The sequence below is a fragment of the Polaromonas aquatica genome (assembly GCF_042659145.1).
Classification (GTDB): Bacteria; Pseudomonadota; Gammaproteobacteria; order Burkholderiales; family Burkholderiaceae_C; genus Polaromonas; species Polaromonas aquatica.
In genome coordinates, this window is the sequence record NZ_JBHSRS010000013.1 from 167,561 (window position 1) to 393,742 (window position 226,182).

General features: G+C 60.7%; 213 protein-coding genes, 1 tRNA gene, 1 other RNA gene and 1 pseudogene (2 of these 216 only partly in view). 127 read left to right on the forward strand and 89 right to left on the reverse strand.

Annotated elements, in window-relative coordinates; translation table 11 throughout:
* Positions 1-641, forward strand: partial view of a phosphate regulon transcriptional regulator PhoB gene (phoB, locus tag ACFQND_RS04935; protein ID WP_371437785.1) — the 3' portion only. 103 nt of this gene lie to the left of the window's left edge; only the last 641 of its 744 coding nucleotides appear in the window; its start codon lies off the left edge, out of view; its stop codon occupies positions 639-641.
* A complete protein-coding gene (gene phoR, locus ACFQND_RS04940; protein WP_371437784.1) occupies positions 638-1,981 on the forward strand; it encodes a phosphate regulon sensor histidine kinase PhoR in 1,344 nt (447 codons plus the stop codon). The genes phoB and phoR overlap by 4 nt, the downstream gene beginning before the upstream one ends.
* Here the strand turns inward: phoR and ACFQND_RS04945 are convergent.
* From ACFQND_RS04945 to trxA, 5 genes are all read right to left on the reverse strand, one after another.
* A complete protein-coding gene (locus ACFQND_RS04945; protein WP_371437783.1) occupies positions 1,969-3,336 on the reverse strand; it encodes an MATE family efflux transporter in 1,368 nt (455 codons plus the stop codon). The two genes, phoR and ACFQND_RS04945, sit on opposite strands and share 13 nt — an antisense overlap.
* Positions 3,333-5,144, reverse strand: a complete 1,812-nt coding sequence (locus tag ACFQND_RS04950; protein WP_371437782.1) for a hypothetical protein — start codon at positions 5,142-5,144, stop codon at positions 3,333-3,335. Before ACFQND_RS04950 ends, ACFQND_RS04945 begins: the two co-directional genes overlap by 4 nt.
* 161 nt (positions 5,145-5,305) lie before the next feature.
* Entirely contained in the window at positions 5,306-5,587 is a 282-nt protein-coding gene (locus ACFQND_RS04955) for a type B 50S ribosomal protein L31 (protein WP_371437781.1), read from the reverse strand.
* Between the two features lie 209 nt (positions 5,588-5,796).
* On the reverse strand, positions 5,797-7,059 hold the full coding sequence (gene rho, locus ACFQND_RS04960) for a transcription termination factor Rho (RefSeq protein ID WP_371437780.1): 1,263 nt from the start codon (positions 7,057-7,059) through the stop codon (positions 5,797-5,799).
* Positions 7,060-7,348: 289 nt separating this feature from the next.
* Positions 7,349-7,681, reverse strand: coding sequence for a thioredoxin TrxA (trxA, locus tag ACFQND_RS04965; protein ID WP_371437779.1), 333 nt, complete (start codon positions 7,679-7,681; stop codon positions 7,349-7,351).
* A gap of 102 nt (positions 7,682-7,783) precedes the next feature.
* On the opposite strand from trxA, the gene ACFQND_RS04970 reads away from it, so the two are divergent.
* The 7 genes from ACFQND_RS04970 (at position 7,784) to ACFQND_RS05000 (ending at position 21,396) form a co-directional block, all read left to right on the forward strand.
* Positions 7,784-10,438 (forward strand): PD-(D/E)XK nuclease family protein, encoded by a 2,655-nt coding sequence (locus ACFQND_RS04970; RefSeq protein WP_371437778.1) that lies wholly within the window; start codon positions 7,784-7,786, stop codon positions 10,436-10,438.
* Between the two features lie 84 nt (positions 10,439-10,522).
* Entirely contained in the window at positions 10,523-13,804 is a 3,282-nt protein-coding gene (locus tag ACFQND_RS04975; RefSeq protein ID WP_371437777.1) for a UvrD-helicase domain-containing protein, read from the forward strand.
* A 178-nt stretch (positions 13,805-13,982) separates the two neighbouring features.
* Positions 13,983-15,341 (forward strand): TIGR03862 family flavoprotein, encoded by a 1,359-nt coding sequence (locus tag ACFQND_RS04980; protein WP_371437776.1) that lies wholly within the window; start codon positions 13,983-13,985, stop codon positions 15,339-15,341.
* Between the two features lie 217 nt (positions 15,342-15,558).
* Positions 15,559-15,903: a preprotein translocase subunit YajC gene (gene yajC, locus ACFQND_RS04985; protein ID WP_371437775.1), complete on the forward strand. Its 345-nt coding sequence runs from the start codon at positions 15,559-15,561 to the stop codon at positions 15,901-15,903.
* Positions 15,904-16,038: 135 nt separating this feature from the next.
* On the forward strand, positions 16,039-17,937 hold the full coding sequence (gene secD, locus ACFQND_RS04990; RefSeq protein ID WP_371437774.1) for a protein translocase subunit SecD: 1,899 nt from the start codon (positions 16,039-16,041) through the stop codon (positions 17,935-17,937).
* A 28-nt stretch (positions 17,938-17,965) separates the two neighbouring features.
* Entirely contained in the window at positions 17,966-18,919 is a 954-nt protein-coding gene (gene secF, locus ACFQND_RS04995; protein WP_371437773.1) for a protein translocase subunit SecF, read from the forward strand.
* Positions 18,920-18,945: 26 nt separating this feature from the next.
* Positions 18,946-21,396 (forward strand): DUF1631 family protein, encoded by a 2,451-nt coding sequence (locus ACFQND_RS05000; protein WP_371437772.1) that lies wholly within the window; start codon positions 18,946-18,948, stop codon positions 21,394-21,396.
* A gap of 58 nt (positions 21,397-21,454) precedes the next feature.
* Here the strand turns inward: ACFQND_RS05000 and ACFQND_RS05005 are convergent, their stop codons facing one another.
* Complete coding sequence (locus tag ACFQND_RS05005) at positions 21,455-21,970, reverse strand: DUF494 domain-containing protein (RefSeq protein WP_371437771.1); 516 nt, start codon at positions 21,968-21,970, stop codon at positions 21,455-21,457.
* A gap of 101 nt (positions 21,971-22,071) precedes the next feature.
* On the opposite strand from ACFQND_RS05005, the gene ACFQND_RS05010 reads away from it, so the two are divergent.
* The 5 genes from ACFQND_RS05010 (at position 22,072) to ACFQND_RS05030 (ending at position 25,874) form a co-directional block, all read left to right on the forward strand.
* Positions 22,072-22,437 carry a GtrA family protein gene (locus ACFQND_RS05010; RefSeq protein ID WP_371437770.1) on the forward strand — a complete coding sequence of 122 codons (366 nt, stop codon included), beginning with the start codon at positions 22,072-22,074 and terminating at the stop codon, positions 22,435-22,437.
* Entirely contained in the window at positions 22,437-23,450 is a 1,014-nt protein-coding gene (locus tag ACFQND_RS05015; RefSeq protein WP_371437769.1) for a glycosyltransferase family 2 protein, read from the forward strand. The genes ACFQND_RS05010 and ACFQND_RS05015 overlap by 1 nt, the downstream gene beginning before the upstream one ends.
* Positions 23,447-24,907, forward strand: a complete 1,461-nt coding sequence (locus ACFQND_RS05020; protein WP_371437768.1) for an ArnT family glycosyltransferase — start codon at positions 23,447-23,449, stop codon at positions 24,905-24,907. The genes ACFQND_RS05015 and ACFQND_RS05020 overlap by 4 nt, the downstream gene beginning before the upstream one ends.
* A 124-nt stretch (positions 24,908-25,031) precedes the next feature.
* Entirely contained in the window at positions 25,032-25,313 is a 282-nt protein-coding gene (locus ACFQND_RS05025; RefSeq protein ID WP_371437767.1) for a hypothetical protein, read from the forward strand.
* A gap of 105 nt (positions 25,314-25,418) precedes the next feature.
* Positions 25,419-25,874, forward strand: a complete 456-nt coding sequence (locus ACFQND_RS05030) for a DoxX family protein (protein ID WP_371437766.1) — start codon at positions 25,419-25,421, stop codon at positions 25,872-25,874.
* 45 nt (positions 25,875-25,919) lie between these two features.
* Here ACFQND_RS05030 and ACFQND_RS05035 read toward each other — a convergent pair whose 3' ends face one another.
* Positions 25,920-27,011, reverse strand: a complete 1,092-nt coding sequence (locus ACFQND_RS05035; RefSeq protein ID WP_371437765.1) for a helix-turn-helix transcriptional regulator — start codon at positions 27,009-27,011, stop codon at positions 25,920-25,922.
* A 70-nt stretch (positions 27,012-27,081) separates the two neighbouring features.
* Positions 27,082-28,188 carry a helix-turn-helix transcriptional regulator gene (locus ACFQND_RS05040; protein ID WP_371437764.1) on the reverse strand — a complete coding sequence of 369 codons (1,107 nt, stop codon included), beginning with the start codon at positions 28,186-28,188 and terminating at the stop codon, positions 27,082-27,084.
* 367 nt (positions 28,189-28,555) lie between these two features.
* On the opposite strand from ACFQND_RS05040, the gene ACFQND_RS05045 reads away from it, so the two are divergent.
* Positions 28,556-29,509 carry a hypothetical protein gene (locus ACFQND_RS05045; protein ID WP_371437763.1) on the forward strand — a complete coding sequence of 318 codons (954 nt, stop codon included), beginning with the start codon at positions 28,556-28,558 and terminating at the stop codon, positions 29,507-29,509.
* 22 nt (positions 29,510-29,531) lie between these two features.
* On the forward strand, positions 29,532-30,116 hold the full coding sequence (locus ACFQND_RS05050) for a hypothetical protein (protein WP_371437762.1): 585 nt from the start codon (positions 29,532-29,534) through the stop codon (positions 30,114-30,116).
* A gap of 104 nt (positions 30,117-30,220) precedes the next feature.
* Here the strand turns inward: ACFQND_RS05050 and ffs are convergent.
* An RNA gene (ffs, locus tag ACFQND_RS05055) (signal recognition particle sRNA small type) lies at positions 30,221-30,317 on the reverse strand.
* Between the two features lie 125 nt (positions 30,318-30,442).
* On the opposite strand from ffs, the gene dnaX reads away from it, so the two are divergent.
* The 11 genes from dnaX to ACFQND_RS05110 all read left to right on the forward strand — a co-directional run bounded on the left by dnaX (position 30,443) and on the right by ACFQND_RS05110 (position 43,360).
* Complete coding sequence (gene dnaX / locus ACFQND_RS05060; protein ID WP_371437761.1) at positions 30,443-32,377, forward strand: DNA polymerase III subunit gamma/tau; 1,935 nt, start codon at positions 30,443-30,445, stop codon at positions 32,375-32,377.
* Between the two features lie 64 nt (positions 32,378-32,441).
* Positions 32,442-32,774 (forward strand): YbaB/EbfC family nucleoid-associated protein, encoded by a 333-nt coding sequence (locus ACFQND_RS05065; RefSeq protein ID WP_371437760.1) that lies wholly within the window; start codon positions 32,442-32,444, stop codon positions 32,772-32,774.
* 36 nt (positions 32,775-32,810) lie between these two features.
* A complete protein-coding gene (recR, locus tag ACFQND_RS05070; RefSeq protein WP_371437759.1) occupies positions 32,811-33,437 on the forward strand; it encodes a recombination mediator RecR in 627 nt (208 codons plus the stop codon).
* Positions 33,438-33,570: 133 nt separating this feature from the next.
* Positions 33,571-33,984, forward strand: coding sequence for an MAPEG family protein (locus tag ACFQND_RS05075; protein WP_371437758.1), 414 nt, complete (start codon positions 33,571-33,573; stop codon positions 33,982-33,984).
* 185 nt (positions 33,985-34,169) lie between these two features.
* Positions 34,170-35,219 (forward strand): ABC transporter substrate-binding protein, encoded by a 1,050-nt coding sequence (locus tag ACFQND_RS05080; RefSeq protein ID WP_371437757.1) that lies wholly within the window; start codon positions 34,170-34,172, stop codon positions 35,217-35,219.
* Positions 35,220-35,308: 89 nt separating this feature from the next.
* Positions 35,309-36,121 (forward strand): ABC transporter ATP-binding protein, encoded by an 813-nt coding sequence (locus ACFQND_RS05085; protein ID WP_371437756.1) that lies wholly within the window; start codon positions 35,309-35,311, stop codon positions 36,119-36,121.
* 97 nt (positions 36,122-36,218) lie between these two features.
* Positions 36,219-37,058, forward strand: coding sequence for an ABC transporter permease (locus ACFQND_RS05090; protein WP_371437938.1), 840 nt, complete (start codon positions 36,219-36,221; stop codon positions 37,056-37,058).
* Between the two features lie 85 nt (positions 37,059-37,143).
* The gene (locus tag ACFQND_RS05095; protein WP_377412501.1) at positions 37,144-40,374 is read left to right on the forward strand and encodes an efflux RND transporter permease subunit; all 3,231 of its coding nucleotides are present in this window, start codon (positions 37,144-37,146) and stop codon (positions 40,372-40,374) included.
* 3 nt (positions 40,375-40,377) lie between these two features.
* Positions 40,378-41,652 (forward strand): efflux RND transporter periplasmic adaptor subunit, encoded by a 1,275-nt coding sequence (locus ACFQND_RS05100; protein WP_371437754.1) that lies wholly within the window; start codon positions 40,378-40,380, stop codon positions 41,650-41,652.
* Positions 41,649-43,085, forward strand: coding sequence for an efflux transporter outer membrane subunit (locus ACFQND_RS05105; protein ID WP_377412504.1), 1,437 nt, complete (start codon positions 41,649-41,651; stop codon positions 43,083-43,085). The genes ACFQND_RS05100 and ACFQND_RS05105 overlap by 4 nt, the downstream gene beginning before the upstream one ends.
* 122 nt (positions 43,086-43,207) lie before the next feature.
* Complete coding sequence (locus tag ACFQND_RS05110) at positions 43,208-43,360, forward strand: DUF3096 domain-containing protein (protein WP_377412507.1); 153 nt, start codon at positions 43,208-43,210, stop codon at positions 43,358-43,360.
* Between the two features lie 46 nt (positions 43,361-43,406).
* Here ACFQND_RS05110 and ACFQND_RS05115 read toward each other — a convergent pair whose 3' ends face one another.
* The gene (locus ACFQND_RS05115) at positions 43,407-44,816 is read right to left on the reverse strand and encodes a transglycosylase SLT domain-containing protein (protein WP_371437937.1); all 1,410 of its coding nucleotides are present in this window, start codon (positions 44,814-44,816) and stop codon (positions 43,407-43,409) included.
* 92 nt (positions 44,817-44,908) lie between these two features.
* A complete protein-coding gene (gene gloB, locus ACFQND_RS05120; protein WP_377412607.1) occupies positions 44,909-45,727 on the reverse strand; it encodes a hydroxyacylglutathione hydrolase in 819 nt (272 codons plus the stop codon).
* Positions 45,728-45,742: 15 nt separating this feature from the next.
* Here gloB and ACFQND_RS05125 point away from each other — a divergent pair, with 15 nt between their 5' ends.
* The 4 genes from ACFQND_RS05125 (at position 45,743) to ACFQND_RS05140 (ending at position 51,863) form a co-directional block, all read left to right on the forward strand.
* On the forward strand, positions 45,743-46,636 hold the full coding sequence (locus ACFQND_RS05125; protein WP_371437751.1) for a class I SAM-dependent methyltransferase: 894 nt from the start codon (positions 45,743-45,745) through the stop codon (positions 46,634-46,636).
* The gene (gene rnhA / locus ACFQND_RS05130) at positions 46,633-47,124 is read left to right on the forward strand and encodes a ribonuclease HI (protein WP_377412511.1); all 492 of its coding nucleotides are present in this window, start codon (positions 46,633-46,635) and stop codon (positions 47,122-47,124) included. The genes ACFQND_RS05125 and rnhA overlap by 4 nt, the downstream gene beginning before the upstream one ends.
* A gap of 210 nt (positions 47,125-47,334) precedes the next feature.
* Positions 47,335-48,666 (forward strand): efflux RND transporter periplasmic adaptor subunit, encoded by a 1,332-nt coding sequence (locus ACFQND_RS05135; RefSeq protein ID WP_377412514.1) that lies wholly within the window; start codon positions 47,335-47,337, stop codon positions 48,664-48,666.
* Between the two features lie 23 nt (positions 48,667-48,689).
* Positions 48,690-51,863 carry an efflux RND transporter permease subunit gene (locus ACFQND_RS05140; RefSeq protein ID WP_377412517.1) on the forward strand — a complete coding sequence of 1,058 codons (3,174 nt, stop codon included), beginning with the start codon at positions 48,690-48,692 and terminating at the stop codon, positions 51,861-51,863.
* Between the two features lie 159 nt (positions 51,864-52,022).
* Here the strand turns inward: ACFQND_RS05140 and ACFQND_RS05145 are convergent, their stop codons facing one another.
* The 11 genes from ACFQND_RS05145 to ACFQND_RS05195 form a co-directional block, all read right to left on the reverse strand.
* Positions 52,023-53,555 carry a molybdopterin molybdotransferase MoeA gene (locus ACFQND_RS05145; RefSeq protein WP_371437747.1) on the reverse strand — a complete coding sequence of 511 codons (1,533 nt, stop codon included), beginning with the start codon at positions 53,553-53,555 and terminating at the stop codon, positions 52,023-52,025.
* Complete coding sequence (gene mobA, locus ACFQND_RS05150; RefSeq protein WP_371437935.1) at positions 53,552-54,118, reverse strand: molybdenum cofactor guanylyltransferase MobA; 567 nt, start codon at positions 54,116-54,118, stop codon at positions 53,552-53,554. The genes ACFQND_RS05145 and mobA overlap by 4 nt, the downstream gene beginning before the upstream one ends.
* A gap of 82 nt (positions 54,119-54,200) precedes the next feature.
* Positions 54,201-55,325, reverse strand: a complete 1,125-nt coding sequence (gene moaA, locus ACFQND_RS05155; RefSeq protein ID WP_371437746.1) for a GTP 3',8-cyclase MoaA — start codon at positions 55,323-55,325, stop codon at positions 54,201-54,203.
* Positions 55,326-55,495: 170 nt separating this feature from the next.
* Complete coding sequence (locus tag ACFQND_RS05160) at positions 55,496-56,257, reverse strand: SDR family oxidoreductase (RefSeq protein WP_371437745.1); 762 nt, start codon at positions 56,255-56,257, stop codon at positions 55,496-55,498.
* Positions 56,258-56,443: 186 nt separating this feature from the next.
* On the reverse strand, positions 56,444-57,697 hold the full coding sequence (locus tag ACFQND_RS05165; RefSeq protein ID WP_371437744.1) for an MgtC/SapB family protein: 1,254 nt from the start codon (positions 57,695-57,697) through the stop codon (positions 56,444-56,446).
* A gap of 73 nt (positions 57,698-57,770) precedes the next feature.
* Positions 57,771-59,204, reverse strand: a complete 1,434-nt coding sequence (locus ACFQND_RS05170; protein WP_371437743.1) for an aldehyde dehydrogenase family protein — start codon at positions 59,202-59,204, stop codon at positions 57,771-57,773.
* Positions 59,205-59,316: 112 nt separating this feature from the next.
* Positions 59,317-60,447: an ABC transporter permease gene (locus ACFQND_RS05175; RefSeq protein WP_371437742.1), complete on the reverse strand. Its 1,131-nt coding sequence runs from the start codon at positions 60,445-60,447 to the stop codon at positions 59,317-59,319.
* Positions 60,447-61,637 carry an ABC transporter permease gene (locus ACFQND_RS05180; RefSeq protein ID WP_377412522.1) on the reverse strand — a complete coding sequence of 397 codons (1,191 nt, stop codon included), beginning with the start codon at positions 61,635-61,637 and terminating at the stop codon, positions 60,447-60,449. The genes ACFQND_RS05175 and ACFQND_RS05180 overlap by 1 nt, the downstream gene beginning before the upstream one ends.
* A 39-nt stretch (positions 61,638-61,676) precedes the next feature.
* Positions 61,677-62,660, reverse strand: coding sequence for an HlyD family secretion protein (locus ACFQND_RS05185; RefSeq protein WP_371437740.1), 984 nt, complete (start codon positions 62,658-62,660; stop codon positions 61,677-61,679).
* Between the two features lie 2 nt (positions 62,661-62,662).
* Entirely contained in the window at positions 62,663-64,063 is a 1,401-nt protein-coding gene (locus ACFQND_RS05190; protein WP_371437739.1) for a TolC family protein, read from the reverse strand.
* A 126-nt stretch (positions 64,064-64,189) separates the two neighbouring features.
* On the reverse strand, positions 64,190-66,364 hold the full coding sequence (locus ACFQND_RS05195) for a sodium-translocating pyrophosphatase (protein WP_371437934.1): 2,175 nt from the start codon (positions 66,362-66,364) through the stop codon (positions 64,190-64,192).
* A 283-nt stretch (positions 66,365-66,647) separates the two neighbouring features.
* Here ACFQND_RS05195 and ppa point away from each other — a divergent pair, with 283 nt between their 5' ends.
* Positions 66,648-67,184, forward strand: coding sequence for an inorganic diphosphatase (ppa, locus tag ACFQND_RS05200; protein ID WP_371437738.1), 537 nt, complete (start codon positions 66,648-66,650; stop codon positions 67,182-67,184).
* A 94-nt stretch (positions 67,185-67,278) separates the two neighbouring features.
* Here the strand turns inward: ppa and ACFQND_RS05205 are convergent, their stop codons facing one another.
* Entirely contained in the window at positions 67,279-67,830 is a 552-nt protein-coding gene (locus tag ACFQND_RS05205; RefSeq protein WP_371437737.1) for an SLOG cluster 4 domain-containing protein, read from the reverse strand.
* Between the two features lie 197 nt (positions 67,831-68,027).
* On the opposite strand from ACFQND_RS05205, the gene ACFQND_RS05210 reads away from it, so the two are divergent.
* From ACFQND_RS05210 to ACFQND_RS05245, 8 genes are all read left to right on the forward strand, one after another.
* Positions 68,028-69,269 carry an MFS transporter gene (locus ACFQND_RS05210; protein ID WP_371437736.1) on the forward strand — a complete coding sequence of 414 codons (1,242 nt, stop codon included), beginning with the start codon at positions 68,028-68,030 and terminating at the stop codon, positions 69,267-69,269.
* Positions 69,270-69,320: 51 nt separating this feature from the next.
* Positions 69,321-70,169, forward strand: a complete 849-nt coding sequence (locus ACFQND_RS05215; protein WP_371437735.1) for a dihydroorotate dehydrogenase electron transfer subunit — start codon at positions 69,321-69,323, stop codon at positions 70,167-70,169.
* Positions 70,162-71,112: a dihydroorotate dehydrogenase gene (locus ACFQND_RS05220; protein ID WP_371437734.1), complete on the forward strand. Its 951-nt coding sequence runs from the start codon at positions 70,162-70,164 to the stop codon at positions 71,110-71,112. The genes ACFQND_RS05215 and ACFQND_RS05220 overlap by 8 nt, the downstream gene beginning before the upstream one ends.
* A gap of 5 nt (positions 71,113-71,117) precedes the next feature.
* Entirely contained in the window at positions 71,118-72,386 is a 1,269-nt protein-coding gene (locus ACFQND_RS05225) for a Zn-dependent hydrolase (protein WP_371437733.1), read from the forward strand.
* Positions 72,387-72,502: 116 nt separating this feature from the next.
* Positions 72,503-73,405 carry a helix-turn-helix domain-containing protein gene (locus ACFQND_RS05230; RefSeq protein ID WP_371437732.1) on the forward strand — a complete coding sequence of 301 codons (903 nt, stop codon included), beginning with the start codon at positions 72,503-72,505 and terminating at the stop codon, positions 73,403-73,405.
* Position 73,406: 1 nt separating this feature from the next.
* The gene (locus ACFQND_RS05235) at positions 73,407-74,132 is read left to right on the forward strand and encodes an orotate phosphoribosyltransferase (RefSeq protein WP_371437731.1); all 726 of its coding nucleotides are present in this window, start codon (positions 73,407-73,409) and stop codon (positions 74,130-74,132) included.
* 7 nt (positions 74,133-74,139) lie between these two features.
* Complete coding sequence (locus tag ACFQND_RS05240; protein WP_371437730.1) at positions 74,140-74,502, forward strand: hypothetical protein; 363 nt, start codon at positions 74,140-74,142, stop codon at positions 74,500-74,502.
* 174 nt (positions 74,503-74,676) lie between these two features.
* The gene (locus tag ACFQND_RS05245) at positions 74,677-75,099 is read left to right on the forward strand and encodes a universal stress protein (protein ID WP_371437729.1); all 423 of its coding nucleotides are present in this window, start codon (positions 74,677-74,679) and stop codon (positions 75,097-75,099) included.
* A gap of 14 nt (positions 75,100-75,113) precedes the next feature.
* On the opposite strand, the gene ACFQND_RS05250 is transcribed toward ACFQND_RS05245, so the two are convergent.
* From ACFQND_RS05250 to ACFQND_RS05270, 5 genes are all read right to left on the reverse strand, one after another.
* Entirely contained in the window at positions 75,114-75,974 is an 861-nt protein-coding gene (locus tag ACFQND_RS05250; protein ID WP_371437728.1) for an alpha/beta hydrolase, read from the reverse strand.
* On the reverse strand, positions 75,898-77,613 hold the full coding sequence (locus tag ACFQND_RS05255) for a wax ester/triacylglycerol synthase family O-acyltransferase (protein ID WP_371437727.1): 1,716 nt from the start codon (positions 77,611-77,613) through the stop codon (positions 75,898-75,900). The genes ACFQND_RS05250 and ACFQND_RS05255 overlap by 77 nt, the downstream gene beginning before the upstream one ends.
* 74 nt (positions 77,614-77,687) lie before the next feature.
* The gene (locus ACFQND_RS05260; RefSeq protein ID WP_371437726.1) at positions 77,688-78,473 is read right to left on the reverse strand and encodes a hypothetical protein; all 786 of its coding nucleotides are present in this window, start codon (positions 78,471-78,473) and stop codon (positions 77,688-77,690) included.
* Positions 78,474-78,676: 203 nt separating this feature from the next.
* A complete protein-coding gene (locus ACFQND_RS05265; RefSeq protein ID WP_371437725.1) occupies positions 78,677-79,276 on the reverse strand; it encodes an outer membrane beta-barrel protein in 600 nt (199 codons plus the stop codon).
* A gap of 176 nt (positions 79,277-79,452) precedes the next feature.
* The gene (locus ACFQND_RS05270; protein WP_371437724.1) at positions 79,453-80,778 is read right to left on the reverse strand and encodes a GNAT family N-acetyltransferase; all 1,326 of its coding nucleotides are present in this window, start codon (positions 80,776-80,778) and stop codon (positions 79,453-79,455) included.
* 19 nt (positions 80,779-80,797) lie between these two features.
* On the opposite strand from ACFQND_RS05270, the gene ACFQND_RS05275 reads away from it, so the two are divergent.
* Together ACFQND_RS05275 and ACFQND_RS05280 are read left to right on the forward strand one after the other, a co-directional pair.
* Entirely contained in the window at positions 80,798-82,486 is a 1,689-nt protein-coding gene (locus ACFQND_RS05275) for an NAD+ synthase (RefSeq protein WP_371437723.1), read from the forward strand.
* A 157-nt stretch (positions 82,487-82,643) separates the two neighbouring features.
* The gene (locus ACFQND_RS05280; RefSeq protein ID WP_371437722.1) at positions 82,644-82,982 is read left to right on the forward strand and encodes a P-II family nitrogen regulator; all 339 of its coding nucleotides are present in this window, start codon (positions 82,644-82,646) and stop codon (positions 82,980-82,982) included.
* A gap of 39 nt (positions 82,983-83,021) precedes the next feature.
* On the opposite strand, the gene ACFQND_RS05285 is transcribed toward ACFQND_RS05280, so the two are convergent.
* The 6 genes from ACFQND_RS05285 to ACFQND_RS05310 all read right to left on the reverse strand — a co-directional run bounded on the left by ACFQND_RS05285 (position 83,022) and on the right by ACFQND_RS05310 (position 86,523).
* On the reverse strand, positions 83,022-83,633 hold the full coding sequence (locus ACFQND_RS05285; RefSeq protein ID WP_371437721.1) for an LOG family protein: 612 nt from the start codon (positions 83,631-83,633) through the stop codon (positions 83,022-83,024).
* Complete coding sequence (locus tag ACFQND_RS05290) at positions 83,630-84,082, reverse strand: diacylglycerol kinase (protein ID WP_371437720.1); 453 nt, start codon at positions 84,080-84,082, stop codon at positions 83,630-83,632. Before ACFQND_RS05290 ends, ACFQND_RS05285 begins: the two co-directional genes overlap by 4 nt.
* A gap of 37 nt (positions 84,083-84,119) precedes the next feature.
* Positions 84,120-84,668, reverse strand: coding sequence for an RDD family protein (locus tag ACFQND_RS05295; protein ID WP_371437719.1), 549 nt, complete (start codon positions 84,666-84,668; stop codon positions 84,120-84,122).
* A gap of 89 nt (positions 84,669-84,757) precedes the next feature.
* A complete protein-coding gene (locus ACFQND_RS05300; RefSeq protein WP_371437718.1) occupies positions 84,758-85,249 on the reverse strand; it encodes a DUF3106 domain-containing protein in 492 nt (163 codons plus the stop codon).
* 282 nt (positions 85,250-85,531) lie between these two features.
* Positions 85,532-85,960, reverse strand: a complete 429-nt coding sequence (locus tag ACFQND_RS05305) for a DUF3619 family protein (protein ID WP_371437717.1) — start codon at positions 85,958-85,960, stop codon at positions 85,532-85,534.
* Entirely contained in the window at positions 85,957-86,523 is a 567-nt protein-coding gene (locus ACFQND_RS05310) for an RNA polymerase sigma factor (RefSeq protein WP_371437716.1), read from the reverse strand. Before ACFQND_RS05310 ends, ACFQND_RS05305 begins: the two co-directional genes overlap by 4 nt.
* A 279-nt stretch (positions 86,524-86,802) precedes the next feature.
* Between ACFQND_RS05310 and ACFQND_RS05315 the strand changes: the two genes are divergently transcribed.
* The 7 genes from ACFQND_RS05315 to pbpG all read left to right on the forward strand — a co-directional run bounded on the left by ACFQND_RS05315 (position 86,803) and on the right by pbpG (position 95,959).
* Positions 86,803-88,593 carry an acetolactate synthase 3 catalytic subunit gene (locus tag ACFQND_RS05315; protein WP_371437715.1) on the forward strand — a complete coding sequence of 597 codons (1,791 nt, stop codon included), beginning with the start codon at positions 86,803-86,805 and terminating at the stop codon, positions 88,591-88,593.
* A gap of 104 nt (positions 88,594-88,697) precedes the next feature.
* A complete protein-coding gene (ilvN, locus tag ACFQND_RS05320; RefSeq protein WP_371437714.1) occupies positions 88,698-89,189 on the forward strand; it encodes an acetolactate synthase small subunit in 492 nt (163 codons plus the stop codon).
* 46 nt (positions 89,190-89,235) lie between these two features.
* Positions 89,236-90,252: a ketol-acid reductoisomerase gene (gene ilvC / locus ACFQND_RS05325; RefSeq protein WP_377412531.1), complete on the forward strand. Its 1,017-nt coding sequence runs from the start codon at positions 89,236-89,238 to the stop codon at positions 90,250-90,252.
* 207 nt (positions 90,253-90,459) lie between these two features.
* Positions 90,460-91,272 (forward strand): CDP-diacylglycerol--serine O-phosphatidyltransferase, encoded by an 813-nt coding sequence (pssA, locus tag ACFQND_RS05330; RefSeq protein WP_371436261.1) that lies wholly within the window; start codon positions 90,460-90,462, stop codon positions 91,270-91,272.
* Between the two features lie 173 nt (positions 91,273-91,445).
* On the forward strand, positions 91,446-93,161 hold the full coding sequence (gene leuA, locus ACFQND_RS05335) for a 2-isopropylmalate synthase (RefSeq protein WP_371436260.1): 1,716 nt from the start codon (positions 91,446-91,448) through the stop codon (positions 93,159-93,161).
* The gene (locus tag ACFQND_RS05340) at positions 93,146-94,684 is read left to right on the forward strand and encodes a 2-isopropylmalate synthase (RefSeq protein ID WP_371436259.1); all 1,539 of its coding nucleotides are present in this window, start codon (positions 93,146-93,148) and stop codon (positions 94,682-94,684) included. The genes leuA and ACFQND_RS05340 overlap by 16 nt, the downstream gene beginning before the upstream one ends.
* Positions 94,685-94,888: 204 nt before the next feature.
* Positions 94,889-95,959: a D-alanyl-D-alanine endopeptidase gene (gene pbpG / locus ACFQND_RS05345; RefSeq protein ID WP_371436258.1), complete on the forward strand. Its 1,071-nt coding sequence runs from the start codon at positions 94,889-94,891 to the stop codon at positions 95,957-95,959.
* A gap of 76 nt (positions 95,960-96,035) precedes the next feature.
* Here pbpG and ACFQND_RS05350 read toward each other — a convergent pair whose 3' ends face one another.
* The 3 genes from ACFQND_RS05350 to aat form a co-directional block, all read right to left on the reverse strand.
* Positions 96,036-96,815, reverse strand: a complete 780-nt coding sequence (locus tag ACFQND_RS05350) for an IclR family transcriptional regulator (protein ID WP_371436257.1) — start codon at positions 96,813-96,815, stop codon at positions 96,036-96,038.
* A gap of 75 nt (positions 96,816-96,890) precedes the next feature.
* On the reverse strand, positions 96,891-97,661 hold the full coding sequence (locus tag ACFQND_RS05355; protein ID WP_371436256.1) for an arginyltransferase: 771 nt from the start codon (positions 97,659-97,661) through the stop codon (positions 96,891-96,893).
* Complete coding sequence (aat, locus tag ACFQND_RS05360; RefSeq protein WP_371436255.1) at positions 97,658-98,425, reverse strand: leucyl/phenylalanyl-tRNA--protein transferase; 768 nt, start codon at positions 98,423-98,425, stop codon at positions 97,658-97,660. The genes ACFQND_RS05355 and aat overlap by 4 nt, the downstream gene beginning before the upstream one ends.
* Before the next feature lie 180 nt (positions 98,426-98,605).
* Here aat and ACFQND_RS05365 point away from each other — a divergent pair.
* Positions 98,606-98,681 (forward strand) — tRNA-Asn (locus tag ACFQND_RS05365).
* Between the two features lie 608 nt (positions 98,682-99,289).
* Positions 99,290-100,132: a bifunctional hydroxymethylpyrimidine kinase/phosphomethylpyrimidine kinase gene (gene thiD / locus ACFQND_RS05370; RefSeq protein WP_371436254.1), complete on the forward strand. Its 843-nt coding sequence runs from the start codon at positions 99,290-99,292 to the stop codon at positions 100,130-100,132.
* On the opposite strand, the gene ACFQND_RS05375 is transcribed toward thiD, so the two are convergent.
* On the reverse strand, positions 100,133-101,422 hold the full coding sequence (locus tag ACFQND_RS05375) for a purine-cytosine permease family protein (RefSeq protein ID WP_377412536.1): 1,290 nt from the start codon (positions 101,420-101,422) through the stop codon (positions 100,133-100,135).
* Positions 101,423-101,990: 568 nt separating this feature from the next.
* Between ACFQND_RS05375 and ACFQND_RS05380 the strand changes: the two genes are divergently transcribed.
* The gene (locus tag ACFQND_RS05380; protein WP_377412538.1) at positions 101,991-104,474 is read left to right on the forward strand and encodes a DEAD/DEAH box helicase; all 2,484 of its coding nucleotides are present in this window, start codon (positions 101,991-101,993) and stop codon (positions 104,472-104,474) included.
* Positions 104,475-104,497: 23 nt separating this feature from the next.
* Here the strand turns inward: ACFQND_RS05380 and ACFQND_RS05385 are convergent, their stop codons facing one another.
* The 8 genes from ACFQND_RS05385 to ACFQND_RS05420 all read right to left on the reverse strand — a co-directional run bounded on the left by ACFQND_RS05385 (position 104,498) and on the right by ACFQND_RS05420 (position 112,336).
* Complete coding sequence (locus ACFQND_RS05385) at positions 104,498-105,541, reverse strand: NAD(P)/FAD-dependent oxidoreductase (RefSeq protein WP_377412541.1); 1,044 nt, start codon at positions 105,539-105,541, stop codon at positions 104,498-104,500.
* 115 nt (positions 105,542-105,656) lie between these two features.
* On the reverse strand, positions 105,657-105,986 hold the full coding sequence (gene fdxA, locus ACFQND_RS05390; protein WP_371435632.1) for a ferredoxin FdxA: 330 nt from the start codon (positions 105,984-105,986) through the stop codon (positions 105,657-105,659).
* A 66-nt stretch (positions 105,987-106,052) separates the two neighbouring features.
* Positions 106,053-107,471 (reverse strand): sulfate adenylyltransferase subunit 1, encoded by a 1,419-nt coding sequence (locus tag ACFQND_RS05395; protein WP_371435633.1) that lies wholly within the window; start codon positions 107,469-107,471, stop codon positions 106,053-106,055.
* 110 nt (positions 107,472-107,581) lie between these two features.
* Complete coding sequence (gene cysD, locus ACFQND_RS05400) at positions 107,582-108,526, reverse strand: sulfate adenylyltransferase subunit CysD (RefSeq protein WP_371435634.1); 945 nt, start codon at positions 108,524-108,526, stop codon at positions 107,582-107,584.
* Positions 108,527-108,582: 56 nt separating this feature from the next.
* Complete coding sequence (locus ACFQND_RS05405) at positions 108,583-109,221, reverse strand: phosphoadenosine phosphosulfate reductase domain-containing protein (protein ID WP_371435635.1); 639 nt, start codon at positions 109,219-109,221, stop codon at positions 108,583-108,585.
* Between the two features lies 1 nt (position 109,222).
* Positions 109,223-109,630, reverse strand: coding sequence for a DUF934 domain-containing protein (locus ACFQND_RS05410; RefSeq protein ID WP_371435636.1), 408 nt, complete (start codon positions 109,628-109,630; stop codon positions 109,223-109,225).
* 13 nt (positions 109,631-109,643) lie between these two features.
* Complete coding sequence (locus tag ACFQND_RS05415; RefSeq protein ID WP_371435637.1) at positions 109,644-111,491, reverse strand: nitrite/sulfite reductase; 1,848 nt, start codon at positions 111,489-111,491, stop codon at positions 109,644-109,646.
* A gap of 53 nt (positions 111,492-111,544) precedes the next feature.
* Positions 111,545-112,336 carry a sulfite exporter TauE/SafE family protein gene (locus ACFQND_RS05420; protein WP_371435638.1) on the reverse strand — a complete coding sequence of 264 codons (792 nt, stop codon included), beginning with the start codon at positions 112,334-112,336 and terminating at the stop codon, positions 111,545-111,547.
* A gap of 282 nt (positions 112,337-112,618) precedes the next feature.
* On the opposite strand from ACFQND_RS05420, the gene ACFQND_RS05425 reads away from it, so the two are divergent.
* A complete protein-coding gene (locus ACFQND_RS05425; RefSeq protein WP_371435639.1) occupies positions 112,619-113,848 on the forward strand; it encodes an ABC transporter substrate-binding protein in 1,230 nt (409 codons plus the stop codon).
* Between the two features lie 82 nt (positions 113,849-113,930).
* Positions 113,931-114,776, forward strand: a complete 846-nt coding sequence (locus tag ACFQND_RS05430) for a response regulator (RefSeq protein WP_371435640.1) — start codon at positions 113,931-113,933, stop codon at positions 114,774-114,776.
* Between the two features lies 1 nt (position 114,777).
* Here ACFQND_RS05430 and mnmC read toward each other — a convergent pair whose 3' ends face one another.
* Together mnmC and ACFQND_RS05440 are read right to left on the reverse strand one after the other, a co-directional pair.
* Positions 114,778-116,655, reverse strand: coding sequence for an FAD-dependent 5-carboxymethylaminomethyl-2-thiouridine(34) oxidoreductase MnmC (gene mnmC, locus ACFQND_RS05435; RefSeq protein WP_371435641.1), 1,878 nt, complete (start codon positions 116,653-116,655; stop codon positions 114,778-114,780).
* Positions 116,656-116,675: 20 nt separating this feature from the next.
* The gene (locus tag ACFQND_RS05440; protein ID WP_371435642.1) at positions 116,676-116,948 is read right to left on the reverse strand and encodes an oxidative damage protection protein; all 273 of its coding nucleotides are present in this window, start codon (positions 116,946-116,948) and stop codon (positions 116,676-116,678) included.
* Between the two features lie 147 nt (positions 116,949-117,095).
* Here ACFQND_RS05440 and ACFQND_RS05445 point away from each other — a divergent pair, with 147 nt between their 5' ends.
* The 9 genes from ACFQND_RS05445 to ACFQND_RS05485 all read left to right on the forward strand — a co-directional run bounded on the left by ACFQND_RS05445 (position 117,096) and on the right by ACFQND_RS05485 (position 125,224).
* Entirely contained in the window at positions 117,096-118,136 is a 1,041-nt protein-coding gene (locus tag ACFQND_RS05445) for a sulfate ABC transporter substrate-binding protein (RefSeq protein WP_371435643.1), read from the forward strand.
* A gap of 145 nt (positions 118,137-118,281) precedes the next feature.
* Positions 118,282-118,881 (forward strand): NADPH-dependent FMN reductase, encoded by a 600-nt coding sequence (ssuE, locus tag ACFQND_RS05450; RefSeq protein ID WP_371435644.1) that lies wholly within the window; start codon positions 118,282-118,284, stop codon positions 118,879-118,881.
* Between the two features lie 128 nt (positions 118,882-119,009).
* Entirely contained in the window at positions 119,010-120,032 is a 1,023-nt protein-coding gene (locus ACFQND_RS05455) for a sulfonate ABC transporter substrate-binding protein (protein ID WP_371435645.1), read from the forward strand.
* Positions 120,033-120,071: 39 nt separating this feature from the next.
* On the forward strand, positions 120,072-121,193 hold the full coding sequence (locus ACFQND_RS05460; protein WP_371435646.1) for an aliphatic sulfonate ABC transporter substrate-binding protein: 1,122 nt from the start codon (positions 120,072-120,074) through the stop codon (positions 121,191-121,193).
* A complete protein-coding gene (locus tag ACFQND_RS05465) occupies positions 121,193-122,440 on the forward strand; it encodes an FMNH2-dependent alkanesulfonate monooxygenase (RefSeq protein ID WP_371435647.1) in 1,248 nt (415 codons plus the stop codon). Before ACFQND_RS05460 ends, ACFQND_RS05465 begins: the two co-directional genes overlap by 1 nt.
* A gap of 21 nt (positions 122,441-122,461) precedes the next feature.
* On the forward strand, positions 122,462-123,364 hold the full coding sequence (ssuC, locus tag ACFQND_RS05470) for an aliphatic sulfonate ABC transporter permease SsuC (RefSeq protein WP_371435648.1): 903 nt from the start codon (positions 122,462-122,464) through the stop codon (positions 123,362-123,364).
* A 9-nt stretch (positions 123,365-123,373) separates the two neighbouring features.
* Positions 123,374-124,264 carry an ATP-binding cassette domain-containing protein gene (locus tag ACFQND_RS05475; protein WP_371435649.1) on the forward strand — a complete coding sequence of 297 codons (891 nt, stop codon included), beginning with the start codon at positions 123,374-123,376 and terminating at the stop codon, positions 124,262-124,264.
* 23 nt (positions 124,265-124,287) lie between these two features.
* Complete coding sequence (locus ACFQND_RS05480) at positions 124,288-124,905, forward strand: malonic semialdehyde reductase (RefSeq protein ID WP_371435650.1); 618 nt, start codon at positions 124,288-124,290, stop codon at positions 124,903-124,905.
* 103 nt (positions 124,906-125,008) lie between these two features.
* Entirely contained in the window at positions 125,009-125,224 is a 216-nt protein-coding gene (locus ACFQND_RS05485) for a TOBE domain-containing protein (RefSeq protein ID WP_371435651.1), read from the forward strand.
* 199 nt (positions 125,225-125,423) lie between these two features.
* Here ACFQND_RS05485 and ACFQND_RS05490 read toward each other — a convergent pair whose 3' ends face one another.
* Genes ACFQND_RS05490 through ACFQND_RS05500 form a run of 3 tightly spaced genes read right to left on the reverse strand, consistent with a single transcriptional unit; the run spans position 125,424 to position 128,680 of the window.
* Positions 125,424-126,455: a tripartite tricarboxylate transporter substrate-binding protein gene (locus ACFQND_RS05490; RefSeq protein WP_371435652.1), complete on the reverse strand. Its 1,032-nt coding sequence runs from the start codon at positions 126,453-126,455 to the stop codon at positions 125,424-125,426.
* A gap of 46 nt (positions 126,456-126,501) precedes the next feature.
* Positions 126,502-127,710 carry a CaiB/BaiF CoA transferase family protein gene (locus tag ACFQND_RS05495; protein ID WP_371435653.1) on the reverse strand — a complete coding sequence of 403 codons (1,209 nt, stop codon included), beginning with the start codon at positions 127,708-127,710 and terminating at the stop codon, positions 126,502-126,504.
* A 25-nt stretch (positions 127,711-127,735) separates the two neighbouring features.
* Positions 127,736-128,680: a hydroxymethylglutaryl-CoA lyase gene (locus tag ACFQND_RS05500; RefSeq protein WP_371435654.1), complete on the reverse strand. Its 945-nt coding sequence runs from the start codon at positions 128,678-128,680 to the stop codon at positions 127,736-127,738.
* A 150-nt stretch (positions 128,681-128,830) separates the two neighbouring features.
* Here ACFQND_RS05500 and ACFQND_RS05505 point away from each other — a divergent pair, with 150 nt between their 5' ends.
* The 6 genes from ACFQND_RS05505 to ACFQND_RS05530 all read left to right on the forward strand — a co-directional run bounded on the left by ACFQND_RS05505 (position 128,831) and on the right by ACFQND_RS05530 (position 132,183).
* Positions 128,831-129,736, forward strand: coding sequence for a LysR family transcriptional regulator (locus tag ACFQND_RS05505; RefSeq protein WP_371435655.1), 906 nt, complete (start codon positions 128,831-128,833; stop codon positions 129,734-129,736).
* A 319-nt stretch (positions 129,737-130,055) separates the two neighbouring features.
* Positions 130,056-130,394 carry a hypothetical protein gene (locus tag ACFQND_RS05510; RefSeq protein ID WP_371435656.1) on the forward strand — a complete coding sequence of 113 codons (339 nt, stop codon included), beginning with the start codon at positions 130,056-130,058 and terminating at the stop codon, positions 130,392-130,394.
* 37 nt (positions 130,395-130,431) lie between these two features.
* A complete protein-coding gene (locus tag ACFQND_RS05515; protein WP_371435657.1) occupies positions 130,432-130,674 on the forward strand; it encodes a hypothetical protein in 243 nt (80 codons plus the stop codon).
* An 18-nt stretch (positions 130,675-130,692) separates the two neighbouring features.
* A complete protein-coding gene (locus ACFQND_RS05520; RefSeq protein WP_371435658.1) occupies positions 130,693-131,238 on the forward strand; it encodes a DsbA family protein in 546 nt (181 codons plus the stop codon).
* Positions 131,239-131,355: 117 nt separating this feature from the next.
* Positions 131,356-131,691: a DUF6172 family protein gene (locus tag ACFQND_RS05525; RefSeq protein WP_371435659.1), complete on the forward strand. Its 336-nt coding sequence runs from the start codon at positions 131,356-131,358 to the stop codon at positions 131,689-131,691.
* 42 nt (positions 131,692-131,733) lie between these two features.
* Positions 131,734-132,183, forward strand: a complete 450-nt coding sequence (locus ACFQND_RS05530) for a GAF domain-containing protein (protein WP_371435660.1) — start codon at positions 131,734-131,736, stop codon at positions 132,181-132,183.
* 85 nt (positions 132,184-132,268) lie between these two features.
* On the opposite strand, the gene ACFQND_RS05535 is transcribed toward ACFQND_RS05530, so the two are convergent.
* From ACFQND_RS05535 to ACFQND_RS05555, 5 genes are all read right to left on the reverse strand, one after another.
* Entirely contained in the window at positions 132,269-133,669 is a 1,401-nt protein-coding gene (locus tag ACFQND_RS05535; RefSeq protein ID WP_371435661.1) for a hypothetical protein, read from the reverse strand.
* Between the two features lie 324 nt (positions 133,670-133,993).
* Positions 133,994-134,359 (reverse strand): SnoaL-like domain-containing protein, encoded by a 366-nt coding sequence (locus ACFQND_RS05540; protein WP_371435662.1) that lies wholly within the window; start codon positions 134,357-134,359, stop codon positions 133,994-133,996.
* Positions 134,360-134,434: 75 nt separating this feature from the next.
* Positions 134,435-135,703, reverse strand: a complete 1,269-nt coding sequence (locus ACFQND_RS05545; protein WP_371435663.1) for a DEAD/DEAH box helicase — start codon at positions 135,701-135,703, stop codon at positions 134,435-134,437.
* Positions 135,704-135,867: 164 nt separating this feature from the next.
* The gene (locus ACFQND_RS05550) at positions 135,868-136,179 is read right to left on the reverse strand and encodes a DUF4148 domain-containing protein (protein ID WP_371435664.1); all 312 of its coding nucleotides are present in this window, start codon (positions 136,177-136,179) and stop codon (positions 135,868-135,870) included.
* A 57-nt stretch (positions 136,180-136,236) separates the two neighbouring features.
* On the reverse strand, positions 136,237-136,548 hold the full coding sequence (locus ACFQND_RS05555; RefSeq protein ID WP_371435665.1) for a DUF4148 domain-containing protein: 312 nt from the start codon (positions 136,546-136,548) through the stop codon (positions 136,237-136,239).
* A gap of 500 nt (positions 136,549-137,048) precedes the next feature.
* Between ACFQND_RS05555 and ACFQND_RS05560 the strand changes: the two genes are divergently transcribed.
* From ACFQND_RS05560 to ACFQND_RS05580, 5 genes are all read left to right on the forward strand, one after another.
* Complete coding sequence (locus tag ACFQND_RS05560; protein ID WP_371435666.1) at positions 137,049-137,954, forward strand: LysR family transcriptional regulator; 906 nt, start codon at positions 137,049-137,051, stop codon at positions 137,952-137,954.
* Between the two features lie 180 nt (positions 137,955-138,134).
* Complete coding sequence (locus ACFQND_RS05565; RefSeq protein ID WP_371435764.1) at positions 138,135-138,821, forward strand: 2OG-Fe(II) oxygenase; 687 nt, start codon at positions 138,135-138,137, stop codon at positions 138,819-138,821.
* A 42-nt stretch (positions 138,822-138,863) separates the two neighbouring features.
* Positions 138,864-139,514: a DNA oxidative demethylase AlkB gene (gene alkB, locus ACFQND_RS05570; RefSeq protein ID WP_371435667.1), complete on the forward strand. Its 651-nt coding sequence runs from the start codon at positions 138,864-138,866 to the stop codon at positions 139,512-139,514.
* A gap of 191 nt (positions 139,515-139,705) precedes the next feature.
* On the forward strand, positions 139,706-141,424 hold the full coding sequence (locus tag ACFQND_RS05575) for an FAD-dependent oxidoreductase (protein ID WP_371435668.1): 1,719 nt from the start codon (positions 139,706-139,708) through the stop codon (positions 141,422-141,424).
* 43 nt (positions 141,425-141,467) lie between these two features.
* Positions 141,468-141,731: a UBP-type zinc finger domain-containing protein gene (locus ACFQND_RS05580; protein WP_371435669.1), complete on the forward strand. Its 264-nt coding sequence runs from the start codon at positions 141,468-141,470 to the stop codon at positions 141,729-141,731.
* A 42-nt stretch (positions 141,732-141,773) separates the two neighbouring features.
* Here ACFQND_RS05580 and ACFQND_RS05585 read toward each other — a convergent pair whose 3' ends face one another.
* The 7 genes from ACFQND_RS05585 to ACFQND_RS05615 all read right to left on the reverse strand — a co-directional run bounded on the left by ACFQND_RS05585 (position 141,774) and on the right by ACFQND_RS05615 (position 146,072).
* Positions 141,774-141,986, reverse strand: a complete 213-nt coding sequence (locus ACFQND_RS05585; RefSeq protein ID WP_371435670.1) for a hypothetical protein — start codon at positions 141,984-141,986, stop codon at positions 141,774-141,776.
* 41 nt (positions 141,987-142,027) lie between these two features.
* Positions 142,028-142,669: a glutathione S-transferase gene (locus ACFQND_RS05590; RefSeq protein WP_371435671.1), complete on the reverse strand. Its 642-nt coding sequence runs from the start codon at positions 142,667-142,669 to the stop codon at positions 142,028-142,030.
* A 66-nt stretch (positions 142,670-142,735) separates the two neighbouring features.
* Positions 142,736-143,068 carry a YnfA family protein gene (locus tag ACFQND_RS05595; RefSeq protein WP_371435672.1) on the reverse strand — a complete coding sequence of 111 codons (333 nt, stop codon included), beginning with the start codon at positions 143,066-143,068 and terminating at the stop codon, positions 142,736-142,738.
* Between the two features lie 51 nt (positions 143,069-143,119).
* Positions 143,120-144,469, reverse strand: a complete 1,350-nt coding sequence (locus tag ACFQND_RS05600) for an MATE family efflux transporter (protein ID WP_371435765.1) — start codon at positions 144,467-144,469, stop codon at positions 143,120-143,122.
* A 68-nt stretch (positions 144,470-144,537) separates the two neighbouring features.
* The gene (locus ACFQND_RS05605) at positions 144,538-145,149 is read right to left on the reverse strand and encodes a DUF2239 family protein (protein ID WP_371435673.1); all 612 of its coding nucleotides are present in this window, start codon (positions 145,147-145,149) and stop codon (positions 144,538-144,540) included.
* Positions 145,150-145,400: 251 nt separating this feature from the next.
* Positions 145,401-145,706 (reverse strand): panthothenate synthetase, encoded by a 306-nt coding sequence (locus ACFQND_RS05610; protein WP_371435766.1) that lies wholly within the window; start codon positions 145,704-145,706, stop codon positions 145,401-145,403.
* Positions 145,707-145,778: 72 nt separating this feature from the next.
* Positions 145,779-146,072, reverse strand: coding sequence for a GYD domain-containing protein (locus ACFQND_RS05615; protein ID WP_371435674.1), 294 nt, complete (start codon positions 146,070-146,072; stop codon positions 145,779-145,781).
* A gap of 395 nt (positions 146,073-146,467) precedes the next feature.
* Between ACFQND_RS05615 and ACFQND_RS05620 the strand changes: the two genes are divergently transcribed.
* The 4 genes from ACFQND_RS05620 to ACFQND_RS05635 all read left to right on the forward strand — a co-directional run bounded on the left by ACFQND_RS05620 (position 146,468) and on the right by ACFQND_RS05635 (position 149,791).
* A complete protein-coding gene (locus tag ACFQND_RS05620; RefSeq protein WP_371435675.1) occupies positions 146,468-147,535 on the forward strand; it encodes a methionine ABC transporter ATP-binding protein in 1,068 nt (355 codons plus the stop codon).
* Complete coding sequence (locus ACFQND_RS05625) at positions 147,525-148,190, forward strand: methionine ABC transporter permease (RefSeq protein WP_371435676.1); 666 nt, start codon at positions 147,525-147,527, stop codon at positions 148,188-148,190. Before ACFQND_RS05620 ends, ACFQND_RS05625 begins: the two co-directional genes overlap by 11 nt.
* Positions 148,191-148,326: 136 nt before the next feature.
* Complete coding sequence (locus ACFQND_RS05630; protein WP_371435677.1) at positions 148,327-149,121, forward strand: MetQ/NlpA family ABC transporter substrate-binding protein; 795 nt, start codon at positions 148,327-148,329, stop codon at positions 149,119-149,121.
* Between the two features lie 118 nt (positions 149,122-149,239).
* Complete coding sequence (locus tag ACFQND_RS05635; RefSeq protein WP_371435678.1) at positions 149,240-149,791, forward strand: NADPH-dependent FMN reductase; 552 nt, start codon at positions 149,240-149,242, stop codon at positions 149,789-149,791.
* 88 nt (positions 149,792-149,879) lie between these two features.
* Here ACFQND_RS05635 and ACFQND_RS05640 read toward each other — a convergent pair whose 3' ends face one another.
* Positions 149,880-150,533, reverse strand: coding sequence for an FMN-dependent NADH-azoreductase (locus ACFQND_RS05640; protein WP_371435679.1), 654 nt, complete (start codon positions 150,531-150,533; stop codon positions 149,880-149,882).
* A gap of 166 nt (positions 150,534-150,699) precedes the next feature.
* On the opposite strand from ACFQND_RS05640, the gene ACFQND_RS05645 reads away from it, so the two are divergent.
* Together ACFQND_RS05645 and ACFQND_RS05650 are read left to right on the forward strand one after the other, a co-directional pair.
* Complete coding sequence (locus tag ACFQND_RS05645; RefSeq protein ID WP_371435680.1) at positions 150,700-151,605, forward strand: LysR substrate-binding domain-containing protein; 906 nt, start codon at positions 150,700-150,702, stop codon at positions 151,603-151,605.
* A 231-nt stretch (positions 151,606-151,836) separates the two neighbouring features.
* Entirely contained in the window at positions 151,837-152,268 is a 432-nt protein-coding gene (locus ACFQND_RS05650) for a hypothetical protein (RefSeq protein ID WP_371435681.1), read from the forward strand.
* Here the strand turns inward: ACFQND_RS05650 and ACFQND_RS05655 are convergent.
* Positions 152,209-152,703 carry a hypothetical protein gene (locus ACFQND_RS05655; protein WP_371435682.1) on the reverse strand — a complete coding sequence of 165 codons (495 nt, stop codon included), beginning with the start codon at positions 152,701-152,703 and terminating at the stop codon, positions 152,209-152,211. The two genes, ACFQND_RS05650 and ACFQND_RS05655, sit on opposite strands and share 60 nt — an antisense overlap.
* Positions 152,704-153,065: 362 nt before the next feature.
* Here ACFQND_RS05655 and ACFQND_RS05660 point away from each other — a divergent pair, with 362 nt between their 5' ends.
* From ACFQND_RS05660 to ACFQND_RS05690, 7 genes are all read left to right on the forward strand, one after another.
* Positions 153,066-153,716, forward strand: coding sequence for a peroxiredoxin (locus ACFQND_RS05660; protein ID WP_371435683.1), 651 nt, complete (start codon positions 153,066-153,068; stop codon positions 153,714-153,716).
* Positions 153,717-153,832: 116 nt separating this feature from the next.
* Positions 153,833-154,426 carry an RBBP9/YdeN family alpha/beta hydrolase gene (locus ACFQND_RS05665; protein WP_371435767.1) on the forward strand — a complete coding sequence of 198 codons (594 nt, stop codon included), beginning with the start codon at positions 153,833-153,835 and terminating at the stop codon, positions 154,424-154,426.
* Complete coding sequence (locus ACFQND_RS05670) at positions 154,423-155,415, forward strand: sulfate ABC transporter substrate-binding protein (protein WP_371435684.1); 993 nt, start codon at positions 154,423-154,425, stop codon at positions 155,413-155,415. The genes ACFQND_RS05665 and ACFQND_RS05670 overlap by 4 nt, the downstream gene beginning before the upstream one ends.
* A gap of 134 nt (positions 155,416-155,549) precedes the next feature.
* Positions 155,550-156,386, forward strand: a complete 837-nt coding sequence (gene cysT, locus ACFQND_RS05675; RefSeq protein ID WP_371435685.1) for a sulfate ABC transporter permease subunit CysT — start codon at positions 155,550-155,552, stop codon at positions 156,384-156,386.
* On the forward strand, positions 156,383-157,291 hold the full coding sequence (gene cysW, locus ACFQND_RS05680; protein ID WP_371435686.1) for a sulfate ABC transporter permease subunit CysW: 909 nt from the start codon (positions 156,383-156,385) through the stop codon (positions 157,289-157,291). The genes cysT and cysW overlap by 4 nt, the downstream gene beginning before the upstream one ends.
* A 23-nt stretch (positions 157,292-157,314) precedes the next feature.
* Positions 157,315-158,415 carry a sulfate/molybdate ABC transporter ATP-binding protein gene (locus ACFQND_RS05685; RefSeq protein WP_371435687.1) on the forward strand — a complete coding sequence of 367 codons (1,101 nt, stop codon included), beginning with the start codon at positions 157,315-157,317 and terminating at the stop codon, positions 158,413-158,415.
* A gap of 133 nt (positions 158,416-158,548) precedes the next feature.
* Complete coding sequence (locus ACFQND_RS05690) at positions 158,549-159,517, forward strand: LysR family transcriptional regulator (protein WP_371435688.1); 969 nt, start codon at positions 158,549-158,551, stop codon at positions 159,515-159,517.
* A gap of 85 nt (positions 159,518-159,602) precedes the next feature.
* Here the strand turns inward: ACFQND_RS05690 and ACFQND_RS05695 are convergent, their stop codons facing one another.
* Entirely contained in the window at positions 159,603-159,773 is a 171-nt protein-coding gene (locus ACFQND_RS05695) for a hypothetical protein (RefSeq protein ID WP_371435689.1), read from the reverse strand.
* Between the two features lie 355 nt (positions 159,774-160,128).
* On the opposite strand from ACFQND_RS05695, the gene ACFQND_RS05700 reads away from it, so the two are divergent.
* The 7 genes from ACFQND_RS05700 (at position 160,129) to ACFQND_RS05730 (ending at position 166,262) form a co-directional block, all read left to right on the forward strand.
* The gene (locus tag ACFQND_RS05700; protein WP_371435690.1) at positions 160,129-161,325 is read left to right on the forward strand and encodes a mandelate racemase/muconate lactonizing enzyme family protein; all 1,197 of its coding nucleotides are present in this window, start codon (positions 160,129-160,131) and stop codon (positions 161,323-161,325) included.
* 61 nt (positions 161,326-161,386) lie between these two features.
* On the forward strand, positions 161,387-162,058 hold the full coding sequence (locus ACFQND_RS05705; RefSeq protein WP_371435691.1) for a 4-carboxy-4-hydroxy-2-oxoadipate aldolase/oxaloacetate decarboxylase: 672 nt from the start codon (positions 161,387-161,389) through the stop codon (positions 162,056-162,058).
* Between the two features lie 22 nt (positions 162,059-162,080).
* Positions 162,081-162,473 carry a carboxymuconolactone decarboxylase family protein gene (locus ACFQND_RS05710; RefSeq protein ID WP_371435692.1) on the forward strand — a complete coding sequence of 131 codons (393 nt, stop codon included), beginning with the start codon at positions 162,081-162,083 and terminating at the stop codon, positions 162,471-162,473.
* An 80-nt stretch (positions 162,474-162,553) separates the two neighbouring features.
* Complete coding sequence (locus ACFQND_RS05715) at positions 162,554-163,552, forward strand: Bug family tripartite tricarboxylate transporter substrate binding protein (protein WP_371435693.1); 999 nt, start codon at positions 162,554-162,556, stop codon at positions 163,550-163,552.
* Between the two features lie 3 nt (positions 163,553-163,555).
* Complete coding sequence (locus tag ACFQND_RS05720) at positions 163,556-164,539, forward strand: Bug family tripartite tricarboxylate transporter substrate binding protein (RefSeq protein WP_371435694.1); 984 nt, start codon at positions 163,556-163,558, stop codon at positions 164,537-164,539.
* Positions 164,536-165,342, forward strand: coding sequence for an RraA family protein (locus ACFQND_RS05725; protein ID WP_371435695.1), 807 nt, complete (start codon positions 164,536-164,538; stop codon positions 165,340-165,342). Before ACFQND_RS05720 ends, ACFQND_RS05725 begins: the two co-directional genes overlap by 4 nt.
* 2 nt (positions 165,343-165,344) lie before the next feature.
* A complete protein-coding gene (locus tag ACFQND_RS05730; RefSeq protein WP_371435696.1) occupies positions 165,345-166,262 on the forward strand; it encodes an NAD(P)-dependent oxidoreductase in 918 nt (305 codons plus the stop codon).
* On the opposite strand, the gene ACFQND_RS05735 is transcribed toward ACFQND_RS05730, so the two are convergent.
* On the reverse strand, positions 166,191-166,556 hold the full coding sequence (locus ACFQND_RS05735; protein ID WP_377412572.1) for a hypothetical protein: 366 nt from the start codon (positions 166,554-166,556) through the stop codon (positions 166,191-166,193). The two genes, ACFQND_RS05730 and ACFQND_RS05735, sit on opposite strands and share 72 nt — an antisense overlap.
* 232 nt (positions 166,557-166,788) lie before the next feature.
* Here ACFQND_RS05735 and ACFQND_RS05740 point away from each other — a divergent pair.
* Positions 166,789-167,241: pseudogene (locus tag ACFQND_RS05740) on the forward strand (chemotaxis protein CheW).
* Between the two features lie 38 nt (positions 167,242-167,279).
* Complete coding sequence (locus ACFQND_RS05745; RefSeq protein ID WP_371435698.1) at positions 167,280-168,917, forward strand: methyl-accepting chemotaxis protein; 1,638 nt, start codon at positions 167,280-167,282, stop codon at positions 168,915-168,917.
* 114 nt (positions 168,918-169,031) lie between these two features.
* Here ACFQND_RS05745 and ACFQND_RS05750 read toward each other — a convergent pair whose 3' ends face one another.
* Positions 169,032-169,457, reverse strand: coding sequence for a DUF1801 domain-containing protein (locus ACFQND_RS05750; protein WP_371435699.1), 426 nt, complete (start codon positions 169,455-169,457; stop codon positions 169,032-169,034).
* Positions 169,458-169,766: 309 nt separating this feature from the next.
* On the opposite strand from ACFQND_RS05750, the gene ACFQND_RS05755 reads away from it, so the two are divergent.
* The 6 genes from ACFQND_RS05755 (at position 169,767) to ACFQND_RS05780 (ending at position 177,306) form a co-directional block, all read left to right on the forward strand.
* Positions 169,767-170,273, forward strand: a complete 507-nt coding sequence (locus ACFQND_RS05755) for a disulfide bond formation protein B (RefSeq protein ID WP_371435700.1) — start codon at positions 169,767-169,769, stop codon at positions 170,271-170,273.
* A 52-nt stretch (positions 170,274-170,325) separates the two neighbouring features.
* Complete coding sequence (locus ACFQND_RS05760) at positions 170,326-171,048, forward strand: sulfite exporter TauE/SafE family protein (RefSeq protein WP_371435701.1); 723 nt, start codon at positions 170,326-170,328, stop codon at positions 171,046-171,048.
* A gap of 105 nt (positions 171,049-171,153) precedes the next feature.
* On the forward strand, positions 171,154-171,948 hold the full coding sequence (gene imuA / locus ACFQND_RS05765; protein WP_371435702.1) for a translesion DNA synthesis-associated protein ImuA: 795 nt from the start codon (positions 171,154-171,156) through the stop codon (positions 171,946-171,948).
* Positions 171,908-173,332, forward strand: a complete 1,425-nt coding sequence (locus ACFQND_RS05770) for a DNA polymerase Y family protein (RefSeq protein WP_371435703.1) — start codon at positions 171,908-171,910, stop codon at positions 173,330-173,332. The genes imuA and ACFQND_RS05770 overlap by 41 nt, the downstream gene beginning before the upstream one ends.
* 7 nt (positions 173,333-173,339) lie before the next feature.
* Positions 173,340-176,579: an error-prone DNA polymerase gene (locus ACFQND_RS05775; RefSeq protein WP_371435704.1), complete on the forward strand. Its 3,240-nt coding sequence runs from the start codon at positions 173,340-173,342 to the stop codon at positions 176,577-176,579.
* A gap of 145 nt (positions 176,580-176,724) precedes the next feature.
* Complete coding sequence (locus tag ACFQND_RS05780; RefSeq protein WP_371435705.1) at positions 176,725-177,306, forward strand: thioredoxin fold domain-containing protein; 582 nt, start codon at positions 176,725-176,727, stop codon at positions 177,304-177,306.
* Between the two features lie 85 nt (positions 177,307-177,391).
* On the opposite strand, the gene ACFQND_RS05785 is transcribed toward ACFQND_RS05780, so the two are convergent.
* From ACFQND_RS05785 to ACFQND_RS05815, 7 genes are all read right to left on the reverse strand, one after another.
* Positions 177,392-178,024: a LysE family translocator gene (locus ACFQND_RS05785; protein ID WP_371435706.1), complete on the reverse strand. Its 633-nt coding sequence runs from the start codon at positions 178,022-178,024 to the stop codon at positions 177,392-177,394.
* Between the two features lie 52 nt (positions 178,025-178,076).
* Positions 178,077-178,340 carry a hypothetical protein gene (locus ACFQND_RS05790; RefSeq protein WP_371435707.1) on the reverse strand — a complete coding sequence of 88 codons (264 nt, stop codon included), beginning with the start codon at positions 178,338-178,340 and terminating at the stop codon, positions 178,077-178,079.
* A 64-nt stretch (positions 178,341-178,404) separates the two neighbouring features.
* A complete protein-coding gene (locus ACFQND_RS05795) occupies positions 178,405-178,986 on the reverse strand; it encodes a sterol desaturase family protein (protein WP_371435708.1) in 582 nt (193 codons plus the stop codon).
* Positions 178,987-179,161: 175 nt separating this feature from the next.
* A complete protein-coding gene (locus ACFQND_RS05800) occupies positions 179,162-179,713 on the reverse strand; it encodes a cytochrome b (RefSeq protein ID WP_371435709.1) in 552 nt (183 codons plus the stop codon).
* Positions 179,714-179,753: 40 nt separating this feature from the next.
* Positions 179,754-180,983, reverse strand: a complete 1,230-nt coding sequence (gene serA / locus ACFQND_RS05805; protein WP_371435710.1) for a phosphoglycerate dehydrogenase — start codon at positions 180,981-180,983, stop codon at positions 179,754-179,756.
* A gap of 175 nt (positions 180,984-181,158) precedes the next feature.
* Positions 181,159-182,136: a tripartite tricarboxylate transporter substrate binding protein gene (locus tag ACFQND_RS05810; RefSeq protein ID WP_371435711.1), complete on the reverse strand. Its 978-nt coding sequence runs from the start codon at positions 182,134-182,136 to the stop codon at positions 181,159-181,161.
* Between the two features lie 28 nt (positions 182,137-182,164).
* Entirely contained in the window at positions 182,165-183,208 is a 1,044-nt protein-coding gene (locus tag ACFQND_RS05815) for an amidohydrolase family protein (RefSeq protein ID WP_371435712.1), read from the reverse strand.
* 127 nt (positions 183,209-183,335) lie between these two features.
* On the opposite strand from ACFQND_RS05815, the gene ACFQND_RS05820 reads away from it, so the two are divergent.
* Positions 183,336-184,247, forward strand: coding sequence for a LysR family transcriptional regulator (locus tag ACFQND_RS05820; RefSeq protein ID WP_371435713.1), 912 nt, complete (start codon positions 183,336-183,338; stop codon positions 184,245-184,247).
* Between the two features lie 39 nt (positions 184,248-184,286).
* Here the strand turns inward: ACFQND_RS05820 and ACFQND_RS05825 are convergent, their stop codons facing one another.
* Positions 184,287-185,045 carry a DUF1223 domain-containing protein gene (locus tag ACFQND_RS05825; RefSeq protein ID WP_371435714.1) on the reverse strand — a complete coding sequence of 253 codons (759 nt, stop codon included), beginning with the start codon at positions 185,043-185,045 and terminating at the stop codon, positions 184,287-184,289.
* A gap of 138 nt (positions 185,046-185,183) precedes the next feature.
* Positions 185,184-185,675, reverse strand: a complete 492-nt coding sequence (locus ACFQND_RS05830; protein ID WP_371435715.1) for a hypothetical protein — start codon at positions 185,673-185,675, stop codon at positions 185,184-185,186.
* 189 nt (positions 185,676-185,864) lie between these two features.
* Here ACFQND_RS05830 and ACFQND_RS05835 point away from each other — a divergent pair, with 189 nt between their 5' ends.
* From ACFQND_RS05835 to ACFQND_RS05845, 3 genes are read left to right on the forward strand one after another with little or no spacing between them, the layout of a single operon-like run.
* Entirely contained in the window at positions 185,865-188,234 is a 2,370-nt protein-coding gene (locus tag ACFQND_RS05835; RefSeq protein WP_371435716.1) for a Tex family protein, read from the forward strand.
* Between the two features lie 27 nt (positions 188,235-188,261).
* Positions 188,262-189,410: a phospholipase gene (locus tag ACFQND_RS05840; RefSeq protein WP_371435717.1), complete on the forward strand. Its 1,149-nt coding sequence runs from the start codon at positions 188,262-188,264 to the stop codon at positions 189,408-189,410.
* A complete protein-coding gene (locus tag ACFQND_RS05845; RefSeq protein WP_371435718.1) occupies positions 189,407-190,486 on the forward strand; it encodes an acyltransferase family protein in 1,080 nt (359 codons plus the stop codon). The genes ACFQND_RS05840 and ACFQND_RS05845 overlap by 4 nt, the downstream gene beginning before the upstream one ends.
* Positions 190,487-190,510: 24 nt before the next feature.
* Here ACFQND_RS05845 and argA read toward each other — a convergent pair whose 3' ends face one another.
* Complete coding sequence (argA, locus tag ACFQND_RS05850) at positions 190,511-191,860, reverse strand: amino-acid N-acetyltransferase (protein ID WP_371435719.1); 1,350 nt, start codon at positions 191,858-191,860, stop codon at positions 190,511-190,513.
* Positions 191,861-192,065: 205 nt separating this feature from the next.
* On the opposite strand from argA, the gene ACFQND_RS05855 reads away from it, so the two are divergent.
* Positions 192,066-193,292, forward strand: a complete 1,227-nt coding sequence (locus ACFQND_RS05855) for a diguanylate cyclase domain-containing protein (RefSeq protein ID WP_371435720.1) — start codon at positions 192,066-192,068, stop codon at positions 193,290-193,292.
* A gap of 160 nt (positions 193,293-193,452) precedes the next feature.
* Positions 193,453-197,301, forward strand: a complete 3,849-nt coding sequence (hrpA, locus tag ACFQND_RS05860) for an ATP-dependent RNA helicase HrpA (RefSeq protein WP_371435768.1) — start codon at positions 193,453-193,455, stop codon at positions 197,299-197,301.
* A 68-nt stretch (positions 197,302-197,369) separates the two neighbouring features.
* Here hrpA and ACFQND_RS05865 read toward each other — a convergent pair whose 3' ends face one another.
* The 6 genes from ACFQND_RS05865 to lptF form a co-directional block, all read right to left on the reverse strand.
* Entirely contained in the window at positions 197,370-197,528 is a 159-nt protein-coding gene (locus ACFQND_RS05865) for a DUF3309 family protein (protein WP_371435721.1), read from the reverse strand.
* 102 nt (positions 197,529-197,630) lie between these two features.
* Complete coding sequence (locus tag ACFQND_RS05870) at positions 197,631-198,806, reverse strand: pyridoxal phosphate-dependent aminotransferase (protein WP_371435722.1); 1,176 nt, start codon at positions 198,804-198,806, stop codon at positions 197,631-197,633.
* A 22-nt stretch (positions 198,807-198,828) separates the two neighbouring features.
* A complete protein-coding gene (locus tag ACFQND_RS05875) occupies positions 198,829-199,773 on the reverse strand; it encodes a CysB family HTH-type transcriptional regulator (protein WP_371435723.1) in 945 nt (314 codons plus the stop codon).
* A gap of 89 nt (positions 199,774-199,862) precedes the next feature.
* On the reverse strand, positions 199,863-200,222 hold the full coding sequence (locus ACFQND_RS05880; protein WP_371435724.1) for a sirohydrochlorin chelatase: 360 nt from the start codon (positions 200,220-200,222) through the stop codon (positions 199,863-199,865).
* Between the two features lie 4 nt (positions 200,223-200,226).
* Positions 200,227-201,375 carry an LPS export ABC transporter permease LptG gene (lptG, locus tag ACFQND_RS05885; protein WP_371435725.1) on the reverse strand — a complete coding sequence of 383 codons (1,149 nt, stop codon included), beginning with the start codon at positions 201,373-201,375 and terminating at the stop codon, positions 200,227-200,229.
* Positions 201,372-202,499, reverse strand: coding sequence for an LPS export ABC transporter permease LptF (gene lptF / locus ACFQND_RS05890; RefSeq protein ID WP_371435726.1), 1,128 nt, complete (start codon positions 202,497-202,499; stop codon positions 201,372-201,374). The genes lptG and lptF overlap by 4 nt, the downstream gene beginning before the upstream one ends.
* A 61-nt stretch (positions 202,500-202,560) precedes the next feature.
* On the opposite strand from lptF, the gene ACFQND_RS05895 reads away from it, so the two are divergent.
* The 8 genes from ACFQND_RS05895 (at position 202,561) to ACFQND_RS05930 (ending at position 210,765) form a co-directional block, all read left to right on the forward strand.
* Positions 202,561-204,105 (forward strand): leucyl aminopeptidase, encoded by a 1,545-nt coding sequence (locus ACFQND_RS05895; protein WP_371435727.1) that lies wholly within the window; start codon positions 202,561-202,563, stop codon positions 204,103-204,105.
* On the forward strand, positions 204,102-204,539 hold the full coding sequence (locus ACFQND_RS05900; RefSeq protein ID WP_371435728.1) for a DNA polymerase III subunit chi: 438 nt from the start codon (positions 204,102-204,104) through the stop codon (positions 204,537-204,539). The genes ACFQND_RS05895 and ACFQND_RS05900 overlap by 4 nt, the downstream gene beginning before the upstream one ends.
* On the forward strand, positions 204,536-204,856 hold the full coding sequence (locus ACFQND_RS05905; protein WP_371435729.1) for a hypothetical protein: 321 nt from the start codon (positions 204,536-204,538) through the stop codon (positions 204,854-204,856). Before ACFQND_RS05900 ends, ACFQND_RS05905 begins: the two co-directional genes overlap by 4 nt.
* A 246-nt stretch (positions 204,857-205,102) precedes the next feature.
* Complete coding sequence (locus ACFQND_RS05910) at positions 205,103-206,233, forward strand: branched-chain amino acid ABC transporter substrate-binding protein (protein WP_371435730.1); 1,131 nt, start codon at positions 205,103-205,105, stop codon at positions 206,231-206,233.
* A 252-nt stretch (positions 206,234-206,485) separates the two neighbouring features.
* Entirely contained in the window at positions 206,486-207,247 is a 762-nt protein-coding gene (locus tag ACFQND_RS05915) for a slipin family protein (RefSeq protein WP_371435731.1), read from the forward strand.
* A 417-nt stretch (positions 207,248-207,664) separates the two neighbouring features.
* Complete coding sequence (locus ACFQND_RS05920; protein ID WP_371435732.1) at positions 207,665-208,723, forward strand: BKACE family enzyme; 1,059 nt, start codon at positions 207,665-207,667, stop codon at positions 208,721-208,723.
* A gap of 38 nt (positions 208,724-208,761) precedes the next feature.
* A complete protein-coding gene (locus ACFQND_RS05925; protein WP_371435733.1) occupies positions 208,762-209,742 on the forward strand; it encodes a quinone oxidoreductase family protein in 981 nt (326 codons plus the stop codon).
* Positions 209,743-209,769: 27 nt separating this feature from the next.
* A complete protein-coding gene (locus ACFQND_RS05930) occupies positions 209,770-210,765 on the forward strand; it encodes a Bug family tripartite tricarboxylate transporter substrate binding protein (protein WP_371435734.1) in 996 nt (331 codons plus the stop codon).
* Positions 210,766-210,823: 58 nt separating this feature from the next.
* Here the strand turns inward: ACFQND_RS05930 and ACFQND_RS05935 are convergent, their stop codons facing one another.
* Positions 210,824-211,717 (reverse strand): LysR substrate-binding domain-containing protein, encoded by an 894-nt coding sequence (locus tag ACFQND_RS05935; protein ID WP_371435735.1) that lies wholly within the window; start codon positions 211,715-211,717, stop codon positions 210,824-210,826.
* Between the two features lie 160 nt (positions 211,718-211,877).
* Here ACFQND_RS05935 and ACFQND_RS05940 point away from each other — a divergent pair, with 160 nt between their 5' ends.
* Positions 211,878-213,059, forward strand: a complete 1,182-nt coding sequence (locus ACFQND_RS05940) for an acyl-CoA dehydrogenase (protein ID WP_371435736.1) — start codon at positions 211,878-211,880, stop codon at positions 213,057-213,059.
* A gap of 32 nt (positions 213,060-213,091) precedes the next feature.
* Complete coding sequence (locus tag ACFQND_RS05945; protein ID WP_371435737.1) at positions 213,092-214,288, forward strand: CaiB/BaiF CoA transferase family protein; 1,197 nt, start codon at positions 213,092-213,094, stop codon at positions 214,286-214,288.
* Positions 214,289-214,312: 24 nt separating this feature from the next.
* Here ACFQND_RS05945 and ACFQND_RS05950 read toward each other — a convergent pair whose 3' ends face one another.
* Entirely contained in the window at positions 214,313-215,338 is a 1,026-nt protein-coding gene (locus ACFQND_RS05950) for an AraC family transcriptional regulator (RefSeq protein WP_371435738.1), read from the reverse strand.
* A gap of 176 nt (positions 215,339-215,514) precedes the next feature.
* On the opposite strand from ACFQND_RS05950, the gene ACFQND_RS05955 reads away from it, so the two are divergent.
* From ACFQND_RS05955 to ACFQND_RS05965, 3 genes are read left to right on the forward strand one after another with little or no spacing between them, the layout of a single operon-like run.
* Complete coding sequence (locus ACFQND_RS05955) at positions 215,515-216,366, forward strand: TauD/TfdA dioxygenase family protein (RefSeq protein ID WP_371435769.1); 852 nt, start codon at positions 215,515-215,517, stop codon at positions 216,364-216,366.
* Between the two features lie 12 nt (positions 216,367-216,378).
* Positions 216,379-216,942, forward strand: a complete 564-nt coding sequence (locus ACFQND_RS05960; protein WP_371435739.1) for an RBBP9/YdeN family alpha/beta hydrolase — start codon at positions 216,379-216,381, stop codon at positions 216,940-216,942.
* Between the two features lie 32 nt (positions 216,943-216,974).
* Complete coding sequence (locus ACFQND_RS05965) at positions 216,975-217,967, forward strand: Bug family tripartite tricarboxylate transporter substrate binding protein (protein WP_371435740.1); 993 nt, start codon at positions 216,975-216,977, stop codon at positions 217,965-217,967.
* 64 nt (positions 217,968-218,031) lie between these two features.
* On the opposite strand, the gene ACFQND_RS05970 is transcribed toward ACFQND_RS05965, so the two are convergent.
* Entirely contained in the window at positions 218,032-218,886 is an 855-nt protein-coding gene (locus ACFQND_RS05970; protein WP_371435741.1) for a tetratricopeptide repeat protein, read from the reverse strand.
* Between the two features lie 538 nt (positions 218,887-219,424).
* On the opposite strand from ACFQND_RS05970, the gene ACFQND_RS05975 reads away from it, so the two are divergent.
* Positions 219,425-220,519: a hypothetical protein gene (locus tag ACFQND_RS05975; RefSeq protein WP_371435742.1), complete on the forward strand. Its 1,095-nt coding sequence runs from the start codon at positions 219,425-219,427 to the stop codon at positions 220,517-220,519.
* 478 nt (positions 220,520-220,997) lie between these two features.
* Here ACFQND_RS05975 and ACFQND_RS05980 read toward each other — a convergent pair whose 3' ends face one another.
* Entirely contained in the window at positions 220,998-222,122 is a 1,125-nt protein-coding gene (locus tag ACFQND_RS05980) for an ImmA/IrrE family metallo-endopeptidase (protein ID WP_371435743.1), read from the reverse strand.
* Complete coding sequence (locus ACFQND_RS05985; protein WP_371435744.1) at positions 222,119-222,700, reverse strand: hypothetical protein; 582 nt, start codon at positions 222,698-222,700, stop codon at positions 222,119-222,121. Before ACFQND_RS05985 ends, ACFQND_RS05980 begins: the two co-directional genes overlap by 4 nt.
* A gap of 398 nt (positions 222,701-223,098) precedes the next feature.
* Between ACFQND_RS05985 and ACFQND_RS05990 the strand changes: the two genes are divergently transcribed.
* The 5 genes from ACFQND_RS05990 to ACFQND_RS06010 form a co-directional block, all read left to right on the forward strand.
* Positions 223,099-223,791, forward strand: a complete 693-nt coding sequence (locus ACFQND_RS05990) for a hypothetical protein (RefSeq protein ID WP_371435745.1) — start codon at positions 223,099-223,101, stop codon at positions 223,789-223,791.
* Between the two features lie 9 nt (positions 223,792-223,800).
* Positions 223,801-223,923, forward strand: a complete 123-nt coding sequence (locus ACFQND_RS05995) for a hypothetical protein (RefSeq protein WP_371435746.1) — start codon at positions 223,801-223,803, stop codon at positions 223,921-223,923.
* Between the two features lie 63 nt (positions 223,924-223,986).
* Positions 223,987-224,382 (forward strand): hypothetical protein, encoded by a 396-nt coding sequence (locus ACFQND_RS06000; protein ID WP_371435747.1) that lies wholly within the window; start codon positions 223,987-223,989, stop codon positions 224,380-224,382.
* A gap of 154 nt (positions 224,383-224,536) precedes the next feature.
* Entirely contained in the window at positions 224,537-225,505 is a 969-nt protein-coding gene (locus tag ACFQND_RS06005) for a DUF932 domain-containing protein (protein ID WP_371435748.1), read from the forward strand.
* A 121-nt stretch (positions 225,506-225,626) separates the two neighbouring features.
* A protein-coding gene (locus ACFQND_RS06010) for a YqaJ viral recombinase family nuclease (protein ID WP_371435749.1) crosses the window boundary here: on the forward strand, positions 225,627-226,182 show its 5' portion. 446 nt of this gene lie beyond the right edge of the window; the window shows 556 of its 1,002 coding nt (coding positions 1-556); the start codon lies at positions 225,627-225,629; its stop codon lies off the right edge, out of view.

Sequence of the window (226,182 nt, forward strand, 5' to 3'; positions counted from 1 at the left end):
AGGACAGCGTCACGGCGCAGCGCGAGCTGGATGCCGTCCTGCCGGATGTGATTCTGCTCGACTGGATGCTGCCGGGGCAAAGCGGTATTGCCCTGGCCCGCCACTGGCGCAAGCAGGCTCGTACCAGGAGCACGCCCATCCTGATGCTGACGGCCCGGGGCGACGAGCCAGACAAGGTTGCCGGCCTGGATGCCGGGGCGGACGATTACATCACCAAGCCGTTTTCCACACAGGAGCTGCTGGCACGCATTCGCGCGGTACTGCGCAGGCGCGCGCCGGAGTCGGTCAATGACAGCGTGACCGTCGGCAGCCTTGTGCTGGACGCGGCAACACACCGCATTTCCTACCAGGGGCAGGAACTGAAACTGGGCCCCACGGAGTTCAAGCTGCTGCATTACCTGATGAAGCATGCCGAGCGTGTGCATAGCCGCAGCGCCTTGCTGGACAAGGTATGGGGTGACCACGTGTTCATTGAAGAGCGTACCGTGGATGTGCACGTCAAGCGCCTCAGGGAGGCGCTGGGTGCTGCGGGGACCATGGTTGAAACCGTTCGCGGGGCGGGCTACCGGCTGACGGCGGTGGTTGCCGTTGCTGCTGGCGCCGCAAACCAGGCAACTGCTCCGGCACAATCCGGAACATGATCAATCGTTGGCTGGTTTTCGCCGCCTGCATGCTTGCTGGCGGCGGTCTTGGCTTTTGGACTGCTTCGAAAGAGGGGGCGATCGCCGGCCTGGTTCTGGCGTCCCTGGTCTGGTTGCTTCTTGACAGCCTCCATGCTGCCCGGCTCCTTAAATGGTTGCGCGCGGAGCAGAGTAACGAGACGCCGGCCGCTATGGCCGGCCAGATGCCCGTCATGCCCGGCATCTGGGGTGAAACTGCTGACAGGACGCGCAGGCTTCTCAAAAACCGCGACCAGCACCTGCTGGAAAGCCAGGCCCGCCTTGACGAGTTCCTGTCGGCCATCCAGGCATCCCCCAGCGGCGTGGTGTTGCTCGATGCCCAGGGGCGCATCGAGTGGTGCAACCAGATGGCGACGCAGCATTTCGGGTTTGATGCCCAGCGCGACGTGATGCAGCACATTGCCAACCTGGTGCGAGAGCCGGCCTTCAGCGCCTACATGGCGCTGGGTGACTTTTCGCATGACGTGGTGATCCCGGGCAGCGCCAGCACACCGGCGCGGCCGGTCAAGCTGTCGGTCCATGTGCACTCGTACGGGAAAAACCGCAAATTGCTGCTGTCGCGCGACATCACGGCGGTTGAACTGGCCGAAGCCATGCGCCGCGATTTTGTGGCCAATGTATCGCATGAAATCCGCACACCGCTGACGGTGTTGTCCGGCTTTATCGAAACCCTGCAAACCTTGCCGCTGAAAGAGCCCGAACGTGCGCGTTACCTGGCGCTGATGGCGCAGCAGTCGCTGCGCATGCAGACGCTGGTGAATGATTTGCTGACGCTGTCGCGGCTTGAGGGCAGCCCGTTTCCGGGCGTCAATGACTGGATGACTACAAGCGCCTTGCTGGTGCAGTGTGAGCAGGAGGCGCGGGCCCTGTCCCCGCTGATTGCCCCGCACGGCCATCAACTGACGTTTGATGCTGGCCCGGCTTGCGAAATCGCGGGCGTGCAAACCGAGCTTTACAGTGCCATGTCCAACCTCGTGACCAACGCCGTGCGTTATACACCGGAGGGCGGCACGGTCCAGGTGAGCTGGACGCTGCTGGATGACGGACGCGGCGAGTTCAGGGTCAAGGACAGCGGGCCGGGCATTGCGCCTGAACATCTGCCGCGCCTGACCGAGCGCTTTTACCGTATCGACCGCAGCCGTTCCCGCGAGACCGGTGGAACCGGCCTGGGCCTGGCCATCGTGAAACATGTGCTCCAGCGGCACGGTGCGGAGCTGCATATCGAGAGCCAGCCAGGTCAGGGCTCTTCGTTCTCCATTATTTTTCCGGCGGCGCGTGTTCGCCGGATTCAGGCGGCCTGACTTCCTTCCGGATTTTTTGGCAGGCTGCGGTGCACTGCGTACCACAGCAATCCCGCCAGGCAGGCGGCCACCAGGCTGAGCGCGATGGTGCTCGCCGTCCAGAAGCTGCCGGCTGACTGCGTGGCGAGGGTGCCCGCCAGGCCGACATAGGCCATCTGGTAACCGCCGTAAAGACCCAGTCCCCAGAGCAGTACGCCATAAAGTGCCAGCGGTGCAATCGTGATGCGGTAGCAGCGCAGCAGAAATGCGCACAGGGCCTGGGTGGCATCAGCCACGTGATAAAACGCCACCCATACCAGCAGCGAAGATGCCAGGGCAACGATTTCGGGGTTGGCTGAGTACCAGCCGGCCAGTAGCCTTCCTGCTATTGAAACAATAGCTGCCAGCGCAATCGCCACAAGGACTGTGATCTTTGTACCCAATAAAACAGCGCGTTTTGCATACTCCGGTTTGCCGGCGCCCAGCCAGAACGAGACACGTGCGCTGCAGGCTATGGCCATGGACAGCGGCATCATGTACAGCACCGCCGCCACACTGGCCGCGATCTGATGGCTGGCCGAGGCGACGGTGCCCAGCCGGGCGATGAACAGGGCCATCAGGGTAAAGGACGTGACTTCCACGAGGTAGGCCAGGCCGCCGGGAATGCCCAGCCTGGCAAAATTGCCGATTTGCCGCCAGTCCGGCCGCTCCATGGCGCGCCAGACGCGAAAAGGCTTGTACAGGGTTTGTGTGCGCAGCATCACGATGGCCAGTGCCAGCAGCAGGTAGTTGACCACCAACGTGGCCCAGGCGCAGCCGACGGCGCCCATGGGTTCCACGCCGCCGCCGCCCGCCACCAGCCAGATCGACAGCGGGATCTTTACCGCCAGCGCGCCCACCTGCAGCCAGGTGACGAGCAGCGGCCGGCCCAGTGACTGGTTGAAGGTGCTGTAGACGCGGAACAGCAGGGAAGGCGCGAAGGCAAAGGCCAGCACGGCCAGGTAGCGCTGCACCTCATCGCGCATGAGCTCGGGGACTTGCGCCCAGCGCAGCAGGGCGCCGGGAAACAGCATGGGAAGCATGCCGGCCACAGTGATAAAACCGCATAGATAAAGGCTTTGCCGCAGTGATTGCCCGACCGCCTCATGCCTGCGGGCACCCAGCATCTCGGCCCAGATCGGCAGCAGGGCCTGCACGATGCCGATCAGGCCAACATAAACACTGACATAGAGTGCCGAGCCCACCGACAGGGCAGCCAGGGCTGCATCGCTGTAGCGGCCCGCAATGACGGTATCGGCGACACCGAAGGCCATCACGGCCAACTGGCCGACCAGCACGGTGCCGGCATGCTGGCTGATGACTTTAAGTTCGCTCACGGGCGGTGGCGCGTGCTGGCAGGCCTGGAGGTTCCTGTTGCCTTGGCCGGGGTGCCTGCCGCCGGTTGACCGGCTACGCTGACCCGCTTGAACAGCAACACGTTTTCATTTCTGTCCGTGGGCCTGCGTATGGTGGCCTGGAAAGCCCAGTCGGGCAGGGAGACGGTGTCGCCGAGGCCGGGCTGGGCGTCCGCGTCCACGATCAGGTAAGGACATACCGCTTGCGAGCTCGCCTCGCGCAGCTCGAGGTGGCCGTGGTACTGCAGGGCCGCAGCTTGCGCGCTTCCTATGCCGTGGATTTCGACGCAGGCGTCTTTGTCCACCATGCGGGCAATCTGGCGTGAGATGGGCGCATAGCTGCGTGCATAGTCAAGCAGGGGCAGCCAGAGTGTCATCAGGAGCAGCCAGCAGAGTGTTGCACCGCCAGCGGGCAGGACCAGTGATTTCCAGATGGCTGCCCGGTGTGCGCCGGCACGCCACTTCACCAGCCAGGCCCACGCCAGTGTGGCGCAGGCGGCGGCCAGGAATGCAAACCACGAAAAGCTGGGTTCAAAGCCGGGTGCGAGTCTGGCCACATTGGCAGCCGGTTGCTTGGGCACGCCGGTTTGCATCGCAATCCAGACGACCCAGATGATGAGGCCGCAACCCGTGAAAAAGAGCAGGGTGAACCAGTCGATCAGCGATGCCACGCTGCGCTTGAAGGTGGGCAGGGCGAATGCCGCCAGCGCGGCCATCGCGGGCAGGCCGAGCAGCAGGCTGCGGTCGGCGGCTGGCGTGGTCAGTGTCGCGCCAACGGCCGTTGCCGCAAACCACAGCGGCAAGGCGACGTGGCGGCTTGCCAGCTGCCTGCGCCAGCGCCACAGCGTCCAAAGGGCCAGCGGCCATGCCGGCCAGGTAAACCACAGCAGCAGGCGCCCCAGCTTGCGCCAGTCTGTCCAGGCCGACTGCTCGCCGGTTCCGGGCAGGTGAATGCGCCACTGCCACAAGCCCAGTTCGTAAGCCAGTCCGCTGACAAAAAGGGTGATGCCGGCAATCAGCAATACCCACTGCCAGGACCTCCGTTTGCTGCCTGCATCAAGCTGGCCTGAGCCCGCGCTGCTGCCCCAGCGCATGTGGGTCCACTCCACGAATGTTCCGCCCAGTCCGAGCAAGAGCGCCACTGTAGGGGCGCCGCTCAGGGCAAGCCCGGCCAGACCAACAAACAGGCCCAGGGACGGGCCGAAAACCTTGGTTGCGCGGCGGTAGGGGCTGGCCGCCATGGCGTAAAACACCAGCGCGGTAAAACCCAGCTGCGCCAGTGCCGGCGTGGTTTCATGGGACAGCTGAGCCAGCCCCAGGCAGGCAATCAGCGCCAGCACGCCGGCATCGGCCATGGCCCGTGCATAGTCCACGGGACTGGCTTCACCGCCGAAGGCAAAGGCGACGGGCTGGGCTTGCGGGCTGCGGGCCAGGTAATAAACGGCGTACCAGGTTGCCAGCAGCGTAAGCACCAGCAGCAGGCCGAAAGGAATACGCACGGCAAAAGCCGGGTCCAGGGAGGGCAGGCACTTGATGGCAATGGCGCCCAGCCAGTAAGGTGCCAGTGCATCAAACCCGTTGGCCTGGCCTAGCAATTGGGGTGCGAGCCAGTTGCCCGGATTGGAGGCCAGCTCGCGTATGACACCGAACGTGGCGATATCTTCATTCTTCCAGGGGGAGCGCCCGAAAAAACCGGGCAGCACGTAGGCCAGGCAAAACAGCAGCAGAGCCAGCCGCGGAAGGCGGCGGACGGCAGACTGGGCAATGATGGCTGGAGAAGGCTTGTTCAAAACGGCGTGATGATCAGAAAAAGCGGTAACAGCAGTCGTGTGGCGTGAACGTGGCGCTGGCTTTTACGCTACAGCGATACGTGATCGCTGTTTTAGCCGAAAAAAAAGCAGCCTGAAATTCAGGCTGCTTTTTTGCAAACAGGCGAAATGGTATTCGCAGTTTACTCGGCAGCTGCTGGAGCGGCCTCTTTGGCTGCGGTCTTGCCGAAGCGGTTGCGGAATTTCTCAACGCGACCACCCATGTTGTCCACGGATTTTTGTGTGCCGGTGTAGAAGGGGTGCGATTCGCTGGACGTATCGAGCTTGTACAGTGGCAATTCGCGACCGTCTTCCATTTTCACCATTTCTTTGGTGTTCACGCAGGAGCGGGTCACAAACTTGAAGCCGTTGGACAAGTCCAGAAAACAGACTTCGCGGTAGTTGGGGTGAATGCCTTCTTTCATGATCTTTCCTTTTTCGTTGCGGTAGCCACACAAGCCAGTCCTGGGCACTTTCCGCTAAGCCCGCCATTATGGCATGAAATCAACTACTTAGCGTGATTCGAGGCCGAATTTTTCAAGCCGGGGCCGCGGAACCGGCTTAGCCGGGCTGCAGGCGCAGCGGCCCCCTCGGGGGCAGGGCGCTACACGAAGTGAGCAACCGTGGGGGCCAATCAGCCGCCCCGACGCATCATGTCGAAGAACTCGTGGTTGTTCTTGGTTGCCTTCATGTTCTTGAGCATCAGCTCCATGGACTCGATTTCGTCCATGTTGTACATGAATTGACGCAAGATACGCGATTTTTGCAGGATTTCCGGGGCCAGCAGCAGTTCTTCCTTGCGGGTGCCGCTGCGGTTCAGGTGGATTGCCGGGAACACGCGTTTTTCGTAAAGGCGGCGGTCTAGGTGGATTTCGCAGTTGCCGGTGCCCTTGAATTCTTCAAAGATCACCTCATCCATGCGGCTGCCGGTATCGACCAGCGCGGTGCCGATGATGGTCAGGCTGCCGCCTTCCTCGATCTTGCGGGCTGCACCGAAGAAACGCTTGGGGCGCTGCAGGGCGTTGGCATCGACACCGCCGGTCAACACTTTGCCCGACGAAGGCAGCACATTGTTGTAGGCACGGGCCAGGCGGGTGATGGAGTCCAGCAAAATGACCACGTCCTTGCCGAGTTCGACCAGGCGCTTGGCACGTTCGATCACCATTTCAGCCACATGCACGTGGCGGGCGGCGGGCTCGTCAAAGGTTGACGAGATCACTTCGCCGCGCACGCTGCGCTGCATTTCGGTTACTTCTTCCGGGCGCTCATCGACCAGCAACACCATCATGACCACTTCCGGGTAGTTGGCGGTGATGGCGTGGGCGATATGCTGCATCATCACGGTCTTGCCGGACTTGGGCGGCGCCACCAGCAGGGCGCGCTGGCCTTTGCCTATGGGGGCGATGATGTCGATGATGCGGCTGGTCAGGTTTTCTTCACCCTTGATGTCGCGTTCGAGCTTGAACTGCTCGCGCGGGAACAGCGGCGTCAGGTTCTCGAACATCACCTTGTGCTTGTTGTCTTCCGGTGCGCCGTCATTGACCTTGTCGAGCTTGTTCAGTGCAAAGTAGCGCTCGCCGTCTTTCGGGGTGCGCACTTCGCCTTCGATCATGTCGCCGGTGTGCAGGTTGAAACGGCGGATCTGGCTCGGGCTGATGTAGATGTCGTCGGTAGACGCGGTATAGCTGGAGTCAGGTGCGCGCAAAAAGCCGAAGCCGTCGGGCAACACTTCCAGCACGCCGTCGGCGACTATGGTTTCCCCGGTTTTGGCGCGCTTTTTGATGATGGCAAACATCAGTTCCTGCTTGCGCATGCGGCCGACGTTTTCAATCTCGAGAGCTTCAGCCTGCTTGTGGACTTCAGACACGTGCAGTGCCTTGAGTTCGTTTAAGTGCATGGATTTACCTGCGTAGGGATGACTCCTTGCGGAGCTCATTTATAAAAACGGGGGAGGTTTGAAAGGAAGCCGGACAGAGGAAAGAAGGCTTCACAAACCGGGAACTCGAACCTGCTGGCAATGACCAACTGGCGAATATTTTGGATTATGACAGGAAATGCGGGGGGTTCGTGCGTCCATGTCGATGGACAAGATCTGCGGGGAATCGGCGCCGGAGGTTTTGCGCTTTGGCTTTGCCGTGGATCGGCAGGGTTGCGTCAGGGGCGTCACGCCCCCGACGTACGGGAAATCAAACCAGTTGCTGGTCGATAAATGCGGTGAGTTGCGCCTTGCTCATGGCGCCGACTTTGGTGGCGGCAAGCTGGCCGTCCTTGAAGAGCATCAGGGTAGGGATGCCGCGGATGCCGAACTTGGCGGGGATGTCGCGGTTTTCATCGACATTCATCTTGGCGATCTGCAGCTTGCCTTCATAGCCGGTGGCAACTTCGTCCAGGATGGGGGCAATCATTTTGCAGGGGCCGCACCATTCGGCCCAGTAGTCCACCAGCACGGGCTGGGCCGACTTCAGTACATCGGCTTCAAATGTTGCATCAGTGGTATGTTTGATCAGTTCGCTGGCCATGACGGCTCCTTTTTGGAAGGGGTTGCAAGATACGGCTAAAGTTCTGGGCATTGTGTCAGAAACCAAGTCCCCCCGTCGGCTATACCAGTGCTTCCGTTAACTATGACCCTGATAGCCAACACCGATAAAACCCCCATTTCAAGTGCAGTGCAGGCATTTCACCCTGGTGATGAATGCTGGGCGCAGGTCATGGCGCAACTGGCTGCGGTGTTGCGCGACCGAGGTGTCCACCCTTCGCTGGCGGTGGTGCTGGTGCCCTATGCGCAGCTGATGCAGCAGGCGAAACTTGCCTGGTCCGCCCATGCTGCGCGTGCCGGCGCCATGGCTGCTTTTGTTCCGCGTTTTGAAACCACCATGAACTGGGCGACCAGTCTCGGGGCGGGCGAGGGCGGGTTTGCGCCGTCGGCCGATGACATCCGGCTTGATGCTGCGATCGACGTGCTGACTGCTGCGGCCTTGCTGGAACGTGCAGGCTTGGGAGCCCAGCAAGGTACGCTGGCCGGGCGCCTGGTGGAGTCGGCATGGTCGCTCGCCCGCGTGGCTTCGGCGCAGGCACCTGAGCAGCGCCTGGCCTGGGGCGCGCGGCTGGCGGCCCAGCTTGGGGTCGGCATGGAGTCGCCGGCGCTGGCGCTTGAACTGGCCGTGGCCCGCATAGCGCTGGTCTGGGCGTCGACATCGGCGTATCCCTCTGACGTGCTGTTCACCGCGCCGGCAGACCTGCTGGTGGTGCTGGAGGGTTTCCAGTCCGAGCCGTTGGCGGGAGCGCTTAAAACCCGTTTTGGTGAGCGGGCGGTTTCGCTGCGGATGGATGCCCCCGCGCTTCCCGGCGCGCTGTCGCTGCATGCCGCACAGGACGCCGAGGACGAAGCCCATCGCGCCGCCGCCTGTGTGATGGCGCAACTGGCGCAGGGGCGCAAGCCGGTGGCACTGATTGCGCAGGACCGCGTGCTGACGCGTCGCATCCGCGCCATGCTGGCCGAGCGCGGTGTGGCCCTGCGTGATGAAACCGGCTGGAAGTTGTCCACCACGCGCGCTGCCGCCACCTTGATGAGCCTGCTGCGCGCACTGCCCTGGGATGCGTCTGCCGATGCCGTGCTCGACTGGCTTAAAAACGCGCCGGCGTTTGAGGCTGAAAACGTGACCCGGCTGGAAATCGAGTTGCGAAAGATCGGCGTGCGCTTCTGGCGCGCCTTGCCGGCGGAGTCTCCGGGCATCCAGCCCGTGGCAGCGCTGGTGCAGCCCCTGCGTGAGGGCTTGCAGAAACCCCGGCCGCTGCCCAACTGGCTGCGTGACCTGCGGGCGGCCCTGCAGGCAGCGGGTCAGTGGCACCCCATGGCGGCAGATGCTGCCGGTGCTGCGGTGTGTGAGGCGCTGCGCCTGGATGAGGGCAGCGAGCTGGTGTTGCCGGCCGTGCGCATGAGCCTGCCGGACTTCACGGCCTGGATCAACCAGACGCTCGAGGCCGTGAGTTTTTCGCCTGTGCATCCGGCCCAGGCGCAGGTGGTGATTTTGCCGCTCAGCCAATTGTTGGGCCGGCCCATGCAGGCGGTGGTCTTGCCCGGCTGTGATGAGGTCCGCCTTGCTGTCTCGCCAGAACCACCGGGCATGTGGACGCCGGCACAGCGTGAGCTGTTGGGCCTGCCTTCACGTGAGGAACTGAGCGCAGCGCAGCGCTCAGCCTGGCAATACGCGTTGCACATGCCGCATATCGATGTGCTCTGGCGCACCAGCGAGGCCGGCGAAAGGCTGATGCCCAGCGGTTTTGTGCAGGAGATACTGCTTCGGCATGCCAACGCGGGCGTTGGGGCGGGTGCTGAACATTCAGCGCCCGATCCGCGTGTCCAACGTGAGCTGGCTCTTCTTCCCACCCGGCACCCGATGCCGACCGGCGAGGCCTTGCCCGTTACCCGTCTCTCGGCCAGCGCCTATGAGGACCTGCGGCGTTGCCCTTACCGGTTTTTTGCACTGCGCCAGCTCAAGTTGCAGGAGTCCGACGAACTGGAAAGCGAACTGGGCAAGCGCGACTTCGGCAACTGGTTGCATACGCTGTTGAATCACTTCCATGAAGCATTGAAAAAAGCCCCCGCGCTTGTCGCTTCGCGTACTACGCTGCCCCCCGAGGGGGCGGATTCGCCTTGGGGCGGCCCGGCGGCGAATCATGCCTCAGCCACCGATATACCTGCACGGTTAGCTATGATTAATATAGCGGCCGAACAGGCCGCAACTGAACTTGGCCTGACCGACAGCGAGTTTTTACCGTTTGCCGCGATCTGGCCGCGTGTGCGTGACGGCTACCTGGAATGGCTGACAGCGCATGAAGCCACAGGGGCGCAGTTTGTCGAAGGTGAGGTCTGGAAGGACATGCCGTTGGGCGACATCTCTCTGATCGGCAAGATAGACCGCATAGACCAGATGCCGGACGGCAGCCGCATCGTGATGGACTACAAAACCGAGGCGAGCGGCACCACCAGGGAGCGCATCAAGGACGGCCAGGAAGACACACAGCTGGCTTTTTACGCCGCATTGCTGGCCGACGACACCCTGGCTGCGGCCTATATCAACCTGGGCGAAAAAGAGCCAACCCGGACTTATGAACAAAGCGATATCGTGCACCTGCGTGATGAACTGATAGGCGGCATCCTGAATGACATGTCCCGTATCGCCAAGGCCGCACCGTTGCCCGCGCTCGGGGAAGGCAAAGCCTGCGAATACTGTTCAGCTCGCGGGCTGTGCCGGAAAGATTTTTGGAATGAATAAAGCCCCCACGCTTGTCACTTCGTGTACTTCGCTGCCTACCGAGGGGGCTGTGCTTGCTTGGGGCGGCCCTGCGCGGCGCACCTTATGAACGCCGCCTACGAACACAACGGCCAACCGGTTTCCGCCGAGGCGTTTTACGCCATCGCCTGCGACCCGCGCCGCAGCGTGGCGGTGGAGGCCTGTGCCGGTGCCGGAAAAACCTGGATGCTGGTTTCGCGCATGCTGCGGGCGCTGCTCGAAGTTGACGGCAAGCAGGTGCAAGTCCAGCCGCATGAAATCCTGGCGATTACCTTCACCAAAAAAGCCGCGGGCGAGATGCGCGAACGGCTTTATGAGTGGCTTGAAGCCTTCGCCCACGCCGACGACGAAACCCTGCGCCAGGAACTGGTCATGCGCGGTGTTTTAAGCCAAAAGGGCCCGCAGTCACCGCCACAGCTGCGCGAGCAGCTATCAAATTTATACCAGCGGGTGCTGGCCGGCGGCCGCCCCGTGCAGATTCGCACTTTCCACAGCTGGTTTGCCGCCTTGCTGCGCAGCGCGCCCATGGCGACCCTGCAGCAACTGGGCCTGCCGGTGAATTACGAACTGCTGGAAGACGACGGTCCGGCCAAGGCGCTGGTCTGGCGGCGCTTTTATGCTGCGCTGGCAGCTGATCCTGCGCTCAAGACTGATTTTGAAACCGTGGTGCTGGCCCATGGCCGTTTCCAGGCCGACAAGGCCTTGCACGGCGCTCTGGACAAACGTACGGAATTTGCGCTGGCGGATGCAGATGGCGTGGTGGATGTATCTGTGCAGCATTTCAGCCTGCAGTTTGTCGAATTTGCCGGCTTGGGCCATCCCGACGAGGTATTGCTCGCCCATCCAGCCAGCCGGCAGTTGCTGGTGGCTGCGGCGGGCGCCCTCGGCAGGGCGTCGGCGCCCACGTTTTCCGCCAAGGGCGTGGAACTGGAGAGGGCGCTGACAGGCGGCGATATGGCCGGCGTGCTGGCCGCGCTGCTGACTGAAAAAGGCACGCCGCGCAAGTTCGGCGAAAAAATCGTTGGCATTGCCACCGTGCGAGAGGCGCAGGATCTGGCGCTGCGCATTGCCGAGGCCAGAAACCAGCACGAAGCCTGGGATTACCAGCAGCGCATGGCGCGGCTGGCGCGGGTGCTGCTCGCCGAGTTCACGGCGCTCAAGCGTGAGCGCGGCTGGGTGGACATGAACGATGTCGAGCGCGCCGCGCAGATCATGCTGGGTGACCCGGTGTTGTCCGGCTGGGTGCAGGAGCGGCTGGATGCGCGCATACGCCATTTGATGATTGACGAGTTCCAGGACACCAACCCGTTGCAGTGGCAGGCGCTGTCCTCGTGGCTGGGCGCCTATTCGGGAAGCGGGGGCGGCGCCGGCCAGGCGCCCAGCGTGTTTATCGTCGGCGACCCGAAACAAAGCATTTACCGCTTCCGCCGGGCAGAGCCGCAGGTGTTTGTGGCCGCGCAGGCCTTTGTCCGCGACGGGCTGGGCGGCGATCTGCTGGCCTGCGATCACACGCGGCGCAACAGCGCGGCAGTGATCACAACCGTCAACGCCGTGATGGGCCTGGCGCGCGAGAACGACGGGTATGAAGGTTTTCGCGAGCACACCAGCGCGTCAGAAGCGCCGGGCAGTGTGATCCGCCTGCCGCCTGTTCCACGCGACACCGCAAGCGAGGATTCGGCCAGGGAAGCCGGCTGGCGCGACAGCCTGAGTACACCGCGTGAGCTGCCTGAAGAAACCTTGCGCACGCTGGAAGCTCGTCAGGCGGCCGCGTGGATAGCGGATCGGCTCGCCGACGGTTTGAAACCATCCAATGTCATGGTGCTTTCCCGCAAGCGCGCAGGCCTGCTGCCCTTGCAGGATGAGTTGCGCGCGCTGCATATACCGGCGCAGGTGGGCGAAAAAACCGAACTGATTGACTGCTGCGAAGTGCTGGATATCGTCGCCTTGCTGGATGCTCTGGTGTCGCCGCAGCACGACCTGTCATTGGCCCGGGCCTTGCGCTCGCCGCTGTTTGGCGCGGGTGACGATGCGCTGGTGCAGATCGCCCTTGCCAAAGGCGAGTCGAAGTTTTCGTGGTTTGATGTGCTACAAAAATCAGAGCTGGCTGCGCCCGTGTTTGTGGGGCTGGCGGCCAAATTGATCAAGTACAAGGGCTGGGTTGACAGCCTGCCGCCGCACGATGCGCTGCAGGCGATTTACCACGATGGCGATGTGCTGGCGAGGTTTGCAGCCGCTGCGCCAACGGCCAGCCGCGGCACGGTGCTCGCCAACCTGCGTGCCCTGCTGGGCGTGGCGCTGCAGCTGGATGGCGGCCGCTATGCCACGCCTTATGCCTTTGTGCGTGCGCTCAAGGCCGGCGGGCTGCAGGCGCCGGCGGCAGTCAATCCCGACGCGGTGCGCCTGCTGACGATTCATGGCGCCAAGGGGCTGGAAGCCGAGGCCGTGCTGCTGCTGGACACCGACACGGTGGAGCGCAATGCCGACAGCATGAGCGTGCTGGTGGATTGGCCTGGCGAGGCGGCCACGCCGCAAAAATTTGTGTTCCTGGTCAGCGAAAGCCGGCCGCCTGCGTGTGTCAGGGAAGCCTTGGCAACAGAGCAGGCCGCTCGCCAGCGCGAAGAACTCAACGCCCTGTACGTGGCTTTGACCCGTGCACGCGGCACGCTGGTGGTGTCGTCGATTGAGCCGCACCGTGAAACCACACACAGCTGGTGGCAGCGCCTGCATTCGCTGGCTGCCGAATCGCCAGCGCCTGCTGCGGGCCATATGCCTGTCAGCGATATGGCTGATCCACAGTTGTTTGAGTTGCCTGAACTTCCCGAGCTGCCGGTAGCGGCCAGGCTGGTTATGACTGTTACTGATACGCGGCCTCCCGTTGCGGACGATACGCCCGCTGCCCGCCTGGGCAAGGCCATGCACAGGCTAATGGAATGGGATGCTGCCTCATGGACAGCTGAGCGGCAGGCCGCAGCCACCGCGAACGTGGCCCGCGAGTTTGGCCTCCGCCCCACGCAGGTCGCCGAAGCCCTGGCCATGGCCCGCCGTATCCGCAATGGCGAAGCTGCATGGGCCTGGGACGAAAAGGTGGTCGGCTGGCAGGGCAATGAGGTCGAACTGGTCCATGCCGGACAGACCCTCAGGCTGGACAGGCTGGTGCAGCGCAAGGATGCCGGTCATGCGGGCCACTGGTGGGTGCTGGATTACAAGTCGGCCAGCGAGCCGTTGCGCCAGCCCGGTCTGGTGGCGCAGTTGCAGGCCTACAGGGCGGCGCTGCGGGCGATTTACCCGGGTGAAGCGGTTAAGGCCGCCTTCCTTACGGCGGCGGGCGCGCTGGTAGAGGTGGACTGAACGGCGCAGGAGGTGGCTGGCCTGTGATAATCGGGCTTGCCCGCAAATCGGCTTGAGGTCTGTACATTCCGCAGATTTCAGGCCTTTTTGCATTCCGGCCCCCGTGTGACGGGTGCAGCCAGCTATCAAAAACAGAGCAAAATGGCTTTTCAGCCAGCTTGCGCAGACGGAACCTCCCTTGATCAACGCCCCGACTTCATCGCAACCTTTTCGTATTGCCGTTATCGGCGGTGGGCCGGCGGGCCTGATGGCGGCCGAGGTGCTGGCCGGTGCGGGCAGCGCCGTCACGGTGCAGGTTTATGACGCCATGCCTTCGGTGGGGCGCAAGTTTTTGCTGGCAGGCAAGGGCGGCCTCAACCTGACACATTCCGAGGATTTTGAGCCATTTATGGGCCGCTACGGCGAGCGCCGGGCCAATCTCGAACCGTTGCTGGCAAGTTTTGGTGCGCCCCAATTGCGCGCCTGGGCTGAAGCGCTGGGTGTGGAAACCTTTGTCGGCAGCTCGGGCCGGGTGTTTCCCAAGGACATGAAAGCCGCACCATTGCTGCGTGCCTGGCTGCAGCGTTTGCGCAATGCCGGCGTGAAGTTTTTCATGCGGCATCGCTGGCTGGGTTGGGCTGATGATGGCGCGCTGAAGTTTTCAACCCCGGCCGGCGAACTGCTGGTGCAGGCCGATGCCGTGGTGCTGGCCCTGGGTGGTGGCAGCTGGGCACGCCTGGGTTCGGACGGCGCCTGGGTGCCGTTGCTGGCGGCGCGTGGTGTGCCGATGGCACCGCTTCAGCCGTCCAACTGCGGGTTTGACGTGGCCGCAAGCCGCCCGACTGAAAGTGCGGCGGCGCCGCTGGAAACCCGCCGCGAGTTTTTAAAGGAGCTGGTGGGCAAGGGCGAAGCCGGCGTTGGCTGGACAGAGCACTTCAAAAGCCGTTTTGCGGGCCAGCCCTTTAAATCTGTCGCCATCAGCTTCAGCGACTCGCAGGGGCGCAGCTTCAGCCGCAAGGGCGAGTTTGTCGCCACCGCCACCGGCGTCGAGGGCAGCCTGGTGTACGCCGCTTCCAGCCTGCTGCGCGATGAAATCAACGCCAAAGGCCAGGCGACGTTCCTGCTGGATCTGCTTCCCGGCAAATCAGCCGAGCAGGTGCTGGTCGAGGTACGCCATCCGCGCGGCTCGCGTTCATTGTCCAGCCATCTCAAGAGCCGCCTGAGCCTGGACGGCATCAAGGCGGCCATGCTGCATGAACTGCTTGACAGGGATGCCATCAACGACCCGGTCAGGCTGGCCCATGCCATCAAGGCACTTCCGGTCACGCTGGTTGCCGCCCGGCCCCTTGATGAGGCCATCAGCAGCGCAGGGGGCGTGAAGTTTGAGGCCATGGATGCCGGCCTGCAGCTTAAAACCCTGCAGGGCCTGGCCTGCCCGGTGTTCTGCGCCGGGGAAATGCTTGACTGGGAGGCGCCTACGGGCGGTTATCTGCTCACGGCCTGCCTGGCCAGCGGGCGTGCAGCCGGGCAGGGTGTTTTGGGCTATTTCCGTCTGTAGCCGCCGGATGGCGGGCGCAGGCAGCTATTGATTCAGTAGCGCCGTGAAGCTGCCCTGATGTCCCGTCGATGCACTGCTCCGGATTAACCCCTGCAAAGCGTACGGCCTGTCTTTTCGGCACTCCCTGCCCGCATACAATCACGGGCTATGTTCTTTGGTTACAGAAGAGCAATGTCATTTTTGACCCGAAGTTAACAAAATTTTTGTGGAGTTTGCCGTGTTCATTTCTTCTGCTTTTGCCCAAACCGCTCCCGCTGCTGCCGCAGGTGGCAGCGACATGATGTCGTCGCTCACCGGCATGCTGCCGCTGGTGCTGATGTTTGTGGTGCTGTATTTCGTCATGATCCGCCCGCAGATGAAAAAACAAAAAGAGCACCGCGCCATGATTGACGCGCTCGCCAAGGGCGACGAAGTGGCAACCGCAGGCGGCCTGCTCGGCAAGGTCACCAAGATGAGCGATGCTTACCTGACGCTGGAAATTGCGTCCGGCGTTGAAGTGCAGCTGCAGCGCAGCGCGATTGTCCAGGTGTTGCCCAAGGGCGCCATCAGCAGCTCCAAATAAGCGGTACTGCCAGATCACCGGTCCAGATGCGTCCAGCCATCGGGGCCGGTCCATCCGGCTTGCCGTCCTGAAGGCCGTATCGTATTGACGCCTTTTAGTCTTGCCGCCCATTAGTTCACCAGGAACAGCATTCCCATGAATCGTTATCCGGTCTGGAAGTACGTCATCATCGCGGTCGCGCTGCTGATCGCCATCGTGTACACCTTGCCCAACTTTTTCGGCGAAGCGCCGGCGGTGCAGGTGTCCAGCGGCAAGTCAATCGTCAAGATAGACAGCACCACCGTCACCCGCGTGGAGCAGGCGCTCAAGGACGCCGGCATTGCAGCGGATGCAGTGGCCTTTGACGGCAACTCCGTCAAGGCACGTTTTGACGACACGGATACCCAGCTCAAGGCCAGGGATGCGATACAGAAGGCGCTGATCCCGGATCCTTCCGACCCTTCCTACATCGTTGCGCTCAACCTGCTGTCGCGCTCACCTGCCTGGCTGACCTCGCTGCATGCTGCGCCCATGTACCTCGGCCTTGACCTGCGCGGTGGCGTGCATTTCATGCTGCAGGTGGACATGCAGGCGGCGCTGACCAAAAAGGCCGAGTCGCTGGCAGGCGATTTGCGCCTGTCGCTGCGCGAAAAGAACATCCGCCACGCCGGCATCAACCGCAACGGGCAGAGCATTGAAGTCAGGTTTCGCGATACCCAGACCCTGACGGCCACAAAAAACCTGATCCAGGACCAGTTCCCCGACCTGCAAACCACGGATGCACCGGACGGCGTCGAGTACAAGATGGTGGCGACCATCAAGCCCGAAGCGGCGCGCCGCATCCAGGACCAGGCCCTCAAGCAGAACATGGTCACCCTGCACAACCGGATCAATGAGCTGGGCGTGGCCGAGCCGGTGATCCAGCAACAGGGCCTTGACCGCATCGTGGTGCAACTGCCGGGTGTGCAGGACACCGCCAAGGCCAAGGACATCCTGGGCCGCACGGCAACGCTCGAAATGCGCCTGGTTGACGAGAGCAGCGAAGGCCGCGCGGCAGAGAACAACACGGGCCCCGTGCCTTTTGGTTCGGAACGCTTCCTGGAACGCGATGGCCGTCCTGTGATCGTCAAAAAGCAGGTGATCATCACCGGCGAAAACCTGACCGATGCACAGCCTGGCTTTGACTCCCAGAACCAGCAACCCAAGGTGGACCTGACGGTGGACGCCAAAGGCGGCCGCATCATGCGCGATACCAGCCGTGAAAACCTCAAGAAACGCATGGCCATCCTGCTGTTTGAAAAGGGCAAGGGCGAAGTCCTGACGGCACCCGTCATCCAGGGCGAACTCGGCAACCGTTTCCAGATCTCGGGCACCATGAGCGTTTCCGAGGCGAACGACCTCGCATTGTTGCTGCGTGCGGGCTCACTGGCCGCGCCCATGGAAATCATCGAGGAGCGCACCATAGGCCCAACCCTTGGCGCTGACAATATTTCCAAGGGCTTCCACAGTGTGGCCTGGGGTTTTGTCGTGATCGTGGCCTTCATGGGCGCGTACTACATGCTGTTCGGCCTGTTTTCGGGCATCGCACTGGCCGTGAATCTTTTGCTGCTGGTGGCGGTGCTGTCCATGCTGCAAGCCACCTTGACCCTGCCAGGCATGGCCGCCATGGCCCTGGCACTCGGTATGGCGATTGACTCCAACGTGCTGATCAACGAACGCATACGCGAGGAACTTCGCAGCGGCGCATCGCCGCAGGCGGCGATCCATGCGGGTTACGAACGCGCCTGGGCAACCATCCTGGACTCGAACATCAGTACGCTGATTGCGGGCCTGGCATTGCTGGCCTTCGGCTCGGGGCCGGTGCGCGGTTTTGCCGTGGTGCACTGCATAGGCATCCTGACCAGCATGTTCTCCGCAGTGTTCCTCTCGCGTGGCCTTGTCAACTTCTGGTACGGCCGCCAGAAAAAGCTCAAGTCCGTGTCGATTGGTACGGTCTGGCGTCCGGCACCCGCGAATGGCCTGCCCGAACCGAAAAAATCCGCCTCGGCGAAATGAGACCACAGGAAAGAGCAGGTAAGTAGCCATGGAATTTTTCAAGATCCACAAAGACATCCCGTTCATGCGGCATGCGCTGATTTTTAACGTGATCTCGTTTGTCACGTTTGCGCTGGCGGTGTTTTTCCTGTTTTCGCGGGGCCTGCACCTGTCGGTGGAGTTCACCGGCGGCACGGTCATGGAGGTCAACTACTCCAAGCCGACCGAGGTTGAAAAGATCCGCACCCTGGTGACCGGCTTGGGCTTTGCCGACGTACAGGTGCAGAACTTCGGCACTTCGAGGGACGTCATGATCCGCCTGCCTGCACAAAAGGGCGTGAGCACGGCGCAGCAAAGCGAAAAGGTCATGGGCGCCCTGAAAGCCGCCGACAGCGAAGTGACCCTGAGGCGTACGGAGTTCGTGGGACCGCAGGTCGGGGAGGAGCTGGCCCACGATGGCCTGAAAGCCCTGGGCATGGTGGTGCTGGGCATCATGATCTATCTGGCTTTTCGCTTCGAGTGGAAGTATGCTGTCGCTGCCATCATTGCCAATTTGCATGACGTGATCATCATTCTGGGCTTTTTTGCGTTCTTCCAGTGGGAGTTCTCGCTGTCGGTGCTGGCCGCCGTTCTGGCTGTGCTGGGCTATTCCGTCAATGAATCCGTGGTGATTTTCGACCGTATACGCGAAAACTTCCGGCGTTACCGCAAGATGCAGACGACCGAGATCATCGATCACGCCATCACCTCCACGATCAGCCGGACCATCATCACCCACGGCTCCACCCAGATCATGGTGCTGTCCATGCTGCTGTTCGGCGGCCCGACCCTGTTTTACTTTGCATTGGCGCTGACCATCGGTATCCTGTTTGGTATCTACTCATCCGTGTTCGTGGCGGCTGCTATTGCAATGTGGCTTGGCATCAAGCGGGAAGACCTGGTCAAGGTCAGCGTCAAGAAGGATGAAGATCCAAACGACCCGAATGCCGGTGCCACGGTGTAAGCTGAGCGTTTATTACCCAACTGCCTGTGGCTGCCAATAACAATAAGAATAGTCTTTTAGCCTCGCAGGCACGCGAGCTTTTCACGGAGCATGCCTGCCGGGTCTTGCCCCTGTTGTCCAGGGCACTTGGCGAAAGGCTGCTGGTGCTGGTGGACCAGCCCGGAAGCGCGCCTGAAATGCAGGAGCGCCGGGATGGCTGGCTTGCCTTTCAGGCCGGCGGCACTGCCTGGGTCAATGGCACAGCCAAAGCCTGGAGAAAGGCGCAGGTACAGCCTGCGGTGTCGGCTGCGGCCCGTTCACTGATCGACAGCGGCAAGTTCGAACTGATGGGCGACGAGGTCATGGAGGACAAGATTCTCTCCTCGCGCCTGGCCTTGCGCCTGCTGGACTTTGCAAGCTGGGAGCTCAATGACCTGCGCTTGCGGATTCAAAGCCTTGAAGGTATTGCGGAGTTGCGCAAGGGCGACATCCTGCGTCCCGAGGTGCTGGCCGAAAAGCTGGTGGAACAGTGGACCTCGGCAAACCTCTCACGTGAATTGTGGGTGCTGGTGCAGGACACCATCCAGGGGCGCATGGCTGAGCACCTGCTGGAGGCTTATCACGCGGCCAACGAGTTCCTTGTCCGGCAGGGTGTGATGGCCGAGATCGATTTGCGTCCCCTGGTCAAGCGTACGCCTTCCGCTGTTGTGGCGGGGCAGCCGGGTAGTGCGGCAAGAGCGGCCGATGGCGGAGTTGCCGATACAGGCACAGGGGCCGGGACTGGCAGTGCGACAGGCCCGGGCGGCCACGGTGGTTCGGCCAGGGGCCCGGGCAGTGACCTGGGGACTTTTGGGGGGGGGCGCGCCAGCGAGAGGGCTCGCGCCAGTGGTTTTGGCCGTTCTTCTCATGGGGGACAGGCCGTGAGAGCCGGGGCGGAGTCGTCCATGGGCCATTCCTCGCCGCACGATGAAACCCGCATGCAGACCGCAACCACGCCGCTGGCCAGAGCCCGCATGCGGGCCCAGGGTGTGATGGGTAGCCTGAAACGCCTGCTCACGAACCAGGTCGCCGGGTTTGATGACACGCGGGCCTCGCAGGAATCTCCGCAGCTCGCGCAGGCTTTTGCCGGCATGGCGGCGGCCGAGAGCAGCAATGAACGCACCGTGCTTGCCGGTGTGGGGCCTGACCAGGTTTATGGCCAGGTGCACGTGGAGCAGGCTGCTACCGCCTTGCGCCAGCGAACCAGCAACCTCAAGAAGGCGGCTGCCACGTCGGCCGAAAAAGCGACGATCGAAATCGTTGCCCTGATGTTCCAGAGCATCCTGGCCGAAGACCGCATCCCACCCGCAATACGTGTCTGGTTTGCCCGCCTGCAAATGCCGGTGTTGCGCGTTGCCATTTCCGAGCCTGAGTTTTTCGGCTCGCTGCAGCACCCGGCACGCCGGCTGATTGACCGCATGGGCTCCTGCGTGCTGGGCTTTGATGCGGAGGTATCCGGCGGCGCGATGGAGGCGGAAATCCGGCGTGTTGTCCAGGTGATAGAGCAATACCCTGAAACCGGCCGCCGCGTGTTCCAGCTGGTGTATGACGAATTCCAGAAATTCCTTTCGAAATTCCTGTCCGAGAACGGCAGTGCTGCCCGCGTGGTGAGCGTTGCCCAGCAGGTTGAGCAAAAAGAGACGATGGCCATCCAGTACACCATCGAGATGCGCAACATGCTCAACGACATGCCGGTGCGTGAGGAAATCCGCGAATTTCTTTTCAAGGTATGGGCCGAGGTGCTGGCGATTGCGGCGATGCGGAACGGCCCGCAGCACGAGGAAACCATCACGCTCAAACGCGCTGCTGCGGACCTGGTGTGGGCAGCGAGTGCAAAACCAAACCGCGTGGACCGGGCCAAGGTGATTGCGGACCTGCCTAAGCTGCTGCAGCTTTTGCGCCTGGGCATGTCCATGCTGGGCACGGGCACCAGGGAGCAGGATGTGCATATCAAGGTGATCAGCGACACGCTGGCGGATGCCTTCATGTCCAAAACCGATGCCATTTCCGCAGAGCACATCGAAGCCATGGCCAAACGCCTTGCCAACCTGGAGGACTACCTGTCCGATGAGGATGTGGGCGATCTTCCGCTGGATACTGAAAACCTGGTGATGATGATAGGCATTGATGCCTCCGACCTCGAGGTCATTACCGACGGCGGCAGCCAGCCCACCGAAGCCATGCGGGCCTGGGCCCAGGAGCTGCAACTGGGGGCATGGTTCACGCTGGACCACAACGGGCGTACCAGCCATGTGCAGTTTGCCTGGTGCAGTGATCGCAAGCAATTGCACCTGTTTGCATCAGCCGACGGCCGTAACTTCCTGATTCAGGCGCGCCGGCTGGCGGCCTACCTGCAGGCCGGTTTGCTGGTACCCACAGAAGAAGAGGCTCTGACAGTGCGTGCAACCCGCGACGCGCTGACCAAGCTGGATGCGAACCCCGAGCGCCTGCTGGGTTAGCCTGCTTGAAGTGGTGCACTTCGGCAGGCGAAGCGAAAAGTGCCGGAGCTCTATTGATTCAATGCGCCAGACGCTGCGCGGTGTCGTCGCAAAGTTCGTCAAGCACCAGTGCATCGGGCTCCTGGCCAAAACTCCAGTAGACCATCAGGACGATGATTTTGAGATCATCCAGCGTGACTGGATCACCCGGCGCAGCCATGGCACGGTCTATAACGATTTCGCGCATATGGGGCGGCAGCACCCCGGACGACTCCAGGAAGCTCACAAAACCCAGGGTCTCGGCACCCAGGTGCTCCTGCTCGGTAACGGAATAAACCCGCAGGCTGCCAAGGGATTGAGCCTGGACGTCCTGGCTCGTTGCGAGGCTGTGGGACAGGCCTTGCGGTTCGGCTGGCGGCAGGCAGATCTGCGTGCCTTGTGCGGCGAGGTTCAGGCCGTCCAGCCAGACCAGTGCGGCCTGGATTTCCTCGGCTTCAAAACCAACCGCTGTCAGCTTGCGGCCCAGTTGCTGAAGTTCGGGGCAAGCGTCACCTTGCCAGTAATTTTCATAGACGTACACCAGTACTTCAAACATGCTTTCAATATAACGCAGATAAGGGCGCAGGTGTCGGCGGTGTTGCCTAATCCTCACCACCGCTTTGATAAAATCGGCAGCGAACAAACCTTCGGAGCGCAATGATATTTTTCTGGTACACACTGGCCGGTGGCATTGCTACTGCCGTGCACTATGCCGTGCTGCTCATTCTGGTAGAAGTGTTTGCCTTTGCTCCCGCGCCGTCGGCAGCCATCGGTGCCTTGTGCGGCGCCGCCGTTTCCTATATCGTCAACCGGCTCATCACCTTTCCCGGCACCACCGTGCGCCACCAGCTGGCGATTCCAAGATTCCTTGCTGTCGCCATCGCTGGTGCGCTGATCAACGGCGGCCTTGTGTGGGCCGGTGTTCATTTGCTGGCATGGCATTACCTTGCCGCCCAGGCCGTGGCAACGATTGTTGTGCTTGGCCTGACCTACCGTCTTAACCGCTCCTGGACCTTCGCCTGATGAACCCAACCATTGAAGCGCCTGGCTTCGCAAGCCCCGCCTCGCCCTGTGCGCTCAGCGTCATCGTGCCGGCCTACAACGAAGAGGTCGTGCTGCCCATCTTTCACAGTCGCCTGGTCGCAGCACTGGCCGGTGTCGAGGGAGGCTGGGAAGTCATCTATGTCAACGACGGCAGCAAGGACGGCACGCTGCGCGTCCTCAAGGAACTGCAACAGGCCGATCCGGGCATAGGCGTTGCCGCACTGAGCCGCAATTTCGGCAAGGAAGCGGCCATGAGCGCGGGTCTGAAGCTCGCACGCGGCAGCGCCGTGATCCTGATCGATGCCGACCTGCAGGATCCGCCCGAGCTGATTCCTGAAATGGTCCAGGTCTGGCGGCAGGGCGCCGATGTGGTGAACATGCGCAGGCGCAGCCGCCAGGGCGAGACCTGGTTCAAGAAGGCATCGGCGCACGGGTTTTACCGCTTCATCAACTGGTTGTCGGAAGTCCCCATTCCCGAGGACGTGGGCGACTTCCGCTTGCTCAGCCGCCGTGCCGTGGACGCGCTGAACCAGCTGCCAGAGCGCAACCGCTTCATGAAAGGCCTGTTCGCCTGGATTGGCTACAAACAGGTCACCATTGAGTATGACCGGCATGCGCGCGCGGCCGGGGAGACCAAGTGGCCTTACTTCAAGCTATTTAATTTTGCCATTGAAGGCATTACCGGGTTCTCTGTAGTGCCGCTCAGGCTGGCAAGTTATGCCGGATTCCTGACGGCGTTTTTTGCCTTCATTTACGCCCTGGTGCTGCTGGTCAAGATCCTGACGGTAGGCGAGTCCGTCAAAGGGTTCCCCACGCTGATCCTGACCATCCTGATCCTGGGCGGCCTGCAGTTGATGGCCATGGGCATCATTGGTGAGTACCTCGGGCGCCTGTTCATGGAAAGCAAGCGCCGGCCGTTGTACCTGCTCGATGAATATCAGCCAGCGTCTTTGAGCCTGTCTGCAGCATCGCCGGTGCGCACCCAGTCATGAGCATCAAAAACGAAGCCGGTACCGGCAAGCTGCTCTGCTGGACCCTAGCCATCGTGGCACTGCTGCGCTTGCTTACCATGGGCCTGTATCCGCTGACGGACACGACGGAAGCACGTTATTCAGAAGTCGCCCGCAAGATGGTGGAGCTGAACGACTGGATCACGCCCTGGTACGACTACGGCGTGCCGTTCTGGGCCAAGCCACCTTTGTCCACCTGGTTGACGGCGGCCAGCCTCAAAATTTTTGGCATCAATGAATTTGCGGCACGCCTGCCGTATTTCCTGTTGGCCGTGCTTATCGCCTGGCTGGTCTGGGACTGGGTGGGGCGCAGGTCGAAGCGCGAAGCGTTGCTGACCGTCGCCTTGCTCAGCGGCACCATGCTGTATTTCATCGCCTCCGCAGCCGTCATGACCGATATGGCGCTGGTGCTGGGTACCACACTGGCCATGCGCGGCTTCTGGGCCCCGTTTGAAGGCGCAGGTTCGCAACGTCCGAAGGAACAGTGGCTGCTGTTTGTGGGCCTGGGCATAGGCCTGCTGGCCAAGGGGCCAATTGCCGTCGTGCTGGCGGGCATACCCATCGCGCTGTGGGCGCTGTTTACCGGCAACATCATCACTTCATGGAAGAGGCTTCCGTGGATCAGGGGCAGCATGCTGATGCTGGCCATCGCCGTGCCCTGGTACTGGATGGCCGAAATCCGTACACCTGGTTTCTGGGAATACTTTTTCATCGGCGAGCACTGGCACCGCTTCACGGTCACCGGCTGGGCCGGGGACAAATACGGCACGGCACACGCCACGGCACGCGGTGCCATCTGGCTGCTGGCGCTGGGCGCCTGCCTGCCATGGACCGTGCTGCTGCCATTTCTGACGATAGGGCGCAAGGCCAATCCCGGCGCGGCGGCATCAGCCGTGCCGGCAGGACCTGCGCGGCGCCAGTGGCATATTTACCTGCTGGCCTGGGCGATTGCACCGTGCCTGTTTTTCACCATGTCCGGCAATATTTTGTGGACCTACGTTCTGCCGGCCCTGCCTGCGCTGGCCATGCTCGCCGCGGGCTGGCTGGCGGGTGATGCCAGGACCCGCCGGGTTGACGGCGTTGTCTCCGCCGGTGTGGTGGTCATGGCATTGCTGGTGGGCGGCTTTTTCCTCAAGGAGCAAGCCGCGGACAGCTGGAAGACTGCCAAAACTGCCGTTACCGAATACCAGGCGCGCAACACCGACAAGCGGCCGCTGCTGTTCATGGGCGACCTGCCTTATTCAGCTTCTTTCTACAGCCATGGCAAGGCCAGGGCCGTTCCGGGAAATGCTGAACTGGCGACACGCATGGCCCAGGGCCCGCTGTTTGTGGCGCTTAACCCGGACCAGGTGCAGGTATTGCCGCCGGAACTGAAAGCCGGTTTGCGCCTCGAAGCCACATCGGGTGCCTACAAGCTTTATTCGTCGCTTCCGAAATAGCCTCAAACGCCTCGGGCAGGGCATTTTGAGTGCCTTTTATGCCCCTGGCCGCCTGTTCATGCGCGCGACCAGCTATTGATTTTATAGCGCCAGTTTTATCCCGCAACACCACAAAGAGGTCGCCATGATCGTCCGTTTCCACATAGACCCAGCCCCTCAAGGCCAGTACGACTACCGTGTCACCTACGAAGGCGAAGACCTTTACGCCGACGCGGGACTGAGCAGCATTGAAGACTGCATAGTCGCCGCAACCGAAGGCCTGGGCCGTGATGCATTGGCTGCAGAGATCGCCTACAAGGGCGTGATCAGCGGCACCTATGCGCTGGCGTCACTGGCACTGGTGTCTGCACAGATTGCGCAGCATGCGCTACAGACGACAGAGGCGATTGAAGAGGCCTTGAAGTAGCACGACCCCAGGCATCGGTTTGCGCCGCTGCGATCTGCAGCAGGTTTTCTTTCCCGTCCATCACCCTTCAAACAGGGGGTTTTTGAGTCCCGTGGCGTCCCTAACATGGCTAATTTTTTGGACGCCTTGATGACGCATATCACCACCTCTGAACAACAAAACCCGATTCAACGCCTGTTGCGCGCGCGATGGATGTACCACGCAGGCGCAATCGTGCTGACTTCCATGTTCTGGGGCAGCGGCATTGGCAAGGCGCTGGACTTTGCCGGGACCATGGGTGAGATGGCGCATTTTGGCCTCTACCCGCCGGCGCTGTTCACGCTGCTGACCATCCTGGTGCAACTGGGCGGCTCGCTGCTGCTGATCATCGGCAAGCACTTCGCCTGGCTGGGCGCCGGGGCATTGGCTGTCTTTACGCTGGCCACCATTCCCGTGGCGCTGCGTTTCTGGGAAATGCAGGGCCCGGCAGCCTTCATGACGAAGATGACGGTGTTCGAACACGTCACCGTTGTGGGCGCGCTGGCCGTGGCAGCCATTGCGGCCGAACTGCGGCGCGACTGATGCCGTGCCCGAGCGCGCGGATTGAAATGAATGCCCGGCACCGGCTCAGTGCAACAGCATGTCCTGCAAGGCTTCGCGGCTGGGCGTGATGCCCAGGCGTTCATAAATCACATCCACGTACTCGGCCGCCGTGTGGCGGCTGATGTTCAGCGTCGCAGCGATGTCCGCCAGGCTCTGGCCTTCGCCAAACAGCAGCGCGACCTCTTGTTGCCTGGGTGCAAGCCAGGCCTTGTGAATGCTCTGCCACAGCTTGAGTCGGCGCGGAATGTAGTGAAAAATGCGCACTCCGACCGACGCACCGCCCGAGCCTTCGAGCCACGAAGCCCGGAACACAAAACGTCCCCAGCCGTTGCGCTGCTCCAGCGTTGGCGGTGGGCTGGCGTGGCCCTGAAAAGTGCTGACCAGTCGTTGGTGCAGCCTTTTAAGTGCTGGCGTGATTCCCTGCGAATCCAGGTGGATCAACGAAGGGGTGTCCGTTCGTTCATGGCTGGCCATCCACAGCAGCCGGCGTGCGGCCTCGTCCTGGTACCGCAGGCTGCCATGGGTGTCAAGGATGGCCATGCCTTCCGTGTCGCGGATTTCATGGCCGGATGCTGCGCCAGGCGAAACCGAGAAGGAGTGGCGCAGGTAGGGCTCCAGCTGCAACAGTTTCTGGTGGTCACCGTGGCTGAACGGTTTGTCCGACGGGTGGCGCAGCAGCGACATGAGGCCGCGCGGCTGGTTGTTGGCATCGCGCAGCACAAGGTAGAGCACGTAGCGCCCGTCAAACGGCTGCATCACTTCGCCATACATGTCTGACTTGAGGTAGGTCTGAACCTCTCCCTCGCAGCCAAACGTGCCCGATCTATGGTGCCGCATGACTGCCGGAAAGGCCACGCCCAGGCCGGGGTGGTCCATTTGCGAGGTGTGGGTGACGAACTGGCGGATGGTGCCCATCTGCCCGAAACCGTCGCCGCAGTAATTCGAGGGCTGAAGGGTCTTCGGGTCGGCCCAGTAAAAGTGGGAGTTGTGCACCGGCAGCCAGTCCTGCAGCGCCTCCAGAAACTTTGGCATGAAGAGTTCTTCGGGCAGGTTCAGGCAGCAGAGCTGGCGAAGACTCGCCAGCGTGCGTGCTGGTGATTTGACCTGACGCTTCATGGAGCCGGATTCTATCCCTGCAGGCTGGCCGGGGCGCGGCCATCCCTGCATGGCTGCGGGCTGCGCAGCATCAGCCAGCCGCTTGCTGGAGCAGCGCTTCCTGCAGCGCCTTGCGGGTGTGCGGAATGTCGAGGCGGTTGTAGATCACATCGATGTACTCGGCCGCCGTATGCCGGCTGATATTGAGTTCGCCTGCAATTTCCGTCGTTGTGCGCTCCTCACTGTAAAGCAGTGCGACTTGCTGCTGGCGCGGCGCCAGGTCCATCCGGTGCAGGCCTTGCCAGGTTTTCAGGATGCGCGGAATGTAATGGGTGATGCGAACCCCGGCGACCTGTTCGTGCTGGCCATGCAGCCACGAACACCTGAAGACAAAGCGGCCCCACCGGTTGCGGCATTCAAATGACGGCGGAGGGGATTCCCGGTCCTGAAAGATGCTGACCAGCCGCTGGTGCAAGCGCCGGATCTGCGGTGTCAGGCCGTGCGCATCCAGGTGGATCAGCGCCTTGCCATTGATCTGTTCGTGGCTGGCCATCCACAGCAGGCGGCGCGCCTGCCGGTCCTGCAGGCTGACTTCGCCATTGCTGTTCAGGATCAGCATGCCTTCGCCGTCCTGGTTGTCCGCGTCCATGTCGCGATGGCTGTTGACCGAGAACGCAAACCGCAGGTAGGGCTCCAGCTGCAGCAGCTTCAGGCGATCAGCATCGGTGAAGGCCTTGCCACCCCTGGAGCGCAACAGCACAAACAGACCCTGCGGTTCGTCATTCTGGTTGCGTGCCACGAGGTAGAGCATGTAGCGTCCATCCAGCGGGTGCAGGACTTCATCGTAAAAGTCCGAACCAAGGTAAATCTTCGCGTTGTCCGCATCGCAGCCAAACAGGCCGGAGGTGAGTGTCCTCATCACCTGCGGAAAAGCCGGAAAAAGGCCGGGCGCATCAATCAGTGCGTTGTGCGTCAGGTAACGGTTCAGCGCGTGCATTTCTGAAAATGCGTCCCCGCTGTAGTTGACCGGGTGCAGTGTTTTACCGTCGGCCCAGACAAAGTGGCAGGTATCGGCGGGGACCCAGTCGCGCAGCACTTCTAGGAATTTGACGATAAAAAACTCCTGGGACAGGCCCATGCTGCAAAGCTGGCGAATGCTGGCCAGTGTGCGTGAGCTGGAACGGGTAGTGCCTTTCATCAAACCAGTTTAGGAAAGCGCCAATCCGGAAAACCCCCTCGGATGAGGGGGACACGGCCATGGCGGGTGGCTGTACCTTCTTCCTGAGAGCATGCAAACGCTTGTGCAGTGCAATACGGCTCAAGACCGGCGCAGCGGCTTGCGAGTGTGCACACCCGGAAGGTGTTGCAAGCAGCAACCCCCTTGCGTCTGGGGGATTTTGCACGGTTCTGTTTACCTAAACTTTTTGCTAGTGCGGCACTGATGCCGCGGCAGGATTTTGGGAGTTTTATGCAAAAACCTGCGCTGACCGCTCACGCTTGTACTCCCGACGATGTCGTCAGCTTGCGTATCGGGTTTTGATTCAATAACAGCCAGGGAGTGAGACATGTCCTCTGTGATTCGTTTTCCGCTTTTATGTGTACTGCTGGCGCTGGCTTTTCCGGCCAGCAGCAACGATTTGCTCAATGGCGTTTTACAGCAGGCGATAGGCCAGGCTATCACCCAGGGCGTTCAAAAACCGGGCGGCGTTGAACAGCTTTTCAAATCTGTCACCGGGCAATCCGCAACAGGCGATGAGGCCGGGCGCGCACCCGGCGGCGCGACGGGCAAGTTCGAGAACGGTGCAGCCTTTCATGCAGACTACATCGTCCAGGCCTGGAAAACCCCGGCCTCGGCAGGCACCTTGCCGGGAGAGTCAGGCACTGCCAAAGGGCGCATCAACCCCAAAACGGGCTATGGCGGCAAGTTGTCTGAACCCGGTGCGGCCGCGATGCGGGCCAAACTCGACAAGATGTATGGCCTGTTGCTCAAACAGCCGCCGCTGATGAATGTGCAGGGCGTCAGCCTGATGCAGGGTGGGAGTTTTGGAGGCAAGCGTGGTGCGGCCACGAAGACGGCCGTGATGGCCAGCCTGATGGTGTACGCATTCCCCATCAACCTGGAGAACAAGGCAACCGTGCGTGATGCCGACGGCAGTTTTTATACGCCGGGTGAGGGCGACAACCTCAACATTGTCGTGAACGACCCGCACGACCTGGCCAACCCGGTGGTGTTGGGGACTTATAACGGCCTGACCGTCCTGCGGCGCGGCGGTGGCTACCGTCTGGTGGTGCTCAACACTGACAGGCCCTTGCTGGTCAATGGTGAGCTCAACAAGGACCTGATAGACCCGTCACGCCCGGCCTCGGACATCCAGTTCATGGTGATTTACATGGGCGCCGCATCGCCGACCTGGTCGAGCATTGGCAAAGGCACACTGCATCCGGCCAGCGGCCCGGGCCGCATGCTGGGTGTGATGTTCAATACCGACTGGCCAGGTTTGCTCAAGCAAGTGAATTAACGAAATGAAGGAGAGGGCCACGATGCGTATCCTGGCTTGCTGTCTGGTGGCCGCGGCCACCACGGCTGGAAGTCCAGCCTTTGCCCAGGCGCAGGCAACGGGCGCCATGGCCCCGGACGACGGTGCGACCATCCCGCCCAATCCCGGCATGGGCGCGTATGGTGGCCAGCCAGCCGGGGTCAAAAAAATGTCGGATGCTGCGCTGGACTGCCAGCAGATTTACGCAGAAACCGAAACGCTGCAGAAATCCCTGGCTGAACAGCAAGCGGGGGCGGCAGCCGCCCAGCAGGCAGCGGATGATGCGCGCAACGGCATGATGAGCCAGGCCATGAGCGGCGGTGGCGGCATGCAGCGCGGCGCATCCATGGCATCAGGCCTTTTGGGCATGATCCCGGGTGTCGGCATGGTGGCCGGCCTGGTTGGTGGCGCGGGGGCGCAAGCGTCGATGCGGGCCCGCATGGCGGATATGCAGGACAGCACCAACAAGATGATGCAGGCTCAGCAAAAAGCCATTGACATCCAGCAAGCCATGGCCTGGTCACAGGCCCGGCACGAGCACCTGGTGGATTTGTTTCTAAAAAAGAACTGCACCTTGCCGCAGAAATAGGCGCTGCAGTCTGCTCGCCGCGGCAATTCAGGTGAACGGCCAGCCGGTTTTACGGAGCGTGAAAGCAGAAAATCGCATGTTTTATGCGGTTTTCCTGTTTGTAAGGTGACGAGCCTTGACCCCGGCACTGACTCCACAGTTAGGGCTGCTTGGTTCCCCACCTGACCCGGTTGGCCGCTTTACCATGCGGGAAGGCCCGTCACCCTCGATTGTAAATGACTTGGCAGGTGCCCGGGTATCCAAAGGCTTTTAATCAAAGCGGGTTTTGCTTGCCCTGATGGGCTATCAGGGGCAGGAAGGCTGTCCGGCCACTTTAGAATGGCTGGATGTCCTATCTCGTTCTTGCCCGTAAGTACCGTCCCAAAAATTTCGCTGAGATGGTGGGGCAGTCGCATGTGGTGCAGGCGCTGGGCAATGCGCTCACGACGCAGCGTTTGCATCACGCCTACCTTTTTACAGGTACGCGGGGTGTGGGCAAGACCACCATCTCGCGTATTCTTGCCAAGTCGCTCAACTGCCTTGGCACAGACGGGCAGGGCGGTATCACCGCCACGCCGTGTGGTGTGTGCCAGGCGTGTACCGACATCGACAGCGGCCGTTTTGTGGACTACACCGAGCTGGATGCCGCGTCCAACCGCGGTGTGGACGAAATCGCCCAGTTGCTGGAGCAGGCGGTTTACAAACCTGTTGTGGGCCGCTTCAAGGTCTTCATGATCGATGAGGTCCACATGCTCACGAACACGGCGTTCAACGCCATGCTCAAGACGCTGGAAGAACCGCCCGAATACCTCAAGTTTGTACTGGCCACGACGGACCCGCAAAAAGTGCCTGCCACTGTGCTGTCGCGCTGCCTGCAGTTCAACCTGCGGCCCATGGCGCCGGAAACGGTGCTGGAGCATCTGGGCAATGTCCTGGCCATTGAAAACGTGCCTGCCGAGCCGCAGGCCTTGCGTTTGCTGGCGCGTGCGGCGCGCGGCTCCATGCGCGATGCCTTGTCGTTGACTGATCAGGCGATCGCCTTCGGTTCGGGCGAGCTGCTGGAAGCCAGTGTGCGCCTGATGCTGGGCAGCGTGGACCGCTCCTATGTTTTTCGCCTGCTCGATGCGCTGGCGCGTGGCGACGGCAAGACCGTGGTCGAGACCTCAGAAGCCCTGCGCCTGCACGGCTTGAGCGCCGCGTCAACGCTTGAAGAGATGACCACCGTGCTGCAACGCATGGCGGTGCTGCAGGCCGTGCCCGAGATGATGAGCAGGGCGGCTGAAAGCGCCAGCGATGATGATGCCGACCCCGAAGCCACTGAAACGGCGCGGCTGGCGCAAACCATGCCTGCCGACGAAACCCAGTTGCTTTACAGCCTGTGCCTGCATGGCCGGGGCGAGCTGGGCCTTGCGCCCGACGAGTACGCCGCCCTGACGATGGTGTTGCTGCGCTTGCTGGCCTTCAAGCCTTCGGAGGCACGTGCATCGGCTGCCCCGGCTCCTGACTTGAGGAGCGCCGCCGAGCCTGGAAAAAAGTCGCAGCCTGAGCCAGCCAGGGTAGTGCCCCAGGCGCCGCCAGCGGCAATTTTTAAGCCAAATCAGGCCCAGGCCCCCGTCCGGCAAGCGCAACCAGCTATTGATTCTGTAGCAAGCGCACGGCCTCAAACTGCGTCCGAGACAAGCTCTGACCTGCCTCCTCCCTGGGTTGAGGACAGTTCACCTCGTGCATCCACGCAGCCGCCTGTGGCCGCGCCTGTTCCTGCTCCTCCCGCCGTTGCGGCTCCGGTGGCCCAACCCGCGCCGCTCCAGTCTTTGCCATCGACGCCGGCGGAGTTTGTAAAAACACCGCTGGGTGACACCTGGAGCCAGCATGTGGGGGAACTGGTCAGCCGGGAGGTCATAGGCGCCCTGGCGCGCGAACTGGCGCTGCAGTCGGAGCTGCGCTCCCAGGAGGACGGCGCCTGGACCTTGCGCGTCGAACGCCAGTCGCTGGTCCAGGCCGCTGCCTGCGAAAAACTGCAAGTGGCGGTGCAGAACCTGGTCAACGCAGAGCCCGCCATCAGGCTTGTGGTTGAAGTCGGCCCGGTCACCGACACGCCGGCGCGCCGCAACACGGCGGCCCAGCAGGAGCGTCAGCGCCAGGCGGAAGAAATCATCCACAACGACCCGTTTGTGCAGGACATGATGCGCAACTGGGGCGCCAAGGTCGTGCCCGGCAGCATCAAGCCCACGCTGCATGCCAATGCCAACACCGGCGCGGCGGCGGGTGCCAAGTCGATATGATCGGGGCCGGTTTCTGCCTCTGGCCCCGTCATCTTTTCAAGCTTCATTTTTAAAGGAAAAAACCATGTTCAACAAAGGACAACTCGCTGGCCTCATGAAGCAGGCGCAAGCCATGCAGGACAACCTGAAAAAGGCCCAGGATGAACTGGCTTTCATTGAGGTCACGGCCGAATCCGGCGCCGGCCTTGTCAAGGTCACCATGACCTGCAAACATGACGTCAAGCGCGTCGAGATCGATCCCAGCCTGCTGACTGACGACAAGGACATGCTGGAAGACCTGGTCGCCGCAGCGTTTAATGCCGCCGTGCGCAAGGCCGAGGATCTGAGCCAGGAAAAAATGGGCAAGCTCACGCAAGGCATGCCCGGTCTGCCAGGTGGCATGAAACTGCCTTTTTGAGCACCGCGCTGATTTCCAGTCTGTCGATAGCCCTGCATGGCTGACTCCAACGCCCTCGAAGGCCTGACGCAGGCGCTGCGCAAGCTGCCCGGCGTAGGCGCCAAGTCGGCTGCGCGCATGGCCTTTCACCTGTTGCAGCACGACAGGCCTGCCGCCCTGCAAATCGCCCGGGCGCTGGAGCATGCCGTGAGCAGCATCCAGCACTGCTCGCTGTGCAACACGCTCACCGAGATGGATGTGTGCAGCACCTGCGCCAATCCGCAGCGTGACCGCAGCAAGCTGTGTGTGGTTGAAACCCCGGCGGACCAGGCCGCGCTTGAGCGTACGCTGGCCTACAAAGGCCTGTACTTTGTGCTCATGGGCAAGCTCAGCCCGCTGGACGGCATAGGCCCGAACGACATAGGCCTGCAAAAACTGTTTGACCGCGTGGTGCCCAAGGACGGCAGCGGCAGGCCATTGCCGCCGGAGTCGCGGGAGGTGCAGGAGGTGATTCTGGCGACCAACTTCACGGCCGAAGGCGAGGCCACGGCGCATGTGATTGCCCAGGCACTGAAGAGCCGCGGTGCGCAGGTCACGCGCCTGGCCCGCGGCGTGCCCGTAGGGAGCGAACTCGAATACGTGGACCTGGGCACCATCGCGCATGCGCTGGTGGACAGGCGCTAGGTCTTGACGCCGCCCGGACGCAGCAGTCCGTTTTGAGGCTGGGGCCGTTGCCGGGTTATCCTGCCATTACTATAATTTTGATAGCTGCCTGCGCAATGTTTGCGGAGGCCAAGGACTCAAAAGGCTTTTGAAAATGACATTTGCACGTTTCACTTTTGCTTACTGGTGTGTTCTGGTTGCGGCGCTCCTGCCCATCATTTGCGCCGGCATTGCCAAGTACGGCATGTTCAGCACACCCAAACGCGCGGGTGGTTACGACAACAACAATCCGCGTGCCTGGCTGGCCCGCCAGACCGACTGGCGCGCCCGCGCCAATGCCGCGCAGGCCAATACCTTTGAGGCACTGCCTTTCTTTTTTGCGGCCGTGATCATCGCGCACCTGTTGCAGGCGCGGCAGGCCCCGCTGGACATGCTCGCTTTCCTGTTTGTGCTGCTGCGCATGGGCTACATCATGATGTACGTTGCGGACATGGCAAAAACCAGGAGCAGCATCTGGGCGGCGGCATTGTTTGTCAATATTGCGATCCTTTTTCTGGGCTATCGCTGAGTAGGTAATTCTCCGGGCTGACCAGCAACTGACCGGGCGTAGCGCTGTGATCGGGTCTCGCCGTAACCATTCGTAAGCACAGGTATTTTTTTGGGTACTAACCCGCACGGGATGACCCCGATGCGGGTTTTTTTTCGGCTTGCTAATCTTGGGCATAACCGAAAAAAACAGAGAGGCCCATCAACATGATCAACGAATTCAAAATCTCCCGCCGAAGTTTTGCCGCCGGCAGCGCCCTGGCTGCTGCCACACTGGCCCTGCCGGCCCTGAGGGCGCAAGGCAAACTCGAAAAAACAAAAATTGCCCTGTCCGTCGGTGGCAAGGCCGCGTTTTATTACCTGCCCCTCACGATTTCCGAACAGCTCGGCTATTTCAAGGCCGAAGGCCTGGACGTCGAGATCAGCGACTTTGCCGGCGGCGCGCGCGCGCTGCAGGCCGTGGTGGGCGGTTCTGCCGACGTGTGTTCGGGCGCCTTTGAGCACACCATCAACCTGCAGGCCAAAAACCAGATGTACCGGGCCTTTGTGCTGCAGGGCAGGGCGCCCCAGATCGCGTTTGGTATCTCGACCAAGACCATGCCCAACTACAAGTCGATTGCCGACCTCAGGGGCAAGAAGATCGGCGTGTCGGCGCCTGGCTCATCGACCAACATGATGGCCAACCTGGTGTTGTCGCGCGGCGGGCTGAAGGCCAGCGATGTGAGCTTTATCGGCGTGGGCACCGCAGCAGGCGCATTGACGGCGCTGCGCTCGGGCCAGATCGATGCGATGAGCAATACCGACCCGGTCATGACCATGCTGGAGCAAAAGGGCGAGGTGAAAATCATCAGCGACACCCGTACGCTGAAGGGCACCCAGGAGGTGTTTGGCGGCACCATGCCGGCGGCCTGCCTGTATGCCTCCCAGGAGTTCATCCTGAAAAATCCCAATACCTGCCAGGCACTGGCCAATGCCATCGTGCACGGGCTCAAGTGGCTGCAGACGGCGGGCCCTGGCGACATCATCAAGACGGTGCCCGAAAGTTACCTGCTTGGCGACCGGGCGCTGTACCTTGCGTCGTTCAACAAGGTGCGTGAATCCATCTCGCTGGACGGCATCATTCCGGACGACGGCGCGCGCACGGCACTCAAGGCACTGGCCAGTTTTGACCCGACCATCAAGGCCGACAAGATTGACATCAGCAAGACCTACACCAACGAGTTTGCCCGCCGCGCCAAAGAACGCTTTCAAGCTTGAACAGCGTGGAGGCTACCGGCCACAACGCAGGGCCTTCCCGAGGAGGGGCGACTCCCTCGGGAGGCGGTGAGTCACACGAAGTGGGGAACGTGGGGGCCATATACGCGCTTGAGTTGCAGGACATCACCTGTACCTTTCGTTCCGGTGAAGACCGTAACCAGGGTTACACGGCCGTGGGCAACACCACCTTGCGCATACAGGCAGGGGAGTTTGTCTCTGTGGTCGGACCCACTGGTTGCGGCAAGTCAACGCTGCTGAACATCGGTGCGGGCCTGCTGGCGCCATCGCTGGGCAGCGTGAAGGTGTTCGGGCAGCCGCTGGAGGGCATCAACACCCGGGCCGGTTATATGTTCCAGTCGGAGGCGCTGATGCCGTGGCGCAGCGCGATCGACAACGTGATGGTCGGCCTGCAGTACCGCGGTGTTCCCGATGCCGAGGCGCGCCGCCAGGCACAGGCATGGCTGGAGCGCGTGGGGCTGGGCGGTTTTGGTGACCGCTACCCGCACGAGCTGTCAGGCGGAATGCGCAAGCGCACGGCCCTGGCCCAGGTGCTGGCGCTGGACCCCGACATCATCCTGATGGACGAGCCTTTCAGCGCGCTCGACATACAGACGCGCCAGCTTATGGAAAACGAGGTTCTGGAGCTTTGGGCCGCCAAAAAGAAGGCCGTGCTGTTCATCACGCATGACCTTGACGAAGCCATTGCCATGAGCGATCGCGTGGTGGTGCTGTCGGCCGGGCCGGCTACCCACCCGATAGGCGAGTTCGTGATTGACCTGCCGCGCCCGCGCGATGTGGCAGAGGTGCGCCACCAGCCACGTTTTGTGGAGTTGCATACGCAGATATGGAGTGTTCTGCGCGATGAAGTGCTTAAGGGCTACGCGCAGCAGTTAAAACTATGAGCCCCCATGTTCACTCACTTCGTGTAGTTCTCTGCCTCCCGAGAGGGTTATGCTTGATTGGGGCGGCCTTGCGCTGCGCACGGAAGGCGGCATGAGCATGTGGCGCTACCTCAAGCCGTCTGAAAGCAATCTGCGTCTCTGGCAGCTTGGCCTGTTGCTGCTCATTCTTGTGGGCTGGCACCTGGCTTCGCGCAACCAGCAATTCGCTTTTTTCCTTGGCGAGCCCATCCTGGTCGCGGGCCGGGTGTGGAGCTGGTTCATGCCTTTCGGTTTTGGGCCGAGTGCTCTTTTTCCGGACGGCTTGCCGGGTAATGCCGATATCTACCTGCACCTGGGCACGACCCTGCTTGAAACCGTGCTGGCCTTCGGCATTGGTACGGTGCTTGGTCTTGCATGTGGTTTGTGGCTGGCGCTGGCGCCCACGGCCAGCGCAATTCTTGATCCCTACATCAAGGCCGCCAATTCCATGCCGCGCGTGATCCTGGCGCCGATTTTTTCGCTTTGGCTTGGCCTGGGTATCTGGAGCAAGGTGGCGCTGGCGGTCACGCTGGTGTTTTTTATCGTGTTCTTCAACGTCTACCAGGGGGTGAAGGAGGTCAGCCCGGTGGTGCTGGCCAATGCCCGCATGCTGGGCGCCAGCCAGCGGCAATTGTTGCGCACGGTGTATTTGCCCAGCGCGACGAGCTGGGTTTTTTCCAGCCTGCACACGTCGGTGGGCCTGGCTTTTGTGGGGGCGGTGGTCGGCGAGTACCTGGGGTCCGCGCGCGGGGTGGGGTACCTGATCCTGCAGGCCGAAGGCACGTTTGACGTGAATACTGTGTTTGCCGGCATCGTGGTACTGACGGCGTTTGCGCTGGTGCTCGACGGCATTGTCGGGAAAATCGAGAAGCGGCTCATGAAGTGGCAGCCGCGCACAGGCGAAACCGAAAAGCTCTAGGGGTTTTCCGCCGGGGGCTTTACCTCGGCTTAACACCAGGTTCACGTATCATTTTGATACACCCGAACCCGGAGTTGAACATCCCATGTCCATGGTCCAGTTGGCGCTAAGGCGCCCCTACACGTTTATCGTGATGGCGATGTTGATCGTGCTGGCTACGCCATTCGTTCTGAAGAACATGGCGACGGACATTTTCCCCGAGATCAACATCCCGGTGATCAGCGTGATCTGGAACTACAACGGCCTGCCTGCCCAGGAGATGGGCCAGCGCGTGGCGGGCCAGACCGAGCGCGGCCTGACCACGGTAGTGAGTGACATCGAGCACATCGAGTCGACCTCGCTGGCCGGCGTCAGCATCATCAAGGTGTTCTTCCAGCCAGGCGTCAATATCCAGACGGCGATTGCGCAGGTTGTGGCCTCGGTGCAGACGCAGGTGCGGCAGCTGCCGCCCGGCATCACGCCGCCGCTGGTGATCAAGTATTCCGCATCCAGTATTCCGGTGATGCAGCTCGCCCTGTCCAGCCCGACATTGGCAGAGAACGCATTGTTTGATGTGGCGGTCAATGGCTTGCGTCCCCAGCTCATCACTGTTCCGGGTGTCGCCTCGCCGTTTCCCTATGGCGGCAAGGTGCGCGTGATATCCGTCGATCTCGATACACAGGCCCTGCAGGCACGTGGCCTGTCGCCGGCCGACGTTGTCAATGCCGTCAATACGCAGAACCTGATCCTCCCCTCGGGAACCGTCAAGTTTGGTGAAACCGAATACACCGTGCGCATGAACGGCTCGCCCGATGCGCTGGCCGGCCTCAACGACCTGCCGGTACGCACGGTCAACAACGTCACCACCTACGTGCGTGATGTGGCCCATGTGCGTGATGGTTTCCAGCCGCAAACCAACGTGGTGCGCCAGGATGGCGTGCGCGGCGTGCTGGTCTCTGTGCTGAAGAATGGCGGCGCTTCCACACTGGATATCGTGGCCAACGTGAAGGCCCTTTTGCCGCGCGTCGTGCAGACCCTGCCGGCAGACGTCAAGGTGACGCCTTTGTTCGACCAGTCGGTGTTCGTCAAGGCGGCCGTGCAGGGCGTGGTGGCCGAGGCGCTGATCGCCGCCTGCCTGACTGCCATGATGGTGCTGCTGTTCCTGGGCAACTGGCGCAGCACGCTGATCATTGCGCTGACGATCCCGCTGTCCATCCTGGCTTCGATACTCGCGCTTTTTGCCCTCGGCGAGACACTCAACCTGATGACGCTTGGCGGTCTCGCGCTCTCTGTCGGCATCCTGGTGGACCAGGCCATCGTGACGATTGAAAACATAGAGAGGCACCTGCACATGGGCACGCCGTTGAATGAGGCCATCGAAGTCGGCGCCGGTGAGATCGGCGTTGCGGCCTTTGTCTCCACGCTGTGTATCTGCATCGTGTTCGTCCCCATGTTTTTTCTTTCCGGTGTCGCGCGTTTCCTGTTCGTGCCGCTGGCTGAGGCGGTGGTGTTCGCGATGCTCGCCTCCTACATCCTGTCGCGCACACTGGTGCCTACACTGGTGATGCTGCTGATGGGCGGCGTGCACGATGCAGCAAAGGCCAATACCCAACCTGGCCTGCTGCAACGGCTCTACCGCAGCTTCGACGCGCAGTTCGAGCGCGTGCGCCGTGCCTACACCCTGGCGCTGTCGGCCGCGCTGTCGCACCGCCGGCGCTTTGCTTACCTGTTCCTGGGTTTTTGCCTGCTGTCGTGCCTGTTGTACCCGGTGCTGGGGCGTGATTTCTTCCCGGGCGTGGATGCGGGCCAGATCCGCCTGCACATGCGTGCGCCTACCGGCACCCGCATTGAGGAAACCGCGCGCATCGCCGACGCGGTGGAGACCGTGATCCGTGAACTGGTGCCGCTGGACCAGCTCGAAACCATACTGGACAACATTGGCCTGCCCAACAGCGGCATCAACCTTTCGTACAGCAATGCAGGCACCATAGGCACGATGGACGGCGAGATACTGATGTCGCTGAAGGACGGGCACAGGCCCACAGATGAATTCATCAGCCTGCTGCGCGCCGAGTTGCCAAAGCGCTTCCCCAGCGTGGAGTTTTTCTTCCAGCCGGCCGATATTGCGACGCAAATCCTGAACTTCGGCCTGCCCGCAGCCATCGACGTGCAGTTCACCGGCAATGATGTCGTTGGCAATGCGGCGCGCGCGGCTGAGTTGACCAAGGCCATACGCAAGATTCCCGGGGCGGTCGATGCGCACGTACACCAGCGGCTCGATGGCCCGGTGGTTGATTTGCAGATGGACCGCACGCGGCTGCAGCAGTTCGGCCTGGGCGCGGCCAACGTCGGGCAGAACGTGTTGATCGCGCTGTCGGGCAGTTCGCAGACGGCGCCGGCATTCTGGCTTAACCCACAAAATGGGGTGGTCTACAACGTCGTGGTGCAGTCGCCGCAATACCGGGTCGACTCCGTGGATGCGCTGCTGGGCATTCCGGTCGGTGCCACGCCCGGCGCCAACAGCGGTGCCAATGGCGCGGCGGCCTCTGCCAGCCCGACCCAGTTGCTAGGCAACCTGGTGGATGCCCGGGCGGGGCGGCAAATGCCCATCGTCTCGCGCTACAACATCCAGCCGGCCATAGATGTTTATGTGAGCGTGCAGGGGACAGACCTGGCCAACATCGCCGGCCAGATCAAGACGCTGGTTGACGAGATGGCCCCCAAACTTGCGCGCGGCAACCAGGTCACCATACGCGGCCAGGTGCAGACCATGCAGGCCTCGTTTATCGGTCTTGGCGTCGGGTTGGCCATGGCCATCGTGCTGGTCTACCTGCTGATCGTCGTGACTTTCCAGTCGTGGATAGACGCTGCCATCATCATTACTGCACTGCCGGCGGCGCTGGCCGGCATTGCATGGATGCTGTTCATCACGGGTACGACGCTCAGTGTGCCAGCCCTGACGGGCGCCATCATGACCATGGGTGTGGCCACGGCCAACAGTATTCTGGTGGTGTCGTTCGCGCGCCAGCGCAGGGAAGAAGGCATCACGCCGCTATCGGCCGCACTTGAAGCCGGCGCCACGCGCATCCGCCCGGTACTGATGACGGCGCTGGCCATGATCATAGGCATGATCCCTATGGCTCTTGGTCTTGGCGAGGGCGCCGAGCAGAACGCGCCGCTGGGCCGTGCCGTGATTGGCGGACTGCTGTTTGCAACCGTCTCTACCCTGTTTTTTGTGCCAGTGGTTTACGCGGGCGTACACCAGCGCCTTGCGCAACGCAAGGCGCGCCGCGAGGCACTGCATGAACCCGTGGGCGCCATGCCCGAGGAAAGCTGACCCATGTCCGAAGAACGCCATTCCCAGTTGGCTCTGCATCCAGTCGCGCCGGGTGAGTCGGGCGAGTTGCTCAAGCGCGGGCAGGTCGTGCGCCGCACCAGGATCGCGGTGCTCATCGTCCTGGTGATTCTTGCCATAGGTGCCGGACGCACCGTTGTCAGCCGCGTGCTCAACACGCGCGCGCTTGAAGCGGGCGCTGCCGAGCACAACAAGCAGTATGTCAAGACCACGGTGGCCAGGGCCAGCGATGCAGGCCAGACGCTGGCCTTGCCCGGCACCTTGCAGGGTTTCATTCAGTCGCCGATTTATGCGCGCGCCGGCGGCTACGTCAAGCGCTGGACCAAGGACATTGGCGCCCGCGTAACCAAGGGGGAACTGCTCGCAGAAATTGAAACCCCCGAGATTGACCAGCAGCTGTCGCAGGCCATCGCCGCGCGCCAGCAGGCGGCCGCCAGCCTGGAACTTGCCCAGAGCACATCCGTGCGCTGGGAGGCCCTGCGCAAGAAGGATGCTGTTTCGCAGCAGGAGCTTGACGAGCGCCGCAGTGCCAGCACACAGGCCGTCGCCAACCTTGCGGCGGCCGAGGCCAATGTGCAGCGGCTGCGCCAGCTTGAAAATTTCAAGCGCATCCTTGCGCCTACCGATGGTGTTATCACCCGGCGCAATGTGGATACCGGCGACCTGATAGACGCCGGGGCTGGCGGCGGTCTCACGCGCGCGCTGTTTGTGGTGACCCAGACCGACCCGCTACGGCTGTATGTCAACGTGCCGCAAACCTATGCACAACTGGTCAAGCCCGGGCAAAGTGTGGTGGTGACGCAGGCCGAGTTGCGCGGCCAGAAATTCCAGGGCCAGGTCGCGCGCACGGCTGCGTCCATAGATGCGACTTCACGCTCCATGCAGGTCGAGGTGTCCCTGCCCAATGCCGCCGGGACCTTGCTGCCGGGCGCTTTTGTACAGGTAGCCCTGCCTCTGGTGGCCAGCCGCGGTTTCTCCATTCCCAACAACGCGCTGGTGATTCGCGGCGATGGCGTCAAGGTGGCGGTGGTTGATGCGCAGGGGAGGGTGCATATGAAGCCCATCCAGCTCGGACGCAATTACGGCGAGAAGGTGGAGGTTACCGATGGCCTGGCCGATGGCGACCGGCTGGTGTTGAACCCGTCGGACTCGCTGGCTGAGGGCGATGAGGTGTCGTTTGTCGCGGCGGACGACGACAAGCCCAAGCAGGTCGTGGCCGACAAGGGCAAGGCGGCCGATCCCAGGAAAGTCGTGCCGTGAGTAGCGTGAAGGCTGGGCTGCTTGCTTGGGCCGTGCTTGTGCTTGCTGGCTGCACGGCGGGGCCGGCCTACCGGAAGCCGGGAGTCGACATGCCCGTGGCCTGGCAGCTTGAAGCACCCTGGCGCACCGGTACACCCAACGACCTGGCTTCCAAGGGACCCTGGTGGGAGCGGTTCGGCGACCCGCAGCTCAATGCGCTGGAACAAAAAGCCATGCTCGGCAACCAGACGCTGGCTGCAGCCAACGCACGGCTGGCCCAGGCACGCGCCCTTGTCACGGCCAGTTCCGCCAGCCTGTTTCCGCAAGTGAGCCTGGGCGCGCGTGCGGCGCGCCAGCAGATCTCGGCGAACCGGCCGCTTACGAACTACAACACGCCAAACTTTTCGACCATCCAGAACGACTATGCGGCGTCGCTGTCGGTCAGCTACGAAGTGGATTTGGCGGGCCGGGTGCAGGGTTTGGTTGATGGTGCCAGCGCGTCCGCTGAACAGTCGGCAGCCGACCTGGAGAACACCCGGCTGGTGCTGGCATCCGACCTCGCCGTGAACTACTTCAGCCTTCGTGCACTGGACACCGAACTTGACGTGCTGGCACGCTCCATTGCCTTGCAGCGGCGCGCGCTTGTACTGGCCACCGACCGCCATGACCTGGGCGCTACCTCGGGCCTGGACATGGCGCAGCAGCAGGCGTTGCTGGACACCACACTCACGCAGGTCGATGTGCTCAAGCGGCAGCGGGCCCAGTTCGAGCATGCGATTGCCACGCTCACAGGCACGCCCGCGCCGCAGTTTTCGCTGGCACCGCAGCCTACGCCCATGATCCCACCGGCGATTCCGACAGGGATTCCCTCGGACGTGCTGGAGCGCCGCCCGGACGTAGCGTCCGCCGAGCGTGCCATGGCCGCTGCCAATGCGCAGATTGGCGTGGCCAGCGCGGCGTTTTACCCGAGTGTCATGCTTGCGCCATCCGTTGGCGTCGACAGCCGTTTGTTCCAGCGGCTGTTTGATGCGCCCAGCGTGCTATGGTCGCTGGGTGTTTCAGCGACACAGGTGCTGTTTGATGGCGGAAGGATGCGCGCCAACGTGGATTTCGCGCGTGCCGGTTATGACGTCACGGTTGCCAACTACCGCAGGGTCGTGCTCACGGCCATGCAGGAAGTGGAAGACGGCATCAGCGGTGTTGCAGCTCTGGACCGGGCTTACAGCCAGGCGCAGCGCGCTGTTGCCAGCGCAGGACGCGTGCTCGATATCGCGAACGACCGCTACGAAGGTGGTGTGGCGAGCTACCTGGACGTCATCACGGCGCAGCAGTCCCAGCTAAGCAGCGAGCGTCAGGCCGCCCAGTTGCTGGGCCAGCGCCTGCTGACTTCGGTGTTCTTGGTCAAGGCGCTGGGCGGGGACTGGCAGGGCGCCAGCGGCGTGGCCAGGCAGTAAGGGGCTGAACAGTTTCAAAAACCTGCCGGCTGAAATGGCCGGACTTGTTTTCCTGCTGTCCTACAGCCATTTTTGCGGCTGCCCGCTACAGTGAAATCACTGTACAAACCAAAGGACGCATCATGAACCTCTCCCTGAGCATAGGCCCCATCGCCTCCCTGATTGCGGGTATCCTGATTCTTCTGATTCCCCGGCTCCTGAATTACATCGTGGCGATCTACCTGATCCTCATCGGTCTGGTTGGCCTGTTCGGGTCAGGCCACATGCGGCTTTGAGTCCACGCCTGCTGCGAGCGAAGCTCGCGGCAGACAGCGCTGGGTTTCAGCGTTTTTTCTTCACGACGGGCTTGCTGCTGCGCTTGACGCCCTTGCTCTTGTTTTTGCTGTGGGATGCGCTGGCCTGGCTTTTGACCGGTAAAAACACCACCACCTGGTGCCCCAGCTTGAAGCCGGAGGAGGCGCTGACGTTGTTCCATTCGGCCACGCTGGAGGCGCTGAGGCCGTAACGTTTGGCGATGGTCGCGACCGATTCGCCCTTGCGGGCCTTGACGGTGGTGCGCCGTGTCACGATTTCCGGTGCCAGTGAAACCTGTGCATTGTCCGCAACGTTGCTGGTGACGTCGTTTTCCATTTTTGCGGAGCGGGGCACCAGCAGCGTGGAACCTGCCTTGATCAGCATGCGGGGCGGGATGTTGTTGACGGCGCGCAAGTCGATTTCGCTCATGCCGGTACGCCTGGCGGCTTCAGCGGCGCTCAGGGTAGACGGTGCAGTCCAGGCGGTCCAGCTGGCGTACTGGCCCTGGCTGTAAGCTTCAAAATTACGCTGGAAGACGGTAGCGTTGTCCCATGGCAGCAGTATTTGCGGCGTACCCGCAGCAATGATCACGGGCCGGTGGGCGGACGGGTTCAGTGCTTTGAAATCCTCTATCCGCACGTCGGCGAGTTTTGCGGCGAGCGCCACGTCAATATCGCGGCCAAGTTGCACCTGCTGGAAGTAGGGGTGGTTTTCAATCAGCGGCAGTTCGGTGCGAAAGCCCTGCGGGTTTGCCACGATGTTTTTGACGGCCTGCAGCTTTGGCACATAAAGCCGCGTTTCGGCCGGCATGTTGAGGTCCAGGTAGCCGGTACCCAGGCCGGCCTTCTGGTTGCGTGCAATGGCGCGGCTGACGCTGCCTTCACCCCAGTTGTAGGCCGCCAGTGCAAGGTGCCAGTCGCCAAACATGCCATAGAGCTTTTGCAGGTAGTCAAGCGCTGCGCGGGTGGATGCCAGCACGTCGCGGCGGTCATCGCGGAAGGCGTTTTGTTTGAGGTCAAAGTACTTGCCGGTTGCCGGCATGAATTGCCACATGCCTGCGGCCTTGGCACTTGACACGGCTTGCGGGTTGAAGGCGCTTTCGATGAAGGGCAGCAGGGCCAGCTCGGTCGGCATCTGGCGGCGCTCCAGCTCTTCAACGATGTGGAACAGGTATTTGCTCGAGCGCTCCGTCATGCGCTGGATGTAGTCGGGCCGGGTGACATACCACTGCTCGCGGTCTGTGACCAGGTCGCCCTGCAGGTCCGGCATGGCGAAGCCGCGGCGTATGCGGTCCCACAACTCTTTTGGCGGTTCCGTGGATGAGATTTTCAGTCCGCCAACCTGGCCCGGCGTGATGATGCGAAGCGGGCCGCCGGGAATGAGCGAGGGGACGGTCTTGTCCGATGAAGCGCTGGGGAGGACCGGGTCACCCGGCATGCCCGGCTGGCTGGCACAACCCGCCAGCAGGGCTGCGCAGAAAAGGAGTGTCGATAGAACGAAGCGTGAGGTGTTTGTTCGGTGGTGAGACGTCATTTGAATTGGTTTTTCCACTGCCTGATGGCGGCAAATACGGAGATGTCGTCATGGGCCGCCGCATCAAAATGCATGGCAGCAGTCTTAACCGTGGCTTGCCGGGTGCGCAAGAAGGGGTTGACCAGCAGTTCCCGGGCGATGGAGGTGGGCAGGGTAGGCTGGTCGCGTTCGCGCAATTTTACGCATTGTGCGTTGTAAGCAATCAAATCCGCATTGTGGGGCTCAACTGCCAGCGCAAAGCGCAAATTGCTCAGGGTGTATTCGTGGGTGCAGCACACGCGCGTTTGCGCAGGCAGTGCGGCGAGCTTGTCGAGCGAAGCCAGCATCTGGGCGGGTGTGCCTTCAAACAGGCGGCCACAACCGGCCGAGAAAAGGGTGTCGCCGCAAAACAGCAAAGGTTTGTCGCTCATCTCCGGTTTATCCGGCGACGATGCAGAAAACGACGTGACAGGCGTGGGGGCTGCGCAGTAGTAGGCGATATGGCCCGCAGTGTGGCCGGGTACATCGATCACCTGGAAGTCAAGCCCCATGGCATGTACGGCATCACCTTCGCTCAGCGGCTCATAAGGTGCGGGAATGCGTTCGCTGGCCGGGCCGTATACCCTGGCACCCGTGGCATCGCGCAGCGCATCAACACCACCGATGTGGTCGGCATGGTGGTGCGTGACTAGAATTGACTCCAGTTGCAAGGCTTGGTCCTTCAGCACTCGCATGACAGGCGCGGCGTCGCCGGGGTCCACCACCAGGGCGCGCTTGCCGTCATGCAACATCCAGAGGTAGTTGTCGGCAAAGGCAGGGATGGGAATCAATTTCAACATGCAGTGGTCCTGATGAACTCGCAAATTATAGGTTTGACGCAATGGCTCAAGACCCCGCCTGGCGAGTATCTGCTTGCCTGGGAACGTGCGCAGTTTGATGAAGCCGTCAGCGACATTTTTGGCTACCACGCCCTCCAGCTGGGCATGCCGGAACTGGACACCCTGAAGACCAACCGCATGCCGCATCAGTGGCTGGCATTGCAGAATGCAGCGTTGACTCCTTCCAGCGTATCTGGCGCCACCCCTGCCGTCAATGGCGACGGCCATGATGCGACTTCAATCGCCCCTGCAAGTTCCCGGCGGCGCGCCGCCTTGGTGACCGACTCCGTTGCCTTGCCTTTCCCCGAAAGCAGCCTGGACCTGGTGGTGCTTCCGCACACACTGGAGTTGAGCTGCGACCCGCACGCCACCTTGCGCGAGGTCGAGCGCGTGCTGGTTCCCGAGGGGCGGGTTGTCATCAGCGGCCTGAACCCGACCAGCTTGTGGAGCATGCGCCAGCGGCGTGCGCATTTTTATCGCCGGCTGGGGTACAACGGACTGTTTTTGCCGGATGCCGGAGAGTTCATTGGTTACTGGCGTTTGCGCGACTGGTTGCGGTTGCTGAGCTTTGAGGTAGAGTCGGGGCGCTTCGGCTGTTACCGCCCTGCCTTGACCAGCCAGAAATGGCTGGCGCGGTTTGACTGGATGGACAAGGCCGGTGCGCGCTGGTGGCCCATTTTTGGTGCCGTGTATTTCCTGGTGGCGGTCAAGCGTACTCAGGGCGTGCGCCTGCTGGAGCCGGCCTGGAAGTCGCGTAAAGCAGTGGCCGCCGCACCTGCGGCGGTGGCCAACAAGGAGCTTGCGCCGAATGCCACAACCGATCTTTTAATGACCCGCCGCGGGCCAGAAACAAAAAACAATCCATGACTGCTTCCTCACATGCCGCAAAAACGCCAGATGCCGAACCACAACACATAGTTATTTACACCGATGGCGCATGCAAGGGTAATCCCGGCCCTGGAGGCTGGGGCGCCTTGTTGAGTTCGGGCGGGGCTGAGAAAGAACTGTTCGGCGGCGAGCTGGGCACCACCAACAACCGCATGGAAATCACGGCGGTGATCGAGGCGCTGGCTGCGCTCAAACGGCCCTGCAAGGTGACTTTGTATCTCGACAGCGAGTATGTGCGCAAGGGCATCACCGAGTGGATACAGGGCTGGAAAGCCCGGGGCTGGCGCACGGCGGCCAAGGCCCCCGTCAAGAATGTGGACCTGTGGCAGCGGCTGGATGCGCTGGTATCAACGAGCGGCCACAAGATTGACTGGCGCTGGGTCAAGGGACATGCGGGCGACCCCGGTAACGAGCGTGCCGATGCGTTGGCCAACAAGGGCGTGGAGCGCGCGCTGGGCCGGCTTTGAGCAACGCGGCCACGGGGAGATCGCTCCCGGCAAAATGCATACGATAAGCGTACATAGCAACCCGAAAGCTTGCCACCGGTTGTCCATTTCGTAAAGGCCTTGTAAAGCTGCTGCGCATGGCCCTCCGGGCAAGGCAGGAAACGCTGCACCGAGCGTGGTGTCCTGCTACATTCGCTGGTTGTATCTTTCTATTACAAGTTTCCCTTACCCATGGCATCAAAAGCAATTTACACAGTGGTCGCGGCGGCGGGTATTGCAGCTGCATCAGGCGCTGCCTGGTGGTACCAGAAACCCCGGGCCAATGATGCCGCACCAGGTGTCGCGTCGTCGGCGGCACCTGCAGCTGGGGCTGCCAGCAGTCCGGCCAGTGGTAAACCACCGACCGTAGAGGTTGCGCGAGTGGAAATCGCCAGGCTTACGGACGACACGCAGGCTGTGGGCAGCCTGCGTTCACGCCGTGGTGTAGTGCTCAGGCCCGAGGTGAGCGGGCGTATTACACAGCTTAATTTCACCGATGGCCAGCGTGTGCGCAAGGGCCAGGTGCTGGTGCAGTTTGACGACCAGTTGCCGCTGGCCCAGCTCCAGCAAAGCCAGGCTGAGCTGTCGATTGCGCAGGCCAACCAGAAACGCAACCAGGAACTGGTGGCTGAGAACTTCATCAGCCAGCGCTCGCTGGATGAAAGTGCCGCCAACCTGCAGGTGGCCCAGGCCAAGCTGTCGCTGGCACAAGCCACCGCCGCCCGTCTGAAAATCCTGGCACCCTTTGACGGGATTGTGGGAATCCGCCAGGTCAATGCGGGCGATTACCTGAAGGACGGCGCGGACATCGTCAATATTGAAGACATTGATGCGGTTTTTGTTGATTTCAGGCTGCCCGAGCGTTACCAGAGCAAGATCAAGCACGGGCAGATTGCCATGCTGGATATTGATGCCCTGCCGGGAAAAAAATACACAGCCCAGGTCCAGGCGATCGACCCTCTGATCGATGCGAATGGCCGTTCCGTAGGGGTGCGGGCCTGCATCGATAACCGCCACCTGCAGCTTCGGCCAGGCATGTTTGCACGCGTCAATGCGGTTTTTGGCGTGCGTGAGAATGCGCGTGTCATTCCTGAGGAAGCCATTGTTCCGCAGGGCGGCAGGCAGTTTGTCATCAAATTGCTGCCCGGCGCGACGGAGCAGACCCGGACCACCAAGCGGGTCGAAGTCAAGGTCGGGCTGCGCAGCCCGGGCAAGGTTGAAATCATCGAAGGTCTGGAGGTCGGGGATACGGTGGTGACGACAGGCCAGCAGCGTGTGCAGCGTGACGGCGCAACGGTAACGGTGGCCGACCTCGGCGGTGCGCGGACGGGCCGGCCCGTTACAAATGGGGCGCCGGCGGCTGTTGCCAGTGCAGGTGCTGCAGCACCTGCGCCTGTGCCGCCGGCGCAGCCTATGGCTGCAGCACCAGCCAAAGCTTTAGCGCCATTGCCCGGCCCCAATCCCTGTGCTGGCGCGTCGGCCGGAAGCCGCGCAGTCCCCAGGGCACACCAGGATCGTCACTGACACAAGGCGGATAAGGATTTCCCATGCAACTCGCTGAAACCTCCATACGCCGTCCGGTATTTGCCACCGTGCTGTCATTGCTGATCGTGCTGGTCGGCGCCGTCAGCTTCAATCGCCTGAATGTGCGGGAATACCCAAAAATCGACGAGCCCGTGGTCACGGTGAGCGTGCGGTACGCCGGGGCATCGGCCGAGGTCATCGAGTCACAGGTCACCAAACCGCTGGAGGACTCGATTGCCGGTATTGATGGCGTGGACGTCATCACCTCCATCAGCCGCGCCGACCAGGCACAGATCAGCGTGCGCTTCCGTCTTGAGAAAGACGCCGACTCGGCTGCAGCCGAAGTGCGCGACCGTACCTCGCGCGTGCGCAACCGCCTGCCGCAGGCGATTGAAGAGCCGGTGATTGCCAAGGTCGAGGCCGATGCTTTTCCTGTCATCCAGCTGGCCTTTTCCAGCGAGTCGATGACACCACTGCAGATCAATGACCTGGTCAACCGCATCGTCAAGCCGCGCCTGCAAACCGTGACCGGTGTTGCCGATGTACGAATTTACGGCGAGCGCAAGTACGCCATGCGCGTCTGGCTGGACACCGACAAGCTGGCCGCCTACAAGCTGACCACGCAGGATGTGGAGGATGCCATCACCCGCAGCAACCTGGAACTGCCGGCCGGTCGCATCGAGTCGCAGCAGCGCGAGTTCAGCGTGACCTCGCAGACCGACCTGGTCCGGCCAGCGCAGTTCCGCGACATCGTCATCAAGAACGTCAACGGCTTTAGCATCAAGGTACGTGACGTGGCGCGTGTGGAAGAGGGCGCCGCCGACGAACGAACGGCGGTTCGTCTGAATGGCCGCTCTGCCGTGGCGGTGGGCATCATCCGTCAGGCGACGGCCAATCCGCTGGACCTGTCAAAAGGTGTGCGGGAAGCCTTTCCCAAGCTGAAGGCTGACCTGCCGGCGGACATGCTGATCGACGTTGCCAATGACAATTCGGTGTTTATCGACCGCTCCGTCAACAACGTTTACCACACCATCGCCGAAGCGATTGTGCTGGTGGCGCTGGTGATTTTTGTGTTTTTGCGCACGGCGCGCGCTTCCATCATTCCCATCGTCACCATCCCGGTGAGCCTGATTGGCACCTTCGCCATGATGGCTCTGGCGGGGTTCACGATCAATACATTGACCCTTCTGGCACTGGTGCTGGCCATTGGCCTGGTGGTGGATGATGCCATCGTCATGCTGGAAAACATCTTCAGGCATATCGAGGAAGGCATGGATCCGTTCTCCGCGGGCATCAAGGGGGCGCGTGAAATCGGCTTTGCCGTGGTCACCATGACCGCGACCCTGGTGGCGGTGTATGCGCCGCTGGCCTTCACGCCGGGGCGTACCGGGCGTTTGTTTGTCGAGTTTGCGCTGGCGCTGGCCGGCGCTGTGGTGGTGTCGGGTTTTGTGGCGCTGACCCTCACGCCCATGATGTGCACGCAACTGCTCAAGCACAACCCCAAGCCAAACCGGTTTGACCGTTTCATGGAGCGGGCGTTGACGTCCATCTCCGATCGTTACGGCGCCTTGCTGCGCTGGGTGGTGACCGCACGTTATGTGGCGCCGGCGGGCCAGGCTGGCAGGCGTGGCGCGGGCCGGTGGCTCAAGGCTTGGATTCTGCAGGCACGCTGGATTGTGATCGGGGTGATGTTGCTCAGCGCCCTGGCCATCGCGCTGGTGTTCCCGACGATGAAACAGGAACTTTCCCCGATCGAGGATCGCGGCGTGATCCTGGCCAACGTGAATGCGCCCGACGGTGCCACGCTGGACTACACCAACCGTTATGCAAAAGCCCTGGAGAAGATGGGCGAGTCCTTCCCCGAGTTCGACCGCATTTTTGCCAACGTGGGTAACCCGACGGTGGCGCAAGCCAGCGTGGTCTACCGCACGGTTGACTGGGATGACCGCAAGCGGTCCACCATGGAGATGGCGCGTGAACTGCAGCCAAAATTCAATGCGCTGCCCGGCGTGACGGCATTCCCGATCACGCCGCCCTCGCTGGGCCAGGGCTTTCGCGAACGGCCGCTCAATTTTGTGATCCAGACCTCGGACAGCTACCAGAACCTCAACACGGTGGTGCGCCAGATGCTGGACGAGATCGCCAAAAATCCAGGCATCGTCTCGCCCGATGTGGACCTGCGGCTCAACAAACCCGAGCTGCGCATAGAAGTGGAGCGTGACAAGGCGGCCGACCTCGGCGTCAGCGTGCAGGTGGTTGCAAAAGCGATCGAAACCCTGCTGGGCGGGCGCAATGTCACCCGCTACAAACGCGATGCCGAGCAGTACGACGTGATCGTGCAGACCGAGGCCAGCGGCCGCACCACACCGGAAGACATTGACCGCATTTATGTGCGCGGGCGCAACGACGCCATGATTCCGCTGTCGGCACTGGTCAAGGTGCGTGAAAGCGTCTCCCCGCGTGAGCTGAACCACTTTGGCCAGCGCCGCTCGGTGTCCATCACGGCCAGCCTGGCGGGTGACTATTCCCTGGGTGAGGCGCTGAAATTCATGGACCAGACCGCAGCCAAGGTGCTGAAAACCGGCTACAGCACCGACCTGAACGGTACCTCCCGTGAGTTCAGAAACTCGCAGGGCGCGCTGGCCATTGTGTTTGTCCTGGCCCTGGTGTTTATTTTCCTGGTGCTGGCCGCGCAGTTTGAGAGTTTTGTCGACCCGCTGGTGATCATGCTGTCTGTGCCGCTTTCAATGATTGGCGCGCTGCTGGCCCTGAAATGGAGCGGCGGCTCGCTCAACGTTTACTCGCAGATTGGCCTGATCACGCTGGTCGGCCTGATCACCAAGCACGGCATCCTGATCGTGGAGTTCACCAACCAGCTGCGCGGGCAGGGCATGGAGATGATCGATGCGCTGGTCAAGGCCTCGTCGCAACGTCTGCGACCCATCATGATGACCACCGGTGCCATGGTGCTGGGTGCCTTGCCGCTGGCCCTGGCCACTGGCGCGGGCGCCGAAAGCCGCATGCAGATCGGCTGGGTGATTGTGGGCGGCATGTCGCTGGGGACCTTGCTGACCGTGTTTGTGGTGCCCACCATGTACACCCTGTTTGCCCGCTCGGCGGTGCCGGGTGCCAACAAGGCTGTGGCGAAGGAGCAGCCGGATGGGCATCATGAGCATCCAGAATACGTAGCCGAATAGCGGGCCAACTCCTTTTCAATGCAAAACGCCCTCTCAGAGAGGGCGTTTTGCTTGGGATTCTTTATTCCAGCCGGGGCCGCGGAACTGGCTTTGCCAGGCCGCAGGCGCAGCACCCCCTCGGGGGGCAGCGAACCACACGAAGTGGGGAGCGCGGGGGCCCTATATAGCTCCGTCAAACATCAGCACATCCACCTCGCCACCCACGGCAATGTTGCCCTGGGCATGGTGCAAGACCATCAGCCCATTGGCCTCGGCCATGGAGCGCAGTACACCGGAGCCCTGGTTTCCTGTGGTCCTGACCTGCAGCGAGCCGTCGGGCGCGGTGGATACCCAGCCGCGCTGGTATTCGGTGCGGCCCGGCTTTTTGCGGATGGCCTCCAGGCTGCGTGCCTTGAGCAGCGGTTGTGTAGTCGCACTGGCACCCATCATCTGCAGCAAGGCAGGGCGCACAAAGGCCAGGAAGGTCACCATGACTGCGACCGGGTTGCCGGGTAAACCGAAGAGGATGGCCCCCACGCTCCCCACTTCGTGTGGTTCGCTGCCCCCCGAGGGGGCTGTTTCGCCTTGGGGTGGCCCGGCGGCGAAACGGACGGCGCCGCTGTCCTCATGGTTGCTATTATTTTCATAGCTGGCTGCGCGCGATATATGGAGGCCAGGGGCCGATTTGGCTTGTAATTTGGCAGGTAGCAGGCGTCCCACGGCCATGGGGCGGCCTGGCCGCATGGCGATGCGCCAGAAGGCCACATCTCCGAGCTTTTTCATCATAGTTTTGGTGAAATCCGCTTCGCCCACACTGACACCGCCCGACGTAATGATGGCATCGGCCTGCATGGCTGCGCTTGTGAAAGCGGTTTCGAGCAGGGCCGGGTCGTCGCGCACCACGCCCATATCGATGACCTGGCAGCCCAGGCGGCTGAGCATGCCAAAGACGGTATAGCGGTTGCTGTCGTACACGGCGCCTTCGCGCGGCGCTTCGCCCAGCGACAGGATTTCATCGCCGGTTGAAAAATAAGCGACACGCAACGGGCGCCATGTCTTCAGTGTTTTAAGGCCCAAAGAGGCCGCCAGTCCAAGCCGGGCGGGCGTAAGCAGCTCGCCTTTCAGGAGCGCCGGTTTGCCTTGGGCGAGGTCTTCACCGCGCAGCCGGCGGTTATCACCTGGCTTGAGAAGCTTTGCCGGGATGGTGATGAGATCACCCTGAAGCGCTACAAACTCCTGCGGCACCACCGTGTCCAGCCCTTGCGGCATGATGGCGCCGGTCATGATCTTGACGCACTGGCCGGCTTTAACGCTGCCTTGCCAGGCCTTGCCTGCGAGTGCCGTACCTACGACTTTCAGTTCAAACGCCTCGCCGGGCGCGAGCGAACGCCGCGCCGGGCCGCCCCAAGCAAGTTCAGCCCCCTCGGGGGGCAGCGAACCACACGAAGTGGGGAGCGTGGGGGCCAATTCATTACCGGCAAAGGCGTAACCGTCCATCGCCGAATTGTCATGCGGCGGCACATCGAAGGGCGACACCACATCGGCTGCCAGCACACGGCCCAAGGCTTCAAACAGGGGCAGTTCGACGGCTTCCTGGACCGGTGTGACCAGCCTGGACAAAAATGCCAACACGTCGTCGGCTGAGAGCGCTTGCGGATCGTAGCCCTGCAGTTCGGCCGCAATCTGCGCCAGTGTTTTTACATCAGGGCTCACGGCAGGCGGGATTCAAGTTGGTGCAGTTCGGCCAGCGTGTTGGCATTGAAAAAGCTGTGGGCATCATCCCCGGCACGGTTGAAGGGCACGTTGACGGTCTTGTGTTGTGCCGTCCATGCATCGATCTTGCGGCCGCCGTTTTTGGTGAAGTGCACCAGGCTTTCAAGCATGCCGGTGTGCATCAGGCAAAACACGGGCTGCGGCCTTAACTGTCCGTCTTCTTCCGGTGCGGCGGCTACCGCAAAGTCTGCACCTTCCAGCGCAAAGGCCTTTGCCATGCGCTCCACCAGGTCAAGCGGAAACAGCGGCGTATCGCACGGTACCGTGAGCATGTAGGGGGTTTCGCAGCGCTCCAGCCCCGTCATGAAGCCAGCCAGTGGCCCGGCGTATTCACCCAGGCCTGTACTGTCGGGCCAGACAGGCACGCCGAACGACTCATACGCCGCCAGGTTACGGTTGGCATTGATCATGACTTCACCCACCTGCGGGCCCAGCCTGAGCAGGGTGTGCAGGGCCAGCGGCACGCCGTTGAAGTTTTGCAGGCCCTTGTCGGCACCGCCCATGCGGGAACCGCGGCCTCCGGCCAGGATTACTGCTGTGATGGCTTCGGCATGCAGGGGGACAGTTAAATCGGCATTCACAAAGTCATCCTCCGATGTAACTCATTTCGACGCGTTTGAGACCGTTGTCTAGCGGGCTTGTGTCTGCAGGCATGGCTGCACGCAGTTCCGAATAACGGTCATCCCGCTTTTGCCAGATATGGCTTACCGCGCCCGCTATCTGGTCGTCCGCATAGCCACCACGTAACAGGGCGCGCAAATCATGCCCCTGGCTGGCAAACAGGCATAAAAACAGCTTGCCTTCGGTCGACAGCCGCGCCCGGTTGCAGTCGCTGCAAAAGGCCTGGGTAACGCTGCTGATCACGCCGATCTCACCCCCACCATCGGCATAACGCCAACGCCCGGCCGTCTCGCCTGTGTAGTTGGGGTTGATGGATGTGAGCGGGAATTCGGCATTGATCCGTTCAATGACCTGGGCGGAAGGCAGTACCTCGTCCATGCGCCAGCCGTTGGTGGCGCCCACGTCCATGTATTCAATAAAACGCAGCACGGCGCCCGAATGGCGGAAATGCCGCGCCATGGGCAGGATTTCTGCATCGTTGGTGCCGCGCTTGACCACCATGTTGATCTTGATCGGCGACAGCCCGACCTTTTGCGCGACCTCGATGCCCTTAAGCACATCGGCCACCGGAAAGTCCACATCGTTCATACGGCGGAAAGTCGCATCGTCCAGCCCGTCCAGGCTGACAGTCACGCGCTGCAGGCCAGCATCCTTTAACGACTGGGCCTTTCTTGCCAGCAACGAGGCATTGGTGGTCAGCGTGATGTCCAGCGGCCTGCCTTCGGGCGTTTGCAGTTTTGCCAGCATTTCAATCAGCACTTCAAGGTGCTTGCGCAACAGCGGCTCGCCGCCCGTGAGCCTGATTTTTTCAACGCCATGTGCCACAAAAATACGCGCCAGGCGGGTGATTTCCTCAAAACTCAGGAGCGAGGTCTGCGGCAAAAAGGCGTAGTCCTTGTTGAACACCTCGCTGGGCATGCAGTAGCTGCAGCGAAAGTTGCAGCGGTCGGTCACGCTGATGCGCAGGTCGCGCAGGGGACGGGCCAGGGTGTCGCTTAACAAACCCGTGGGTGCCTCCAGTCGCGCAGGAATGTGCGGAACGCGGCTTGCGTAGCGTATGTCGGCCAGGGGGATAACTTTGTCTGTCATTGTGGGGTGCCCAAGGGGAGAATTTACTCCATTGGCCCGGCTGGGGCGCTAAAAAGAGGTCTTAACCCCCAAGAGATGCGCGTTATTGACCCTGGCCCTGGTGGCATGGGGTCGTGTCTTCACCCGCAGGCGCAGCGGCCCCCTCGGGGGCAGTGAGCGGCCGTGGGGGCCTACACACATCGTGCGCCGTCCACCTCAATACATACGCCGCTGATAAAGTCCGCCTCGTCGCTGGCCAGGTACAGCGCGGCATTGGCCACGTCCAGCGCGGTTGAAAAACGCCCCAACGGGATGCTGGCCCGGAACCTGGCCTTGCGTTCTTCGTCCACCGGGCCACCGGCAAATTCGGCAGACAGGCCTGTGTCGGGGTTAAACACCGGGTTGATGCAGTTCACTCGGATATTGTCCGGGCCCAGCTCGGCGGCCAGGGATTTTGAGGTGGTGATGACCGCGCCCTTGGAGCCGTTGTACCAGGTCAGGCCCGGCCGCGGACGCACGCCGGCCGTCGAGGCGATGTTGATGAAACTGCCGCCGCCCTGTTCGCGGAACACCGGCGTTGCATGAATGGTTGAGAGGTAAATGCTTTTGACGTTGATGGCGTAACACTTGTCAAAATCATCTTCGCTGACGTCCAGTGCCGGCTGGTTGCGGTGCGTCCAGCCTGCGTTGTTGACCATCACATCCAGTTTGCCGTAGCGTTGCATTGCGGCATCCACCAGCGCCTTGACCTCTGCGGATCTGGTGACGTCAGCAGCGAAAAAAGATGCCGTCCCCCCGGCCTTGACGATGGCTGCCACGACCTTTTCACCCATCGTGGCATTGATGTCGTTGACGATGACCTGCGCGCCCTCGGCGGCCAGGCGCCTGGCAATGCCTTCGCCTATGCCGCCGCCCGAGCCTGTGACGATGATTGATTTGTCCTTGAGCCGCATTTTGGAATGTCCTTTTTGCTACGTATCTAATAGCTTCTTGTGCCCATTGTGATTGAGCTTCTTGCTGATTCTTCTCATGATTCTTGTGTACATACAGCGTCCTGGCAGGAGGGTGCTCTCCACGCCTGCGAATCGCCTGTTCAGGGCATGATTGAAGGGGGCAGAGGGGATTTTTCGCATGCCCGGTTATTTTCCTGGAAGTGGCATGAACGCATACCCCAGCCAGACCACGGCCAAGACCACGAGCGACCCGGCGCCTATCCTGGCGGCAAAGGCGAGCCCGCCAGAGACTGTGGCGGCTATCAGTTTGCTGAGCACATTGGTGGAAAACCCCAGCAGCACAGCCCACAGAATCTGTGCCGGATTCAATTGACCGCTGGCGCCCAGCGACAGCACCGAGGTGGCGGCGGCATGTGCGTCGGCAAACCCGGCAATGGCGGCGCCAAGGCCGACCGCGGTCTGGCCGAAGTGCGCGTTGGCCAGCGCGACGGCGCCGGTCACCAGCGTGAGGGTCAACGCAAACCCCATCGCGTGCACCAGGTTGAAGGCATGTCCCTGGGATGGCGGCGTTGCGGCTGTCTGGCGATGCGCGAGCACACTGACGCAGGCGACGAGGATGGCGCAGACCCAGCCCGCGAGAAGGCTGGGCGCCAGTGTGGCGAGCGCGGCTGGGTAGATGGCCGCCGTCACCAGAAACAACTGGGGGATGGTGGCGACATTCGAACACAGGGCGCCGGATACACAGGCACTGAGGAGTTCGGGCTGCTGACGTACCTTCAGGCCCATGGCCGCGGTGGTCGCGGTACTTGAGACAAGGCCAGAGGCCAGCCCCGACAAGGCGTAGCCTAGCCGCGCGCCGCCCAGGCGCAGGGCCACGTAGCCAATGGCCTGGAGCGCCATCAGGAGCACCACCAGGCTCCAGATCCGGCGCGGGTTGATGCCGGCCAGCCATGAAATGGACTGGTTGGGCAGCAGTGGCAGAACCACCAGTGCCGCGCCGGCCAACACCAGGCCATCGCGCAATTCGGTGGCTGACAGCAGCGTGATCGAAAACCGGTGCAAGGCACTGCGGGCCACCAGCAGGCCGGCCACTATGACGGCCGTGCCGGCTGATATGACGGGCGCGGGGATAGCTGCTACACCCAGCAGATAGGTGATGAACAAGGCGATTTCAGTGGTGACGCCGGGATCGCGTGAGCGATCGCGCCAATAGGAAATCAGGATCAGCGCCACGATCAGCAAAGCGCCCAGGAATACCAGCCAGGTTTGAGCCAGTGCCTGCGCCAAGGCCCCGCCGAGGGCGGCCAATGCAAAGGTGCGAACGCCAGCCAGCCTTCGATGCGGTCCGCGGCCCTTGCGCCGTTCGCGCTCAATGCCGATCAACAGACCGCTGCCGAGCGCGACGGCAAAGCCGATCAGCACATTTTCATCAATAGGCATAGGCACTTTGAAGCAGTTGCCCGCAGCAGACAGGCATCACCGGGCGCGACGGTGCAGCCTGCAGACCCTGAATCTAACCATGGCGCACCGCCACCGTCTTCAAGGTCGTGAAACCATACAGCGCCTCAAAGCCCTTCTCACGCCCGTAACCGGATGACTTCACGCCGCCGAAGGGCAATTCCACCCCGCCGCCCGCGCCGTAGTTGTTGATAAACACCTGGCCGCTTTTGACACGTTTGGCCATGCGGAACTGGCGGGCGCCGTCGCGGGTCCAGATGCCTGCGACCAGGCCGAACCGGGTGGCGTTGGCGAGTTCCACCGCGTGGTCTTCATTCTTGAAACTCATGGCGCAGAGCACAGGGCCGAAGACTTCTTCCTGCGCCAGCCTGTGCATCACGGGCACGTCGCGCAGCAAGGTAGGGGCCTGGTAAAAGCCGGTGTCAGGCGCTTCATCCACGATCTGGCCCTGAGCCACCATGGGGATGCTGGCCACATGGGCATCGCTTAAAAAATCCCAGACGCGCTGCTGCTGGCTCTGGCGGATCAGCGGGCCGACATCGAGGTCCATGGCCGCAGGGCCGACGCGCAGGCTTTCAAAAGCCCGGCCGAGCCGCTCCAGCAGCGGTTCGTAAATGCTTTGCTCGACCAGCAGGCGGGAGCCGGCCGAGCAGGTTTGCCCGGCGTTTTGCACAATGGCATTGATGATTGTGGGAATTGCCGCATCCAGGTCGGCATCGGCAAACACAATCTGCGGGCTTTTGCCGCCCAGCTCCAGCGTGACGGGGCAATGGCGCTCGGCCGCCACCTGCTGGATCAGTGTGCCGACTGTGGGGCTGCCGGTAAAGCTGATGTGGTCTATGCCCTTGTGGCGGGCCAGTGCGTCGCCGACTTCGTGACCATAGCCAGTCACGATGTTGATCGCGCCGGCGGGGAAGCCGACTTCGGCGGCGAGCTGCGCCACGCGGATGAGTGACAGGCAGGCATCTTCCGCAGGCTTGATCACGCACACATTGCCGGCGGCCAGCGCGCCGCCCACGCTGCGCCCGAAGATCTGCATGGGGTAATTCCACGGGATGATGTGGCCGGTCACGCCATGCGGTTCGCGCCAGGTCATCACGCTGTAGCCGTCCAGGTAGGGAATGGTTTCGCCGTGCAGCTTGTCGCAGGCACCTGCATAAAACTCGAAGTAGCGCACCAGCGCGGCAGCGTCGGCTTTGGCCTGCTTGACGGGTTTGCCGCAGTCGCGTTGCTCTATCAGCGCCAGTTCATCGGCGTGCGCCGCGACCTTGGCCGACAGGCGCATGAGCAGGCGGCCGCGCTCTGCAGCGCTGATGCGCTGCCAGACCAGGTCCAGGCATTCGCGGGCAGCGTTGACTGCGGTGTCCATGTCGCTGGCATTGCTGCGCTGTATCTCGTCAAACACCTGGCCGTCGGACGGGTCTATGACCGGGATGGTTTTGCCGGAAGACGAGGGGACGGAGGTGTTGGCGATGTAGTTGAGCTGCATACCCTGATTTTGCTTCAAGCCGCCAGAATGTTCTGGTTGGGCGTATTTTTGAATGAAATATGCCTGTGGCCGCCGTGAATCGCGCGCGACAAGCTATCAATTCAATAGCGAATCAGGATTTGGCCGGGCGTGCAAACCGCAAGAGCAGCAAGCCCGCTACCGCTGCCAGCGCCGCCAGCACGGCCAGCAGGCCGCCCGCATCCGCCAGTGGCGCGCCCATCTGGTTGAGGCGCAGCGATGCCTGTATGCCTGCCGTACTGGGAAACAGCCAGCGCAGGGTTTGCAGCGCATCCGGCAGGGCTTCTGCGGGCCATGAGAACCCTGAGACAAAGGCCATGGGAAGGGCGGTGAAGAGCAGCACCTGCAGGGCGCGCTCGCGGTTGCCAAACCAGGTGCCAAGCAAGGCGCCCAGGGTGCAGATGGCGGGTATGTAAAAGGCCAGCAACACCAGCGCGCCCAGGGTGTTGGCGCCGCGCGGAAAATCCTGCAGCCAGAAAATCCAGCCAAAGTAGAGCAGGCCGCTGGCGTAGCCCACGGTCGAGAAAGCCAGGATGCGGCCAAGCCAGGTGGCTGCATCGGCGCGGTGCCGACCGGTCTCGGCCCACAGGCCGACCAGCATGCCCACGCCCATGAGCAGCGTCTGCTGGATGATCAACAGCGCGACCGCCGGCACCACATAACTGCCGTAACCTTCGGTCGGGTTGAACAGCGCCACCATCTGGAGATTGATGGGGCTGCGGCTGGCATTGGCCTGCAGTGCACTTTGGCCGCCGGCCTGCAGTTTTTTGATTTCCACCCCGGCCGAGACTGTGCCTGCGGCCTCGGCAAAACCGTAGAGCACGGCTTTGTTAAGCAGCGCGTAGCTGCCGTCGGCTTCTACCGTGACGACGGCGGCCTTGCCGCGCAGCACATTACGTTTGAGGTCGGCCGGCAGGACAGCATAACCCTCGATCTCGCCGGCCCAGAGCTCCTGCTGTGCTTCGCGCTCGTCGCCGGTGACCATGCGCACGTCTATGCGCGGGCTGGCCTGGGCGAAACGTGTGATCTGGCGCGACAGGCTGCTGTGGTCGTAGTCCACCACGGCGACCGGCACACGTGTCACGGCCTGCGTACCGTAAGGCCAGGGATAGAAAAAACCATAGAGCAGGGGCGCAATGCCGACGATCAGCAGCACGCCCGTGTCGCCGGCAATGGCCCTGAGCGTGTCGGCCCAGGCGCCAATCAGTTTGCGAAAAGCCTGCATCAGCGGCCACCCCAGCTCTCGGGCTTGCCTGCAGCGCTTTTGAGCAGCGGCACACAAGCCAGCAACAAGACCGCAGCCATGCCTGCCAGGCCGGCAAGAATGGGCAGCGAATAGTGCAGCGGCGCGTTCATCTGCAATTGCTCCATCTGCAGGCGGATGTAATGGGTGTAGGGCAGCAGCTCGGCCCAGCCCCGCGCCAGCACGGGCATGGACTGCAGCGGGAAACCAACCCCGCCAAACGCAAAGGCCGGTGCGGTGATGAAGCCGGTGGCCGACAAGGCCGTGCGCAGCGAGCGCGAGGCTGCAGCTGCAAACGCGCCCATGGCCAGCGACAGCGCCAGCAGTGCCGCAAGCGCAAGCAAGACCCAACTAAGTGAACCCGCCGGATGCCAGCCGCGCCCCCAGGTCAGCCAGACAAAGGCCGTCACGCCGACCAGGCCCAAACCGAGCAAAGGCCAGACCAGCTTGCCCAGCAGCGCGCCAACCGTAGCGCACCAGCCGGAAGATGACAGTGTTAGCCATTCGGCAATCGTCCCATCGCGCAGCTCCCGGCCCACGGCCCAGGCACCTGCTGTCATGGCCAGGATATGCAGCAGCGCTGGAATCAGTGCGGCTGCCAGGAACTGTTCATAGTTGAGCGAGGGGTTAAACAGCGTTACCAGGCTGGTCTTGATGGGCTCCATGGACACCATGGTGGCCAGTTTGGGCTCACCGCGCTTGTTGCGCGCAGCCAGTTCAACGCCGGCGGACAGCGTGCCGACGGCGGTGCGTACATCGCGCTGGATCAGGCCCGAATGGGTGCCCAGCTGTGCGTTGTGCAACAGGGTGACCTGTGCGGCCTGGCCGCGTTTGACGGTGCGTGCAAAGTCCGGCGGGATGCTCACCACCGCATACACCTCGGCACGGCGCAGGCCTTGCGTGGCTTCGGCAGTGTCGCTGTAGGGGCGCACGACCTTGAGGCCGGGTGTTGCATCCAGGAAGCGCACCAGCTGGCGCGACAGGGATGAATGGTCCTGGTCCATCACGCCTATGGGCAACTGGTTGGGCAGCCCGGCGGAAAATATCCACCAGATCATGGCCACTGCCAGCAGCGGCAGCCATGAAATCATGGCCAGGTCCCAGGGGCTGCGCCTGAGCCGCGCGGCTTCACGCCGCGCGCTGCCGGCAAACGCCTGAAAAAAAACCTGCAAAAAGCCCATGGGGGTGTTCAACCAGAAGCGGTGAACGCTTTATTGAACCAGCACGCTCATGCCGGGACGTGCGCCTTCAATCGGCGCCGCTGGCCTGGCCCTGACCTCAAATGTGCGGGCGTCAAAACCCTGGCCTGCACGCGTGGCGCGCCAGGTGGCGAAGTCGGGCAGCACGGCGCTGTAAAACACCTTGAAGCGCACCTGCCTGTTGCCCAGCGCCGGCAGCACGGCGTCAAACTCCGCATCCTTGGCGAAGCGCTGCAAGCGATCCTCGCGCACATTGAGCACCACCCACTGGTTTTTCAAATCGACCACCGTCACGACGGCGACGCCTTGTGGCGACAGTTCGCCGACCTTGGCCAGCACCTTGGCGACCTCGCCGGCCACCGGGCTTTTGAGTTCGGTCTCCGCCTTGGCCGCTTCGACCTCGGCCACCACGCCTGCAACCTGGCGCGCCTGCGCATTGGCTGCGGCCTTGTCTTCGGGGCGGGCGCCGGCGCGTGCCATGTCGTACTGGGCCTTGGCCGTCAGGGCCTGGTCGCGCGAGGCCTTGAAATTGGCTTCGGCCTCATCGCGCTTTTGCTCCGCCACCAGGCCTTCTTTTGCCAGGCCGTTCACGCGCTTGAAAGATGTTTCTGCAAGCTCCGCCGCGGCCTGGGCGCGTTGCCATTGCAGGCGGGCCATTTCCACTTCCTGCGGGCGTGCGCCGCTTTGTGCCTTGTCGGCAACAGCCTGGGCCGCCTGTTGCGCGGCCGTGGCCTGCTCCAGCTTGGCGGTGACTTCCGGGCTGTCGGTGCGTATCAGTATGGCCCCGGCCGCAATCTGCTGGCCCTCCCGGACCAGCACCTGCGAGATGCGGGCGGTGACCTTGGGCGCAATGTCGGTTTCCTGGGCTTCCATCTGGCCCTGGAACACATCCGGAGGTGGTTGTGATGCGCGCCAGACGCCATAGCCCAGCAACACCAGCAGGGCGATGGCCCCCACGCCAATGGCCACGGTTTTTTTGGGAATGTTTTTTTTCATGATCAATTGACTTTCACATCGGCACGCCGGACATAGGCACTGAACTCTTCTGACAAACCGCAACTCTCCAGCAGTCTTGCCAGTGCAGTGACGTAGTCAAAGGCGACCTGGGCACGTTCTGTTTCGACCTTGGCCTGGTTGACTTCGGCGTCTATCAGTTCAAGCGCGGTGCCGGTGCCGCCGCGCAGGGCCGCCGTACGCAGGCGCAGCACCTCATGCGCCAGGGCCACGCCGGGCTCGGTCGCCAGGAACTGCCGGCGCGCCTGTTCCACGCTACGCCAGTTCTTCTCGACCAGCAGGCTGATGTCGCTGCGTGCCTGCAGCTCGGTGCGTTCGGCCTGCTCAATCTGCTTGCCGGATGCGGCTGCCAGCGCGTTGCGGTCCACCGAGTCAAACAGGGTCCAGCGCACGCCTATGCCGCCCACCCAGTCGGCATTGCCGGGTTTGAGTTCGCGCTGGCCGAAGGCAAACACCTGAGGTTTGCGCAGCGCTTCTTCGCCGTGGTGCAACTGCTCGGCCTGGGCTTTTTTTGCACTCACTTTGGCCAGGCCCGGGTGGCGCAGCAGTGCTTCATTGAGGAAGTGGGGCAGGGACTCAACCGGCTGCGTCAGCACAAAAAGCGGCGTATCGGGTACCACGGGCGCGTCCGACTTCACGGTGCGCGCCAGTGCGATGGCGGCCAGTTCTGCATCGTCCTGCGCCTTCGACGCATTGCGTTTGGCTTCTTCATAGGCCGCCTGGGCCTGCAGGCGCTCGATGCGGGAGATCACGCCAGCCGCCAGCATTTTGGCCGTTGCCTCATCGTGCTGCCGGATGTCGTTCAGGGCCGATTGCCGCAAGGCGGCCGCCCTGGCTGCGAGCTGCGCACCGAAGTAGCGCTGGACCAGCAGCGTGGCCAGTTCATACCCGGTTTTGTCCGCGTCGGCGCGTGCTTCACTTTCCTGTGCAGACACAAAACCGCGTACGGCATCGTTGGCCCCGCCGGTGTAAATCGGCCACACCGCCGAAATTGACTTCGTTGTGCCCGTGTCATAGCGGTTATAGGTGTAGTTCGAAGGGAACTGCGGTACCGGCAAAGGGATGGGCAGGTTTTGTAGCGGAATCGGCAAGCGCTGGTTGACCTGGGCCAACCGCTGATTAATGGGGTCCAGGTTGACGTTGAGGTTGGCGTTGTAGGCAAACGCTGCGGCCGACAGGCTGACCACCGGCCCGCCCAGGTTTTTCAGCGCCTGGGCCTGCAGGCTTTTGCCATCGACGGCGGCCCTTGAGGCGGCCAGCTGGTCCGATCCAGTCTTGACACGGTCCCACGCTGTTTCAAAACTCATGGCATTGGCCTGTGCATGGGCCGCGCCGCAAACCGCCAGGGGCAGCCACGCAGTGAACAAGGGGTAACGTGGATTCATGGGGTCGGGGCCGCTTTGAAGAGTGGAGTTGGCTATGGTAACAAGTGGGGCACAGGTGTAACCGGGTCGCCACGCCGGGACGAAAAAAAACCCGCCGAAAGCGGGTTTTTTTGTAGACAGGCCTGCCTATTTTGAGGCGGGTGTTGCGGGCATGGCCGGAGCCATGGGCGTTGTAGCCGGTGCGCTCATGGCGGCAGGCGCTGCTGTGGGCATTGCCGGTGCAGCCGCAGCCTCGCCACCATGGAACTTCATCATCAGCGGCACGATGAGCAGCGCCACGATGTTGATGATCTTGATCAGCGGGTTCACTGCCGGGCCCGCGGTGTCCTTGTAGGGGTCGCCCACGGTGTCCCCGGTCACGGCAGCCTTGTGTGCTTCGGAGCCCTTGCCGCCGTGGTGGCCGTCTTCAATGTACTTTTTCGCGTTGTCCCAGGCGCCGCCGCCGGTACACATCGAGATCGCCACAAAAAGGCCGGTCACGATGGTGCCCATCAGCAGGCCACCCAGCGCCTGCGGTCCGAGGAAGATGCCGACCAGAATCGGTACCACCACCGGCAGCAGCGAGGGGATCATCATTTCCTTGATGGCGGCCGTGGTCAGCATGTCGACTGCGGTGTCGTACTCTGGCTTGCCGGTGCCGTCCATGATGCCCTTGATGTCGCGGAACTGGCGGCGTACTTCAACCACAACCGCACCGGCTGCGCGGCCCACGGCTTCCATGGCCATGGCGCCGAACAGGTAGGGAATCAGGCCGCCTATGAAGAGGCCGACGATGACCATGGGGTTGCTCAGGTCGAACGATATGGCGCGGCCGTAGCTTTCAAGCTTGTGGGTGTAGTCGGCAAACAGCACCAGTGCGGCCAGGCCGGCGGAACCGATGGCGTAGCCCTTGGTCACGGCCTTGGTGGTGTTGCCCACGGCGTCCAGCGGGTCGGTGATGTCGCGCACGCTGCTGGGCAGCTCGGCCATCTCGGCAATGCCGCCGGCGTTGTCGGTGATAGGTCCATAGGCGTCCAGCGCCACCACAATGCCGGCCATGCTGAGCATGGAGGTCGCGGCGATCGCAATGCCGTACAGGCCTGCCAGCGAGTAGGAGGTCAGGATGGCGATACACACAAAAATCACGGGCCAGGCGGTGGAGCGCATGGACACGCCCAGGCCGGCAATGATGTTGGTACCGTGGCCGGTGGTCGAAGCCTGCGCAATATGCTGCACCGGCTTGTACTGTGTACCGGTGTAGTACTCGGTGACCCAGCAGAGCGCGCCGGTCAGGACCAGGCCGACCGCGCAGGCGCCGAACAGGCGCATCTGCGTGCCGGTGGCGGTCACAGCGTTGTCGGGCATCAGCCACATGGTGACGAAGTAAAACGCGATCAGCGACAGCACACCGGCAATCGCCAGGCCTTTGTACAGGGCCGGCATCACGTTCTTCATCCCGGGCGAAGCCTTGACAAAGAAGCAGCCGATGATGGACGCGATGATGGACACAGCGCCCAGGGCCAGCGGGTAGGACGCGGCCGTGACACCGGCGTTGGACAGCAGCAGGGCGCCCAGCACCATTGTGGCGATCAGGGTGACGGCGTAGGTTTCAAACAGGTCGGCGGCCATGCCGGCGCAGTCGCCCACGTTGTCGCCCACGTTGTCGGCAATCACGGCCGGGTTGCGCGGGTCGTCTTCAGGGATGCCGGCTTCGACCTTGCCCACCAGGTCAGCGCCTACGTCGGCGCCCTTGGTGAAGATGCCGCCGCCGAGACGGGCGAAGATGGAGATCAGGGATGAGCCAAAGGCAAACCCGATCAGCGGGTTCAGCAGGCTGGCCAGCTTCACGTCGGGCGTGTAGTTGCCGTTTCCGACGAGGAACCAGTAAAAGGCGGTGACGCCCAGCAGGCCCAAGCCCACCACCAGCATGCCGGTGATGGCGCCGCCGCGAAAGGCGACGTCAAGGGCGGGGCCAATGCCGCGGGTAGCGGCCTGTGCGGTACGCACATTGGCACGCACGGAGACGTTCATGCCGATAAAGCCGCAGGCGCCTGACAGTACCGCGCCTACGACAAAGCCGATGGCGGTTTTACCGTCAAGAAAGACGCCGATCAGAATTGCCAGCACCACCCCGACGATGGCTATGGTTTTGTATTGCCGCGCCAGGTAGGCGGCGGCGCCGGTCTGGATGGCGGCTGCAATCTCCTGCATGCGCGCATTGCCTGCGTCCTGGGAAAGAATCCAGCTGCGTGCCCAGATGCCGTAAACCACGGCGATCAGTCCGCAGACCAGCGCAAGAATGAGCGCCGAGTTGCCTGTCATACCTGACATATGAAAATCTCCTACGTTGTTTTTCGCTTGGAGGGGGTAACAACGCTAGCAAATGGTCGTAACCCCCGCTGCGTTGCTTCCTCGCTGCTTCCAACATGCTGTGGAGACGATTGGCCAACCTCTGAAATTTAACGCCAAAATGTGACAAGTTCACGAGGCGTAAGGTCTGAATCAGTAAAATGAGGGTAAATCCCGAGCATTCCCTCGCTGGCGCTCATCGCTGCGATCAATCCCCCGGTACCCGTTTTCTTTTTATCTTCAACCCAAAGCGACCATGTCCCTCGAAAAAGTCTCCCCCGGTAAAAACGTTCCCGAATCCTTCAACGTCATCATCGAAATCCCGATGAACGCTGATCCGGTGAAATACGAAGTGGACAAGGAATCCGGCGCCATTTTTGTGGACCGCTTCATGAGCACGTCCATGCATTACCCGACCAACTACGGTTATGTGCCCAAGACCATCAGCGGCGACGGCGACCCGGTGGACGTGCTGGTGATCACGCCTGTGCCCCTGATCCCCGGTGTGGTCGTGACCTGCCGTGCTATCGGCATCCTGAAAATGACCGACGAAGCCGGCGAAGACGGCAAGGTGCTGGCCGTGCCCATCGACAAGAAATGCTCGCTCTACACCCAGTGGCAAAAGCCGGAAGACATGAACCCGCTGCGCCTGAAAACCATTGCCCACTTCTTTGAGCACTACAAGGATCTCGAAGAAGGCAAGTGGGTCAAGGTCCAGGGCTGGGAAGGCCCTGACGCCGCCAAAAAAGAAATCACCGACGGCATCGCCAATTACGTGAAGGCGAACGCCTGATTTTTGCGCCGTGGGGGCCGGTTTTTGCCAGATTTTTGGCAAAAACTGCCCATGGCCCCCGCCAATCAAGCGCAACCAGCTATTAAAAACGTAGCTATCTGGCGGCCGACCCGCTGGACTGTTTCATTGCCGTTTGCGCTGTGATGAAACGAAAGATGTCGTCCAGCCGAGTCGATCTGCCCACTTCCGGTGGGACTGATGCGAATGCCTCGTCCGGCCCCAGGCACATCACCGGCCTGGGGTAACGTAGGGCCAGGCTTATCTCGTCCAGCGTGCCATGCCCGCCGGGCAGGGCAATGACGATGTCGCTTGTCAAAACATTGACATGGTTGCGGCTCAGGGCCTCTGCGGTTGCGCCTGGCTCCCTTCTCGGGAGCGGGGTCAGTATCGGCAGGTCTATGAACGGGTTCGGGTAACCAGCCAGCGGAGCGAAGCCAAGCACCGCATCTGGCATGGTGGGAACGATGCCTATGCATCGGCCGGTCCGGCCCTTTGTGCCTGAAAACGCCCGTGAAACTGACAGCATCACACCTTTGCCCGCGCCAGTCAGCAGGTCGTGGCCGCTTTGCGCGATCCATGTGCCGAGCGGGGCTGCAAGGTCGTTCCACTCAGTAGTGCCTGAGCCCATGACGCCGACGATAGCCATCATTAAATCCTTTGAATCAAGGGTTACTACTAATCTGGAGGTGTCAAAAACACTCAGTCTCTAAAAATAGACTGGTATCATTTATGGTACATCACGGAATGTTTTATTTGCATAGAGGGACGCAGGCTTTGCCGGCGTTTTGTGGAATCTTCAAAGAAAAGTCTACATAACAGGAGACGATAAACATGGATACAAATATGAAACTATCAGCGTCAGCCGCCGACACCGGCCAGTCATCCGAGGAGGTAAGCAGTTATGGCTGGAAGGCCATGATGGGCTCGGCCATTGGTTATGCCATGGACGGGTTTGATCTTCTTATTCTCGGCTTCATGTTGTCGGCCATCTCTGCCGACCTGAAGCTGACCCCGGGGCAAGCCGGCTCGCTGGTGACCTGGACCCTGGTGGGCGCGGTTGCCGGCGGCATCTTCTTTGGCGCGCTGAGCGACCGTTTCGGCCGTGTCCGCGTGTTGACCTGGACGATTGTTCTGTTTGCCGTGTTTACCGGCCTTTGCGCGTTTGCGCAGGGTTACTGGGACCTGCTGATTTACCGCACCATTGCCGGCATCGGGCTGGGGGGCGAGTTTGGTATCGGCATGGCGCTGGCCGCCGAAGCCTGGCCTGCCAAGCACCGCGCCCGCGTGTCGTCCTATGTGGCGCTGGGCTGGCAATGTGGTGTGCTGGGCGCTGCCTTGCTCACGCCGCTGCTGCTGCCGGTCATCGGCTGGCGCGGCATGTTCCTGGTGGGTGTGATTCCCGCCATCGTCGCCTGGGTGATCCGTAACAAGCTCCACGAACCTGAAGTTTTTGTGCGCAGCAGCGTCAAAAAGAAGTCGACCATGGATGCCTTCAAGCTGCTGGTCAAGGACAAGGCCACCACCAAGGTCAGCATCGGTATTGCCGTGTTGTGCTCGGTGCAGAACTTTGGTTACTACGGCATCATGATCTGGATGCCCAGCTTCCTGTCCAAGCAGCTTGGTTTTAACCTGACCAAGTCCGCCGTGTGGACCTCTGTAACGATTCTCGGCATGATGGCCGGTATCTGGGTGTTTGGCCAGCTTGCCGACCGCATTGGCCGCAAGCCCAGTTTCCTGCTGTTCCAGGCCGGTGCTGTTGTCATGGTGATGGTGTATTCCCAGCTGACTGACCCGAATGTCATGTTGTGGGCTGGTGCGGTGCTGGGCATGTTTGTCAACGGCATGCTGGGCGGTTACGGTGCACTGATGTCCGAAGCCTATCCAACGGCGGCGCGGGCTACCGCACAGAACGTGTTGTTCAACGTGGGTCGTGGTGTAGGCGGTTTTGGTCCGGTGGTTGTGGGCGCATTGGCTGCCACCTATTCGTTCCAGATCGCGATTGGCCTGCTTGCAGCCATCTACATCATCGACATGCTGGCGACTGCATTCCTGATTCCTGAGCTCAAGGGTGCGGAGCTCGAATAAGCCTGGCGCTCAGTTAGAAAAAGAGCGCTTTTAAACATTACCAGACTCATCATGGAATCCTCTGTGTGCGCAGCGCCTTTCGCTGCTACTGTGGCGACGCATCGCTGCGAAGTTGCCGAGCATCGCTGGGTCAACAGCCGCTACCGCTATTTGCGACTGGAGTCGACTGCCGATCTTGCGGGCACCACCCGCTCGGGGCAGTTCTACCAGCTCCGCTGCCCGACGACAAACGCGCTGCAGCCCTTTCTGCTCAGGCCCATGAGTGTTTATGGTGTGGGCCCGGCCAGCGGGTCCATAGAGTTCTTGTACAACGTCACCGGCGTAGGCACGGCTTCGCTTGCCACGCTGGAAGTCGGCAGTTCCATGGAAATTGTCGGCCCGCTGGGCAATACCTTTGAGTTCGATCCGTCGTTCAAGCGTGTGATGGTGGTGGCCCGCGGCGTGGGCCTTGCCACCATGGCGCCGCTGCTCAGGGATGCCGGCCAGGCCGGTGTTGCCGTGACGGCGCTGATGTCGGCACGCTCGCCGGGCGACCTCATGCGGGATGAGTTCCTGCGCGGTGTCGAGGCTGATGTGCACAGCGTTTTTGACAGTGACGGCAGCTCTGCGGTTGAAAACGTCGAGAAACTGCTGCGCGAACTGATAGAGCGGCAGCAACCCGACGTGGTTTACACCTGCGGCTCGCACCGCCTGCTCATGCTGCTGCAACGCGTTCTTGCGGACTTCCCGCAGGTACGTGGCGAGGTTGCCATGGAGCAGCGCATGGCCTGCGGCATGGGCGTGTGCCTGTCCTGCGTGCGCATGTTTGATACGCCTACGGGCAAACATTTCAAGCGGGTCTGCCGCGAAGGCCCGGTGTTTCCGATTCGTGAAGTTGTAGGGGAGGTGGAGTTTGGCTGATCTGTCCGTCAAGGTGGGCGACATCAGCCTGCAAAACCCGGTCATGCCGGCCTCAGGCTGTTTTGCCATCGAGTACCAGGAGGCGCTTGATTTGAGCCGTCTGGGCGCGCTGGTGATCAAGAGCGTGTCCCCGAAAAGCCGGGCCGGCAACCCGACCCCGCGTGTCGCGGAAACTCATGGCGGCATGCTCAATTCCATAGGCATCCCGAGCAAGGGGTTGGACTATTACCGCCGCGAAGTGTTGCCGGCCTATACGGCCTTTGGCACGCCTGTGGTGGTGTCCATCTCGGCCGATACGGTCGATGAGTTTGCCGATGCCTGTGCCGAGATGTCGCTGCCGGAAGTGGCCGTGATCGAGGCGAATATCTCCTGCCCCAACCTGGAAGCTGACGGCATGGCCTTTGCGATGTCGCCGGATACCACCTACAAGGTGGTCAGCGCTATTCGCGGCAGGACCAAACACCCATTCTGGGTCAAGCTGACGCCCAATGCCTCCAATATTGCGGCGGTCGCCAAGGCCGCCGAAGAGGCTGGCGCCGATGCCATCGTCATGGGCAACACCATCCTGGGCATGGCCATCGACGTGCGGACCCGCAAACCCAAACTGGGCAACGTGATGGGCGGCTTGTCCGGTCCCGCGATCAAGCCGATTGCCCTGCGCCTGGTTCACCAGTGTTACCGGGCCGTGCGTGTGCCCATCATTGGCTGCGGCGGGATCAGCAGCGCCGAAGACGCCATCGAATTCATGCTTGCCGGTGCCAGTGCCGTGCAGGTAGGTACGGCCTCTTTCCTGGACCCCGGCATCATGAGCAAAATCATTGACGGGCTGCAGGCCTATTGCGTTGAGATGGGCGTTTCCCACTTGAGGGAGCTCACGGGGCAGGTCAAGCTTGACCGCCAGTTGACGGATCGCTGGCTGCGTTTTGCGCAGCAATCGGGTTGATGTTTATGACCATTCTTGAATTGCGGCCCATTGCCGAGCATCTGCTGGACGCTGTCCGAAGCCTGTCTGCTGACGGCGTAGGTGTGACCCGCGCATCGTATGGTGCGGGCGAAACCGCTGCGGCCGATTTCCTGCGTGAGTTTGCCGAGAAGGAAGGCCTGCAGGTCGCTAACGACCGGGCCGGCAACATCGTGTTCAGCCTGCCGGGTGCGGGGTCACAAGCCGGTGTATGGATTGGCTCGCACCTCGACTCGGTGCCACAGGGCGGCAATTACGACGGACTGGCCGGTGTGGTCGCCGGGCTGCTGTGTTTGCTGCGGCAAAAGCGCACGGGTGCCGCGCCTGCCACGCCTTTGCGGGTGATTGGTTTCAGGGGTGAAGAAAGCGCCTGGTTCGGCAAGGCCTATATCGGCTCGGGCGCGCTGTTCGGCAAGGTCACGCCGGAAGACCTGGAGCTTAAACAACGCACTACACAACAGTCCCTGGCTGAATGCATGACCGAAGCCGGCGCCGATGTGGCGGCTATCCGGGCGCAGGAGCATTTGCTGGACCTGAGTCAGGTCAGCAGTTACCTGGAGCTGCATATAGAGCAGGGGCCTGTCATGGTGGCCAAAGAGCTGCCGCTGGCAGTGGTTTCCGGCATACGCGGTAATGTCCGGCACAACCGGGTTGTCTGCATCGGTGAGGCCGGGCACTCCGGCGTGGTGCCGCGCTGGCTGCGCCGTGATGCCATGTTTGCGGTTGCCGACCTGATCATTCGCCTGGACGACCACTGGCGCGTCCTGCTGGAGCGGGGTACTGACCTGGTGGTGACTGCAGGCGTGGTGATGACAGACCCGGCAGAGCATTCGATCTCGCGCATTCCTGGGCGTGTGACCTTCAGTTTTGAAGCCCGCAGCAAAAGCCCGGACACACTGGAAGCGTTTTACCAGTTGATGCAGGCCGAATGCAAGGCGATTTCACGCGAACGCCAGGTCCGCTTCGAGTTTGACCGGCGCCAGCGTTCCGATCCGGCGCAGATGGACCCGGCGGTGTGCGCTGTGCTGGCCGACGCCTGCCGGGCGCGCGGCACCACGTTTGACGTGATTCCCAGCGGTGCCGGTCACGATGCCTCTCTTTTTGCGAATGCAGGCATTCCTGCTGGCATGCTGTTTATACGCAACCAGAATGGTTCGCACAACCCGGATGAAGCCATGGAAATGGATGACTTCATGCTGGGCGTTCAGGTGCTGGATGACGCAGTGGAAAAACTCTCGGGCACTGCAGCGCAGTAGGCCGGCCATGAGGGTTATGCCAGGAAAACGGCAAGCCCGGCATGAGACACTGTTGGGCTCATTGCACTTGTTTTTCGGCCGCAGGCGACAGGCTATCGATATCGACCGTATTGCACATGAATCTTTCTTCATCCATTGACTATGCGGCGCTGGGCGACCGGCTCAGGGCTTACCGCCTGGGCGCATCGCTGCAGGCCGAAGATGTTGCCGAATCGCTTGGCGTGTCGCGCGCCGTGGTTTACCGGATGGAAAAAGGCGAAATCGTCAAGATCGAGACGGTGGAGCGCCTAGCCCAGCTCCTGGGTACATCAATGGCTTCGCTGCTCGGTGTGGAGGTGGAGTATTACGCCAATTTCCTGAGCTTTTTTGAGCGCATGCGCCAACTAGAGCAGGGCGCGGACCGCATCATGGCGCACTTCGAGCCGATTTCACTGTTGCTGACCTCGGGTGACTACCTGAACTACCTCAGGCTCATGTTGCTGGAGACGCTGCCGCAAGGTGATGCCTCGTCCCAAAGCGGCGAGGCTGTGCGTGTGAAGGAAATCGACCAGCTGGTGCAGATCCTGCAGGAGCGCAAGGCCGCGTTTGCCCAGCGGCGGCCGGGCATTGTGAGCCTGGTTGGCTTGCGTGACCTTGAACGGTTTTTGCATACCGGCCTGGTGGGCCGGCTGGACCTGCCCGAAGCGCTGCGCAAGGAACGCATCCAGGCCGCCCGGCAGGAAATCGAGCGCATTGCAGAGCTGATGGAGAGCGAACCCATGCATGTGCAGGTCGGCCTTGTGGACGATGCCATGCCGTCCTCGACCTTTCAGCTGTTTCAAAGCGCCAGCCGTTCCGTCCTGGCGCTGAGCCCGTTCCGGCTCGGCGAGCTGCCCAATGTACGCAATGGCATTGCCACGGTCACGGCTTCGCCCGAAGCCGTCAAGCTGTATGAGCAAATGATAGAGCGGCTCTGGAAAGCCTCCTACAAAGGCCGGGCCGGTGCCGAGCGCCTGCGCAAGCTGCTCGCCAGGCCGTAGATTGTCACATCCAAAATACCCCGAGAAAGACCTCCAGATGGCGTTTTATCCCAGTTCCGAGATTTCGAAAAACGTGGCCCGCATGCTGCTGGACAGTGGCTGTGTACAGGTTCGCAAGGAAGAGCCGTTTCGTTTGCCCTCCGGCTGGGCCAGCCCTGTGTATATGGATTGCCGGCGCCTGATATCGTTTCCTGCGGCACGCCGTGAGTTGGTTAAACAAGGGCTGGATCTGCTAAGGCAGCGCGGCTGCCTGGATGGCATTCAGTCGATTGTCGGTGCCGAGGCCAGTGGCATCGCCTTTGCAGCCTGGATGGCGGATGAGCTCGAATTGCCTTTGCAATACGTGCGCAAGCAGACCCGCGGAATTGGCCATGGCAGCCAGATGGTTGGCGTAACGCCGCAGGCAAGCCGTGTGCTGCTGGTGGATGACATGGTGGCGGCCGGCACTTCCAAGGTTAACTTCCTGCGTGCCATCACATCTGCAGGAGCCGGCGTCAAGGACCTGTTTGTCATTTTTGACTATGGCACTTTCCCGGTTGAGGCATTGCTGGCGCCTTTCGGTGTGGCACTGCATGCACTCGCGACCTGGACCGACGTCCTGGCGGTGGGGCGGGACAGCGGCCATCTGGATGCGGGGGCCGTGGCTGAAATTGAGGCTTTTCTTGCCAATCCTGCTCAGTGGTCTTCTGTGCATGGTGGCATTTCGGACATGAAGCCGGTCGTATGATGGCGGCATGGGATTGAAACGAGTCGATAAAGAGGTACTGGTAATGACTTTTGATGAAGAAGCAGGCAGGTTCGAAGCAGCGGAATCCGGAACCGATTCATTCAAGCTGCTCTACAAGGCTGCCTTTGGCCTGATGACGCAGGAGCCCGCGAATGCCGCGTTCTTTTTTGTGATCGGCGTTGCTGCGCACGGCTACGTCCTGCAATACGAGGACCAGGGTGTCAGCCCGGAGTTTGCCGACAAGGCCAAGGCCATCCTGGTGGGCTTCAACAAAAAGATCGCCCAGGCACTGGCCTCGCCACCGGATGTCGGGCTTCGCCTGCTCGGTGAAGTGACTGCGGATTACCAGTTCAACGTGCACGAGTTCTGAACACGGCCAGAGTCCTTGCTTTGGGGCTTGCCCGGCCTCTTGGTGCAGCCAAATATCCGGCGCTGGTGCGTGATGCTGATGGTGAGTTACAAGTTTGCGGGCATATTGATTTGCATCAACATGCATTGCACAGCCCCAAGTACACTGGATCGATTTACTCATTGAGGGCGCATCATGAAAATTCTTCTTGCGGTTGACGGTAGCGAATACACAAAAAAAATGTTGGCCTACCTTGCCACGCATGATGAGCTGTTCGCTGTAAACAACCAGTACACCGTGCTGACCGTTCAACCGTCCTTGCCGCCGCGCGTGCGCGGTGCTGTGGGCAAGGCTGTCGTGGAGAAGTATTTTTCCGAAGAAGCCGAAAAGGTGTTGGCACCTGTCACCAAATTCCTGTTGCGCCACGGCATTGATGCCAAAAGCAGCTGGAAAGTGGGGTCCGTCGGGGAGACCATCGCCAAGGCTGCTCAAGCCGGAAAATTTGACCTGCTGGTACTGGGCTCCCACGGCCATGGCGCGCTGGTCAATCTGGTCATGGGTTCGGTGGCAACCCAGGTGCTGGCAAATTGCCGCATGCCGGTGCTGATAGTACGCTGATTGTCTGCATCACCCTAGCGGGTGAAGGTGTTGGCTGGTTTGGGGAATATCAGCCCGTGCACACCTGATTTTCGCTCAAAAGGTTGCCAGCCGCCCTCGGGCTGGGCCAGGCGGTCAGCCACGGCCCACCACGCGCAGGGGTTCACGCCCAGGCCGATATGGCTCGCCAGTACTTCAATGTTTTCGGTATCGGGGTTGCTTGTGTCGGGGGCCTGGATGCTTGCCTGCCAGGCGACCACGCCATCGGTCCGTGAATAAATGCTGGTGGTTGGCATGGACGGTGCTGCGGGCAGGTCGTATTTTTCCGCTTCCTTTTCAATACTTCGGCCGCTGGTCAGCTCATAAATGCGCCAGGCATTGGTGGCTTTATGCGAGCCCGCAAACGGCGTGCCCAATGTGATAACAGTGCGCACCATATGCGGCAATTCCTTGGCCAGCTCACGCGCATAGACACCGCCCAGGCTCCAGCCAATCAGGCTCACCTTGCGGCCAGTGCTTTCAAAGGTGCGCACCAGTTTGTTCCTGGCTTCATCAAGTACGCCTGCGCGTGGGCCAAAGTTAAAACCCTGCTCCCAACCCCAAGGTTTGTAGTTGATCGACTGCAGGTAGTGCCGCAAGGGCACGGTGGACGCGTCGTTGGCCGACAGACCAGGAAATACCATCACGGCATGGCCATCGCCTTTGGGCGCACGCGCCAGTAGCGGCCAGGAAGGCAGCAGAGCGCCAAACTCCCAGAACGCCCGCAACTCCAGCGCCAGCAGCCAGGCGCTGGGTGGTTGGTCGTGGGGCGCAGGCGCGTTACCTGGCGACGGTTTTGCGCTTGACTGTTTTTGCTGCGGATTTTTCGGATGCTGTTTTGAGGACTGGCCTGCCATGGTTTGGGGCATTGGTTTTTTTTGATGTATTTGGCTTGCTGACAGTATCGGGGCGCTTGCCGGTTTTTACAGGGGCATGTTTCGCATGGCTGGCTGCTTTTGTTTTCTTTGTGACCGGAGATAACGTGGTTTTTCGGGCTTTCGCTGGCGCAGCCTGTGTTGTCGCTGCAGGCAAGGCCATCAAGGTTTGCGCTTCCCTGAACGCCGCCTCAATGGCTTTTGCCAGATCGCTGGCATGCGGCAGTGCCTTTTTGTCTGCAACGATGCCGAAGTCAACGTGACCTGCATAAGTCTGGATGGTGATGTTCAGTGCCAGCCCGTGCATGATGATGGACAGCGGGTGAAAGCTTAAAAACTGCGCGCCCGCAAGGTACAAAGGCACCGGTGTACCGGGCACGTTGGAAATGGCCAGGTTGGCCACCATGGGCAGGCGGCTTGCCATGCCGCTTTTGCCGTAGGCATTCAATGCCATTTTGGCCGCGCCGCCCACCAGCCACGGTGCCAGCAGTGAAGGGTAGTCGGTGGGCAGCAAGCCTTTGAGGCTCTGCATGGAGGTCTTGACCTTGGCGGTGGACGCCATGATGGCATTCATGCGCTTGAGGGGATGCGCCAGGTGGGTGCCCAGTTCCACCAGGCTCATGCTGACTTGGTTGCCCAGGTTGCTGGCGTCTGTGGCACCGGCTTCACGCAGCGACACCGGCATGGCCGCAACAAGTGATTTTTTCGGCAGGCTGTGGTGTTGGCTGAGGTAGTTGCGCAAAGCTGTCGAGCAGATCCACAGCACGATGTCGTTGAACGAGCCGCCCACCGCCTTGCCCATGGCCTTGCACTCAGCCAGCGGGACGGTGGCCGTTACGAACACTCGGCCTGTAGTGATACCGGCATTAAAAGGTGTTTGCGGCGCCAGCTTCATGGGCATCTTGGCCTTGACGCCCGTGCCGGAGCTTGCCATGGACTGTTTGGCCAGTGTGCTGCCGAAGGTGGTGGCCGCGGAGGGCAGTGATTTTGCTGCCTTGACCAGTTGGCCCAGCGAACTCGAAAACACCGAACCTATCATCTTGCCGAGCTTGAGGTCCGATTCCAGCTTGCGGCGCCGGCCCGGGTCGGGTGGTGCTACCTCGCGCGGCACCGGGCCCATGTCAAGCAGGGCATTGGCCAGCATCACGCCACCCTTGCCGTCCAGCGCCGCATGGTGGATTTTTGAGAAAAAACCACCGACGATGCGGCCGCCCTGGGCCTCGGGCAGCTTGATGCGGTCAAACACATAAAACTCCCACAGCGGGAAGTTGCGGTCAATGAGTTCACCATGCAACTGCGCACAAAGCCGCTGCGCCTCTGCCAGCGTCATGGCGGCCGCTCCCTTTTTGGCGGTGTCTGCACGGCGTATGTGAAAGTTGATGTCGACGGAGTCGGCCTCCACCCACAGCGGGTGTCCCAGGTCCAATGGCATGAACACCAGCTTGTGGCTGAATACCGGTGCCAGGTGCATGCGTTTGGCCAGGTGTTTTGTCACCTCCTTGTGAAAGCTGCCCTTGAAGCCGGCGGGCAGCTCGCACAGGTTGAAGGAGCCCACATGCATGGGCATTTCGGGCGTTTCGAGGTAGAGGAAGGTGGCGTCCAGACCGGTCAGTGATTTCATTGTTGTTGTCTCCGGACTTGACCTTAACCCAGCGCTGGCGCTTCCGGCATTAGGGTTTGCCGTGGAGGGCGGCGTCAGGCACCGGGTGGCATGTCGTCGCAACCGAGCAACCCCTGCTCGTCTTCGAGCAAACCGGCAACTGGCGTTGCCTTGGCCAGCGCCATCCAGACGCCGAAAGGCAAGGCCTGGCGCTTGCGCCGTGGCGCGGCCCGTAACACAACAAACCGATCTTCCTGCATCAGCATCACGCCGCATTCAGGCGGAATCTCATCGGCGCTGCCTATGGGCTTGCCTTTGGCATCGCAGCCAAGCACATACCAGCATTCGCCCCCAAGGTCGAGGTAGGCAGCCCTTTTCTCGGGGCGCCGCAAGTCGCCCAGCAGGTCGGAACGATGTACTTTGATCTCGTGCACGACGGGGTCCACGTATTCCTGCACCGAGGTATTGCGGATCGAAAATACATCCGGCTTTGCCATGCACCAGCGCAGCGGCCCGGCTTCTTCTGCCGGCGGCAACTGGGCCCTGAGCGCCAGCCCTCGCCATGTGACGCGGCCGGCACGCACCATTTCTCGGGCAACGTGTTCGACCAACGCTTCGTGTTTGGTTCGGGTAGAGCGGTTGCGTTGCAGCGTATCTGCGAGATGGGTAATACCCGAATCGCTTACACGCAGGCTAATGTGTCCTTCAGGGCTGGTGATTCGTTGTAGCAATCCGGCTGCCAATAGTTCGATTTCAAGCAAATCCTGGCAAGGCCATCCGGCGGAGCGGTAGATCTCGCGCAGGCGGCGCGCGTGGGGGCGGCCGAGCGGGAAAGGCGGTGAGCTTGCAGCGGCGATGGAAATATCAGCAGTGGAGAGCATTAAATGTGATTTTGCCTGTGAACGCCTGAAAACCTGCCTCCAAGGCAGCGTTTCCAGTCGTCAAGTGGCTTAGGCCAATGATGGTGGGCTCCGAAGGAGCTATCAAAGAAGAAGCGCTTGCCTAATGGATTGAAAGGGGCCCACAGTTCCGGGACGAAAAAAAGCCGGGCAAGCCCGGCTTTTTGGAGCAGATCAACCGCCGATCAGAATGCGTATTGCAGATTGAGGGACGTGTTGTTCAACCGGGTGGAACCCGTGTTGCCAATGTTGCCACCGCCGGTGAATTTGCCGAAATCTTCGTATTCAAGGCGAACAGCCAGACGCGGGGTGATGCTGTAGGAAACGCCAATGCCAACCAGCAAATCGCTCTTGTTTTGGCTGCTGAAGCTGAAAGGGGCTGTAGCGCTGCCATTGGCGCGGTTCGCCGAAATGCCCAGCTTGCCGATCAACGCGAAGCTTTGACCGATAGGCAGAGTGCCTGTGCCGGCGATGCTGAACTGGGATGCGCGGTAATTACCGCTGCCGGCTGCTGCACCGGTGGTGGAGTTGGTGATCAGGACAGCACGATTGCCCAGATCGGAATACTGGGCTTCAAGACCCCAGTTGGGTGTGAACTGGAAACCGCCATAAATTTTGGCGGAGCCTTTGTTGGAGTTGCCACCAGAGACAGTGAAACCACCGGAGGTGCCGTCAGCATTGTTAGCGCGCGACGAACCGATACCAAAGCCGATATAACCTTGCGCGAATGCAGTGCTGGCCATAAACGTAGATGCCAGAGCGGCGACGACGAAGAGTTTTTTCATTGGATGCTTTCTTGTTGCAGGAGTTAAATTGGTGCGTTTATTGTGACATCGCAAGCGGAAAGGGTGCGAAATTAAGGTTGAAGACGGAGGCAATTTGCAGATTTACAACGTAAATTGGGGTGCGATGCCTTTTGAATGCCACTTCATGGTGCGTGCGCACAAGCTGAAAATCAGTATCACATCGCCGCTTTGAAAGGGCTGCGCCGGTTTAGGTCTTCCATGTAATTGTCGATGCCGGTGCCCTCCCGCAGAAGAAAGCGCTCCACAGCATCGGAGAATGTGGGATGGGCCAGCCAGTGGGCACTGGTGGTTTTAACCGGCAGCAGGGCGCGCGCCATTTTGTGCTCACCCTGTGCCCCGCCTTCAAAGCGCTGGTAGCCGTGTTCTATGCACCAGGCCAGCGGCTGGTAATAGCAGGCTTCAAAATGAAGGCAGTCAACGCGGGCGAGGGCGCCCCAGTAGCGGCCATAGGCGGTAAGGCCGTTCCTTTTATCATTCATGGCTGTAGCCGAGTCAGGTTGAGTGCTAATAGCTATCAAACTTGTAGCAATTGGCTGGCGTTCACCGCCGGCGGCGGTGTGCTCGGCCACAAACAGCAGCCAGTTCTCGGGCATGGTGTCCTGCATGCGCTGGAAGAAGTCCCGGCTCAGGTAGGGGGCGTTGCCGTGTTCGTAATACGTACGTTCGTAGCACCGGTAGAAAAAGTCCCAGTCGGTGTTACTGATGTCTTTGCCCAGCGACCATCGGAAGGTAATTCCCGCCTCGGCAACCTTGCGGCGTTCCTGGCGGATTTTCTTGCGTTTTTCCTGGCTGAGCGACATCAGGAAGTCGTCGAAGTCGCGGTAGCCGGGTGAGTACTCCATTCGCCCTGAGTTTGTCGAAGGGTCTGCCGCTGCAGGACTGGCTTCGAGAGGCTCAGCCCGAACGGGATTGGCTATAGCGGTTAGGGGGCTTTTGTTCTGCCAATGAAACTGCACGGTATGGCGTAGCAGCATCCCCGCCTCTTCACACGCGGCCACATCGTCATCACTTGCAAACAGCAGATGCAGCGATGAGAGTTTTTCTTCCCCGCACCAGGCCAGCAGGGCTTGGACCAGCAGGAGGCGCTCCTGCGCGCTGCGTGCCAGCAGGCGAGCACCGGGCACGGGGGTGAAGGGGGTGGCGACCACTGCTTTGGGGTAATAGTCCAGGCCATGCTGCTGGTAGGCATTGGCCCAGGCCCAGTCAAAGACATATTCGCCGTAAGAGTGCGTCTTTAAATACAGTGCGCAGGCTGCAGCCAGTGTGTTGCCTTCCCAGAGCGTGACAAAACGCGGCGTCCAGCCGGTCTCGGGCGTGGCGCTGCCGCTTTGGTGCATGGCCGCCAGGTACTCATGGCGCATGAAGGGGTTGATTGTGCCATCCGGGCTCTGCGCTGCGAGCAGCTCGTTCCAGTCGCTGCCATTGACCTCCAGCGGTGAGTCCAGCACGCGGATGACATAATCGTTTGACTTGTTTTTCACGTATTTTCCGGAGTATTCGTTGTCACTCAAAATCTGTGTTGCCCAATTGAACTACTGCGTGGGCGACATGCCGGGCAACGCGCAAAAAATCATCGAAGCCGCCCGCACAGCCTACGCTGATGGCGCCCGGCTGGTGTTGACGCCCGAGCTGGCGATTTGCGGCTATGCGGCCGAAGACCTGTTTTTGCGCCCGTCGTTTATCCAAGCCTGCGATGATGCCGTGAATCTGGTGGCCCGTGCGCTGGCCGGGTTAAAGGGCCTGACGGTGGTGGTCGGCACGCCTACCCATGGCGACAGCGGGCTGGGCCTGCGGACCAAAAGCGTTGAAGTGCCGCAGCGTCACAACGCCGCCAGGGTGCTGCGTGAAGGCCGCATCATAGAAACCTATGCCAAGCGCGAATTGCCGAATTACCAGGTGTTTGACGAACGCCGTTATTTCACGCCGGGGCAGGGCACTTGCGTGTTCCAGGCAGGTGATGGTGACGAGGCCATCAGCATCGGCCTGCTGATTTGTGAGGACGCCTGGTTCGAAGAGCCCGCACGGCTGGCCAGGGAGTCGGGTGCGGAGCTTCTGGTGGTGATCAACGCCTCGCCTTTTCACGTGGGCAAGGGAGGGGAACGTGAGCAGATGATGCGCAGCCGGGCGCAAGCCACCGGTTTGCCGATTATCTATGCGCATCTGGTGGGCGGGCAGGACGAAATCGTGTTTGAGGGCCACTCGTTTGCATTGCAGGCCGACGGCGCACTGGCCGGCAGGGCCGAGAGTTTTAAGGAAAATCTGTTCACGGTCCAGGCGGAGCGCGCGCAGCAAGCTATTAAATTAATAGCTAATGTGGTGCCGGAACGCAGCCATGAAGCTGATTTGTGGGACGCGCTGGTGCTGGGCGTACGTGATTATTTGGGGAAAAACGGCTTTCCCGGGGCGATTCTGGGCTTGTCGGGCGGCATTGACTCGGCCCTGGTGCTGGCAATTGCCGTGGATGCGCTTGGCGCCGACAAGGTGCGCACGGTGATGATGCCGTCGCCCTATACGGCCGATATTTCGTGGATAGATGCACAGGAGATGGCTACGCGGATGAAAGTGCGGTATGACGAGATATCCATCATTCCCGAGTTTGAGGCGTTCAAGGCTTCTCTGGCCGGCGAGTTCAAGGGCTTGAAGGAGGATACGACCGAAGAAAACATCCAGGCGCGGATTCGCGGGGTGTTTCTGATGGCGCTGAGCAACAAATTCGGCTCCATCGTGCTGACGACCGGCAACAAGAGCGAGATGGCCACGGGTTACTGCACGCTTTATGGCGACATGGCGGGTGGCTTTGCCGTGATCAAGGACCTGCTTAAAATGACAGTCTTCAAGCTGGCGCGCTGGCGCAACGAGAATGACCCGTACGGCACTGGTAGCCAGCCGATTCCGGAGCGCATCATCACCCGGCCTCCGAGCGCCGAGCTGCGCCCGGACCAGACCGACCAGGACAGCCTGCCGCCGTATGAAGTGCTGGACGCGATCCTCGAGCGCTACATGGAAAACGACCAGAGCATAGACAGCATCGTCGCGGCAGGGTTCGATGCCGCCGTGGTTGAACGTGTCACGCGGCTCATCAAGATTAACGAGTACAAGCGCCGCCAGGCCCCGGTGGGTATCCGGGTAACCCACCGGAGTTTTGGCAAGGATTGGCGCTACCCCATTACCAGTAAATTTCGCGCCTGAGCATGTTGCTCCCAGGCTTTTCACTTCGTGTAATGCGCTGCCCCCGAGGGCGCTGGTCTTGCTTGGGGCGGCCGTCGGCCCTTACTTTCCCCGGGCCGCTCCTCGGCCATGCGCGCGTTATGCCCGACAATAATTGACAACCAACGGAGATATCCCAGTGAAATTAATTACCGCCATCCTCAAGCCCTTCAAGCTCGAAGAAGTCCGCGAAGCCCTGGCTGAATGTGGGGTGACCGGCCTGACCGTGACCGAGGTCAAGGGCTTTGGCCGCCAGAAGGGGCACACCGAGCTTTACCGTGGCGCCGAGTATGTCGTTGACTTTTTGCCCAAGGTCAAGGTCGAAGTCGTGGTGAAAACCGACGATGTTGACCGATGCGTGGACGCCATTGTTCGCGCCGCACGCACCGGCAAGATTGGTGACGGCAAGATATTTATCACCAGCGTTGAACGCACGGTACGCATCCGCACCGGCGAAGAAGACGAAGCCGCCGTCTGATCAGCCCGTTAGGGGCTGGACTTTGTTTGGGGCGGCGGTCTAGATCTGGTCCAGCCGTGTGCTCTGGGGTGACATGCCCGCAGCCTGCACCAGTGCTTCCAGCAAGGGCTCGGCCTCGCCGCCCGTGCGGATCAGGTCCATCAGCCATTCGTTCATGAAACCGTCCTTAACCGACGAGCTTAAAAATGCGAGCAGGTTGTCGTAATACCCGCCCATATTGAGCAGGCCCACGGGTTTGTCGTGGTAGCCAAGCTGGCGCCAGGTCCATGCTTCAAAAAACTCTTCCAGCGTGCCTATGCCGCCGGGCAGGGCCAAAAATGCATCGGCGTGCTCGGCCATGATGCGTTTGCGCTCATGCATGGTCTCGACGACGTGCAGTTCTGTGCATCCGTTGTGGGCCCATTCCTTTTCGACCAGGGCCTTGGGGATCACGCCGATCACAAGTCCGCCGGCTGCCAGCGTTGCATCGGCCAGGATGCCCATGAGCCCGTTGCGGCCACCGCCATAAACGAGCTGACCCTTGTTCCTGCCAATCCAGTTGCCCACCTGCTGCGCTACACGTGCAAATTCTGGTTCGTTGCCGGAGCGTGAGCCGCAGTAGACGCAGACCGAAAAAGCGGCTTTTGTAGTCACGGAATTATTGAGATTCATATCGAAAACCTTTGAAAGAGCGCCAGCGCCCAGGTGCCTGCACAGAGCAGAAGACTGAGCAGCACGGCGGCGCTGCCCATGTCCTTGGCCCGTTTGGACAAGTCGTGCCATTCCGGGCCGATGCGGTCGATGGCCGTTTCAATCCCGGTATTGAGCAGTTCCACAATCATGATGAGGATGACCGTGCCGGCAAGCAAAACGACTTCAACCCAGCTGCGGCCGAGCCAGAAAGCTGCGGGAACCAGCACCATGGAGGCTACGGCCTCCTGCCGAAAAGCGGTTTCGAACCAGCCTGCGCGCAAACCCGCGAGGGAGTAACCAAAGGCGTGCCAGACGCGGCTCAGGCCTTTGCGGTGTTTTTGGGGGTTGACTGGCGGTTGCCGGTGCAAAAGAGGGGTGGGGGCCGGTGTGGCGTCGCTTGAAGCTGGAAAAGAGGCTGGATCGGGCATGGCTGCTATTGTGGCGCCGCTTTGTGGCACCTTCGTGTTACTGCCGGCTGCCAATGGCGGTCTTGTTCTTTGCGGCCATCCGCGCTGCGCGCTTTGGGCTTTCAGGTGCGACCCAGGTTACCAGCCGGGTGCCTGCCCAGGCATCATGCCAAAACTGCTTTTGTGGGTGAAAGCGCGCCAAAATAGCCCAAATCGCGACCCAACCCAGGGTGAGGACGGCGCCCTCCATGCCCGGCAAACCGAGCAGCCAGCTGAGTCCGAGCGGAGGCAAAAACCAGAGCCAGCTCAGTACATACCGTAGCAAGGCGCGTTGCTGGGAGATCAGGGTGCCATGGACATCCACCACTCGGATGTTCCATGTTTTCATGGCCAGAGTCTGGCCTTTGGCCCAAAACCATACGAAGTAAATGCCAAAAACGACAAAAACAAAGGCCTGGAGGGCATGTCGATTGTCCAGCGCATTGCGCGTCTGGCTCAAGGTACTGAAGAGGTAACCGGTGATAAACACCACACCGAACATCAGCAAACCTTCATAAACCCAGCAGGCCATGCGCCTTGGGATGGACGGAATTTTATCGATTTTCACTATTGGTTTCGTAGCGTTTGATCGCTACCGGCTGGGCATGCGGCAAGTTTTTGGACTACCACCCCAGATTACCCTGCCGGGCCGGATGCTCAGTGCTGGGGTGGGGTGGGGGCAGCGGTTTCAGGGGCCACGTCTCCGGCAGGGTGCTGGGTGGTGGCTACCGGTGCTATTTTAGGCGCAGGTTTGGACTCCGGCTTGGTGCCATGGGGAGGCACTGCCGCCAGTTTTTGCGGAGAAACTGGTTTGACGGCGAGCGCTGCACCGACTGGCCTTGTCGTCGCCCTGGCTGCCAGTTTTTGCTTTTCTTCTGGGCTCAGGGCCTGGTAGGTCTGCCACTTGGCCTTTTTCTCTTCAGGCGTCAATTGCCTGGACAGCTCTTTGGTCTTCGCAAAGTTAAGCCGGGCCTGGGCGCGTTGCTGTGGACTCAAGGCAACCCATTCGTTCATGCGGCTGTGCATGGTGGCCTGGCCTTCAGGCGGCAAGGAGTGGTAGTTTTTGGAGATCTCCAGCCATTTGCGCTTCTGGGCTTCGCTGATGGTGTTCCAGTTCGAAGCCAGCGGCTGTAGCGTTTGCTGCTGCATGGGCGTGAGCTCAGTCCACAAGGGCTTCGAGGAACTGGCTGGTTTGCTTGCCTTGCTGCTTGCTGTTGCACTGGCTGGTGGAACCGGTTTGCCTGCCTGGGCGTAACCAGTAGCAGGAAAAACCAACAGGCAACTCAACGCCAGCCCAAGGGATACAAGCTGCAACCCTGAAACCCAGGGGCCTGACGCCTGGCGCATCAATTGAATTGGATGGCGAAAAGGCGATTTGGCATTAAAAGAGGCTGCTGGCGCGGTCATTTGGGCAAACTGGCTGGACAAGCTTTAGCGCGTGGCCTTGAGGAACTGGACAAACCCAGGGTCTGCGAATGCGGCAGGCGGTAATTCATCGGTCAGCAAGGCTGCATCAACTTCGGCCACTTCCTGGGCGCGGTTGTCGTTTTGAATCGAATTGATGGCCAACAGGCCCACAACCAATGCCACCAGTGGCACCACGGAGCCAATGCGCGCCCACCAGTTCAGGCCATCATCAGAACCCCAGGTCATTGCAGCACTGCCGCCAGCGTTAACCACGCTGCCGGCTGTCTGGGTCTTTGCGATCTTGCGGCTGGCAACAGCCTGTACACGGGCCGCACGAAGGCGTTCGGAGATGTCGTAAGGCAGGTCTACCGTAGCGGCGGACAGGTAGGAGGTAGCCTTCAGGGCGAAGCGGTCCTGCAGGACCTCTGCTCGGTTTTGTAGTGAATTAGTCATAATTTGATACCTTTGGCCTTCAGGGCTTTACTGAGGGCAAGCACTGCACGCGAGCAATGAGTTTTGACACTGCCTTCCGAGCAACCCATGGCGGCGGCTGTTTCGGCCACGTCCATCTCCTCCCAGTAACGCATCAGAAACGCTTCCCGTTGACGCCCGGGCAGCTGTTTTACTTCTTCCTCTATTTCGCGCAGTATTTGTGCCCGTTCAGTCGCATCCTGGGCGCTTTCTGTTCCCTCGGAGTCGGTTTGGGCCTCCAAAGTTTCCAAAAGGTCAAAATCTCCGTCCTCGCCCGCTGACTCGAAGTCGCTCATGTTGGAGAAAAGGGCGTTTCGGGTCTTGCGGCGGCGAAACCAGTCCAGCGTGGTGTTGGACAGGATCCTCTGGAACAGCATGGGCAACTCTGACGCAGGTTTGTCTCCATAGCTGTGCGCCAGCTTCATCATGCTGTCCTGGACAATATCAAGAGCAGCTTCTTCGTCCCGGACGTGGTAAATGCTTCGCTTGAAAGCCCGTTTTTCAACGTTTTTCAGGAAGTCAGAAAGTTCTTGTTCAGTTGCCAACGGTGTGGGTTTCCGGTTTGTCCAGCGCTGTAATTATTGTTTGACTTGGTCAAAATTATCGCATCGCAACTGCCATGAGTCGCCGTATTTGACTACGGTGCAGTCATTGAGCAACACGAAATGCCATAATATGGCTTGCAATTCAAAAGGCAAACGGGTCATGACTCGGCGGATTATGTTTCTGCTTATGGTTTTGGCCTCAAGTCTCGACGCTGCTTCACAAGGGCCAGCGAAGAGGCACCCAAGGTATTTCGTTAGAGAAATTCACAAAGGTTCATCATGGAAATCTCCAAGGCGGAAATCGCTTCCGCAGCAGCAGCGTCTGCAAATTCAAATCCGGCTGCAAACTCCCAGGATCTCCGGGGCGCAGAAATTCTCGTGAAATCGCTCCAGGCCGAGGGTGTCAAGTACATCTGGGGTTATCCGGGCGGTGCAGTTCTGCATATTTACGACGCCTTCTACAAGCAGGACTCCATTCAGCACGTTCTGGTGCGCCATGAGCAGGCCGCAGTACATGCCGCTGATGGTTATGCGCGGGCGACAGGTGATGTCGGTGTGGCACTTGTGACCTCCGGACCGGGTGTGACCAATGCTATTACGGGTATTGCCACTGCTTACATGGACAGCATCCCCATGGTCATCATCACCGGCCAGGTGCCGGTTGCGGCCATCGGTCTCGATGCATTCCAGGAGTGCGATACCGTCGGCATCACACGCCCCATCGTCAAGCACAACTTCCTTGTCAAGGATGTGCGCGATATGGCTGAGACCCTGAAAAAGGCGTTTCACATTGCCCGTACCGGACGTCCCGGCCCGGTCGTGGTCGACATTCCGAAGGACGTGTCTTTCAACAAGACGGCCTATGACGGCTATCCGCAGACCGTTGAGATGCGTTCCTACAACCCTGTGCGCAAGGGGCACGGCGGGCAAATCCGCAAGGCACTGCAGCTTTTGCTGGCCGCAAAACGTCCCTACATCTACACAGGCGGCGGCGTCTTGTTGAGCAACGCCTCGCAGGAATTGCGCACGCTGGTGGACATGCTGGGTTACCCCTGCACCAATACATTGATGGGCCTGGGTGCCTACCCGGCCAGCGACAAAAAATTCCTCGGCATGCTGGGCATGCACGGCACCGTTGAAGCCAATAACGCGATGCAGAATTGCGATGTGCTGCTGGCCGTCGGCGCGCGTTTTGATGACCGGGTGATTGGCAACCCCAAGCATTTTGCGCAAAACGAACGCAAGATCATTCACATCGATATCGATCCATCGAGCATATCCAAGCGCGTCAAGGTTGATATTCCGATTGTGGGTGATGTCAAGGATGTACTGACCGAACTGATCAGCATGATCAAGGAGTCCGGCCTCAAGCCCGACGCTGACGCGCTGGGCGGCTGGTGGAACACGATTGACGGCTGGCGCAAGCGCGATTGCATGAAATACAGCATGGGCAAGGGCGACGTCATCAAGCCGCAGTACGTGGTTGAGACCCTCTGGAACATGACCAAGGACGCTGACACCTACATCACGTCCGATGTGGGCCAGCACCAGATGTGGGCTGCGCAGTATTACAAGTTTGACGAACCGCGTCGCTGGATCAATTCCGGTGGCCTTGGCACCATGGGCGTGGGCATCCCCTATGCGATGGGTATCAAGCTGGCCAAACCCGATGCCGAGGTGTTCACCATCACGGGCGAGGGCTCGGTGCAGATGAACATCCAGGAGCTCTCAACCTGCCTGCAATACAACACGCCGATCAAGATCTGCTCGCTGAACAACCGTTACCTTGGCATGGTGCGCCAGTGGCAGGAAATCGACTACGAAGGCCGCTATAGCAGCAGTTACATGGACGCCTTGCCCAATTTCGTGAAGCTGGCTGAAGCCTACGGCCATGTCGGCATGTTGATTGAAAAGCCGCAGGATGTGGAACCCGCGCTGCGCGAAGCACGCAAGCTGAAAGATCGCACGGTGTTCATGGACTTCCGTACCGATCCGACAGAAAACGTGTTCCCCATGGTCAAGGCCGGCAAAGGCATCACCGAAATGTTGCTCGGGTCTGAAGACCTCTGAGCCGCGCTTACCCCATTCATTAACCGTCACCTGACGAATCTATTGTCTGCCGAGCCTGCGCATTACCGTGCGCAGGGGAGGGCAGCGAAAAGAGGAATCTTCTTATGAAACATATCATTGCAGTTTTGCTGGAAAACGAGCCGGGTGCTCTTTCCCGCGTTGTCGGCCTGTTCTCTGCCCGTGGCTACAACATCGAGAGCCTGACCGTCGCCCCGACCGAAGACCCGACCCTGTCGCGCATGACCATTCAAACAAGTGGTTCGGACGATGTCATTGAACAAATCACCAAACATCTGAACCGGCTAATTGAGGTCGTGAAGGTGGTCGACCTGACTGAAGGCGCCTATACCGAACGCGAACTCATGATGGTCAAGGTGCGTGCTGTCGGCAAGGAGCGCGAAGAGATGAAGCGCATGGCTGATATATTCCGCGGGCGGATTATTGATGTGACCGAAAAAAGTTACACCATTGAACTCACCGGAGATCAGTCTAAAAATGACGCATTTCTGGAGGCGATCGACCGCAGCGCCATCCTGGAAACGGTGCGAACCGGCTCCAGCGGGATTGGCCGTGGCGAGCGAATTTTGAGAGTTTGAAATTTCCTGGCTGTTTTATTTATTTGTGATTATTTAGGAGCGAGAGATGAAAGTTTATTACGACAAAGACTGCGACCTGAGCCTGATCAAGGGCAAAACGGTGGCCATTATTGGTTACGGCAGCCAGGGCCACGCCCATGCACAAAACCTGAACGACAGCGGCGTCAAGGTCGTGGTCGGCCTGCGCAAGGGCGGCGCGTCGTGGGACAAGGTCGGCAAGGCCGGCCTGAACGTGCTGGAAGTGAACGACGCGGTCAAGGCCGCCGACGTGGTCATGATCCTGTTGCCCGATGAAGACATCGCAGGCGTGTACAAGAACAATGTCGAGCCGAACATCAAGCAGGGCGCTTCGCTCGCTTTTGCCCACGGCTTCAACGTTCATTACAACCAGGTCGTGCCACGTGCCGACCTTGACGTCTGGATGGTTGCTCCCAAGGCGCCTGGCCACACTGTTCGCAACACCTACACCCAGGGTGGCGGCGTGCCTCACCTTGTGGCGATCCACCAGGACAAGAGCGGCAAGGCCCGTGACCTGGCATTGAGCTACGCTATGGCCAATGGCGGCGGCAAGGCCGGCATCATTGAAACCAACTTCAAGGAAGAAACCGAGACCGACCTGTTCGGCGAGCAGGCCGTATTGTGCGGTGGCGCGGTCGAACTCATCAAGATGGGTTACGAGACGCTGGTGGAAGCCGGCTATGCCCCTGAAATGGCGTACTTCGAATGCCTGCACGAGCTCAAGCTGATCGTCGACCTGATCTATGAGGGCGGCATTGCCAACATGAACTACTCGATCTCCAACAATGCGGAGTACGGTGAGTACGTGACGGGCCCTGAAGTCATCAATGCTCAGTCGCGCGAAGCCATGCGTGCTGCCCTCAAGCGCATCCAGACCGGTGAATACGCCAAGATGTTCATCCTGGAAGGCCGTACCGGCTACCCAAGCATGACCGCGCGCCGCCGTCTGACGGCTGAGCACTCCATCGAGAAGGTCGGCGGCCAGCTGCGTGCGATGATGCCGTGGATTGCCAAGAACAAGCTGGTTGACCAGACCCGCAACTGATCTTTTTGATCGCTCAGGCCTTGTCCTGCAGGAAGCCGCGCAAAACTCTTGCGCGGCTTTTTTAATTTCCCGTTCAAACTGGTCTTTCCGGTTTTTTCTTGCAAGGACCGGCGCCATGATTTGGTATCCTCAGCCATTCACAAACTTTGCAAGCTATTGATTTGATAGCTGCTTGCGCACAGCAGTTGTGCCCCAGGAGTATTTTTTATGCATGATGGCGAAGAAACCGCTTCAACCTCCGAAGAGGTCGTGGTGCGCAAGCGCCGTAAAGGCATTTACATATTGCCCAACCTGTTCACGCTGGCGGCATTGTTTGGCGGTTTTTACGCCATCGTCATGGCCATGAACGGCCGTTTTGACCAGGCAGCCGTGGGTGTTTTTTGCGCCATGGTGCTGGACAGCCTGGACGGCCGCATCGCCCGCATGACCAACACGCAGAGTGCTTTTGGCGAGCAGATGGATTCGCTGTCCGATATGGTTTCTTTCGGCGCGGCGCCGGCCCTTATTGCCTACATATGGGCGCTGACCAGCCTGGGCCGCTGGGGCTGGATAGGAGCCTTTGTTTACTGCGCCTGCGCGGCTTTGCGGCTGGCCCGCTTCAACGTGAATACGGCGGTGGTGGACAAGCGGTTTTTTCAGGGCTTGCCGTCGCCCGCAGCTGCCGCACTGGTGGCCGGGTTTATCTGGTTGATGACGGATGCCGGCATCAGCGGCGTGGAGGTGCGGTGGGTGACTTTTGCGTTGATGTTGTACGCCGGGCTCACCATGGTGACCAATGTGCCGTTTTACAGCTTCAAGGATGTCAGCATGAAACGCAGCGTTCCTTTTGCGGTCATTGTACTGATTGCCCTTGGCATTGCCGTGATCAACATTCACCCGCCCACTGTGATGTTCGGCCTTTTTGTGATCTACGGTTTTTCGGGTTATATCGTATATGGCTGGCGCAAAGCCAAGGGCCTGCAGACCAGCGTGATCTCGACGTCGACCGACGAGCCGGACGAGCGCGGCCTTCACAAATAAACTGTGCTACCATAATTGCATGAAAAATATTTCGCTAGCGCTACTGCTATTCGCCAACGGGCGGAGACGGTAGCGCACGCGTTCACCAGATTCAACGGCCCGTTTGCACCAGCAGCGGGCCGTTTTTCTTTGGGCTGCTGGTTTATTCCAACTCTCCAACTGAGAAACTGATCATGTTGAAACAACCTGCGAGCAAATACCCTTCGTTCAAGCCCATCGGCTTGCGCGACCGGACATGGCCAGATGCGGTCCTGACCAAGGCGCCGATCTGGCTGAGCACTGATCTGCGCGATGGAAACCAGGCGCTTATCGAGCCCATGGACATCGCACGCAAGCTGCGCATGTTTGAGACGCTGGTGAGGATCGGTTTCAAGGAAATCGAGGTCGGGTTTCCTTCGGCTTCGCAGGTGGAGTTCGATTTTGTGCGCAAGCTCATCGACGAGAACCTGATTCCCGACGACGTGAGCATCCAGGTCCTGACCCATGCCCGCGAGCCCCTGATTGAGCGCACTTTTGAAGCCATGAAGGGCGCGCGCAGCGTCATCATGCACATGGTCAATCCGATTGCCCCCATCATGCGGCGCGTTGTACTGGGCCTGAGTGAAGACGGCATCATCGAACTGGTGCAGCGCAATGCGCAATTGTTCATAGACCTCGCTGCGCAACAGCCACAAACACAGTGGATGTTTGAGTACTCGCCGGAAATGTTCTCCGATACCGAGCTGGCTTTTTCCAAACGCGTGGTGGATGCCGTGACCGAGGTGTGGCAGGCCCGCCCGGAGCAAAAATGCATCATCAACCTGCCAACGACGGTTGAGCATTCCACGCCGAACATCTTTGCCGACATGATCGAATGGATGCACCGCCATATCGAGCGGCGCGATGGCGTGATCCTGTCCGTGCACCCACACAATGACCGGGGCACAGGGACAGCGGCGGCAGAGCTGGCCCTGATGGCCGGCGCGGACCGGCTGGAAGGCTGTTTGTTCGGCAACGGTGAGCGCACCGGCAACCTCGACCTCGTCAATGTTGCGCTCAACCTCTATACGCAGGGTGTGTACCCTGAACTCGATTTCTCCGACATCGACGAGATCCGCCGTACGGTCGAGCACTGCAACCAGTTGCCCGTGCACCCCCGCCATCCTTATGTGGGTGACCTGGTTTACACCTCGTTCTCGGGTTCGCACCAGGATGCCATCAAGAAGGCCTTTGCCGCGCGCAAGGACGGCGATGTCTGGGACATGCCTTACCTGCCGCTGGACCCCAAGGACCTCGGCCGCAGCTACGAAGCCGTGATACGGGTGAACAGCCAGTCCGGCAAGGGCGGCATTTCTTACCTGCTGGAGAGCGAATACGGACTGGAGCTTCCGCGCCGCCTGCAGATTGAATTCAGCCAGGTCGTGCAATCGGTGATGGATGCCACGGGCAAGGAACTGACCGCAAAAGACCTTTACGAACTGTTCGAGCGGGAATACGCTGTACGTGATGTCGCGTCTCCGCAGCACCAGGTGCTGGAGGATGCCAAAAAGACGGGCGGCAAAGAGGTCACGCTCACCGCAGACGTGGTCATGGCAGGACGCAGCTTCAGTATTCGCGGCGCGGGCACAGGGCCTATTGATGCTTTCGTGGAAGGCATGAGCCTGGCGACCGGCGAAGCAGTGCGTGTGCTTGATTACCATGAACACGCGATTGGTTCCGGTGCCCATGTCCAGGCGGTGGCTTACCTCGAATTGCGCGTGGGCCAACAGACCGTTTTTGGTGTGGGCATGGATGCAAATATTGTCTCGGCCTCACTCAAGGCTATTATTTCGGGCTTGCAGCGTGCGCAGCCGACAGAAAAAACCAAAACAAACCCCTTTGAAAAGGAACTCACATGTCAGACAAACTGATCATTTTTGACACCACCTTGCGTGACGGCGAGCAGTCGCCGGGCGCCTCCATGACGCGGGATGAAAAGCTGCGTATTGCACGCCAGCTCGAGCGCCTGAAGGTGGATGTGATTGAGGCCGGTTTTGCGGCGAGTTCCAATGGCGACTTTGAATGCGTTAAAGCCATCGCCGAGGTCATCAAGGACTCCACCGTGTGCTCGCTGGCCCGTGCCAATGACCGCGACATTTCCCGTGCGGCCGAGGCCCTGAAGCCTGCCAAATCTTCGCGCCTGCACCTGTTCCTGGCGACCAGCCCGCTGCATATGGAAAAGAAGCTGCGCATGACGCCGGACCAGGTGTTCGAGCAGGCCAAGCTCTCTGTGCGTTTTGCGCGCAACCTCATGGGCGAGATCGAGTTCAGCCCTGAAGACGGCTACCGCTCCGATCCCGACTTTTTGTGCCGGGTGCTTGAAGCGGTGATTACCGAAGGCGCCACCACCATCAACGTGCCGGATACCGTGGGTTACGCGATTCCCGAGCTGTACGGCCACTTCATCAAGGACCTGCGCGAGCGTATTCCCAATAGCGACAAGGCGATCTGGTCCGTGCACTGCCACAACGACCTCGGCATGGCGGTCGCCAACTCGCTTGCCGGCGTCAAAATCGGCGGTGCGCGGCAGGTGGAATGCACCATCAACGGCCTGGGCGAGCGCGCCGGCAACTGCTCGCTCGAAGAAATCGTCATGGCAGTCAAGACACGCAAGGACTATTTCAAGCTCGATCTGGGCATTGACACCAAACACATCCTTGCGACCAGCCGCATGGTCAGCCAGACCACCGGTTTTGTGGTCCAGCCCAACAAGGCCGTGGTGGGTGCCAATGCGTTTGCCCATGCTTCGGGCATACACCAGGACGGCGTGCTCAAGGCGCGTGACACCTACGAGATCATGCGCGCCGAAGACGTGGGCTGGAGTGCCAACAAGATCGTGCTGGGCAAGCTCAGCGGCCGCAATGCCTTCAAGCAGCGTTTGCAGGAGCTTGGTGTCACGGTGGAAAGCGAAACCGACATCAATAACGCGTTTATCAAGTTCAAGGACCTCGCGGACCGCAAGAGCGAGATTTTTGATGAAGACATTCTTGCCTTGATGAGCGACGAAAGCATCAGCCACGACAATGAGCAATACAGTTTTGTCTCCCTGTCCCAGCACAGCGAAACCGGTGAGCGCCCTCAGGCGAGCGTCGTGTTCACGGTGCATGGCAAGGAAGTCAAGGGCGAATCGGACGGCAACGGCCCCGTGGACGCATCCCTCAAAGCCATTGAGTCGCACGTCAAAAGCGGTGCCGAGATGGTGCTCTATTCCGTGAACGCCATCAGCGGTTCAACGGAGAGCCAGGGAGAAGTGACGGTGCGCCTGCAAAACAGCGGGCGTGTGGTCAATGGCGTGGGCTCGGACCCGGACATTGTGGTGGCGTCGGCCAAGGCCTACCTGAGCGCGTTGAACAAACTTCAAAGTAAAGCTGACAGGGTTGCTGCGCAGGGTTGAAATCTAGGGTCATTGAAATAGTTGTTTGTATTCAATGACTTAGAGAATTTTTTTAGTGCGACTTGTGATTTGAGCCATTAAAACAGCCTCAACTAAGTGTGTTTTTAGGAAAGTCATGCAAGCTTTTGATATTGCATGACTTTTTCTATTTGTATACACTCCCGGACATGCTTTTAATTGCCATCCCAAGCAGGACACACCACCATGTCTAATCAGATTTTCAATCGCGCATTAAAAATCATTGGGTTTTTGGCCTTGTTTACAGCCCTCGCGGTGCCGGTTGCGAGTTCTGCGGCCACCAAGCGCAGCACGGCAAAAAAACAGCAAATTACAAAAGTTTCTTCTTCGAAGTCGAAGAAGGCGGTCGCAACGCGCAAAAGTGTCCGGATTGCAGCGGTTGCCAAACGCAAAAGCATTATTCGCGTAGCAGCCGTTCCAGCCAAACCGTCATTCGGTGAAATGGCCGGCCTGCACAGCGCCCAGGACCCGCTCGACCTGAAGTCCAGCGTCGCACTGGTGATTGACCAGGACACGCGCGAAGTCCTGTTCCGCAAAAACGACCAGGCCGTGTTGCCCATCGCATCCCTGACCAAACTGATGACCGGCGTGATCATCAGCGGCGCCAAGCTGCCCATGGACGAAATGATCACCGTGACGCAGGATGACGTTGACACTGAAAAGCACAGCAGTTCCAGGCTCAGGGTCGGCACCTCGCTGACACGCGGCGAATTGCTGCACCTGGCACTGATGTCCAGCGAAAACCGCGCAGCGCACGCCCTGGGACGTACTTATCCGGGCGGCATGCCGACCTTTGTCAATCTCATGAACGCCAAGGCAAAACTGCTGGGCATGAACGACACCAGCTACGCGGAGCCGACCGGCCTGTCCAGTCGCAACCAGTCCAGTGCACAGGACCTGGCGACCCTGGTCAACGCCGCGCATAGCGACCCCTTGCTGCGCGAACTGACAACATCGACGGGCTACCAGGTTGCCGTGGGCAAGCGCACGCTGCAGTACAACAACACCAACCGCCTGGTCAAAAATCCTGAGTGGGATATCGGCCTGCAAAAAACCGGCTACATCTCGGAAGCAGGTCAGTGCCTTGTGATGCAGACCAAGATTGCCGGGCGCAAGCTCATCATGGTGTTTCTTGATTCCGCCGGCAAGCTGAGCCGCCTCGGTGATGCCGAGCGCGTGCGCCGCTGGGTTGAGGCCAACCCTGTGATTGATCGCAAGGTGAATGTGGGCGTCTCCGCCAAACAGATTAACGGTTGATCAGGCCCCGCTAAACGGCCGCCAACTGTTTGGGCCAGCAAGTTAAATAAAAAAACCGGGCTTGGGGCCCGTTTTTTTATTTGGGTTTGTACCCCAGTGCCGTTGAAATCTCATTGGCCGTGGCCTGGAGTTTGGGCAGCCAGTGCTCATCCAGCCGGTCTGCCGGCGCTGAAATCGACAGGCCCGCCACCAGGTTGTTCTGGTCGTCGTAAATGCCTGCAGCCATGCAACGCACGCCTAACTCAAGCTCTTCATTGTCGCGAGCGATGCCGTATTGCCGCGCCTTGGAGAGCTCACGCTCCAGCACCGGAAGCTGGGTAATGCTGTTTTTGGTCTGGCCCGACAGGCCCGTGCGTGTGGCATAGGTGCGCAAACGCTGGGGGTCGTCAAAAGCCAGGAAAAGTTTGCCCACAGAGGTCAGGTGCAGCGGCGCACGGCCGCCGATGGCACGTACCACCTGCATGCCCGAGCGCTCGCTGAAAGCGCGCTCCACATAAATGATTTCGTCACCCTGGCGCATGCTCAGGTTGACGGGTTGCTGGGTCAGTTTGTGCAGCTCGCGCATGGGCGCAAGCGCTGCATCGCGCACATTCAGGCGGGCCTTGACGAGGTTGCCAAGCTCCAGCAGGCGCATGCCGAGCCGGTAGTTGCCTGCTACCGGTCGGTCCACAAAACGGCCCGTGGCCAGGTCGTTGAGGATGCGGTGGGCGGTGGAAGGGTGCAGCCCGGATTTCTCGCTGATTTCTTTCAGCGACATGGCCTCTTCACGGTTGGCCAGGATCTCGAGCAAGGTAAACATCCGTTCAATAACCTGAACGGTGGGCGTTGCGGGAATCGCGCTATCGGGCTTTTTCATGATGCATGACTTTCTGCATCAAATTTTACACTGTGAAATTGCGATGCACTTGCTGATGTTTTTGCAAAAATGGCCTCAACCGGGTTGCTCGGCGCCTTTGGGGATGGTTGTTGTGGATGGCTGCCACTCGCCGTTGACCCGTATCTCGTTGGGCCTGAACCCGGCCTTGTAGTTCATCTTCGGGCTCCCGGCAATCCAGTAGCCCAAATACACATAAGGCAGTTCCAGTCGCCTGGCCTGCTCGATTTGCCACAGCACGCCGTAGTTGCCGTAACTGGCGCGGGCATCCGGTTCGTAAAAGGTGTAGACCGCAGAAATACCGTCCTCCAACACGTCAAGAATCGACACCATCTTGAGCGCACCCGCCTCACCATTGGGCATGTTCTCGCGGAACTCCACGAGGCGCGAGTTGACCCGGCTTTGCAGCAGGAACTGTGTGTACTGGTCAATGCTGTCGTGGTCCATGCCGCCACCCGCGTGGCGGCCGTTCTGGTAGCGCAGGTAGAGCTGGTAATGCTCGGGCATGAAACACAGCTTGAGCACGCGCGCATGCAGCGTGTGGTGCCGGCTCCAGGCGCGGCGCTGGCTGCGGTCGGCCTTGAAGTCCTTGACGGGAACACGTAGCGGCACACAAGCCTGGCAGCCATCGCAATAAGGCCGGTAGGTAAACATGCCGCTGCGCCGGAAACCGTTGGTCACCAGGTCCGAATACGCATCGTTGTGAATGAGGTGGCTGGGCGTTGCGACCTGCGAGCGGGCCTGCTTGCCCGGCAGGTAACTGCAGGGGTAGGGCGCTGTTGCATAAAACTGCAGGGTTTGCAGCGGCAGGTCTTTGAGGTGCGTCACGGTAGGTCTGTCATTCCCGTCGTCAGAAGCTGATTCCAGTATACGGGTTTGAAGTGCCAGGCGGGCGCTGCCCTGTCCACGCTCCGGCCGAGGTGGGCAACAAACTCCGGCCGGCTGATTTCACCGGCGCCCAGCGAAGCCAGGTGCTGCGTGTTCTGCTGGCAGTCAATCATGGTGATGCCGCTGGCCCGGCAGAAGGCGACCAGCGCTGACAGCGCGATTTTTGATGCATCGGTTTGATGCGCAAACATCGATTCACCAAACACCATGCTGCCCAGGTTGATGCAATAAAGGCCTCCTGCCAGTTCACCGTTGACCCAGGTCTCCACGCTGTGTGCATGGCCGGCCTTGTGCAGGGCTATGTAGGCCTTCACCATGGACGGCAATATCCAGGTACCAGGCTGGCCCGCTCGCGGCTTGTGGGCGCAAGCATTGATGACATCGGCAAAGGCAGAGTCAAACCTGATTTCGCAGCTTGGGTCGCCTGCAAAATGCTTGATGCTTTTGCGCAGCGACCTGTGCAGCTTGAAGTTTTTTACCTGCAGCACCATGCGCGGGTCCGGGCTCCACCACAGTACAGGCTGGCCTTCGCTGAACCAGGGGAAAATCCCCTGTGAATAAGCTTGGACCAGCGTGCTCACATCCAGCACAGCGCCCGCCGCCAGCAGGCCAGGGGCCGGGTCTTCATGCCCCCAGGCATCGCCCAGCGGGGGGAAGTTTTCCCCGGCTTCAAGCCAGGGCAAGGACGGCGCGTGTTTTGCCATGACCTGTTAACTTCAGCCGCGCGGATGCGGAAAATGTTTTGGAGTCGGGCGTATCGCGTCTTGCATGGGCCGATGGTAGCCGAGCCGGTTTTGGCACATCGCCAATCGTGCATAAAAGTTGTTCGATGAAAGCGCGGAGTCAAAAAGCCGAAAAAATCACGCTATAATCTAAGGCTACATTCCTCAATAGCTCAGTTGGTAGAGCGCCGGACTGTTAATCCGTAGGTCCCTGGTTCGAGCCCAGGTTGAGGAGCCACTGGATTCAAGGCCTCGCACGAAAGTGCGAGGCCTTTCGTCTTTCTGGACGTGACGAAAACATGACGGCTCAATCGCATTCTTACTACTCTCCCCGCGCTTGATTTGAGACGTTGCGGACGACAAGTTCTCTGTGGAAATTGTGGGCATGCCATTCCTGGTTTTATTGAGCCAGGTGGTATGCCGGTTCAAATCCGCCCGAGCCCACTTCAGACCCGTTATCTCCGTCGCACGACAGCCTGCTGCCATGGCAGAAAACGCAGAAAATGGCGCTTTAGATAAAGGTCCTTGTGAATCAACCCTCTGCCCATGCCAAACTTATCGCCACTTACAGGAGGGCGGAGGCAGAGGCTGCCCACAAGTCAGGATTGGTCAAGGCTGTTGCAGCCAAGGGGCCCAGGGCGATTCAGGCGGCTATCGAAACAGCAGCTAAGGCAGCAAAACGCAGGGACTCCTATGCGGAAAAGCTTGCTGAGCTGGGGGTGGATCTCGGGGATTGAGCGTTGCTCAGTGCCTGCACGGCAGGGACTCCGACGTCTTCTGCCGTGACGCGCACGCATCGGGTGTTTTTTCATTTCCGGCGCTGGTATTACAGCTAGCATTGGCACCATGACAAATCAGGTTTTTGAATTTAAATACCCCCGCGTCCTGAGCATCGCCGGCTCCGACAGCGGCGGCGGTGCGGGCATACAGGCTGACCTCAAGACTTTTTCTGCATTGGGTTGCTACGGCATGACGGCCATCACGGCGCTGACTGCTCAGAACACCTTGGGTGTGCGCTCCATCCATGGCGTGCCGCCGCAAATGCTGCTGGACCAGATCGACGCGGTGGTCGAAGACATCGGTGTGGATGCCGTCAAGATCGGCATGCTGCATTCACCTGAAATCGTGCATGCGGTGGCCGAAGCGATTGACCGGCATGCGTTAGAGCGTGTGGTGCTGGACCCGGTGATGGTGGCGACCAGCGGCGCCGTGTTGATCGACAACCCGGCGATTGCTGCCTTGGTGCGCGAGCTGTTTGGCCGCGCGGCCCTGGTCACGCCGAATCTGGATGAAGCGGCCTTGCTGGTGGGCCGACCCTTGGACAGTGAGCAGGCGATGGAAATTGCGGCACGCGAACTGCTGGCCAAAGGTGCGCGGGCGGTGCTGCTCAAGGGTGGGCATTTGCCGGGTGATGTGGTCAGTGATTTGCTGATCACACAGGGCGGTGTACCGCACTGGATGCGCGCGCCGCGTATTCACAGCGCCAACACCCATGGCACGGGCTGCACGCTGTCTTCTGCGATTGCGTCTCACCTGGCTTTGGGCCTGTCCTTGACTGAGGCCGTGGAGGCCGCGCGTGTTTATATACGTGGGGCGCTGGAAGCTGGGGCGGCAGTGCGCACAGGCGCGGGCAGCGGGCCGCTGAACCATAGCCATGCGCCGCAGGTCATGCGGCTGATCCCACTTTAATTAGGCCGTCGCGCTGACTCTTGCGGGCGTGTCGCTGGTAAAGCGTGCCAGTACAAAGGTCAAAACCAGGGTCGGCAGGGCGGCACCCCAACTGGGCGCGAGTTGTGCGCATGCGTGATAACAGACGACACCCACAAACCAGATCAGCACGGCGCTGTAGTTCACCTGCCGTTCCGTGACCAGCGCTGCCACATTGGATCGGCCGGCCAGCCGCGCCAGGATCACGCCGTACAGCGGGATAAAGACCGAGCTGAGCATCAGCAAAAACGGCTCCAGGCTGTGCATGGGCAAGACCATGGCCAGGGCCGTGCACACCACCGCCATGGTGATGCCCCAGCGGCGCACGCTCCAGCGCGGTTTCAGGCTGTGGCCTGCGACCGAGCCTGAATACAGGTCACCGTAGGCGTTGTCCACCTCGTCAATCAGGATCAGGCCCAGCGCAATCAGGCCGCCTTGCGCTAGCAGCAGCGCGGCGACCAGGTCGGTGCTGGGCGTGGTGATGGCGACCAGCACACCAAGCGCGTAACACCAGATATTGGCCACGGCATAACCCAGCCAGGTGCCGCGCAGTGCGCTTTTGCCGTCGCGCCCATGGCGCGCAAAGTCGGCCACCAGCGGCAGCCACGAGACCGGCATGGCAATCACCAGGTCCAGCGCGGCCAATGTGCTCATGCCGCCTTCGCCAGGGCGGTTCCAAAGGGTGGCAAGGCCTTGTGCATTGGCTTTGACGAGAAACTGCCAGGTGAGCCAGAGCAGCGAGGCGATCACCAGCGGCAGGCCGTAACGGCCAATAAATTTGCGCACCAGCTTGACCATGGAGCCCGACAGCAGGGCGATCAGCACGCCGCCCCACAGCAGGGTTGCAAGAAAAGGCCAGATGGCACTTGTGAAGCTGCCGGACTGGCGCGCAATGGCCAGGGTGCCGTCGCGCATCACGACGATCTCAAAGGTGGTCCAGCCGACGAGCTGCACAATGTTGAGCAAGACCGGCAGGCGCGCAAAGCTGCTGCCGTAGGTGGCGTGCATCAGGCCGGCGCTGGACAGGCCGCTGTCACAGCCTATCTTTGCCGTCCAGGCCAGCAGCCCGGCGCCCAGCAAGGAGCCAAAAACAATGACCATGGTCGCCTGTTTGGCGCCCAGTGCTGGCACCAGGTAGGCGCCAATCTGCATGACCAGCAGGCCGACGCCCAGGCTGAGCCAGAGCGCGGCGTGGTCGCGAAAACCAAATGATCGGTCGCCGGCGGGTTGCGGCGTGAGCGCCGTGTTGGTGCTGCCTAAAGAGGCGGGCATAGAGGGCGTAGAGGAGCTGGTAGCCATCAACATTCCATTCGTTAATGGCAGGTCGGCCTGTTTGAAGCCCGTGGCCGGGCGCCTGAAACATGCTTCCCTGCGCGAGGATTACCTCAGTCAGGTTCAAAGGGACTTTCTCAGTCACCGGCTTCCATCTGGACGCCGGCAACACCCCTAGCGAATGCACTCTTGGTGCGGGTGCCAGTGTAGGCGAAGTCGGGGTGCTATTCAATTGATAGCTGGCGGCGCGCATTCTGATTCGGCTACAGGCCTTTTTGGCTGTTAAAAACCGAGATTTTTGGCCTCGGGATGCGCTCCAAAGCGGTTTTCGGACCATTTTGGGCGCTGTTTTTGGCCTTTTCAGGCATCAAATCATGCGCTGGTCCAATCACAATGTGCGCCACCAGCTATCAAAAAGGTAGCGGAGCCACGCTGGCGAACAGACCTGCGCAGGTTCCGGGCAAGGGCGCCGTGCCGTCCATTCGGCCCCGTGGACAATCAGCGCCATGCGTGCCTATTCACCTGTACCTGCCTGCCCTTTTCAGCGCGAGACAAGGCGCGTCCAGCCGTGAGTGCCGTGCCGGTTGTTGCCGCCCGTTTTCGCCCACGCCTGACGCTACAGACGCTGACGCGCGGCGACGGCTTGCTGGGCATGAAACCCAACGGGCCGTTTGGCCCGCGTGGCGAACAGGTCACGGTGGTGCAGGTGGACTGGACTTACGCCATGGACGGTGGCCTGCACTGGGAATGCCCGGCGCCGGTGACGGTGCTCAACAGCCGCGGCACACCTGTCCAGAGCGTGGTCGACAGCCAGGGCAGGGCTGTGGCCCTGCAGCGCGACCTCTATGCCGAAGCCGAGGCCCTGGACCGCTTGTGGACGCTGGGCCTGCATCCGGTGCCGCCGGACGCCTTGCAGTGGCGCAGCGACGAAGCCGCGGCAGGTCATGGCGTCTTCTGGTCGCTGCTGCAGGAGGAATCCTTTGCGGATTTCTGGGCGGATCAGTTGCCCGCTCTGCAGGCTGAGGGTTGGGCCGTCGTGGTACGGCCCGGCTTTGCCCATGAAAGTGTGGCTGTGGACGCCTGGCGACTGCTGATCAGCCCCGACACCGGCGAGATGCTGGGCAAGGAAGTGGCCGCGCCCATGCACGGCCGCCCGCCTGTCGTGCAGGCCCTGGGCCTGGCGCCGCGCGAAGGCTCCTGGCTGCTCACCTTGGGTGTGGAGGTGGACGGCCTGACGCTGGACCTCGCACCCATGATGGCCGACCTGCTGCGCCGCGACAGCCGCTGGCTGAATGTCCGGCAGGTGAGGGCCATCGACGACAAATCGGTCATCACCTTGCGCGCGCCGGGCGGCAAACGGATTGCTGTACCGGCCGCCCTGCTCAAGACCATTGTGGGCAGCATGCTGGATTTACTCGCCGATCCCCGGCGCGCCGAAGGCCCTTTGCGCTTGTCGGCGTGGGACGCCTGGCGGCTGGACATACTGGACGCGGGTGTCGCCCGTGCGGGCGTTGGGAGCGCCTGGCAGTTCAGGGGTGATGCCGGCTTGCGTGAGCTGGCGCAGCGGCTGCAGGGAAGCGGCGGGCCCCAGGTTGTAGACGCACCGGCAGGCCTGGGCGTGACCTTGCGGCCCTACCAGTTGCAGGGCCTGGCCTGGTTGCAATATCTGCGCGTTCATGAGCTTGGAGGCATTCTGGCCGACGACATGGGTCTGGGTAAAACAGCGCAGGCGCTGGCACACCTTCTCATCGAAAAGCAGGCAGGCCGGATGACACTGCCATCCCTGGTGGTGGTGCCCACCTCGCTGGTGTTCAACTGGCAATCCGAGGCCAGGCGCATGGCACCGGGTTTGCGCCTGCTGGTGTTGCAGGGGCAGGATCGCGCGGAGGCGTTCCAGGCCATGGCAGACCACGACGTCGTGCTGAGCACCTACCCGCTGCTGTGGCGTGATGTGGATGTGCTGGCGCGCCAGCCATTTCACTTGCTCATTCTTGATGAGGCGCAATGGGTCAAGAACGCAGCCAGCCGCAGCGCGCGTGCGCTTCGCCGCCTGCGAGCGCGGCATCGCCTGTGCCTGACCGGCACACCGCTTGAAAACCACCTGGGCGAACTCTGGGCCCAGTTCGATTTTTTGATGCCCGGTTTTCTGGGCGATGCACGCAGTTTTGCGCGGTTGTGGCGCAAGCCGATAGAAACCAATGGCGAAACCCTGCGTGCGCAACTGCTGGCGCAGCGTGTGCGTCCTTTTATCCTGCGCCGGCGCAAGGACGAGGTCGCCACTGAACTGCCGCCGCGCACCGAGGTCATCAAGCGTGTGCAGTTGCTCGGCGGCCAGCGCGAGCTGTATGAAAGCGTGCGTGTCGCCGCCAATGAGCAGGTGCGCCGGGTTTTAACTCACAACAGTTTTGCGGGAGCTCAGATCACCATTCTGGACGCGCTGCTCAAGCTGCGCCAGGTTTGCTGCGACCCCTACCTGCTGCGGGGCGTGAAACCTTCGCGCGCCATGGGCCGGGCCAAGCTGGAGCTGCTGGGCGGCATGCTGCCGGAGCTGATTGCCGAGGGCCGGCGCGTGCTGGTGTTTTCGCAGTTCACCGGCATGCTGGCGATGATAGAAGCCGAACTGCAGTCGCGGCAGCTTGCCTGGCTGTCGCTGACGGGCGATACGCCGCCGAAAAAGCGCGGCGAAGTGGTGCGCCGCTTCCAGGACAAAACCGTGCCCATCCTGCTGGTCAGCCTGAAAGCCGGTGGCGTCGGCCTGAACCTGACGGCGGCGGACACGGTGATTCATGTAGATCCCTGGTGGAACCCGGCCGTGGAAGAGCAGGCCACGGCACGCTCCCACCGCATCGGGCAGGACCAGCCGGTGTTTGTCTACAAGCTGGTGGTGGAGGGCAGCATTGAAGAACGCATGCTGGAGCTGCAGGCCCGCAAGGCCGCCTTGGCCGAAGGTGTGCTGGGTAGCGACAGTGCCACCGTCCTCAAATTCGGCCCGGAAGACCTGCAGGCCTTGCTGGCGCCGCTGGAGGTGGCCGCTTCAAGCCCGCAGGGTTGAGGAGCAGGTCTTGCGATATCGGCTTAAGTGCCGGCTACACCTAACAACTGGTGCAGGCGCGGGCTGGTGGTGGTGTACTGCAGCATGATTTTTTTGTCCGGGAAGACCAGCGCTGCCGCGCCAAAGGCGGCCAGTGCACTTTCGTGGAAGCCGCTGAGGATCAGCTTTTTCTTGCCCGGGTAGGTGTTGATGTCGCCGACGGCGAAGATACCCGGGACGCTGGTTGAAAACTTCTCGGTGTCCACCAGCAGTTGTTTGCGCTCCATGTCCAGGCCCCAGTGCGCAACAGGTCCGAGCTTGGGCGACAGGCCGAGCAAGACCAGCAAGGCATCCAGCGGCAGCGGGTGTGTCAGGCCGTCTACATCGGTGACCTGCGCAGCAACAAGCTGGCCGTCCTTCTCGTCGTAAGCCGTCACCTGGCCAACTTCAAAGCGCATCTTGCCTGCATCACACAGCGCCTTGACCCTGGCGATGGTTTCGGGCGCGGCCTGGAAGACGTCGCGGCGGTGCAGCAGCGTCAGGCTCTCGGTGTTGCCCTCGGTCGCCAGGCGGCATGCCCAGTACAGCGCCGCATCGTCACCGCCCACGATGACCAGCTTCTTGCCGGCAAAGTCGTCCGGGTTGTCAACGCGGTAAAACAGCTGGCTGTCATTAAATTTGTCCAGGCCATCCAGCTTCAGCAGCTTGGGCTGGAAGGCGCCCACACCCGCCGCCACGATGATGGTTTTGGCGAGGAACTGGCTGCCTTTGGAGGTTTCCACAAAAAACCGGCCGTCAGGGCGTTGCTCCAGCACGCGGACTTCCTGGCCCAGGTGAAAGGTGGGGGCGAAGGGTTCAATCTGTTTCAGCAGGTTGGCCACCAGCTCACGGCCCGTATAGCGCAACACGCCGGGAATGTCGTAAATCGGTTTGTCGGGGTACAGCTCCATGCACTGGCCACCGGGGTGGGGCAGGGAGTCCACGACGTGGGCGTTGATCTCCAGCAGCCCGAGCTGGAAGACCTGGAACAGGCCGACCGGCCCGGCGCCTATGACAAGCGCATCAGTTGAAATCATGTCGCCGTCCATTGGTTGAGCCGGCCTTCTTTTCCAGCGGACGCCGCGGAACTGGCTTAGCCAGGCCGCAGGCGTCGCCCCCTTGAGGGGGGTAGGTGCTACACGAAGTGAGCATCCGGAGGGGGGGTTACCTAATCAGTTCCGACAGCTTGCCGGTCTTGTCTTTCCACTCTTCGGCATCGGGCAAGGCTTCCTTGCGTTTGGTGATGCTTTTCCAGCCGGGCGCATTGCTCAATTCGACATTGAGCTTGATGAAGTGCAACTGGTCAGCCGGCACGTCTTCCTCGGCATAGATGGCGTTGACCGGGCACTCGGGGATGCACACCGCGCAGTCTATGCATTCGTCCGGGTCGATCACCAGCATGTTCGGACCCTCGCGGAAGCAATCCACGGGACAGACATCCACGCAGTCGGTGTATTTACAGCGGATGCAGGAGTCGGAAACGATGTGAGTCATGTTATGTGGGCTGATCGGTGGAAACCCTTGATTTTAAGGGCTTTCCGATCGCCATATTTATCAGGGTTAAAGAACGAGCGCGGCGCCCGAGGTCTTGTGCGAGGCGGTGTCCACCAGCACCAGCGAGCCGAGCACGCGGGATTGCTTGTAGGGCAGTGTGGCAATCGGCTCCAGCAGGGCGATTTCAACCACACCGATGGCGTTGGCATCCAGTTTGCTCGCATCGTGGCTTTCCAGCGTATTGATGTTGATGTGGCTGACGATGCGCTTGATCTTGGCCTTGACCCAGCGGTGGCCGTGCAGCGCCCAGTACAGGCGGCCGGGCACCAGCGGCTCCTCGTCCATCCAGGCGACGGTGGCGGTGATTTCGCGCGAGCCCAGGGGCGGCTCAAACCCGCCAGTCGCCAGCAGCCAGTCGCCACGCGAGACATCCAGTTCGCGGTCCAGGATCACGCCTGCACTGTGCCCGGCAAGAATCGCCTTGGGCTGGCGTGCGTGGTTCAGCACCTGGGCGACGATGGCGGTTTTGCCGCCGGGCAGGACGGTGATTTCCTGGCCGGGCTGCAGCGCACCGCTGGCAATGCGGCCCCAGAAAATACGCCGGCCCTGGGAGGTGTCGGCGCTGGAGGAGAACCGTTCCGCCGACAGGCCGCCCTTAGGCGGAACAGCCCCCTCGGGGGGCAGAGAGGACACGCTAGTGCCGAACGTGGGGGCCGGTTTCTCAACCCATTGCACCGGCAGGGCGAAGGGCTGCGTGGTGTCTGCCGGATTCGACGACAGGTGTTCCAGTATTTGCAGCAGGCCGGGGCCGTTGTAATCGCACCAGCCGGGGTTGGCATCAACCACGTTGTAGCCGATCAGCGCGGACACCGGGACTATGGCCTTGACGGGGATGCCTGCATGTTCTGCAAACTGGCGCAGCGCGGCGCTGATGTGGGCAAAGGCCAGAGCCGGGTTGTCCACGGCGTCAAGCTTGTTCACGGTAAACACGATGGACGGCACACGCAGCAGGTTGACCAGCAGCGAGTGGCGGCGCGTTTGCGGCAGCAGCTCGGGCAGTGCAGATTGCCAGTCAAGTTTGGTGGCATCCACCAGCACCACGGCGGCGTCGGCGCTGGATGCGGCCGTGACCATGTTGCGGGTGTATTGCTCGTGGCCGGGCGCGTCGGCAATGATGAACTTGCGTGCGGCGGTGTTGAAGTAGCGGTAGGCCACGTCAATCGTGATGCCCTGCTCGCGCTCGGCCTGCAGGCCGTCTGTGAGCAGGGCCAGGTCGGTTTGCCCGCCGCGCTGCACGCCGGCCAGCTGGTCCTGCAGCACGGTCTTGCTGTCCACCAGCAGGCGGCCTATCAGCGTGCTTTTGCCGTCGTCCACGCTGCCGCAGGTGACAAAGCGCAGCGCGGCGCGGGTGTCCTGTTCGCCTGCTGAGGGCGTGTCGATCTGCCGGTCATAAAAGCTTGGGGGAGCGATGGTCGAAGTGTTCATATTGATCTCAAAAAATGCAGTGTCTTCGCCAGTGGGGGCCGAGGGTCCGGCTTTGCCGGCCCAAGGCGCCACCCCTGGGGGAAGCGGGCAAAGCCCGCTGCGGGGAGAGCCTAAAAGTAGCCTTCTTTTTTACGTTTTTCCATGGACGCATCAGAGGTCTTGTCGTCCATGCGGGTGGCGCCGCGCTCGCTCACATCGGCGGCCAGGGTTTCCAGCACCACGTCGGCGGCGTTCAAGGCCGGGCTGTCCACCGGGCAGGTGCAGGTGATGTCGCCCACGGTGCGAAAACGCACGGTTTTTTCAACGGCTTCTTCGCCGTCGCGCAGCGGCGTCAGTTCGGTCACCGGCACCAGCAGGCCCTTGCGCTCGACCACTTTGCGCTGGTGTGCGTAGTAGAGCGACGGCAGCTCGATATTTTCGCGCTCTATGTATTGCCAGACGTCGAGTTCTGTCCAGTTCGAAATCGGGAACACGCGGAAGTGCTCGCCCGGCTGGATGCGGGTGTTGAACAGCGTCCAGAGTTCGGGGCGCTGGGCCTTGGGTTGCCACTGGCCGAAGGCGTCGCGGTGCGAAAAAATGCGTTCCTTGGCGCGGGCCTTTTCCTCGTCACGGCGTGCGCCGCCTATCAGGGCGTCAAAGCGGAACTCGTCAATCGCTTCCAGCAGGGTCACCGACTGGTGCACATTGCGCGACTCACCGGGGTGGGCCAGGCGCACGGTGCCGCGTTTCATCGAGTCCTCGACATTGCGCACGATGAGGTTGGCGCCCAGCTGTTTGGCGCGGTAGTCGCGGAAGTCGGTCACTTCATGGAAGTTGTGGCCGGTGTCAATCATCAGCAAGGGGTAAGGAATGCTGCCGCCGCGCTCCTTGTCAAGGAATGCCTTTTCTGCGCACTTGAGCAGCACCAGCGAGTCCTTGCCGCCGGAAAACAGCAGGGTAGGGCGCTCAAAAGCAGCGGCTACCTCGCGCAGGATAAAGATGGCTTCTTCTTCGAGGGCGTCGAGGTGTGCATTGCTTAACTGGCCAAGCAACTGGGGTTCGGTTCGGGCGTTCATGCGGTGATTTCCATGGTGGGAATGATGCTGCTGGATTTTTGGCTGGGTGCCTGCGGTCAGTGCTGGACGTGCAGCCCGCACTCGCGGTTATCCTCACCTTTGGTGGGGTCCACATAGTCGAAATTGTTGGGCAGGCCGTGGGCCTCGCAATACTGGTAGAGGTCTTTGGACGACCAGTGCAGCAGGGGCGCGACCTTGATCAGGCCATCAGGATTGACGCTGACCGGGTCCATCTGGGCGCGCACTGCGGTATCGGTGGCGCGCAGGGCCGTGAACCAGACCCTGGGCGCGGTTTCCCGCAGGGCGCGGGCGAAAGGTTCCAGCTTGACCTCTGCGGTGAATGCGGCATGGCGCGGGTCGTCCAGTGACGGGGTTGCACCTTCCACCGCCTCACGATGCGCACGCGAGCGGCGCGGCAGGTAGATGTGAAGGTCCAGCTTGAGCAGTTTTGTCACTTCATCGGCGAAACGGTAGGTGGCTTCAGTGTTGTAGCCGTTGTCCATCCAGACGACCGGAACGCGCGGGTTGGCGCGTGTCACCATGTGCAGGATGACCGCCTCGAAGGGGCGGAAATTGGTGGTAATGATCGCAGGCTGCTCAAGTCCCACAGCCCAGTCCACCAGGCCCTGGGCGTTGCGACCCAGTTCTGCGTTGATATGTGCGAGGTCCAGGCCCGCTTCAATCACTTCTGTCATTTCAGGCCCCGGCAAAATTAGCGAAATGGGGTTCGACCTGCACGGCATCGCCCTGGTATTTGCCGACGCCGTAGCCGGGGTAGCTGGCGAGCACACGTTTGGCGACCGCCATATCCTGGTCGGCGCGCAGCACGGCAACGGTAAAACCGCTGCGCTCCATTTGCGCCAGCTGGTCCACCAGCACGTCGCCGGTGGCGCGGATCTCGCCCTTGAAGCCAAGTCGACGGCTCAGCAAAAAGGCCTGGCTGAAAGCGCGACCGTCGGTGAATTTGGGAAAGTGCAGGTCAATGCGCTCCACGCCTGCCAGCGACAGCTCGCGCGGGTCGGCGTCGTTCGCGAAAACCACGGTTTTTGGATCAATCGTGGCCGTGGCCGGCGCATCGCCTGCGGGGCTAGCTATTAATTTCATAGTAATTCTCCTTTCAGGCGGCTTGTTCTTCGGGGGCGGATTTGGCGGAGGCGGAAAATCGTGCGCCGTTGGCCGCAACCTTGAAGGGCTCAATGCCAACGCGCCTGAGCGTGGCGATAAAGGTTTCGCTCCTGCCGTCCGCGTCCGCGCTTTGGCGCAGCGACTGGTAGGTCTCCAGCACGGCTTCAATCACTTCAGGCACTTCTGCTGCGCTGAAAGACGGGCCGACCACCTTGCCTGGCGTGGCCGGGCCCGACAGGGTCGAGCCGTCGGCACCGCCCAGGGTGACCTGGTACCACTCCTTGCCGTCCTTGTCGACGCCCAGGATGCCGATGTGGCCGCTGTGGTGGTGGCCGCAGGAGTTGATGCAGCCGCTGATGTGCAGGTCGATCTCGCCCAGGTCGTGCAACTCGTCCAGGTCCTGGTAGCGCCGGGTAATGGCTTCGGCAATCGGCAGCGAGCGGGCATTCGCCAGCGAGCAGAAATCGCCGCCGGGGCAGGCAATCATGTCGGTCAGCAGGCCGATGTTGGGCCGTGCGAGACCTGCCTTGCGCGCGGCCTTCCAGAGCTCGGGCAGCTGGTCGCAACGCACCCAGGGCAGCAGCAGGTTTTGCTCGTGCGTCACGCGGGCTTCGCCGGCCGAGAACTGGTCTGCCAGGTCGGCGGCAATGTCCAGCTGGGCCGCGGTGGCATCGCCGGGCGCCTGGCCCAGGCGCTTGAAGGACAGGGTGACGATGCGCAGGTCGGGGTTTTTGTGCGGCGCCACGTTGCGCGTCAGCCAGCGGCCGAACTCGATGTCGTCCTCGGCGGCTGCGCGCAGGATGTTGGCGATTTTTGCATCTGCGCTTTTGCGGTCGCAATTCAGCGCGGGCGGCACAAACGAGGCCGTGGCGCGGTCCAGTTCGGCCTGCGTGATGGTGTGCGGTGCGCCATCGTGTTCGATGATCTGCAGGTATTCGGCTTCGACCTGGTCGATGTAACGCTGGCCTTCGGCTTTGACCAGGATCTTGATGCGCGCCTTCCAGGAGTTGTCGCGCCGGCCGTAGCGGTTGTAGACACGGATCACCGCTTCGAGGTAATTCATGATCTGGTTCCAGGGCAGGAACTCGCGGACCACGGTGGAAATGGTGGGCGTGCGGCCCATGCCGCCGCCCACCAGCACCTTGAAGCCCAGCTCGCCGGCATCGTTGTGCCTGAGCTGCAGGCCCACGTCATACCAGGCAATCGCGGCGCGGTCTTCGCGTGCGCCGTTCACGGAAATCTTGAACTTGCGCGGCAAAAACGCGAACTCGGGATGCAGCGTGCTCCACTGGCGCAGGATTTCGCAGAAGGGGCGCGGGTCGGCAATCTCGTCCACGGCAATGCCGGCACGCTCATCGGTGGTGATGTTGCGTATGCAGTTGCCGCTGGTCTGTATGCCGTGCATGTTGACGCTGGCCAGCAGGTCCATCACGTCCGCGCTTTTGACCAGCGGAATCCAGTTGAACTGCACGTTGGTACGGGTGGTGAAGTGCCCGTAGCCCGTGGTGAGTTTGGAGACCGCAGACAGGCCGCCCGGCAGGGGAATCGCGCCCAGTTTGTCCTGGGTGGCCTGTGCTTCGTTGAGCAGGGCTGCGCTGGGCTGGTCATAGTCGCGGGCGATGGTGGCCAGCACGCGCAGCTGGGTGCTGGAGAGCTCGCCATAGGGCACGGCGACCCGCAGCATGGGCGCGTAACGCTGGATATACCAGCCGTTTTGCAGGCGCAAGGGTTTGAACTCCTCGTCGCCCAGGGTACCGGCGAGGTTGCGTTCTAGCTGGTCGCGGTACTGGGCTGCGCGGGCTTTTACAAACTGGCGGTCAAATTCTGTGTATTGGTACATGGCTGTCGAAAGTTAAAACGAGGGCTACGAGGTGGGGATGAAATTGGTTGCGGCTAGATGGCGATCAGCTTCACGCCGGCATAGGCCAGCAGAAACGACAACAGTGAGCGGATAACGCGGTCCGGCGTTTTGTGCATCAGGTGAGCGCCCAGCCAGATGCCGGGCAACGAACCTGCCAGCAGCTTGAGCAGCAGCGGCCAGTCCACCGAACCTATGGAGGCATGGCCGAGGCCGGCAACCAGCGTCAGCGGAACGGCATGGGCAATGTCGGCCGCGATGATGCGCGGCAGGGGCAGGGCTGGGTAAAGCAGCATCAGCACAATCACGCCAATGGCGCCTGCGCCTACCGAAGTCAGGGTGACCAGTGTGCCGATCACGGCGCCGAATGCCACGGGCAGGGCCCAGTGGCGGGCCTTTGTGGCCTGGTCCAGCAACTCCGGGGCGATCTGGGTCGGCGCAGCCTTGCCGCGCAACGCCTTGTACAGGGTGGCGATAGCGGTCAGCAGCAATGCCAGGCCCAGCGTGGTGGTCATGACGGCCTGGGTTGCCGGGTTGGCCGGCCCCACGCGCTGCAGCACATACAGCGTGAGCAGCGTGGCGGGAATGCTGCCGGCGGCCACCTGGCCAACGATGCGCCAGTCCACCACGCGGGCACGTGCCAGGCTGATGGTGCCGCCCATTTTTGTGACGGCGGCAAACAGCAGGTCGGTGCCTATGGCCAGGTGGGGCTTGATGCCGAAGAAGAAAATCAGCAGCGGTGTCATGAGCGAGCCGCCGCCCACCCCCGTGAGGCCAACTACAAGGCCTACGGCGAATCCGGCGAATACAAAGGCAAACTCATGCATAGCCGGAAAATGTAAAGGTCCGGCTTATGAAAACAAACTACAAATTTGTTGTTCTTTTATTCGCATAAGCTTATTCACCAGCATCCATGCGGGTTTTAAGGGGCCTGAAGGGCAGATTCCGGGTGCTGGCATTTAATGTGCATACGTGGCACCGCCCCGCAAGGCGTCTTGCGCTGGTACAGTCACAGTCCCTCATTTTCATGACTGGCAAGCTGTTTGCCATATGTTTGCCATAGGCCAGTCATTGCGCTGAACAGATTTTTTTTACTCTTGGAGAAACCTGTGAAATTGACGAAACGAGCCCTGCTGGGCGGTGCGATATTGGCTGGCCTGGCGGCTGCCGCCACGGTGGGGGCGGCGCAGCCTTCCTCAAAAACGCCGGTCAAAATCGGCGAGATCAACAGTTATTCGACCATGCCGCAGTTCACCCAGCCCTATCGCCAGGGCTGGCAGCTTGCGGTGGAAGAGGTCAATGTGGCCGGCGGCCTGCTGGGCCGCAAGGTCGAGGTGGTTGCACGTGATGACGCAGGCAAGCCCGAAGAAGCCCTGCGCCACGCCATCGAGCTGACGTCCAAGGAAAAGGTCGATGTGCTGGCCGGCGGGTTTTTGTCCAATGTGGGCCTGGCCCTGGCTGACTATGCGCAGAAGAACAAACGGGTGTTTATCGCCAGCGAACCGCTGACCGACGCCCTGATCTGGGACAAGGGCAACCGCTACACCTTCCGCCTGCGCCCCGGCACCTATATGCAGGCCGCCATGCTGGTGGAAGAGGCCGCGAAGATGCCGGCCAAACGCTGGGCCACGATTGCACCCAATTACGAATACGGCCAGAGCGCCGTGGCAGCCTTCAAGGAACTGCTCAAGGCCAAACGCCCCGACGTGGAGTTTGTTGGCGAGCAGTGGCCGGCCCAGGGCAAGCTGGAGGCCGGCACCACACTGCAGGCCACCACGCAGAGCAAACCCGATGCCATTTTCAACGTGACCTTTGGCGCCGACCTTGCCAAGCTGGTGCGCGAAGGCAACCAGCGCGGCATTTTCCCCAAGGTACCCGTGGTGTCGCTGCTGTCCGGCGAGCCTGAATACCTGGACGTGCTGAAGGACGAAACGCCCAAAGGCTGGATCGTGACCGGCTACCCCTGGGACCAGATCGATTCGCCCGAGCATGCGAGTTTTGCGGCCAACTATTACCGCCGCTTTGGTGAATATCCGAAGGTGGGCTCGGTGGTGGGCTACGCAACCATGCAGGCCATTTTTGCGGCCATCAAAAAGGCCAACTCGGTAGATAACGAAAAGCTGGTGACGGCATTGCGCGGCCTGAAGTTCTCCACGCCGTTTGGTCCGGCAGAGTTCCGTGCCATCGACCAGCAGTCCACCATGGGCGCCTATGTCGGCAAGCTGGACCTGCGCGGCAACAAGGGCACCATGGTGCAGTGGCGCTACGCCGACGGCAAGGCCTACCTGCCGTCCGACGCGTACGTCAAGGCGCGCCGCCCAGCCGCCGCGATGAAGTAAATCGACTCCGACAGCCCGCCCAAAAACGGGCTGGACGGCGCTTGCGCCTGGCCGTGGACATCTCCCGCATAATCCAGTGCAAATGCAAAACACGGATGGCGGGGCGGTCCAGCGGATTTTCGTAAAAGTCTTCGGCTTCAGTGACGTTGAACGTCACGCGCTGAACACGGTTTTTCGCCTGTCCGAATCGCGGCCGGTTGTCTATGCCCCGTGGGATGCCGACGCACCGGAGAAGGCGCATGTCGCACTGATTGACGGTGACAGCTGGGAAGCCTCCGTGGAGCTTGCCAGGCCAGAGCACGACGCGCTCCAGCTGGTCTGGGTCGGCGACAGGCCCTCCAGCAAGGCTGCGCTGGTCATTCCGCGGCCCCTTAAATGGGGCGCCGTGATTGAGGGCCTGGACCGGCTTTACGCACCAGCGCTGCCCGATGCGGAGACGAGCCTGGATTTCGACATCTCGGCAGGATCCCCCCTTGAACTGGAGATGGGCTGGCCCGGTGACGCAGGCGCCACCACGGCTCCCGCGCCGCTGGAGCCACCACAAGCCGAACCGGCAGGGGTTCGCGTGCTGGTTGTCGAACCTGACCAGGACTCGCGTTTGTACCTGCGTGCCAAATTTTCGGCGGCGGGGCTGGCGTGGATGGATGAAGCCGGAACCGGGGCGCAGGCGCTTGAACTGCTGCGCACCAACAGTTACGGACTGGTGCTTGTGGACCTGGGCCTTGGTGACATGAACGGCTGGACCTTGATCAGGACGCTCCAGGCATCCAGGCCGGCCACTGCGCAGCTGATCGTGACCGGCGCGGGCCTGACCCCGCTGGATGCGGTCCGTGCATGGTTTGCAGGGGCCACGGGAGCGCTGGCCAAACCGCTGCATCCCGGCAAACTGCAACGCCTGCTGGAAAAACTTCAGCAGACACCGTCCTGAATTAAACGCTGGCCAGTTCCATGGCCTGCGCCAGGCGCAACTCCAGCGGCAAGGGTTCGCCATGCAGCCGGGCCGCCAGCAGTTCTGCACAAAGACCGGCAAAAGTCAGCCCGCGTGAGCCCATGCCCGTGCATGCCCAGACCTGCGCACCCGAAGCGGAGGACGCAATCGGCCCCAGAACCGGCAGCCGGCCGGGCGTGGCGCAGCGAATACCGGCCCAGTTGCCAACCCGTCCTTCAACGAACGCCGTTGCCATTTGCGCTGCGGCCTGGGGCAGCAGGGTTTGCAGGCGCGCCAGGTTGTCCTGCGCATCCTGCGGTTTGATATCGGGTGATGTGCAGTCGCGCTCATAACTCGCGCCGGCAATCCACGCCAGGCCACCTGCGAGCGGTACAGCGGGTACCAGGCTGCCGTGGCCATTGACGGGGAAAGGGGGCAGGCCCTCTTGCTGCGCGCCGTGCAGCGCCCATGAGACCTGTCCACGTATGGGTTGCAGGGCCAGTGGCACAGGGCTGACGCTTGCAGCCAGGGCGCGGCTGGCGTAGCCCGATGCCAGCACCACAAGGCCGGCCTGCGCAAGTACCTCACCTGCATCATCCATGACCTGCCAGCCCTCCGGGGCGGACTGCAGGCGTGCTGCCTGCGAATGGCCGCGCCATTCAATGCCGGGCGTTGTCAGCCAGGCATTGACCAGCCGGGCCGGTTTGATCCATGCCGCCTGTGCGTGCCAGAGCGCCTGCGCGGACGCGGGCAGGCCGCACTGCACAAGCTGTTCCGGGCTGGCTATCCGGCTCCAGTCGGAGCCAACATCCGGCCAGCTTTCAGGCAAGGTTTTGCCTGGGCCATCAACACTGTGCTGCAACACGCCGCTATGGCCCCAGTCGGTGCCGGGCTCAAGAAGCGCATGGGCTTGCTGCAGTGTCAGGCGCACACCGCTGCGCGACAGCCGTGACAGCAAACTGTCATCGGGCGAGACATGCGGCACCAGCAGCCCGGCGGGCAGGCCAGAAGCGCCGCTGGCCGGGGCGCCTGCAGCGTCCAGTACCAACACCTGCCAGCCGCGCCTGGCCAGGCTTGCAGCCACGGCCGCACCGGCCAGGCCGGCGCCAATCACCACACAACTGCCTGGCTTGCCTTGTTTTATCGGAGCGTGGCGCGCCGGTTTTCTGGGTTCCCATGCGGGGTTGTATTCGCCCTGCAGGTTGTCGCGTTTGGGCGGAATGCCGGGTGTTTTCCGGACGACAAAACCAGCCTGCGCCAGCCCGTCGCGCACGGCGCGCGCGATTGTCCATGTGGCAATGCGTGTGCCGCGCCGGCAGCAGCGCGCCACCGCCTTGAAGGTGTGGACGTCCCATATGTCCGGATTTTTTTGCGGACTGAAGCCGTCGAGGTAGACCGAGTCGGCCTCAAACTGCTGCTGGCGCAACATGGCCTTGGCGTCACCTATGCACAGCGTCAGCAGCACGCGGCCTTCTTCAAAAACGAGGCGGTGAAAGCCGGGCAACAAACCCCATAACTGGGCCTTCAATTCGGTGGCCAGTAGCAACAGGGACGGGTGTGCCGCAGCACTGCGCAGTACGTCCTCTGCGCTGGCGGGGAAAGCCTCAGTCGAAACAAAATGCAGCAGCCGCGGCCGCAGGGGGTCGGCCTTCCAGGCTGCCCAGGTCACCAAAAAGTTCAGGCCAAGGCCGAAGCCGGTTTCAAGAATGGACCACTGTGCTTTGGACGCCCAGGCGGCAGGCAGGCCGCAACCGGCGAGGAAGACATCGCGCGCCTGTTCAAGCCCGCCCAGCTCGCTGCGGTAGCGGTCGCCAAAACGCGGGCTGTAAGGTGTGCCGCTGGCTGTCCCGTCGTCCAGCCAGTCGATGCGCTCCGGCATTCGTCGGGACCAGGCTCAGCTCAGGGTGAGGGCGGCACGTAGCCTTGCACTGCGTCGGCGCCATCGCCAAAAAAATGCTTTTCCATCTGCCGGGCCAGGTACTGGCGTGCCCGGGCATCGGCCAGGTTCAGCCGGTTTTCGTTGACCAGCATGGTTTGCTGTTTCATCCAGTCGGCCCAGGCCTGCTTGCTGACTTCTTCCCAAATGCGTTTTCCCAGTGGGCCGGGGTAGGGTGGAAGGTCCAGGCCCTCAGCTTCGATACCGAGTTTGATGCATTTGACGAGGCGTGCCATTTCAGATTTCTTTCGTGACTAAAGTCGTGGAGCTTAGGATAGTTTGGATATAAAGAACTGAATTTTTATTCGTTCCAGTTTTCAAGGTCTGGTTTCAGAATCCATTTTGTTCGCATTTCAACGCATTTTTTGGAAAAGAGAGCAACCATGACCTCACGCCGCCACTTTATCAATGTTTCAACCCGCACCGCCCTGTCCCTGGGCTTGGGTGCGTTGCTGGCAGGGTCTGTATTGCCCAGCCTGGCGCAGAAACCGCCCGTTACCCTGCTTAACGTGTCTTACGACCCGACCCGCGAGCTGTATGTGGACTACAACGCCGCATTTACCAAATACTGGAAAGCCAAAACCGGCCAGGACGTGACCATCAAACAGTCGCACGGCGGCTCGGGCAAACAGGCCCGTTCCATCATTGACGGCCTGGATGCAGACGTGGCCACACTGGCGCTGGCTGGCGACACCGATGCGCTGGTCAAAAACGGCGCCTGGCTGGCTCCTGACTGGCAGAAAAAGCTGCCGCACAACTCGTCGCCCTACACCTCGACCATCGTGCTGGTGGTGCGCCAGGGCAATCCCAAGGGCATCAAGGACTGGGATGACCTGGTCAAGCCCGGCGTCAGCGTGATCACACCCAACCCCAAGACCTCGGGCGGCGCGCGCTGGAACTACCTGGCGGCCTGGGAGTTTGCCAAACGCAAATACGGCGGCGACGCCAAAGCCAAAGATTTCGTGGCCAAACTTTACGGCAACGTGCCTGTGCTGGACACCGGCGCACGCGGCTCCACCATCACCTTTGCGCAACGCGCACAGGGCGATGTGCTGATTGCCTGGGAAAACGAGGCCTACCTGCTGGAAAAAGAATTCGGCGCGAAGTTTGACGTGATTGCACCGTCCATCAGCATCCTGGCCGAGCCCGCGGTTGCCGTGGTGGACAAAAACGTAGACAAAAAGGGCACACGTGCCGTCGCCGAGGAATACCTGAAATACCTCTATTCCGAAGAAGGCCAGGACATTGCCGGCAAAAACTTCTACCGCCCTGCGGTTTCCGAAAAAGCCAAGGCCAAGTACGCCAAGCAGTTCGCAAAACTGAACCTCTTCACCATAGACCAGAGCTTTGGCGGCTGGGCCAAGGCAGACAAGGAACACTTTGCCGACGGTGGATCGTTTGACCAGATCTACGTGCGGAAATAGGCTTACCCCGAAGCGGCCCCTGGCCGCCTCCCCTCAAGGGGCGCCAGCTGCGGCCCGGCAAAGCCGGTTCCGTGCTGGCACTTGCCAGGAGGACAAGAAGGCCAATCAAGTGAATCATCACGGCGAATCAGGGAGAACAAGAAATATGTCCGTGCAAGCCACTGTGTTGCTGATCGCAGGCAGCCCGTCCGAACAGTCGCGTTCGGCGGCGTTGCTCGATGCCGTCGCCGAAAGGCTGCTTCGCCACAAAGGCGTGGCCGTTGAGCGCCTGAACATCCGCGAGTTGCCGGCACCGGCCTTGCTGCTGGCGGACTGGAACCATCCAGCGCTGGTTAAAGCGATAGCCCAGGTGGCAAAGGCGCAGGCCATCGTGGTGTCCACGCCGGTCTACAAGGCGGCCTACAGCGGCGTGCTCAAGGTCTTTCTGGACCTGTTGTCGCAGACCGCGCTGAAAGACAAAACCGTGCTGCCGCTGGCCACGGGCGGCAGCCCGCACCACATGCTGGCGCTTGACTATGCCCTGCGTCCCGTGCTGCAGGCGCTGTCGGCGCGCCACATTTTGCCGGGTGTGTACGCCGTCGATGCCCAGGTTCCGCAGGCCGCCGACAAGAGCTATAGCGTCGGCCCCGAGGTGGCGGCCCGGCTGGACGAGTCGGTCGGCAGGCTGCTGCAGGAAGGCTTGCGAATGCCGGCCACGGCCGGGTTTGAGCCCGTGCCGTTTTCCAGGGTGCGATGTAGCGTCTGACACCCCGCGCAGGCACCTGAGGGATGCCTGCCAGCCTGACCCCATCCGTTCACGCAGAAAAGTGTTGCGCATGCAGCAGGGCAGAGCCTTGCCGGCGCGGACCCAAACCAGACAAAAAAGGCCTTCCCATGACATCTGAAAGCACCCCGAATCCGGCCGCCCCAGTGCGCCAGCCAGGCACCCGCAAGGGGCTGAAAAAACTCGCCTGGATCATCCTGTTCACGGCAATCCTGGCGCTTGCCGTCAGCCTCTTGCTGCTGCCGGTTGCCCGGGCGCAGGACAGGGTTGAACTGCGCATTGGCTACCAGAAATCAGCCAGCCTGTTTGTGCTGCAAAAAGCGCAGGGCACGCTTGAAAAGCGCCTGGCGCCGCTCAATGCCGGCGTCAAATGGGTGGAGTTCCCGGCCGGCCCGCAACTGCTGGAAGGCTTGAACCTGGGCGCGGTTGATGTGGGTTATGTCGGCGAGGCGCCGCCCATCTTTGCCCAGGCTGCGGGTGCGCAGTTTGCATATATCGGCTATGACCCGGCCGCGCCGGAGGCTGAAGCCATCCTTGTGCCCAAGGATTCGGCCATCAAGTCCGTGGCCGAACTCAAGGGCAAAAAAGTCGCGCTCAACAAGGGCAGCAATGTGCACTACCTGCTGGTGAAGCTGCTTGAGAAAAATGGCCTCAAGCTCAGCGACATACAGCCTGTGTACCTGCCGCCGGCCGATGCCCGCGCCGCGTTTGAAAGCAGGAATGTCGATGCCTGGGTGATCTGGGATCCGTTCTCTGCCGCTGCTGAAAAAGCCATAGGCGCACGCGTGCTGGCCGACGGCAAGGGCGTGGTCAACAACTACCAGTACTACCTGGCGGCGCGCAATTTTGTCGGTAAAAACCCAAAAGTCATACAGGCGCTGTTTGACGACTCGGTGGCGCAGGGCCGCTGGCTCAAAGCTAATTTAAAGAAGGCCGCGGAGCTGATCGCGCCGTTGCAGGGCCTGCCGGTCGATGTGGTCGAGCTCAGCCTCAAGCGCTACGAGTTCAACGTCAAGCCCGTGCCCGACAGCGTGATTGCCGACCAGCAAAAACTGGCCGATACCTTTTTCGAGCTCAAGCTGATTCCCAAAGCCATCGCAGTCAAGGACGCGGCATACAAGCCTGCGCCCTGAGCGCGCCTTGACGAAACACAAAGCAAAGGACACATCATCATGAGCCACGCCACAACGGTTTCATCGTTTCTATTGCGCCGCCGTTTTCTCCAGGTCGTAGCAACCACAGCCGCGCTTTGGGGTTTGGGTCTTGCCGGCGCGCAGGCGCAAGCGCCCGCCAAAGCCGAAAAAGCGCCTGAGCAGTTGCGCATTGGCTACCAGAAGTCCGCGGTCAACCTGGTCATCCTCAAGCAGCAGGGCGCGCTCGAAAAGCGCTTTCCGGGCACCAGGGTGACCTGGGCCGAATTTCCTGCAGGCCCGCAGCTGCTGGAAGCCCTGTCAGTCGGCAGCCTGGAGTTCGGCCTGACCGGCGACTCGCCGCCTGTGTTTGCGCAGGCCGCCGGCAAGGACCTGCTGTATGTCGCCGCCGAGCCGCCCAAAACCGACAGCTCCGCCATCCTGGTCCTGAACGATTCACCGGTGCGCACGCTGGCTGAACTGCGCGGTAAAAAGATTGCGCTGCAAAAGGGCTCGAGCGCGCATTACCTGCTGGTGCGTGCCGTTGAAAAGGCCGGCCTCAAGTGGGACGACATACAGCCGATTTACCTGGCGCCTGCCGATGCGCGCGCCGCTTTCGAGCGCAAGAGCGTGGACGCCTGGGCCATCTGGGACCCGTTTTATGCCGCCACCGAGCTGGCCATCAAGCCGCGTGTACTGGCCACCGGCCGCGAGCTGTCAAGCAACAACTCGTTTTACCTCGCGTCGCGGCCATTCGTTGCGCAGCATGAATCGACCCTGCTGGTTTTGCTTGAAGAACTGACACGGGCTGACGGCATCGCGCAAAACAATCGCAAGGAAGCCATCAAGCTGGTGTCTGACTTCAGCGGACTGGATGCGGGGGTGGTCAGCCTCTTTATCCAGCGCCGGCCGGCTTCACCGGTGGGGCCGCTCAGCGCCGCCACGGTGGCCGACCAGCAACGCGTGGCAGATGCGTTTTTAAAACTAGGCCTGATTCCAAAGGCCGTCAAGGTCTCAGACATCGTCTGGCGAATTGGGGCTCCCCCCCGAAGCGGCCTTGCGGCCGCCTCCCCCTCAAGGGGGCGCCACCAGTGGCCCGGCGAAGCCGGTTCCACGGTGGCCGCTGGAACGCGCCTTGCCGGTGCATCGACAGGGAGTTTGTGATGCAGGTTTTCTGGTTTATTCCAACCCACGGCGACAGCCGCTACCTGGGCACAGGCGAGGGCGCGCGCCAGGTCAGCTATGACTACCTCAAACAGGTCGCCGTCGCCGCCGATACGCTGGGTTATGAAGGTGTGCTGATCCCCACGGGTCGCTCCTGCGAAGACCCATGGGTGGTCGCGTCCAGCCTTTTGCCGGTGACCAAAAACCTCAAGTTCCTGGTGGCCGTGCGGCCCGGCCTGCACCAGCCCAGCCTGGCGGCGCGCATGGCCGCAACGTTTGACCGGCTTTCGGGCGGGCGCCTGGCTGTCAACCTTGTCACGGGGGGCGACCAGGCGGAGCTTGAAGGCGATGGCGTCTACCTCGACCATGCCCAGCGTTACGAGCAGTCCGCCGAGTTCATTCGCATCTGGCGCGAGGTCATTGCGCGCAGCCATGCCGGCGAGAGTTTTGACTTTGAGGGCAAACACCTGAGCGTGAAGGGTGCCAAGCTGCTTTATCCGCCTGTGCAGCAGCCTTATCCACCCGTGTATTTCGGCGGATCATCGGAAGCCGCACACGAGCTTGCAGCAGAGCAGGTCGATACCTACCTGACCTGGGGTGAACCGCCGGCCGAAGTCGCCAAAAAAGTGGCCGATGTACGGGCGAGGGCTGCAAAGTTTGGTCGCACGGTCAGGTTCGGCATCCGTCTGCATGTCATCGTGCGTGAGACCGATGACGAAGCCTGGCGTGCCGCCGAAAGCCTGATCAGCAAGCTCGATGACGACACCGTCATACGTGCCCAAAGTGCATTTTCAAGAATGGACTCGGAAGGCCAGCGCCGCATGGCAGCCCTGCATGCGGGGGCAAGGAATAAGGCCCCCACGCTCGGCACTAACGTGTCCTCGCTGCCCCCCGAGGGGGCGCTCACGCCTGGGGGCGGCCCGTCGGCGTTCAGTCGCACACGCGCGGACCTTGAAATCAGCCCGAATCTCTGGGCCGGTGTGGGCCTGGTGCGCGGCGGCGCCGGCACTGCATTGGTCGGTGATCCAAAAACGGTTGCCGCACGCATTGAGGAATACGCCGCGCTGGGCCTGGACACCTTTGTGCTGTCAGGTTATCCGCACCTTGAAGAAGCCTACCGTTTTGCCGAGCTGGTGTTTCCGCTGCTGCCGCGCAAGTTGCAGGACAAATTGCCGGGCACGGCCCTGAATGGGCCTTTTGGCGAGGTAGTGGCGAACAACTACCTGCCACGGGTTTCACAAAGTTAAGCAACAGAAGAAAGCATTCCCATGACAGAACATGTACGCGACGTACGCGAACTTCAGGTGACGCCGCTTCCCGATACCGTGGACGCACCGGGCTGGGGTTTTTTACCACTGATTGCAGTGGTCTGGCCGCAGTTTTCAGTCGCTGCTTTCCTGCGCGACCTGGGTCAGCGCCTGCTGCCCTGGGTGGTGCCGGTGGGCCTGGTCGCCTTGTGGCAGGTGGCTTCGTCGCTGGGCTGGCTCTCGACGCGCGTGTTGCCTGCGCCGCTGGAGGTGGTCAAGGCGGCCTGGTCGCTGTCCGAATCGGGTGAGCTCTGGACACACGTCAAGGTCAGCGCAGGCCGTGCGCTGGCCGGGCTGGCCATAGGCGGCGGGCTGGGCCTGGCCTTTGGCCTGCTCACGGGCTCGGTGAAGTTTTTTGAAACCCTGCTGGACTCGACCATACAGATGGTGCGCAACATCCCGGCGCTGGCGCTGATCCCGCTGGTGATCCTGTGGTTTGGCATCGACGAGTCGGCCAAGTTGTTCCTGATTGCGGTGTCGGTGTTTTTCCCGATCTACATCAACACCTTCCACGGCATACGCAATGTGGACCCCGGCCTGATCGAGATGGGTCGTACCTACGGCCTGACGCGCTGGCAGCTGTACCGCGAAGTCATCCTGCCGGGCGCGATGTCGTCCATTTTGGTGGGCCTGCGCTTTTCGCTGGGACTGATGTGGGTCATCCTGATCGTGGCCGAAACCATCTCGGCGCAGTCCGGCATCGGTTACCTGACCATGAATGCCCGCGAGTTTTTGCAGACCGACGTGGTGCTGGTCGGCATCCTGCTCTACGCCTTGCTGGGCAAGCTGGCCGACGTTTTTGCACGCGGTCTGGAGCGCTACTGGCTGCGCTGGCACCCGGGTTACCAGAGTGCCGGTGTTTAAGGAGAAATCATGACTCAAACCATCACTTTTCCAGTTCGCGCAGAGCCCTTGGACGGGCTCAGGACAGGGCTTGCAAAGGCTTCGACAGGCTCAGCCCGAACGGTAACGAGCGGGTCTGCCCGCGGCGTGCGCCTCGAAGTGCGCGGCCTGTCGAAAAAATACGGCCAGCGCCAGGTGCTGCAACACACCGAACTGGTGATTGAGCCCGGCGAATTCGTGGCCATCGTGGGTCGCAGCGGCTGCGGTAAATCGACCCTGCTGCGCCTGGTGGCCGGGCTGGAGGACGCCACGCAGGGCAGCATTCGCCTTGATGGGCGCGACGTCAAAGGCCTGCGCGATGACACCCGCATCATGTTCCAGGACTCACGCCTGCTGCCCTGGCGCCGTGTGATCGACAACGTGGCGCTTGGCTTGCCGAAGGGAAGCCATGCTGCGGCTGCCGACGTGCTGGCGCAAGTGGGCCTGGCGGATCGCCAGCCCGACTGGCCGGCACGCCTTTCGGGCGGCCAGCGCCAGCGTGTGTCGCTGGCGCGCGCCCTGGTGCACAACCCGCGCCTGTTGCTGCTCGACGAGCCGCTGGGCGCGCTGGATGCGCTGACCCGCATCGAGATGCACCAGTTGATCGAGGGCCTGTGGCAAAGGAGCGGTTTCACCGCCTTGCTGGTGACACACGACGTGCAGGAGGCGGTGGCGCTGGCCGACCGCGTGATCCTGATCGAGGACGGCCGCATTGCGCTGGACGAGCGCATAGACATTGCCCGCCCGCGCCGGCATGACGACCCGCGTTTTGGCGCGCTTGAAAACAGGATCCTCAACCGGGTGCTGCAGCAACCCGCCCACGACAAACCAGACCTGGCCTGGCCGGGCACGCCTTTGCACGGCGTGCGCTGGGCTGTTTGAGCAAAACCCTTTGAGATATCCGGATGAAAAGAGAACCCGATTTAGCCATTCTGCAAGCCGTACCCGACACCGGGCTTGAGCAATTGTTCCTGCATGCGCGCAAGGTGCACGCCTTCAAGCCGGTGCCAGTAGCCGACGAAACCATACGTGCGCTTTTCCACGACCTGCTCAGGTGGGGCCCGACCGCCTTCAACGCCCCGCCGGCGCACTACGTTTTTGTGCGCAGTGCCGAGGCGAAAGCGCGCCTAAGGCCCGCGCTGACGGGCAGCAACACGGCCCAGACGCTGGCCGCCGGCGTGACGGTGATCGTGGCGCACGACACAAAGTTTTATGAACACCAGCCGGACCCGTTTGACGGGCACGATGGCAGGTCGATCTTCAAAAACCATGAGGAGGCCGCACGCGCGATGGCGTTTCGCAACACCAGCCTGCAGGGCGCCTACCTGGTGCTCGCGGCACGCGCGCTGGGGCTGGACGCCGGGCCGCAGTCGGGCTTTGACGCGGCGCTGGTGGACAAAGCCTTCTTCCCGGATGGCCGCTACCGCGCCAACTTTCTCGTCAACCTCGGTGTGGCCGACCGCGCCGGCAGTTTTGCCCGCGGACCACGGCTCGCGTTTGACGACCTGGCGGAGATCGTGTGATGGAGCGATGTTGCAGATAAAAGAGGCCGCCATGGCTCAACGGGTAAGCGCAAGCAGCTATTGACTTGATAGCAAACAGTTTTTTAACCAGAAGGAGTTTTTTATGTCCATCCAGGCCATCAACGTACGCAACCAGTTCCGCGGCAAGGTCAAGGAGATCATCCGTGGCGATGTTGTCTCCGAGATCGATGTCGAAACACCCTGGGGCATCGTGACCTCGGTCATTACCACGCGCTCCGTCGAGCAGCTTGAGCTGGCCGTGGGCAGCGAGGTGGTGGCGCTGGTCAAGTCGACGGAAGTGTCCATCGCCAAGCTGTAATCGGCCATTGCTATCAATAAGGTAGCTGGCCGCGCTTGTAACACGGGGGGCTGGGGCCGATTTGGTTCTGAAAATGGATGAAAACCGGCGGCGCCAGGTTGCTGCCGGTCATCAAATTTCAAGGAAAATCGTGCCCTGGCCTCCGTCCTGCCTGCGCAGCCAGCTATCAAAAACAGAGCAGGCCGGGCGCCGCCCCGGCCTATTGCAGTTCAACGCCCGCTTTTTTGACGAGTTGCGCGTACTTCGCCATTTCGCTGCGAAAGTACAGCGCTGCGGCTTCAGGCGTGCCCGGGTTGATGGTGTTGCCCTGTTTGGCCATGGCTTCCTTCACCTCGGGAGTGGCATAGGCCGCTGCAACGGCGGCCTGTATGCGCCTGGCCTCTGATGCGGGCAGTTTTGCCGGGCCGACCACGGCGAACCAGCCTTCCATGTTGTAGTTGGGCAGGCCCTGTTCCGCGATGGTGGGGATCTCTGGCGCAGCCGCCGAGCGTGCGTTGCCGCCCACGCCTATGGCGCGCAGGGCGCCGCTTTTCAGGTGCGCCTGTATGGCGGGCAGCGCCAGCACGCCCATCTCCACCTGTCCGCCTATCAGGTCGGTCACCATGGGCCCGACGCCTTTGTAGGGAATGTGTTTGGCCCTGACCTGTGCTTCGTCCAGAAACATCTGGGCGGCCAGGTGCAGGATGGTCCCGTTGCCCGACGACGCATAGTTGTACGTATCGGGTTTGGCCTTGAGCAGCGCGACCAGCTCCTTCACATTGGTGGCCGGCATTTTTGCCGGGTTGACCACCAGCACCATGGGTGTGGAGCCGATCACGGTGATGGGCGTGATGTCGTTGATAGGGTCAAACGGCAGCGACTTGTAGACACTGGGGTAGATCACGTGGTTGTTGGACACCACGCTCAGGGTCATGCCGTCCGGCGCGGCCTTGACCAGCGTTGCCGTGCCGACGATGCCGCCCGCGCCGGGCTGGTTTTCAATCACCACCGCATGGCCCAGTGCCTTGCCCAGCGCGACGCTGGCGGCGCGAACAATGGTGTCTACCCCCGAGCCGGCGCCTACCGGCAGGATAAAACGCACAACCCTGTCGCTGCCCTGGGCCAGCAGCCGTAGCGGCGCGGCGGCGAACGCGCCGCCAAGCGCCAGCGCGCCAAGCCGCTGCAGGGCCTGGCGTCTGCCGGCCGGGCTGGTGGTTTGCTGTGTCGGGCTCTTGTTTATCTGGTATTTCATGTTGTCTCCGTCTGTTTATCGTGGGTTGCAAAAAGGCTGGGCAGCGTCAGGCCACGGCTGCCTGCCGATGTAAATCGTCGATATCGCCGGCGCTGTAGCCCAGGCCGGACAGCAGCTCCCGCGTGTGCTGGCCCAGGGTGGGCGGCTGCAGGCGCACGCCCAGGCGCTGGCCCTGCATGGTGATGGGGAACAGCGTGGTCTTGGCGGTCTGCCCGGCACGTGCGCCGTCGGGCAGCGTGATGTCGGCCAGCCCGCCGCTGGCCAGCAGGTGCTCGTCGTCATACAGCTCTTCGGGCCTGCGGATGGGCGCAAACGGCAGGCCGGCTTTTTCAAACAGCGCCACTAGCTCGTCGGCACGGCGCAGTGCCAGGCGCTCGCGCAGCAGGGGCAGCAGGGTGGGGCGCAGGGTGACGCGCTGGTTGTTGCTGGCGTAGCGTGTGTCGGCCTTGAGGTCGGCAAAACCCAGCGCATCGCAGAAGGTGGCCCATTGCGCGTCGCTGACCGCCGCCAGGAAGATCTGCTCGCCGTCCTTCACATTGAACACGTCGTACACGCCCCAGGCTGAAATGCGGTCAGGCATGGGGGCCGCCGGCTGGCCGGTGATGGCGTACTGCAGCATGTGCTGGCCGACCAGGAACACATTGTTTTCAAACAGCGCCGACTGGATTTCCATGCCCTTGCCGCTGATGCCGCGCTGGATCAGCGCGCCCAGCACGCCGATGGCGCCAAACATGCCGCCCATGATGTCGTTCACGCTGGTGCCGGCGCGCAGCGGGTCGCCGGGCCGGCCCGTCATGTAGGCCAGGCCGCCCATCATCTGCACGACTTCATCGAGCGCGGTGCGGTGGTCATACGGGCCGGGCAGAAAACCCTTGTGGCTGGCGTAGATCAGGCGCGGGTTGGTGGCGCTCAGTGTGTTGTAGTCCAGGCCGTATTTCGCCATGGTGCCGGGCTTGAAGTTCTCGGCCACCACATCGGCACTGGCGCAGAGCTTGCGCGCCACCTCGGCGCCCACGGGGTCATGCAAGTCGATGCCCATGCTTTTTTTGTTGCGGTTGAACAGCGGGAAAAATCCCGAGCCGGCACCCAGCAGGTGGCGTGTGCGGTCGCCGTCTATGGGTTCGACCTTGATGACCTCGGCGCCCATGTCGGCCAGCACCATGCCGCAGGTGGGGCCCATGACCATGTGGGTGAATTCGACGACGCGCAGGCCGGCCAGTGGCTGGGGCGGGGTTGATGTTGTTTTATCTTGCATGCAGTTTTTTGGGATTAAGAAATGTTCAGGCCGTAGCGGCCAGCATGGTTTTGGGCAGGCCGGAGCGCCACAGGGTGCCGTGCAGAGTTTCGCCCTCCAGCCAGCCAGCGACCTTGGTGCGCAGCGCCATCAGTTTGTCGAAGTCAATGCCGGTGGCTATGCCCATGCTGGCAAACATATAGGCCAGGTCTTCGCTGGCCACATTGCCGCTGGCGCCGGGCGCGTGCGGGCAGCCGCCTATGCCGGCCAGGCAGGCGTCAAAGCGTGTCACGCCGGTTTGCAGGGCGGCATACACATTGGCAATGCCCATGCCGCGTGTGTCATGAAAATGCCCGCAGGCCAGCCGGTCGCCGGCCACCTTGAACGCTGCTTCAAACAGCTCACGCACCATGGCCGGGTCGGCATAACCCACGGTATCGGCCAGGCCCACGCGGTCGGCGCCAGCATCCAGCACGGCCTGCAGCAGGCGCAGGACTTCGGCCGGTTCAACGCGGCCTTGCAGGGTGCAGCCAAAGGCGGTGCTCATGCCGACTTCCAGCAGCATGGCCGAGCCCGATGCATCACGCGCGGCGCGTATGCGGCCTATCTCTTCGACCACCTCGTCCGGTGTCTTGCGCAAATTGGCCAGGCTGTGGGCGTGGCTGGCCGAGATCGGCAGCAGCATCAGGTCGGCGCCTGATTCAATGGCGCGCTCGGCGCCTTTCAGGTTGGGCATCAGCACCGAGGTCACCAGGCCGGGCAGGGTTTTGGCAAACGCCACCAGTTCGGCGGTGTCGGCCAGTTGCGGCAGCAGCCGCGCCGGGACAAAGGAGCCGACCTCGATTTCGCGCTGGCCAGCGTCGTAGGCGCCGCGCAGCCAGGCCAGCTTGCGCTCGGTCGGCATGATGGCAGAAATGCTTTGCAGCCCGTCGCGCAGGCCGACTTCACGGATGCTGACTTGCTGGGGGAGGGTGTTTGAAAGGGTGTTCACTGCGGTTTCCATCTCATCTGGCTTGTTTGCAGGGAGTTTAGGTTTTCCTGAAACCGCTGGATAATCAATTTTGGAAGCTTTGAAGTTCCTGATTGGAAGTTCATAACAGGAATACCGCGCCATCCGGCCCGGTTCCGGCAGGAGACGCCCATGAGAGACCTGGACATGACCACCTTGCGGCTGTTTGCCGCCGTATGTGAAACCCGCAGCATTGCGCGTGCGGCCGAGCAGGCCAACATCGTCGGCTCGGCCATCAGCAAACGGCTGGCGCAGCTGGAAGATACCGTCGGCACGCCGCTGCTGGTACGCAGGCGGCGCGGCGTGGAGCCCACACCGGCCGGCGAAAGCCTGCTGGAGCACGCCCGCACCATGCTGGCCAGCGCCGAGGACATCGAGCGCGACATGGCCGCCTATGCGCTGGGCGTGCGCGGCCAGGTGCGCATCCTGGCCACGGCATCCGTCATGGCCGAGTCGCTGGCTGACGATGTTGCTGCCTTCCTGAAGGTGCCGGCGCACCACGACATACAGATCAGCATGGAAGAGCGCGTCAGCCCGGACGTGATACGCGGCATCAAGGAGGGCGTGGCCTCGGTTGGCATTTGCTGGGACGCGGCCGACCTGACCGGCCTGCAGTCGCGCAGCTACCGCACCGACCACCTGGCCATCGTCGCCCATCCCTCACACCCGCTGGCGGTGCATGAAACGCTGCGTTTCGAGCAGACGCTGGACTACGAACACGTCAGCCTGCCGGTGCACAGCGCCGTGCAGGTCATGCTGCAGCGCGCCGCGGCGCTGCTTGGCAAGGTCGTGAACCACCGCGTCATCGTTTCCAACTTCGAGGCGGCACTGCGCGTGGTGCGCGCCAACCTGGCCATCAGCGTGGTCCCGGCGGAAGTGGCAGAAGCCTACGCCAGGACTTACGGCCTGCGGGTGCTGCCGCTGGCAGAACCCTGGGCCAGCCGGCGTTTTGCCATCTGCTTCAGAAACGAGGAAGGGCTGTCGGCCGCAGCGCAGATGCTGGTGAGCCACCTGGTGCTGAAGGGCCATGCCGCTTGACATTGCGCGGCGCGCAGTTGCCCGGCGAAGTTGCCTGCTATCAAATACGTAGCTGGTTGCGGGCGATTTATAAGGGCCCCGGGCCATTTTCATCGTCAAAATGCATAAAAAAGGCTTTTTCACCCGATAACCGGGCCTGTCAGGCCAGATAGGCCTTGACAAGCTGGCTTTACATACCGGATTGCGTGCTGGCCTTTGTCGGCCCTGCGCAAGCAGCTATAAATTAGATAGCGAATACCCCAACTCACAAGGTCTTTAGAAGGGGTAAAATAGAGCCCGCAAAGCTTGAATTCGACCAGAAAACCCCAAGCTGCTGTCCATGAACGCCACCCACACCTCCTCTTCCAACGTTCCCCACAAGAACGACCTGACCGTGACCCACGTGCTGGCGGAGTTGCTTGAGCGCCTGGAGCACAGCAGCGAGCCGGTTGACCCCGGGCAATACCTCTCGGTGGTCGAACACCTGGTCAATGAATTCGGCGATGTCGAGCCTGGCATCGAATTTCGTGCGCTGCTGGACACCCATCCGGCCGCAGCCGAGCTGTACGAGAACGTCAATTACCAGTACGCAGGGCTTTGCCGCTCTGCGCTGGATGCCTCTCTCGCCTCGGAACAACAAGCCAGGGAAGCCATTGCCCACGCGATGCGCCAGGCCTGAACCCCTTCAACAACCCAACCCAAGGAAGATCCAAAACATGGCAAGAGCTGACGCAAAAACCGCTGTACTCGCTGACGGCCTGCGCTACAAATCCAAGGTGTCGGGCTCTCCCTTTGCTGCCACCACCTCGTTTGGCGCAGCCACCATGTCGTGCTTTATGTGCGGCAAACACCGCGCCCGTTCACTGATGGGCACGCGCAAGGTGCTGGGCAAGTCCCAGGCCGTATGCTCCCCTTCATGCAAGGCGCTTGATGAAGCGCTGGAGAATGCGGCAAACTGAGCGCCGCAGCGCAATGTCATGAACATCAAGGCCGGGCTGGACCCGCTGCTGTACCCCGATGAGGCCATAGACCACATCGAGGGCCGGTCGGCGGCACCCATCACCCTTATGGAATACGGCGACTTTGAATGCCCGTCGTGTTTCCAGGCCCACGGTGCCTTGAAGGTCATGCTCCCGCATTTCGCGGGCGACCTGCGCTTTGTTTTCAGGCACTTCCCGCTGCGCGAAGTGCATCCCCATGCCGAACTGGCCGCCGAAGCCGCAGAAGCAGCCGGCGCCCAGGGAAAGTTCTGGCCCATGTACGAGCTGCTGTTTGCCAACCAGCACCACCTCAAGGAAAAGCACCTGCTCGACTACGCCGCGCAAATCGGCCTCGATTTGCCGCGCTACCAGAACGAAATGAACGACCACGTCTACCTCCAGCGTGTGCAGGAGCACATGCAGGGCGGACGGCGTCTGGGCCTGCGTTCCACGCCGGCGTTTTACGTCAACGGCGTGTTCACCGATGTGTCGTTTGGCCTGCAGCACCTGCGTGAGGCGATAGACAGGGTGCTGGCCGCCTGATTTTTTGCGGTGCGGGTTCTCTGTCCGCGCGCTTTCCGCACCCCTGGCCTTACGCGCTGATAATCACCCCTTACTGTGGCCTGTTGAGCCACAAAATAACAGCATTCCAAGGCATCCATGAGAAAAACCTACCAGCTCCAGATAGAGGGCAAAAACCGCGACCGCCTGCTTGAAGCCGCCAAACACGACATCCGCAAATACGCCAAACGCGAACGTGCCAAGGCCTTGCCCAAAGGCGTGGATTTCTGGGACTTTGACTGCAAGGCCGGCGCCAGCGATGCAACAGCGGCAGAGGTTCACTTTGCCGAGCTGATGGGCGCGATTGATGCGCTCGTGAAAGACGGCGGCACACAGTTTTACGTCGAGGTCGTGGCCAAACAGGGCCACCGCACGGCCAGGCCGCGCGTGGAGGGCGATGATGCACACGGCGACGTTTATGACGACGCCGAATAAGAACGCAGCCACCGGCCAGGTTGTTAGCTGGTAGCATTTGGAATGACCTCTGATCCTTACCAAAGCCTTCAAGACCTGCTGCAGAAACAAGGCCTGAAGGCCGGCCTTGCTTTCCTCAACGACCGGGTCCCGCACCGGTTCACGGCGGTTTACCGCCTGGACGACATGATGCTTCGCAGGGTGGAGCTCGTGGACAAGGGCGGCAGCCCCCTGGAGGTCAATGGGCTTGAGGCGGTCCCGCTGGAAACAAGCTTTTGCCAGTTTGTGCTGCGCGACGGGCAATTCGTTACCAGCCAGTCAGCCTCCGACACGCGGCTTGACGGCCATCCTTATCAGGGCGTGGTGGGCAGCTATATCGGTTTGCCCTTGCAGGGCGGCGGGGACAAGCTGTTTGGCACCTTCTGCCACTTTGACTTCAGCGAGCAGCCGGTGAATGACGAGGAGTTTGCGTTTTTGCAGCGGGTTGCGAGGTTGCTGCCGCGTTATTTGTAATTGGCAGTTGCTGGGGCGGTTTGTGTTGCTCGCCCCGACATCGTTGATACACCAGGTTTGTACTCAATTCGGCAACCCATAGCGTTTATTCCTTTGCTGCGCTTTCTGTCCCCTCCGATGCAAGCTGGATATTTTTGGGCTCACTGTTTACTGCAGTATTTGACTCTCGCTTGGCATATGTGAATGCCCCAATATTCCCCCCGAGATAAGCCTTAAGCATTTCGATTTTCAGATATGTGCGCGCTTCATAAAGTTGCTCATCGGAAAATGCCAAGCCATTTGCAGACGCGGACGCGACGTCCTTCGCAACAATGCCTATCTTCGAAAAGTCCAACCGCTCTGCATAGATCACGCTAATACGATTGAAAAGGAAGAGAACTGCGGAATAGCAGACGGCCAAAATTGAACCGCAGATGGTCAGATAGGGAAGGCGAGTAACAAATATCGTCAGTAGATCAATATTTGGTTCTTTCACATATCTGACTGAAAGATCGACGGCGCCCATTAGTAGCTGCGCGGTCAAAATCACAATAATGGCGAGCGGTACGATGCTCAGCCAGATAAAGGTTCGAGCCTGTTTGGCACCATGGTCAGAGAATGAAGAAAACTCCTCCGAGAATAGATTGACGTTGTTGGTCAGTTCCCGAAGGCGGCGCTCGGCTTCAGATGTCTCTATTGCTAGTGCTCGCAGTTGCTCTTTACCCTTGGAAACCTCCCCGTCAATACTGCGAACGGTTGCTTCATAAGTACTGATTTGTTCGAGAACGGCCTGCTTGCGCGTCTCAGTACGCCCAATATCGTCCTTGAGGTTTACGAGGTTGGCTGTCGCCTCGGTGGTCTCTTCTTTCGTCGTTTCAAGCGTTTCCTCAAGCTCTGCGAGCTCGGCTCTTTTATTCGCTTCAAGTTGAGTTACGGACGTTTCGCGCTGCTGGACCTTTTCTTCCCGTGATTGAATGTTGATTTTTTCTTGGGAAATTTCTTCAATTGTTGTCTCGCGTAAGCCTTGAAGTCGCGTCAAAGACTCACTGAGTTGTACAAAATCGTTGGGCGTAAACCCGAGAATTCTTATTTGTTTTACTTCTAAGGTGCGTTTTCTAAACAACTCAAAGAAGCCTGGCGGTAAATAAATGGAAATGCCGCTAGTTACGCAATTTACCGTGAAGGCCATCACGCTTGACAATAAGTCTTGGTCGACCTTCTTGATAACATTTCGATTGCTTAAGGAGTCATGAATCGATAGTTCGACTCCAGCGCCAAAGACTTTTTTGGAGAACTCGATTTCGACAGTGGCCACGTATGCTGGCTCTAAGAAGAATATCTCGTAGGGCTCGCCAGACTTAATTGAGAAGGGTTTGCTATTGGCGTTCAGGCAGCGAACAATTCCGCCTCCCAATTTGCTGACGAACTCCGCTGGAAAGACGTCGAACTCAACAGCCGGTAGCTCCTCCAGCTCATCTAGTGATCTATCCGTGATTTCTAGTGTCATATTTCAGCTGTATTGCCTATCTTTTGAGTTCCACCAAGCATCGAGTCTTCTGCTTAGGTAACACGGGGACTATGAATACGAAGCACTCATAGTAAGTGGGCTGTTACAAATAGTCGTTAGGTATTTGCCCGCCTCTGTAGCTTGCTATTTCTACTCAGTCCTATGCGCATCGACTAAAGGTACTTTTCACACGGCAAGAAGTCCGCGCTGATGGGGATTGCCCCACCCATAGAAATGGGCACAACAAGCGTGCCCATTCCAGAAATTTCTTGGCTCCTCGACCTGGGCTCGAACCAGCGTCCAGCGGATCAAGCGTCCGCTGCTCTAAGCACCCGCCTGATAGAAAAACTCTTCCCGCACAATCTTCCCGTCCTTGACAGTAAACAGGCCCATCTCGTCCATTTGCATGCGCTGGCCGCTTTGTTTCATGGTCACGTCGAACTGGAAGCCGACGATAAAACGGTCGCCGTGCGGCCAGGGGCCGGTCATGGCGGAGGAGTGCACTTCGTGGTTTGCAATCCACCATTCGCCCTTGGCCACGATGGCCGGCAGGCCGACGGCTTCGCGGTTCATGCCGGGCGGGGCCCAGGCTTCAACGCTGACGGCGTCGGGCGAGTACAGGGCCTTGACGTCCTTGCCCTGTTTGTAGAGGGAGGTGTACTGGTTCGCGATTTCTGAGGTGGTCATCATGGCGTCTCCTGTGGTGGGTGCAAGAGGGCTGGATGCCCCCGGGGAGTGCCAGTTTAGACCTGCCGGATCAGCGTGTCACGCCTGCCCGGCGGCTGCCGCGCGCAGTTTGTCTTTCTTGCTGGGCCGCTTGCCCTTGATGCCGCCTGTACCTTGCGGGTCAGCCGCATTGACGGGGGCTACTTCAACAGGCTCAAACCCGGCAACAACTTCGCGCGACACTTTCATGCGGTGACGCTTTTCGATCAGCCTGAAATGTGCGTCGGTGCCTGCGCTTACAAAACTCACTGCGACACCGCTTTCACCCGCGCGGCCGGTGCGGCCTATGCGGTGGGTGTAATCGATGGCAGAGCGGGGCAGGTCGTAGTTGACCACCACGGGCAGGCTTGAAATGTCTATGCCTCGGGCCGCGACGTCGGTAGCGATGACGACCTGCACGGTTTTGGCCTTGAAGTCCATCAGCACCTGGGTGCGTTTGCCCTGGCTGAGCTCGCCGTGGAAGGGTTCGGCCTCAATGTCCACCTTGCGCAGCTTGTCGGCGACTATTTCGGCGGCGTGTTTGGTGGCCACAAAGACCAGCACGCGCTGCCACTTTTCGGTCTGGATCAGGTGGCGCAGCAGCTGTGTGCGCCTGCCTGCATCCACGGCAATCGCCCGTTGTGTGATGTCGGGCTCGCCTTCGGGCTCGGACTTGACTTCAACCCGCAGCGGGTTGTGCAGCATGCCGGCGGCCAGCGCTTCAATGGCCGGGGGAAAGGTGGCCGAGAAGAAAAGGTTTTGCCGTTTTGCAGGCAGCAGCGCCAGGATGCGCGCGAGTTCATCGCCAAAGCCCATGTCGAGCAGCCGGTCGGCTTCATCCAGCACCAGCATCTGTACGTTGGCGATGCTCAGGGCGTTGTGGTCCAGCAGGTCAATCAGCCGGCCGGGCGTAGCCACCACGATATCGGCGCCACCGCGCAAATTGAGCATTTGCGGGTTGATGGAGACACCGCCAAAAACAATGGCCACTCTGGAAGGCAGTGGCAAAAACTTTGCAAAGCTGCCGATGGCTTCACCCACCTGTGCCGCCAGTTCGCGCGTGGGCACCAGGATCAGTCCGCGCGTGATGCGCGGCTTGCCTGCCTGCTGGCCGGCCAGCTGCTGCAGCATGGGCAGCGCGAACGCAGCCGTTTTACCTGAACCGGTTTGCGCCGAGCCGACCACGTCGCGCCCCTGCAGGATGGCCGGGATGGCGGCTGACTGGATGGCGGTGGGCGATGTGTAGCCCTTCTCATCAAGCGCGCGCAACAGGCCGGGCAGGAGCGGGGGACTAAAGGCGGAAGCAAAACCCGGTGAGGTAGGTGGCATGAAGGGCTGGGTTTGTAAGGGGTTTGCCGAAAGCGGCGTGGCGGCATGCGTTGCCAGGGGATGCCCCTGAGTTTAAGCCCATGTCTTTTGGGCCAGGCAATAAAAAAGCCTGCAACAGCAGGCCTTTCCGGTCGGGTGACTGTCAGGCCAAAGCCTGCGCCAGCTTACATGGTGCTGTTGCCACCCATGGTGTTGCGGGCTGCCACAAGGGCGTCCCGGCGCACATCGGCACGGCTCACGGCGCTGGTGCTTGCTGCAGGCTGGGCAAAAGCGGCTTCCTGGCTCACGGCAACTGCGCCGTTTTGGCGGGCGTTCAGGTAGTCGGCCTTGACCTGTGCGCGGGTCACGGTGCTGCTTGAAACGACCGGGTTGATGGCCAGGGCAGCTTCACCATACTGGGCGTTTTGTGCAAAAGCGCTGGCGCCCGAGAGGGCTGCAACTGCAAAAACGGCGGAGGAGATGAGTTTCGTGTTCATGATGCTTTCCTTTGAATGATGTTTATTGGTTTGTTTGCTGTGTTTTCGGATCGGCGATCAGATCGTGCTGTTGCCAATTTGGGTGGCGCGGGCCGAGATGACGGCGTCGTTGCGCACTTCAGCACGGGTCATGGTGCTGGCGGCTGCAGGGGCGGCCGCAAAGGCGCCTTCCTGGCTCACGGCCAGCGCGCCGTTTTGGCGGGCGTTCAGGTAGTCAGCCTTGACTTGTGCGCGGGTCACGGTGCTGGTCGAAGCAACCGGTGCGAACACCAGGGCAGCTTCGCCGTACTGGGCGTTTTGTGCAAAAGCGCTGGCGCCGGTCAATGCGGAGAGAGCGATAACGGTAGAAGCGATAAGTTTCGAGTTCATGATGAAAGTCCTTTTAAAGTTAAACAATCGGTCCCGAACAATTCAGAACCGCTACCTATCCAGTCATCGTCGTCTTGGGGTTTGAGCCCCTGGCTGTCCAACTGGCCTCGGTGAGTCGCTTGTTTGGTTTCGGCTCATCGATGACTGAAGTTTAGGGTTTACCCTTAAGAAGAAAAACCCCATTGATGACAATGCATAGTTTCTAAATACGCATCAATCGGCTTTCTGGATGAGCCCGATGGCAGAAGCGGGATGTATTCCTGCGTGGTGACGGCGCTCAGTCCTACATCCATCCCGGGAGGGCAAGCCCGGGTTTCGGAAAATTCTCTTTTGAGCGTTGCAGTCAGCTATGAATTTGATAGCTTCAACCAGGCGTGCTTATGGGGCCTGTGGTGGTTTTTTGGTGCGCGCAGTCCGGTCATTTAGGCCTGCAGGGCGGCCAGGCAAAAGGCAAAAAACTATTTTGCAAAAACCATGACCTTCATTGCAATAATCTGGGCATGGATCTGGTCAAGTCAATGCAGGTGTATGTGGCGGTTGTCGAGGGCGGCAGCTTTGTGCATGCCGCCGAGCGTTTTGATACATCCACCGCCTCCATTTCGCGCCAGATCGCGGCGCTTGAAGAGCACCTGGGTGTGCGGCTGTTGCAGCGCACCACGCGGCGGCTTTCCATGTCGGAGACGGGACGGGCGTTTTACGAACGCGCTCAGCAGATCCTGACGGACATTGCCGAGACCGAAGCCGTCATTGGCCGCGAAGTCACGCAGCCGACCGGCCTGCTGCGCATCAGCGTGCCGCTGTCTTATGGACTGCGCGAGTTCGCGGGCATCCTGCCGGAGTTCCGTGCGCGTTACCCGGGCCTGCGGCTGGACATTGACCTGAGCGACCGCGCCGTGGACCTGATCAATGACAGCATCGATGTGGCCGTGCGCATAGGCGCTTCACCCAGCCCGAACCTGATCGCCCGCAAGATCGCGCCTGTGCGCATCATTGTCTGCGCCGCGCCTGCCTATCTGGCGCGCCGCGGTTTTCCGAAAACGCCGGAAGACCTGGCCGGCCACGACACGCTGGCCTATTCGCTGCTGGCCACGGGGGACACCTGGACGTTTCATGACAGGCATGGCACCGAGCAGTCCGTGCGCGTGGAGCCGCTGGTGCATGCCAACAACGGCGACCTGCTGCGCAAGCTGGCGCTGGCGGGTGGCGGCATCATTTCGCAGCCGGACTTCATCGTGGCCGACGACCTGGCGCGTGGCGCGCTGGTGCCTTTGCTGGAGGACTGGCATCGCAGCGAATCACATATTTACGCGGTTTACCTCAGCCGCAGGTTTTTGTCGCCCAAGGTGCGTGTGTTTATCGACTTCATGGTTGAGCACGCAGCCAGGGGTGTAGCTGATATCGCCTGATTGCTATTGATTTAATAGCTGGTGGCGCGCTGTTCTCGACGGTCTAGGGCCATTTCCATCATAAAAACTGCTAAAGAAGTGGTTGGCAGGCATACGAGAGGCATGTCCGTTTGCGGCGAGCCAGGGCGTTGCCAGCGGCCTAAGCTTGGTGTTCACCAACTTGAACGGGCACACATGCTGATGGATACCGACTGGCACACGCTGACAGAAGAACTGCAAACACGCGGCAGCGTGGTCATGCCGAAATTGCTGAGCTCTGAGGAATGCCTGGCGATCAGCGGGCTTTATCCGCAGGCCTCGCATTTCCGCAGCCGGATCGTGATGGAGCGCCATGGTTTTGGCCGGGGCGAGTACCAGTATTTCAGCTACCCATTGCCCGATCTGGTTCAAACGCTGCGCACCACGCTTTACCCAAAACTGGTGGGTGTCGCCAACCGCTGGAACGAGGCCATGGGTATTGAGCTGCGTTATCCGCCGGAGCACGCCGAATTCCTGGCGCGCTGCCACCAGGCCGGCCAGCTGCGGCCCACACCGCTGCTTTTGCAATACGCCGAAGGCGACTACAACTGCCTGCACCAGGACTTGTATGGCGAGCATGTGTTTCCGCTGCAGGTGGCAGTGTTGCTGTCGCGGCCGGGTGAGGACTTTACGGGCGGCGAGTTTGTATTGACCGAGCAGCGCCCGCGCATGCAGTCCCGGCCCGAGGTTGTGCCGCTGGCGCAGGGCGATGCGGTGGTTTTTGCCGTGCACCACAGGCCGGTGCAGGGCAGCAAGGGCTTTTACCGCGTCAACATGCGTCACGGCGTGAGCCAGTTGCGCTCCGGGCATCGCCATACGCTGGGTGTGATCTTTCACGATGCGCAGTAGCATTGGCTGAGTGCAAGAGGACACCAGAGCAGAGGAAGCCGTTTGACCGCAGACCTTTTTGACGACCAGCTAATCGAAGCTGCGCAGCTTGCGATTTCGCCGGGCGCCGTGCTGCTGCGCGGTTTTGCACGCGAAGGCGACGCGGCCTTGCTGCATGCATTTGATGACGTGACGGCCCAGGCGCCCCTGCGCCACCTGGTCACGCCGGGCGGCTACACCATGTCGGTGGCCATGAGCAATTGCGGCCCGCTGGGCTGGGTGTCGGATCGCCGTGGGTACCGTTATGCGCCGCAAGACCCGCTCTCGTGCCACCCCTGGCCGGCCATGCCTGCGTGCTGGCTGGACCTGGCAACGCGCGCGGCCGCGCAGGCCGGCTTTGCGGACTTCAGGCCCGACGCCTGCCTTGTCAACCTGTATGCGCCCGGCAGCAAACTATCGCTGCACCAGGACAAAGACGAAGCCGGGTTTGCCGCGCCCATTGTGTCGGTGTCGCTGGGCTTGCCTGCCGTTTTCCTGTTTGGCACGCCGCGCCGTAGCGACCGCCCGCAGCGCCTGCGGCTCAGCCACGGCGATGTGGTGGTGTGGGGCGGGCCGGCGCGGCTGGCCTACCACGGGGTTGCGCCGCTGGCCGACGGCGAGCATGCGCTGCTTGGGCGCCGCCGCATCAACCTGACTTTTCGGCAGGCGGGCTGATTTTCAAGCCAAAAGGCTTGCTGGCCGCCGCAGGACGAGCGCAGGCAGCTATCGAAAACGTAGCAAGTGGGGTCCGGTCTGGCTTCTGGCGAGCCGTTACCGCGGAGGGTTTTCACGCCCGGCTTTTCATCGTCTAATGGGCGTGTATCCGGCGCCTGATGCGCTGGGGCAAGGCACGCTGGAGTTCCCTCATGGCTGACGCTTCATCTGACAATACGCCTCCCGATCTGCCCGCCGACGGCACAAGCCGGCGTCACCAGATGTTTCCTGTCCTCAGCGAGGGTGATATGGCGCGCATGCAGCATTTTGGCAAGGTGCTGCACTTCGGGCGCGGTGAGCGCCTGTTTGTGGCCGGCGAGCCCAGCCCGGGCATGTTTGTTGTGCTCAAGGGCGAGCTGGCCGTCACCCAGCGCGACGGCCTGGGCCATGTGGTGCCGGTGGTCACGCACAGGCGCGGCGAGTTTTCTGCCGAGGTGGGCCAGCTCTCGGCTCGCCCCTCACTGGTGGACGGCCATGCGCAGGCCGATATTGACGCGCTCCTGATCCCGCCCGACCAGTTGCGCGCGCTCATCATTGCCGAGGCGGACCTGGGCGAGCGCATTGTGCGTGCGCTGATTTTGCGGCGCGTGGCCCTGATTGAAGCGGGCGCCAGCGGCCCGGTGCTGATAGGTCAGCCGCAGTCGGCGGGCGTGATTCGCCTGCAGGGGTTTTTAAACCGCAACGGCCAGCCGCACCACGTCATGGACATCAGCCGGGACGCAGATGCCGCCGCGCTGCTCGAGCAGTACAGCGCGGGCGCCGCAGACATGCTGGCGGTGTGCCCGAACGGCTCCGTGTTGCTCAACCCGACAGAGGGCGAACTCGCCCGCTGCATAGGCATGGTGGACACGGCCGACCACGACGAGCTGTTTGACGTCATCGTCGTCGGTGCCGGGCCGGCTGGCCTGGCGACGGCGGTGTATGCCGCATCGGAAGGCCTGCATGTGCTGGTGCTCGACTGCCGGGCCTATGGCGGCCAGGCCGGCGCCAGTGCGCGCATTGAAAACTACCTGGGTTTTCCCACCGGCATCTCGGGCCAGGCGCTGGCCGGGCGGGCTTTTGTGCAGGCCCAGAAGTTTGGCGCTGAACTGCTGATCCCGGCACAGGCGAAATCGCTGGATTGCAGCTACAAGGCCAGCGACGGTGAATTGCACCTGGAACTGACCGACGGCCGGCGCCTGCGCGCCAGGACCGCCGTGGTTGCCAGCGGTGCCCGGTATCGCCGGCCGGACGTGCCACGCCTGGCGGAGTTTGAAGGCCGCGGTGTCTGGTACTGGGCTTCTGCGCTGGAGGCCAGGATGTGCCGCCAGACCGAAGTCGCGCTTGTAGGCGGCGGCAACTCGGCCGGCCAGGCTGCGGTGTTTTTGTCACAACACGCCGCCAAAGTCAACATGCTGGTGCGCGGCCCCAGTCTGGCGGCCAGCATGTCGCGCTACCTGATCGACCGCATTGACGCCGCGCCCAATATCGAACTGCTGCCGCATACGGAGCTGGCTTCGCTGCAAGGCGACCCTGGCGCAGGCCTGACGTCCATTAGCTGGCGCAACCGTGAAAAAGGTAATGAGCAGCAAGCCGCGATACGCAATGTATTCCTCTTTGTGGGGGCGGATCCCGAGACGGAATGGCTCAGCAACTGCGGCGCGGCGATTGACGCGCATGGTTTTGTGCTCACGGGCGACAAGGTCGCCAGCCACGATCCGGCCCATACGCCCGCGCCGCTGGAGACCAGCATCCCGGGCCTGTTTGCCGTGGGCGATGTGCGCAGCGGCTCGGTCAAGCGCGTGGGCGGCGCGATAGGCGAGGGCGCGGCGGCGGTGGCGATGATTCATCAGCACCTGGCTGCGATGAATGGCAGCAAGGCTGCCGCCTGACCGGCCATGCATTCAAAAACTGTTTCAACCCTGGAGTCCTGACATGCGCATCCAACCCTGCTCCCACGTACCCGCTGAAATCCATGCACCCAATTCCCTGAGGGGTTGCGAAGAATGCCTCCGGATGGGCGATAGCTGGGTGCATTTGAGGCTGTGCGTGCATTGCGGCCATGTGGGCTGCTGTGACGACTCAAAGAACAAACATGCGACCAAACACCATGCCGTGACCGGGCATGCGGTGATCCAGTCACTGGAGCCGGGGGAGGGCTGGATGTGGTGTTATGAGCATGAGTCACAGGTAGGTTAGCCTGAGCGGGGTAGCCGGTGGGCATTCATGCCTGCCAAGGCCTCACTTCACCTTGATGAACTCCGTCGCGGCAACTTCCACCGGATTGGACTGCGGGCTGCGTTGCCAGTGCTCGTCGGCCGCCTTCTGGACCGCATCCCTGTCGAACACACCTTTTGAAAGATCAGACCAGACGTGTACATACGTGCTGCACCAGGCCTCGTAGTCTTTCCTGACTTTTTGTTCCGCAAACTCCGGGTTGGGGTCTGTTGTCATCCAGACATACTAACGGGCCGCCACCCGCCAGTCCAGCCGGATCAGGCTTCCCCGGCGTAGGTGGATGCGCCATGTGGCGCTGCCGAAAATGCCGGCAGCTGTTCGGCTTTTTCAGTGAACCGGGACAAGGCGGGGCAGCGCTCCATGTTCACGACTTCAGGAATCATCATCTGCGTGAAATGCCAGGCCACTGCGGCCGTAACACCCGCCTGGTTGATGCTGCCGGCTTCCAGGGGGCGCTGCTGTATTTCAGCTTCAAGCGCGTCATACGCCGCGAGCAGTTGGCCGGTCACGCGGGAAACCCAGGGCTGGTGCAGTTTTTCGGCCGGCCGCAGGTTGCGCTCGTAAATAATCTGCACGCTTTTCTCGCAGGCAGCAAGGGCCAGACCGATCACGCGCAGGGCCTGCTGGCGTTCGCTGATGCCGGCAGGCATCAGGCTCTTGCGCGGCGATGCCTGTGCCGCCAGCGCCTCGGCGTAATCGATGATGAGGGTTGAGTCCATCAGCACCGTACCGTCATCGCAAACCAGCGAGGGCGCCTTGACCACCGGATTGATTTTCTGGAACTGCGCAAAGGTGCTGAAGACCGAAACCGACTGGTGCCCAAAACGCAGGCCAAGAAGCTGCAGGGAAATTGCCACACGGCGAACGTAGGGTGAATCGAGCATTCCTATGAGTTGCATATGGCTCCTTTGCGGTGGATGCCCATGTTAAGGCAGGCGCGACTCAGCCCGCGTCATGCCTGCCTTTTACGTGCTTCGCGGTGCAAACATGATGATCGCCATGCCGGCTAGTGCCACCAGCGAGCCGGTGATGTCCCACAGGGTGGGGCGTATGCCGTCCACCGACCAGAGCCAGAGGATGGCGACAAAAATATAGACACCACCATAAGCTGCATACACACGGCCGGCGGCGGCCGGGTGCAAGGTCAGCAGCCAGGCAAAAAGCGCAAGGCTGGCCGCTGCGGGCACCAGCAGCCAGGCGCTTTTGCCTTGCCGCAGCCAGAGCCAGGGCAGGTAGCAACCCGCAATTTCTGCAAGCGCGGTGAGCAGGAACAGTGCAATGGTTTTCAGTTCAAACATGTGCGTCCAGGTTTTGGGCTTGTGTCATTTGCAGGCGTTTCGGGCAGGTGCTCAAATCAGCCGCTTGATGGCCTTCTTTTTCCATACCAGCCGGTAATACGCCGTCTGCAAACCCAGCATGGCAATAAACGTGACCGGGTACGCGATCCAGATGCCGTTGATGCCTATGCGCTGGCTGGCAAACCATGCCACAGGCACCTCAACCAGCGCAATGCAGATGATTGAAATGGCCGTCGGTACCAGCACCGATCCGCTGGCGCGCATGACGCCTGACAGGACAGACGCCATGCCAAAAACCACGCTGCTCCAGAGCATGATGTGCAGCAGCGTTTGCGCCAGCTCGATCACCGGCTCGCTGGTGATGAAAAAGCCCATCAGGCGGCGCGAGAGCAGGTAGCCGACCACCACCAGCGCGCCGGTCAGCACCAGGTTCATTTGCACGCCGGTGCGGGCGATGGCGCCCAGCTTGTCGGTACGGCCCGCGCCAATCGCCTGTGCCCCCAGGATGGAGGCGGTGATGGCAATCGAGAAGGCCGGGAACTGCACATAGGCCACGACCTGGTTGACCGCGCCATAAGCCGCCGTGGCGTTGGAGCCGTAGCTGTTGACCATGGAGAGCAGGGCGATTTCGGCGAGCGAGATCACGATCATCTGCACGCCCGTGGGCACGCCGACCTTGAGCACGGTTTTTAATATCTTCGGGTCTATGCGCAGCTTGTGCGCAAAGTCTGCATCCGGCGCCAGCGGGCTCTTTTTGGCGCGCAGCCGAAAGCCCAGCCAGGTGGTGGCGATCACAAACGAAACGACCGTAGCCGCCGCGCCGCTGGCCACGCCCAGCGTTGGCAGGCCGCCCCAGCCGCGTATCAGCGCGGGCGTGAGCAGCAGGCCAATCCCGGTGGAAATTGCCAGGGTATAGAGCGGCGTCACGGTGTCGCCCACGCCGCGCAGCATGGCGGTCGACAGCAAAAACACAAACAGCCCGGGCATGGCGATCAGCATGATGCGTGCGTACAGGGTTGCGTCGGCCAGGATGTCGGGCGGCGTGCCCAGCGCCTTGAGCATGGGTTCGGTGAAAGTACCGCCAAACACGGCGACCAGCAGGCCAAAGGCCACGCCCACGGTTAGCGTGGTGCCGGCCACAGCCTTGACCTTGCCTGTGTCGCCCGCGCCCCAGGCCTGGCCTATCAGCACCGAAGCGCCGGCGCCCAGGCCAATCGTGAAGGCAATAAAAAAGAACATCACCGGGAAAAAACTGGACACCGCCGCGAGCGCGCCCACGCCCAGCATCTGGCCCACGTAGACGTTGTTGAGCGTGCCCGAGAGCGACTGCAGGATGTTGCTGAGCAGCATGGGCGCGAGGAAGGCGAGAAAGGTCTTCCACAGCGGTATGCCTTCGACCATGGGCGGGTGGCGGCGGGGACTGGCGTGTGGTGAGGCGGCGGCTTGCGCCGGCCTGCTCATCGGCCCGCTCACGCCTGGCCCCAGCTTGCGGCGGCGAGCCCGGCCAGGTACTCGTGCACGTCATCAGGCCAGGGCGCGACCAGGCTTTCAAAACGCTCGCGGTCGCCCGCGAAGAGGGCGCGCGTGGCTTCTTCAAACCCGGCCAGGTCGCCAGCGATTTCGGTCATGAAGCGGTAGGCGGCCTCACGCGAGGCGCGAACGGTGTCCTTGCCTTCATTGGCGCGGCGGGCTTCTTCAACCAGCTTGCGCAGTGCAACGGATGCGCCGCCGGGCTGGCGGTTCAGCCAATCCCAATGGCGCGGCAACAGGGTGACTTCGCGTGCGACCACGCCCAGCTTGGGGCGGCCAACGGCACGCGCCGCAGGCGCTGTTTCTTCGGCGGTCGCGGGTGTGCCCGTTTCGTCGCTTGCCTGATCGCTTGCGTCTGGCCGCAGGTCCAGGTCAAGGCGTGAGCCGGTCGCGTCATCAAACACCCGTACCAGGATGTCTTGCGGGAAATGCATTGAACGCAGCCGCGCCAGCACTTCAGCGCGGGGGCCGGACGCAACGCGGTTGAATGCGGCGAAGGCGGTGAGGTTGCCAGCAGGTGATTCGGGGTGCAGGTTTGAGGGGGTGGGCATGGATGCTGGGTGTATTCTGTGAAGCACAAATTTTACCCGGATTAAATTTAACCATCAATTAACCCGGATAAAAATAATTTGACACCAAGCAAAAAAATAAAAACCGGTTTTTGAAAATACACAGAAAGCACAGGATGCTATCAATTCAGTAGCGGTTTTGATGGGTAAGATGCGCGCAAACTCGCACCGGCCGCGACGTGATTGCGGCAAGACGGGGCTATTGTTGCCTGCCGTGGCGTGTCAGGCGGCGCTCAAGCCCACTTTTTGCCGAGCGCATCCAGTCCCGCTTTTTGCAAATCTTCAGGGCTCATCAACATGCGGAATTTGCAGTCGGCCTGAAAGTTGAGAAAAAATGGTTCTGAAAAGCTGGGCAGCTCCGACGGTGTCTTGACCTCAATCACGAAAATGCCACCGCGCCTGCCGTTTTGCTCCGTGAAATAAGCCGCCTCCGGTCTGATGGCTTCGAGGATGCGCCCAATGATCGCCCCCGCCTTGCCGCTTCTGACAAGGGTGTTGAAAGGTTCGTGGGGGATGTCGACCGTCAATAGCATTTTCATGAGGTGTTCTCCTGTTTGTTGCGGCATTTGACGGCGGTGCCGCACACGCCCTGAATGAGAAGCTCGCGAGCTTTAGCCCAGCTTGCCCAGAATTCCGTCCATTTCCGCAGCCGAGTAGGCGCGCAGGGTTTGCGTGCGGACATTGCCCGACATGCCTATGGCCAGAGCAAAGGCGGTGGCTGAGGCGTCGTCGGGTGCCTCGATGATGGCCACCAGGTCGTATTTCCCCAAAGTCCAGTAAATCTGCGTCATCCTGGCGCCAAACTTCTTGCCGGCCTCCTTGACGGCTTCGGCGCGCTGGGTTGTGTTCTTGACGCTGCGTATGCCCTGATCTGTGAAGTTGGAAAGTGCAATATAGGTAAGCATTCTGGGTTCTCCTTTTGGGTTATGGGCCTGAGGCGCGACGGGCCAGCAACGGCCCCGTTGTGCTGGCTGAGGGCCACTTTGACGGCCAGACTGAGCCTGCGTGGTGAGACGGGCGGGCTGTGCTGTACATGCCAAGCCCCCCCTCTCTCTTCGAATGACCGGGATAGCAGCCTACGGGTGTTCGCTGCTCCTGCCTATGCCCACAAATAGGGAGGGCTGGTCATATGGATTCGGCTTGGCCGTTCGTCCAGATATTCGCATAACTACTAAAAAGTCTAACTAACAAATTTATTATTCTTTTGGGTTTTAGGTAGAAGCCCTGTAAAGTTCCCCCTCTGTTCCAAAAAGAGCCCATACGTTTTCACGAAAGAAGCGCGCGGCCACGACGGGTTTTCATGATCGAACTCAAAAGTATTTTTCAAACCTACAAGGGCCAGACTGGCCCGGTCGAAGCGCTGCGGGGTGTCGATCTGCATATCAAGCCGGGCGAGGTCTTCGGCATCATCGGCCGCAGCGGCGCCGGCAAAAGTTCGCTGGTGCGCGTCATCAACCTGCTGAACCGCCCGACTTCAGGCCAGGTGCTGGTCGACGGCCGGGCGCTGACTTCGCTGGATGACGATGCACTGCGTGTGGCGCGCCGAGACATCGGCATCATCTTCCAGCACTTCAATTTGCTCTCCTCGCGGACGGTGTACGACAACGTGGCTTTGCCGCTGGAGATCGCGGGCCTGCCTGCGCAGGACATCAAGGCGCGGGTCGAGCCCCTGCTTGACCTGGTCGGCCTGACGGCGCTGCGGGACCGCTACCCCGCGCAGATCAGCGGCGGGCAAAAGCAGCGCGTGGGCATTGCGCGCGCGCTGGCCAATCGGCCCAAGGTGCTGCTGTCGGATGAGGCGACTTCCGCGCTGGACCCGGAAACCACACGCTCCATCCTGGGCCTGCTCAAGCAGATCAACAGGGAGTTCGGCCTGACGATTGTGCTGATCACGCACCAGATGCAGGTGATCAAGCAGGTGGCCGACCGTGTGGCCGTGATTGACGCCGGCCGCATTGTCGAAAGCGGCCCTGTGATTGACGTTTTCACAAGGCCCAAACACGAAACCACACGCAGCCTGATCGCCGAGATCGTGCCGCAGGACCTGCCCGAGAGCGTGCTGGCGCGCATCCGCACCTTGATGAATGCCGAACACCCGGAAGAAGGGCAGTTGCTGCGCCTGGCATTTGCCGGTGACGAGTCGGACCGGCCTTTGCTGTCTGACGTTATCCGCCACTTTGGCATAGACCTGTCCATCGTGCATGGCCAGATTGATGAAATACAGGGCAAGCCTTTTGGCACGCTGGCGGTGTTTGCGCGCGGTGCGCGCGAGCAGCTCAATGCGGCCGTGGCGCATTTGCGCGGTGCCGGTGTGCATGTTGACCAGGTGCCCAGCCTGTCAAACCAGGAGTTGAGCCATGTTCGGTAATTTCTCGCAAGCCCTGGTGGAGCTGTTTGTCAGCTCCTTGTGGGAAACCATCGTGATGGTCGGTATCTCCGGCCTGGTCGGTGCCGTGATTGGCGTTCCGCTGGGTGTTTATTTGCGCCTCACGGACGAAGGCGGGGTGCTGCAAAACCCGGTTGCCAACCGTATCGTGGGCGGCATCGTCAATGCAGTGCGCTCCACGCCTTTCATCATCTTGCTGGTCGCGATTATTCCGCTGACCCGGTTTATCACGGGTTCTTCCATAGGCACGGCGGCTGCCGTGGTGCCGCTGACGATTGCCGCCGCGCCGTTTATTGCGCGGCTGGTCGAAACCTCGCTGCGCGAAGTGGACCACGGCCTGATCGAGGCGGCGCAGGCCATGGGCGCGACCACGCGGCAGATCGTGCTCAAGGTGCTGTTGCCTGAAGCGCTGCCCGGCATTGTGGCGGGCCTGACGATCACCTTTGTCAGCCTGACCGGCTATTCGGCCATGGCCGGCGCGATTGGCGGCGGCGGTCTGGGCGACCTGGGCATTCGTTACGGTTACCAGCGCTTTTTGCCTGAGGTGATGCTGGCCGTGGTGATTGTGCTGATCCTGTTTGTGCAGGCTGTGCAAAGCCTGGGTGACTGGGCCGTGCGGCGGCTGAGCCACAAATGAAGTTGCCCATGCATTTTTCCTGTCCGCAGCGATGTTGAATCTGCTCCTCTTCTGATAGCTGGCTGCGCCCGTCCTTATTGCTTTGCAGCCGCTTTCTTCTTATGAATTTACCAAAACCCATTTCAAAGGAAACACCATGAACAAACGTACCCTCATCCAGTCGGCCCTCGCGCTGGCCCTTGCCACTTCTTTCTCCGCCGGTGTCCTGGCGCAGGACAAACCACTGAAAGTCGGTGTCACGGCGGGCCCGCATGCGAAGATTTTTGAGCAGGTCAAAAAGATCGCCGAGAAAGACGGCCTGAAGATCCAGATCGTCGAGTTCAGCGACTACATCCAGCCCAACGCCGCCCTGGCCGCCGGTGACCTGGACGCCAACAGCTACCAGCACAAGCCGTTCCTGGACCTGCAGGTCAAGGACCGCGGCTACAAGATTGTCTCGGTGGGTTACACCGTCAACTTCCCGATCGGCCTGTACTCGAAAAAGGTCAAAAGCCTGGCCGAGCTGAAGGAGGGCGCACGTTTTGGCATCCCCAACGACCCGACCAATGGCGGCCGCGTGTTGCTGGTGCTGCAGGACAAGGGCCTGATCAAGCTCAAGCCTGAAGCCGGCCTCAAGGCCACGCCGCTGGACGTGATCGAGAACCCGAAGAAACTCAGGTTTGTCGAACTCGAAGCCGCACAGCTGGCGCGCTCGCTGGACGACCTGGACGCCTCGGCCGTCAACACCAACTTCGCATTGTCGGCCGGCCTGAACCCCAAGGACGCAATTGCGCAGGAGTCCGCCAAGTCGCCTTATGTGAACATCCTGGCCGTGCGCGAAGCCGACAAGGACAAGCCATGGGTTGCCAAGCTGGTCAAGGCCTACCACTCGGATGAAATCCGCAAGTACATCCAGACCGAGTTCAAGGGATCGGTACTGGCCGGGTTCTGAGCGGGCAGCGGCAGGCGGGCTCAGGAAAGCAAGCACGATTTCAAAGTGCTTTGCATAATGAGCCTGCCTCTCGCTCCTTTTTCGTTTTTCAACGTTGCTCAACTTTCTGGAGAACCCCATGGCTAAATACAACATTGCTGTCGTCGTTGGCAGTATTCGCAAGGATTCTTTCAACAAGAAGCTTGCGAAAGCGGCGGAAAAGCTGTTTCCTGCGGATTTCAGCTTTACCACGGTCCGCATTGACGACTTGCCGCAGTACAACCAGGATGACGACGGCAACCAGTCCGGGCCGGTCAAGCGCCTCAAGGGCGAGATCGCGGCGGCGCAGGGCCTGTTGTTTTTCACGCCTGAATACAACCGATCGTTTCCCGGCGTGCTGAAAAATGCCATTGACCATGCCTCGCGCCCCTATGGCCAGAGCGCATGGGCAGGCAAGCCGGCGGGTGTGATCGGCATCTCCGTCGGCGCCATTGGCACGGCCATGGCCCAGCAACACCTGCGCAACGTCCTGGCTTACCTGGATGTGCCGGTGCTGGGCCAGCCCGAGGCTTTTATCCAGGCGAAAGACGGTGTGTTTAATGCGGACGGCAGTGCCGGGGATGGCATCAAGACGTTTTTGCAGGGCTGGGTGAACCAGTACGTGGCCTGGGTGAAAACGCACGTCGGCTGATTTCACTTCACTGGCAGCCGCCCATAAAAAAGCCCGCAATTGCGGGCTTTTTGCTTTTTACAGGCTATGAAACCTGCGGTGCTTGCACTCAGGCTGCCAGAGCTGCCGTTGGCTGGTTGGCTGCCGGGACCTGGGTCACTGCTGCAAGCTCTGCCTGGGCAGAGGCAAGAGCGGCGGCTTTGGCTGCCTCGCCCATGGCCAGGCCTTCGGCGCGCACGATGCGCACGTCGGTGATGCCCATGAAACCAAAAACAGTTTTCAGGAAGCTTTCCTGGTGTTCCAGCGCGTTGCCGATGTCGCTGGTGGAATAGGCGCCGCCACGGGCCGAGGCGACGATCACGGTTTTACCGGTTGCCAGGCCGACAGCGCCCTTGTCGGTGTATTTGAAGGTACGGTTGACCTGGGCCACGCGGTCAATCCAGGCCTTGAGCTGGCTGGGGATGGTGAAGTTGTACATGGGGGAGCCGACCACGATCACGTCGGCTGCCAGGAACTGGGACACCAGCGCCTCGGAAACTGCGTTTTCGCGTTTTTGCACGTCGCTCAGGTCAGCGCCGGCGGGCAGGCGAAAGCCCAGCGATTCGGCCGACAGGTGGCTTGGGGTGTTCACGGCGAGGTCCAGGTAGCTGACTTCTGTGCCGGGGTGGGCGGCGCGCCATGAAGCGACGATCTGGGCCGAAAGTTGACGGGAAACCGAGTTGCCGCCGAGGATGCTGGAGTCGATGTGAAGAAGCTTGCTCATGATGAATTCCTTGAAAGAGTAAATGTGATGGATCAATCGGTGGCTGTAATCACCTTAGATCTCAGCCATGGATAGATTGTGCTGGCGTATCCATTACTTGATAAGTCGGCAAATCTGCAATACATTGTTCTACTGGTGAGACAGTTAGAGCAAAAGGAGGCTTCCCGTGCAGGACTTGAACGACATGCTTTACTTTGCCGAGGTGGTCGAACGCGGCGGTTTTGCGGCCGCCGGGCGGGCGCTGGGCTTGCCCAAATCACGCCTGTCGCGCCGCGTCGCAGAACTGGAAACCCGGCTTGGCGTGCGCCTGCTGCAGCGCACCACACGCAAGCTCTCGCTGACCCAGGTAGGCGAGATTTACCTGCGCCACTGCAATGCCATGCGCGACGAAGCCCTGGCTGCAGCCGAAGCCGTGGCGCAGATGCAGGTGGAGCCGCGCGGCACCTTGCGCATCACCTGCCCGGTGACGCTGGCGCAAAGCACCATGGGCTATCTTGTGCCGCGTTACCTGGCGCAATATCCGCACGTCAAACTGGACATGCTGGTGACCAACCGGGTGGTTGACCTGGTGGAGGAGGGCATTGACATCGCACTGCGGGTACGCCCCACACTGGACGACAGCGGCAGCCTGGTCGTCAAACAGCTGGGTTTGACCTGTGGCCAGCTGCTGGCCAGCCCGGCGCTGCTGGCACGCCAGGGACGGCCTGAAAAGCCCGAGGACCTGGCGATGCTGGACACCGTGGCCATGTCGGCGGTGGATGGCCGCTCCTCCTGGACCCTGCTGGGGCCGGGCGGCCAGGAGTATGTGCACCAGCACCAGCCGCGTTATGTGGCCGACGACCTGCAGACCCTGAAGCTGGCCGTGCTGGCCGGGACGGGCATGAGCTTTTTGCCCGACTCCATCAGTAACGCAGAGCAGCAGGCCCGGCTGCTGGTTCCCGTGCTGGCGGGCTGGGCGCCCCAGCCGGGCATGGCGCATGCCGTTTTTCCTACACGTCGGGGGCAGGTGCCGGCGGTACGCAGCTTTCTGGATTTCATGGGCGAACACATGCAGGGCGACCAGTTGCGCTGAAACGGGCTTGGGTTGCTCCTGATTTGATAGCTGACTGCGCGCTTGATACGCCGGCTGCAGCCATTATTTTTTCATAAAAGGCCTGCAAAAGGTCTGTAAGCCGCGCTGGATGCCGATGGATCGGATACCGCAGGGCTGGGTTCCGGATTTCTGCGGGGGCGACATCAAGGTGTCACGTTGACCATGCAATATCGCATGCTCAATCTGTTTCCTTTTACTGCAACCCACACCATGTTCCGCAACCGTACCAGCCCCCGCCCCCTGAGCGCAAGAGACGCTTCCATCATGGCCATTGCCGCGCTGGATGAGCTGGTCAACGACCTTGTGAAAGCCAGTTGCCTGAAGATGTCGCCAGCGTTCCTGGACTGGGTTGCCGATGAGGCAACGCCCCTCGTGGAGTTGCATGTCGAGCGTTCCTTTGGCAGCCCGCGTTTTGCCGGCAGCCTTCAAATCGGTGATCCAAAAATTGCCATGGCGCGTTGGGTCCGCCACTGGGTGTGCCCATGGATAGTGGCCAGCTTTGATGAGCTGGCGGGGTATTTGCCCGAGTTCGCGGACAGCCGCCCGGCCGGCTTGATGGCCTTGCCAAAAGCCGTCGCGCCGCTAAAACCTCAGGCCAGGCTTCATTTCGGTTTGCAAGTGGGGGTTGCCGGCGCCATTTAAGGGACGACCCAGGGGCAGCGTGAATTGCTTCTGTGCTGATAGCTGACCGCCATAGGCCGGAAAGGTCTGCTGCATGCGGACCTTTTGCGCCAGGCGGGCAAGCAGGCTACACAACTGGACGGTGCTGAAATCAAAAGGCAGCAGGTGCGCGGGTTGCGGCATGACGCGGGCCGGTAGACCTGGTTCATCGGCGATCCACAGCACGGGCCGCCCCCATGTGCGCTGCACAACCAGCGCTGCGTCGTCGGTGTGCACGGCAGAGACGCCGATCACGCGCAGGCATTGCCATTCCAGCTCATCCTGCATCAGTATGGGCAGGCCCTCGGCGCGAAGCACGCTGGCGCCTGTCGGGTAGAGGGCATGGGAAAGCCGTTTAAGCAGGTCAACCCGGCCCTCACAGGCCAGGACCTCCAGCCCGTTCAATATTTTTTGCATTTTCCCCTCCCGTTGTTGCCGGAAAACACTGAGGCAACTTCAGCAGGCAAGTCATGTGCCAGAGCTGCAGGCTTTGGCAACAATGCCCCGAAAGCCTTGCTGGACGGGCATTCTGGCGAGATGGTGCAGCAGTCTAGGTAGATTTTTGTATGTGCCTGTTACGGGCGTAAGCGCAGTCCTGCTACGTAACAGAGGGCTGAAATGCCAGGCCTGCATGCCGAGCCGTTATGGGCGAGTCTTATCTTTATATTCGTTTATCAAGATAAATTAAGAGCTATATATTCTTTTGAGATTTAACCATTGGTCTCCACAATGATTGCCAAGGTGTTTTTTTCGCACCCGCAACCTATCAGGAGCAGATCATGGCAACACTCAGACTTGGCGACACCGCCCCCGATTTCACCCAGGATTCGACCGCAGGCAAGATTTCCTTTCATGAATGGGCAGGCAATTCCTGGGTGGTGCTGTTTTCGCACCCGGCTGACTTCACGCCGGTTTGCACGACGGAACTCGGCAAAACCGCAGCCCTGAGCGGTGAATTTGCCAAACGCAATGTCAAACCCATCGCCATCAGCGTGGACCCGCTGGAGTCGCACGGCAAGTGGGTCAATGACATCAACGAGACGCAGAACACCACGGTGAACTTCCCCATCCTGGCCGATGCAGACCGCAAGGTGGCCAACCTGTACGACATGATTCACCCGAACGCCTTGAGCACAGGCCCCACAGCCACGGTGCGCAGCGTGTTCATCATCGACCCGAACAAGGCCATCCGCACGACCTTCACCTACCCCGCCAGTACCGGCCGCAACTTCGACGAGATCCTGCGCGTGATTGATTCGCTGCAATTGACCGACGGCTACAAGGTGGCCACGCCAGTGAACTGGAAGGACGGCGATGACGTGATCATCGTGCCCAGCATCCAGGACCCGGCTGAGCTGGCCCAGCGTTTCCCCAAAGGCTTCAAGGCCGTCAAGCCTTACCTGCGCATCACGCCGCAACCCAATAAATAAATATGGCCCCCACGCTTTTCGCTTCGCGTGCCTTCGGTGATACGCTGCCCCCCGAGGGGGCTGTGCTTGCTTGGGGCGGCCCGGCGCAGCGCACGTTTAGCTTTTATTTTTAAGAGATACCTGTGCGTTTCATCATCATCCCCGGCTGGCGCGACTCGGGCCCCGGCCACTGGCAAAGCCTGTGGGCCGAGCGCCTGGGCGGCGCGGTGCGTGTGCAGCAGGACGACTGGGTGACCCCGGCGCGCAATGCCTGGGTGGCCTCGATCGCCCGCACCATACTGCTGCAAAACGAGCCGGTGGTGGTGGTCGCGCACAGCCTTGGCTGTATTGCCACCGCGCATCTGCCTGCAGATGCCGTCAACCGCATCCAGGGCGCCTTGCTGGTGGCGCCGGCAGACCCGGAGCGGCGCGCCATCTTGAGTGATTTTGCGCCCGTGCCTTACCAGAAGCTGCCCTACCGCAGCGTGCTGGTGGCCAGCAGCAACGACCCGTACTGCCCCGTGCGCCTGGCAGGGGCCTATGCCCGGGCCTGGGGCAGCGAGTTTGTGCGCATGCAAAACGCCGGGCATATCAACATCGAATCAGGCCACGGCGAATGGCCGCTGGGTGTTGCCCTGCTGCAGTCGCTGGCGGGTGATGTGTCGCTTTCTGCAAGCAGCCTTGATTTTTCATCTACTTCATCTTCATTTGTACCTCTGGAAACGGCATGACCTCCAAACTCAAAATCGCTCTCGTTACTCTGGCCCTCGCAGCGAGCGGCATGGCCTCGGCCCAAACATTGCTCAATGGCTCCTATGACGTGGCGCGCGAGTTTTACAAAGACTACAACGCCGCCTTCATCGCCCATTACAAAAAAACCACCGGCAAGGACATCAAGGTCGACCAGTCGCACGGCGGCTCCAGCGCCATCGCGCGTTCGGTGGCCGACGGACTGGATGCCGATGTGGTGACCATGAACACCTCCACCGACATTGATTTCCTGGCGAGTGTCGGCGTCGTCGCGAAGGACTGGCCGAAAAAATTCCCGGGCAATGCATCGCCCACCACCTCGACCATGCTGTTCCTGGTGCGCAACGGCAACCCCAAGCACATCAAGGACTGGGATGACCTGATCAAGCCCGGCATACAGGTCGTGCTGGTCAACCCCAAAACCGGCGGCAACGGCCGCTACGCCTACCTGGCTGCCTGGGGTTATGCGAAGAAAAAGGGCGCCAGCGATGCGCAGGCAGCCGAGTTTGTCGGCAAGCTCTACAAAAACGTGCCGGTGCTGGGCAAGGGCGGGCGCGATGCGACCACCGTGTTTTTGCAGCGCAATATTGGCGACGTGCTGATCACCTTTGAGTCCGAAGTGCTGTCGGTCAACAAGGAGTTCGGCGAAGGCAAGGTGGATGCGATTTACCCGTCCATCAGCATCGTGGCCGAAAACCCGGTTGCCGTGGTCGAGCGCACCGTGAACAAAAAAGGCACGGCCGAACTGGCCAAGGCTTACCTGGACTACCTCTACTCGGACGAAGGCCAGGAGATTGCCGCACGCCATGCGCTGCGCCCACGCTCTGCCGCAATCCTGAAAAAATACGCAGCAACCTTCAAGCCGCTGCAGCTCTTTACCGTTCAGGAGATGTTTGGCTCCCTCGGTGAAGCACAAAAAGTCCACTTCAATGACGGTGGGCAGTTCGACAAGCTTTACACCGTCAAATAGCTGGGCCCCCACGCTTTTCACTTCGTGTAATGCGCTGCCCCCCGAGGGGGCTAATTTTCCTAGGGGCGGCCCGTCGGAAAATTCATGTCATCTTCGTTTTCGGCTGCTATATCGAGCACTGCCAAGGCTAAAAATTGTCCAAGAATTCATTAAAACGTGTATTGCCGGGTTTCCAGCTCACGCTGGGCTACACCGTGCTTTACCTCAGCCTGATTGTGCTGATCCCGATCTCGGCGCTGTTTTTCAAGACCTTCACGTTGACGCTGGACCAGTTCTGGGCCGCCGTCACGTCGCCGCGTGTGCTGGCGTCCTACCGCCTCACATTCGGCGCGTCGCTGATTGCCGCGCTGGTCAACCTGGTGTTTGGCCTGCTGCTGGCCTGGGTGCTGGTGCGCTACAAATTCCCCGGCAAAAAGATTGTCGATGCGCTGGTGGACCTGCCGTTTGCATTGCCCACGGCGGTCGCGGGTATTTCGCTGACGGCCATCCTGGCCGGCAATGGCTGGATAGGCCAATACCTGGAGCCCATGGGCATCAAGCTGGCCTTTACGCCTGCGGGCGTGGTGATCGCGCTGATTTTTATCGGCCTGCCGTTTGTGGTGCGCACCGTGCAACCCGTGCTTGAAGACGCCGAGAAGGAGCTTGAAGAAGCCGCCACCTCGCTGGGCGCGACGCGCCTGCAGGTTTTTACCAAGGTCATACTGCCGCACATCACGCCCGCATTGCTGACCGGCTTTGCCATGGCATTTGCGCGGGCGATCGGCGAATACGGCTCGGTGATTTTCATCGCCGGCAACATGCCGATGATTTCGGAAATCACACCGCTCATCATCATCGGCAAGCTGGAGCAATACGACTATGCCGGTGCGACGGCGGTGGCTGTGGTGATGCTGGTGATGTCATTTGTCTTGCTGCTGGTCATCAATGCGCTGCAAGCCTGGCAGCGTCGAAACACGGGAGCACCAGCATGAGTACTTCAGTTGTGATTCGCCGGAACACAATTAGTACAACAGAAGCACCGTGGGTGCGCTACACGCTGACCGGCATCGCACTGGTCTTTGTTGTCCTGTTCCTGATCCTGCCATTGGCTGCTGTATTTACGGAAGCCCTGCGTAAAGGCTTGGGCGCATATTTCGCTGCGCTGCAGGAGCCCGACGCATGGAGCGCCATCAAGCTGACGCTGATTGCCGCTGCGATCTCCGTACCGCTCAACCTGGTGTTTGGCGTGGCCGCTGCCTGGGCGATTGCCAAGTACGAGTTTCGCGGCAAGTCATTTTTGACAACGCTGGTGGACTTGCCGTTCTCGGTTTCGCCCGTCGTCGCCGGCCTGATTTATGTGTTGATGTTCGGCGCGCAAGGCTGGTTTGGTCCCTGGCTGGCCGCGCATGACATCAAGATCATTTTTGCCGTGCCCGGCATTGTGCTGGCGACCGTGTTTGTGACTTTCCCTTTCATCGCCCGCGAACTGATCCCGCTGATGCAGGCGCAAGGCAATGACGAAGAGCAGGCCGCGATTGTGCTGGGTGCGACGGGTTGGCAAACCTTCTGGCACGTGACCTTGCCCAACATTAAATGGGGCCTGATTTACGGCGTGATCCTGTGCAATGCACGGGCCATGGGCGAGTTTGGCGCGGTGTCGGTTGTCTCCGGCCACATACGCGGTCAGACCAACACCTTGCCCTTGCACGTCGAAATTTTGTACAACGAATACCAGTCAGTCGCGGCATTCGCCGTGGCCTCGTTGCTCGCCATCCTGGCTCTGGTCACGCTGGTCATCAAGTCGGTGGCCGAATGGCGCCATGAGCTTGAACTGAAAGCCGCCGCTGACCTGCCGCCCGAGCAGCCGCGTGCCGCTCCAGCCATTGCCGCGCAATAAATGGCGTCAAAAAGGAAAACATCATGAGCATAGAAATCCGTAACGTCAGCAAACATTTTGGCAACTTCCAGGCGCTGGGCGATGTCAGCCTGGACATCCAGTCCGGTGAGCTGGTTGCGCTGCTGGGCCCTTCGGGTTGCGGCAAGACCACCTTGCTGCGCATCATTGCCGGACTGGAAACGGCCGACCAGGGCAACATCTTTTTCAGCGGTGAAGACACCACAGACGTGCATGTGCGCGAGCGGCAGGTGGGCTTTGTGTTCCAGCACTACGCATTGTTCCGCCACATGACGGTGTTTGAAAACGTCGCTTTCGGCCTGCGCATGAAACCGCGCAGCCTGCGTCCCAGTGAAGCACAGATTAAAGAAAAGGTGCACTCACTGCTCAACCTTGTGCAGCTTGACTGGCTGGCCGACCGCTTCCCGTCGCAGCTGTCCGGCGGCCAGCGCCAGCGTATTGCACTGGCCAGGGCCCTGGCCGTGGAGCCCAAGGTGCTGCTGCTGGATGAGCCGTTTGGCGCGCTCGACGCCAAGGTGCGCAAGGAGTTGCGCCGCTGGCTGCGCCGCCTGCATGAAGACCTGAATGTGACCAGCATTTTTGTGACGCACGACCAGGAGGAGGCGCTTGAAGTCGCCGACCGTGTGGTGCTCATGAACCGCGGCAAGGTCGAGCAGATCGGCTCGCCGCAACAGGTCTGGGACCATCCGGCCAGCCCGTTTGTGTACGGCTTTCTCGGTGACGTCAACCTGTTTCATGGCCGCGCACATGAAGGTGCAGTGCAGCTTGAAGGCATACGCATTGATTCGCCGGAACACGCAGGCGCGCAGGACGCCAAGGCTTTTGCCTATGTGCGCCCGCACGACTTTGACGTGCAGCGTTATGCGCCCGGCGCGGAAGGCATCGTCGCCCAGCTCAGCCGGGCGATTGTGATCGGTCCCACAGCCCGGCTGGAGCTGACGCCGTCGGAAGACCAGAGGCCGGCCGGCAAGGGTGCCGATGAGTCGCTGATCGAGGTGCAGATTTCTGCGCAGCAATACAAGGACATGGGCTTGCGCGAAGGCGACATGCTGGTCCTGAGCCCGCGCAACGTGCGCGTGTTTGTGGATGCGGGCGAGGGCATCTAGGACCACAGGAACTGCTGCGCCGTGCATGACGCGGCTGCAGCTGGGTGACGTGTGGTGCTATAGTATTTTTCTCTGAGGCCTGCTTTGCCGGCCGCAGTTTCGCCACAGCTTTCCCCCCTGTCCGGATTCCACCATGCTGACACTCAAGCAGATCGAGGCGGTGTATTGGGTCAGCTCGCTCGGTGGCTTTTATGCTGCGGCCGAGCGGCTCAATGCCACGCAGTCCACGATCTCCAAACGCATTCTTGATCTCGAGTCCTTCCTGGGCGTGGAGATCTTCGAGCAAAAAAACCGGGCGCAACTCACCCTGAAGGGGCGCGAGCTGCTTGGAGACTTCGAGAAGATGCTGGAACTGCAGAACAGCGTGGTGCGCCGCGTCGGCAACGACAGTTCCTACTCGGGGCGTTTCAGGTTGGGTGTGACGGAGATGGTGGCGCTGAGCTGGCTGCCGGCCCTGATCCGCGCCGTGCGGCATGTCTATCCGCAAATCGTGCTTGAACCCAAGGTGGACCGCACCACCCAGCTCTGGCCGCAGATGACCAGTCACCGGCTGGACATGGTGATCTGCCCGCAGATGCATGCCGAAGATCATTCCTTCCAGACCGTGCAGCTGGGTTTTATGGAATCGGCCTGGATGTGCCGTCCCGACCTGCTGGATGACCGCAAGGGCGGGTTGCCGATAGAGGATGTACTGCGCCTGCCGCTGCTGACCTACTCGGAGGGCTCGCTGTTGCACCAGCGGCTGCTGACTGCGCTCACGGCGGCCAGGATCTGGCATGACAACACCATTGTCTGCAACAGCATGATCGCGCTTGCGGAACTGGCGAGTGCAGGCCTGGGCGTGACCTATTTGCCGCGCGAGTATTTCTCGTCGTACATAGAGTCCGGCAATCTGCGCGCGATACAGACCAGCCTGCTGTTGCCGCCGCTTGAATACACGGCGGTGCACCGCAGCGATGCGGTGAGCCTGCGTATTGCCGAGATCGCGCGCGAGGTGTGTGACTTCGGCCGGCCGCAATGGCAGGACCGCATCGCCGCCCCCGCCAGGGGCAGCGTTCAGGGCACTCAGGCTGCGCGTGCGAGCGGCTCCAGCACCGCCTGAATACGCAGCGCCTGCGCGAAAAAAGACACAAGCGATTTAGCCAGCCCAGGATGCACAGCATCCTCACCAATTAATGTGATTTCCGTCAACGGCGGGTGCTGCCAGTGCTCCGGCTTGCGCCAGCCTCGACCAGGCCTTTGCCGCAACGGCAACCAGCGGCCAGGTGGTAGCGCGCCCTGATCTTGCAGGTGCGGCACAGGCGCATCAATACCTGGAGTCTGGTCTGGCCATGGGCAAGGTCGTGATCGATGTGCATTGAGGCGGCAGACGTTCTCGCAAGCCGTATGCCTGTACGGCTTGCGCTCCCGGGTGTGGCCTTCTGGCGCGTATTTTCCGGTTTTATAAGTGCCGCACTTTGATGAATTAAAAGAATGTATATTTGTTTATGAGATTCTATTTTGTGATTTGAGAAATAACTCCAGGCATTGCTTTAAAGGGGTAACTTATCCAATGAAATAGCTGAATTGGCTATTTGCATATGCCATTTAATGGAGAAAAAAATCGATCAAATGATGCGAATTTAATTCTCTTTATTTTGATTTCATGCCATGACATACTCCGCTCCAATGTGGGTCCGGCCCACAGATGAGCAGACACCGCACAGGAGGCACATGAGCATGAAGATCGCACGCATAGAGACCTTTTTCTTTTATCCCAAGAGTGGCAAAAACCTGCTGTTTTGCCGTGTCGAAACCGAAGACGGCCTGTATGGCTGGGGCGAGTCCTATGTGGGCGTGAAGAAGGAGCGCGTGGTTGACGAATACCTGCGCGCGATGGCGCCCTATGTGGTTGGCCGCGATGCGCACAACATTCGGCATACGGCCCAGGTCCTGTTCGACGACTTTGCCATCCGGCGTTCATCGGTCGATTTCTTCTGCGCCTGGAGCGCGATCGAGCTGGCCCTCTGGGACATCGTGGGCAAGAAGGCCGGCCTGCCGGTGTACCAGTTGCTGGGTGGAGCCTGCCGCGAGCAGGTCCGCATCTACGCCAACGGCTGGTGGTACGGCGTGGACTCCATTGACAGCACGGTCGAGCGCGCGCTGCAGGTCAAGGCCATGGGTTATACCGCCCTCAAGTGGGACCCGTTCCCCGGGCCGTGGCGCACCTTCATCACTCGCCAGGAAGAGGACTATGCGGTGGCCAATGTCAAGGCGATGCGCGAAGCGCTGGGCCCCGACATGGACCTGCTCATCGATGCACACCGGCGCGTTGCACCACACCACGCGATCCGGGTGGCCAACCGTCTGGCCGAGTACGACATTTTCTGCTACGAGGAACCCTGCCTGTCGGACAACATCGACCTGGTGGCAGAAGTGCGCCAGGCGATCACTACACCCGTGGTGACCGGTGAGACCCTCTACACCAAAGAAGACTTTGCCCGGGTGCTGTCCAAACGTGCGGCGGACATCCTGAACCCCGATATCTGTGCCGTGGGTGGCTTGACGCAGATGCTGGACATCGCCGCGATGGCGCAGCCCTACGCGGTGGCGATCAGCCCGCACAACTACAACAGCACGATCGTCGGGCTCGCGGCCACGGTGCATTTCTCCGCGCTGATCCCCAACTTCCTGATCGCTGAGTGCTTTATCAATCTGCAGGATGCCTGCGACAGCATTGCTGCGCCCGGGGTCACGATGAAGGAGGGCTGGGCCGACCTGCCGACCGCGCCCGGGCTGGGTGTGGACATCGACGTCGAGCGCCTGCGCAGCCACCCTTATCAGGACTTCCCGCACAAGGGCATGCGCCAGTACCGGGACGAGTTCCCGCGGAAGAACTACGTCTGGGGCATGGCCAACGTCACGCGCTGAGCAGGTCACAAGCTTGCTGCCACATCTTTTTTAAATCAGAACTGTCAACCAAGGAATTTCAATGAGCTCCATTTCCGAACAAAAATCCGCCGCGCTCCAGCGCTACGCCGCCTATGCCAACGTTGCATCCGCAACGGCCCACGAGGCCATGGGCCGGCGCGGCGCGCTGGACTCGGGCATCAAGCCGGTCCGCCTCGGCATGCGCCTGCTCGGGCGCGCCTTCACTTGCCTCTGCCCGGTCAATGACAACCTCACGCTGCATGCGGCACTGAAAATGGCCGGCCCCGGCGACGTCCTGGTCTGCGCCGCAGACGCCTTTACCGAGCAGGGCCTGTTTGGCGATGTGATGGCCAGTTGCGCCATAGGCCGCGGCATTGCCGGGCTGCTGGTCGACGGCGGCGTGCGCGACACGCAGACCATCGCGGAGGTCGGCTTTCCGGTGTTCTCGCGCTCCATCAGCATCAAGGGCACGATCAAGGACTCCATGGGTTCGCTCAACGTACCGGTTTCCGTCGGCGGCGTGATCGTCGAGCCGGGCGACCTGGTGATAGGCGACGACGACGGCGTGGTCATCGTGCCGCAGGCCGAGGTTGAATCGCTGGCCGCCAAATGCAAGGAACGCGAGGCCAAGGAGACGCGTTTCCGCGAGGCCCTGCTCACCGGAAAAACCACCTGGGACATGCTCAACCTGGATGCCTTGCTCAAAAGCAAGGGCATCGCATCACCGTTCTAAGCAATCAAAAGGAGACATATCCATGGCCAAGCCGCAACCTATCAATTACGAAGACGCCTCGCCGGAAGTCCGTGCCGTGTTCGACGACATCAAGACATCGCGCAATGTGCCCGATGTCAATAACATCTGGAAATACCTTGCACGCGACCCTGTCACGCTGCGCCGCACCTGGAGCAGCGTCAAGGAAGTGATGGCACCGGGCGCACTCGACCCGCTGGTCAAGGAACTGGTGTACCTGGCAGTCAGCGTGACCAACAACTGCGGCTACTGCGTGGCCAGCCATACGGCGGGCGCCACCAAGGCCGGCATGACCGAAGCCATGTTCGGCGAGCTCATGGCCGTGGTCGGAATGGCCAATGAAACCAATCGCCTGGTAACGGGCTACCGGGTTCCCACGGACGCCGCCTTCGAGTGAGCGTCTGACGGGCGGGGGGAATTGGACGCATGCCTGCGGTCGCCGGCCGCGGGCACCCCAGAACAAGACAGGGAACATCCATGTTGAATCATCTAAAAACCTTTCTGCGCACTGCAGTCCATGCCGCTGCGCTGACGGCCATGGCGGTATCGCTATCGCCCGCGGCAGCCCAGGGCAGCGCGTACCCGGACAAGCCAATCAAGCTGCTGGTGCCTTTCTCTGCCGGTGGTGGGCAGGATCTTTTTGTCCGCAACCTGCTGCCCAAACTCGGCGAGTTGCTGGGCCAGCCCGTGGTCATTGACAACCGTGCGGGCGCAGCCGGCAATATTGCCGCGGCTGCCGTGGCGATGGCACAGCCCGACGGCTACACCCTGTTGCTGGGCACGGCCGCCACGCACGGGATGAACCAAGCGATTTTCAAGAGCGTCCCGTTCGATGCGCTGACGAGCTTCGAGCCCGTGGCCCTGATTGCCGAAGTGCCGCTGGTGCTGGTGGTCCATCCCTCGGTGCCGGCCAATGACGTCAAAGGCCTGGTGGCCTACCTCAAGGCCAACCCCGGAAAATTTGCCTACGGTTCTTCGGGTACAGGCGCGCCGCTGCACCTGGCCGGTGAACTGTTCAAGAAAGCCGCCGGCGTCGATATCCTGCACGTGCCCTACAAAGGGTCCGGTCCTGCCATCGTGGACCTGGTGGCCGGCCGCACCATCATGCAGTTCGACACCTATGCCGCAACCAACGGCCATGTGAAGGCCGGGACACTCAAGCGCCTGGGTGTGGCCAGTGCAAAGCGTTCACGCGCGGCGCCGGATCTGCCCACGCTGCGCGAGCAGGGTTACCCGGTGGAGGCCTATTCCTGGAGCGGCATTTTTGCCCCGGCCAAAACCCCCAAAGCCGTTGTCGACAAGCTGGCGCATGCGTTTGGCACGGCGGTCAATGACCCGGCCATCTCGCAGCGGCTTTATGACATCGGGTTTGAGCCTGTTGCCAATTCCGGCCCCGAGCAACTGCGCGGCTTTGTCGCCAGCGAGCTGCACAAGTGGGCAGAGACCGTGAAGCTGGCCAACATCAAACCGGAGTAAGCAATGATGAACCCTGTTTCAATACTGCGGCGCTGCGCGCTGCTTGCACTCATGTCTGCCAGCATTTTGGGTGGTGCGGCCTGGGCGCAAGCCTGGCCGGGCAAACCGGTCAAACTTGTTGTGCCGTTTCCGCCGGGCGGCGGCAACGACATCTTTGCGCGCGAGCTTGCGCAGGAGTTGCAAAAGCGGCTGGGCCAGCCCTTTGTGGTGGATAACCGTGGCGGCGCGAGCGGCAACATCGGTATCACAGCCGTGGCCAAGAGTCCGGCCGATGGCTACACCTTGCTGGTGGTGTCCAACACGCTGGTGACCAATCCGGGCCTGTCAAGCCAGCTGCCTTATGACGTGTACAAGGATTTTGTTCCCGTCACGCTCGCTGCCAACCTGCCCGTGGTGCTGGTAACCGGCTCCCAGGTGGCGCCCAAAACACTGCCCAGCCTGATTGCATACGCGAAGGCCAATCCGGGCAAGCTGACTTACGGTACCGCCGGCATCGGCTCGCCGCATCACCTGACCACCGAGTATTTCAGCGCACGTGCCGGCGTGAACATGCTGCATGTGCCGTTCAAGGGCCAGGGCCAGATCGTGCCCGAGATTGTTGCCGGCCGCGTGGATCTTGCATTCCTGGCGATAAGCTCCGTCACGCAATTCCTGCCGACTGGCAGGGTGCGCGGCCTGGCGGTGGCGAGTTCGCAGCGCACCGGCCTTGCGCCCGACCTGCCAACGCTGGCCGAGTCCGGTCTTCCGGGCGTGAGCATCGACTGGTGGCTAGGTGTGCTGGCACCCGCCGGCACACCGGACGAGATCGTGCAAAAACTCAATGCAGAAATCGTGGCCCTGTGCAAGCAGCCCGAGTTCCGCGCAAGGCTGGCGGCACAGGGCATCGATGCGATCGGCTCGACACAGGAGGCCTTTGCAAAGGTGCTGCGCGATGAAGTCCCGCGCTGGACCCAGGTGGTCAAAACCGCAGGGATCAAGGCAGAATGAGCGCCGCTACATCCCGTGCAACACAGGGGCAGGTTGCAGAACAGTTGGCGGCGTATGGCGACAGCTTGCTGGGCCTCATTCCGGCCGACCGGATTCGCCAGGTTGGGTTTGAGCGGCCCGCTCCGGCGCTGATAGACGGTTTTCGCAAGCTGCGCGATTTGACCTCCACCGTCGCCGATATCCTCGATGAAATGGGTTACGACACCGCCATTCCCGCGAGCGAACTGCCGCCGCTGCAAGCCGGCCAGCGCATGGTCGGGCCTGCGGTCACCGTGCGCCATGCGCCGGCGCGCCTGTCCAGCGGCTACAACATCGCCAAAGGCAACCGCCCGCCGCAACTGGGCGGCCGCGACCAGGTTGCGCTGTGCCAGCGCGGTGACGTGATGGTGATCGAGGCGCGCGGCATCCGCGACGCGTCCAACTTTGGCGGGCTCATGGCCACCTCTGTCAAGGAAGCTGGCATTGAGGGCCTGGTGATTGACGGCTGCGTGCGCGATGTGGCCAACATGCGCGCCATGCACCTTGCCGTCTGGGCACGCGGCATCACGCCGCGCACAGGCAAGCACCGCATTGAACTGGTGGAATTCAATGGCCCGGTCGATATTGCCGGTGTGCAGGTAAGGCCCGGCGATCTTTTGCTGGGGGACTGCGACGGCGTGATTGTGGTGCCGCTGGAAGTGGCGGCCGCCGTGCTCGAACGAGCGCAAGCCGCCACGGTACGTGAAGAAAAACTGGTCGCGGCGCTGGAGCAGGGCGCCTCCCCGCAAGAAACCGCGCGCATCCTGCCGCCCGAGAAATGGTGACCATGCTAACCACACCCGACCTGCAAACACCGCTGGGCCTGATCGGCGTCGGCCAGTTGGGCACCTCGCTGGCCCGCGGCCTGCGCGCCCAGGGCGTGCAGACCGTGCTGGCCTATAACCTGCCAGCCGATGCACAGGCCCAGGCCCGCGCCGAAGCCGCAGGTTTACGCTGGCTGGCAACGCCGGCTGGCCTGGGCGAGGCCGACATCGTGTTCTCGGCAGTCACGCCGCAGGGTGCCGTTGATGCGGCGCGTGCCTGCGCACCCGCACTTGCACCCGATGCGATTTACCTGGACCTGAACTCCATGGGACCGCGCGAGAAACGCGCGGTGGCGGATGCCGTACAGGCCGCAGGCCGGCGCTTTGTCGATGGTGCGGTGTTGGGTGCGGCGGCCGATGGCATCAGGATGCCCATCATCGTGTCCGGCCCCGATGCCGGGCTCGTGGCGCAGCGGCTGGGTGCGTTGGGCATGCGCGTGCGCGCCGTGGGCACGGAGCCCGGCCAGGCCGCGTCTATCAAGATTGTGCGCAGCGTCCTGGCCAAAGGCCTGGAAGTGCTTTATGTGGAAGCGCTGGTGGCCGCGCGCCGCCTGGGCGTCGAGACCGAGGTTCTGGGCACTTTCTGCGACTGGCTCGATGCACGGCCTGCGGCCGCATCGGCTGAGTTGCTGGTGACGACGCATCTGCTGCATGCAGAGCGCCGCATGCACGAGCTTGACATGTCGATTGCGGCTGTGCGCGAAACCGGCGTCAACCCGGTCATCACGCAGGCAATCCGCGACCGGCTCGCCGCTACCGCTGCAACCGCGGTGGCCGCGCAGTTGCAGGGCGTGCCTCCGCATCAAATTTCAGATGCACTGGCCTTGCTGGACGATGCGCTGGGCGCAACGGTGCAGGACAGGCGAGTGCCGCCGGCCTGAGCACGCCAGTCGTGGCGAAACCCTGGCTGCCAAAGCCTGCGTGGCGTTGCGCAAAGGTCTGCTGGTGGCTGCCGCCTTGCCGGGCGCGGTGCCGCCGAGGCTGACGCCAACGATCTTGTTCTTCTTCAGGAACACGTACATCGCCCCCCTGGCCGAAACGCCGAAGAACGACTTTCCCCCAATACCAGGTTCTTCGCTGACCTTTGCATCGGCGGCATCCATTCGCGCCTGCACAAGCTGCTTGCTCAACTGCTTGCGCGCCATCATTGCCGGATGGCAGGCTCCAGGTGCCAAGCCAGGAGGCCAGAGGTTTGCGGATCGCAATCTCCTTCATATTTTGCATTTAATTATTCTTTTCAGTAATTAAATTCGGAGATCAGATGGCTTCGGTCGGCAAAGTTGGCGATTTCGCGATTTTTCCGGGGTTGTTCTTAAGTTCCGTCAAAACCTGCCGATAAGCAAATCAGGCATATAGCGCAGCTTGCTTGTCTTCCTGTCAAAAAGGAAAAAGCATCCGGCCGCGTACATGCCTTCCCATTGCCAAAGGAGTGCCTATGCAAGACGACGACATACGCGGCCCCATGGCCTCGGCGTGCAGACACTGGAGTTCCTGGCCTTCGCGTTGGGCGAGGAAGCGTACGGCAGTGATATCCAGACGGTGCAGGCGTTGCTCGGCTACGGCGCAGTCACACGTATTGCCAAGGCACCGGAACACATCAAAGGCATGGTGAACCTGCGCGGTGCCATAGTGCCCATTCTCAACATCGCCAGCCGGGTCATGGGCATGGTGATGGACAGTGTCCCGGACGTGAAACGCTCACGCCGGAACAGGTCAGGCCAGCACCCGAAATGGGTGCTGCGCTGGACGCCGACTACCTGACTGGCCTGGGCGCGCTGGACGAGCGCATGCTGATTCTGGTGGATTCGGAAAACCGCATGCCAGGCAATGATCGGGCTGCCTAACAAGCTGGCAGCCTGAACCTCTCCTGGCTTCTTTGGAAAATCGTTTCATAAAAGATGGGAAATATTGTGAACTTCAGGGATCTAAAAATTGGCCGCAAACTGGGTTTGAGTTTTGGTGTTGTCATTGCATGCCTGATCGTGCTCGCGACGCTCGCCTATAGCCGCATTGGCCTGTTGGGCGATGAGATCACGCAGATGAGCAATGACCGTTATCCCAAGACGGTTCTAGCGCACACGATCAAGGATGAGTTGAATGAAACCGCAAGGCAGATGCGCAATATTCTTTTGATGTCGGATGCGCAAGCCATCCAGAAAGAATTTGAACAAATCGAAAAAAATTCAAAAAACATCTCGGATGCCATCGCTGTGCTGGACAAGACCATCCTCTCGGAGAAAGGCCGGGAGAACATCAAGGAACTGATCGATATCAGGGAGAAGTTCTCAAGCTTGAGAGCGAATTTCCTCAAGCTCGCCAAAGAGGGAAACATCGATGAGGCCAAGCTTGTGCTTCTCAATGAATTGCGTCCCGTGCAATTGACCTACTTTGCCGTTCTCGACAATGTCATCAAATTCCAAGCCGGCCTGATGGAGGCCTCTCAAAAGGATGCGGAAACGCAGGTGCTGGAGTCCCACATGATTGTGCTGGTATTGGCGGCCACGGCCATCCTGATGAGCGTGTTGCTCAGTGCCCTGACGACACGCAGCATCACCCGCCCGCTGAACCAGGCCGTCCAGTTGGCCGAAACCGTTGCTGCCGGTGACCTGAGCAGCCATATTGAGGTGGCGAGCAAGGACGAGACCGGCCAGTTGATGCAGGCGCTCAAGGACATGAATGCCAACCTGGCCAAGGTGGTGGGGCAAGTCCGTCAAGGTACAGACACCATCGCCACCGCGTCCAGCCAGATTGCCTCCGGCAACCAGGATTTGTCCTCGCGCACCGAAGAGCAGGCCAGTTCCCTGGAAGAAACTGCCGCTTCCATGGAAGAGCTGACCTCCACGGTCAAGCAGAATGCAGACAACGCCAGACAGGCGAATCAGCTGGCGGTATCCGCTTCCAGCGTCGCCGTACGCGGTGGCAGTGTGGTCTCCCAGGTTGTGGACACCATGGGTGCCATCAATGCGTCGTCGCGCAAGATCGTTGAAATCATCAGCGTGATTGACGGCATTGCCTTCCAGACCAACATCCTGGCCCTGAACGCCGCGGTAGAAGCCGCCCGTGCCGGCGAGCAGGGCCGTGGTTTTGCCGTGGTGGCCGCTGAAGTCCGTAACCTGGCACAGCGCTCAGCGACTGCGGCCAAGGAAATCAAGACCCTGATCGACGATTCCGTCCACAAGGTCGAGGAGGGCTCGAGCCAGGTGGCCGAAGCCGGCAGAACCATGGGCGAGATTGTCGACAGCGTCAAACGCGTGACCGACATCATGGCCGAGATCACCGCCGCCAGCCATGAGCAGAGTTCGGGCATTGAGCAGATCAACCAGGCCATCACCCAGATGGACCAGGTGACCCAGCAAAACGCCGCGCTGGTCGAGGAGGCTGCTGCCGCTGCGCAATCGCTACAAGAGCAGGCCGGTGGCCTGTCGCAGCTGGTGAGTGTGTTCAAGCTGGACCGCAAACAACATGGCCGGGGCGCTGTACCGAAACTCGCCATGGCCGGTGTGCCTGCAGCGGGCGGGGCCTGGGAGGTTTTTTAGCGCTATCGCATGAAGACCGGCGCATGGATGCTGGTCTTCATGGGGCTTAAGGCTTGACATGAGGGGCGGCGCCCGGCTTGCCGGACGGCGTCCTCTCGCTGGACGGGTGGGGCGTCACTTCACGCCGCTTGCACTTCTCTTTTTCAAGTGATACGTGAGTGATGCGACTATGCATATTTCCAGGGAATCTCGCGGCACTTTATCTTCCAGTGAGAACACCAGTGCCCGGTTTCCTTCGAACTTGAAGTCATTGGGGAAAATGGTTCTGAAGGTTTCAACCAGACTGGTTTTGCAGTTGAAGTACATCGCGTAGTGATCGGGATCTTTCTTCTTCCAGTCGATCCGGACCGTGCTGCCACTCCTGTCTTTTGTGGCGTAAGCCGGCTCGCCCCATTTCAGCGATTCTTCGATCTCTCCCAGGCCTTTTACTGTGGCTGCAGCCTGGAAGACAAGCTCCCTGAGGGCAAGAAGCTTCGGACGTACATTTGGCGGGTACGCGCTGAACCTCGCCGCAACTTCTGCACTGGCAAAAGGTTTCATGCGAACCTCACGATTCACGACCTGGTGACTTCCAACGTGGGTAAGACCGCAAACCCGCGAAACAACATGGCCGGGTGTTCATGCCTGCATCTCCTTTTGTTGTCGTAACTGCCTGGTTTATATCAGTATCTTTCCGGCTGGTGATGAGGACTTGCCATGAAAAATCCTCATATGCCACCAAGGCGCCAGGGCCTGAAGCCAGCCGCATATAGTCAAGGTGACGCTTCTGATTTCCCCCATCCGGGAACTTATCCCCGCCGAAATCCACGAACCAGCGGACAATTCGTACATCGATCAAAAAGGAACGTGATGTTTTTAAAGTATTTCGACGCGTTGCCACGCCGCGTGCTGGCGCTGACGGCCGTTGTGTGTGTGGCCATGCTGGCTTTTGGTTTGTACCTGCAGCACGTTGTCGGCCTGGAGCCGTGTCCCATGTGCATAGTCCAGCGTTATGCGCTGGTGCTGGTGGCGATTGTTTCCGGGCTGACTGCCATCGGTAAAAGCAAAGGCGTGCTGATTGGCGGCTCGGTCCTGACGCTGATCGTTGCCGGTTTTGGCGCTTTTGTTGCTGCGCGCCAGAGCTTTTTGCAGTGGTACCCGCCTGAAATCGCATCCTGCGGCCGTGACTTCTACGGGATGATCGAGACCTTTCCGCTCAAGCGTGCCATCCCCATGATTTTCAAGGGCAGCGGCGACTGCACCAAGATCGACTGGACCTTTCTGGGCGCCTCAATCGCCAACTGGTCGTTTGTCTGTTTTGTGGCGATTGGGCTGGTCATGCTGATGCTGGTGTTGCGGCAGGCACGCAAGCGCTGAGAAGCGCCGCTGCCGCGGCCCCCTGCAGACTGACCGCGCACAATAAGGCCGCATGACCTACCTGCTAGTCCTCACCGTCGGCCTGATCGCGGGCACCATCAGCGGCATCGTCGGTTTCGGCTCCAGCATCATGCTGATGCCGGTTTTGGTGCTTGCCTTTGGCCCCCGCGAGGCGGTGCCCATCATGGCGATTGCGGCAATCATGGCCAACCTCTCGCGCGTGGCGGTTTGGTGGCGTGAGGTGGACTGGCGTGTGGTGGGCGCTTATGCGCTGACCGGCATTCCTGCCGCAGCCCTGGGGGCCCGTACCTTGCTGGTGTTGCCGCCACGGATTGTGGAGGCGGTGCTGGCGGTGTTTTTTATCGCCATGATCCCGCTGCGCCGCTGGCTGGCTGTGCGCAACTTCAGGCTCAAACTCTGGCACTTTGCCGTGGTGGGTGCGGTCATTGGTTTTTTGACCGGCATCGTGGTGTCTACCGGGCCGGTCAACACGCCGTTTTTCCTGGCTTACGGGCTGGTGAAGGGCGCATTTCTGGGGACGGAGGCCATGGCTTCACTCGTCGTTTATGTCAGCAAAAGCCTGGTCTTTCGCAGCTACGGCGCCTTGCCTCTGGCGGCGATTGCCCAGGGCCTGATCATCGGCTGCTCGCTGACGGCGGGCTCCTTTATCGCCAAACGTTTTGTGCTCAGCCTGGAGCCTGAAAAATTCCGCCTGCTGATGGACGCCTTGCTGCTGGCTTCCGGCCTGACCATGCTCTGGACGGCCCTGCGCTAAGGCGTGCCTGAGCCGTATTGAGGGGTATTGAGCGATATTGGTCTGTGGATCAAATCCGGCCATATACTGTATATAAATACAGTTATTGAGCAGAATGTCCGCCCCATGATTTCCACCCCATTTGCCCATCGCACCTTGCCGGACCTTGCCAACACCCAGGTGTGGCGGGCCGGCGAGCTGGGCAGTGCGAGCCTGCAGGTGGTGGACACAGGTTATGTCGCGCTGAACCGGGTTTTACCCGGCGGCGGCTGGCCGCAAGGGGCGCTGGCAGAAGTGATGCAACCGCAGCCGGGCCAGCATGAATGGGGTCTGGTGGCGCCGGCACTGGCCGCCATCCAGGCAGAGGCGCCCGACAAGCTGATGGTGCTGCTAGGCGCGCCTTACCTGCCCTTTGGCCCGGCGCTGGGCGCGCGTCAGCTCAACATGCAGCGCCTGCTGTGCGCGCACGGCAGGGATGCGCCAACGCTGCTCTGGGCCACGCGCGAGGCTCTGCAGTGCGCGGACGTGGCCGCCGTGTTGGCCTGGCTGCCCGATGCGCGCAGTGCGCATTTGCGCCGGCTGCAGATTGCCGCGCATGCGCATAACAAGCTGCTGTTTGTATTCAGGCCCTTGCGTGCACAGAACGAATCATCGCCTGCGCCGCTGCGGCTGCTGCTTGAAGGCACCGCGGGTGATGCCGGCAATGTGCTGCTCACGGTGCTCAAGCGCCGTGGTCCGCCGCTGGCCGCGCCCGTGCTGCTGGATACGCGGCCGGCCCGGCTATCGGCACTGCTGGCCGCCAGCCGCGAGCGGGTGCGCCGCCAGCGCGAAGAGTTTGCGTCCATAGTGCGGCCCGTCACGTCACCGCAAAGTCCCGTCCATGCGCCGCTGGATCGCATTGCACACCTCGATCACCACTGAACCTGCGCAAGCGATGCAGGCAGTGTTTGACGACAGGGCGGCGCAACAGGCGGTGGCCAGCATGGCGCTGGGCTTTACCCCGCATGTGGCGCTGCTGGACGAGACCGTGCTGCTGGACGTGACCGGCAGCCTGCGCCTGTTTGGCGGCCCGGCACGGCTGACGCAGCTGCTGGAGCAGCGCCTGGCACTGTTTTTTGAAGAAAACAGCCTCCTGGCCACCGTAAAACACGCACAGGGTGCTACATCTTTAATAGCAATTGGGCGGCTGAGACGGTTGCGCGACCAACCTGACGCGCTGCGCACGCGGGTGGCCGAACTGCCCATGCACACCCTCACCGCCGCGCGCCCGCACCTGGGTGTGCTGGAGCGTATTGGCTGCCGCAGCTGGGACGACCTTCTGCGCCTGCCGCGAGACGGCGTGGCCAGGCGTTTTGGCGCCGACCTGCTCGAAGCGCTGGACCGCGCCCGCGGCAGCGCGCCCGATGACTATGCGTGGCTGGTGTTGCCCGAACACTTTGAGGAAAAGCTGGAACTGGATGCGCTGGTCACACACGCGCCGGCGCTGATGGCGGGCGTTGGGCGATTGCTGCTCCATTTGCAGGCCTGGCTGCTGGGGCGGCAAAGCGGACTGAGCGCGCTCAGGCTGACCTGGCACCTGGACAGGCGCCGCGATGTGGCGCCCACCGGCGAGCTGGACATTCGTACCGCCCAGCCCGCGCAGGACCTGCGCCACGTGGCGCGCCTGGTTGCCGAGCACCTGGCGCAGCAAAAGCTGCCGGCGCCGGTCCACAGCCTGACCCTGCAATCGCTGGTGACAGAACGGCTGGTCGATTCAGCCGCCGCCACCGGCAGCCTGCTGATGGAAGCGCGCCAGCAGGGCGACAGTGCGGTGGAGCTGATAGAGCGTCTTGGCGCGCGCCTGGGCGATGCCCATGTGCTGTCCTGGCAAGCCGGTGCAGACCACAGGCCCGAGCAGATGCAGCGCTGGGTTTCGGCCCAGTCTGCTATTAAATCAATAGCTGCTTGCGCGCGTTCAACGCCGGCCAGAGGCATAAAACGCTTGAAAAAAGGGGATGAGGCGAGGGTGGAGGCGCTGTACCCGACCTGGCTGCTGCCCGAACCGCTTCAGTTGCAGGCGCTGCGTGACAGCCCGGTGTACCAGGGCCCGTTGCTGCGCATGGCCGGGCCGCAACGGCTGGAGGCCAGCGGCTGGCTGATGGCAGGCGATACCGGGGATGCCCGTGGCAAGCCGCCGGCCATGCGCGACTACTTTATCTACCGCAGCCAGCAGGGCAGCTTGCTGTGGATTTACAGCGAACGCCTGACCGTGGGTGGGCTGCAGGCCGGGCAGCATGCGTGGTACCTGCACGGTTTTTTTGCCTGAGCTGTGTATGTCTGCCTACCTGCTTCCCGACTATGCCGAGCTGCATGCGCTGAGCAACTTCAGCTTCCAGCGCGGCGCATCGCATGCAGAGGAGTTAGCCGAGCGCGCTTTCGGGCTGGGCTACAAGGCGCTGGCGATTACCGACGAGTGCTCGGTAGCCGGCGTGGTGCGGGCACATCTGGTGAGCAAAAAGCTTGGCCTCAAGCTGCTGCCGGGGGCCGAGTTTCTGGTGCAGGCTGAGCATGCCTTTCGCATGGTCGTGCTGCCGCACAACGCTGTGGGCTGGGGCAACCTGTGCGAGTTCATCAGCATCGCCAGGCAGGCAGGAGACGTCATGGAGAAAGGCAGTTACCGCGTGGCGTTGGGCGAAACGGATTTCTCAACGCTGGCGGATTGTGAGGTCCTGCTCTCACCCTTGTCCGATGCTATCAATACAGAAGCGCTTTGCGCTCATGCCGTCTGGGCTAAAGGCCTTTTTGGCTTGAATGCCTGGCTGGCCGTCGAATTGCTGCAAGGCCTGGACGATGCGCTGCGCCTGCAGCAGTTGCAGGCGGTGGCCGAACGCACCGGCATGCAACTGGTTGCGGCAGGAAATGTGCTGATGCACAAACGCTCGCGCAAGCCGTTGCACGACGTGATGACGGCCATCAAGCTGGGTAAATCCGTGCATGAATGCGGCTTTGCGCTGCAGGCCAATGCCGAGGCGCACCTGCGGCCGCGCATGCGGCTGGCCGACATTTACCCGGCGGCGCTGCTGCGTGCCACGCAGGAGGTGGCGGCGCGTTGCAGCTTTAACCTGGACGAGATTCGCAAGCTGTACAGCTACCCCCGGGACGACATGGTGCCGCCCGCGGAAACGCCCGCACGGTGGCTCAGGCGGCTGACCTGGCAAGGGGCCCAAAACCGCTATTCGCGCCGCATTCCCCGGAAAATCAGGGTGCAGCTTGCGTTTGAACTGGCGCTGATTGAAGAGCTTGGCTACGAGATGTTTTTCATCACCGTGCATGACATCGTGCGGTTTGCCAATGAGCAGAAGATTCTTTGCCAGGGGCGCGGCTCGGCGGCCAATTCGGTGGTCTGTTATTGCCTGGGTGTAACGGCCGTCAACCCGACAGAAAGCAAACTGCTGTTTGAGCGTTTTATCAGCCGCGAGCGCAGCGAACCGCCAGATATCGACGTGGATTTCGAGCATGAGCGGCGCGAGGAGGTGATCCAGTACATCTACCAAAAATACGGCCACGACCACGCCGCCTTGGCTGCCACCGTGATCCGCTACCGGCCGCGTAGCGCGATTCGCGATGTCGGCAAAGCGTTGGGGGTGGCGCCCGATTTGATAGAACGGTTTGCCAAAGAGCATTTCTGGTTTGACGGCCGCGAAGCACTGGCGGCAAAAATAGCCGAAGCCGGCCTGGGCGCAGAAAGCGGCCCGTTCATGCAGTGGCTGGACCTGGCGGCGCAACTGATAGGCTTTCCGCGTCACCTGAGCCAGCATGTCGGCGGTTTTGTGCTGACGCAGGGCAAGCTGACGCGGCTGGTGCCGGTGCAGCCGGCGTCCATGGAGGCGCGCCGCATCATCCAGTGGGAAAAGCGCGACCTGGAAGCGATGGGCCTGCTCAAGGTGGATGTGCTGGCGCTGGGCATGTTGTCGGCGATTCGCCGCTGCCTGGCGCTGGTGAACCAGACACGCGGCAGCCAGTATGAGATGCACACGATTCCCCTGAAGTGCAAGGAAACTTACGACATGATTTGCGCGGCCGACACCGTGGGCGTGTTCCAGATCGAGAGCCGGGCGCAGATGTCCATGCTGCCGCGCCTCAAGCCGCGCAGTTATTACGACCTGGTGGTGGAGGTCGCCATCGTGCGGCCGGGGCCTATCCAGGGCGGCATGGTCCACCCCTACCTCAAGAATCGAGAGATTTTTAAACGTACCGGCACAGTCGAGCCCGAATACCCGGCACTCAATCCGGCGCTGGAACGCACCCTGGGCATTCCCATCTTCCAGGAGCAGGTTATGCAGATCGCCATGATTGCCGCCGATTTCACGCCGGGCGAGGCCGACGATTTGCGCCGCTCCATGGCGGCCTGGAAACGCGAGGGCGGGGTAGGGCGTTTTCATGACCGGCTGGTGAACGCCATGGTCGGCAACGGCTACAGCGCCGAGTTTTCGGAGCGCATCTTCAAGCAGATTTTGGGTTTTGGCGACTACGGCTTCCCCGAAAGCCATGCCGCCAGTTTTGCCAAGCTGGTCTATGTGAGCAGCTGGCTCAAGTGTCATGAACCGGCCTGTTTCCTGGCGGCCATGCTCAACTCCCAGCCCATGGGCTTTTATTCGCCCTCGCAACTGGTGCAGGACGCACGCAAACACGACGTCGAGGTGCGCGCCGTCGATGTGATGTGCAGTGAATGGGACTGCACGCTGGAAGAACCCTCCGTTCGCCCTGAGCCTGTCGAAGGGTTCTCCGCCGTGACGCAGGCAAGGCTTCGACAGGCTCAGCCCGAACGGAGCAAGGCCCAGCCAGCGGTGCGCCTGGGCTTGCGCCTGGTCACAGGCCTGCGTGAAGCCGCTGCGCTGCGGCTGGTGGCGGCACGCGCAGAGGCGGCTTTCACGTCCACCGAAGACCTGGTGTCGCGTGCCCAGCTCGGCACGCAGGAGGTCAACGCCCTGGCCGCCGCCGACGCCTTGCAGCCGCTGGCCGGTCACCGGCGCCAGCAGGTGTGGGAGGCCTCCGCCATCAAACCCGCGCCGCTGCTGCTCAGGTCCGTTCCCACGCACGAGACCGCACTTGAATTGCCCGACACACCCGAAGGCGAAAACATTTTGTTCGATTACAAGGCCACCGGCCTGACCTTGCGGCGCCACCCGCTGGCCTTGCTCAGGCCGCGCCTGGCCAAAAAAGGCTTGCTCAGCGCGGCCGAGTTGAATGTATTGCCCGATGGCGAGGAAGTCGCAGCCTGCGGCATCGTCACCGTGCGCCAGCAGCCGCAAACCGCCAAAGGCACTATCTTTGTCACGATTGAAGACGAGACCGGCCCGGTCAATGTGATTGTCTGGAAGTCCTTGCGTGAGCAGCAGCGCGCCGAAGTGCTGCATGCACGCCTGCTGGCGGTGTACGGTGTGTGGCAGCGCAGCGAGGAAAGCGGCACGCTCAAGGGTTATGGCGCGGTGCGCAACCTGGTGGCGCAGCGGCTGGAAGACCTGACGCCGCTGCTGGGGCGGCTGGGCACGTCGAGCCGGGATTTTCATTAAGCCGGTCTGCCGGGATGACCATTGATGGCGCTTTCCCTGCCTTTTGTCAGGTTTTCTCCGGTGAGAAGGTGTACGTCAAGCAGGGCTGATACCTCTAGGCTATTCTTGGCCTTACCACTTTTATCGCTTTTACCGTTTCATCACCATGACCATCAAATTCCTTTCCGCCGCATTGCTTGCCGCCAGCCTTTTGATCTCCGGTTGCAACGATTCTTCCCCAGCCGCTTCGGCCAAGGCCGCGTCTGTGCCGGTCTCTGTCGCCGCGATTGCGGCCGATGCCACCGGCTTTGTTGTCGGCGCGCCCATGAGCGCACGCACCGTCTATGTGTTTTTTGATTCCCAGTGCCCGCACTGCAGCGCGCTCTGGTACGCGGCCAAGCCGCTGAAGTCGCAGGCCAAGTTTGTCTGGATTCCCGTCGGCATCCTGAACGGCGCCAGCACCTCGCAGGGCGCTGCGCTACTGGCCGCAGCCGATCCTGCCGCCGCGATGGATGAGCACGAAGCCTCCATGATGTCCAAGGGCGGCGGCATCAGCGCCCGCAGCGACACCGATGCGCAGAAAGCAGCCGTCGCCAAAAATACGGCCCTGTTAACCAGTTTTGGTTTCGCATCCATCCCGACGATTGTGGGTACGCATGCTCGTACAGGCGCGCTTGTGACGCAGGAGGGCGCCATGCCCACCGAAGCGCTGGCCAACCTGCTTGGCTTGCAGGTGCCTGCCAAATAATCATGAAAAGTGCCTGCGGCCGGCTCAGGATGCGCGCAGCAAGCTATATATTTGATAGCGAAAGGCGGGGCGGTTTGGTAGACGCTCAGCTATTGGCCCGGCGGTAAAAGGCCAAAGAGCCTGCCAGCGCCAGCAGGGCGCCGCCGCACAGGCGGTCCATCCAGCGCGTGGCGGAGGCCTTGAGCAGGCGGATCGCACGTGCGCCTATAAAGGCATAAACCAGCATCACGGCAAAATCCAGGCCCGCAAACGCGATGCCTATCGTGAGGTACTGTGGCGCTTGCGCTGCGGCCGGGTCAATGAATTGCGGCAGCAGGGCGGAGCAAAACAAATAGCCCTTGGGGTTGGTGACCGCCACCAGGAAAGACTTCAAAAAAATCGCGCGGCTGCTGCCTTGCGCCTTGCCCGCCGCGTTGGCCGGCAGCTCGAACCCGCCTCGCGAGCGCAGCAGGCGCAAGCCCAGCCAGGCGAGGTAGATGGCGCCCACCCACTTCAACATTGAAAACCAGAACTCCGAGGCCGCCAGCAGTGCGCCCAGCCCGAGCGCCACCGCACCGACCAGGAAAAAGTCCGACAACACCGCGCCCAGCATGCCCGGCAACGAACGGCGCAGGCCGTAATGTGCGCCATTGGACAAGGCCAGCAAAACAGTGGGGCCCGGGGTTGCAATGGCAACGAGTGCAACCAGGCAAAAGAGCAGGAGGGTGGTGGTGTGCATGGTGTGGTGAGATGGTCTGGTTTGTTCTTTTTCGCGGGATGTTGGGGTTGGATCACGCCTGCGGAGGATCGCGGAAATGGCCGGCCCGGTCAACCAGGTGCAGCATCTCGGCGGCCGCGCCTATGGTCAGCGGGTGCGGTGTAAAGCCCGGTCTTGGCGAAATATAGGTGGCCATTTCGCGCGCCTGGGCCAATTGGGATTCAGATGCATTGGCGAGCAGGGCGATGACCAGGTTTTCCAGCGCGATCACACGAATGTGAAGCTGCACCAGTTCGGCATTGCTCAGGCCGGGGGCATCGGGTTGGGTTGCATCCAAAATTGAGTCTCCTTGCGGTTCAGGCGCTTTTATCGTCCCCAATCCCTGCGTTTATACCGCGCCGTCAACGGTTCGTCGAACCGTCCGTCGATGTGCCGGCCGGCCTGTCGCTGCCAAACACGCGGTCCCAGAAGCCGCTGGTCACGCCGTAATAGCCTGCCCGCTCAACCTGGTGGTGATGCAGCGCATGCCATTGTTTGCGCTTCCTCAGCCAGCCGTTCCCGGCGCGCCAGTGGTGTGTGGCATGGTGCGTGACTGTGTAGGCCAGGTAGCCCATCAATACACCCAGCGTCAGTGCGCAGGCCCGCCACACATTGCCCAGCATCAGCGCCGGCAGAAAAACCAGTGCGGCAATGAGCGTGGCGCTCAGGATGGTAGGCGTGAAAATCAGCGCCGTTGGCCGGTGGTGGTGTTCCGCATGCCACCTCTTGAAGGGCTGCAGGCCATGCAGTATGAAGCGGTGCAATACATACTCGATCATGCTCCAGCTAGCCAGGCCCGCTGCAGTGACGGCCGCTGTTTCCAGCCACTGCGAGTGCGGGCTTGCCAGCAACAGGAACGCAGCCAATGCCAGTACCGCGCTGCCGTATAGCGCAATGTCTGCGCCATAAGCGGTCCGGCTGTGTTCCAGCGTGAAAGCGCCCATGCATTTCCTTAACAAAACCTTGCGGTGCCAAAAAACCATACTTTCTGTCTGCCAGTCCAGACAGGATATGCGAAACCAAAGGCTGTGTCTGTAAGCGGCTGCGCTGAATTGGTCGCAGCGCACCGTGGCCGAACGGTGCCCGGGCTCCCGGGCACGACCTGGTTTTCCGGAGGACTTACGTCGACCGGCCCGGCAGCATGCGGCGCAGGGTGTTGTCGCGTACGACGTAGTGGTGAAACAAGGCCGCGGCAGCATGCAGGCCCAGCAGGAAATAACCCGCTGTGGCCCCGGTTTCATGGATGTCCTTGAGCCAGCCGGCGGCATTTTTGTTTTCTGCCATCAATGCAGGCAATTGCAGCCCAAAAAACGGAATCGGCTGCCCCTTGGCGCTGAGCGTCAGCCAGCCGGCTACGGGCAGGCCAATCATCAGGATATAAAACGCGATCTTTACCAGTTTGGCGAGCCAGTCCTGCCAGGCTGGTGGGGCGGGTTCAATAGGCGGTGTCTGGCTGCCCAGGTTGATCGCAAGGCGGATCCAGGCCAGGACAAAAACGGACAGGCCCAGCATGTAGTGCCATGTCTTGAGCTCGGCCCGGGTATCGCTGCCTTTGGGGAAGCTGCTGCTGAACAGCATGCAGGCATACACCGCCACGAGCAGAAGCAGCATGAACCAGTGAAGCCCTATCGACAGGGCTCCGTAGCGGACTTTTGTGCTGGCGGTTTTCATTTGTGCTGGCAACGGACTCGAGCTACCCCATGGATATGAACTAAAACAGGACGCGGCTGCGGATGGTGCCAGGCACCTCAGCGAGTTTGGCCAGCGCGACGTCGGAGTGGGCCGCATCAATGTCTATCACTACATAACCGATAGCCTCGTTGGTCTGCAGGTACTGCGAGGCGATGTTGATGTGGTTGACGCCAAAAACCTTGTTGATTTCCGACAGCACGCCGGGCACATTGCGGTGAATGTGCAGCAAACGGTGTTTGCCCGGGTGGGCCGGCAGCGCCACCTCGGGGAAGTTGACGGATGAGGTCGAGGTACCGTTGTCGCTGTACTTCACCAGCTTTTCGGCGACTTCTATGCCTATGTTTTCCTGGGCTTCCATGGTCGAGCCGCCCACGTGCGGCGTCAAGATCACGTTGTCCAGGCCGCGCAGGGGTGACTCGAACGTGTCCTTGTTGCTGCGAGGCTCCACCGGGAAGACGTCAATCGCCGCACCCAGCAGTTTTTTTCCGCGCAGGGCTTCGGCCAGCGGATCAATCTCGACCACCGTGCCGCGTGAGGCATTGATGAGCACGCTGCCCGGCTTCATGGCGGCGAGTTGCTCCTTGCCTATCATCCATTGCGTGGCCTGGGTTTCAGGCACGTGCAGGCTGACCACGTCGGACTGGGCCAGCAAATCGTTGAGCACCGGCACCTGGCGGGCATTGCCCAGGGGCAGCTTGGTCACCACGTCAAAAAACACCACCTGCATGCCCAGCGCCTCGGCCAGCACCGACAGCTGCGTGCCTATGGAGCCATAACCGACGATGCCCAGGGTCTTGCCGCGAATTTCATAGGCGTTGTCGGCCGACTTGAGCCAGCCGCCGCGATGCGCCACTGCGCTTTTCTCGGGCACGCCGCGCAGCAGCAGGATCGCCTCGGCCAGCACCAGTTCGGCGACCGAGCGGGTGTTGGAAAACGGCGCGTTGAAAACGGCGATGCCGCGCTCGCGCGCTGCGTTCAGGTCCACCTGGTTGGTACCTATGCAAAAGCAGCCTACGGCCACAAGTTTTGAGGCGTGGGCAAACACATCAGCCGTCAGTTGGGTGCGTGATCGTATGCCGACAAAATGCGCGTCGGCAATCCTGGCTTTGAGCTCATCGTCAGGCAACGCACCGGACAGGCTTTCAATCTGCGTATAACCGGCTGCCTGGAGCACCTTGATGGCGGAAGGGTGGATGCCCTCCAGCAGTAAAAACTTGATTTTGGCTTTGTCGGTCGAGGTTTTGGTCATGGGCGCGTAGGGCAGGGTGGAAAATCGATGATGACACGTCCTAGTATGAATGAAAGCCCGCCACCGGCGTTTCCCGTCTCCATTTATCCCTACAGGCATAACCCGGCATTATTTGCAGGTTTGCCCTGCCTTGAATTCACACCGTTAGGATTAGCCTGATTTGCGTTAAACGGTGCTAGTCCACCTTGGCGCCTGATTGCCTGATGACAGCTGCCCATTTGACGGTTTCGGTTTTCATCAGTTCGCCCAGTTGCTCCGGCGTGCTTGTCAGTGGTTCCAGGGCCGCAGCGGCGAAGCGCTCACGGATTTCGGGCAGGCGCAGTACCGCCGTGATTTCTGTATTCAGGCGGGCAATGATGGCTTTTGGCGTGCCCGCGGGCGCAAGGATTGCGAACCAGCCGGACGCCTCATAGCCGGGAACGCCGCTTTCGGCCAGCGTTGGCATGTCGGGCGCGAGTGTCGAACGCTCCTTGCCCATGATGCCTATCACCTTCAGCCGGCCCGACTTGAGTTGCGGCTGGATGGATGCGATATCCGCGATCGCCAGCGAGGTCTCTCCTGACATGACTGCCATCACGGCAGGTGCGCTGCCGCGATACGGTATATGCAGGATATAGCTGCCCGTCATCGACTTGAGCAACTCGCCCGACAGGTGCATGGCGGTACCGCTGCCGCCAGAGGCATAGCTGAGCTTGCCGACCTGTGCCCTGGCCAGTGCCACCAGTTCCTTCGCATTGTTGGCCGGCAGCGCCGGGTTGGCTACAAGCACGAATGGGCTGGTGCCAAACAGGGTGATGGGGGCGAAATCACGCCCGGGGTTGTAGGCAAGGTTGGGATACAGCGCCGGATTGGCCGTGAGCCCGCCGGCCGATGCCAGCACGATGGTGTAACCATCTGCTGGCGCTTTGGCCACCAGTCCCAATCCCAGCCCGCCACCCGCGCCGGGGCGATTGTCTATCACCACCGGCTGGCCCAGGTGTTCGGCCAGCCTGGGCGCAACAATGCGGGCCGCAGCATCGCTGCTGCCTCCTGCCGGAAAAGTCACCACCAGGCGGATGGGTTTGGCCGGCCATGGGGTGGTCGCCTGCGCATTGGCATGGCTGCTTGCGCATGCAAAACAAAGAGTCGTCAACCAGAGTCGGATAAGTTTCATGGTGTCGCTGCCCTTTTTTATAGGCCGGTCAAAGCTTGAACAGCGCCTCGGCATTGGTCTGGAAAAACATCTTCTTGTGTTCGTCGCTCAAAGGCAGGTTGTCCATGGCGGTGACTTCCTCGGCCACGTACTGGTAGGGGTAATCCATGGCATACATCACGCGGTCATGGCCCATGAGCTTTTGCACATAACTGACAGGCGGCTCCCAGGCCATGCCGCTGTTGGTGTAGTAGAAATTCTCTCGCAGGTAGTCGCTGGGTTTTTTCTTCAGTGGCTTCACGCCCTCGCTGCGGTTGGACCGCACGATGCCCGCATGCATGAAGTCGATGCGGTAAAGCCAATAGGGAAGCCCCTCGCCGAGGTGACCCAGCACGATCCTGAGTTTTGGAAAGCGGTCAAATACCCCGCTCAGGATAAGGCGAAGTGCGTGCAGGCCGGTTTCGGCCGCAAAGCCGTAAATGGCGGCATCCAGGCAGCGGGACAGAAAGGGCTGGATCATCTGCGGCGATGGCGTATTCGGGTGAATGTAGACCGGCACATCCAGCGCCTCGGCGGCCGCAAAGATGTCCCAGAACTTTTCGTCGTCGAGGTATTCCCCCTGGATGTGCGAATTGATCACCACACCTTTGAGGCCGAGCCGGTTCACGCTGCGCTCCAGTTCCTTTGCTGCGGCCTGCGGCGCCTGCGGGGCCACGGCTGCCAGGCCGGCAAAGCGGGTGGGGTGCCGGCGAATGGCTTCAGCCAGCTGGTCGTTGGTCGATGTGGCCAGTGCGGTGGCCGTTGCCGCATCAAAAATCTGTACGCCGGGGGCCGTGAGCAGCAGCAATTGCATGTCGATGCCGGTATCGTCCATGTCGGCGAGACGGCGCTCACCCATGTCCTGTATGCGGTTGAACAGGTCGAGTGCACGTGGAGTCTGGCTCTTGCCAAAAAAGCCCCACAGGCTGTAAAAGCCGGGGTCGTTGAGTGACCCGGTATCGAGAATCCTGACGTAATGCTGGATAAGTTCGGGCGTGGCCCAGGCTTCTTCGGTGGCTATGCGCTTGTAGGCGCGTGGTGCGGTGATGCTCAAGGTGTTGTCTCCTGCGGTTTGAAATCTTCTATCCGCCGTAGCGGGCTGCCGTCATTCCAGTCGCATTGGAGGTCATCTTTATTGTTTTGTAAATCGAAAATTTATAGACTATTTATAATTTTTATTCATGAATAAAAACTTCTCGCCCACCGTACGGCAGCTCCGTGCTTTTCTGGCGGTGTATCGCCTGCGCAAGCTGGGTGCGGCGGCGTCCCAGTTGTTTGTGACCCAGTCCGCCATCAGCGTGCTGATACGCCAGCTCGAAGAAGGGCTGCAGGCCCGCCTGTTTGACCGGACGACGCGCTCGCTGCAGCCGACGCAGGCCGCCCACGACGCATCGGTGGTGGCGGAACGTATCTTGCGGGATGTGGACTCGCTGGGCGCGGCTTTTGGCGACCTGAGTGTGCTGCGCCGCGGCCGTGTGTGTTTTGCGATTACGCCGACACTGGCCGGCATGCTGCTGCCGGACGCGATCCGCCGCTTCAGTGCATTGCACCCGGAGGTACAGGTGGTGGTGGATGATTGCGCACCGGAGCAGTTTTCGTCACGCGTGCTGGGCGAGCATGTGGACTTCGGCATCGGCACGCCCGAGCGCGCTGGCGGTGAACTGGAACTGCAGACCCTGATGCGTGACCGGCTCTGCCTTGTGTGCCAGCCGGACCATCCGCTGGCAGGCATCAAGACCTTGCGCTGGAGCCATCTGGAAGGCCATCGTGTGATCGCGGGGCGGCCGGGCTATGGTGTACGCCAGCTGGTGGATGTGGCGGCTGCCAATGCGGGGGTGAGCCTGCAGGTGGTCAATGAAATCTCTTTTCTCTCTACCGGGCTTTGGATGACGGCCAGCGGCATGGGGCCGTCCATCATGCCTTCGGCCTATGCGACCTATTCACATTACAGTGAGCTGGTCACGAAGACATTGGAGTCGCCTCGCGTGTCGCGCGACATCTTTATCGTGACAAAAAAGGGGCGCTCGCTGTCGTCGGCCTGCCAGAGTTTTCTGGAAGTTTTACGCCTTGCACTGAAACAGAGAAAACCCTGAAGTGCGCGCTGCGGCGTCGTGGAGTGCGGCCAGGCCCGGCTATACCGGGCATTGAAGGCTCACGGCCTGCAGTGTCTGGCCGGTTTTGGTGTCGAACACGACCAGATTGACCTGGCGTGCATGGCCGGGCGTGGAGGCGATGCTGCGAAAGCCGAGTTTTTGCGAGGCCGCATCGCTGGTTTTATATTCGCCTGCAGGGGTGTACTGGCGCACTACAAAATCGTGTTTGAGGAATTCCCCCGCATTTTCGCCGGCCTGCACCCGGGAGTTGTGGCCGTGTTCGGTAATGGTCCAGTAGGCCGACCATGACGGCGATGCCGCTTGTGCAGCCACGGGTGTTACGCTGGCTTCAAACTGGTCGGTGCCGATTTGTTTCAAGGCAATGCTGAGGTGTGCCGGCTCCCTGCCTGCGGGCTGGCTGCCCCAGTTGGGCCAGTCTTTGCCATTGAGTACGGCTTGTGGTGTGTAGATGCTGCGCAGCTTGTTCCTTGTGGCGATGTCGCGTTGGCGAGCGGTGTAGGCCGGTGCGGCAAAGCGGTCCACCCAGCCGATGTAGTCCCAGTAACCGACATGGAATGCCTGCACCACGATGCCTTTGTCCTTGAGTGACGAGGCCCATTTGTCGGCGGGTGGGCAGGAGCTGCAGCCTTCGGAGGTGTACAGCTCAACTACAGGCGTGATAGTGGGGCCGGATGTGACGGCGCACTGGTTTTGTTGTGAAAATGCGCTTGCGGTGACCGCAAACAGAGCGCCGATAGCTATGAATTTTGTAGCAAAGAAGTTGGCGGACAGCGGCATGGCATCATCTCCGGGAGGCAAGGGCGGTTGGGCTCGAAAACGCCAAAACACTCCTCAGCTTGTGCTTTTGTCGTTCCCGTTTGCCTTTAGTCGCGGTCCCGAAGTGTTTCTTACATGGCGCGTAAGAAGGCCGGCCGGTTAACGGGGATTGGCAAGGCCGATGTTTCGATCCAGCCGGTCTTCAAGCTGGCCCATATAGGCCGCGGTTGCGTTGTCGGACTGCTCCAGCCGCTGTACCAATGCGGCCTGGGTTTGCGCCAGGCGTTCGGCGAGCACCGTGGCATTGGCAGCCTCGCGCTGTAATGTAGCGGTCGATTGTGCTTCAAGGTAATTGCGCAACTCGGTAAATCGCGAGGCCTCGGCCTTGTCGGCCAGCTCGCGCTGGGCATTCAGCTCACGTGCGTACTTGCGGGTTTCGATCAGGTTGGCGCTTTGCATGTACAGCGTTGATGCAAGAAAGACCACGGTGGCAATCACCAGCAACAGCAGCATGACCATGCCGAGGGGGACCTGGATGGTCGTGAAGCCCAGGCTGAGCACGCTGGAGCGCGTGAATTCGTCCACGTTGAGGGCTGCAAAGGCTGCCACCAGTACGATGCAGACAATCAGGAAAATGGTTCTTGCGCGCATGCAGGGCTCCTCGAATTGCGGGTTTTGGACTGCCCAATTGTCGGGTCAGGCCGGGGATTTGGCTGTGGGACAATGCCTCCCCGCAGCGTCGGTTTGCGCAAGACGCCCCGTTTTGCGTTGGTCGCTGAATTGTTTTCACAGGCCTTTGTGGGCCTGTCCAAGCCTCCGTTTTTTCCGTTTTACGCCACTATGCAAAAAATCATCCGCCAGATCGCGGCAGAAATCAAAGTCCAGGAGCATCAGGTCAAAACAGCGGTAGAACTGCTGGATGGCGGCGCCACCGTGCCGTTTATTGCCCGTTATCGCAAGGAAGCCACGGGCGGGCTGGACGATATCCAGTTGCGAGAACTTGAATACCGGCTGGGCTACCTGCGCGAGCTCGAAGAGCGCCGCGAGGCAGTTCTGAAAAGCATTGAAGAGCAGGGCAAACTCACGCCCGAGCTGCGCGGCGCCATCGACCTGGCGGCCACCAAGCAGGACCTGGAAGACCTGTACTTGCCCTTCAAGCCCAAACGCCGCACCAAAGGCCAGATCGCGCGTGAAGCCGGCATCGAGCCGCTGGCCGACAGGCTGTTTGCCGATCCGTCGCTGGTGCCCGCCGATGAAGCCGTGGCTTATGTCAAGGCAGAAAAGAATGAAAGTGGCGACGACTTCACCACGGTGCAGGCTGTGCTGGACGGCGTGCGCGATATTTTGAGTGAACGCTGGGCGGAAGATGCCGCGCTGGTGCAGTCGCTGCGCAACTGGCTCTGGAGCGAAGGCCTGTTCTCCTCCAAGCTTGTCAGCGGCAAGGACGAGAACAACGCCGACAACGCGAAATTCCGTGACTACTTTGACTATGACGAGCCGATTGGCCGTGTGCCTTCGCACCGCGCGCTGGCGGTGTTCCGCGGCCGCGGGCTGGAAATCCTGGACGCCAAGCTGGTGCTGCCCGAGCTGGCCGAGCCCGGCAAGCCAAGCATCGCGGAGGGAAAGATTGCGCTGCACCTGGGCTGGAGCCACAAAGCCCGGCCGGCGGATGACCTGATCCGTAAAAGCGTGGCCTGGACCTGGAGAGTCAAGCTCAGCCTGTCGCTGGAGCGCGACCTTTTCACCCGCCTGCGCGAAGAAGCCGAAAAAGTCGCCATCAAGGTGTTTGCCGACAACCTGCGCGACCTGCTGCTGGCGGCGCCCGCCGGCCCGCGCGTGGTGATGGGCCTGGACCCGGGCATTCGTACCGGCGTGAAAGTGGCTGTGGTCGACGCCACGGGCAAACTGGTGGAAACCGCCACGGTCTACCCGCACGAGCCGCGCAAGGACTGGGATGGTTCCATCCACACGCTGGCCAAACTTTGCGAAAAGCATGGTGTGAACCTGATCGCCATCGGCAACGGCACTGCCAGCCGCGAGACCGACAAACTGGCGGCTGACCTCATCAAGCTGATGGCCAAGGTCGAGCAGGCGATTGAAAAAGTCGTGGTCAGCGAGGCCGGCGCCTCTGTCTACTCGGCCAGCGAGTTCGCTTCGCAGGAAATGCCCGACGTGGACGTGAGCCTGCGCGGCGCGGCCAGCATCGCGCGCCGCCTGCAGGACCCACTCGCCGAGCTTGTCAAGATAGATCCGAAATCGATTGGCGTGGGCCAATACCAGCACGACGTGAACCAGAGCGACCTGGCGCGCAGCCTGGACACCGTGGTCGAGGATTGCGTGAACAGCGTGGGTGTGGACCTGAACACCGCCAGCGTGCCCTTGTTGGCGCGCGTCTCGGGCCTGAGCAATACCGTTGCCAAGTCGGTGGTGCGCTGGCGTGATGCCAATGGCGCGTTTGCCAGCCGCGCCGACCTGCTCAAGGTGACCGGCCTGGGCGCCAAGACCTTTGAGCAAAGCGCGGGCTTTTTGCGCCTGCGCGCCAGCAGCAATCCGCTGGACATGACGGGCGTGCATCCTGAAACCTATCCCGTGGTCGAGCAGATCATGGTGCACACCGGCAGACCGGTGGCCGAGTTGATGGGGCGAGCCGAGATGCTCAAAACCCTGAAACCCGAGCTGTTTGCCAATGAGAAGTTCGGCGTGATCACGGTCAAGGACATCATTGCCGAGCTGGAAAAGCCGGGCCGTGACCCACGCCCCGACTTCAAGGTGGCACGCTTCAATGACGGTGTGGAAGACATCAAGGACTTGAAGGAAGGCATGACGCTGGAAGGCACGGTCAGCAACGTTGCGGCCTTTGGCGCGTTTGTGGACATCGGCGTGCACCAGGACGGCCTGGTGCATGTGAGCCAGCTCAGCCACAAGTTCACCAATGATGCACGCGAGGTCGTCAAGACCGGCGACATTGTCAAGGTACGCGTGACCGAGGTGGACGTGGCGCGCAAACGCATAGGCCTGACCATGAAGCTGGGTGACGCGCCAGCGCGTCGGGATGCGCCACGTGACAACCGTTTTGAAGGTGCCCGTCCCGGTCATAACCAGAATCGGGGGGGCAGGGGCGACAGCTATGGCGGGCGCGGAGCGCCGCAGCCTGCGGCCTCTACCGCCATGGAGTCGGCGTTCAGCAAGCTGGCCGCGCTGAAAAAATAAAGCGAAACCCTCCGGCCGCTCTTTTTCATGCAAGCCCTACGCATTTACGCAGGCCCCAGAGCCAGGGCGCACATTGAGAAGAATGGCTTGCAGCCAACAGACGTTGGTGTGGTCCCCGGTGCGGCGGGCGGCCCCAAGGGTTTGATCCTCGGCCCGCTGGACCGCTTTATTTTTGGCGACTGGCTGGCGCCAACCACGCACCCCGTGCATCTTGTAGGCGCGTCCATAGGGGCCTGGCGAATGGCGACGGCCTGCCTGAACGACCCCGTCACCGCTTTCAGGCGGCTGGAACACGATTACATCCACCAGCACTACGAGCTGCAACCCGGCCAGAAACGCCCGACTGCCGATTTTGTGAGTGAGCAGTTTGGCCGGAGCCTGAAGGATTTCTACGGCGGCAGGGTGCGGGAGGTGCTGCAACACCCGCGCTACCGCCTGCACATCGTCACCTCGCGCGGCCGTCACATGCTGGGCCGCGAGCACAGGCTGGCTACGCCGCTCGGCTATCTTGGGGTATTCCTTGCCAACAGCCTGCACCGCAAGGCCATGGGCGGGTGGCTGGAGCGCGTGGTGTTTTCAACGCCGGAAACGGCATTGCCATTTGCTACTGGCGACTACCGCACACGGCAGGTTCACCTGAATGAGGCCAACTTCAACCCGGCACTGCAGGCCAGCTGCTCCATTCCCTTTGTGCTGCGTTCCGTACACAACATTCCCGGCGCGCCGCCTGGTGCCTACTGGGACGGCGGCATCACCGACTACCACCTGCATCTGAACTATGCTTCCAATTTGATAGCGGGCTGCGCTCATGGAACGCCGGCTACGGGCCAAAATGGCATAAATTCAAGCCCCGGAGAGCGGCCGGGGGCCGGACTGGTCCTTTATCCCCACTTCCAGAAAGCCGTGGTGCCCGGCTGGCTGGACAAAGGACTGAAGTGGCGGCACAAGGCTACACATTTTCTGGACAACATGGTGCTGCTCGCGCCCGATCCGCTATGGGTCAAGACTTTGCCCAACGGCAAGCTGCCGGACCGAACGGACTTCACGCGCTACGGCGCGGATGTGCAGGCGAGGGTGAAGGCCTGGAGCGCGGCCACAGCGGCCAGCCAGCAACTGGCTGATGAATATGCACAATGGCTGTATCGCCCGGATACTTTAATGCTCGACTCTTTATGAAATCAGTGGATCGTGTGCTTGGCTGGGACTTGCTAAGGGGACTGTGCGCGATTGCTGTGGCGGGTTATCACCTGCTTATGTGGCAGAAGGTGATAGATATTCATACATTCGGCAGTTATGGGGTGTATCTCTTTTTTGTACTATCAGGAGCAAGTCTTGCTTACACCTACATAGACCGGATTGCCGAAAACCGGTTTTCCTTCACCAGTTTTATGTGGGTCCGCTATCTCAGGCTGGCACCGTTGTATCTGGCGCTGATGCTGCTTGTGTTGCCCTGGAAACTGCTGAAGGACGGTGCAACTGCTGATTTGTGGGTGGCCTATTTGCTTAATGCGTCTCTTTTGTTCGGGTTCTACAACCCGTCAACGCATGCGGTACTGGTGGGGGGGTGGTCGCTAGGCATCGAGGTGATTTTTTATCTGCTGTTTCCATTCCTGGTTTGGAGTTTGCGATCGCGCTGGATTGCATGGGGTGTTTTTGGTGCCCTTCTTGCCTTGCAGATCACGTGGATTGCTTTGACGATCGGTGCGCCGAGCGGCTATTTTTCAAATGCTGAGGCTTACCATCAAGCCCCTGCTTTTGCGGCGTACTTTATGGGAGGTTGCCTCTTGGGGGCCGCAAAGCGCAGGGGCGCGTTAAAGGCTTTACCCTTTGAACGTCTGGGCCTGATTGGCCTGGTTGCAGGGTTTGCGCTGATGTTTGCGGTCAATCCGGTACGGCAAGGAGACGAGCTTACGGGCTGGCGCGGCATCCTGCTGTGCAGTTTGTGTTTTACCTTGGTGAGCCTGGCGAGCCGGCTGGACTTGACGAAAACGACGGCCGGTGTTGCGCGGCACTTTGGCGATGCGACCTACGGCGTGTACCTGTTGCATCCAGTTATTTTTTTTGGCCTTGCGTTTGTGGTTTCCCCCCGTCTGGGTATTCCAGATCCCGGGGAGTGGCCCATGCCGGCTCGCTTGCTGCTGACGGCTGTTGTGGTGTTTGTCTCTTTTTGTCTTGCATTGCTCAGCGAACGATATTTCGAAAAACCGATACGCCAGCGCAGCAAACTGCTGCACAAGCCCCTTATGGCATAAGGCCCAGAAAGAATCGAGCGCAGGTCAATTGAGCTTTTTGACCAGCACCTGGCTTTTGCGGTCCCAGTTGTACTTGCGTTTGCGGGCCTCGGGCAGCCACTCCGGGTCGACCTGTACAAAACCGCGCTTGATAAACCAGTGCATGGTGCGGGTGGTCAAGACAAAAATGCTTTGCAGGCCGGCGGCGCGGGCGCGTTGCTCTATGCGTTTCAGGACTTTTTCGCCATCGCCCTGGCCCTGGCTTTGCGGGGACACCGTCAAGGCGGCCATCTCCGCCGTTTTGGCTTCAGGATAGGGGTAAAGCGCGGCGCAGGCAAAGATCACGCCGTCGTGTTCGACCACGGTGTAGTGGTCCGCATCGCGTTCGATTTCGGTGCGGCTGCGCTTGACCAGGGTGCCGTCTTTTTCGAAGGGCTCTATGAGCTGCAAAATGCCACCGACGTCGTCGTGCGTCGCTTCACGCAGGCTCTCCAGTTTCTCGTCCACCACCATGGTGCCTATGCCGTCATGCACGTAGACCTCCAGCAGCAGTGAGCCGTCTACTGCAAACGGCAGGATGTGGCTGCGTTCCACGCCGGCTTTGCAGGCCTTGACGCAGTGCTGCAGGTAAAACGCGGTGTCCGTCGGGCGTTCGCCGGGGGTCAGGGTGGCCAGCAGTTTTTCTGCGGCGGCCAGCGGCAGTTCTGTGTCTATGGGGTTGTCTTCGCTCTCAGGCTGGTCGGGATGGATGCGAATGCCGGGGATCTCGCTCAAAAAGATCAGCTTGTCGGCCTGCATGGCAATCGCCACCGAGGTGGCGACTTCTTCCATGGTCAGGTTGAAAGCCTCACCTGTCGGCGAAAAACCAAACGGCGACAGCAGCACCATGGCGCCAAGGTCCAGCGTCTGCATGATGGCGGCCGCATCGACCTTGCGCACCATGCCTGAGTGCTTGAAATCGACGCCGTCCAGTATGCCGACTGGCCGCGCGGTGATGAAATTGCCGGAAATCATGCGCACCGTGGCACCGGCCATGGGCGTGTTGGGCAGGCCCTGGCTGAAGGCCGCCTCGATTTCGTAGCGCAGTTGGCCTGCGGCCTCCTGGGCGCAGTCGAGCGCAATCTCGTCCGTGATGCGCATGCCATGCGAATACTTGGCCGCATGGCCCTTGGCCTTGAGCTGCTCGTTGACCTGCGGCCTGAAACCATGGACCAGCACGATCTTCACGCCCATGCTCTGGATCAGCGCCAGGTCCTGCGCAATGTGCTGCAGCTTGCCGGCGGCAATCGCCTCGCCGGCAATGCCGACGACAAAGGTCTTGCCGCGGTGCATGTGGATGTAGGGCGCCACCGAGCGGAACCAGGGCACAAAAGTGAAATTGAAGACGGCGGACATGGGCGCGCTTTCGGGGTCGGTTGGAGCAAAAGGTTAAGGTTGGCAAATGGCAGTGAAGGCGGGGCACGGCTGCGTCCAGGAGGACTGCCAGTCAACGGAAATGAGTGTAAGGCACGCGGCGCCGTGTCGCCCGGGATACAGGGTGTCCGGCTATCAGCCCCTTGCGGGTTGCCTGATTGCGCAGAGACGGGTATCTTCAGCGTCGATGGAAAAATTGGCAATTGGCTTATGGGGCTGCTTTTTTGGCACGACTGCACTGATTCTGGCGGGCGCCGGGCTGGCGTTCGTGCGCTCATTGCACCGGATATCGCTCAATGCTGCGCTGACGGGCCTGGCGTCAGCCTTTTTTGTGCTGGCATTCCTGGGTGCCTTGCCCATCTCAAACGCCGATGCGCTGGCGCGTTTCCTGGCCCATCTGGCGACGACCGTCTCGGGCATGCTGGCCTACCAGTTGCTGGCGCTTCTCGGCATTCTTCGTTCACGCGCGAAACAGCAGCGCGCCATGTGGGGGCTTGGCGCATGGTGCGCCTGCATCATGATGGCGGGCTGGTGGCTGCCGCCGCTGCAATCCCTGACGCTCAGCATTGGCATGGCCTGCCTGCTTGGGCTTGCAGGACTGGGCGTGTGTTTGCGCAGCGCCTTGCGTGGTGTGCGGCTGGCCTGGACTGCCGTCCTTTGTGTTTTTTGCATGCTGGTGGCGCTGGATGGCCTTGGCTGGATCGCCTTGAACCGGCAGCAGGCGCTGTGGTCCCTGCACGCGGTAAGCGCCGTGGCTGCCACGCTTTACCTTGCCACCCTGGCCTACGTGCTGTGGGCCCGTTATGCCTATCTGATCGAGTTGCATGAGGTCATGGCCCATGGCCCGGGTTATGACCCGGTTACGCGCATGCGCTCGCATGCCGAAACCGGCCAGATGGTGGGTGCGATTTTCAAGAGTTTTCGCAATAAACCTGAGGAGCCTCTGGGGGTGATGGTGTTGACCATCGCCAATCTGTACGCACTGAACAAGCTGCATGGTGCAGTTGCGGTCAACAGCGCGCTTTTTGTCTGCGCGGGGCGCCTGCGGCGGTCGGTGCCGGCGCATGTCGACATGGGCCGGCTGGGCCATGATGGCTTCCTGCTCATCATGCGAAATTGCAGGGAAAGCGGGCGGCTGATCAATGTGGCGCGTTCGGTGGAGGCGCGCTTGCGCAAATCGGTATCGCTAGGTACCAGCCGGGACGTTGCCCGGTTCGAGAGCGACAACACGGTCTGGGTGGCGGAGATCGGGGTCGGCGTGATGATCGTGTCGAATCCGGCCATGCGCGGTTCAAGCGCCATTGCCATGGCGCGCGGCATGTCGCGTACGGCCATGAGTTATGCGAGCCGGCTTGCCTGGTTTGACCATTCCAGCGGCGAAATTGTTGAATTGCCCGTGCTGGCATCGGCATAGGCGGCAACAAACCGGTCCCGAACACCGATAATCAGGGGCTTTGAGCAGTACTTCATTGTCGTCACCGCCTTTGCCACCGCCATCCACCCCAGCCGTGCCGTCACGGCTGGTGATCGAGTTTCCGGAATCGCTGCCCGTATCGGGCAAACGCGAGGAGATCATGGCCGCCATGCAGGCGCACCAGGTCGTCATTGTTTGCGGTGAAACCGGCTCGGGCAAAACCACCCAGTTGCCGAAAATCGCCCTGGCCATGGGGCGCGGCAAGCTCAATTACCCGGCGGGCGAACGCGGACGGCTGATCGGCCACACCCAGCCGCGGCGTATTGCGGCGTCCAGCGTGGCCAAACGCATCGCCGAAGAGCTCAAAACCCCGCTGGGCGACGTGGTGGGCTACAAGGTGCGTTTCCAGGACCGGCTGAGCCGCGACGCCTCCGTCAAGCTCATGACCGACGGTATCCTTCTGGCCGAGACGCAGACCGATCCGCAGCTCTTGGCCTATGACACCATCATCATTGACGAGGCGCACGAGCGCAGCCTGAACATCGACTTTTTGCTGGGCTACCTGCGCCAGTTGCTGCCGCGCCGGCCGGACCTGAAGGTCGTGATCACGTCGGCGACGATTGATGCGCAGCGGTTTGCGGATTATTTTGCGTCAAGCAAAGGGCTGGCGCCGGTCATCATGGTGTCTGGCCGCATGTTTCCGGTGGAGCAGCGCTATCGGCCATATGAGGAATCCCGTGATTACGACCTGAATGATGCGATTGCAGATGCGGTCGATGAACTCTGGCTGAGCCCGCACAGTGCTGGCGATATCCTGGTTTTTCTGCCTGGTGAGCGCGAGATTCGCGAAGCCGCTGACCACCTGCGCAAACACCTTGCACACCAGCCGCTGAACCGCAATGCCGAAGTGCTGCCGCTGTTTGCACGCCTTTCCCAGGCCGAGCAGGACCGCATTTTTGACGGCCACAGCGGCCGCCGTATTGTGCTGGCCACCAATGTGGCCGAAACCTCGCTCACAGTGCCGGGCATACGTTACGTCATTGACGCAGGTACGGCGCGCGTGAAGCGCTACAGTTTCAGGAGCAAGGTGGAGCAGCTCATGGTCGAGCCTGTGTCGCAGGCGGCGGCCAACCAGCGCGCCGGACGCTGCGGCCGGGTCGCCGACGGTATCTGCATACGCCTGTACGACGAGCAGGACTTCAATGGGCGTTCGCGTTTTACCGACCCCGAAATCCTGCGCAGCTCGCTGGCTTCCGTGATCCTGCGCATGAAGTCGCTGCACCTCGGTACGATCGAAAGCTTTGCCTTCATCGAGCCACCGCAGGGCCGCGCCATCGCAGACGGCTACCAGTTGCTGGCCGAACTCGGTGCAGTGGACGATGACAATGAACTGACGCCGGTAGGCCGCACGCTGGCCAAGCTGCCGCTGGACCCGCGCGTGGGCCGCATGATCCTGGAGGCCAAGGACCGGCAGGCACTGGATGAGGTGCTGGTGATTGCCAGCGCCCTGAGCGTGCAGGACGTGCGCGACCGGCCCATGGACAAGCAGGCGCAGGCCGACCAGCAGCATGCCAAGTTTGACGACGAGAAAAGCGAATTCAGCAGTTACCTGAAGTTGTGGAAGTGGCTAGGGGACTCGCGTGGCGGCCATGATGCCGTTCACAAGCTGACCAACCGCCAGTACGAAAACCTGCTGCGCGAAAACTTTGTCAATATCCGCCGGGTGCGCGAATGGCGCGACATCCACTCGCAGTTGCACAGTGTTGTCGGCGAACAGGGCTGGCACCTGAACGACAAACCCGCCAGCTACGAGCAACTGCACCTGTCCATGCTCTGCGGTTTGCTTGGCAATATCGGCTGCAAAAGCGATGAGGAAGACTGGTACCTGGGTGCACGCGGCATCAAGTTTTACCGTCACCCGGGCGCCAAACTCAGCAAGAAACCGGGCCGCTGGATTGTGGCGGCCGAGCTGGTCGAGACCACACGCTTGTTCGGCCGCGGCATCGCCAACATTGAGCCGCAATGGATAGAGCAGGTCGCCGGCCATCTGCTGAAAAAACAGTTGCTCGACCCGCACTGGGAGAAAAAGGCCGCGCAGGTCACGGCGCTGGAGCGCGCCACCTTGTATGGCCTGGCGATCTACAACGGGCGACGCGTCAACTTTGGCAGGGTCGATCCGGTCGCGGCGCGCGAGGTCTTTATCCGTGAAGCGCTGGTGGCCGGCAACTGGGACACCAAGCTGCCATTCCTCGCCGCCAACGAGAAAATGATCAAGCAGGTGATGGATCTGGAACACAAGGCGCGCCGCCAGGATGTGCTGGTGGACGAAGAACTGATCTACGCCTTTTACGACCAGCAACTGCCCGCCGATGTTTGCAGTGGCGCGAGCTGTGAGCACTGGTACAGGGAAGAAGTCAAAAAGCAGCCCAGACTTTTGCTGCTGAGCCGTGAAGAACTGATGCGGCATGAAGCCGCCGGCATCACCACACAGGCCTTCCCCAGAACGCTGAGGCTGGGCGGCGTGGACTGCCTCGTCACCTACCTCCACGAGCCCGGTGATGCAAAGGACGGCATGACGGTTGATGTGCCTTTGTTTGCACTGAACCAGGTCAACGAAGAACGCTGCGAGTGGCTGGTGCCCGGCATGCTCAAGGACAAGGTGCAGGCGCTGATCAAAACGCTGCACCAGCGTCCGCGTTCACGGCTGGTGCCATTGCCCGAGACGGCAACGCGCATGGCTGGCCTGCTGAACGATCCCCAGGTGTTCGGCAGCGGCTCGCTGACGGATGCCGTGCTCAAGCTGGTGCGCGATGCCACCTCGCTGGACATCAAGCGCGGCGACATGAAGCTGGACATGCTGCCGCCGCACCTGTTCATGAACTTTCGTGTGGTGGACGAACACGGTCGGCAGCTTGGCATGGGCCGCAACCTCGGCGGCCTCAAGGGCGAGCTGGGCGCGCAGGCGCGAGGTGCATTCCAGGCGCTTGCCGGACTTAAAAACCTGGCTGTTTCTGCGCCGCCAAACCCTGAAAATACCAGTTTTTCGTCAAATTCAGGACAAAAAAGGCCTCTGGCCCAGGTAGAAAGCGCGCGCCCAGCTATTAAAACAGTAGCACCTGACGCAGTAAAAACACCTCAGCGGTACACGAACTGGAGCTTTGGCGAGTTGCCCGAGCTAATGGAAATCCGCAAGGGTGCGCAAACGCTGATCGGCTTTCCGGCCTTGATCGACCTGGACGATGCTGTGACCATAGAGGTGTTCGACGAACCCGACGTGGCAGCGGCCAAACACCGGGCCGGCCTGCGGCGGCTGTTTTCGCTGCAGATCAGGGACGCGCTCAAGTACCTCGAAAAAAACCTGCCCGATCTGCAGAAAATGGCGACAGCCTACATGCTGGTTGGCCGCGCAGCCGACAACTCCGGCGGCGGTACGCTGGAAGAGCTGCGCGGGCAGATTTTAGAAGTGGCGCTGGACCGTGCCTTTTTGCTTGACCCTTTACCGACGACCGAGACCGAATTCAAAAAACGGGTGGACGACGGGCGCGGCCGCCTGACCTTGATTGCGACTGAGGTGGCGCGCCTGGCAGCGGGCATCCTGCTTGAGTTTGCAGTGGCCCAGCGCAAGATCAAGGACACTAAAAATGCCACTGAGGCCGCAGCCGATGCGGCCCAGCAGCTGCAGCGGCTGGTGCCAAAACGCTTTTTAACCGCCACGCCTTACGGCCAGTTGCAACACTTCCCGCGCTACCTCAAGGCGATCACTGCGCGGCTGGAGAAATGGCGGACCGATCCGGCCCGCGATACCGCACGCATGGCGGAACTCAAGCCGCTGGAGCAGCGTTATTGGCGCCTGCTGGCAGAACGCAAAGGTGCGACAGATGCACGCATGCAGGAGTTCCGCTGGTTGCTGGAGGAGTTGCGCGTGAGCTTTTTTGCGCAGGAGCTGCGTACACCGCAGCCGGTCAGCGTGAAACGGCTGGAAAAGGCCTGGGCCCAACTCAACAGCTAAGCCCAGACCTTTCAATGAAGATTAGATAACTGAGCGGTTGATGTCAGGCTTTTGAAGTGGTGCGGGATTTAAATACGGCCCATCAGAAGCAGGACAACCAGGATGAGGACGATCAGGCCCACACCACCGCTTGGGCCATAACCCCAGCTACGGCTGTGGCCCCAGGTCGGCAGGGCACCAACCAGGATAAGGATAAGAACGATAAGCAGGATGAGCGAGAGAGACATAAAAACACTCCTTGTGGTCTGCCTTTATTCTTGCCGGGAACGGGGCAGAAGCAGCTAGGTACAAGGCCCGCTCAACCGTCAGCAAATGACGACAGCGATGGACTACAGCTTTGCCAGCCGCTCGATGGCCGCATTCAGTGTTTCATCTTTCTTCGCAAAACAAAAGCGCACCACGCGCTGGTCAAAACCATCGCCGTAAAACGCCGATAGCGGAATCGCAGCCACGCCGATCTCGCTTGTCAGCCATTTGCAGAAATCGGCTTCGCCCAGGTCGCTGACCTCTGAAATGTCCGCGCACTGGAAATAACTGCCTTCGCTGGGCAGCAGCTTGAAGCGTGTTTTGGCCAGTCCGCTACGGAACAGGTCGCGCTTGCGCTGGTAAAAAGCCGGCAGCTCAAGATAGGGCCGTGCGTCAAGCATGTAGCTGGCCAGTCCGTACTGCACCGGCGTGTTGACGGTGAATACATTGAACTGGTGCACCTTGCGGAATTCTGCTGTCAGGGCGGCGGGGGCCGCTACATAGCCGACCTTCCAGCCCGTGACGTGGTAGGTCTTGCCGAAGCTGCTGACAATGAAGGCGCGCGCCGCAAGACCGGGGAAACGGACTGCGCTCTGGTGTGTCTGGCCCTTGTCGGCATCAAACACCATGTGTTCGTACACCTCGTCGCTGATCAGCAGCACGTCGGTTGGTGCCAGGATGTCCTGCAGGCTGAGCATGTCGGCCTCTGTCCACACCGTGGCGCTGGGGTTGTGTGGCGAGTTGATCAGTATGGCGCGGGTTTTTGGTGAGATGGCGGCACTGATCTTGTCAAAGTCGGGGCGGAAGGTGCCGGGTGTGAGGGGAACGCGAACTACCACGCCGCCAGCCAGTTCGATGTTGGGCACATAGCTGTCGTAGCAGGGTTCCAGCACGATCACTTCGTCGCCCGGATGCACCACGGCGAGGATGGCCGTGATGATGGCCTGTGTGGCGCCTGCCGTCACGGTGATTTCCGTGTTGGCGTTGTAGCTGCGGCCATACAGCTTGTGCAGCTTGGCGGAAATCGCTTCGCGCAACACCGGCACACCGGCCATGGGCGGGTACTGGTTGAGGCCGCTGGTCATGGCATCCGTGACGGCGTTGACCAGTTTCGGGTCGCACTCGAAGTCAGGAAAGCCCTGACCCAGGTTGACGGCATTTTTTTCCGATGCCAGCGTGGACATCACTGTAAAGATGGTGGTGCCGACAGCTGGCAATTTGGTTTGCAGTTGCGGCGTACGCTCAATGACTGTGCTCATGGTTTCGAATGTTTTCCGGGTTTTACACTTCGTAGTCGCTGATGTGGCCTGACATGACTTTTTCGATCAGGCTGCGGTTCAGCTTGTCGCCGAGCAGTTCCGCAAATGTATAGACAAAATTGCGCAGGTATGCGCTGCGTTTGAAGGCCACGCGCGCAATGTTGACGCCGAATAGTGGGCCAGCCGGGATGGCCAGCAGGTCGCTGTTGGTGCCATCATCCTTGATGGCCATTTCTGCAACGATCCCCACGCCCAGGCCCAGGCGCACATAGGTTTTGATGACGTCCGAATCGATGGCTTCCAGAGCGATCCGCGGCTCCAGGCGTTTGGCTGCAAAAGCCTGGTCAATCTTGGTACGGCCCGTGAAAGACGGGTGGTAGGTGATCAGGGGTTCGGCGGCCAGGTCTTCCAGCGTGATGTTTTCCTTGCTTGCCAGCGGATGAGCCAGCGGCAACACCAGAACGTGCTGCCACTCGTAGCAGGGCAGGGTCACGAGTTCGGCGTACTGGGTCAGCGATTCGGTGGCAATGCCGATTTCAGCGACTTCATCAATCACCATTTTGGCGACCTGGTCGGGTGAGCCCTGGTGCAGGCTGACATTGACTTTGGGGAAGGCCTCGCGCAATTTGGCAACCGGTTGCGGCAACACGTAGCGGGCCTGCGTATGGGTAGTGGCGATCGACAGGGTGCCGCTGTCCTGCGCCGAGAACTGCTCGCCGATACGCCGCAGGTTGCCGACCTCGCGCATGATGACATCTATGCTTTTGAGGACATGGTCGCCGGGCTCGGTGACGCGTTTCAGCCGTTTTCCGTGACGGGCAAAAATCTCAACGCCAAGTTCTTCTTCCAGCTCGATGATGGCTTTGGAAACGCCCGGTTGGGAGGTGTGCAGGGCTCGGGCGGTTTCGGTGAGGTTGAGGTTGCGGCGGACCGCTTCCTGAACAAAGCGGAATTGATGAAGGTTCATATCGAATCCAGACTAATTATTGATTTTATTATGCCTGAAATGCGCTAAGAGTGCGCTGCAGCTGGCCGCTTCGCGCCGATACGAAAGAATCAGGAAAGCGCTATATCCGCCATCAGTAAGGTCAGCGCGGGGTATTCACCCGCAGTGGGGAGGAGCTCAACTTCCACGCCAGGATGTGCAGCCCGGATATTTTCGACCAGCACAGGCAAGTCCTCGCGCGCATGCCGGCCTACACCAAGAAAAAGGGGGAAAACCCTTAAACGGCGGGCGCCGCCAGCTATTAAATCAATAGCGGCTTGGGCCATCGTCGGGGTGCAAAGCTCCAGGTAGGCGCAACGTACCTGCGTCGCCGGCTGGCGCTGCCGGATCTGCGATGCCACGGCTTCAATCGGCAGGCGCCATTGCGGGTCACGCGAGCCATGGGCGAGAAGAATAATGCCGGTGATCATGAATTCAGCGCCTTAGCACCAGCCAGCCAAAGGTCCCCAGGGAAATCGCCATGTAAAGCAGTCCGGGTGTTGCCGCTGCTACCCATGGCTGCCATTTCTGCAGGTTGCCGACATAGCCAAAAACGTTGTTGAGCAAAAAGAAGCTGATGCCTATCATCACGCCGGCAAACACATAGGTGGCAATGCCGCCCGATCGAAAGTGCAGGTAGGCAAAGGGCAGGGCCAATATCACCATGACCAGGCAACTGAGCGGGTAAAAGACCTTTTTCCAGAACTCGATTTCATAACGCTGGGCCGTCTGGCCATTGGCATTCAGGTGGCGAATGTAGTTAAAAAGGTCGACTGTGCTCATGCGTTCCGGCTTGAGAAGCGCGACTGACACCATCTCCTGCGTGATTTCTGTAGGCCAACGGAAGCTTTCCAGCGTATTGCGGGTCACGCCGGCAGCCTGCTTGCCAGGGCCTGGAGGCAGGGCTTTTCCCGTCGGTATGTCGAATTCGGTGCGTGTGGCATTTGCCAAAATCCAGGAGTCATCCTCCCCAAATGTGGCTACTGCTGCCTGGGTCGTGGAGACAACCAGGCCCTTGTTGTCAAACTCAAAAATCTGCACGCCCTGCATTTCGTTGCGGGTCGACAGGGTTTTGACGTTGGCAACATAGGTGTTGTAGGCCTGTTTTTCCTTTAGCCAGGCGCCGGTTTGCCCCACCGTGATGGCGCTTTGGTAACGCGCCTTGAGCAGCTGTGCCGCCCGTTCGCTGACCGGCGCCAAATAGTCCCCCACCAGAAAGCTCAGGACCACAAAAGAGGCACCCAGGCCGAGCAGCAATTTCAGGGCCCGCCATGGGTCCAGTCCGCTGGTGCGCAGGATGGTGTATTCCGAGCTCTGGGCAAGCCTGGCCATGACAAAAATGGTCCCTATCAGCACGGAGATGGGCAGCAGTTCGTACAGATGGTTGGGCACCAGTAGCAGTACATAAAGCAGCGCATGCCTGATCTGGTAAATGTCGTTTGCAGTCGGCAAGCCATTGTTCTTGCCAAGGTATTGCAGTTCGTCGACCAGGTCAAAAAAGAAAAACAGGGCCAGGAAACCCAGTGCCACCATCGCAATCGAGGCCAGCACTTCGCCGTAAATCAGGCGACGAATGGTTTTCATGACGATGCCTCGCCTGGTGTTGCCCCGGCTGGCCGGCGCGAAGAGCGCAATGCTGCCCGCAAGGTCCAGTTGTTATGGCGTTTGGCCAGCCAGGCGATTCCAAGAAGGAAGACACCGCCATGCAGCAGCACCAACAGGGGCCCGAAGCCGATGGAGCCACCAAAAACCCAGCTTTGCCCCAGGTTGATGAGGTTGTTGTAAACCAGAAATGTCAGCACCACAAAAATCATGTTCCCGCTGCGTCCGCCCCGCGGGTTGACGCTGGCCAGCGCAACGGCCAGCACCACAAAGTTGATCGCCGCCAGCGCCAGCCCGATCCGCCAGGCCAGCTCGCTGACATTTGCACGGGTCGGAGCCTTGATCAAAGCGGGGATGGACAGCAGCTTGGCGTCCGGTTCGCTGGTATCGAGCTGGGCAGAATCGCCCGTCTTGGTGCCATATTCCTCGAAGTCGCTGACCTTCAGCGCTGACTTGCCTATTTCGTTTTCAAGCCGTTGTCCTTTTTCAAGGATCAGCATCTGGCTGTCGCCGGTGGTCTCTATCCGGCCGGAGCGTGCAGTCGTGACCGAGCTTTTGCCCCTTTCATTTGCAGCGATGAAGACATTGCTGCTCGATTTTTGGTCGACGGAGGCATCCCGGTCTATGAAAAAAACCCGGCTGCCGCTGGAGGATTCCTGGAATTGCCCGGGCGCTACGCGGTCCAGGTCGCTGCGGCCGCCGTAGCGCTCCTGCATGTCCTTGGTCTGCTGGTTGGTCCAGGGCCAGACAAAAAGGGACATCAGGGCGATGATCAGCAAAACCGGCCATGAGAAGCGGAGCATCGGCCTTAAAAAGCCCGCAAGTCCCTGGCCACTGGTGAACCATACGGCCATTTCACTGTCGCGGTACATGCGTGTCAGGGTGCTCACCATGGAAATGAAAAGCGAAAGTGTCAGGATGGTGGGCAGGCGACCCAGCGTGGAATAGGCCATGAACAGCATCACATCCTGAGGACTGATGACGCCGCGGGACGCCTGGCCGAGCGTGCGGATCAGCACAATGGTCAGGACGATGGTGATAAGAACTACCAGCGTAGCCCCGAAGCTGCGGGCGAGCTCTCTGCGAATCGAAGATTGGAATAACATTGACTGAAAATCGCTTTTGGCTTTTTACTTTATTTATTTCTGATCGGCCAGACCTTCAATTATGGACTTTGAACTCAAAACATTGACCCGCGCCCGTGTTTGCACTGAAAAATGTGATGCGCTGGTGGTGCTCATTTCGCAGGAGGCCTTGGCGCAGGGTGCTGGCGATGACCCGGTATCGCAACTCGCGGCGCTGGCGGTCAAGTCTGGTGACTTTGAAGCAAAGCCGGGCAAGCTGCTGGCCGGCTACCGTACGGTGGGCATTGCGGCCACCCGCCTGGTGTTGGCGGGGGTAGGCGACGGCAGTCCGAAAAACGTGCGAACCGCCGTGACGGCCGCCATGAATGGACTCAAAAACGGCAATATCAGGCGCGTTGTCCTCAGCCTGGCCGCTTTGAATGAGCCTTCCGTGGAAGTCGTGCGGGCTGCGGTGGTGGCTTGTGGTGATGCAGGCTATGCCTACACCCTGACCAAATCGAAGGCCGCGACCGCTGCACTGGAGCGTGTGGTGCTGGCCGTTACCGACGGATCAAGGGCTCAGGCGGGCTTTGACAAAGGGGTCGGGCTTGCCAAGGGCATTGCGTTGGCCAGGGAATGGGGAAATCGCCCGGCCAACCACGCCACGCCGATCCTGCTTGCGGGGGCTGCGAAGGAACTGGGCAAGCTGCCGAAGGTCAAGGCCGATGTTCTAGGTCCCAAAGAGGTCGCAAAGCTGGGCATGGGATCGTTCATGGCCGTGGCTCAGGGCTCCGTAGAGCCCTTGCGTTTTATCGTGCTGCGCTATGACGGCGCCGCAAAAGCGGCAGCGCCTGTGGTGCTGGTGGGCAAGGGCATTACCTTTGACACGGGCGGCATCTCCATCAAGCCGGCAGGGGAAATGGATGAAATGAAGTTTGACATGTGCGGCGCCGCCAGCGTGCTGGGCACTTTCAGGGCTCTGGCCGAGTTGAAACCCGCGATCAACGTGATCGGCTTGATCCCGGCCTGTGAAAACATGCCGGATGGTCATGCCATCAAGCCGGGGGACGTCGTTACCAGCATGAGCGGCCAGACCATAGAGATCCTCAATACCGATGCAGAAGGGCGTCTGGTGTTGTGTGATGCCCTGACTTATGCCGAACGCTTCAAGCCGCAGGCCGTGATTGATATCGCAACCTTGACGGGCGCCTGCGTGGTGGCACTGGGAGGCGTGCGCAGCGGCATGTTCAGCAGTGATGATGCGCTTGCCAAAGCGCTTTCGGATGCCGGTGAATCATCGCTCGACCTGTGCTGGCGCCTGCCGCTTGACGAAGACTATGCGGAAGGGCTGAAAACAAATTTTGCCGATGTTGCAAATGTTGCGGGCCGCGCGGGCGGCGCCATCACGGCCGCAAAATTTTTGCAGCGTTTTACAGCCAAATTTCCATGGGCGCATCTGGACATTGCCGGTACGGCCTGGAAAAGCGGTGCGGCCAAAGGTGCGACCGGCCGGCCCGTGGCACTACTGGTGGACTATCTGCTGGGCCAGGCCACGCCGATCGCAAAAACGAAGGCAAAACAGGCCGGTAAGGCGGCTACCGGGGCCAGGCCAGTGCGCAAGCCCGCCTCAAAACCTCGCGCGGCATGACAGAAATTGAATTTCATTTCAATGTGCCCGACAAACTGCTGTACGGCTGCCGTTTGCTGCGCAAGGTTCACCGCAACGGCATCAAGGCGGTTGTGATGGCAGAGCCAGGCCTCCTGGGCGAGCTTGATCAGCTGTTATGGCAGTTTTCCCCGACCGAATTTGTGCCGCATTGCCTGGCCACTGCGAGTGCCCACAGCCTGGCGGCCACGCCGCTGCTGCTCGCGGAGCGGCTGGACGGCTGCCCGCCGGACAGTGTATTGATTAACCTGGGGCAGACCATCCCAGGCGACTTTGAACGGTTTGAGCGCTTCATTGAGGTTGTGTCGGGCCATGATGAAGACCGGCTGCTGGGACGTGGCCGCTGGAAGCATTACAAGGACAGGGGTTACGCGCTCAAACAGCATGATCTCGCGGCCAATCGGGAGTCCGCATGAGCAGTGCTTCCGTCCCGCCGCGTTTTGTACCGACACTGACCGAGGTTGTGCAACCGGGGCAGGTGCCGGGCTTCCTGGCGCCCGAAGCGCCCAAGCCAGCGTCCATGAGCCAGCTCGAAGACCAGGTGGTGCATCGCGTCATGCAGCGTGTGGACCTGGTACTGGAGCGGCGCCTGAGGGAAGCGGTGGGGCAACTGATCCTGACCCATACCCAGGCCCTGGGCCCGCGCCTGCGCGAGGAAATTGAACTGGTGGTGCGCGAGTCGGTCAGCCAGGCCGTGGCGCAAGAGTTGCCAGCCCACCCGGCCCGGGAATAACGGTTGGCTGCTGGGCCGCCCGGGGTTGACGGTTCCCATCTCGGGGTGTTCGTACGGCTCCGGTTACTAATTGTTTAGTGCACTAATCCGCCTGGCCCGACTACCTCCCGGGTAAACCCGCTTAGCCACATTGAACTAGGGACGTTGCTATGGTGCGGGCGCGAAAATTGCGATATGTTCTCGCCCGTAGAGTAAAAAAATCTGCTCTTCATCCTTAACGATAATTTCCTAACCGGAGGTGTTTTTATGCAAATGAAACTAAAACTGACAGTTGTGGCCGCTCTTGCTACCTTGAGTGGCCTGGCTGCAGCACAGGACACGGTCGTCAAAATCGGCCATGTCGCACCTCTGTCGGGCTCGCAGGCCCACTACGGGAAAGACAATGAAAACGGCGTGCGCATGGCCATTGAAGACCTCAACGCGCAAAACATTGTTATCGGCGGTAAAAAGATCAAGTTTGAAATCGTTGCTGAAGATGATGCGGCTGATCCAAAACAGGGCACAGCCGCGGCACAGAAACTGTGCGACTCCAAGGTCGCCGGCGTGGTCGGCCACCTGAACTCCGGCACCACCATTCCTGCGTCCAAGGTATACAACGATTGCGGCATCCCCCATGTCACGGGCGCTGCAACCAACCCGAACCTGACCAAGCCGGGTTACAAAACCACTTACCGCATCATTGCCAATGACAACGCTTTGGGCGCCGGACTGGCTTTTTACGCGGCAGACGCGCTGAAACTGAAGAAAGTCGCCATCATCGACGACCGTACGGCCTATGGTCAGGGTGTTGCCGAAGTGTTCAAGAAGACTGCCCTGGCAAAAGGCATGACCGTGGTGGACGAGCAGTTCACGACGGACAAGGCCACCGACTTCATGGCCATCCTGACGGCCATCAAGGCCAAAAATCCGGACGCGATTTTCTACGGCGGCATGGACCCGCAGGCCGGCCCCATGCTGCGCCAGATGGAGCAGCTTGGAATGAACAACGTCAAATACTTCGGTGGTGACGGCATCTGTACGGCTGAAGTCGCCAAACTGGCTGCAGGCGCCAAGACCCTCGGTAATGTTGTTTGTGCTGAAGGTGGCGCGTCACTGGCCAAAATGCCTGGCGGCGAAGCCTGGAAAAAGCGTTACGACGCAAAGTACCCCAACCAGTTTCAGGTTTACAGCCCCTATACCTATGACGCGACTTTTGTCCTGGTTGATGCCATGAAGCGTGCCAACTCGACCGACCCGAAGGTCTATACCCCCGAGCTGATCAAGACCAACTTCAAGGGCGTGACCACTACCATTGCGTTTGAGCCGAATGGCGAACTGAAAAACCCGGCGATCACCTTGTACGTGTACAAGGACGGCAAAAAGTCTCCTCTGAACTAAGCAGGCCCGACTAAAAATGTAAAAAGCCACCATAAGGTGGCTTTTTTTTACGTTCATTCACGTGAGGGCGTGTCCCCTTGCTGCGTGCAAATCCGATCGCACTGCGGTTCGTTCCGCTCCCCTGAGGCAACCCCTTGGCAGGAGCGAAAACAGCACGTTCGCGGTGGTTACTCCCGCCTGCGCGCAATTGGGAATAGGATGAGGGCAGGGCGTCCGACCATGACAGACCCGGTGACCCTAAAGGAGATACAAATGAATATCGAACTCCACTGGATTGCCAGCGGGATTATTCTGCTCCTCGTCATTATTTTTGCTTGCAGTGCGATACGTATTTTCCGCGAGTACGAGCGTGGCGTTGTCTTTACCCTCGGGCGGTTTCAGCAGGTCAAGGGGCCGGGCCTGGTCATCATCATCCCCCTTATCCAGCAGGTTGTTCGGGTGGATTTGCGTACGGTGGTGCTTGAGGTTCCGACCCAGGACGTGATCTCGCGCGACAACGTGTCGGTAAAAGTCAGCGCCGTCGTCTATCTTCAGGTTGTAGATCCGCAAAAGGCCATCATCCAGGTTGTTGACTATCTCAACGCAACCAGCCAGCTTGCGCAAACCATGCTGAGATCCGTTTTGGGCAAGCACCAGCTTGACGACATGCTGGCCGAACGCGAGAGGCTGAACATGGACATCCAGCAGGCGCTTGATGCGCAAACGGACTCCTGGGGCATCAAGGTTGCCAATGTCGAGATCAAGCAGGTCGACCTGACAGAGTCCATGATCCGGGCGATTGCCCGCCAGGCAGAAGCAGAACGCGAGCGGCGCGCCAAGGTGATACACGCCGAGGGGGAACTGCAGGCCTCCGAAAAGCTGTTCCAAGCAGCGAAGATACTGGCGCAGCAACCCCAGGCCATACAGTTGCGCTACCTGGAAACGCTGACAGTCATAGGTGCGGACAAGAATACGACCATCGTCTTTCCGCTTCCCCTGGACCTGCTGGCGCCGTTTCTTGAGAAATTGAAATAAGGCATCGATGGCACCAGGATGCAGCTCTGACCAGTAGCCGTCCCGGTAATTCGTTCATTGCGCCAAGGTCTTTCAGGTCCTTGCTTGCCTTTGTCGCGAATGGACGTTTGCATAAACACAGTCTCTGCAGGAATGTGTGGACAGGTTCTAGGCCTGCGTCCCCGGTACTCCGGGCAACCGCCAGGCCATTGGCGGTCAGCGCAATAACGCCAAGCATTAAAGCCTTTTCCCGGACTCACATAGTCCGTCTCCAAAACGGCTAGCTGCTGTCATGAAAAGCCAAGTCCAAGGCATGGAATGTTAAGTGGTCCATGGTGCAAAGCCAGATGATTCTCTCCTCGCCACAAATGAATCCTCAAGTTTTTGGCCTCGCTCGACATTCTCAATATTCACATTTCAACCTGGAGACCCATCACCATGAACTTCCTTGACGGCCACCTCTATCCCGAGAACCAGCAGCCTCTGATCATTACGGCCGCTCCCTATGCGCCGGGCTGGATTCCCTCAGACTTTCCGGAAGATATCCCCATCACCATGGAAGAGCAGATCCAGAAGGCGGTGGATTGCTACGAAGCCGGTGCCACAGTGCTGCATCTGCATGTGCGTGAAGCCGATGGCAAGGGCAGCAAGCGCCTGTCCATGTTCAATGAGCTGATCGCCGGGGTGCGCAAGGCTGTGCCCGACATGGTGATCCAGGTGGGTGGCTCCATCAGCTTCGCACCCGAAGATGATGGCTCGGCCGCCAAGTGGTTGAGCGACGACACGCGCCACATGCTGGCCGAACTCACGCCGACACCCGACCAGGTGACTGTCACCGTCAACACGACGCAGATGAATGTGACGGAGCATGCGGGCGAAGATGATTTCCGTGGCGTTTCGCGCGGATTCCCTCACCTTTATTCCACCTACAAGGACATGATCGTGCCCTCGAACCCCAGCTGGGCCGAAGAGCATATCCGCCGCCTGAGCGCAGCCGGCATCCAGAGCGCCTTCCAGTGCTACAACATCAACAGCTTTGAAACGATAGAGCGGATGATTCGCCGCGGCGTCTACAAAGGCCCACTGGTGATGAACTGGGTTGCCATCAGCGGCGGCATGGACCAGGCAAACATCTACAACCTGGCCAACTTCCTGCGCGCTGCGCCCGATAACGCCGTGATCACGGTGGAAAGCTCGGTGCTCAACGTGCTGCCCATCAACATGATCGGCATGGCCCTGGGTCTGCATGTGCGCTGCGGCATTGAAGACGTGCTTTGGAACCAGACCCGCACGGGCAAGGCCAGCTCCGTCGATCAGATCAAGCAATTGGTGCGTATTGCCGGCGAATTTGGTCGTCCGATTGCGACAGGAAAGCAGGCTCGCGAGATTCTGAAGATTGGTGTCTTCTACGAAACGGCGGACCAGACGCTTCAGGAAAATGGTTTTGCGCCCAACCGTAAGGGAGGCAACCAGGGCTTCCTGCGCAAGCCGAACTGAAGCCACCGCGTTGATACATACATAACAGGAGACAACAAATGGCAAAAGTCGTGAAATTCTACGAAACGGGCGCGCCCGAGGTGCTTCGTTTTGAGGACGTTGAAGTTGGTGAACCGGGGCCGGGAGAGGTTCGCCTGCGGCATGTGGCCGTGGGCCTGAACTTTGCTGATACTTATTTTCGCAGCGGCATCTATCCGGTGCCGCTGCCCAGCGGCATAGGCAACGAGGCGGCCGGCGTGGTCGAGGCCGTCGGTGCCGGCGTGACCGACTTTGTGATCGGTGACCGTGTGACCTACACGGGCTTTACCAACACGCTGGGCGCCTACAGCACGCAGCGCCTGATTTCCACCGCACCGCTGATCAAGCTGCCCGAAGGCATCAGCTGCGAGACCGCGGCGGCCATGACCATGCGGGGGCTATCTGCTTCCTACCTGTGCCGCAGGATTTACCCGTTCCAGGGCGGGGAAACTATTCTGCTGCATGCCGCCGCCGGTGGCGTGGGCCTGATCGTGTCCCAGTGGGCCAAGCTTCTGGGTCTCAATGTGATTGGAACCGTCTCTACCGAGGCCAAGGCCGAAGTGGCACGCGCCCACGGTTGCGACCACATCATCAACTACAGCCATGAAGACGTGGCCAAGCGCGTGCGTGAGCTCACCGACGGCGTGGGCGTCTCCGTGGTTTTCGACAGCGTGGGTAAAGATACCTTCATGTCTTCGCTGGACTCGCTCAAGCGCCGGGGTTTGCTGGTGTGCGTGGGTACTGCCTCCGGGAAAATCCCCCCTTTTGACCCCGCGATCCTGGCACGCAAGGGTTCCGCATACATTACCCGTCCAGGTTTGGCCGACTACATTGCAGATCCGGTCGAAAAGGCTGAACTGGTCGATGAACTATTCGGCCATGTGGCGGCAGGTCGCATCCAAATAGAGATCAATCAGCGCTACGCCCTCGAAGATGCTGTGCAGGCGCATCGTGATCTTGAGGGCCGGAAAACAACCGGGTCATCGATATTCGTTATTTGAGAACTCCACTTTTTAAGGTGAACTTCCATGATATTCAATTCATTGAAACCGAGACTCTTCGCGATAACTGTCCTCTCCTGTCTGGCTGCGGTATCACCCGCAATGGCGCAGGAGTGGCCGAATCAACCCATACGCCTGATCGTTCCAGCGCCGCCTGGCGGCATCATCGATAACGTGGCGCGCTCGCTAGCTGAGCAATTGCGGGCCAATCTGGGTCAGCCGGTGTTGGTGGACAACAAACCCGGTGGTTCGGCTGTCGTGGCTGAAAGGGCGATGATGAGCGCACCTGCTGATGGCTACACCCTGATGGTGGCGCCATCGAGTCTGCTCACCGACTTTCCGCTCACCGTCAAGACGCCTTTCGACCCGGTCAAGACCTTCACTTACGTCGGGGCAGTTGCGAACATGGTTCATGTCCTGGTTGCGAATGAGAGTTTCCCGCCAAACAACGTTAAAGAAGTAAGTGATTATGCAAAGCGCAACCCCAAGTCTGTAAGCATAGCGAATGTCAGCATCGGCACACGCTCGCATTTTCTTGGCGAGATGCTCAGGGAAAAAAGTGGCGACAGCATCCTGGTCGTTCCATACAAGGGATCGGCCCCTGCCATGGTCGATTTGATGGGGGGCCAGGTTCAACTGAGCTTCGAGACCGTGACCGGTAACGTTGTCCAGACGATCAAGAGCGGCAAAATCAAGGGACTTGCAGTCATATCGCCCACACGCTCCCCGTATCTGCCCAATGTGCCCAGCTTTGCAGAACTGGGGTTGCCCGAGTTTGTCCTGGCTGATGCGAGCATCGGAGTCTTTATCCTGAGCAGCATGCCCAAGCCGCTTGGTGATCGGATTCAGCACGAAGTGATGAAGGCAGTGCACTCACCAAAATTGCGCGAAATGCTTGCTGCGCAAAGCCTTGATATACCAAAAGATGCTTCAGTCGAGGAGCTCCGGCAGAAAATGGTTGTGACCACGGAGCAGAATCGAAAAATCATAGAACGGCTCAATCTCAAGATCACCCCCAACTGAGCCATACATCCCGCATTTTCGAAGATGGCTGCATGCGGTAAAGCTGGATGTGTTCAGTTTAGTGACTTTGCCTCAGCAGCCATTCCTTGAAACAGGTCAGCGCAGTTCTCTCCTGCAAGTCTGGTTGCACCAGGTAATAGGCGCGTTGACCTCGTAAAGGTCTGGGGCAGGCCACGACCAGCGCACCGCTTGCCAATTCAGCCTGAATCAGCAGCGTTGGCATCAGTGCCACGCCCAGGCCACAACTCGCGGCGGCCGCCTGCATGGAAAAAAGCTCGTACCTTGGTCCTGCCATGGAGCGGGGTGCATAAATACCCTGGGCGTCAAACCAGTCTCGCCAGGCCTCTGGGCGCGTGGACTGCTGCAGCAAGGGCATGCTGGCCAAAATTTCGGGGCTCACCTCGCCCATGTCCGTCAACAGCGCCGGGCTGCATACCGGCAGCACATCCTCCGGGCAAAGCAGTGTGGCTTGGGTACCCGCCCATTGGCGTACCTGCTCTGGCGTGCCGGCGTAAAGCGCGGCGTCAATCCCAGTATCGCCAAAAAGAAAGGGGCGAGTGCGCGTTTCGATATGAACCTGTAGCTGCGGCTGTTCGTGTGCCAGGAGCGGAAAGCGCGGGATCAGCCAGCGCGTGGCAAAGGTAGGCACGGCCGCAAGCGTCAGGGCGTCGCCCTGGTCCTGACGACCCATCAGGTCCAGCGTGTCGCGCTCCAGGGAGTCGAGCCGACGTGACACCAGGCGCGCGTAGTCCTCTCCGGCAGGGGTAAGTGTCATGCCGTGCTGGCTGCGCTTGAACAGCGTCACCCCGACAAAGGCTTCCAGTGCCGTCACCTGGCGTGATACGGCTCCCTGTGTCAGGGCAAGCTCTTGTGCCGCACGTGTAAAGCTCTGGTGTCGCGCCGCGGCTTCAAAGCAATTGAGTGCCTGGGTGGAAGGAAGTTTGCGGCGCATAAGAGGGTCTCATGTGGAGGTGTGCAGCTCACGCAATTCTGCATCAGCCAACGCTCCATTTAATAGAAAACCTCATATCAGCTTGAAAAATAATCGTTTGCTTCTAATGGTGCGTCAAAAGTACTATGAGCTATCGTCATTTTTAGGAAAGATACACGCCATGAATAAAGCCCCCCATTTTTCCTGGTCCGACCCCTTTCTGCTGGACCAGCAACTCAGTGATGAAGAGCGCCAGGTGCGCGACGCTGCCCATGCCTACTGCCAGGAACGCCTGCTGCCGCGTGTGCAAGACGCCTTCCGCCATGAAAAAACCGACCGCGCCATCTTCAATGAGATGGGCGAACTTGGTCTGCTGGGCGCCACCATCCCTGAGCAGTATGGCGGCTCCGGCCTGAACTACGTTTGTTATGGCCTGGTGGCACGCGAAGTCGAACGGGTCGATAGCGGTTACCGCTCCATGATGAGCGTGCAGTCCTCACTTGTGATGGTGCCCATCAATGAATTTGCCTCCGAAGCCCAGAAACAAAAATACCTGCCGAAACTGGCCAGTGGCGAATGGGTGGGCTGTTTTGGCCTGACCGAGCCCAACCATGGCTCCGATCCTGGCAGCATGATCACCCGCGCCAAGAAAGTGCCGGGGGGCTACTCGATCACCGGCGCCAAGATGTGGATCACCAACAGCCCGATAGCTGACGTATTCGTTGTGTGGGCCAAGGACGACGAAGGCGCGATCCGCGGTTTTATCCTGGAAAAAGGCTGGAAAGGGCTGAGTGCACCCGCCATCCATGGCAAGGTGGGCCTGCGTGCCTCGATCACCGGAGAAATCGTGATGGACGAGGTGTTCGTGCCGGAAGAAAACGTCTTTCCTGATGTGCGTGGCCTGAAGGGCCCCTTCACCTGCCTGAACAGCGCGCGTTATGGCATCGCCTGGGGTGCATTGGGCGCGGCCGAAGACTGTTTTCACCGCGCGCGCCAGTACGTGCTGGACCGCAACCAGTTTGGTCGGCCCCTGGCGGCCAACCAGTTGATCCAGAAAAAACTGGCCGACATGCTGACTGATATCAGCCTGGGCCTGCAAGGCTGTCTGCAACTGGGGCGCATGAAGGATGCTGGTACAGCCTCGGTCGAAGTCACCTCCATACTCAAGCGCAATAGCTGCGGCAAGGCGCTGGACATTGCCCGCATGGCGCGCGACATGATGGGCGGCAACGGCATCAGCGATGAGTTCGGTGTGGCCCGTCACCTGGTCAACCTGGAAGTGGTCAACACCTATGAAGGCACGCATGACGTGCATGCACTCATTCTGGGCCGCGCCATCACCGGCATTGCCGCTTTCTCCTGACATTGGCTTGAACCTGAACAAGGGAATTCCAGATGGACCATTCACACGCTCGTGCACCCGGGATCGCCAGCGGTGCAGGCGAAACACCGCATCCTTTGGCAGGCGTGCGCGTACTTGACCTGTCTCGTGTGCTGGCGGGCCCGTGGGCCGGCCAATTGTTGGCCGACTACGGTGCGGACGTCCTCAAGGTCGAGCGTCCCGGAGCAGGTGATGACACCCGTACCTGGGGGCCGCCTTGGTGGGGGGAGGGCGAGAAGCGGGTTGCAGCCTATTTCATCTGCGCCAATCGGGGCAAGCGCTCAGTGGCCATCGATATCGCCAGCCCTGAAGGCATTCAGCAGGTGCAGGCCCTGGTTCGAGACGCTGATGTGCTGATCGAGAACTACAAGGTGGGGCAACTGGCCAGGTACGGGCTGGATGCTGCCAGCCTGCGCGCCATTAACCCACGGCTGATCTACTGCTCCATCACCGGTTATGGACAGAATGGCCCCTTGTCACACAAGGCTGGGTACGATTTTGCGATCCAGGCTGAAGCCGGGCTGATGAGCATCACCGGCGAGAAGGGCGCCGAGCCCCAAAAGGTAGGGGTGGCCGTGACCGACCTGATGACCGGCGTCTATGCGACCACGGCCATTCTTGCTGCCTTGTATGAAAGACAGCAAACAGGGCGTGGTCGCACCATCGATGCGGCACTGTTCGATGTGCAGGTGGCCATGCTGGCGAACCAGGGGAGTAACCAGCTCATTGGAAACACGACGCCAACCCGCATGGGCAATGCGCACCCGAACATCGTTCCTTACCAGGTGTTTCCCACGCGCGATGGCCACATGGTGCTGGCTGTGGGAAACGACGGCCAGTTTGCCCGTTTTTGCGAGGCGGCCGGCCAGGGCCTTGTGTCGGGCGATGCGCGGTACAGCACAAATCCTGCAAGGGTTGAAAACCGCCAGTCGCTGGTACCCATGATTACCGGATGGACGTTGCAGCGGGGCACCTCGGAGTGGGTTCGGGTGCTGGACTCATCTGGCGTCCCGTGCTCACCGATTCTGGACATCACCCAGGTTATGGCCCACCCGCATGTGGCCGCGCGCGGCATGAAACTGGATTCGAGTGATCAGTCGGTTCCGCCCATGGTTGCCAATCCAATGCTGATGGATGGCGTTCGGCCAAAGGCTGACTTGCCTCCCCCTGAATTGGGTGCCCATCAGGCAACCTGGACGGGTGTGGCGTGAAGCTGGCGTTGGGCGTGTGGATGCTCATGCCGCTGTACGGCGGCGGGCAGCGAGGCGTGTTGACCTGCTTTCCTTGGCGCTACAACTGAACTGGGCCTGGTACCAACGCGAGAAACTGCTGGGTGCAGAAAAACCGAGCAGCGCTGTCACTTCGGTTAACGGGCGATCACTCTCGAGAACATAACGTGCCGCGAGTTCCTTGCGGATGTCGTTCAGCATCGACGAGAAGCTCTGCTCCTGTTCATCCAGCCGGCGCTGGACCGTTCGGCACACCGCGCCCAAGTGCTCGGCCACTTGTTCGATGCTGCAGCGCCCGCTGGGAAGCAGCAGCAAGATAGCGCTGCGCACGTCCTCGCACATTGTCGCCCCCTGCGACTTGGCCGATGCGTTTATCAGTTGCTGCGCATAGCGCACCATAGCGGGATCGGCCGATGGGTTGCGTGCATCAAGATCGGTTTTCGCGCAGACGATGCCGTTGAAGTCATGGTCGAACTCGACGCAACGGCCAAACAGGCGCAGATGCGTGCCAAGGTCACGCGGCGCAGAGTGCGCGAAACACACCCGCCGCGGCTGCCAGTCGGCCCCGAGGAGCTGGCGTATCAGGCGCACCATGACCCCCAGCGCCAGTTCAACCCTTTGGCGTGTGGGCTGATGCGCGCTGCCAGCCATTATTTCCTCCCGGATAACGACCGTTCCGGCGTTTTCCTCGATCGCCAGCGACAGCGCATCGTTGAGCAACGTCCGATAGCGCATCAGCATGTAAAGCGAATCGCGCAGTGTCGCCTGGTCACGGATCAGCAATCCGACCGCCCCAAGATTGGACAACAGGCGTGACTCGGCCATGCAGAGTCCGAAACTTTCGTTGCCCGACATGGTTGCAGAGGCCTGGAGCAGTTGCCCGAAACGCTCCACCGGGATCATGATATCCGGCTCATGCAATACGCTGGGGCTCAGCCCTGCGTCCAGGAGCATGCGGGCCGGGGTCAAGCCGGCGGCAAGGGCCACCGCACTGTAGTTAGTGAGGCACGCAGCACGGACAAGGGATGACATCGGTAGATAGGATTGGCATGAAATGCTAAATGCTTGTCATGTATTGTCAAGCGCGGCCCCTTTGCCACAGCCACACTTGACTTATCGCGCCATTTTATAACAGGAGATAAACCATCATGACTCAAGCTTTGAAAGCTGCGCCCGCAGTGGTTCGTGCGGCTTCGTTGGGCAATTCGATCCAGGTCGAGCCGCTCACATGCACGATTGGCGCCGAGCTCGGCAACGTTAACCTGGGCGCGGCAGCAGAGGACGACTCGCTGATGGCAGAGATCCGGGCGCTGCTGCTAAAGCATCGCGTGATATTTTTCCGCGACCAGGACATCACGCGCGCCCAGCACGTGGCCTTCGCGCGCCGTTTTGGCGAGCTGGAGGACCATCCCGTGGTGGGCAGCCATCCTGATCATCCGGGACTGGTCCAGATTTACAAAACACCTGAGAGTCCTCCCGAACGCAACGAGAACTCCTGGCACACCGATGCCACCTGGCGTGAAAAGCCTCCGCTAGGCGCGGTGCTGCGCTGTATCGAGTGCCCACCCGTGGGCGGTGACACGATGTGGGTCAACATGGTCGAGGCTTACCGGCAGTTGCCCGAGGACATCAAGACGACGATCGCCCCATTGCGCGCGCGCCATGGTATCGAGCAGAGCTTCGGCGCCGTGATGCCTATCGAAAAGCGCCTGGCGCTGAAGGCTCAGTACCCGGACGTTGAGCACCCGGTTGTTCGCACTCATCCCGAAACCGATGAGAAGATTCTCTTTGTCAATGCAAGCTTCACGACGCACTTCACCAACTACAACACGCCGGCCAACGTGCGCTTCGGCCTGGACAAGTCACCGGGTTCCAGTCAGCTTCTCAACTACCTGACCAGCCAGGCGAACATTCCCGAATTTCAGGTGCGTTTTCGCTGGAAGAAAAACAGTGTTGCCTTCTGGGACAACCGCTCGACACAGCACTACGCCGTGATGGATTACCCGCCATGCCATCGCAAGATGGAGCGCACGGCAATCATGGGTGACTTGCCGTACTGAGAAGTGGTCAACATGACATCAACGACCCCAACCGTTCTTGTTGTCCCCGGTCTGCGCGACCATGTGAGCGAGCATTGGCAAACCCTGCTTGCGGCGCGCTTGCCTCAAGCGCGTACGGTGCCGCCCATGGGCCGGGAGGACCTGAACTGCGCTGACCGTATAAACGCCATCGAGCGCGAGATTGCCGCCATTGAGGGCCCCGTGGTGATCGTTGCGCATAGCGGAGGCTGCATCATGGTGGCGCACTGGGCCAGGACCACGAGCCATGCAAATGCGGTGCGCGGCGCTTTGTTGGCAACCCCTCCAGATTTCGACAGCCCCATGCCGGCCGGCTACCCGGGCCTGGATGCCTTGCAGGCTGGCGGCTGGCTGCCCGTGCCGCGCGAGCGCCTCCCGTTTCGCAGCCTGGTGGCGATGAGCCGGAATGATCCGCTTGGAGAGTATGTGCGTGTGGGCGAACTGGCCGGGGCCTGGGGTAGCCAGACGATAGATCTGGGCAACGTCGGGCACCTCAATCCCGCATCCGGTTTTGGCGAGTGGCTGCAGGCTGAAGAGCTCATTCGCGAACTCTCCTGACCGGATCATCGATATTTTTAAGGTCAAACAACATGATATTTAACTCATTGAGGCTAAAGGTATTTGCGGTATCCGTCGTGTCCTTGCTGGTTGCGGTACCACCAGCACAGGCACAAAAGTGGCCTGACACGCTCATTCGATTGATAGTCGCTGCGCCAGCTGGCGGTATCTCGGATGCAGTAGCACGCCTGCTTGCCGAGCAACTGCGAGCCGACCTTGGACAGACTGTCCTGGTGGATAACAAGCCAGGTGGCTCAGGCGTCATAGCCGAACGGGCACTCATGAGCGCACCCGCCGATGGCCATACCCTGATGGTCGGACCATCGAGCCTCATTACCGATATCCCGCTCGCCGTAAAAATGCCCTACGACCCGCTCAAGACCTTTACTTACACGGCGGAAGCTGCAAGCATGGTCCATGTCCTAGTGAAAAACCCTGATTTTCCGCCACGTAATATCCCGGAATTATTCGAATATGCCAGGCTCAAGCCCCAGTCAGTCAGCATCGCGAGCCTCAGTCCCGGGAATCGATCAGATTTTTTGAGCGAAATTCTCCGGGAAAAAAGCAATAGCTCCATGGTCGTGGCGCCATACAAGGGCTCGGCTCCCGCGCTGACCGATTTGATGGGAAACCACGTCCAGTTGACGTTCGATGTCGTCAGCACCGTGCTTCCATTTGTCAGGAGCGGAAAGCTGAATGCACTGGCAGTTGCGGCCGCTGCACGTTCCCCCTATCTGCCCAATGTCCCGACCTTTGCCGAGCTGGGAATGCCGGACCTTGTCATGCCCAACGCTGGCATTGGGGTGTATATGTTGAGCAGCACACCCAAGCCGCTTGCCGATCAAATACAGGGCGAATTGCAAAAAGTCATCGGTTCAGCAAAATATCGCCAGGTTCTTGCGGCTCAAGGTTTTGACTACCCTCAAAACGGCTCCATAGAAGAGCTTCGGCAGAGACTGGATGCGACCACGAGCAACAACAAGAAAATCATCGAAAAACTCAAGCTGAAGATCAGTCCTGGCTGATTCTTCGGTTTGGTTTTCGTAGCAGCCTGGCTTTCCAGCGGCAAAGCGTATTGACCAACCCGGCTTAATTGTCCCAATCGCCACCGGCGTCAGCGGCTCCGGCATCGTCCCAGGAGCCGGGATCATTGACACCAAAGTTCTGGCCACCCATGTCGGTGTTTGCGGTGCCGGGCTGATAGTCGTTGTTTGAACGGTTTTCCGGCAGCAGGCCGGTCTGGCTGCGGCTCCCCATCAGGTTTCGGCCAATGGCCTCTGCCGCCATCACGCCGGCGCCTACCGCCAGGCCCGTTGCAATCCCGCCCATGACCTGGCCGCCAAGCCCGCTACCTGGCGGCTGACCAGGAGCTGGCTGCATGGTTGCGGCTCCAAAGGTCTGGGGACCGCTCAAGCCATCCTGATTGGCGTAGACCGGTTGCTGGACAGCTTGTACCGGTGCCCGGCGGCGGAAGATGAAATAACCCGCGCCTATCACGCCGGCTGCCAGCAGTAGAGGCAGGCCCCATGATGATGAGGAGGAGGGCGCGGTAACCGGGGCCAGCTTGCGCACTGGCGGATCACCTGTGACGGAAGGCACGTTCCTGGCCGAAAGTTGCGAACGCAGGGCTTGTACAGCTTCAGGCTTGGCAAACGGCAATCCCGGAGCCAGCTTTTCCGCTGCACCAAGGGCATCCCGGGCCTTGTTCAAATTGCCCTGGCGCGCAAACAGCTCGCTTTGTACGAAATGAGCCTTGGCACTGTCCGGGTGCGTGATCAGGACGTGCGTGATCATTTTTTGAGCCTCGTCCAGCTTGCCGGCCCGGGCTGTTGCATAAATTTCGTTCATGCCGGGCTCAGACTGGGCCATGGCGAAACCGAAACTTAAAAATGCGGCGACCGCAAGCCACCTGGCTGCGCGTTGAATGATGGATGCATATTGCATGGGAATCCCTTCAAAGAGCGAAAGCGCTTTGCCAGACGGATGTGATGATGGGCATTCCGGAAAACAAGAGGATGTGTATGTCGGTCTTGTAAAGACCAGGCGATTTTGGGGAATGACCGGGCACAAAAAAGCCCCAGCTAGTGGGGCTTTCAGGGCAGTTTGGAGACTGCATAAGATCAAATTGAATTAATCTTTGGCGGAAGAGGCGTCGTTCCTATCTAGCCTTGAAAGGCCCGTCATTATTTAACTTGGTGAATTATATCGCAGCCCGTTCCCCCAATTATTCCCCCGCTTTTAATAGTTGCAAAGCGCCTGTCATTTAGTGCAATCCGGTGCAGCTAAGTCTAAACAAAATGCTTAGTCATTTGTCCAAGTCGGGACGTCTTGCTATGCGCGATGCCCAAATTACATCGCCGAGTTCTTTCAAGACTTCAGAAATGCTGCTCAGCTACTTGCAGGAGGACGACGGCAGCTCGACGTCAAACATAATGAGAACGACGCACAGAGACAGGGCGCATAAATTCAACGAGGACCGCAGATGGATTGCAACATAGTCGACGTAGGTAAACGAAGGGATGGGGGTACCCGTTACTGGTGTCTATTCCATCATGCTAACGCGACGGCAAAGTATGGAACCCCGGCAGACAAGTGCGTTGCCGCGGATGATGTTCCTATTACCGCTGCGGAGACGTTGGATCTCGATCTCAATCAATATTCAGGCGGAGTCGCCCTTTGGGGGTCCGTGCCAGCGGTATATGACACGACAAAAAGGCCGGTGGACCGTGGCATACATGTTCACGCTAGGGAGGCTGCTGGCGGTAACAAGGTCATCGATTGGACCTATCGCAAGCTGCGTATTCCCGTAACTATGGACTTGCTGTCCGATGGTTGGGCGCAAGTGGATGAGATCGATGCAATTAACTATATGGTTTCAGGCGTGTTTGGATTTGAGACTACTTCGGTAGCCTGTGGCTACTGCGGTTTTGAACATTTAGATAGAGATTGGTTCTCGGTCCATATGCACCGTCGTCACCAGTGCCACGGTTGTGGACGCCATTTTTCGGATACGGCGCATGGAATCGGAAATCCATTGGCGCGGGTGAAGACGCTGATCGAAACCAAACGGCGTAAAAGCGTCGCGGCGCCAAGAAATATAAGTATCAAGCAGGCTGACTATCCAGGTGGATTGCAAATATGGGGATCGAATCCCGCAATCATCTGGACATCGAGCAAAGCCGAAGAGGAGGGAATTCATCTTCATGGGTTTGTCGATGAAGTTGAAGAGATGCCTTCTTTGGACAACACTTACGCAAAAGTCAAAATCGATGGCATCGAGCTTGATGCGGCGCAGGTTCGGACATTCATGGCCCAAAGCGCGATGCCGCATTTGGAGGGGCGAGTGGTGAATTTGATCTGCTCCCACTGTGGCGCATCTCACTTTGATCAGGGGACGATGGCCTTCACTCCCCACATTGACCATGAATGTGACGAGTGCGGAAAATGGTTCAAAGCTACCACTCAAATGAAAAAAGTGATCGGCAATCCCTTTGTGTCAATCCGCCAGTCGTTGGGTCAGAATGGCGCCAACCCTCTTCGGAACGACAAATTGGGGCTGCGAGTTGAAGCGATTTAACAGCAAAACGCGTTTGCGGTTCGTGCTGGTAGAAAACCACCGCGACTCCGCATGAGTTCGTAGGCCTTGAACGCCTCTGTCGAAGTGATTGCGCGAGCGCCTACAGCGATCTTCAAAAGGCCGATTGAGCCGGTCAAACGAGTTTCGCCTAGCTCCCTGATGATGGCTTTTCGCGCAGCTTGGTCATCGCACGCTACGCTGCAGCCCATCGCGGCTGCCGCCAAAATGCATTCAGTCTCGCCTGCGTCAAGTTGAAGCCTATGCCTCGCTTCAGAAAACTGCTTGACTGAGATGAGCGAATCGTCAACCAAGCCTAGGTGTCCGAGCTCCACAGCCTCATCGATCGCGTCCGCTATGGTTCGCGATTCGCCTCTCACGACTTTGCTAACCATGAACCGCTTCTGAGGCAGTTTCAAAATAGTCCCGAATGTTTCCCCGTTCGCGAGATTGAACAATGTCGACGCGTCGAGGATGACAATCACACGGCAGACTCGGTGTTCGCTACAAAAAGCTTCGAGACAGGAACATTGAGCAACTCCGCTGCTCGCCCAATTGACAAGTCTCCTGAGCGCACTTTCTGAACCGCCGCCAGGAGCAGTGAGGGAGATACGTCCATCTCAATTTCCGCCCGCTTCGGAATACCTAGTTCCTCCGCGCGTCGTTCTGGATTGGTGAAGTCGTCCATGAGCCGCTGATAAAGTGCGCGCGCGCCTCGTGGAGGCAGTAACTGCAATTGCTCACATCGACGCGCTGCCACTTCAAAGCTGACATTGAACAGGTGGGCCAACCACAAGATTTCTATGTCCCCTAGCGGCCCAGTGGCTTTGAGCTGTTCGCGTATCGCTTTGACTGCCACCAGAACGCCATGCCTGGGCAAAACCAGAGAGGAAGCGAACGCGTCTGCAAACTTTTCCTCTTCACGATTGGATGACTTTGGTATGCCGTTGAAATCCGCCTCGCGATCCAGCATTGCATAGCCGCCATCGCGTTTATCGTGGTGCGCCACGAGATGTCCGACTTCATGGGCGATAGTGAAAAGCATTCGAGGCTTGAAATTCCGAGGACCTAGAAGGATGATCGCTCGCTCGGCGACAATTGCCGATACGCCCTCAACACTGGAGTCCCGGCAATACAGCAAATAGATGCCTAGCTCGTGGGCCACACGTGGAAGGTGGTCGAAGGGTTCTTGATCATCAAGTTGGCCAAAAGCTTTTCTAAACAACTCCGCGAAGCCTTCGGCCGCCTCCAGAGTGGGTTTTATGCCTCGAAAAAGATCAAGCCAAGAAGTGTTCTTCGGAAGGCCTTCGGCAATGATCAGCGTGTCCCTGATCTGCTCAGAAATGACATCGACAGAAGTGGAGACCTTGAATTCGCGTTGCCCCAGCGTTTGTCGAAATAGAACTTTTATTGGCTCAGCTGGTGCGTCGTCTACAAGCGTTGAAAGAGGCACGCGGAGCGCTTTTGCGATTCCCCGCATTTCGCTCAGCGTTGCCTCGCTTCCTGAGGCTACCGCCTGAAACCTCTCAACTGACAATCCGGCATTTTTCGCCGCCGTATTCACCGTAAGGCGACGACTGCTTAAATGGTCGGAAATGCTATTCACGGGCGCGCCTCACGTTTGAGGTCTAGGAGCGCGGCGCGAAGACGCCCAGCTTGATCGTCCGAAAGCTTGCGCATACGTCCGACGATTTCTCGAATGCTATGCGCTGCCCTTTTATCGAATACATCTGCCAGGATATCCACTGATCGCTCACGACCCAATTGGATTTCGCGATTGCTTTCGAGAACGATTGGATTTTTTCCGACCAAATAATTTCGAATACGCGTATCGAAATTCGAATGCTTGTCGCGTGGATCTTGAGTACCGTCCGCCGTAACGATGATATTGCCTAGTCGTTGACCGGCGATGTCTTGGAGTCTGTTTTCCGGGAAGTCCCGGTAAGCGACGAGTTGATCTTCGAGTTTGGTGTCGATCTCAAGGCCACCGATCACGTATTGTTGATATTGCTTCCCCATGCTGCCGCTGATGACAAATATCTGATCCCCCTTGCTCACCAAGCGCCGGAGATCAGGCCTGCACGTTCCCATGGTGGGACGCACTCCCGCGCGGAGAATGGGATCGGCCAACGGTCGTCCCATTCCTGGATCGGAGCGAGGGGATACAAATATGTAGCTAGCCATGACCAATCTCCTGTGAACATTGATGACTGTATTTTTAAACAGTATTGCTTTTTTTGCAAGAGTCTAGCGATCAATGGTCTTTTGCTGCAGAAATGTCCTTTTGGTTCTCAAGAGGCCTATTTCTCAAGCTGGTCCTTGATCAGGAAAGCCCTATGCATTGGCTCGATTGATGGTTGATTGTCTGGATCTCAAACTTTTTCGGCGATATATGACTTTCTTGCGTCCGGGTTGAGTCCCCGACGAACCCCCTTCACGTTGAACACTAAGGCCGACTTGCCCTCACTGGGTAGTCGGCTTTTTTATGCCCGTGTCATCAAGCGCCGCATGACTCGCCAATTGCAGTGATTTCCATCCACTCTAGAAGCAGCCATTTGCTGCCACCTCACCTGGAGCTATTCATGACCCAGACTTTTAGCCCTCATGGGCATTCCACATCACCGGTACAAGCTGATGCCGTCTCATTTAAAACAAAAACCAATCCTTCCACGGAATTCGAGCCCTACATCCCACCCAATGAAACCGACGGCTTGGTCACAGTCGACACAGACCTGTGCTGGCGACTGCACCCCGAAGGTCTTGTCACACCCGCAGCCATAGCCGCCATCTGTTGGGCCAGAAATCATTTCAAAATCCCCGACACTCACCACCGGGCTCTTCTGGACGGCCTGGGGCTGGAGTATTTCAATACCGGAATCGGCAGCACCGTACTGCGTCCCAAAGACGCTTACCGGCTCCAGCACGCCTCTACTGTCAACCCTGCCGATCCCGGCAAACAGCACAAACTGCAAACCTTCAGCCTGGCCAGCCCCGTCCTTGCTCTGGAAGAATACGACGCCATCGAGGTGTATCCCTGCATCAGCGCAAACCACGGCATTGAACGGTTCGAGGCCAACGAACACGCCTTAACCGTTTCTCCAGATTTCTGGAGCGTCGCATTGCACCTGGAAACAGGCGGCATAGAAACCATAGCCGACTTCCCCCAAGCCTCACAAGCCGAGTCCTTCGGCGAACTCATGCGTCAGATCCTGCTGGAAGCCCGTGAGGCTGAAGGCCTTTCTTCACCCCATCTCCAACCTTTGCCCACAACCTGAGGAATACCCATGCCCACCAATACCTCGCCGCTGGAGACCCTGGCGGCGTTTTTTATTGTGTTTGCCGCCGGAGCCCTGTCCGCCATTGGACTGAGGCTTTATGCCGAAAAGATCAGGAGAGAGCCCCACTGATCCACCCACCAGACCAAACAACCCCATCAACCCTTAATTCAACGCCTCAAAAGGAACATTCATTTGTCTTTAAATCATTGCCCCAAATGCAAATCTGACCATATCCTTCCCCGCAACATCGCCGCTCGTGCAGGCGGCACCATCGGCACAGTCGCAGGCGCAGCCAGCGGTATTGGTGGTGCCATCAAGGGTGCCCGCATCGGACGGACTGCCGGCATGATTGCGCCCCCTGCAGGGCCGCTTGTAGGCACCATCGCCGGTGCCGTGCTGGGAGGCATCTTCGGTGGAATTCTTGGCTGCGAAGTCGGAACAACGTTAGGCAAAGCCGTCGACAAAAACATCCTCAACAACTACCGGTGCGTTGCCTGCAGCCATACCTTCAGCGACAGCTCTACCAGCTCGACCAGCCCAGGCAGAGAGTCCGAGACGCCTTTTTCCCATGAGGTCTACCAGCAGTAGCTGTAAACCCTCAAGTCTTGCTGGCAGCTGCCGCGCCGGGCTTTTTCTCACTTTCCCCTCCCAACCCATAGCGCACTCATGTGCCCCGGCAGCTTCTGCCGGGGCGTAGCCGTGCGCGTCTTCATTGCATTCATCACAGCAAAAGGAAACACTTATGTCACACGCAATCGCCACCATGGCCTTTACAGGCGAAACCCCCTGGCACACTCTTGGCCGCAAGCTCCCGGCCAAACAGTCCCTGGATATCTGGGCCAAACAAGCCGGAATGGACTGGAAAATCTGCGAAACCCCGGTCCGTTACATGACCGACAGCGCAGGCCCCCTCGGCTCCATCAAATCCTTCGATGAGCAGAAGGTTCTGTACCGCAGCGATACCCAGGCCCCCCTATCCGTCGTCTCCCAGCGCTACCAGGTGGTCCAGCCCCGAGCCGTCCTGGAGTTCTACCGCGACCTCACGGAAGTCTCAGGCTTCGAGCTGGAAACCGCAGGTGTGCTCAAAGCTGGCAAGAAATTTTGGGCTCTCGCCAAAACCGGCAAGGAAACCAGCCTCAAAGGCAAGGACGTGGTCAAGGGTTACATCCTGCTGGCCACTTCCTGCGACGGCACCCTCGCCACAACGGCAACACCCACGACAGTGCGGGTCGTTTGCAACAACACCCTTGCTGTGGCTTTGGCCGGGGCCACCAGCGCCATCAGGGTGCCCCACAGCACCGTCTTCGACGCCCAATTGGTCAAGCGGCAACTCGGCATTGCCGTCTCCCAATGGGATTCTTTCATGTACCGCATGAAGACCCTGACCGAGCGCAAAGTCAAAAGCCACGAATCCATGAACTACTTCCTGAAAGTCATGTGCCAGACCGATGGGCATTCTGATCCTGCTGCAGGCCTCATGAATGAACGCGCGCTGAAGAAAGTCCAGGCCATGTACGAAGGCAAGGGCAGGGGAGCCGACCTAGCTTCTGCCAGTGGTACAGCTTGGGGGCTTCTGAATGCCGTTACCGAATACGTTGACCACGAACGCCGGGCACGCAATCAGGACTACCGCATGGACTCCGCGTGGTTTGGTGCAGGTGCCAATCTCAAGCAGCGTGCCCTGGACCATGCCATGCAACTGGTTGCCTGAGCAGACAGCAGGCAGGCGGCAATCAGACCGCATGCAGGCAAATCCCCAAGACAGCATACGCCCCGACCTTCATTGGCCGGGGCGTTTTGCTTTGTTCAACCAATATTGAAAGGAAAGCGCCATGAACAACGCGCTGAAGATCCAGAAGCAGGACAGGCCCAAACCAGCCCTCAAGCTGGTCAAGACCAACGACCTCAGCCGGGACGATTGGCTAACGGTTCGCAAAGGCGGGGTGGGCAGTTCAGATGCAGCCGCTGCCGTAGGTCTCAATCCCTACAAGTCCCAGCTCGAACTCTGGATGGAGAAAACTGGCCGCGACGCCGGCCTCCCAAAAACAGACCCCAACGACGAAACCAGCCCCATGTACTGGGGCACGTTGCTGGAACCCATAGTCGCAGCCCATTACACAAAACGCACCGGTCATAAGGTCAGGCGCATCAACGCCGTCCTGCAGCATCCGTCAGAACCCTGGATGCTGGCCAACCTGGACCGTGAGGTCGTGGGTGTGCCAGATGTCCAGATCCTGGAGTGCAAGACCGCAGGCATGAATGGTGCACGCCTCTGGCGAGACGGTGTCCCTGAATACATCCAGCTGCAGGTGTTGCACCAGTTGGCCGTGACGGGGAAGCAGGTCGCTGACGTGGCGGTCCTGATTTGCGGACAGGAATTGCAGGTGC

What these genes read in the sequence shown, in the direction of transcription:
- ACFQND_RS05170 (WP_371437743.1), bottom strand. Translation starts at nt 59,204, where the DNA reads ATGCAGCTCAACTACATCGCCAACACCTCCGTCCCCTCGTCTTCCGGC.
- ACFQND_RS05035 (WP_371437765.1), bottom strand. Translation starts at nt 27,011, where the DNA reads ATGAAGCGTCAGGTCAAATCACCAGCACGCACGCTGGCGAGTCTTCGC.
- thiD (WP_371436254.1), top strand. Translation starts at nt 99,290, where the DNA reads ATGACAAATCAGGTTTTTGAATTTAAATACCCCCGCGTCCTGAGCATC.
- ACFQND_RS05810 (WP_371435711.1), bottom strand. Translation starts at nt 182,136, where the DNA reads ATGAAACTTATCCGACTCTGGTTGACGACTCTTTGTTTTGCATGCGCA.
- ACFQND_RS05260 (WP_371437726.1), bottom strand. Translation starts at nt 78,473, where the DNA reads ATGCTCTCCACTGCTGATATTTCCATCGCCGCTGCAAGCTCACCGCCT.
- ACFQND_RS05520 (WP_371435658.1), top strand. Translation starts at nt 130,693, where the DNA reads ATGAACATCAAGGCCGGGCTGGACCCGCTGCTGTACCCCGATGAGGCC.
- cysD (WP_371435634.1), bottom strand. Translation starts at nt 108,526, where the DNA reads ATGAACGCCCGAACCGAACCCCAGTTGCTTGGCCAGTTAAGCAATGCA.
- ACFQND_RS05705 (WP_371435691.1), top strand. Translation starts at nt 161,387, where the DNA reads ATGAGCTCCATTTCCGAACAAAAATCCGCCGCGCTCCAGCGCTACGCC.
- ACFQND_RS05820 (WP_371435713.1), top strand. Translation starts at nt 183,336, where the DNA reads ATGAATAAAAACTTCTCGCCCACCGTACGGCAGCTCCGTGCTTTTCTG.
- ACFQND_RS05005 (WP_371437771.1), bottom strand. Translation starts at nt 21,970, where the DNA reads ATGTTTGAAGTACTGGTGTACGTCTATGAAAATTACTGGCAAGGTGAC.
- ACFQND_RS05900 (WP_371435728.1), top strand. Translation starts at nt 204,102, where the DNA reads ATGACAGAAATTGAATTTCATTTCAATGTGCCCGACAAACTGCTGTAC.
- ACFQND_RS05290 (WP_371437720.1), bottom strand. Translation starts at nt 84,082, where the DNA reads ATGCCCGATCCAGCCTCTTTTCCAGCTTCAAGCGACGCCACACCGGCC.
- ACFQND_RS05240 (WP_371437730.1), top strand. Translation starts at nt 74,140, where the DNA reads ATGGGATTGAAACGAGTCGATAAAGAGGTACTGGTAATGACTTTTGAT.
- ACFQND_RS04970 (WP_371437778.1), top strand. Translation starts at nt 7,784, where the DNA reads ATGACCCTGATAGCCAACACCGATAAAACCCCCATTTCAAGTGCAGTG.
- leuA (WP_371436260.1), top strand. Translation starts at nt 91,446, where the DNA reads ATGTTGAAACAACCTGCGAGCAAATACCCTTCGTTCAAGCCCATCGGC.
- ACFQND_RS05530 (WP_371435660.1), top strand. Translation starts at nt 131,734, where the DNA reads ATGACCTCTGATCCTTACCAAAGCCTTCAAGACCTGCTGCAGAAACAA.
- ACFQND_RS05565 (WP_371435764.1), top strand. Translation starts at nt 138,135, where the DNA reads ATGGATACCGACTGGCACACGCTGACAGAAGAACTGCAAACACGCGGC.
- ACFQND_RS05880 (WP_371435724.1), bottom strand. Translation starts at nt 200,222, where the DNA reads ATGATCACCGGCATTATTCTTCTCGCCCATGGCTCGCGTGACCCGCAA.
- ppa (WP_371437738.1), top strand. Translation starts at nt 66,648, where the DNA reads ATGTCCCTCGAAAAAGTCTCCCCCGGTAAAAACGTTCCCGAATCCTTC.
- ACFQND_RS05225 (WP_371437733.1), top strand. Translation starts at nt 71,118, where the DNA reads ATGACCATTCTTGAATTGCGGCCCATTGCCGAGCATCTGCTGGACGCT.
- ACFQND_RS04955 (WP_371437781.1), bottom strand. Translation starts at nt 5,587, where the DNA reads ATGAAAGAAGGCATTCACCCCAACTACCGCGAAGTCTGTTTTCTGGAC.
- ACFQND_RS05525 (WP_371435659.1), top strand. Translation starts at nt 131,356, where the DNA reads ATGAGAAAAACCTACCAGCTCCAGATAGAGGGCAAAAACCGCGACCGC.
- ACFQND_RS05010 (WP_371437770.1), top strand. Translation starts at nt 22,072, where the DNA reads ATGATATTTTTCTGGTACACACTGGCCGGTGGCATTGCTACTGCCGTG.
- ACFQND_RS05420 (WP_371435638.1), bottom strand. Translation starts at nt 112,336, where the DNA reads ATGCATGAGTTTGCCTTTGTATTCGCCGGATTCGCCGTAGGCCTTGTA.
- ACFQND_RS05415 (WP_371435637.1), bottom strand. Translation starts at nt 111,491, where the DNA reads ATGTACCAATACACAGAATTTGACCGCCAGTTTGTAAAAGCCCGCGCA.
- ACFQND_RS05540 (WP_371435662.1), bottom strand. Translation starts at nt 134,359, where the DNA reads ATGATGACCACCTCAGAAATCGCGAACCAGTACACCTCCCTCTACAAA.
- ACFQND_RS05410 (WP_371435636.1), bottom strand. Translation starts at nt 109,630, where the DNA reads ATGAAATTAATAGCTAGCCCCGCAGGCGATGCGCCGGCCACGGCCACG.
- ACFQND_RS05460 (WP_371435646.1), top strand. Translation starts at nt 120,072, where the DNA reads ATGAGCCACGCCACAACGGTTTCATCGTTTCTATTGCGCCGCCGTTTT.
- ACFQND_RS05865 (WP_371435721.1), bottom strand. Translation starts at nt 197,528, where the DNA reads ATGTCTCTCTCGCTCATCCTGCTTATCGTTCTTATCCTTATCCTGGTT.
- ACFQND_RS05115 (WP_371437937.1), bottom strand. Translation starts at nt 44,816, where the DNA reads ATGCCGGGTGACCCGGTCCTCCCCAGCGCTTCATCGGACAAGACCGTC.
- ACFQND_RS05925 (WP_371435733.1), top strand. Translation starts at nt 208,762, where the DNA reads ATGGCAAAAGTCGTGAAATTCTACGAAACGGGCGCGCCCGAGGTGCTT.
- rnhA (WP_377412511.1), top strand. Translation starts at nt 46,633, where the DNA reads ATGACTGCTTCCTCACATGCCGCAAAAACGCCAGATGCCGAACCACAA.
- ACFQND_RS05065 (WP_371437760.1), top strand. Translation starts at nt 32,442, where the DNA reads ATGTTCAACAAAGGACAACTCGCTGGCCTCATGAAGCAGGCGCAAGCC.
- ACFQND_RS05655 (WP_371435682.1), bottom strand. Translation starts at nt 152,703, where the DNA reads ATGCAAAAAATATTGAACGGGCTGGAGGTCCTGGCCTGTGAGGGCCGG.
- ACFQND_RS05340 (WP_371436259.1), top strand. Translation starts at nt 93,146, where the DNA reads ATGTCAGACAAACTGATCATTTTTGACACCACCTTGCGTGACGGCGAG.
- ACFQND_RS05445 (WP_371435643.1), top strand. Translation starts at nt 117,096, where the DNA reads ATGACCTCACGCCGCCACTTTATCAATGTTTCAACCCGCACCGCCCTG.
- ACFQND_RS05185 (WP_371437740.1), bottom strand. Translation starts at nt 62,660, where the DNA reads ATGAAAAAAAACATTCCCAAAAAAACCGTGGCCATTGGCGTGGGGGCC.
- ACFQND_RS05855 (WP_371435720.1), top strand. Translation starts at nt 192,066, where the DNA reads ATGGAAAAATTGGCAATTGGCTTATGGGGCTGCTTTTTTGGCACGACT.
- ACFQND_RS05990 (WP_371435745.1), top strand. Translation starts at nt 223,099, where the DNA reads ATGACCCAGACTTTTAGCCCTCATGGGCATTCCACATCACCGGTACAA.
- ACFQND_RS05190 (WP_371437739.1), bottom strand. Translation starts at nt 64,063, where the DNA reads ATGAATCCACGTTACCCCTTGTTCACTGCGTGGCTGCCCCTGGCGGTT.
- ACFQND_RS05825 (WP_371435714.1), bottom strand. Translation starts at nt 185,045, where the DNA reads ATGCCGCTGTCCGCCAACTTCTTTGCTACAAAATTCATAGCTATCGGC.
- ACFQND_RS05030 (WP_371437766.1), top strand. Translation starts at nt 25,419, where the DNA reads ATGGCTAATTTTTTGGACGCCTTGATGACGCATATCACCACCTCTGAA.
- ACFQND_RS05015 (WP_371437769.1), top strand. Translation starts at nt 22,437, where the DNA reads ATGAACCCAACCATTGAAGCGCCTGGCTTCGCAAGCCCCGCCTCGCCC.
- ACFQND_RS05195 (WP_371437934.1), bottom strand. Translation starts at nt 66,364, where the DNA reads ATGACAGGCAACTCGGCGCTCATTCTTGCGCTGGTCTGCGGACTGATC.
- ACFQND_RS05635 (WP_371435678.1), top strand. Translation starts at nt 149,240, where the DNA reads ATGGCTAAATACAACATTGCTGTCGTCGTTGGCAGTATTCGCAAGGAT.
- moaA (WP_371437746.1), bottom strand. Translation starts at nt 55,325, where the DNA reads ATGACAGACAAAGTTATCCCCCTGGCCGACATACGCTACGCAAGCCGC.
- lptG (WP_371435725.1), bottom strand. Translation starts at nt 201,375, where the DNA reads ATGAAAACCATTCGTCGCCTGATTTACGGCGAAGTGCTGGCCTCGATT.
- mobA (WP_371437935.1), bottom strand. Translation starts at nt 54,118, where the DNA reads ATGGGCGGTGCCGACAAGGGCCTGCAAAACTTCAACGGCGTGCCGCTG.
- ACFQND_RS05205 (WP_371437737.1), bottom strand. Translation starts at nt 67,830, where the DNA reads ATGGCTATCGTCGGCGTCATGGGCTCAGGCACTACTGAGTGGAACGAC.
- ACFQND_RS05515 (WP_371435657.1), top strand. Translation starts at nt 130,432, where the DNA reads ATGGCAAGAGCTGACGCAAAAACCGCTGTACTCGCTGACGGCCTGCGC.
- ACFQND_RS05660 (WP_371435683.1), top strand. Translation starts at nt 153,066, where the DNA reads ATGGCAACACTCAGACTTGGCGACACCGCCCCCGATTTCACCCAGGAT.
- ACFQND_RS05750 (WP_371435699.1), bottom strand. Translation starts at nt 169,457, where the DNA reads ATGAAACCTTTTGCCAGTGCAGAAGTTGCGGCGAGGTTCAGCGCGTAC.
- ACFQND_RS05690 (WP_371435688.1), top strand. Translation starts at nt 158,549, where the DNA reads ATGCTGACACTCAAGCAGATCGAGGCGGTGTATTGGGTCAGCTCGCTC.
- hrpA (WP_371435768.1), top strand. Translation starts at nt 193,453, where the DNA reads ATGGCCGCCATGCAGGCGCACCAGGTCGTCATTGTTTGCGGTGAAACC.
- ACFQND_RS05785 (WP_371435706.1), bottom strand. Translation starts at nt 178,024, where the DNA reads ATGCACACCACCACCCTCCTGCTCTTTTGCCTGGTTGCACTCGTTGCC.
- ssuE (WP_371435644.1), top strand. Translation starts at nt 118,282, where the DNA reads ATGTCCGTGCAAGCCACTGTGTTGCTGATCGCAGGCAGCCCGTCCGAA.
- ACFQND_RS05845 (WP_371435718.1), top strand. Translation starts at nt 189,407, where the DNA reads ATGAAATCAGTGGATCGTGTGCTTGGCTGGGACTTGCTAAGGGGACTG.
- ACFQND_RS05625 (WP_371435676.1), top strand. Translation starts at nt 147,525, where the DNA reads ATGTTCGGTAATTTCTCGCAAGCCCTGGTGGAGCTGTTTGTCAGCTCC.
- ACFQND_RS05250 (WP_371437728.1), bottom strand. Translation starts at nt 75,974, where the DNA reads ATGGCAGGCCAGTCCTCAAAACAGCATCCGAAAAATCCGCAGCAAAAA.
- ACFQND_RS05485 (WP_371435651.1), top strand. Translation starts at nt 125,009, where the DNA reads ATGTCCATCCAGGCCATCAACGTACGCAACCAGTTCCGCGGCAAGGTC.
- trxA (WP_371437779.1), bottom strand. Translation starts at nt 7,681, where the DNA reads ATGGCCAGCGAACTGATCAAACATACCACTGATGCAACATTTGAAGCC.
- pssA (WP_371436261.1), top strand. Translation starts at nt 90,460, where the DNA reads ATGCATGATGGCGAAGAAACCGCTTCAACCTCCGAAGAGGTCGTGGTG.
- ACFQND_RS05140 (WP_377412517.1), top strand. Translation starts at nt 48,690, where the DNA reads ATGCAACTCGCTGAAACCTCCATACGCCGTCCGGTATTTGCCACCGTG.
- ACFQND_RS05075 (WP_371437758.1), top strand. Translation starts at nt 33,571, where the DNA reads ATGACATTTGCACGTTTCACTTTTGCTTACTGGTGTGTTCTGGTTGCG.
- ACFQND_RS05110 (WP_377412507.1), top strand. Translation starts at nt 43,208, where the DNA reads ATGAACCTCTCCCTGAGCATAGGCCCCATCGCCTCCCTGATTGCGGGT.
- ACFQND_RS05230 (WP_371437732.1), top strand. Translation starts at nt 72,503, where the DNA reads ATGAATCTTTCTTCATCCATTGACTATGCGGCGCTGGGCGACCGGCTC.
- ACFQND_RS05350 (WP_371436257.1), bottom strand. Translation starts at nt 96,815, where the DNA reads ATGAAAAAGCCCGATAGCGCGATTCCCGCAACGCCCACCGTTCAGGTT.
- imuA (WP_371435702.1), top strand. Translation starts at nt 171,154, where the DNA reads ATGATTTCCACCCCATTTGCCCATCGCACCTTGCCGGACCTTGCCAAC.
- ACFQND_RS05610 (WP_371435766.1), bottom strand. Translation starts at nt 145,706, where the DNA reads ATGAAAATGCTATTGACGGTCGACATCCCCCACGAACCTTTCAACACC.
- ACFQND_RS05710 (WP_371435692.1), top strand. Translation starts at nt 162,081, where the DNA reads ATGGCCAAGCCGCAACCTATCAATTACGAAGACGCCTCGCCGGAAGTC.
- ACFQND_RS05580 (WP_371435669.1), top strand. Translation starts at nt 141,468, where the DNA reads ATGCGCATCCAACCCTGCTCCCACGTACCCGCTGAAATCCATGCACCC.
- ACFQND_RS05255 (WP_371437727.1), bottom strand. Translation starts at nt 77,613, where the DNA reads ATGAAATCACTGACCGGTCTGGACGCCACCTTCCTCTACCTCGAAACG.
- ACFQND_RS05020 (WP_371437768.1), top strand. Translation starts at nt 23,447, where the DNA reads ATGAGCATCAAAAACGAAGCCGGTACCGGCAAGCTGCTCTGCTGGACC.
- ACFQND_RS05285 (WP_371437721.1), bottom strand. Translation starts at nt 83,633, where the DNA reads ATGAATCTCAATAATTCCGTGACTACAAAAGCCGCTTTTTCGGTCTGC.
- ACFQND_RS05265 (WP_371437725.1), bottom strand. Translation starts at nt 79,276, where the DNA reads ATGAAAAAACTCTTCGTCGTCGCCGCTCTGGCATCTACGTTTATGGCC.
- ACFQND_RS05245 (WP_371437729.1), top strand. Translation starts at nt 74,677, where the DNA reads ATGAAAATTCTTCTTGCGGTTGACGGTAGCGAATACACAAAAAAAATG.
- ACFQND_RS05475 (WP_371435649.1), top strand. Translation starts at nt 123,374, where the DNA reads ATGACTCAAACCATCACTTTTCCAGTTCGCGCAGAGCCCTTGGACGGG.
- ACFQND_RS05715 (WP_371435693.1), top strand. Translation starts at nt 162,554, where the DNA reads ATGTTGAATCATCTAAAAACCTTTCTGCGCACTGCAGTCCATGCCGCT.
- ACFQND_RS05465 (WP_371435647.1), top strand. Translation starts at nt 121,193, where the DNA reads ATGCAGGTTTTCTGGTTTATTCCAACCCACGGCGACAGCCGCTACCTG.
- argA (WP_371435719.1), bottom strand. Translation starts at nt 191,860, where the DNA reads ATGTCCGCCGTCTTCAATTTCACTTTTGTGCCCTGGTTCCGCTCGGTG.
- ssuC (WP_371435648.1), top strand. Translation starts at nt 122,462, where the DNA reads ATGACAGAACATGTACGCGACGTACGCGAACTTCAGGTGACGCCGCTT.
- ACFQND_RS05755 (WP_371435700.1), top strand. Translation starts at nt 169,767, where the DNA reads ATGTTTTTAAAGTATTTCGACGCGTTGCCACGCCGCGTGCTGGCGCTG.
- secD (WP_371437774.1), top strand. Translation starts at nt 16,039, where the DNA reads ATGAATCGTTATCCGGTCTGGAAGTACGTCATCATCGCGGTCGCGCTG.
- ACFQND_RS05480 (WP_371435650.1), top strand. Translation starts at nt 124,288, where the DNA reads ATGAAAAGAGAACCCGATTTAGCCATTCTGCAAGCCGTACCCGACACC.
- ACFQND_RS05760 (WP_371435701.1), top strand. Translation starts at nt 170,326, where the DNA reads ATGACCTACCTGCTAGTCCTCACCGTCGGCCTGATCGCGGGCACCATC.
- ACFQND_RS05775 (WP_371435704.1), top strand. Translation starts at nt 173,340, where the DNA reads ATGTCTGCCTACCTGCTTCCCGACTATGCCGAGCTGCATGCGCTGAGC.
- ACFQND_RS05960 (WP_371435739.1), top strand. Translation starts at nt 216,379, where the DNA reads ATGACATCAACGACCCCAACCGTTCTTGTTGTCCCCGGTCTGCGCGAC.
- ACFQND_RS05940 (WP_371435736.1), top strand. Translation starts at nt 211,878, where the DNA reads ATGAATAAAGCCCCCCATTTTTCCTGGTCCGACCCCTTTCTGCTGGAC.
- ACFQND_RS05930 (WP_371435734.1), top strand. Translation starts at nt 209,770, where the DNA reads ATGATATTCAATTCATTGAAACCGAGACTCTTCGCGATAACTGTCCTC.
- ACFQND_RS05315 (WP_371437715.1), top strand. Translation starts at nt 86,803, where the DNA reads ATGGAAATCTCCAAGGCGGAAATCGCTTCCGCAGCAGCAGCGTCTGCA.
- ACFQND_RS05045 (WP_371437763.1), top strand. Translation starts at nt 28,556, where the DNA reads ATGTCCTCTGTGATTCGTTTTCCGCTTTTATGTGTACTGCTGGCGCTG.
- ACFQND_RS05545 (WP_371435663.1), bottom strand. Translation starts at nt 135,703, where the DNA reads ATGCCACCTACCTCACCGGGTTTTGCTTCCGCCTTTAGTCCCCCGCTC.
- ACFQND_RS05630 (WP_371435677.1), top strand. Translation starts at nt 148,327, where the DNA reads ATGAACAAACGTACCCTCATCCAGTCGGCCCTCGCGCTGGCCCTTGCC.
- fdxA (WP_371435632.1), bottom strand. Translation starts at nt 105,986, where the DNA reads ATGACTCACATCGTTTCCGACTCCTGCATCCGCTGTAAATACACCGAC.
- ACFQND_RS05090 (WP_371437938.1), top strand. Translation starts at nt 36,219, where the DNA reads ATGTGGCGCTACCTCAAGCCGTCTGAAAGCAATCTGCGTCTCTGGCAG.
- ACFQND_RS05080 (WP_371437757.1), top strand. Translation starts at nt 34,170, where the DNA reads ATGATCAACGAATTCAAAATCTCCCGCCGAAGTTTTGCCGCCGGCAGC.
- ACFQND_RS05585 (WP_371435670.1), bottom strand. Translation starts at nt 141,986, where the DNA reads ATGACAACAGACCCCAACCCGGAGTTTGCGGAACAAAAAGTCAGGAAA.
- ACFQND_RS05975 (WP_371435742.1), top strand. Translation starts at nt 219,425, where the DNA reads ATGGATTGCAACATAGTCGACGTAGGTAAACGAAGGGATGGGGGTACC.
- pbpG (WP_371436258.1), top strand. Translation starts at nt 94,889, where the DNA reads ATGTCTAATCAGATTTTCAATCGCGCATTAAAAATCATTGGGTTTTTG.
- ACFQND_RS05550 (WP_371435664.1), bottom strand. Translation starts at nt 136,179, where the DNA reads ATGAACACGAAACTCATCTCCTCCGCCGTTTTTGCAGTTGCAGCCCTC.
- ACFQND_RS05385 (WP_377412541.1), bottom strand. Translation starts at nt 105,541, where the DNA reads ATGGACGGCGACATGATTTCAACTGATGCGCTTGTCATAGGCGCCGGG.
- ACFQND_RS05995 (WP_371435746.1), top strand. Translation starts at nt 223,801, where the DNA reads ATGCCCACCAATACCTCGCCGCTGGAGACCCTGGCGGCGTTTTTTATT.
- ACFQND_RS05700 (WP_371435690.1), top strand. Translation starts at nt 160,129, where the DNA reads ATGAGCATGAAGATCGCACGCATAGAGACCTTTTTCTTTTATCCCAAG.
- ACFQND_RS05375 (WP_377412536.1), bottom strand. Translation starts at nt 101,422, where the DNA reads ATGCCCGCCTCTTTAGGCAGCACCAACACGGCGCTCACGCCGCAACCC.
- ACFQND_RS05770 (WP_371435703.1), top strand. Translation starts at nt 171,908, where the DNA reads ATGCGCCGCTGGATCGCATTGCACACCTCGATCACCACTGAACCTGCG.
- ACFQND_RS05640 (WP_371435679.1), bottom strand. Translation starts at nt 150,533, where the DNA reads ATGAGCAAGCTTCTTCACATCGACTCCAGCATCCTCGGCGGCAACTCG.
- ACFQND_RS05970 (WP_371435741.1), bottom strand. Translation starts at nt 218,886, where the DNA reads ATGCAATATGCATCCATCATTCAACGCGCAGCCAGGTGGCTTGCGGTC.
- ACFQND_RS05895 (WP_371435727.1), top strand. Translation starts at nt 202,561, where the DNA reads ATGGACTTTGAACTCAAAACATTGACCCGCGCCCGTGTTTGCACTGAA.
- serA (WP_371435710.1), bottom strand. Translation starts at nt 180,983, where the DNA reads ATGACCAAAACCTCGACCGACAAAGCCAAAATCAAGTTTTTACTGCTG.
- ACFQND_RS05210 (WP_371437736.1), top strand. Translation starts at nt 68,028, where the DNA reads ATGAAACTATCAGCGTCAGCCGCCGACACCGGCCAGTCATCCGAGGAG.
- ACFQND_RS05040 (WP_371437764.1), bottom strand. Translation starts at nt 28,188, where the DNA reads ATGAAAGGCACTACCCGTTCCAGCTCACGCACACTGGCCAGCATTCGC.
- ACFQND_RS05870 (WP_371435722.1), bottom strand. Translation starts at nt 198,806, where the DNA reads ATGAGCACAGTCATTGAGCGTACGCCGCAACTGCAAACCAAATTGCCA.
- ACFQND_RS05905 (WP_371435729.1), top strand. Translation starts at nt 204,536, where the DNA reads ATGAGCAGTGCTTCCGTCCCGCCGCGTTTTGTACCGACACTGACCGAG.
- ACFQND_RS04975 (WP_371437777.1), top strand. Translation starts at nt 10,523, where the DNA reads ATGAACGCCGCCTACGAACACAACGGCCAACCGGTTTCCGCCGAGGCG.
- lptF (WP_371435726.1), bottom strand. Translation starts at nt 202,499, where the DNA reads ATGTTATTCCAATCTTCGATTCGCAGAGAGCTCGCCCGCAGCTTCGGG.
- ACFQND_RS05025 (WP_371437767.1), top strand. Translation starts at nt 25,032, where the DNA reads ATGATCGTCCGTTTCCACATAGACCCAGCCCCTCAAGGCCAGTACGAC.
- ACFQND_RS05800 (WP_371435709.1), bottom strand. Translation starts at nt 179,713, where the DNA reads ATGAAAACCGCCAGCACAAAAGTCCGCTACGGAGCCCTGTCGATAGGG.
- ACFQND_RS05165 (WP_371437744.1), bottom strand. Translation starts at nt 57,697, where the DNA reads ATGCCTATTGATGAAAATGTGCTGATCGGCTTTGCCGTCGCGCTCGGC.
- ACFQND_RS05950 (WP_371435738.1), bottom strand. Translation starts at nt 215,338, where the DNA reads ATGTCATCCCTTGTCCGTGCTGCGTGCCTCACTAACTACAGTGCGGTG.
- aat (WP_371436255.1), bottom strand. Translation starts at nt 98,425, where the DNA reads ATGGCAAAACACGCGCCGTCCTTGCCCTGGCTTGAAGCCGGGGAAAAC.
- ACFQND_RS05215 (WP_371437735.1), top strand. Translation starts at nt 69,321, where the DNA reads ATGGAATCCTCTGTGTGCGCAGCGCCTTTCGCTGCTACTGTGGCGACG.
- ACFQND_RS05830 (WP_371435715.1), bottom strand. Translation starts at nt 185,675, where the DNA reads ATGCGCGCAAGAACCATTTTCCTGATTGTCTGCATCGTACTGGTGGCA.
- ACFQND_RS06005 (WP_371435748.1), top strand. Translation starts at nt 224,537, where the DNA reads ATGTCACACGCAATCGCCACCATGGCCTTTACAGGCGAAACCCCCTGG.
- ACFQND_RS05730 (WP_371435696.1), top strand. Translation starts at nt 165,345, where the DNA reads ATGCTAACCACACCCGACCTGCAAACACCGCTGGGCCTGATCGGCGTC.
- ACFQND_RS05745 (WP_371435698.1), top strand. Translation starts at nt 167,280, where the DNA reads ATGGGAAATATTGTGAACTTCAGGGATCTAAAAATTGGCCGCAAACTG.
- ACFQND_RS05430 (WP_371435640.1), top strand. Translation starts at nt 113,931, where the DNA reads ATGCAAAACACGGATGGCGGGGCGGTCCAGCGGATTTTCGTAAAAGTC.
- ACFQND_RS05395 (WP_371435633.1), bottom strand. Translation starts at nt 107,471, where the DNA reads ATGAACACTTCGACCATCGCTCCCCCAAGCTTTTATGACCGGCAGATC.
- ACFQND_RS05555 (WP_371435665.1), bottom strand. Translation starts at nt 136,548, where the DNA reads ATGAACTCGAAACTTATCGCTTCTACCGTTATCGCTCTCTCCGCATTG.
- ACFQND_RS05505 (WP_371435655.1), top strand. Translation starts at nt 128,831, where the DNA reads ATGAGAGACCTGGACATGACCACCTTGCGGCTGTTTGCCGCCGTATGT.
- ACFQND_RS05095 (WP_377412501.1), top strand. Translation starts at nt 37,144, where the DNA reads ATGTCCATGGTCCAGTTGGCGCTAAGGCGCCCCTACACGTTTATCGTG.
- ACFQND_RS05795 (WP_371435708.1), bottom strand. Translation starts at nt 178,986, where the DNA reads ATGGGCGCTTTCACGCTGGAACACAGCCGGACCGCTTATGGCGCAGAC.
- ACFQND_RS05965 (WP_371435740.1), top strand. Translation starts at nt 216,975, where the DNA reads ATGATATTTAACTCATTGAGGCTAAAGGTATTTGCGGTATCCGTCGTG.
- ACFQND_RS05175 (WP_371437742.1), bottom strand. Translation starts at nt 60,447, where the DNA reads ATGCAGGCTTTTCGCAAACTGATTGGCGCCTGGGCCGACACGCTCAGG.
- ACFQND_RS05595 (WP_371435672.1), bottom strand. Translation starts at nt 143,068, where the DNA reads ATGTTTGAACTGAAAACCATTGCACTGTTCCTGCTCACCGCGCTTGCA.
- ACFQND_RS05935 (WP_371435735.1), bottom strand. Translation starts at nt 211,717, where the DNA reads ATGCGCCGCAAACTTCCTTCCACCCAGGCACTCAATTGCTTTGAAGCC.
- ACFQND_RS05945 (WP_371435737.1), top strand. Translation starts at nt 213,092, where the DNA reads ATGGACCATTCACACGCTCGTGCACCCGGGATCGCCAGCGGTGCAGGC.
- ACFQND_RS05670 (WP_371435684.1), top strand. Translation starts at nt 154,423, where the DNA reads ATGACCTCCAAACTCAAAATCGCTCTCGTTACTCTGGCCCTCGCAGCG.
- ACFQND_RS05620 (WP_371435675.1), top strand. Translation starts at nt 146,468, where the DNA reads ATGATCGAACTCAAAAGTATTTTTCAAACCTACAAGGGCCAGACTGGC.
- mnmC (WP_371435641.1), bottom strand. Translation starts at nt 116,655, where the DNA reads ATGCCGGAGCGCATCGACTGGCTGGACGACGGGACAGCCAGCGGCACA.
- ACFQND_RS05910 (WP_371435730.1), top strand. Translation starts at nt 205,103, where the DNA reads ATGCAAATGAAACTAAAACTGACAGTTGTGGCCGCTCTTGCTACCTTG.
- secF (WP_371437773.1), top strand. Translation starts at nt 17,966, where the DNA reads ATGGAATTTTTCAAGATCCACAAAGACATCCCGTTCATGCGGCATGCG.
- ACFQND_RS05840 (WP_371435717.1), top strand. Translation starts at nt 188,262, where the DNA reads ATGCAAGCCCTACGCATTTACGCAGGCCCCAGAGCCAGGGCGCACATT.
- ACFQND_RS05455 (WP_371435645.1), top strand. Translation starts at nt 119,010, where the DNA reads ATGACATCTGAAAGCACCCCGAATCCGGCCGCCCCAGTGCGCCAGCCA.
- phoR (WP_371437784.1), top strand. Translation starts at nt 638, where the DNA reads ATGATCAATCGTTGGCTGGTTTTCGCCGCCTGCATGCTTGCTGGCGGC.
- ACFQND_RS05920 (WP_371435732.1), top strand. Translation starts at nt 207,665, where the DNA reads ATGAACTTCCTTGACGGCCACCTCTATCCCGAGAACCAGCAGCCTCTG.
- ilvN (WP_371437714.1), top strand. Translation starts at nt 88,698, where the DNA reads ATGAAACATATCATTGCAGTTTTGCTGGAAAACGAGCCGGGTGCTCTT.
- cysW (WP_371435686.1), top strand. Translation starts at nt 156,383, where the DNA reads ATGAGTACTTCAGTTGTGATTCGCCGGAACACAATTAGTACAACAGAA.
- ACFQND_RS05535 (WP_371435661.1), bottom strand. Translation starts at nt 133,669, where the DNA reads ATGACACTAGAAATCACGGATAGATCACTAGATGAGCTGGAGGAGCTA.
- ACFQND_RS05875 (WP_371435723.1), bottom strand. Translation starts at nt 199,773, where the DNA reads ATGAACCTTCATCAATTCCGCTTTGTTCAGGAAGCGGTCCGCCGCAAC.
- ACFQND_RS05560 (WP_371435666.1), top strand. Translation starts at nt 137,049, where the DNA reads ATGGATCTGGTCAAGTCAATGCAGGTGTATGTGGCGGTTGTCGAGGGC.
- ACFQND_RS05720 (WP_371435694.1), top strand. Translation starts at nt 163,556, where the DNA reads ATGATGAACCCTGTTTCAATACTGCGGCGCTGCGCGCTGCTTGCACTC.
- ACFQND_RS05440 (WP_371435642.1), bottom strand. Translation starts at nt 116,948, where the DNA reads ATGGCACGCCTCGTCAAATGCATCAAACTCGGTATCGAAGCTGAGGGC.
- ACFQND_RS05725 (WP_371435695.1), top strand. Translation starts at nt 164,536, where the DNA reads ATGAGCGCCGCTACATCCCGTGCAACACAGGGGCAGGTTGCAGAACAG.
- ACFQND_RS05125 (WP_371437751.1), top strand. Translation starts at nt 45,743, where the DNA reads ATGAACTCGCAAATTATAGGTTTGACGCAATGGCTCAAGACCCCGCCT.
- ACFQND_RS05600 (WP_371435765.1), bottom strand. Translation starts at nt 144,469, where the DNA reads ATGGTCGAAGGCATACCGCTGTGGAAGACCTTTCTCGCCTTCCTCGCG.
- ACFQND_RS05695 (WP_371435689.1), bottom strand. Translation starts at nt 159,773, where the DNA reads ATGCACATCGATCACGACCTTGCCCATGGCCAGACCAGACTCCAGGTA.
- ACFQND_RS05495 (WP_371435653.1), bottom strand. Translation starts at nt 127,710, where the DNA reads ATGCAAGATAAAACAACATCAACCCCGCCCCAGCCACTGGCCGGCCTG.
- ilvC (WP_377412531.1), top strand. Translation starts at nt 89,236, where the DNA reads ATGAAAGTTTATTACGACAAAGACTGCGACCTGAGCCTGATCAAGGGC.
- ACFQND_RS05835 (WP_371435716.1), top strand. Translation starts at nt 185,865, where the DNA reads ATGCAAAAAATCATCCGCCAGATCGCGGCAGAAATCAAAGTCCAGGAG.
- ACFQND_RS05590 (WP_371435671.1), bottom strand. Translation starts at nt 142,669, where the DNA reads ATGCAACTCATAGGAATGCTCGATTCACCCTACGTTCGCCGTGTGGCA.
- ACFQND_RS05605 (WP_371435673.1), bottom strand. Translation starts at nt 145,149, where the DNA reads ATGCCCACCCCCTCAAACCTGCACCCCGAATCACCTGCTGGCAACCTC.
- ACFQND_RS05490 (WP_371435652.1), bottom strand. Translation starts at nt 126,455, where the DNA reads ATGAAATACCAGATAAACAAGAGCCCGACACAGCAAACCACCAGCCCG.
- ACFQND_RS05050 (WP_371437762.1), top strand. Translation starts at nt 29,532, where the DNA reads ATGCGTATCCTGGCTTGCTGTCTGGTGGCCGCGGCCACCACGGCTGGA.
- ACFQND_RS05650 (WP_371435681.1), top strand. Translation starts at nt 151,837, where the DNA reads ATGTTCCGCAACCGTACCAGCCCCCGCCCCCTGAGCGCAAGAGACGCT.
- ACFQND_RS05510 (WP_371435656.1), top strand. Translation starts at nt 130,056, where the DNA reads ATGAACGCCACCCACACCTCCTCTTCCAACGTTCCCCACAAGAACGAC.
- dnaX (WP_371437761.1), top strand. Translation starts at nt 30,443, where the DNA reads ATGTCCTATCTCGTTCTTGCCCGTAAGTACCGTCCCAAAAATTTCGCT.
- ACFQND_RS05135 (WP_377412514.1), top strand. Translation starts at nt 47,335, where the DNA reads ATGGCATCAAAAGCAATTTACACAGTGGTCGCGGCGGCGGGTATTGCA.
- ACFQND_RS05685 (WP_371435687.1), top strand. Translation starts at nt 157,315, where the DNA reads ATGAGCATAGAAATCCGTAACGTCAGCAAACATTTTGGCAACTTCCAG.
- ACFQND_RS05575 (WP_371435668.1), top strand. Translation starts at nt 139,706, where the DNA reads ATGGCTGACGCTTCATCTGACAATACGCCTCCCGATCTGCCCGCCGAC.
- ACFQND_RS05985 (WP_371435744.1), bottom strand. Translation starts at nt 222,700, where the DNA reads ATGGCTAGCTACATATTTGTATCCCCTCGCTCCGATCCAGGAATGGGA.
- recR (WP_371437759.1), top strand. Translation starts at nt 32,811, where the DNA reads ATGGCTGACTCCAACGCCCTCGAAGGCCTGACGCAGGCGCTGCGCAAG.
- ACFQND_RS05300 (WP_371437718.1), bottom strand. Translation starts at nt 85,249, where the DNA reads ATGCAGCAGCAAACGCTACAGCCGCTGGCTTCGAACTGGAACACCATC.
- ACFQND_RS05305 (WP_371437717.1), bottom strand. Translation starts at nt 85,960, where the DNA reads ATGACTAATTCACTACAAAACCGAGCAGAGGTCCTGCAGGACCGCTTC.
- ACFQND_RS05915 (WP_371435731.1), top strand. Translation starts at nt 206,486, where the DNA reads ATGAATATCGAACTCCACTGGATTGCCAGCGGGATTATTCTGCTCCTC.
- ACFQND_RS05160 (WP_371437745.1), bottom strand. Translation starts at nt 56,257, where the DNA reads ATGCGGCTCAAGGACAAATCAATCATCGTCACAGGCTCGGGCGGCGGC.
- ACFQND_RS05100 (WP_371437754.1), top strand. Translation starts at nt 40,378, where the DNA reads ATGTCCGAAGAACGCCATTCCCAGTTGGCTCTGCATCCAGTCGCGCCG.
- ACFQND_RS05615 (WP_371435674.1), bottom strand. Translation starts at nt 146,072, where the DNA reads ATGCTTACCTATATTGCACTTTCCAACTTCACAGATCAGGGCATACGC.
- ACFQND_RS05405 (WP_371435635.1), bottom strand. Translation starts at nt 109,221, where the DNA reads ATGACAGAAGTGATTGAAGCGGGCCTGGACCTCGCACATATCAACGCA.
- rho (WP_371437780.1), bottom strand. Translation starts at nt 7,059, where the DNA reads ATGCACTTAAACGAACTCAAGGCACTGCACGTGTCTGAAGTCCACAAG.
- ACFQND_RS05780 (WP_371435705.1), top strand. Translation starts at nt 176,725, where the DNA reads ATGACCATCAAATTCCTTTCCGCCGCATTGCTTGCCGCCAGCCTTTTG.